Source organism: Paenarthrobacter sp. TAF1, from assembly GCF_052113825.1.
GTDB lineage: Bacteria > Actinomycetota > Actinomycetes > Actinomycetales > Micrococcaceae > Arthrobacter > Arthrobacter nicotinovorans.
Map to the genome: position 1 here is coordinate 57,672 of NZ_JBFRDO010000006.1, position 164,814 is coordinate 222,485.

The 164,814-nt window shown below is 61.8% G+C and carries 149 protein-coding genes and 4 pseudogenes (1 of these 153 cut by a window edge); 79 read left to right on the forward strand and 74 right to left on the reverse strand.

Annotated elements, in window-relative coordinates; translation table 11 throughout:
- Positions 1–135, reverse strand: partial view of a TetR/AcrR family transcriptional regulator gene (locus AB4Y81_RS10840; RefSeq protein ID WP_441995828.1) — the 5' portion only. The gene continues 513 nt to the left of window position 1, outside the view; 135 of the gene's 648 nt are visible here — the first part of the coding sequence; the start codon lies at positions 133–135; its stop codon lies beyond the left edge, outside the window.
- A gap of 182 nt (positions 136–317) precedes the next feature.
- On the opposite strand from AB4Y81_RS10840, the gene AB4Y81_RS10845 reads away from it, so the two are divergent.
- From AB4Y81_RS10845 to AB4Y81_RS10890, 10 genes are all read left to right on the forward strand, one after another.
- Complete coding sequence (locus AB4Y81_RS10845; RefSeq protein ID WP_441995829.1) at positions 318–548, forward strand: hypothetical protein; 231 nt, start codon at positions 318–320, stop codon at positions 546–548.
- Positions 549–580: 32 nt separating this feature from the next.
- A complete protein-coding gene (locus tag AB4Y81_RS10850) occupies positions 581–2,383 on the forward strand; it encodes a sigma-54-dependent Fis family transcriptional regulator (RefSeq protein ID WP_441995830.1) in 1,803 nt (600 codons plus the stop codon).
- 225 nt (positions 2,384–2,608) lie between these two features.
- Complete coding sequence (locus AB4Y81_RS10855; protein ID WP_441995831.1) at positions 2,609–3,556, forward strand: C-terminal binding protein; 948 nt, start codon at positions 2,609–2,611, stop codon at positions 3,554–3,556.
- Between the two features lie 41 nt (positions 3,557–3,597).
- Positions 3,598–4,863: an aspartate aminotransferase family protein gene (locus AB4Y81_RS10860; RefSeq protein WP_441995832.1), complete on the forward strand. Its 1,266-nt coding sequence runs from the start codon at positions 3,598–3,600 to the stop codon at positions 4,861–4,863.
- 2 nt (positions 4,864–4,865) lie between these two features.
- Complete coding sequence (locus tag AB4Y81_RS10865; RefSeq protein WP_441995833.1) at positions 4,866–5,765, forward strand: fumarylacetoacetate hydrolase family protein; 900 nt, start codon at positions 4,866–4,868, stop codon at positions 5,763–5,765.
- 31 nt (positions 5,766–5,796) lie between these two features.
- Positions 5,797–7,887, forward strand: a complete 2,091-nt coding sequence (locus tag AB4Y81_RS10870) for a hydantoinase/oxoprolinase family protein (protein WP_413302837.1) — start codon at positions 5,797–5,799, stop codon at positions 7,885–7,887.
- Positions 7,888–7,889: 2 nt separating this feature from the next.
- Positions 7,890–9,650, forward strand: a complete 1,761-nt coding sequence (locus AB4Y81_RS10875) for a hydantoinase B/oxoprolinase family protein (protein ID WP_039240919.1) — start codon at positions 7,890–7,892, stop codon at positions 9,648–9,650.
- A gap of 83 nt (positions 9,651–9,733) precedes the next feature.
- A complete protein-coding gene (locus AB4Y81_RS10880) occupies positions 9,734–10,867 on the forward strand; it encodes a Gfo/Idh/MocA family protein (RefSeq protein ID WP_441995834.1) in 1,134 nt (377 codons plus the stop codon).
- A 201-nt stretch (positions 10,868–11,068) separates the two neighbouring features.
- Positions 11,069–13,018 carry a 3D-(3,5/4)-trihydroxycyclohexane-1,2-dione acylhydrolase (decyclizing) gene (iolD, locus tag AB4Y81_RS10885; RefSeq protein WP_210077212.1) on the forward strand — a complete coding sequence of 650 codons (1,950 nt, stop codon included), beginning with the start codon at positions 11,069–11,071 and terminating at the stop codon, positions 13,016–13,018.
- 90 nt (positions 13,019–13,108) lie between these two features.
- Positions 13,109–14,464 carry an aldehyde dehydrogenase family protein gene (locus tag AB4Y81_RS10890; protein WP_210077211.1) on the forward strand — a complete coding sequence of 452 codons (1,356 nt, stop codon included), beginning with the start codon at positions 13,109–13,111 and terminating at the stop codon, positions 14,462–14,464.
- Between the two features lie 84 nt (positions 14,465–14,548).
- On the opposite strand, the gene AB4Y81_RS10895 is transcribed toward AB4Y81_RS10890, so the two are convergent.
- Positions 14,549–15,733, reverse strand: coding sequence for a Gfo/Idh/MocA family protein (locus tag AB4Y81_RS10895; protein ID WP_210077210.1), 1,185 nt, complete (start codon positions 15,731–15,733; stop codon positions 14,549–14,551).
- Positions 15,734–15,923: 190 nt separating this feature from the next.
- Between AB4Y81_RS10895 and AB4Y81_RS10900 the strand changes: the two genes are divergently transcribed.
- The 13 genes from AB4Y81_RS10900 to AB4Y81_RS10960 all read left to right on the forward strand — a co-directional run bounded on the left by AB4Y81_RS10900 (position 15,924) and on the right by AB4Y81_RS10960 (position 32,339).
- Complete coding sequence (locus AB4Y81_RS10900; protein WP_441995835.1) at positions 15,924–16,688, forward strand: SDR family NAD(P)-dependent oxidoreductase; 765 nt, start codon at positions 15,924–15,926, stop codon at positions 16,686–16,688.
- A gap of 52 nt (positions 16,689–16,740) precedes the next feature.
- Positions 16,741–18,501: an IlvD/Edd family dehydratase gene (locus AB4Y81_RS10905; RefSeq protein WP_210077208.1), complete on the forward strand. Its 1,761-nt coding sequence runs from the start codon at positions 16,741–16,743 to the stop codon at positions 18,499–18,501.
- Between the two features lie 71 nt (positions 18,502–18,572).
- Positions 18,573–19,556: a D-2-hydroxyacid dehydrogenase gene (locus tag AB4Y81_RS10910; protein ID WP_441995836.1), complete on the forward strand. Its 984-nt coding sequence runs from the start codon at positions 18,573–18,575 to the stop codon at positions 19,554–19,556.
- A 152-nt stretch (positions 19,557–19,708) separates the two neighbouring features.
- Positions 19,709–21,172, forward strand: a complete 1,464-nt coding sequence (locus AB4Y81_RS10915) for an APC family permease (RefSeq protein WP_441995837.1) — start codon at positions 19,709–19,711, stop codon at positions 21,170–21,172.
- 40 nt (positions 21,173–21,212) lie between these two features.
- The gene (gene iolG, locus AB4Y81_RS10920) at positions 21,213–22,220 is read left to right on the forward strand and encodes an inositol 2-dehydrogenase (RefSeq protein ID WP_441995838.1); all 1,008 of its coding nucleotides are present in this window, start codon (positions 21,213–21,215) and stop codon (positions 22,218–22,220) included.
- Positions 22,221–22,855: 635 nt separating this feature from the next.
- Positions 22,856–23,740: an ATP-binding cassette domain-containing protein gene (locus AB4Y81_RS10925; RefSeq protein ID WP_441995839.1), complete on the forward strand. Its 885-nt coding sequence runs from the start codon at positions 22,856–22,858 to the stop codon at positions 23,738–23,740.
- Positions 23,737–24,735, forward strand: coding sequence for an ABC transporter permease (locus tag AB4Y81_RS10930; RefSeq protein WP_235338901.1), 999 nt, complete (start codon positions 23,737–23,739; stop codon positions 24,733–24,735). The genes AB4Y81_RS10925 and AB4Y81_RS10930 overlap by 4 nt, the downstream gene beginning before the upstream one ends.
- A gap of 64 nt (positions 24,736–24,799) precedes the next feature.
- A complete protein-coding gene (locus AB4Y81_RS10935) occupies positions 24,800–25,768 on the forward strand; it encodes a sugar ABC transporter substrate-binding protein (protein ID WP_441995841.1) in 969 nt (322 codons plus the stop codon).
- A gap of 124 nt (positions 25,769–25,892) precedes the next feature.
- On the forward strand, positions 25,893–28,832 hold the full coding sequence (locus tag AB4Y81_RS10940; RefSeq protein ID WP_441995843.1) for an FAD-binding and (Fe-S)-binding domain-containing protein: 2,940 nt from the start codon (positions 25,893–25,895) through the stop codon (positions 28,830–28,832).
- Entirely contained in the window at positions 28,832–29,029 is a 198-nt protein-coding gene (locus tag AB4Y81_RS10945) for a hypothetical protein (RefSeq protein ID WP_210077202.1), read from the forward strand. The genes AB4Y81_RS10940 and AB4Y81_RS10945 overlap by 1 nt, the downstream gene beginning before the upstream one ends.
- 389 nt (positions 29,030–29,418) lie before the next feature.
- Entirely contained in the window at positions 29,419–30,090 is a 672-nt protein-coding gene (locus AB4Y81_RS10950; RefSeq protein WP_441995844.1) for a carboxyltransferase domain-containing protein, read from the forward strand.
- Between the two features lie 50 nt (positions 30,091–30,140).
- Positions 30,141–30,857: a TetR/AcrR family transcriptional regulator gene (locus tag AB4Y81_RS10955; protein WP_441995845.1), complete on the forward strand. Its 717-nt coding sequence runs from the start codon at positions 30,141–30,143 to the stop codon at positions 30,855–30,857.
- An 18-nt stretch (positions 30,858–30,875) separates the two neighbouring features.
- Positions 30,876–32,339: an APC family permease gene (locus AB4Y81_RS10960; RefSeq protein WP_039240946.1), complete on the forward strand. Its 1,464-nt coding sequence runs from the start codon at positions 30,876–30,878 to the stop codon at positions 32,337–32,339.
- Between the two features lie 1,452 nt (positions 32,340–33,791).
- Here the strand turns inward: AB4Y81_RS10960 and AB4Y81_RS10965 are convergent.
- The 5 genes from AB4Y81_RS10965 to AB4Y81_RS10985 form a co-directional block, all read right to left on the reverse strand.
- Complete coding sequence (locus AB4Y81_RS10965) at positions 33,792–34,580, reverse strand: SDR family NAD(P)-dependent oxidoreductase (RefSeq protein ID WP_018778623.1); 789 nt, start codon at positions 34,578–34,580, stop codon at positions 33,792–33,794.
- 113 nt (positions 34,581–34,693) lie between these two features.
- Positions 34,694–35,506, reverse strand: a complete 813-nt coding sequence (locus tag AB4Y81_RS10970) for a sugar phosphate isomerase/epimerase family protein (protein WP_441995927.1) — start codon at positions 35,504–35,506, stop codon at positions 34,694–34,696.
- Positions 35,507–35,633: 127 nt separating this feature from the next.
- Positions 35,634–37,052: an MFS transporter gene (locus tag AB4Y81_RS10975; protein ID WP_441995848.1), complete on the reverse strand. Its 1,419-nt coding sequence runs from the start codon at positions 37,050–37,052 to the stop codon at positions 35,634–35,636.
- A gap of 312 nt (positions 37,053–37,364) precedes the next feature.
- The gene (locus tag AB4Y81_RS10980) at positions 37,365–37,907 is read right to left on the reverse strand and encodes an AAA family ATPase (protein WP_275779123.1); all 543 of its coding nucleotides are present in this window, start codon (positions 37,905–37,907) and stop codon (positions 37,365–37,367) included.
- Positions 37,907–38,554, reverse strand: coding sequence for a bifunctional 4-hydroxy-2-oxoglutarate aldolase/2-dehydro-3-deoxy-phosphogluconate aldolase (locus AB4Y81_RS10985; RefSeq protein ID WP_018778619.1), 648 nt, complete (start codon positions 38,552–38,554; stop codon positions 37,907–37,909). Before AB4Y81_RS10985 ends, AB4Y81_RS10980 begins: the two co-directional genes overlap by 1 nt.
- Before the next feature lie 206 nt (positions 38,555–38,760).
- Here AB4Y81_RS10985 and AB4Y81_RS10990 point away from each other — a divergent pair, with 206 nt between their 5' ends.
- The 9 genes from AB4Y81_RS10990 to AB4Y81_RS11030 all read left to right on the forward strand — a co-directional run bounded on the left by AB4Y81_RS10990 (position 38,761) and on the right by AB4Y81_RS11030 (position 46,990).
- Positions 38,761–39,681: a Gfo/Idh/MocA family protein gene (locus AB4Y81_RS10990; protein WP_275779126.1), complete on the forward strand. Its 921-nt coding sequence runs from the start codon at positions 38,761–38,763 to the stop codon at positions 39,679–39,681.
- Positions 39,674–40,669: a LacI family DNA-binding transcriptional regulator gene (locus tag AB4Y81_RS10995; RefSeq protein ID WP_018778617.1), complete on the forward strand. Its 996-nt coding sequence runs from the start codon at positions 39,674–39,676 to the stop codon at positions 40,667–40,669. Before AB4Y81_RS10990 ends, AB4Y81_RS10995 begins: the two co-directional genes overlap by 8 nt.
- Positions 40,666–41,232, forward strand: coding sequence for a VOC family protein (locus AB4Y81_RS11000; RefSeq protein ID WP_039240957.1), 567 nt, complete (start codon positions 40,666–40,668; stop codon positions 41,230–41,232). The genes AB4Y81_RS10995 and AB4Y81_RS11000 overlap by 4 nt, the downstream gene beginning before the upstream one ends.
- Before the next feature lie 4 nt (positions 41,233–41,236).
- Positions 41,237–42,136 (forward strand): sugar phosphate isomerase/epimerase family protein, encoded by a 900-nt coding sequence (locus AB4Y81_RS11005; RefSeq protein WP_441995851.1) that lies wholly within the window; start codon positions 41,237–41,239, stop codon positions 42,134–42,136.
- On the forward strand, positions 42,136–43,128 hold the full coding sequence (locus tag AB4Y81_RS11010; protein ID WP_354627740.1) for a Gfo/Idh/MocA family protein: 993 nt from the start codon (positions 42,136–42,138) through the stop codon (positions 43,126–43,128). Before AB4Y81_RS11005 ends, AB4Y81_RS11010 begins: the two co-directional genes overlap by 1 nt.
- Positions 43,129–43,252: 124 nt before the next feature.
- Positions 43,253–44,440: an MFS transporter gene (locus AB4Y81_RS11015; protein WP_441995928.1), complete on the forward strand. Its 1,188-nt coding sequence runs from the start codon at positions 43,253–43,255 to the stop codon at positions 44,438–44,440.
- Positions 44,441–44,469: 29 nt separating this feature from the next.
- The gene (locus AB4Y81_RS11020; RefSeq protein ID WP_441995852.1) at positions 44,470–45,504 is read left to right on the forward strand and encodes a Gfo/Idh/MocA family protein; all 1,035 of its coding nucleotides are present in this window, start codon (positions 44,470–44,472) and stop codon (positions 45,502–45,504) included.
- A gap of 136 nt (positions 45,505–45,640) precedes the next feature.
- Positions 45,641–46,390, forward strand: a complete 750-nt coding sequence (locus AB4Y81_RS11025) for an SDR family NAD(P)-dependent oxidoreductase (protein WP_441995854.1) — start codon at positions 45,641–45,643, stop codon at positions 46,388–46,390.
- A gap of 147 nt (positions 46,391–46,537) precedes the next feature.
- Positions 46,538–46,990, forward strand: a complete 453-nt coding sequence (locus AB4Y81_RS11030) for a VOC family protein (RefSeq protein WP_441995855.1) — start codon at positions 46,538–46,540, stop codon at positions 46,988–46,990.
- 168 nt (positions 46,991–47,158) lie between these two features.
- Here AB4Y81_RS11030 and AB4Y81_RS11035 read toward each other — a convergent pair whose 3' ends face one another.
- The 6 genes from AB4Y81_RS11035 to AB4Y81_RS11060 all read right to left on the reverse strand — a co-directional run bounded on the left by AB4Y81_RS11035 (position 47,159) and on the right by AB4Y81_RS11060 (position 54,166).
- The gene (locus tag AB4Y81_RS11035; RefSeq protein ID WP_441995857.1) at positions 47,159–48,019 is read right to left on the reverse strand and encodes a carbohydrate ABC transporter permease; all 861 of its coding nucleotides are present in this window, start codon (positions 48,017–48,019) and stop codon (positions 47,159–47,161) included.
- A complete protein-coding gene (locus AB4Y81_RS11040) occupies positions 48,016–48,858 on the reverse strand; it encodes a carbohydrate ABC transporter permease (RefSeq protein ID WP_018778608.1) in 843 nt (280 codons plus the stop codon). The genes AB4Y81_RS11035 and AB4Y81_RS11040 overlap by 4 nt, the downstream gene beginning before the upstream one ends.
- A 145-nt stretch (positions 48,859–49,003) precedes the next feature.
- Positions 49,004–50,260: an ABC transporter substrate-binding protein gene (locus tag AB4Y81_RS11045; protein ID WP_018778607.1), complete on the reverse strand. Its 1,257-nt coding sequence runs from the start codon at positions 50,258–50,260 to the stop codon at positions 49,004–49,006.
- 472 nt (positions 50,261–50,732) lie between these two features.
- Positions 50,733–52,103, reverse strand: coding sequence for an L-serine ammonia-lyase (locus AB4Y81_RS11050; protein WP_441995859.1), 1,371 nt, complete (start codon positions 52,101–52,103; stop codon positions 50,733–50,735).
- A gap of 131 nt (positions 52,104–52,234) precedes the next feature.
- A complete protein-coding gene (locus AB4Y81_RS11055; protein ID WP_441995860.1) occupies positions 52,235–53,128 on the reverse strand; it encodes a LysR substrate-binding domain-containing protein in 894 nt (297 codons plus the stop codon).
- A 45-nt stretch (positions 53,129–53,173) separates the two neighbouring features.
- Positions 53,174–54,166: an Lrp/AsnC family transcriptional regulator gene (locus AB4Y81_RS11060; RefSeq protein WP_235338904.1), complete on the reverse strand. Its 993-nt coding sequence runs from the start codon at positions 54,164–54,166 to the stop codon at positions 53,174–53,176.
- A 114-nt stretch (positions 54,167–54,280) separates the two neighbouring features.
- On the opposite strand from AB4Y81_RS11060, the gene AB4Y81_RS11065 reads away from it, so the two are divergent.
- Together AB4Y81_RS11065 and AB4Y81_RS11070 are read left to right on the forward strand one after the other, a co-directional pair.
- Complete coding sequence (locus AB4Y81_RS11065; protein WP_441995861.1) at positions 54,281–55,735, forward strand: MFS transporter; 1,455 nt, start codon at positions 54,281–54,283, stop codon at positions 55,733–55,735.
- A gap of 25 nt (positions 55,736–55,760) precedes the next feature.
- Entirely contained in the window at positions 55,761–56,990 is a 1,230-nt protein-coding gene (locus tag AB4Y81_RS11070; protein ID WP_055976324.1) for an amidohydrolase, read from the forward strand.
- A gap of 337 nt (positions 56,991–57,327) precedes the next feature.
- On the opposite strand, the gene AB4Y81_RS11075 is transcribed toward AB4Y81_RS11070, so the two are convergent.
- Together AB4Y81_RS11075 and mtr are read right to left on the reverse strand one after the other, a co-directional pair.
- Entirely contained in the window at positions 57,328–57,792 is a 465-nt protein-coding gene (locus tag AB4Y81_RS11075) for a hypothetical protein (protein WP_441995863.1), read from the reverse strand.
- 218 nt (positions 57,793–58,010) lie between these two features.
- A complete protein-coding gene (mtr, locus tag AB4Y81_RS11080; RefSeq protein WP_441995865.1) occupies positions 58,011–59,426 on the reverse strand; it encodes a mycothione reductase in 1,416 nt (471 codons plus the stop codon).
- Between the two features lie 382 nt (positions 59,427–59,808).
- Here mtr and trxA point away from each other — a divergent pair, with 382 nt between their 5' ends.
- The 9 genes from trxA (at position 59,809) to AB4Y81_RS11125 (ending at position 70,547) form a co-directional block, all read left to right on the forward strand.
- On the forward strand, positions 59,809–60,237 hold the full coding sequence (gene trxA, locus AB4Y81_RS11085; protein WP_039240984.1) for a thioredoxin: 429 nt from the start codon (positions 59,809–59,811) through the stop codon (positions 60,235–60,237).
- A 326-nt stretch (positions 60,238–60,563) separates the two neighbouring features.
- A complete protein-coding gene (locus AB4Y81_RS11090; RefSeq protein ID WP_227453635.1) occupies positions 60,564–61,577 on the forward strand; it encodes a LacI family DNA-binding transcriptional regulator in 1,014 nt (337 codons plus the stop codon).
- A 78-nt stretch (positions 61,578–61,655) separates the two neighbouring features.
- Positions 61,656–63,329 carry an ABC transporter substrate-binding protein gene (locus tag AB4Y81_RS11095; RefSeq protein WP_018778584.1) on the forward strand — a complete coding sequence of 558 codons (1,674 nt, stop codon included), beginning with the start codon at positions 61,656–61,658 and terminating at the stop codon, positions 63,327–63,329.
- A 141-nt stretch (positions 63,330–63,470) separates the two neighbouring features.
- Positions 63,471–64,448, forward strand: a complete 978-nt coding sequence (locus tag AB4Y81_RS11100) for an ABC transporter permease (protein WP_441995868.1) — start codon at positions 63,471–63,473, stop codon at positions 64,446–64,448.
- Positions 64,449–64,458: 10 nt separating this feature from the next.
- Positions 64,459–65,397: an ABC transporter permease gene (locus AB4Y81_RS11105; RefSeq protein ID WP_018778582.1), complete on the forward strand. Its 939-nt coding sequence runs from the start codon at positions 64,459–64,461 to the stop codon at positions 65,395–65,397.
- The gene (locus AB4Y81_RS11110) at positions 65,394–66,356 is read left to right on the forward strand and encodes an ABC transporter ATP-binding protein (RefSeq protein ID WP_441995870.1); all 963 of its coding nucleotides are present in this window, start codon (positions 65,394–65,396) and stop codon (positions 66,354–66,356) included. The genes AB4Y81_RS11105 and AB4Y81_RS11110 overlap by 4 nt, the downstream gene beginning before the upstream one ends.
- Complete coding sequence (locus AB4Y81_RS11115; protein WP_189075665.1) at positions 66,353–67,444, forward strand: ATP-binding cassette domain-containing protein; 1,092 nt, start codon at positions 66,353–66,355, stop codon at positions 67,442–67,444. The genes AB4Y81_RS11110 and AB4Y81_RS11115 overlap by 4 nt, the downstream gene beginning before the upstream one ends.
- A complete protein-coding gene (locus tag AB4Y81_RS11120; protein ID WP_189075664.1) occupies positions 67,441–68,988 on the forward strand; it encodes a glycoside hydrolase family 32 protein in 1,548 nt (515 codons plus the stop codon). Before AB4Y81_RS11115 ends, AB4Y81_RS11120 begins: the two co-directional genes overlap by 4 nt.
- A 134-nt stretch (positions 68,989–69,122) precedes the next feature.
- Positions 69,123–70,547: a glycoside hydrolase family 32 protein gene (locus AB4Y81_RS11125; protein ID WP_441995929.1), complete on the forward strand. Its 1,425-nt coding sequence runs from the start codon at positions 69,123–69,125 to the stop codon at positions 70,545–70,547.
- 47 nt (positions 70,548–70,594) lie between these two features.
- Here the strand turns inward: AB4Y81_RS11125 and AB4Y81_RS11130 are convergent, their stop codons facing one another.
- From AB4Y81_RS11130 to AB4Y81_RS11160, 7 genes are all read right to left on the reverse strand, one after another.
- Positions 70,595–71,257 (reverse strand): GntR family transcriptional regulator, encoded by a 663-nt coding sequence (locus AB4Y81_RS11130; protein ID WP_018778577.1) that lies wholly within the window; start codon positions 71,255–71,257, stop codon positions 70,595–70,597.
- A gap of 97 nt (positions 71,258–71,354) precedes the next feature.
- A complete protein-coding gene (locus tag AB4Y81_RS11135; protein WP_441995873.1) occupies positions 71,355–72,491 on the reverse strand; it encodes an FAD-dependent oxidoreductase in 1,137 nt (378 codons plus the stop codon).
- A 139-nt stretch (positions 72,492–72,630) separates the two neighbouring features.
- Positions 72,631–74,037, reverse strand: coding sequence for an NAD(P)/FAD-dependent oxidoreductase (locus AB4Y81_RS11140; RefSeq protein ID WP_441995876.1), 1,407 nt, complete (start codon positions 74,035–74,037; stop codon positions 72,631–72,633).
- A gap of 47 nt (positions 74,038–74,084) precedes the next feature.
- Positions 74,085–74,819, reverse strand: a complete 735-nt coding sequence (locus AB4Y81_RS11145; protein WP_441995878.1) for an SDR family NAD(P)-dependent oxidoreductase — start codon at positions 74,817–74,819, stop codon at positions 74,085–74,087.
- A 66-nt stretch (positions 74,820–74,885) separates the two neighbouring features.
- On the reverse strand, positions 74,886–75,992 hold the full coding sequence (locus AB4Y81_RS11150) for an alanine racemase (RefSeq protein WP_193590450.1): 1,107 nt from the start codon (positions 75,990–75,992) through the stop codon (positions 74,886–74,888).
- 10 nt (positions 75,993–76,002) lie between these two features.
- Entirely contained in the window at positions 76,003–76,479 is a 477-nt protein-coding gene (locus AB4Y81_RS11155) for a RidA family protein (protein ID WP_193590451.1), read from the reverse strand.
- Positions 76,480–76,495: 16 nt separating this feature from the next.
- The gene (locus AB4Y81_RS11160) at positions 76,496–77,185 is read right to left on the reverse strand and encodes a haloacid dehalogenase type II (RefSeq protein WP_441995880.1); all 690 of its coding nucleotides are present in this window, start codon (positions 77,183–77,185) and stop codon (positions 76,496–76,498) included.
- A gap of 237 nt (positions 77,186–77,422) precedes the next feature.
- Here AB4Y81_RS11160 and AB4Y81_RS11165 point away from each other — a divergent pair, with 237 nt between their 5' ends.
- Positions 77,423–77,653, forward strand: a complete 231-nt coding sequence (locus tag AB4Y81_RS11165) for a hypothetical protein (protein ID WP_144401263.1) — start codon at positions 77,423–77,425, stop codon at positions 77,651–77,653.
- 4 nt (positions 77,654–77,657) lie between these two features.
- Here AB4Y81_RS11165 and AB4Y81_RS11170 read toward each other — a convergent pair whose 3' ends face one another.
- The gene (locus AB4Y81_RS11170; protein ID WP_281444237.1) at positions 77,658–79,865 is read right to left on the reverse strand and encodes an amylo-alpha-1,6-glucosidase; all 2,208 of its coding nucleotides are present in this window, start codon (positions 79,863–79,865) and stop codon (positions 77,658–77,660) included.
- Positions 79,866–80,138: 273 nt separating this feature from the next.
- On the opposite strand from AB4Y81_RS11170, the gene AB4Y81_RS11175 reads away from it, so the two are divergent.
- Positions 80,139–80,495 (forward strand): cupin domain-containing protein, encoded by a 357-nt coding sequence (locus AB4Y81_RS11175; protein WP_018778568.1) that lies wholly within the window; start codon positions 80,139–80,141, stop codon positions 80,493–80,495.
- Positions 80,496–80,562: 67 nt separating this feature from the next.
- On the opposite strand, the gene AB4Y81_RS11180 is transcribed toward AB4Y81_RS11175, so the two are convergent.
- The 7 genes from AB4Y81_RS11180 to AB4Y81_RS11210 form a co-directional block, all read right to left on the reverse strand.
- The gene (locus AB4Y81_RS11180; protein ID WP_051088518.1) at positions 80,563–81,255 is read right to left on the reverse strand and encodes a GntR family transcriptional regulator; all 693 of its coding nucleotides are present in this window, start codon (positions 81,253–81,255) and stop codon (positions 80,563–80,565) included.
- Positions 81,256–81,294: 39 nt separating this feature from the next.
- Entirely contained in the window at positions 81,295–82,749 is a 1,455-nt protein-coding gene (locus AB4Y81_RS11185; RefSeq protein ID WP_018778566.1) for an NAD-dependent succinate-semialdehyde dehydrogenase, read from the reverse strand.
- Positions 82,750–82,776: 27 nt separating this feature from the next.
- Positions 82,777–84,030 carry an aspartate aminotransferase family protein gene (locus tag AB4Y81_RS11190; protein WP_039241009.1) on the reverse strand — a complete coding sequence of 418 codons (1,254 nt, stop codon included), beginning with the start codon at positions 84,028–84,030 and terminating at the stop codon, positions 82,777–82,779.
- Positions 84,031–84,105: 75 nt separating this feature from the next.
- Positions 84,106–85,242, reverse strand: a complete 1,137-nt coding sequence (gene solA / locus AB4Y81_RS11195; RefSeq protein ID WP_416428864.1) for an N-methyl-L-tryptophan oxidase — start codon at positions 85,240–85,242, stop codon at positions 84,106–84,108.
- Between the two features lie 3 nt (positions 85,243–85,245).
- Positions 85,246–86,013: an amino acid ABC transporter ATP-binding protein gene (locus tag AB4Y81_RS11200; RefSeq protein WP_018778563.1), complete on the reverse strand. Its 768-nt coding sequence runs from the start codon at positions 86,011–86,013 to the stop codon at positions 85,246–85,248.
- Positions 86,010–86,906 carry an amino acid ABC transporter permease gene (locus AB4Y81_RS11205; protein ID WP_026267280.1) on the reverse strand — a complete coding sequence of 299 codons (897 nt, stop codon included), beginning with the start codon at positions 86,904–86,906 and terminating at the stop codon, positions 86,010–86,012. The genes AB4Y81_RS11200 and AB4Y81_RS11205 overlap by 4 nt, the downstream gene beginning before the upstream one ends.
- 46 nt (positions 86,907–86,952) lie before the next feature.
- Complete coding sequence (locus AB4Y81_RS11210) at positions 86,953–87,876, reverse strand: ABC transporter substrate-binding protein (RefSeq protein WP_039241013.1); 924 nt, start codon at positions 87,874–87,876, stop codon at positions 86,953–86,955.
- A 334-nt stretch (positions 87,877–88,210) separates the two neighbouring features.
- Between AB4Y81_RS11210 and AB4Y81_RS11215 the strand changes: the two genes are divergently transcribed.
- The 10 genes from AB4Y81_RS11215 to AB4Y81_RS11260 all read left to right on the forward strand — a co-directional run bounded on the left by AB4Y81_RS11215 (position 88,211) and on the right by AB4Y81_RS11260 (position 100,021).
- Entirely contained in the window at positions 88,211–88,885 is a 675-nt protein-coding gene (locus AB4Y81_RS11215) for a haloacid dehalogenase type II (RefSeq protein WP_441995883.1), read from the forward strand.
- A 27-nt stretch (positions 88,886–88,912) separates the two neighbouring features.
- The gene (locus tag AB4Y81_RS11220) at positions 88,913–90,190 is read left to right on the forward strand and encodes an NAD(P)/FAD-dependent oxidoreductase (RefSeq protein ID WP_018778559.1); all 1,278 of its coding nucleotides are present in this window, start codon (positions 88,913–88,915) and stop codon (positions 90,188–90,190) included.
- 17 nt (positions 90,191–90,207) lie between these two features.
- Positions 90,208–91,758, forward strand: a complete 1,551-nt coding sequence (locus tag AB4Y81_RS11225) for an aldehyde dehydrogenase family protein (protein WP_193590459.1) — start codon at positions 90,208–90,210, stop codon at positions 91,756–91,758.
- Positions 91,755–92,876, forward strand: a complete 1,122-nt coding sequence (locus AB4Y81_RS11230) for a tartrate dehydrogenase (RefSeq protein ID WP_416428861.1) — start codon at positions 91,755–91,757, stop codon at positions 92,874–92,876. The genes AB4Y81_RS11225 and AB4Y81_RS11230 overlap by 4 nt, the downstream gene beginning before the upstream one ends.
- Positions 92,873–93,853, forward strand: a complete 981-nt coding sequence (locus AB4Y81_RS11235) for a D-2-hydroxyacid dehydrogenase (RefSeq protein WP_416428860.1) — start codon at positions 92,873–92,875, stop codon at positions 93,851–93,853. Before AB4Y81_RS11230 ends, AB4Y81_RS11235 begins: the two co-directional genes overlap by 4 nt.
- A gap of 49 nt (positions 93,854–93,902) precedes the next feature.
- Positions 93,903–94,946 (forward strand): NAD(P)-dependent alcohol dehydrogenase, encoded by a 1,044-nt coding sequence (locus AB4Y81_RS11240; RefSeq protein WP_079581295.1) that lies wholly within the window; start codon positions 93,903–93,905, stop codon positions 94,944–94,946.
- A 138-nt stretch (positions 94,947–95,084) separates the two neighbouring features.
- On the forward strand, positions 95,085–96,632 hold the full coding sequence (locus AB4Y81_RS11245) for an ABC transporter substrate-binding protein (protein WP_416428859.1): 1,548 nt from the start codon (positions 95,085–95,087) through the stop codon (positions 96,630–96,632).
- Positions 96,633–96,659: 27 nt separating this feature from the next.
- Positions 96,660–97,601 (forward strand): ABC transporter permease, encoded by a 942-nt coding sequence (locus AB4Y81_RS11250; RefSeq protein WP_416428857.1) that lies wholly within the window; start codon positions 96,660–96,662, stop codon positions 97,599–97,601.
- Positions 97,585–98,430, forward strand: coding sequence for an ABC transporter permease (locus AB4Y81_RS11255; RefSeq protein WP_026267277.1), 846 nt, complete (start codon positions 97,585–97,587; stop codon positions 98,428–98,430). Before AB4Y81_RS11250 ends, AB4Y81_RS11255 begins: the two co-directional genes overlap by 17 nt.
- Positions 98,423–100,021: an ATP-binding cassette domain-containing protein gene (locus AB4Y81_RS11260; RefSeq protein WP_416428855.1), complete on the forward strand. Its 1,599-nt coding sequence runs from the start codon at positions 98,423–98,425 to the stop codon at positions 100,019–100,021. The genes AB4Y81_RS11255 and AB4Y81_RS11260 overlap by 8 nt, the downstream gene beginning before the upstream one ends.
- A gap of 25 nt (positions 100,022–100,046) precedes the next feature.
- Here the strand turns inward: AB4Y81_RS11260 and AB4Y81_RS11265 are convergent, their stop codons facing one another.
- From AB4Y81_RS11265 to AB4Y81_RS11285, 5 genes and pseudogenes are all read right to left on the reverse strand, one after another.
- On the reverse strand, positions 100,047–100,649 hold the full coding sequence (locus AB4Y81_RS11265; protein ID WP_416428853.1) for a TetR/AcrR family transcriptional regulator: 603 nt from the start codon (positions 100,647–100,649) through the stop codon (positions 100,047–100,049).
- 82 nt (positions 100,650–100,731) lie between these two features.
- Complete coding sequence (locus tag AB4Y81_RS11270; RefSeq protein WP_079581290.1) at positions 100,732–101,598, reverse strand: alpha/beta fold hydrolase; 867 nt, start codon at positions 101,596–101,598, stop codon at positions 100,732–100,734.
- Positions 101,599–101,653: 55 nt separating this feature from the next.
- Positions 101,654–102,652 carry an NADP-dependent oxidoreductase gene (locus AB4Y81_RS11275; protein ID WP_441995888.1) on the reverse strand — a complete coding sequence of 333 codons (999 nt, stop codon included), beginning with the start codon at positions 102,650–102,652 and terminating at the stop codon, positions 101,654–101,656.
- A gap of 123 nt (positions 102,653–102,775) precedes the next feature.
- A complete protein-coding gene (locus AB4Y81_RS11280; protein ID WP_055976266.1) occupies positions 102,776–103,492 on the reverse strand; it encodes an SDR family oxidoreductase in 717 nt (238 codons plus the stop codon).
- Positions 103,493–103,729: 237 nt separating this feature from the next.
- Positions 103,730–103,951, reverse strand: a pseudogene (locus AB4Y81_RS11285) (substrate-binding domain-containing protein); the annotation flags it as partial.
- On the opposite strand from AB4Y81_RS11285, the gene AB4Y81_RS11290 reads away from it, so the two are divergent.
- The gene (locus tag AB4Y81_RS11290) at positions 103,883–104,164 is read left to right on the forward strand and encodes a hypothetical protein (RefSeq protein WP_035733907.1); all 282 of its coding nucleotides are present in this window, start codon (positions 103,883–103,885) and stop codon (positions 104,162–104,164) included. The pseudogene AB4Y81_RS11285 and the gene AB4Y81_RS11290 overlap by 69 nt on opposite strands.
- A gap of 185 nt (positions 104,165–104,349) precedes the next feature.
- Here the strand turns inward: AB4Y81_RS11290 and AB4Y81_RS11295 are convergent, their stop codons facing one another.
- The 3 genes from AB4Y81_RS11295 to AB4Y81_RS11305 all read right to left on the reverse strand — a co-directional run bounded on the left by AB4Y81_RS11295 (position 104,350) and on the right by AB4Y81_RS11305 (position 105,795).
- A complete protein-coding gene (locus AB4Y81_RS11295) occupies positions 104,350–104,895 on the reverse strand; it encodes a hypothetical protein (protein ID WP_416428850.1) in 546 nt (181 codons plus the stop codon).
- The gene (locus AB4Y81_RS11300; RefSeq protein ID WP_416428848.1) at positions 104,892–105,239 is read right to left on the reverse strand and encodes a PadR family transcriptional regulator; all 348 of its coding nucleotides are present in this window, start codon (positions 105,237–105,239) and stop codon (positions 104,892–104,894) included. The genes AB4Y81_RS11295 and AB4Y81_RS11300 overlap by 4 nt, the downstream gene beginning before the upstream one ends.
- 385 nt (positions 105,240–105,624) lie before the next feature.
- Entirely contained in the window at positions 105,625–105,795 is a 171-nt protein-coding gene (locus AB4Y81_RS11305) for a hypothetical protein (protein WP_155845942.1), read from the reverse strand.
- Between the two features lie 589 nt (positions 105,796–106,384).
- On the opposite strand from AB4Y81_RS11305, the gene AB4Y81_RS11310 reads away from it, so the two are divergent.
- Positions 106,385–106,513: a hypothetical protein gene (locus AB4Y81_RS11310; RefSeq protein WP_255520228.1), complete on the forward strand. Its 129-nt coding sequence runs from the start codon at positions 106,385–106,387 to the stop codon at positions 106,511–106,513.
- A 137-nt stretch (positions 106,514–106,650) separates the two neighbouring features.
- Here AB4Y81_RS11310 and AB4Y81_RS11315 read toward each other — a convergent pair whose 3' ends face one another.
- Entirely contained in the window at positions 106,651–106,923 is a 273-nt protein-coding gene (locus AB4Y81_RS11315) for a hypothetical protein (protein WP_018778540.1), read from the reverse strand.
- 96 nt (positions 106,924–107,019) lie between these two features.
- On the opposite strand from AB4Y81_RS11315, the gene AB4Y81_RS11320 reads away from it, so the two are divergent.
- Positions 107,020–108,054, forward strand: coding sequence for an AAA family ATPase (locus AB4Y81_RS11320; protein WP_441995890.1), 1,035 nt, complete (start codon positions 107,020–107,022; stop codon positions 108,052–108,054).
- A gap of 43 nt (positions 108,055–108,097) precedes the next feature.
- Here AB4Y81_RS11320 and AB4Y81_RS11325 read toward each other — a convergent pair whose 3' ends face one another.
- The 8 genes and pseudogenes from AB4Y81_RS11325 to AB4Y81_RS11360 all read right to left on the reverse strand — a co-directional run bounded on the left by AB4Y81_RS11325 (position 108,098) and on the right by AB4Y81_RS11360 (position 114,260).
- Entirely contained in the window at positions 108,098–108,865 is a 768-nt protein-coding gene (locus AB4Y81_RS11325; RefSeq protein WP_441995892.1) for an SCO1664 family protein, read from the reverse strand.
- Positions 108,865–109,410, reverse strand: coding sequence for a DUF3090 domain-containing protein (locus AB4Y81_RS11330; RefSeq protein ID WP_055976208.1), 546 nt, complete (start codon positions 109,408–109,410; stop codon positions 108,865–108,867). The genes AB4Y81_RS11325 and AB4Y81_RS11330 overlap by 1 nt, the downstream gene beginning before the upstream one ends.
- 24 nt (positions 109,411–109,434) lie before the next feature.
- Positions 109,435–110,127, reverse strand: a complete 693-nt coding sequence (locus tag AB4Y81_RS11335; RefSeq protein ID WP_416428844.1) for a histidine phosphatase family protein — start codon at positions 110,125–110,127, stop codon at positions 109,435–109,437.
- 45 nt (positions 110,128–110,172) lie between these two features.
- Positions 110,173–110,430: pseudogene (locus AB4Y81_RS11340) on the reverse strand (amino acid permease); the annotation flags it as partial.
- Positions 110,431–110,484: 54 nt separating this feature from the next.
- Positions 110,485–111,600, reverse strand: a complete 1,116-nt coding sequence (locus AB4Y81_RS11345) for a fatty acid desaturase family protein (RefSeq protein WP_416428843.1) — start codon at positions 111,598–111,600, stop codon at positions 110,485–110,487.
- Between the two features lie 171 nt (positions 111,601–111,771).
- Positions 111,772–112,485, reverse strand: a complete 714-nt coding sequence (locus AB4Y81_RS11350) for a GAF and ANTAR domain-containing protein (RefSeq protein WP_416428842.1) — start codon at positions 112,483–112,485, stop codon at positions 111,772–111,774.
- A gap of 9 nt (positions 112,486–112,494) precedes the next feature.
- Entirely contained in the window at positions 112,495–113,181 is a 687-nt protein-coding gene (locus AB4Y81_RS11355; protein ID WP_079581267.1) for a GAF and ANTAR domain-containing protein, read from the reverse strand.
- 299 nt (positions 113,182–113,480) lie between these two features.
- Positions 113,481–114,260 carry a type 1 glutamine amidotransferase domain-containing protein gene (locus AB4Y81_RS11360; protein ID WP_193590482.1) on the reverse strand — a complete coding sequence of 260 codons (780 nt, stop codon included), beginning with the start codon at positions 114,258–114,260 and terminating at the stop codon, positions 113,481–113,483.
- A gap of 237 nt (positions 114,261–114,497) precedes the next feature.
- Here AB4Y81_RS11360 and ppsA point away from each other — a divergent pair, with 237 nt between their 5' ends.
- The 3 genes from ppsA (at position 114,498) to AB4Y81_RS11375 (ending at position 118,349) form a co-directional block, all read left to right on the forward strand.
- Complete coding sequence (ppsA, locus tag AB4Y81_RS11365; RefSeq protein WP_055976193.1) at positions 114,498–116,906, forward strand: phosphoenolpyruvate synthase; 2,409 nt, start codon at positions 114,498–114,500, stop codon at positions 116,904–116,906.
- Positions 116,907–117,749 (forward strand): pyruvate, water dikinase regulatory protein, encoded by an 843-nt coding sequence (locus tag AB4Y81_RS11370; RefSeq protein WP_035734266.1) that lies wholly within the window; start codon positions 116,907–116,909, stop codon positions 117,747–117,749.
- 144 nt (positions 117,750–117,893) lie between these two features.
- Complete coding sequence (locus AB4Y81_RS11375) at positions 117,894–118,349, forward strand: Lrp/AsnC family transcriptional regulator (RefSeq protein WP_039241455.1); 456 nt, start codon at positions 117,894–117,896, stop codon at positions 118,347–118,349.
- On the opposite strand, the gene AB4Y81_RS11380 is transcribed toward AB4Y81_RS11375, so the two are convergent.
- From AB4Y81_RS11380 to AB4Y81_RS11390, 3 genes are read right to left on the reverse strand one after another with little or no spacing between them, the layout of a single operon-like run.
- The gene (locus AB4Y81_RS11380) at positions 118,324–119,760 is read right to left on the reverse strand and encodes an aspartate ammonia-lyase (protein WP_416428838.1); all 1,437 of its coding nucleotides are present in this window, start codon (positions 119,758–119,760) and stop codon (positions 118,324–118,326) included. The genes AB4Y81_RS11375 and AB4Y81_RS11380 overlap by 26 nt on opposite strands.
- Positions 119,757–121,172: an aldehyde dehydrogenase family protein gene (locus AB4Y81_RS11385; protein ID WP_416428836.1), complete on the reverse strand. Its 1,416-nt coding sequence runs from the start codon at positions 121,170–121,172 to the stop codon at positions 119,757–119,759. Before AB4Y81_RS11385 ends, AB4Y81_RS11380 begins: the two co-directional genes overlap by 4 nt.
- Entirely contained in the window at positions 121,165–122,211 is a 1,047-nt protein-coding gene (locus AB4Y81_RS11390; protein WP_431230545.1) for a homoserine dehydrogenase, read from the reverse strand. The genes AB4Y81_RS11385 and AB4Y81_RS11390 overlap by 8 nt, the downstream gene beginning before the upstream one ends.
- 150 nt (positions 122,212–122,361) lie before the next feature.
- Between AB4Y81_RS11390 and arr the strand changes: the two genes are divergently transcribed.
- Both arr and AB4Y81_RS11400 read left to right on the forward strand, forming a co-directional pair.
- Entirely contained in the window at positions 122,362–122,772 is a 411-nt protein-coding gene (arr, locus tag AB4Y81_RS11395) for an NAD(+)--rifampin ADP-ribosyltransferase (RefSeq protein WP_189075637.1), read from the forward strand.
- Positions 122,773–122,906: 134 nt separating this feature from the next.
- Positions 122,907–123,332, forward strand: coding sequence for a ChaB family protein (locus AB4Y81_RS11400; RefSeq protein ID WP_413302112.1), 426 nt, complete (start codon positions 122,907–122,909; stop codon positions 123,330–123,332).
- Positions 123,333–123,515: 183 nt separating this feature from the next.
- Here AB4Y81_RS11400 and AB4Y81_RS11405 read toward each other — a convergent pair whose 3' ends face one another.
- Positions 123,516–124,964 (reverse strand): SLC13 family permease, encoded by a 1,449-nt coding sequence (locus AB4Y81_RS11405; protein ID WP_018779670.1) that lies wholly within the window; start codon positions 124,962–124,964, stop codon positions 123,516–123,518.
- Positions 124,965–124,976: 12 nt separating this feature from the next.
- Positions 124,977–126,095, reverse strand: coding sequence for a PrpF domain-containing protein (locus tag AB4Y81_RS11410; protein WP_441995897.1), 1,119 nt, complete (start codon positions 126,093–126,095; stop codon positions 124,977–124,979).
- Positions 126,096–126,329: 234 nt separating this feature from the next.
- Here AB4Y81_RS11410 and AB4Y81_RS11415 point away from each other — a divergent pair, with 234 nt between their 5' ends.
- The gene (locus AB4Y81_RS11415) at positions 126,330–127,268 is read left to right on the forward strand and encodes a LysR family transcriptional regulator (protein ID WP_018779668.1); all 939 of its coding nucleotides are present in this window, start codon (positions 126,330–126,332) and stop codon (positions 127,266–127,268) included.
- 81 nt (positions 127,269–127,349) lie between these two features.
- Here the strand turns inward: AB4Y81_RS11415 and AB4Y81_RS11420 are convergent.
- The 7 genes and pseudogenes from AB4Y81_RS11420 to AB4Y81_RS11450 form a co-directional block, all read right to left on the reverse strand.
- Positions 127,350–128,294 (reverse strand): annotated as a pseudogene (locus AB4Y81_RS11420) (Gfo/Idh/MocA family protein); the annotation flags it as partial.
- A complete protein-coding gene (locus tag AB4Y81_RS11425) occupies positions 128,291–129,064 on the reverse strand; it encodes a ThuA domain-containing protein (RefSeq protein ID WP_441995898.1) in 774 nt (257 codons plus the stop codon). The pseudogene AB4Y81_RS11420 and the gene AB4Y81_RS11425, both read right to left, overlap by 4 nt.
- A gap of 32 nt (positions 129,065–129,096) precedes the next feature.
- A complete protein-coding gene (locus AB4Y81_RS11430) occupies positions 129,097–129,951 on the reverse strand; it encodes a carbohydrate ABC transporter permease (protein WP_039241100.1) in 855 nt (284 codons plus the stop codon).
- Between the two features lie 7 nt (positions 129,952–129,958).
- Positions 129,959–130,945, reverse strand: coding sequence for a carbohydrate ABC transporter permease (locus tag AB4Y81_RS11435; protein WP_064723333.1), 987 nt, complete (start codon positions 130,943–130,945; stop codon positions 129,959–129,961).
- Between the two features lie 10 nt (positions 130,946–130,955).
- A complete protein-coding gene (locus AB4Y81_RS11440; RefSeq protein ID WP_189075632.1) occupies positions 130,956–132,191 on the reverse strand; it encodes a sugar ABC transporter substrate-binding protein in 1,236 nt (411 codons plus the stop codon).
- A gap of 118 nt (positions 132,192–132,309) precedes the next feature.
- Entirely contained in the window at positions 132,310–133,332 is a 1,023-nt protein-coding gene (locus tag AB4Y81_RS11445) for a LacI family DNA-binding transcriptional regulator (protein ID WP_039241106.1), read from the reverse strand.
- A 140-nt stretch (positions 133,333–133,472) separates the two neighbouring features.
- Positions 133,473–134,285 (reverse strand): hydrolase, encoded by an 813-nt coding sequence (locus tag AB4Y81_RS11450; RefSeq protein ID WP_189075631.1) that lies wholly within the window; start codon positions 134,283–134,285, stop codon positions 133,473–133,475.
- A 170-nt stretch (positions 134,286–134,455) separates the two neighbouring features.
- Here AB4Y81_RS11450 and AB4Y81_RS11455 point away from each other — a divergent pair, with 170 nt between their 5' ends.
- Genes AB4Y81_RS11455 through AB4Y81_RS11470 form a run of 4 tightly spaced genes read left to right on the forward strand, consistent with a single transcriptional unit; the run spans position 134,456 to position 139,447 of the window.
- On the forward strand, positions 134,456–135,508 hold the full coding sequence (locus AB4Y81_RS11455) for a 3-oxoacyl-ACP synthase III (RefSeq protein ID WP_189075630.1): 1,053 nt from the start codon (positions 134,456–134,458) through the stop codon (positions 135,506–135,508).
- Positions 135,502–138,198 (forward strand): alpha/beta fold hydrolase, encoded by a 2,697-nt coding sequence (locus AB4Y81_RS11460; RefSeq protein ID WP_441995901.1) that lies wholly within the window; start codon positions 135,502–135,504, stop codon positions 138,196–138,198. Before AB4Y81_RS11455 ends, AB4Y81_RS11460 begins: the two co-directional genes overlap by 7 nt.
- Positions 138,195–139,250, forward strand: a complete 1,056-nt coding sequence (locus AB4Y81_RS11465) for an NAD-dependent epimerase/dehydratase family protein (RefSeq protein ID WP_441995902.1) — start codon at positions 138,195–138,197, stop codon at positions 139,248–139,250. Before AB4Y81_RS11460 ends, AB4Y81_RS11465 begins: the two co-directional genes overlap by 4 nt.
- Entirely contained in the window at positions 139,241–139,447 is a 207-nt protein-coding gene (locus AB4Y81_RS11470) for a DUF2945 domain-containing protein (protein WP_193590490.1), read from the forward strand. Before AB4Y81_RS11465 ends, AB4Y81_RS11470 begins: the two co-directional genes overlap by 10 nt.
- An 8-nt stretch (positions 139,448–139,455) precedes the next feature.
- Here the strand turns inward: AB4Y81_RS11470 and AB4Y81_RS11475 are convergent, their stop codons facing one another.
- On the reverse strand, positions 139,456–140,658 hold the full coding sequence (locus AB4Y81_RS11475; protein ID WP_441995903.1) for a cation:proton antiporter: 1,203 nt from the start codon (positions 140,656–140,658) through the stop codon (positions 139,456–139,458).
- 77 nt (positions 140,659–140,735) lie between these two features.
- Positions 140,736–141,974 carry a non-homologous end-joining DNA ligase gene (gene ligD, locus AB4Y81_RS11480; protein ID WP_055976147.1) on the reverse strand — a complete coding sequence of 413 codons (1,239 nt, stop codon included), beginning with the start codon at positions 141,972–141,974 and terminating at the stop codon, positions 140,736–140,738.
- Positions 141,975–142,140: 166 nt separating this feature from the next.
- On the opposite strand from ligD, the gene AB4Y81_RS11485 reads away from it, so the two are divergent.
- The 3 genes from AB4Y81_RS11485 to AB4Y81_RS11495 all read left to right on the forward strand — a co-directional run bounded on the left by AB4Y81_RS11485 (position 142,141) and on the right by AB4Y81_RS11495 (position 144,589).
- A complete protein-coding gene (locus AB4Y81_RS11485) occupies positions 142,141–142,275 on the forward strand; it encodes a hypothetical protein (protein ID WP_269453333.1) in 135 nt (44 codons plus the stop codon).
- A 115-nt stretch (positions 142,276–142,390) separates the two neighbouring features.
- Positions 142,391–142,753, forward strand: a complete 363-nt coding sequence (locus AB4Y81_RS11490) for a DUF3846 domain-containing protein (protein ID WP_055976144.1) — start codon at positions 142,391–142,393, stop codon at positions 142,751–142,753.
- An 87-nt stretch (positions 142,754–142,840) separates the two neighbouring features.
- Positions 142,841–144,589 carry a pyruvate dehydrogenase gene (locus AB4Y81_RS11495; RefSeq protein WP_039241116.1) on the forward strand — a complete coding sequence of 583 codons (1,749 nt, stop codon included), beginning with the start codon at positions 142,841–142,843 and terminating at the stop codon, positions 144,587–144,589.
- A gap of 1 nt (position 144,590) precedes the next feature.
- On the opposite strand, the gene AB4Y81_RS11500 is transcribed toward AB4Y81_RS11495, so the two are convergent.
- The 3 genes from AB4Y81_RS11500 to arfB form a co-directional block, all read right to left on the reverse strand.
- Positions 144,591–147,215 (reverse strand): ABC transporter, encoded by a 2,625-nt coding sequence (locus AB4Y81_RS11500; RefSeq protein ID WP_441995906.1) that lies wholly within the window; start codon positions 147,213–147,215, stop codon positions 144,591–144,593.
- A gap of 80 nt (positions 147,216–147,295) precedes the next feature.
- Positions 147,296–147,700, reverse strand: coding sequence for a RidA family protein (locus tag AB4Y81_RS11505; RefSeq protein ID WP_441995907.1), 405 nt, complete (start codon positions 147,698–147,700; stop codon positions 147,296–147,298).
- A 47-nt stretch (positions 147,701–147,747) separates the two neighbouring features.
- Complete coding sequence (gene arfB, locus AB4Y81_RS11510) at positions 147,748–148,167, reverse strand: alternative ribosome rescue aminoacyl-tRNA hydrolase ArfB (protein WP_039241121.1); 420 nt, start codon at positions 148,165–148,167, stop codon at positions 147,748–147,750.
- An 85-nt stretch (positions 148,168–148,252) separates the two neighbouring features.
- On the opposite strand from arfB, the gene AB4Y81_RS11515 reads away from it, so the two are divergent.
- Both AB4Y81_RS11515 and AB4Y81_RS11520 read left to right on the forward strand, forming a co-directional pair.
- Positions 148,253–148,648, forward strand: coding sequence for a hypothetical protein (locus AB4Y81_RS11515; protein WP_039241123.1), 396 nt, complete (start codon positions 148,253–148,255; stop codon positions 148,646–148,648).
- Between the two features lie 96 nt (positions 148,649–148,744).
- Positions 148,745–149,368 (forward strand): dihydrofolate reductase family protein, encoded by a 624-nt coding sequence (locus AB4Y81_RS11520; RefSeq protein ID WP_422758608.1) that lies wholly within the window; start codon positions 148,745–148,747, stop codon positions 149,366–149,368.
- Here AB4Y81_RS11520 and AB4Y81_RS11525 read toward each other — a convergent pair.
- Positions 149,365–149,817, reverse strand: coding sequence for a hypothetical protein (locus tag AB4Y81_RS11525; RefSeq protein WP_441995910.1), 453 nt, complete (start codon positions 149,815–149,817; stop codon positions 149,365–149,367). The genes AB4Y81_RS11520 and AB4Y81_RS11525 overlap by 4 nt on opposite strands.
- Positions 149,818–150,043: 226 nt before the next feature.
- Here AB4Y81_RS11525 and AB4Y81_RS11530 point away from each other — a divergent pair, with 226 nt between their 5' ends.
- Both AB4Y81_RS11530 and AB4Y81_RS11535 read left to right on the forward strand, forming a co-directional pair.
- Positions 150,044–150,526, forward strand: coding sequence for a pyridoxamine 5'-phosphate oxidase family protein (locus tag AB4Y81_RS11530; protein ID WP_441995911.1), 483 nt, complete (start codon positions 150,044–150,046; stop codon positions 150,524–150,526).
- A 6-nt stretch (positions 150,527–150,532) separates the two neighbouring features.
- Complete coding sequence (locus tag AB4Y81_RS11535) at positions 150,533–150,886, forward strand: TraR/DksA family transcriptional regulator (protein WP_081623390.1); 354 nt, start codon at positions 150,533–150,535, stop codon at positions 150,884–150,886.
- On the opposite strand, the gene AB4Y81_RS11540 is transcribed toward AB4Y81_RS11535, so the two are convergent.
- The 8 genes from AB4Y81_RS11540 to AB4Y81_RS11575 form a co-directional block, all read right to left on the reverse strand.
- Positions 150,872–151,147, reverse strand: coding sequence for a hypothetical protein (locus AB4Y81_RS11540; protein WP_039241135.1), 276 nt, complete (start codon positions 151,145–151,147; stop codon positions 150,872–150,874). The genes AB4Y81_RS11535 and AB4Y81_RS11540 overlap by 15 nt on opposite strands.
- Positions 151,144–152,457 (reverse strand): MFS transporter, encoded by a 1,314-nt coding sequence (locus AB4Y81_RS11545; protein WP_039241137.1) that lies wholly within the window; start codon positions 152,455–152,457, stop codon positions 151,144–151,146. Before AB4Y81_RS11545 ends, AB4Y81_RS11540 begins: the two co-directional genes overlap by 4 nt.
- Positions 152,458–152,585: 128 nt before the next feature.
- A complete protein-coding gene (locus AB4Y81_RS11550) occupies positions 152,586–153,962 on the reverse strand; it encodes a DUF3100 domain-containing protein (RefSeq protein ID WP_441995914.1) in 1,377 nt (458 codons plus the stop codon).
- Entirely contained in the window at positions 153,959–155,182 is a 1,224-nt protein-coding gene (locus AB4Y81_RS11555) for an amidohydrolase (protein ID WP_441995916.1), read from the reverse strand. The genes AB4Y81_RS11550 and AB4Y81_RS11555 overlap by 4 nt, the downstream gene beginning before the upstream one ends.
- Positions 155,183–155,193: 11 nt before the next feature.
- On the reverse strand, positions 155,194–156,741 hold the full coding sequence (locus AB4Y81_RS11560; protein WP_441995918.1) for an aldehyde dehydrogenase family protein: 1,548 nt from the start codon (positions 156,739–156,741) through the stop codon (positions 155,194–155,196).
- Positions 156,742–156,768: 27 nt separating this feature from the next.
- Positions 156,769–157,674, reverse strand: a complete 906-nt coding sequence (locus AB4Y81_RS11565) for an NAD(P)-dependent oxidoreductase (protein WP_441995920.1) — start codon at positions 157,672–157,674, stop codon at positions 156,769–156,771.
- A 57-nt stretch (positions 157,675–157,731) separates the two neighbouring features.
- Positions 157,732–158,622 (reverse strand): MurR/RpiR family transcriptional regulator, encoded by an 891-nt coding sequence (locus tag AB4Y81_RS11570; protein WP_441995921.1) that lies wholly within the window; start codon positions 158,620–158,622, stop codon positions 157,732–157,734.
- A 183-nt stretch (positions 158,623–158,805) separates the two neighbouring features.
- Positions 158,806–160,740: an FAD-binding monooxygenase gene (locus AB4Y81_RS11575; RefSeq protein ID WP_441995923.1), complete on the reverse strand. Its 1,935-nt coding sequence runs from the start codon at positions 160,738–160,740 to the stop codon at positions 158,806–158,808.
- 167 nt (positions 160,741–160,907) lie between these two features.
- On the opposite strand from AB4Y81_RS11575, the gene AB4Y81_RS11580 reads away from it, so the two are divergent.
- The 4 genes from AB4Y81_RS11580 (at position 160,908) to AB4Y81_RS11595 (ending at position 164,458) form a co-directional block, all read left to right on the forward strand.
- Positions 160,908–161,858 carry a 5'-3' exonuclease gene (locus AB4Y81_RS11580; RefSeq protein ID WP_441995930.1) on the forward strand — a complete coding sequence of 317 codons (951 nt, stop codon included), beginning with the start codon at positions 160,908–160,910 and terminating at the stop codon, positions 161,856–161,858.
- Between the two features lie 154 nt (positions 161,859–162,012).
- The gene (locus tag AB4Y81_RS11585) at positions 162,013–162,570 is read left to right on the forward strand and encodes a Clp protease N-terminal domain-containing protein (protein ID WP_018779634.1); all 558 of its coding nucleotides are present in this window, start codon (positions 162,013–162,015) and stop codon (positions 162,568–162,570) included.
- 177 nt (positions 162,571–162,747) lie between these two features.
- Complete coding sequence (locus AB4Y81_RS11590) at positions 162,748–163,167, forward strand: YciI family protein (protein WP_018779633.1); 420 nt, start codon at positions 162,748–162,750, stop codon at positions 163,165–163,167.
- 37 nt (positions 163,168–163,204) lie between these two features.
- On the forward strand, positions 163,205–164,458 hold the full coding sequence (locus AB4Y81_RS11595) for an RNA polymerase sigma factor (protein ID WP_441995924.1): 1,254 nt from the start codon (positions 163,205–163,207) through the stop codon (positions 164,456–164,458).
- 170 nt (positions 164,459–164,628) lie between these two features.
- On the opposite strand, the pseudogene AB4Y81_RS11600 reads toward AB4Y81_RS11595, so the two are convergent.
- Positions 164,629–164,814, reverse strand: a pseudogene (locus AB4Y81_RS11600) (DUF222 domain-containing protein); the annotation flags it as partial.

The window sequence follows — 164,814 nt, forward strand, 5'->3', positions numbered from 1 at the left end:
GAACCCGTTGGCGATTGCCAACTCCAGGAAGGCCTTAAGAATGTGGCGCCTGGATGCTCCCTGGCCAGCCCAATCCCATTCCTCCAAGCGGTGGGCGAACGTGTCGCGGGCGGACTTATAGGACGTGCTGCTCATGATCTGACCCTAACAGTCTGGCGTGAAGTACTCGGTTGATCGCGGCGGAAGGCGAGTTCAAATTTCAGTCCAACTCTACAGAAACTCTTGGCTAACGAGCATTAGTTAGGTACTCTGAAAGAGGCGCATAGCAGCTCCCGCTGACTCCGCCTTCATCACTGTCAGAGCGGAAGGACCGAATCATGAACATCGAGGATTCGAGCCGGGGGACTCACAGGACTCACCAGAACACCGTCATTCTTGGCAGCGGCCTGTCGGGCATGGTTGGCGCCTACATCCGCGCCAAGGCGCTGGAAGACGACGCCGCCAACGACCCAAGCTGGCAGGCGGAACAGGCGTTCCGCCCGACCAACCAGCGCTGGGGAAGCAAGTGGTTCGCTTCCCGACGCGGCGGCACCGCCGTCGCTTCCTGAAACTCTCCAGTCCACGAAGGAACGTGTTTGACATGGCCTCCGCCGAAGTCCTATCTCCTTGGCTGCCACACGAGGCGCTGCGCCAAACTGACCGGGTACGCGAACTCTTCTTGATGCAGCCCCATGCTGACCTCACCGGGATCCGGCCCATTGTGGCTCGGTCCTGGTACAGAAGCCGTGCCGCCGGCGTCGATGCCGTAGCCGACCGGGGATTCTTTGATGAAGGGCGGGTAGACGAGTACACCATCGGTGCTGCGGGCCCTCACCTGCAGAAGCTGGACGAAGTCGCTGCCGACATGGGTGGTTACGTCAACTTGACTGCTCCCAATGGAGTCCTGGTCAAAGCGGACTTTCTTCGCGACGACGGCTTTCCCGCAGGATACTCGCTGCTGGAGGAGAGCTGCGGCAGCAACGGCGAGGGACTCGCTTTGGAAGAGGGCCGAGGCGTCTGGCTTGCACCGGAGGAGCACTTCCGCGAAGACATGCGGGGCAACTGGTGTTTTGCTTCCCTCGTCAGGGATCCGTTCCATAACAGGGTTCGAGCTGTCATCGGCCTGACTCTGCCTGCCAACCGCGTCTCTTCACTGGAGCCGTCGTCCACTTTGTTGATGCTCGAAGGGGTGGCCTCCCGAATAGAACGTGACATTGAGGTCAGAACGTCGTCGAAGGAGCGGGCGCTGCTCAGCGAATACTTGAGGGTCTCCCGTCGCCGTGGCAACCGTGCAGTCATTGCCCTTGACGGTAAGAACTCCCTGCTGAACGCGACGGCGACGGGGACGTTGGAGGACAACGACGTCTCAGTCATCTCCGGGTATGCGAAAGCAGTGATGTCCTCAGGGCGCGAACTGAATTGCGAGGTATCGCTCCAAGGCCCTGGGCTGTCCACCTTGGAAGTCTTGCCAGTGACGTTGTCAGCGGCCAATGTCGGGGCAATCGTGGTGGTCCGTCCACATTCGCCTACCAAAGAACGCACGGGCAAAGCTGGAATGGTTGATGTCAAGCCGCAGACCTCCCTGCCTGACGCCGGGGACCGTCTCTTGAAGCATCTCGATGGGACGAGCATGGGATTCAAGCGCACCTTGAATCTTGCACGTAAGGCTGTGGAGCAGGAGCGTTCAGTCGTCATCATCGGCGAGCTTGGCAGCGGAAAGCGCCGGCTTGCCGGCGCCATCGCAGAAACACGTGGCCAGCACCTGGTAGTAGACGCCAGAGGTGGCGCGCTCCGAAATCCCCAACTAAGGGATGTCACACACCGCGTATCCACCGAGCTGCCATCGACGTTGATTGTTGAACATGCTGACGAACTTTCCCAAAGCGAAGCGACCGAGCTCGCCCGGAACCTTCGTGGCAATGCAACCACCAAGCTCGCATTTACGATCACCCACCCGACAGACGCCACCCTGATACTCTCCGAGACGTTCAACGTGCTGGAGATTTCTGTTGAGCCGCTGCGTAATAGGCGGGAGGACATTCCGCAACTTGCGAATGCAATCGCAGAAGAGATGGGGGACCGAAGGTTGTCCCGCCGGCTTCTGACGACACTCACACACGCTGACTGGCCGAGAAACATTGATCAGCTACGGGCCGTGGTGTCCAATGCTGTCGAACGGGCAGGTGGAGCCGAGGTAACCGTAGACGACCTTCCTCAGGGGTTCCACAGGGTCTTGACCAAAGGACGGTTGTCACGGCTGGAGGACGCCGAACTGAGCGAACTCCGGACGGCCCTCCAGGAGGCCTCCGGAAACCGGAGCCTGGCTGCCGAGACTTTGCAGATCGGCCGTTCCACCCTTTACCGCCGGATGGACTACTTCCGCAGCAGAGGCTTCGACCTCTAACCCCGAAACCGTGTAGTGAAGCAGCCGGCCGCGCTAGTGGCCGGCTGCTTCTGGGCTGTGCCCACCCTGACGGCAACCGGTGGGACACTGTCCCACCTCGGTGTCTCGATTTGGTACGGATGAGCCCGGCCAGATCGCGTTGTACTTGAAATCACCCGGACACCGGCACCCTTTCAAGGGGTGGTTGGCAGATGAAGAGGGTACAAAACGAACAGGACGACGACTATGACCCGCGATGCCCAGGGAACCATTCTTGTGGCCCCCCATCACTTTCCGAACCTGGACCGCGAGCACGCGCTCGCGAAGGAGTTCGGTTACACACTCAACCCGGCTATCGACGTCGAAGCCTTCAGGGAGGGACTTCCCGAAGCCGACATTGTGATGATCACCCCCTATGCGAAACTCACGGCAGCGGACTTCCCGGTGATGTCCAAGTGCAAGGCCGTCATCAGGTACGGAATCGGCTACGACAACATCGATGTTGCTGCAGCCACGGCGGCGGACATCCCGGTGTCGATTGTTCCCGGCACGGCTTCGGAGGAAGTGGCTTCGCACGCTTTCGCCATGGGCTTGGCGTTGGCTCGCAGATTGCCCGCTGGCGATGCATCCATCCGTGACCTCGGTTGGGCAGGGACTATCGGCTACGACACGCCGGTATTGTCCGAGCTGGAGGTTGGTGTTCTGGGAATGGGCCGGATCGGCCAGCACGTAGCCCGTATGTACAAGGCCGTCGGAGCACAGGTCCGGGCTTACGACCCCTTCGTGACGGAGAGCTTTGTGGACCTGACGTCTCTGGATGACATTTTGGAAAATTCCGACGTCGTCTCCCTGCACCTGCCGCTGTCCGCGGATACCGCGAACCTGATCTCCGAGGATGTTCTGGCACGCATGCGCAAGGGCGCGGTAGTGGTCAATGTATCCCGCGGCGGTCTCATTGAGGAGTCAGCCCTCGCCGAGGCACTCACCTCCGGCCATATCGCAGGTGCTGGCATCGACACCTTCGCCGAAGAGCCGCTCGCGGCGGAACACCCACTTCGCTCAGCACCCAACATCATCCTGACGCCCCACATTGCCTGGCGTTCCAACCGCTCCACGGGCGCACTTCAAGAGGGTGCCGTGGAACGTGTCCGCCTGGCCCTGACCGGGCAACCGCTGATCGACCTCGTGAACTGAAGACTGGAGAGAACCAAGTGGGAACAGAACACCAGAAAACCATGACGCAGAGCCATCCTTCGGAGGATCCGCATTTGCGCAGGGGGCCTCGCGGATTCCCTCTACTGCCTGGCGGCTATGGCCGCTCGACGTACTACACGGGAGCACCGAGCCCGTATGCCATCCGAGGCGAGGGCTACCGCGTCTGGGATGACCGCGGCCACGAACTGATCGATGCGAACAACAACTTCACCTCATTGATCCATGGCAACGCGCACCCGGAAATTACCGAGGCCGCGACGAAGGCACTCACCGCCGGCGCCAGTTGGGGAATCCCCAACCTCTACGAGTGGGAACTGGCGGACCTCCTGCTGTCCCGCCTGCCAGACCTTGACCAAGTGCGATTCGCCAACTCCGGCACCGAAGCCGTGATGTCCGCAATCCGCATTGCCCGGGCCAGCACAGGGCGGGAACGAGTAATCGTCACCAAGGGCGGCTACCACGGGACGTCTGAGGTAGCCCTGGTCCCCGGCGGACCGGCCTACCAGCGTGGAGTGACCCGCGGCGTGATCAACGATGTCACAGCGGTGCCCCTCAACGACGTCGATGTCCTGCGTCAGGAGGTCGAAGCCGCCCCTGACTCTTACGCCGCTATCATCCTGGACCTGCTGCCCAACAGGGCCGGCCTTCTCAGCATCTCCGAGGAGTTCGTGCACACCGCGAGGGACCTCGCGACGCAGTACGGGATTGTCCTGATCATTGACGAGGTCATCAGCCTGCGCCTGGGCTTCAACGGCTTCAGCGGTGAGTATGGTGTTTCCCCTGATTTGCTCACCACGGGCAAGTTGATTGGCGGTGGCTTCCCTGTCGGCGCTGTGGCCGGAAAGGCTGAGCTGATGGCCGAAGTTGATCCGACCCGTCCGGGCAGCTTGCCGCACGGCGGAACGTTCTCCGGCAACCCGGTCAGCATGGCCGCGGGGTCGGTCGCCTTGCGCCTCTTCACCCAAGAGGAAGTAAAAAGGCTGAATCACCTGGGCGACGCGACCCGGGACACGGTGAATGCGAAGATCGCCGACGCTGGCTGGGAAGTGCGCGGCCGCGGCTCGCTGCTGCGCGCGGTTCCGGCTGGTGCGGAGAAAGTTGACGAGCAGACTCAGCACGAGCTGTGGTGGGCCTCGTACGAGCGCGGCTTGCTCGGTTCACCAGCAAACCTGCTGTCCTTGTCCACCCCTATGGACGAAAAGGTTGCGGGGGACATCGCTGACCGCCTGGCCGACGCCGTGCTTGCCGTTGCGGGCCGCACGTCGGCAACGGAAGGCAGGAAGTAACCATGAAGATCGTTTCTTACCTCCACGAGTCAGGGGTCCGCGGGGGAGTCGTGATCGATGATGCTGTCTACGATCTGGAGTTGCTCCTTCAAGGCTCCACTGAGGCGGTCCATGGGGCTACCACTTCGGTCCGTGAGTTCCTGGAGCTCTACGGCGACCGCATCCCTGCAATTTCGGCCGGAATCATTGGTCTTGCCGCGCAGGATCCGGTGGCGCGGGTCGGCGCGTTGAACGACGTCAGGTTGAGCGCCCCCGTCCCGGACCCCACGAAGGTACTTTGCATTGGGCTCAACTACAAAGACCATGTGGCGGAAACCGGGCGCGCGTTTCCTGAGTACCCGGATGTCTTCGCAAAATTTGCCTCCACCATGGTTGGCCCGGAAGACGAAATCGGCGGCGCCCGTATCAGCAGTAACCTCGATTTCGAGGGTGAAGTTGCCATAGTCATCGGCCGCCGTGCCAGCGAGGTCTCCGAGGGCGAGGCTCTTGATTTCGTCGCGGCCCTTGCCCCACTGAACGATGTCACGGCACGCGATCTCCAGTACCGAGGGACGCAGTGGCTGGCAGGCAAAGCCGTGGATGGCTCGACTCCCTGGGGGCCCGCGCTTGTCACCCTTGATGAAGTGGGAGATCCGCAGACGCTGGACATTGCAACCCGGGTGAACGGCATCGAAGTGCAGCGTTCCAACACCCAGTACCAGATCTTTTCCATCGCGCGCATCGTCTCCTACCTGTCGAGCTTCCTGACCCTCGAACCGGGAGACGTCATCGCCACGGGCACACCGCAAGGCATCGGTGCCAAGCGGAATCCTCCCGTCTGGCTCGAGCCGGGCGACACAGTGGAAATTGAGATCGAAAAGGTGGGGCTGCTCCGTAATCGCGTCGGCAAGCCCCAGATATAACCCGTCCAACTCGAAGAAAGTTAGAAGACCAATGAGCGAAGTACAGACACACCCAGGTGAAGCGAGGTACCGCATCGCCGTCGATACCGGTGGCACGTTTACGGACGTGGTGGTCGGCTCGAACAACGGCGACATGGCGGTTGGTAAGGCTTTGACCACCTATGACCGCGTTTTCACCGGCTTCGAAGCATCCGTTCGCCGGGCAGCCGAATCGGTTGGTTGGAGCGGCGATGAGGTCCTGCGCAACGCGGACGTGATCGTTTACGGAACCACGCACGCCACCAACGCAGTTCTGACAGGCAAAGTGGCCAAGACTGCCTTGTTGACTACCGACGGCTTTGCCGACACCTTGCTGCTGCGTGAAGGCGGCCGCCGTGATGCTTTTGACTCCAAGGCTGCCTACCCGCCGCCGTACATCCCCCGTCATCTGACGTTCGAAATCACCGAGCGTATCTCCGCTGAGGGCGACACCCTGGTGCCTCTCGACGAAGAGCAAGTGCGTGAGATTCTCGGTTCCTTCAAGGAGCAAGGTATCGAGGCGGTGGCCGTATCCTTCCTCTGGTCGATCATCAACGACGTCCACGAGAAGCGCGTCGCGGAACTCATCCAGGAGATCCTGCCTGGTGTTCCCTACACCTTGTCCAACGAGGCCAACCCAACCATTCGTGAGTACCGCCGCTCCTCGGCGGCGTCGATTGATGCATCCCTGAAGCCGCTCATGGCGGACCATCTAGGAAAGCTCCGGTCCGACCTCCAGGAGTACGGATTCGGAGGGGACCTGTTGGTGGTCACCTCCGAAGGCGCGGTCCTGGACGTCGTAGACGTACTTGACCGGCCGGTACTGTTGCTGAATTCCGGCCCGTCCATGGCTCCCCTGGTGGGCGCCGCGGCCGCCCCGGAGCGGGACACTGTAGTGGTCTGCGACATGGGCGGCACGACGTTTGACGTGTCGCTGGTTGAACAGGGAGTCATCCGTCACACGCGTGAAGCCTGGCTGGGGGAGCCTTTTGTGGGTCATTTGACGGGTCTGTCCTCCGTGGCGGTTTCCAGCATTGGCGCCGGTGGCGGCAGCATTGCATGGATCGACGGCGGCGGTTTGCTTCGTGTGGGTCCGCAAAGCGCCCGCAGTACTCCCGGACCCGCCGCCTACGGCCGCGGTGGCGAGGAACCCACTGTCACAGACGCCTGCGTCGCACTGGGTTACCTCGACGCAGATGGTTTTGAAGGTGGCTTCACACTGGACCGGGAGGCCGCTGTCCGCGCCATCGATACCCGCATCGCAGGACCGTTGAACATGGACACGCTGCAGGCAGCACAGGCCATCTTGGACGTTTCCGCCAACCACATGGCAACAGCCATCCGGCAGGCTTCCTTGGAACAGGGTGTCGACCCCCGGGGAGCACTGATCGTGGCAGGTGGTGGCGCAGGCGCCATGGTGGCGGCTGCCATCGGCGTCCTCCTTGAAGCAGACACTGTCCTGATTCCCGCGACCGCCGGCGTTCTCGCCGCATACGGCGCACACCGGGCACCCATCGCAACCGAGTTCCTCTCACCGCTGCACAACGACACCCGCAGCTTCAACGCCGGCTCCGCTTCCCGGGCTGTTGAGGACCTGACGGGCAAGGCCGAGGTCTTCGTGAAAAGGTTCGACGGCGTGGGCGACGCACCCAGCATCACCTACTTCGTCGATGCCCGCTACCCGGGTCAGGCCTGGGACTTGCGTGTCTATCTCGACGCTGCGCCCGATACCGCGGGCGACGCCGCCGGAATCATCGAGCGCGCCTTCCACGAAGAGCACGATCGCCGCAACGGCACCCACGATCCGGACAGCCGGGTGGAGATCATCACCTGGGGCGTCCGAGTGGAAATCCCACGGCCCGAGCACACCAAGGACCAAGCAGAGGGCAGCCGCGCAACCGAAGTCCACCGCACGGACTCCATCGTGTTCGGCGGCGAGAGCTTCAGCACCCAGCGGTACCGCGGCGTCACGCTTGCACCGCGGGACAAGATCGTTGGTCCTGCTGTCATCGACCAGCCCACAACCACCATCGTGGTGCCACCGGAGTGGAACGCCACGCTCGACGAACGATCCAACATCTACCTCACCCGTAAGGAGGCGTAACCATGACGCGCGAATTTGATCCCGTAAAGCTCTCGGTGCTTGCCAACGCGTTTGACGGCATTGTCCGCGAAATGACCAGCGGCCTGCTGCGTTCGGCTCGATCCTCCGTCATCAACACCGCGCGCGATTTCTCGTGCGCCGTCCTGACGGCAGACAACCAGCTTCTCGCAGCGGCAGAAGGCGTCCCTGTGCACGTGTTCGGCGCCGGACCACTGGGAGAGGACATGGTGGAACTGCACGAGGACATTCGTGAAGGCGATGCATTCCTGCACAACGACCCTTACATGGGCAATTCGCATGCTGCCGACCATGTGATTCTGGTTCCGATCTTCGTCCACGGGCGCCACCTCTTCACCGCCGTCACCAAGGCGCACCAGGCAGACTGCGGCAACTCGCTGCCCACGACCTTCTTCGCCACGGCCCGGGACGTGTATGAAGAAGGCGCGCTCATCTTCCCGTGTGTTCGAGTGCAGCGTGAATACAAGGACATCGACGACATCATCCGCATGTGCCGGTCCCGCATCCGTGTGCCTGACCAGTGGTACGGGGACTACCTGGCATCGGTCGGTGCGTCGCGCATCGCCGAACGCCGCATTCACGAGCTCGCCGAGAAGTTTGGTGTCGAAGACCTGGTGGACTTCGTGGATGCCTGGTTCGACTACTCGGAACGCCTCACCGCGACTGCGATAGAAACGCTGCCCGAGTACGTCCTCCATGGCTCCTCGGTCCACGATCCCTTCCCCGGAACCAGCGCGGACGGCGTGCACCTGCAGGCAACCGTGGAAGTAAAGCCCAAACAGGGCAAGATCGTCATTGACCTGCGCGACAACCCGGACAACCTCCCCAATGGCCTGAACCTCACAAAGGCCACGGCTACGGGTGCTGCCTTGGCCGGCATCCTCTCCGGCATACCGGAGAACCTTCCGAGCAACGCGGGCACCTTCCGTCGAGTGGAAGTTCTTCTCCGGGACGGCTGCGCCGTCGGAGTTCCCAAACACCCGTACTCCTGCTCATCGGGCACCACCAACCTCGCCGACCGGGTTGTCAACATCGTTCAAGCCGCGTTCTCCCAAATAGAGGACGGCTACGGCACGGCCGAGGGAGCGGCAGGACAGGCCCCGGCCAAATCTGTCATCTCCGGCATCGACGAACGCAACGGTAACGCCTACGTCAACCAGATTCTTGTAGGTGGAGTCGGAGGCCCGGCAACACCTTACGTTGATGGTTGGCCGACGTATCAGCGACCCGTCTGCGGCGCTTTGCTGTACCACGACAGCGTCGAGGTAGATGAGCAGCGCTACCCCATTTTGGTTCACGAACGCACCCTGGTTGCTGACACCGGGGGAGCAGGCAGGCAGCGCGGAGGACTTGCAACCCGGGTCACCATGGAACCCCGCGGAGAAAGTGTCACTCTCACTTACGGAATCGAGGGCAAGATCAACCCGCCGAAGGGCGTCCGTGGCGGTCACGATGGTACTAAGCCGTCAACCTGGGTTGAAGATCTTACCACCGGTGAACGTCGCGAGATCCCCGTGGTGGGGCGTTACGATCTGCAGTCCGGAGAAAAGGTCGTATCCATCACCCCGGGAGGCGGTGGATACGGTGACCCGCTGGAACGCGACGTCCTCGCAGTCTTGGACGATTACCGCGAATCGCGGATTTCCCTGGAAGCGGCCCTTGGGCAATACGGCGTCGTTATAACCAACGGTGCTATCGACGAAACGGCCACGGCAAAGACGCGGGAATCGCGCCAGGCGAGCTAGAAGTACCAGCCATAGCAACTGATTCCGGGGCGGGGTATAGTCCTCGCCCCGGAAGGTTTCACCAACTACTGACGGAGATTCACATGGAACCCATTCGAGTCGGCATCATCGGCGTCGGAAACGTTCTCAACCAATACTTGGACAAGATCGGCGTCCACCCGGACGTGAACGTTGTGGCGCTCGCCGACGTCAACCCGGAAGCCGTGAAAGCCCGTGCGGCCGAATATTCGGTTCCCAAGGCGCTCACGCCTGAAGAACTGCTGGCCGATGGCGAGGTCGAGTTGGTCCTTAATCTCACTCCGCCGAAGCTCCACGCACCGGTGACCCTCCAAGCGATTGCCGCGGGCAAGCACGTCCTGTCGGAAAAGCCGTTTGCGACCTCCCTGGACGAAGCGCGCCAAATCCTGGATGCTGCCCGTAAAGCAGGGGTGAAAGTCGGGTCCGCACCCACCACCTTCCTTGGATCCGGTATGCAGACCAGCCGCAAACTGATCGATGACGGATGGATTGGAGAGCCCATAGCCGCTTTCGCGTCCTTCGCATGCCGGGGCTACGAGCACTGGCACCCCAACGTAGACCCCTTCTACAGCCCTGGAGCCGGCCCCATGCTGGATATCGGGCCCTACTTGATCACAAACTTGGTGAACTTCTTCGGCCCCGTCAAGCGGGTTTCGGCAACCACACCGCGATCTTCGGAGACTCGGCCACGTCCGGGCAAAGAGGGCGAAGTCATCCACATCAACACCCCGACGCACGTCACCGGCACCCTCGACTTCGAGTCCGGTGCGACAGCCACCGTGATCGTCAGCTGGGACATTTGGAACCATAACCTGCCGCACCTGGAGATCTACGGAACGGGTGGCTCACTCGCAGCACCAAACCCGGACCACTTCTCCGGCGCACCCGTGCTTCGCCGCGGTGAACCAGGTGACCTGGCCCTGGACATGACCCCTCCGGGAGGAGGGGACTGGCGGGAAACGCCGATCACCCATCGGGACGACGCATACCGCGGAATCGGCTTGGCCGAATTCGGCTACGCCATCCGCAAGGGCATGGAGCCGCGCACGGGAGGAGACTTCGCCTACCACGTGCTTGAAGTGCTCCTCGCTTTCGAGGCTTCCTCGGAACAGAGCCGGCACATCGACATCGAAAGCACCTGCGAGCGGCCACGGCCGCTGCCTTCGGTCGGGCCGCAGGAGCCGTACCGTTTCGACTAAGGGCTTTCGGCAAACAACAGCAGCCGACGGCGGTACTCACGTGCCGCCGTCGGCTGCTGTTTTGTACCCGCTAACGTCTATGCGCCTGGATTTCAGCTGCGTATCAAACTGGGACACACCAGTGCCTCACCACAGTGAAAACCTGAAGTTCGGGCGAATCGGTTTGCAAATGCCGACGCACCTTCGAATTTAGGAGATCGCATGACTAGCACAGCCGCTGCTGACATCGGCACCGTGGTCGACAACAAGGCCGTCCGCCGCCGCACTGTCGCACAAGCAATCGTTGAATACCTTCAGGTCCAGTACAGCGAACTGGACGGTGAACGGAGGCGCCTGGTTCCCGGCATGTACGGCATCTTTGGACATGGCAACTCCGTCGGTCTGGCTCAGGGAATCGACGAGTACGGCGTGGACTTCCCGCACTACCAGGGAAAAAACGAGCAGTCCATGGTCCACGCGGCCATTGGCTTCGCAAAGGCTTCAAACCGCGCAGCAACCCTTGCCTGCACGGCGTCCGCAGGTCCGGGGTCAACCAACATGGTTTCCGGCGCCGCCACTGCAACGACCAACCGGCTCCCGGTGCTGCTGTTCCCGGCAGACATCATCAATAACCGTTTTGGCGATCCTGTGCTGCAGCAGATCGAACATCCGGTAGAACGGGATGTCTCCGCCAATGACTGCTTCCGCCCCGTCAGCCGCTATTTCGACCGGATCACACACCCGGCCCAGCTGCTCTCCACCCTGCCCGAGGCTATGCGTGTCCTCACCGACCCCGTGGAAACAGGCGCCGTTGTAGTCTGTCTGCCACAGGACATCCAGGGCGCGGAATTCGACTTCCCTGAATCCTTCTTCACACCGCGAGTGTGGCACATCCGTCGTCGTCCGGCGGTCGAGGACGAATATCGCGACGCCGCCGCAATCATTGCGAACGCTCAGCGCCCGCTGTTGATTGCAGGCGGAGGCGTGCGGTACTCGAAGGCGCAGGAGGAACTGGCACACTTCAGCGCCGAGTTCGGCATCCCCGTAGCCGAAACTTACGCAGGTAAGGGAAGCGGTCCCGTCAGTGAACTCAATGTGGGCGCGCTGGGCGTGACCGGAACCGTTGGAGCCAATGAAATCGCCGACGGTGCGGATGTTGTCATCACTGTTGGCTCGCGCCTTCAGGACTTCATCACCGCATCACACTCACTGTTCCAGAACCCCAACGTGAAGTTCGTGAATCTTAACGTCGGCTCATTCGATGCCCACAAGATGGGCTCATTCCCCGTTATCGGCGATGCCAAGCTGTCCCTTGCGGCATTGAGGGATCGACTCGGGGCCGTTGGCTACAGCACCTCCGATGCCTTCCGCAGCGACATCGCGGACGCCCGGAAGGCCACTCTGGAGGTACGCAAGCATGACCTTCAGGCCTTCCCGGGCGAGAACATGAGTCAGGCCCAAGTGATCGACGTGCTGAACCGCACGACCACAAACCAAGACGCCCTCATTCTGGGATCCGGCGGTGTGGTTGAAGGAATCCACAAGGCATGGGATCCATCCAACGGCACTGAAATCCACTTCGAGTACGCCAACTCCTGCATGGGCCATGAAATCCCGGCAGGGCTCGGATACCGGATCGCCCGCGGCGACGACCCCGGAGAGGTATACGTATTGATTGGCGACGGCACCTACTTCATGCAGCCCACCGAGCTGGTCACTGCCGTACAGGAACGTCAAAAGATCATTACCATCGTGATCGACAACCGTGGGCACCAGTGCATCTGGCCACTCCAAGTGTCGAAGGGCGGCCCTGGCCGCGAGTTTGGTACCCAGTACCGGGAACGCAGCAACGAATCCGGTCGCCTCGATGGAGCCATCCTGGAATTCGATATCGCGGCCAACGCTGCCAGCATGGGCTGCGCAGCGTGGTCAACCTCCACCATTGAAGAGTTCCAGGCGGCACTTGTGGAGGCGAAGGAGGCGGAAGGCCCCGCAGTGATCGTGGCCCGCGTTGAACCTTGGCGCTACCTGTCCGGCAACGGAGCCTTCTGGGACGTGGGAGTGCCCATGACCTCGCAGCGCCCGGGCAGCCAGGAAGGTACGGCCAAGCACCTGGAAGGCCGTGCCCGCCAGCGATTCTACGCAGCCAGCACCCCACCTGCCGCGCGCTAAAGCGCATCGGGCGGGACCGTTACGCACGGTCCCGCCCTGCCTTTTACGGTCAAAACCCATTTTCGAATTTTCTGACAAGGAGTACCCACCATGAGCGCATTTGCCGTTATTGATCCAGCTACGGGAACTACCCACGCGGAGTACCCGGCGGCCACCGACGCAGAGGTTGAGGCCGGCCTGAACGCAGCGCAGGCAACGTACCAGGACTGGTCGCGCTCCACCACCGTGGCTGAGCGGGCCGCTCTGGCCAAACGCCTCGCCGAGTTGTTCGTGGAACGCAAGGACACGCTGGCAGCCATCATCAACCGGGAAATGGGCAAGCCCCTCCCGCAGGCAGCCGGTGAGGCAGAGTTCTCCGGAGCGATCGCGGCCGCCTTTGCCGAGCACGCGGAGGAATGGCTCGCTGATGAGGAACTTGAGGTAGCCGATGGATTGCGGACCTTCTTCCGCTACCAGGGCCTGGGCGTAGTTCTCGGCATCATGCCGTGGAACTACCCGTACTATCAGGTGGCTCGGTTCGCCATCCCCAACATCATTCTGGGGAACACGGTCATCGTTCGTCATGCAAGTCAGTGCCCCGAGTCAGCGCTTGCGCTGGAGGAGCTTTTTCGGGATGCGGGCTTCCCCGAGGGCGCTTATGTCAATCTCTTCGCCACGCACCAGCAAATTTCGAACATCATCGCCGACGACCGTACGCAGGGCGTTTCGCTCACCGGTTCGGAACAAGTGGGCGCGATCGTTGCTGAGCAGGCAGGGCGTGCCTTGAAGAAGTGTGTGCTGGAGCTGGGCGGTGCCGACGTGTTCATCGTTCTGGACACGGCTGACGTGGACCAGGCGGTTCGGAAGGCCGTCATGGGCCGGATGGGCAACACAGGTCAGTCCTGCAACGGCTCCAAGCGGATTGTGGTGCTGGATAAGTACTTCGATGAATTCTCTGAGAAGTTCAAGGCAGCCATCGCCGGGCAGTCCTATGAGAACGGCGATTTCGGTCCGCTGTCATCCGACTCTGCCACGAAGTTTCTCAAAGACCAGGTACAGGGGGCCCTTGACCAGGGCGCCGAAATCCTGGTAGGCAATAACCAGCCCCAGGGCAACATCTTCACCCCGACAGTGATCACCAACATCACTCCCTCCATGGACGTCTACAGCGAAGAGCTATTCGGTCCAGTGGCGCAGCTCTACAAGGTCAGCAGTGACGAGGAAGCGATCAGGCTCGCGAACTCTTCGCCCTACGGCCTGGGTTCCGTTCTGATCTGCGACGACCTTGAGCGCGCCGAACGCGTGGGCAACCAGCTCGACGTTGGCATGGTCTTTGTTGGTGCCTACGATCTCAGCGGTGCGGATGTACCGTTCGGCGGCGTCAAGAAGTCCGGTTACGGACGCGAACTGGGCAAGGTTGGAATGCTGGAGTTTGCGAACAAGAAGTTGTTCCGCTTCGCCAAGTAGTCAGTAGACATACGAAAGGAGGCCGGATCATGATGATCCGGCCTCCTCTTTTCGGGTGATATTTGGGTGAAGAGCTTTGGAGACTTAGGCCCCGTAGGTGGTGTTCCCCGAGACTTCGGGAATCTCCACCCAATTGCCGGAATCTGCACTGCGGAGCGAGGCATCCACCAGTTCGGATGCCGACCAGCCGTCACTCGCGGACGGACCCAGTTGCTTACCTTCAGCCACCGACCGCAGGAACAGGGCAGCCTCGATGGTCTTGAGGTCGTTGAATCCGATCCCCGGTCCGGGGCCCGGCTGGAAGCGGCCAAATTCACCAAAGGCCGGCGGTGTCATGATGGTGCGGTAGCCGCTCCGGTCTGTCGCGAGCTCCAGTTGGTTCATGCGTTCGAAGTTCCAGCGCAACGATCCCTCGGTGCCGTAGACCTCGATGATGTATTCGGCATGCGGGCCGATGGCGACGCGTGTGGATTCGAACATTCCGATCGCACCACCTTCAAAGCGGGCCAGCATGGCTGTGTAGTCTTCGTTCTCCACTTCGCGCGTGACGTCGGAGGCCTGGCCCATGTCGAAGGAATTCGAGGAGTTGCCGGAGGGGAGCGGTCGGTCCTTGATAAAAGTCTCTGTGACCGCATTCAGCGAGGTGATGCGGCCTACGAGAAATTGTGCCAGGTCGAACCCGTGGCTGAGGACGTCTCCCAGTACGCCGGATCCTGCGCGGGCCTGCTCGTACCGCCAGGTGAATACCTGGCTCGGATCTGACGCGTATCCGGTGAGGAGACGGATCTGCACATTCGTGATCTTGCCCAGGGCTCCGGACCGGATCAATCGGCGGGCTTCCGCCACTGCCGGGGCGTGCCGGTAGTTGAACCCCACCGAGGTGATGAGTCCGGCAGCCTCCGCCCCTTGTGCAATCTCACGGGACTCCTGGGCGCTGCGGCCCATGGGCTTTTCGATCCAAAAGTGCTTGCCCGCCTCAATGGTGGCAAGCGCTATCTCGTGGTGAAGGAAGTTCGGCGAACAAATGGACACCACGTCCACGTCCGGATTCTCCAGTACCTTGCGGTAATCCGTGGCCGTCTCCGTGTAACCGAGTGCGTCCTCGGCATGGTGGCGTCCAGCGTCGTCCGGGTCCGCGGCGATTACCAGTTCAGGATGCCGGGGCAATTCCGGAAAGAACTGCTTGGTGGCCAAGTAGGCGCGGGAATGCAACCTCCCCATCCATCCGACCGAAATCAAGCCAACCCCAATGCGGTTCTGCTGTTCCAAGAGTGCTCCTTAGTCTCTGCCGCTATACAGCGGTACTGTGCCGCGGACTCACTGCGGCATCTATTGATCAGCCTAGGAACGAACACAGTGTGCTCTGTGTCTCAATGTGAGACAACCGGCGGAAGGCGAGCGCTGTTTTAGTGGAACGTACTAGTCCGCTACTGCAAACAAAAGGAGCCCGTCGCCGATGATGGACCGCTACCAAGAACTGCGCACCCAGGCTCTTCGTGTCCTCATCACTGGTGCCACCTCAGGCGTCGGTGAAGCAACCGCGAAGCTTTTCGCCAAGCGAGGCCACCGCGTCGCGCTCCTTGGTCGGCGTTCTGAGGAACTGCAGCGTGTGGCCGGAGAAATCGACGCCGATGCCCACACTGTGGTTGCCGACGTCGCCGATGCCGGTGCAGTCAAGAACGCTGTCCGGGGTGCAATTCACACCTTGGGCGGCTTGGACGTAGCGATTAACGCTGCGGGAGTAGCCGGGCACGTTGCTTTGGAAGATCTTACGGAGAACCACTGGCACGAGGTGCTGGAGACGAACCTGTCCGGCACTTTCTACGTGGCACAGGAGGCCGCGCTCCATATGCGCCGGGACGGCGGAGGCTCGATTGTCAACGTGGCCTCCGATCTGGCCGCCATGGGCGTTCCGGGGCTTGTTCACTACTGTGCGGCGAAAGCAGGCGTCGTGGGACTGACCCGCGCCATGGCGATGGAACTCGCGCCCCTTGTACGCGTGAACGCCGTTTGCCCAGGCCCGATTGACACGCCCATGGTGCGTGAGGGCCTGGCTGCGGCGCCCGATCCTCGAGGAGCCCGGAGATTGAAAGAGAGCACTGTGCCGCTGAACCGCCTCGCCGATCCGGACGAGGTGGCCGCCGCAATCTATTTCCTGGCGGTCGAAGGAACTTTTGCCACCGGAACAAGCATGGCGTTCGACGGCGGCACATCAGCTGCGTAGTAAGCGCCACAAATATCCATCAAGACCAAACAAGCCAAGGAGCTAAAAGGACATGGAAGAGTCGAACTACAAGGACCTCCGCAGCGCGCGATGGTTCGCACCTCACGACCTCACTGGATTCGTTCACCGCACCGCAATCCAAGCGGAGGGATTCTCGCGCTTTGCCCTCAAGGACAAGCCGGTCATCGGCATCGCCAACTCCTGGTCGGAGCTGGTTAACTGCAATATCCACTTCAAGCTGCTGGCGGACGCGGTCAAGCGCGGCGTCTTGATGGCCGGCGGGCTGCCGCTGGAATTCCCCACCATTTCCCTGGGTGAGAGTCTCATGAAGCCCTCGGCAATGCAGTTCCGAAACCTGATGGCCATGGACGTTGAGGAGTCCATTCGCGCCTACCCGCTGGATGCCATCGTCCTGTTGGGCGGCTGCGACAAGACGGTGCCGGCCCAGCTCATGGGTGCAGCGAGTGCAGACGTTCCCACGATCATGCTCACCGGCGGACCCCAAGAGCCCGCACACTTCCGGGGCAAGCAGCTCGGTGTAGGCACTGACACGTGGAAGTACGCAGATGAATTGCGGGCCGGGAAGATCACCGAGGCCGACTTCGACGAGCTCGAGTCCGCCGCGAAACCTTCTGCTGGGCACTGCAGCGAGATGGGCACGGCCTCCACCATGACGTCCCTCGTTGAAGCCCTCGGCATGTGTCTGCCGGGTACGGCGTCCATCCCCGCGGTAGATGCGCGCCGCGCCCAAGCCGCGGAAGCGACCGGACGCCGGGCAGTGGAGATGGCCCTGTCGCAGGGGCCAAAGCCCAGCGAAATCTTGACGAAAGAGGCGTTCGACAACGCCATCACGCTCTTGATGGCTGTGGGCGGGTCCACCAACGCCGTGGTTCACCTTCTGGCCCTCGCGAGGCGTGTGGGTTACGAGTTGCCGCTGGATCGCTTCCATGAGATTTCGCAACGTACGCCTCGCATTGTCAACGTCCGCCCCTCGGGCGAGTACTTGGTGCAGCAGCTGTTCCAGGTGGGCGGCATTTCCACGGTACTCAAGGAACTGGCGCCGCTGCTGAACAAGGACGCCATTACCGTCACAGGTGAGTCCCTCGAAAATGGTTACAACTCGGCCCCCGAACCCGATGGCGTCGTGGTCAGCACGCTCGAGGCCCCGTTTGATGCCTCCGGAGGCATTGCCGTCGTCCGCGGCTCCTTGGCACCCAACGGTGCGGTCATCAAGCGAAGCGCGGCGTCCAAGGATCTGTTGCAGCACAAGGGATCGGCGGTGGTGTTCGAGGACATCTATGATCTTGGGCGCAGGATCGACGATCCTGATCTGGACATCACGGAAGACTCGGTTTTGGTGTTGCGGAACAGTGGTCCTGTTGGCGCTCCGGGTATGCCTGAATGGGGCATGCTTCCTATCCCGGAGAGGCTCCTGCGCCGGGGAATCCGCGACATCGTCCGCATCTCCGACGCTCGTATGAGCGGCACCGCCTTCGGTACCACTGTGTTGCACGTTTCTCCGGAGGCCGCCGTTGGAGGGCCGCTGGCGATCGTTCGGGATGGGGACCCCATCGTGCTGGATGTCGAGAACCAGCGCCTGGATTTGGACATTCCCGCCGAAGAGATTGAAAGTCGACTTGCAAACCTCAAGCTTCCGGAGCCGAAATACCGGCGCGGCTATGGACGGCTCTTCATCGATCATGTGAACCAGGCCGATGAAGGCTGCGATTTCGACTTCTTGAAGGGTCTTCCTGACGAGGAGCCACAGCGCTTGCCGTACGGCCTGATGAGCGGTTGGCAGGGCGGCTGGTAACCAGCAGCGAAATCGCCACACTCCAAACAAGCACGGGCCGATCCTCAGGGAGAGCCCGGGAAGGGGAAGGTATGTCACGACCAAAAGTAATAGCAATCGTTCAGGAGGGGCGCCCGCTACCACCCGTCGAACGGTTGGAAGCGGAGGCCGACGTGGTGGTGGTACGCACCGCGGAGGAGTTCCGGGCTGCCCAGCCAGGTACGGAAATTCTGTTCCTGAACGACTTCAGAACCAATCTTCTGAGGGAAGTCGGGCCCGGTGAGCTGCGCTGGATACACACCTCAAGCATCGGCGTAGACAGCTTGATGACCCGCGAGATCATCGACAGCGACATCGTTGTAACTAACTCCCGCGGCGTCTGCGAGAGGCCCATCGCAGAGTGGGTTCTCGGCGTCTTGCTACTGTTCACCAAAGACCTGCGCCGCACTATCGAGCTGCAGCAGGCACGGACGTGGCAGCACCGCGAGACCGAGCCATTGCTGGGACGCAAAGTCCTGGTTGTGGGGCCCGGACCCGTGGGCCGCGAAACCGTCCTTCTCCTGCGTGCTGCGGGAATGGACGTCGACATCGTGGGCCGCTCAGCGAGGAACGATACACAACTGGGTCACATCTCAGGCTTCGATGAGCTGGACCGGCTCCTGGGCCAGGCCGATGATGTGGTGCTGACGTTGCCGCTCACAGAAGAAACCCGTGGTCTGTTCAACTCATCGCGCTTCAAAAAGATGCGGCCAGGAGCCCGCCTGGTCAACGTGGGCCGCGGCGCCGTAGTCGTAGAGCAAGACCTACTGGACTCAATCGATTCCGGCCACCTGGCCGGGGCAGCCCTGGATGTCTTCGAACATGAGCCATTGGACGCCGGGAATCCGCTGTGGAGTCGCCGGAACATTCTGGTCTCACCGCATGCTTCCGGGGACTTGATCGGTTGGCGCGGAAGGGTGGTGGATTGCTTTGCCCGGAATCTCAATAACTGGAAGGCTCATAAGCCGCTGAATGACGTCGTGGACCTGAAGAAGCTAGGTGCGGTTGCTCCCGCAATGGTTTCTAAAGAGGCCTGATCAGAAGGGGCCCATGGGATTTTCCGCAAACTGAACGCAGACTGAAGCAGGCTGGAAACCCCATGGGATCCCTTGTCCCAAGCTGGTACAGTGCTTCCACGATCCTCGTCGATAGTGTGATTTAGCACTCAAAATTTCGTGACGAGGATTACATGTCAAGCACAACAAGAGGTACGACGAAGACGCCGACCCAACCCCAGGAACACAAACTCAGCGGCAATATGGGCGTTGGGGAGCTCGTGATGAACGTGCTCGCCTTTTCCTCACCGCTGACAACCGTTGCAGGCACACTGCCTGTCATGCTTCTCTTCAGTGGCCACACGGCTCCAGGCATATACCTCTTGGTGACGCTCATGCTGCTGATATTTTCTGTCGGGTTCGTCAAGATGAACCGCAGCGTAGAGGCGCCAGGAGGATTCTATTCCTTTGTCACAGCTGGCCTAGGTAAGCCTGCAGGCCTCGGGGGAGCGCTGTTGGCGCTGTTCGGGTACGTGTTCATCGGATTCTTCGCGCCGTCCCTTTTTGCATTGACGCTCCAAAGTTTCGTTGTCAACACACTCAATGGCCCCGACATCCCGTGGTATTGGTACGGACTTGGCATCATCGCCATCACCACGATCCTGGCCTACAACCGCATTGACCTGTCGGCAAAGGTGCTCACTGTTGTCATGCTGCTCGAATCAGCAGTGGTTATCGTCTTCGACGTCGCGGCGTTCGCAACTGGATCCGGTGAGGTGGTTCAAGGAATCGGTTTCTCCCTGCCATGGATCACGGATGCCGGGCTGGGCCTGGCACTGCTTTTCGCCGTTGGAAACTTCTTCGGGTTCGAAGCGACGGTTATCTACCGTGATGAAGTCAAGAATCCGGACCGTACGATTCCCAGGGCCACGTACATTGCGGTGGTGGGAATTGGACTGTTCTATGCTGTGGCAGCTTGGGCTTACACGGCCTTCATCGGGCCCGACAAAGTCCAAAGCGAAGCCGCCGCAAACACTGTGAACTTGTTCAACGACGGTGCTACTATCTTGGTCGGAAAGATCTTCGCCGACATCGCGATAGTCCTTCTTATCACGTCGATCTTGGCCTCAATGCTGTCAATCCAGAACATCGCTGCCCGGTATAGTTTCTCGCTCGCCGCCGAYGGGGCGCTGCCCGCGGCCTTGGGCCGGGTCCATCCCCGCCACAAGTCGCCATACGTTTCGGCATTGGCAGTTGGCCTCTTGTGGGCACTGGCGACTGTTATCTTCACGGTGATTGGGGTCGCACCGGAGGCCCTTTATCCCATCGCAAGCGGCAGCGGAACGTTTGCCGTCCTGCTCTTGATGTTCATCACCAGCATTGCTGTGCTCGTGTATTTTGCCCGCCGCCGGCGCTTCAGTCCGGAATCTGTTTGGAAGACCATTGTGGCGCCGATTGTCAGCGTCATCTTCCTCGGACTGATCACCTATCTGGCCATTACGAATTATCCAGAACTTATCGGCGGTTCGGCAGTTATGACTGCTATTTTCATGAGCTTCACTTTTGCCTTGTTCTTCGGCGGGGTTGTCTATGCATATCTCCTGCGGTCAAAGCGTCCTGACGTCTATGCACGCTTGGGCCGGCAGAAGATCGACTAGCAACAGATCCCGCTTCCCACCAACCATTTGGAGATGCTCCATGTCGCAACAGATTAGAGTTGGCCTGTTCGGAACCGGGCGGATAGGCCAAGTACATGCTATGAGCCTGGCTACCTTGGATGAGGCAACGCTGTCCTGGGTATGTGACCCATTCATCGAAGGTGCAAAACAAACAGCTGCCGAATTCGGCGGCCGGGTGACTGACGATCCTCATGAATTGTTCGCTTCCGGGGAGATTGATGCTGTCATCGTCGCCTCTCCCACTGCAACACATTTGGACCTCGTAGAGAGGGCGATCGACGCCAAGGTGCCGGTGCTTTGCGAGAAGCCGATCGACCTGGATATCTCCCGAGTGGACGCCTTCCGTTCTAAGGCTGCAGCTTCCGATGTGCCGGTTGTCTTAGGTTTCAACAAGCGTTTTGACAGGCATTTTGTGGAGCTGAAACGCCGCGTGGCCGCTGAGGAAATCGGAGCATTGGAACACCTGCTGATCACCAGCCGCGACCCAGGGGAGCCTCCGGCAAGCTATCTTCCCCAGTCCGGCGGAATCTTCCGGGACATGACCATCCATGACCTTGATATGGCACGGTACTTTATACCGGACATCGTTGAAGTCTCAGCGCACGGAGCAAACGTATTCAGCGACGCCATTCGTCTGGCTGGTGACTTTGATTCGACGGTAGTTACGTTGAGGGGCTCGAAGGACGAGCTCGTCACGATCATGAATTCGCGCCATTCGGCCTACGGTTATGACCAGCGCATCGAAGCTTTTGGATCAACCGGTTTGCTGCAGGTAGGCAACAAGAATGACAGTTTGGTCCGGCATTGGGGATCCAGATCTGTTGAATCCCTGGGGCGCTTCCAGGACTTCTTCCTGGAACGCTATGCCGAGGCGTACCGTCTGGAAGTTGCTGAGTTCCTCCGCGCTGTTCGAGGGTTGCCCTCCAGAAGTCCGGGATTCGAGGACGGCCGCGCAGCGCTGATGCTTGCGGATGCTGCCGAAAAGTCAGCCCGGACCGGCGCTGCAGTTGCAGTGGACCTGAGTTAGACGGGCAATATGGCCGCCCGCCTGGGCCGCAGATGTTCCCGCAACGACATCTGTGGCCCAGAGCGGGCATCTTCTTTGATTATCAATACAACGAGAAGCGCAGGTAAGAAGCGATGAGCGCAGGTCATGCATCACCGAATGAAACACGTGGCGACTGGACGCCCGCCGAAGCGTTCTGGGAATGGGTGGAACCCGGTGACAGCGTCAGACTGCAAAAGCACGGCTGGCCACCGTACGACGGATACGTCGACGATAGAACTCCCGATGGGAATATTGTTTGGGTTCTCTCGGTGGGTGAGCGTCGCCTCTTTCACAGGGCTGATGGCTACAGCCTCATCGTATGGGGATAAGTCCCGTCAGGCCGCCTGCGGCATCTCATGAATCCCTCACCCATGAGCCACTATTTCTTGCATAAAGCCAATCTTTGAAACGTGTCAATTCCGTGTTCCAAAGTGGCACACATCCTCCAATCTCAAATCCGCCAAAGTTCTTGTAAGTGAAGCAGTGTGGCGGAGGTCACGCGGTTTTGGGGATTTGTTACTTCCCGAATCAGCCCGCCAGACAACCTAGTTTGGCTGGCCGCGGCGCAAGTGTTTCACCGGATCATTCACATGGCCCTATCGAACGAGGATGAGATGACCGAAGCACCACCGGCGACCCCTCCACTGGTCGCCCTCAAGGACATACACAAGACATTCGGGGCGGTGTCCGCACTACGCGGCGTCAGCATCGATGTCCAGCCCGGCGAAACCTTCGCCCTGCTCGGCGACAATGCCGCCGGCAAATCTACGCTCATGAAGGTACTGACGGGCGTGTACCAGCCAGACCGAGGTTCCATCGAGCTGGACGGCAGAGCGACTGAATTCCCAACCCCGTCGGCTTCCCGTGACCAGGGAGTGGAGATGGTTTACCAGGACTTCGCTTTGGCGGACAACCTGGATGTTCGTTCCAACATTTTCCTTGGACGGGAACCGCAAAAGAACATTCTGGGCCCCTTGCTGCGGATCATCGACCGCAGAAAGATGGAGCTCGAAACAAAGCGGGTGCTTGAACGCTTGGATATCCCTATCAATCCACGGCTGAAGGTCAAGCGACTGTCCGGCGGGCAGCGCCAGGCTGTAGCCATTGGCAGGGCGCTGGCCTTTGATGCGCGGCTGATCATCATGGATGAGCCCACGGCCAACTTGTCGGTAGCCAAGGTGGACAAGCTCATTGAGGTCACGCAACGGCTCAAAGACCTGGGCATCGCAGTCATCATCATCACTCACCGTCTGGATGAARCATTCGCAGTAGCCGACCGCTTCGCGGTCATGCGACAAGGCCAGGTTGTGGGTCGCTTCCGGGTTGGCGAAGTTTCCGAAGCGCAAGTGGCACACCTCATCTCGCACGGCACCTTGGATGACTACATCGATGACGGCGCAGGTATCCCAGAAGATCGCCGCAAAATTGGCAGCACCTCATCGATGGATGTGGTTGATGCGATGGCAACCCCCGGCACGACGAATGCGAGCCACTCATGAGCCTCACAATGGATAACCTCAAGACAAAGCTCGGGCCTGCAGACCTTAAAGAGGGAATGACGGCGACCAAGGTCAAGCGCTTCATCGGTGACTACGGCATCATCATTCTCTTCGTGGTCATTCTGGTCTTCCTGGCAGCCGTGGCCCCGAACTTCCTGACGCTGAACAACATTGTCAATGTCGTCCGGCAATCGTCCATCATCGGACTGATCGCCCTGGGAATGACGTTCATCATGATCACCGCAGGCATTGATTTGTCGGTCGGTTCGGTGGTGGGGTTGGCCGGAATGACCTTCGCCTTGCTGGCTCCGGCAAGTGGTGGCGCCTTCTGGCTACCCCTGATCGCAGGGCTCGCCGTAGGCCTGCTTGTTGGCTTCCTCAGTGCGGCGTTGGTGGTCTGGGGAGCCATCCTGCCATTCCTTGCGACCCTGGCGACGATGGCCATTGCCCGCACGGCAGTTCTGGTCATGACGGACGGTCAGGTTGTTTCAGGGCTCAGCGGCCCCGCTGAATGGTTGGGCTCGGGCTTTATCGGCCCGGTTCCGGTCCCGGTCATCATCTTCCTGATCGCTGCCATCATTTGCGAGTTCGTCCTCAGCCGAACCAAATTCGGTTCCCACGTCTACGCCGTGGGCGGGAACGAAGAGTCCGCCAAGAAGGTGGGTATCTCCACCGGACGTGTTCTCTTCGCGGTGTACCTCATCGGTGGCGTCACTGCCGCGCTGGGTGGCCTGGTCCTCACTGCCCGTCTGGACGGTGCGGCCCCTGTAGCTGGCACAGGTTATGAACTTCAGGTGATTGCCGCCGTCGTTATTGGAGGTACGAGTCTGTTCGGCGGCGTCGGCACCATCCGTGGGACGGTCATCGGCGTACTCCTTCTGGGCGTCGTCATGAACGGCATGAACCTGATGGGGGTCTCGTCCTATTACCAGCAAGGGGTCCAAGGAATCATTCTCGTCCTGGCCGTCTTGCTCAACCGGTGGAAATCCGACTAACAGCAACAACCACTACGCATCAAACAATCTCCCTTAGCAATCAGAACCATTGAAAGGAACGATCATGGGAATGCGACAGAAGCTCGCTGTGACCACCGCAATGCTGGCCGCAGGAGCTCTTGCCCYTACCGGCTGTGGGGGCAACAGCACGGCGGGAAGTTCAGAAGCGGCGGGCAAGTCCTACAACATCGGCGTTGTAGTTCTTGACCTGCAGGACCCGGACCTGGCCCACATGACGGACGCCATGAAGAAAACGGCGGATGAAAAAGGCGTCAAGCTCAACATCACCGACTCCAAGAAGGACGTAGGCAGCGAGCTCAACCAGGTTGAGGATCTGCTCACCCGTCAGGTGGACGCAGTCATCATGCAGCCATTGGACGGCGAAGCCAGCCAGAATGCGGCGAAGCGTGTCATCGCCGCCAACATTCCGTTGTTCATCCTGTCCACCGAGTTCGCCGAAGGTTCGGATGTTGGATACAAGAGCTACATCGGTGTGGATGACACTGTGGCCGGTGAAATGCAGGCTGAGTACTTGAACAAGGCGCTTCCGCAGGGTGGCAACATCGTTTTCGCCGCCGGCATTTACGGTGCGTCCTGGACGGATCGCCGTAAGAACGGCTTTGACAGCAAAATCAACAAGAACTTCAAGATCGTGGCTGAATTCCAGGCGAAGGGAAGCCGTGACGACGCCAAACGCAACATGGAGGACACTCTCCAGCGCTTTGGCGCAGGCCAGATCGACGCCGTAGTGGCGAACAACGATGAAATGGCCATCGGTGCTGCCTCTGCCATCGCAGACGCCGGTCGCACGGCCGAGTTCAAGGCAGTAGTCGGTGTCGACGGCACGGAACCAGCAATGCAGGACATCAAGGCGGGAACGATGTCGGCAACGGTTCGCCAGGACTCTGCCGGACAAGGCGTTAAGGCCGTTGAGGTGGTTACTGACTTCCTCAAGGGAGGAAACGTGGAGAACCGCTACACGCTGCCGTTCACGCTTATTACCAAGGACAACCTTTCCGAATTCCTGAAGTAGGCGGCTGCACCACGCGGACGGGCACAGCGGATCATCCGCTGTGCCCGTCCTGTTTTGACACAGTCCGGCGCGCAGCGCACCTGCCTACACTTCCTGCGGAAGCCTACGAATGGAGAACACGACCATGGCTCACGGTGACAGCGGCTACAAAGGTCTGAGGCAGCTGCTCGGCAGGTTGGAGCACCACGGCGTAGAGGTAGACAACTCCCCGCGAAGGCGTTCTGAGTACTCCTACGATGCCTCGAATTATCGAGTGCGGCCTGCGGCTGTGGCTTTCCCAAAGAACGTCGAGGACGTACGGACGGCTTTGCGGTTGTGTTCAGATCTACGCGTGCCCGTGACCATACGCGGCGGAGGCACTTCGATGGCAGGGAACGCCATTGGCGACGGCCTGGTGATGGACTTGTCCCGCTGCATGACGTCGATAGGAGCCCTCGACGCCGACCATGCGACGGTCTGGGCCGACGCCGGTGTTGTCCTTGGCGAGCTGCGGACACACATTGAGCGGGCAACCGCCGGGACGCTGACATTTGCGCCTGACCCTTCCTCGCTGACCCGGGCCACCGTCGGCGGTTCCATCGGTAATGACGCCTGCGGAAATCACTCGGTTGCCTATGGCCGGATGACCAATCACTTGCGGGAAGTAGAGCTGGTCACCGCGGATGGCGCCTACCTGAGGGCGGGGCGCGATTTCTTGCGGGCCGTCGATGAGACTGACACTCACTCGGTCGCCCGGGCTGAGGAACTCATGGAGGGTTTGAAGGCGCTTGCGGCAGAGAACCTGGCGACACTCCGGGTCGAGCTGCAGACCATTCCCCGGCAGGTCTCCGGATATCATGTAGGCCATCTACTGCCGGAGCACGGCTTTGACGTCGCTGCCGCACTGGCTGGCAGCGAAGGTACGTGTGCCGTTGTTGTGAGGGCAAAGGTGGGCCTCGTACCGAAACCCCYCACCACCGCGCTGCTCTGCCTGGGATACCGCGGCACCGTCGACTCTGCCCGTGACGTGATGACCATCCTGTCCGCAAAACCGAGCGCCATCGAGGGGCTGGACGTTTCGATCRTGGACATCATGCGGCACCGGCGGGGAGCAGCCAGTGTTGAGTCATTGCCTCGCGGCAGCGCCTTCCTGATGGTGGAGTTTTCGGACAACACGCTTCAGCAGGCGGCTGCTTCCTGTGAGGATTTGGTGGACAAGCTCCACACCGACGGCCGAGTGGTTGACTTTGCGATCGTCACTGACCCCGTGGAAAGGGCCAAGCTGTGGCGGGTGCGTGAAGACGGAGCCGGGCTGTCGTCGCGGCGGATCGACGGGGTGCAAACGTGGCCCGGGTGGGAAGATTCGGCCGTCGCTCCGGAGCGGCTAGCCGATTACCTGTCAGACCTGCTCCCGCTGGTGAAGAATTACGGCTACTCGGCCCTGATGTACGGCCACTTTGGTGCGGGCTGCGTCCACATGCGATTGGATTACGATCTGCGCAGCGACTCCGGACGCCAGGTATTCAGTGACTTCACCCGGGACGCGGCCAAGTTGGTGGTCAGCCATGGCGGATCCTTGTCCGGCGAACACGGTGACGGCAGGGCGCGAAGCGAACTGCTGGAAGTGATGTACTCCCGGGAGATGCTCGGCATTTTCAGGACCTTCAAGGATCTGTGGGATCCACACGGAGTCCTCAACCCCGGGATCATCGTGCACCCGGCCCCTTTCTCTGCCTCACTGGCGCTGGAGGGCGTCGTCAAACCGGGCCCCACCCGCGGTGAGTTGACCGCACTCCCGGCTGACGCCGTCGTGCCTTCCTCAGGGAACCGTGAAATGCTCCCGGTGGCGAGTCCTTTCGTGGGTAATACACACGCCTGCATCGGCGTAGGCAGGTGCCGTTCCACCTCCGGCGGGTTCATGTGCCCCAGTTATCGGGCCACGAAGGATGAAAAGGATTCCACCCGTGGCAGGGCACGGGTCTTGCAGGAACTAACACGGGCAAACGGCAGCAGCAAGGATGGTTGGTCAAGCCCGGAAGTACGTGAGGCCTTGGACCTTTGCTTGTCCTGCAAAGCCTGCTCCACGGACTGCCCCACAGGAGTGGACATTGCGGAGGCAAAGTCAGAACTGGTGGATGAGTACTATCGCGGCCGAATTCGTCCCTTTACGCATTACGCGATCGGCTGGCTTCCCCGGTGGCTTCCGATGTTGACGCGCGTTGCGTCTTTGGCCAACGTTGGGACGGCTTTCCGACCGTTCAGGCTCGTGGGGGAGTGGCTGGGCATCAGCGCCCGACGACGACTCCCGGCTTTCGCGGCGAATGACAGGATCCGCAAGCGGGTGCGGGAAGCCGAATTTGCGGAAGACTCGGACATCCTTTTGTTCATCGACAGCTTCACCCGCGCTTTCAGGCCCGAGGTGGTTCCGGCAGCGGCCCGGGTACTTCGGGACTCCGGAAAATCCGTTGGATGTACGCCCGACGCTTGCTGCGGTCTGACATGGATCTCCACAGGGCAACGCGAAGGGGCACGACGACGGCTTTCCAGGTTGATCACCAAGCTCGACGACAGTACGGAGCGGGACATCGTCGTCCTCGAACCCAGTTGCGCGGCAACCATCCGTGATGAAGGTCCGAAACTAGTGGGCGGTGCCGCCGCGGCGAGGGTCTCGGCAAGAGTAAGGTCCTTCTCCGTGGCAGTCGATGAAGCCATCAAACGGGGATGGAAGCCTAATACCCCACCACCTGAGTCAGCAGTGCTACAGACTCATTGCCATGAGCACGCCGTCTTCGGTTCAGGGGCACAGAAACGAGTCCTGCAAGCGTGGGGAGTTCTTGATCTCGTGGAATCGTCATCGTGCTGTGGCGTCGCGGGCAATTTCGGGTTTGAGGCCGAGCACTTCGACATGTCAATGAAAGTTGCTGAACACTCCGTCATTCCCGCCCTTGCGAAGAGCGAGACTGAAGCGCTAGTCCTTACTGACGGCTTCAGCTGCGCGATGCAGGTCTCACAGGTTGATCCGGACCGGTCCACTAAGCATCTGGCAGTGGCGCTGGATCCGTTGAGCGCTCGGTGGGCGGACTAATGGAATACGTCGGGATCTTCCTGATTCTCGTGGCGGCCGGGCTGCGTTTGGTGGGCCAGCACTTGGCCAAGCCCGGCCCACGGCCGCGAACCACGGCCACAATGCGGGCTGTCCATAGCGTCCCGCCTGGTGCAGCAGCCTTGCTGATGGCCGCCGCCGGCGTCTTCATCTTCGTCACCAGCATCAGCTCGCGTTGACCCTAAGGCCAACGACGGTGTCTCAAACTGACACGATCGGCACCATGCCCGAAGGCGGATTCTGGAAGAGACCACAAGGCACAACTAATTACGAGGGTTGATCCCGATGATGAACAGGAAGCTCGCACAAGGACGGCACGTTGAGTGGCTGCGATCCGCAGCACACTCAGGGGACTCGGACCTCGGAGAGCGCAGCGACCATCAAATCAAGCGTTCTGGCAGGACCGTTCATCGGCTCCTGCAGGACGTGTCGGAAGGCCGCGACACGAGCGACGCCTGGCCCTGGCCGACCCGGGGCAACTGATCCCTACAAGCTGCGGTCCGTAGCGTTTGCTCCTGGCACTGTGTTCAAGCGCTACGGCCCGCTTTCCTTTCCACTGCAGGAGGCCATGGTGAATCCCGGGGGTATGGCTTTCGTTGCCTGCGGACCTGGCACGCTGCTGGTGGAGATACTAACTCCGCCTTTCTCTGCGCCACCCGTAGAAGCGTTCGTGGAGGCCGTCCAGTCTCTTGAGCTCTGCGGAATCCTGGGTCTGAAAAAGATGAAGGACGGTGTCCTTCTGACCTACGACGAGCGGTCGATGGGAGTTCGGGATCTGCGGGCGCTTCTTGCGGCAGCCTATTCCAAAGTCACCTACGACGCTGGGGATTATTGCCCGAGAACCTACACGCTTCCCATAACTTTCGGAGGCCCTGCCGGGCCGGACCTGGCGGTGGCATGTGTTCTCTTCGATACTACGGAACGAACTCTCATCAGGCGGCTCTGCCGAAGTAAGCGCACCATCAAGATGTTTGCTGCACCTGGGGCCTCAGCGCTCCTTGAAATACCTTGGTCCGACGACGGGCTCCAGGCCTTTCAAGCGAGCAGATCGAAGCGGGCTGCGCCGCCTGGGTCTTTGTTGCTTTCGGGTGCCGGCCTCACAATTACCAGCCGCGAATGCTACTCAGACGAATGCCTTATAGGAAGAGTCAGCTACGGTGCTGGCTCTGCTATCGATGCCTTCCAGCTGGGAGATTCTGTGTGGCTAAGGGGCCAGCCATGCCAGCAGGATCAAAGCTAACGACTGGTAGTTAGTATGGAACATCACTGTCGATGGGCTGGGTGGATGACATGAGTGAATTACCGCGCTTGCGGGCCAATGCTGCAGTCCGGGAGTTCCTCTCCGGGCGGGAATGGTCAAACCAGACGCCAGCGCGGCGCCGTATCATTGAAGGTTTTCTGCGGCTGGCCACAAGCCGTGGTTTCGAATCGGTCACCATGCGCACCCTGGGGAGCGAGGTCGGTATGAAAGCCCCCAGTATTTACTCCAGCTTCCCTAAGGGCAAAGAGGAGATTGTCGCCGAAGCGCTCAGATGGTTCACAGACTCTTTTGCCCATGACCTCCTGTCAGGAGCAGAGACGGCGACGTCAGCCGAGGAGTACTGGGCTGCCCTCGTGCGTTGCCACCTCAGCCTGCAGCTTCGAAGACCCGAACCCGGACTGTGGGACCTGCTGATCGCTGCGGACAAGGTGGCGAGGTTCCTCGACGACGAGGTCCGTAGGGATGCCGACCGTTGGGTGCGGTTACACGAGGGCATGTACATTGCTGCAGCTGAAGAGATGGGGTTCGAGCTAACCGGCCAGACAGTCCAAGTGATACTGACCCTCCTGGACGGTGCGAGACGGTGGGGCGGAAACGGCGAGTCCCTGGATGAGTTGAGCCTTCGCACCGTCGGGCTGACCCGTTCCATCCTCGAAAGCAGTGGCCGGCGTCCGCTGCCTATTGGTGTCCCAAGCTGGCACACGGCCGGACTAACCGACGTCGATACTGTGATTCGGAACTCATAACTCAGTGACGGGGACTACATGAACAACACCACAATCGATGCTCCCCAGGTGAAGCATCACACCAAGGAAGCACGGCTCAGCGGCAGTATGGGGGTGGGGGAGCTTGTAATGAATGTGCTTGCGTTCTCTTCACCTCTGGCGACGGTGGCCGGGACCCTGCCGGTTCTGCTCATGTTCAGCGGCCAAACCGCGCCGGCCATCTACATGCTCGTGACGTTGATGTTGCTGATATTTTCAGTGGGGTTCGTGAAGATGAGTCGTAGTGTCAAGGGGCCTGGCGGTTTCTACTCCTTTGTCACGGCCGGGCTTGGGAGGCCCGCTGGCTTGGGAGGCGCTTTTCTTGCGCTGTTCGGCTACATCTTCATCGGATTCTTTGCGCCCGCTTTCTTCGGGGTGACGCTTCAGGGTTACGTGGTCAGTACCTTAGGCGGCCCTGAGATCCCTTGGTACTGGTACGCACTGGGGATCATAGCTCTGACCACAGTGCTGGCTTACAACCGTATCGATCTCTCGGCGAAGCTGCTGACCGTAGTCATGCTTCTGGAAGTGGCCGTGGTGATTGTCTTTAACGTCGCGTCTTTTTCCGCTCAAGGCTTCGACGGTGTGCAGGGCACGGTATTTGCGATGCCCTCCCTGGGTGACGCAACGCTGGGCTTGGCACTGCTATTTGCCGTAGGAAACTTCTTCGGCTTCGAAGCCACTGTCATCTATCGGGACGAAGTGAAGAACCCGGACCGCACCATTCCCAGGGCAACTTATATTGCCGTCGTGGGTATTGGCCTCTTCTACGCGGTGGCGGCCTGGGCCTTCATCGCCTTCCTGGGACCTGAAAACGTCCAGTCAGCAGCAGAGAGCAATACAGTAAACCTTTTCAATGACTCCGTCGCGGCATTGGTTGGCAAGACCTTCGCTGATATAGCAGTAATCCTGCTTATTACGTCTGTACTTGCGTGCATGCTGTCGATCCAGAACATTGCGGCACGATACAGCTTCGCGTTGGCCAAAGATCATGCGCTGCCGCCGGTTCTCGGCCGCGTACACCGCAAACACAAGTCGCCTTTCGTGTCGGCACTCGCTGTGGGACTCGTCTGGGCCGCAGCCACAGTGATTTTCACTGTGCTGGGGGTATCACCTGATGTGCTCTACCCAATTGCCAGCGGCAGCGGTACTTTTGCCGTGCTGTTGCTGATGTTCATCACGAGTTTTGCAGTGCTCGTCTACTTCCTCCGTCGCCGCCGTTTCGCGCCGGAGTCCCTATGGAAGAGCATCATTGCGCCGCTCATCAGTGTGATGTTCCTGGGCGCTATAACGTATCTGGCGATCATGAACTACCCGGAACTCATAGGCGGCTCAATGCTGCTAACGGTGATCTTCATGAGTTTTACTTTTGCGTTGTTCTTCGGTGGCATCGTCTACGCCATCTACCTTCGGAACAAGCGCCCGGATGTTTACGCGAAGCTGGGCCGCCAGAGCATCGACTGAGCCGCGCTCGGACCTGCTGGGTCCGAAGATCCCTCACTCGTGCGGTCCACGGTTGCACAACTTTCCCTCTTGTTGGAGACCTCTTATGAACAGTTACTACCCGCTCGCCCTTTTGCTTGCACGACAGGAAGCTGCGCAGAGCGCCCTTGAAACAGCGACCAGCGCCCTCCCGAACGCGCCAGTCATTCCTGACGCAGGAAAGACTCGACCGCTATGGCTTGACGCCCTGCGGGGTCGCGTCGCTACGCTCCTTCACCGCATCGCCTGGTCGCTTGAGCCGGATGAGCAGGTCGGCAGCAATCAATAGCCGGGACCTGCATGCCAAGACGGGTCGGCTGGACGTGTGGGTGCTGCGCCGAACTGAGGAATGGGCAGAAAAGGAAGTGTGGACAGCGTCCGCACTTTCCACCTAGGACTCGCCTGTACAACCGCCGGACTGGCCGGGATTCCGCATGTTTACGCCACTTCCAGCCACGACAAGGCCTGGAATCCCATTCGAGTCCCACCTCGGGCACGGCATACCCCCTCGTCTGAGGGGGTTTTTGCTTCTACGGGTGTACATTCTGGGTGGTCAGGTCCCTCTGACGCTGGCCGCAGCGCTTTGTTCAAGGTCATGGCGGTGTACCGACTGCGGCTGTCGGCTGTATTCAAGCTGTTTTCGTTTGTTTGCGATGTGCACAAATGTGTTGAGCGCCTATGCAAGGTCAGCGGCTAGCTGCATGGACAGTGAAAAACTGCGAGTGCAAGCCCTGTGAAAGGCGAACGCGCTGACGGTAGGGACCGAAGGCCGGGACAATCCGCTTGGCAGCCCCCAAGCTGTTGGCGCCACAAATCAACGAAGCTGAATTGATCTAGGCGAATAGGGTTTGCTCGAGCCCAGGCTCAAACTCGTCATGGTGTCCGTGACACGCCATCAGTGCTCGAAACAGCCGGCGAAGTGTGGTGATCAATCTGTGGAACCATGCGTTCGGCGCGCTAGGTACCTCGTCCTGCTTCTGCAAGGAATCTAAAGGCGCTCCAAGGCCTGGAAACCAATCGGCAGTCCTGCCGGTGCCGGGCTGCGAACGACGGCTGACGCTGCTGTCCCGCTCGGAACACGGCCCGTCCGTCACAAGAAAGGCATGCCAATTCCTGACGGGTGGCATTCTGCTCTTCCGGAAGAAGCCCGGCAAATTCTGTTGCGGTCCATTCCGTGCCGTCCAATATGCTTTTTGCCATATACAAGGTGCCTCCTCGTGTATTGCTAACTGAAGTTCGAACGGCCATCAATTAGCTCCGCCGCCGGCCACCTCGCGAACGCCGGTATCCCGCGAGCCACTGTCAGTCACCAGCCGGGGCGGGGTAAGTTTCGGCGCCTCATTGCCTGCCGTGTTTGTTCTGGAGACGATTCGGTCGTCTGAAGGTCATGGGCCGCAGGTAGCCACTGCGGGCCCATGACCGCCTTCAGGCCTGCTATTTCGAGCTGGGTCGTCCGGGGATATGGCTAAGAATGGACTTGGAGAAGCCGCCATCGACGCAGATATCCTGACCGGTGACGTAGCCGGATAGTGGGCTTACGAGAAATTCGATCACGTTGGCGATGTCCATCGGATCTCCTATTCTTGCGAGCGGGATAATTTCCTCTCGCGCCTTCTTGATTTTGGGATCTTCATACATTTTTTCGGTCATCCGGGTATGGGTCATGCCGGGGGAGACTACGTTGACGCGGATGCCGTCGGGTGCCCATTCCAATGCCAGTGTCTGGGCCAACATTGTCAGCGCGGCCTTGCTTGGGCTGTAGGCGCCGGATCCCGCGTGTGGTTGTTGACCGGACATGGATGAGGTGAAGCAGGCGGCGCCGTGGCTGTCCTTCAGGTGCTGGTAGCTTGCTTTGGCGAGAAGCCATGGGCCGCGCAGGTTGACGGAGAACATTGCGTCCCAGTCTTCAAGGGAGACGTCGCATATGGGTCCGGGGTTGGCGATTCCGGCATTGGCTACCAACGCGTCCAGGCCACCGAATTCTGCAACGGCAGCTTTGACCAGCTGGCTCGGCACGTTGGGGTCGCCGAGATCACCTGCCAGTGCGATGGCGGTGCCTCCCACAGCCTGGATTGAACGAACAACCTGCTCTTGGCTGCTGTTTGATTCGTGTCCGCAGACTGCAATCATTGGCTGCTCCCCGCGCGCAAGGGCTGCCTCCGCGAGTCTCAGGGATGCTGCAGCGCCGATTCCGCTGCTTCCGCCACTGACCAAAGCCCTCATTACACAAACTCCTCTTTCAGGTTTTTTCGCATTGATAAATTAGACCTCTATAATGCTGGTTTCTTCCGTGCTCGAATACATTCTTGGTGGAGCCCGGTTTCCGGCGGAAGGAGTTAACTCTCCAGTTCCCATCCGTGGTTCTTGAGGTCCTGCATCGCTTTCGCAAATTCGTGGACTGGATTGTCCTCACGGATGATCTCCAGAACGACATTCCCGACGCCGCATGTGTCCTTGACGGCGTCGCCCAGCCCAGCCCAGTCAATGACTCCCGTGCCGATGGGGTCGTGACCCCAAGTGTCCACGCCGGTGTCGGAAATGTGCACCAGTCCGATGGCCTGGTGATGGTCCCGCAGACTGGCGACGGGATCTTCTCCGATGAAGGCGGCGTTGGCGACGTCGTAGACGATCTTGACAGAATCGTCGTTGATCGTGCTGACGACACCTGCCAAGTCCTGGATTGTGGGAGTGAAGCAGTAGGGGGTGTTTTCGAAGAGCAATCGTGTGCCAGCCTGCTTGGCCACCGGGATGAGACTTTCCAGGCTTTCATACATCCATCCGTGGACGCTTTCGAGCGAGGGCGAGATCATAGGACGGCGGGTGCCGGGGGAGATCACGACCTCAGCGACGTCCCAAGCGGCCGCCAAGTCAATTACCGACTTGATGTGATCAATACTTTTGCGGCGCATGCTGGCCCCGGGGCTGGCCAGGTTGATGTCATATCCGCCAGCGTTCAAGGACCGTATTTCCGCACCGTACCGGCTGAGCCTGTCTTGGATGGCCGTGCGTTCGGAGGTTGCTAACTCATCCGGCCAGCAGTGCGGAGAACTGACTGGAACCTCGAACGTTTTGTAGCCGTTGTCGACAAGCTCGGCTATCGCATCGATCGCCGTCGCTGACCAAAGATATGAAAACGTATTGATAATCATGCTGTTCACGTAGGAGAAGTCCTCTCAGTTCCGCGCCATGGAGAAAGAAGCTTCCCTTCATAACGCACTATAAATTCTGAGCTGCCGCGGAGCTGCGGCCGAACTGCCGCAGCTCCGAACCGACCGTCTATTTGGAGTGCCGGGAGACGTCGACCATCGAGGTGGTGCCCGAAACCAACTTTTCGCCTTCGAGTACCTCAGAGTCTGCCAGTGCCACAGTGGAACGGTCACCGCGGTTGCCGGTCTCCGGCAGCGTGAAGTAGACGACGAGGCACAATGCGACGACGACGATCATGTAGACGGCGACGAGCATCGGCTGCCCGGCTCCGACAAATGCGGCAGCGATCAGAGGTGCGGTTCCACCAAAGACGGCAATCACGATCTGATGCGCGAAACCGATGCCTGATACCCGGACGGAAGCCGGGAACAATTCGGCCTGGATGGTCGGATAGACCGACTGCCAGATGCCGAGAACTACCCACCCGGAGGCCGATACCAGGACGTATACCCAGAATCCCGGCTGGTTGAGGAGCAGGAGCAAGGGGTAGAAGAGAACGATCATGCCGATGGCGCCGATGATTGGGAAGATTTTGCGCCGGCCGAGTCGATCAGAGAGTGCGCCGCATGTCGGCACGATAACCACCAGCAGGGCCAGCCCGATAACACTTCCGGCGAGTGTGGAGGAGAGGTCCCGGCCGCTGGTGAGTTTGGCGTACGTGGGAAGGAAGGTGGCCCAGGTGTAGTAGGCCACGGCTGGTGCGGAGAGTGCAGCTGCCTGAAGCAGGGCCTTCGGGTGCTCGCGAAGCAGATCCATCAGGCGCGCCGCAGCGGACTTCTGGTCGACAAGGGCTTCTGCTTCGAACTCGGGGGTCTCTTCAGCCCGGGCCCTCAGGATCAGGCCGACGATGCCGAGGAAGCCGCCCACAACGAAGGGGATGCGCCATCCCCATGCGGCGAGATCGGCGGTGGAGAACGATGACGTCACCATCGCTGCGGCGCCCGTAGCTGCCAGGGTTGCAAGGCCACTTGCCATATTGGTGAAGGAACCGAACAAGCCTCGCCTGTTCGATGGAGCGTGTTCGACCATGAACGCGATGGCACTTTGGCCTTCGCTGCCGGCCGAAATGCCCTGGATGACGCGGGCAACCAGGAAGAGGACGGGTGCCGCATAGCCGATGCTCGCAAATGACGGTGTGAGGCCGATGATGAGTGAGCCGAGCGCCATCCCGGAGACGGATAGAGTCAGGATGAGCCGCCGTCCAAAACGATCAGCCAGTGGCGAGATGATGATGCCGCTAAGAGGCCGTACAACAAAGCCGACGGCGTACGTCAGGAGTGCGGCTATCAGGGAGGCGAACGGGGAGTCGCTGGGGAATATCTGCGACGAGAATACCGCTGCGAGCAGGCCGTAGATGTACCAGTCGTACCACTCAACGAAGTGGCCGATCGTGCCTGCAATCAGGTTCAGGGTGCGGCGCGGATGTTTGGACGTTTCGGGACGCCCCGAAGTGTCGGGACTGCCGACTGCTTCTTTTGAGGTCTTCATTGAACTCTCCATGTTTTCACGTTTAGCGCTTTGGTTATAGTGCTGGATCTGGGCACCTGGTGTGCGGGGCCGGGCCGCCTGTTAGTGCGTCCGACCGGTTGACGAAATGCCAGGGGAGGCGGCCGGTGCGGGGCGGGCGGCGCTGCTTGCCAATAAGCGAAGAAAGCTTTCACAAACCTCCAGGCTCCGAATGAGATCGGTTGCTGAGATCGGTTGCATTCAACAATACGGATGGAATGTGATCTTTGTCAATGCACAATAGCGACGTTTCGTCCCATGCCAACGCCACTCACGGCCCGTCGCTAGGCTGCATCAATCGAGGGAAAGTGGTGCCTCGTTGTCGAAGTCCTGAAACTGCACACCTGACCAGGTGCATTCGAGGCGGCCGTAAGTGGCCCAGTAGTCATCCCAGTGTGCGAGCTTCCAGTTATCGCGCTCCAAAGCACGCTTGATGAGTCGCGAACGCAGGACGTCTTGGGGCACCCGGACTCGTATCACGGTGATCTCGGGAGAGGGCCAGTGGAAGTCATTTGCCGCACGGGTCAGGTAGCCCGGATCGTCAAAATAGGCCCCGAAGGGGGCGTCGAGGACTACGGAGCGGCCGAGGCGCAGGTTTACTCCTGCCACATCCATGAGGGTCTCGTACTCAAGGGGCAGCAGATTGGCGCGATAGTAGTCGTTTGACTCGCGGTCGGTCGGGTCATGCCCCGTGGCGGTCAGTGCGAATTCGACGAAGCGGCCGCTCACCCGGTCCTTGTCCAGGTAAGCCGCTTGATGCTTCTCAGCCGTTTGTTGCGCGATGGTTGTTTTCCCTGAGCCGGCTGGTCCAATGACGATGAAGACCTGGGGAGACATTATCCGCGTGCCTCTGCTACTGCTGCGAGGAAGGCCCGGGCTGCTTCGGTGACGCGGGTGAAGTCCCCGTCAGGCTGCCATGCCTTGGTAACGTAACTGCCCACGCCGACGCCCGCCACGCCTGCGGCGAACCACTCGCCAACATTTTCCAGTGTGACGCCACCTGCAGGCATGATCGGCAGGTGCGCCAGAGGTGCGAGCACTGCCTTTGCGTAGGCCACCCCGCCGGCCTCGGTGGGGAAGAGCTTGAGGATGTCAGCTCCTGCCTCGGCGGACTCAACGAATTCCGTGGGTGTGAAGGCTCCGCTGATGGTTGGCACCTGATAGCGGTTCGCGGTCCGGATCATCGCAGGGTTCAACTGGGGGCTGACGAGGAACTCGGCGCCAGCCCGGATGCATTCGTACGCGGAGTGCTCGTCAAGAACCGTTCCCGCACCAACCGCCACTCCGCTTGGTCCATGCTTTGCGGCCAGGCGCCGGATCACCTCGACGGCCCCGGGAATCGACAGGGTGATCTCCAATGCCCGGAAGCCACCCTCGATGGCAGCCTCCGCGACCTTCTCGGCAACCTCGGCGCTCTCAAGTCGCACAATAAGGACGGCCCCGGACTCGTCGATGGTCTGCAGGGTACGAAGTTTCTTATTCATGATGCCCTCTCTCCGGCCGGGTGGCTCTTTGCTCCAGCCAAACCCGGCTCTATTGATGTTTCGTTGACAAACTCTCCCACCATCCATAGTGTTATTGCAACCGATCTCAGCAACCGATCTCATACAAGGGGGTATTGCGGTTGACTAAAGTACGAACAATTATTCTTGGTGCATCCCATTGGCATGTTCCACTCTGCGCACAGGCCATGGCCGAAGAACACGACATGATCGCAGTAGGCGACGATGATGTCTCCCGTTTGCAGGTGCAGAAACTGGCAGACGGCTGGGGAGCGCCGGTTGAAGCTGACTGGCAGAAACTGGTGGATTTGCCCGACGTCGGACTCGCCTATGTGTTTGGTCCCCACGAGGGTATGGCAGAAAAGTGCATGGCCCTGATCGAGCGGAATATTCCGTTCGTCGTGGAAAAGCCATTGGGCACCTCCCTTGGCGAGCTGTCCACCGTGCGTCAGGCCGCCGAAGCAGCTGGCGTACCGGCCACGGTGCCCTTGGTGCAGCGTGGCGGCCCGACGGACCAATGGCTCGCCAAGGCAGGCCGGCCAAGTTATCAACGGTCCTCGTTCATTGCTGGTCCGCCATCCCGGTACCTCCACAATGCCAATCCCTGGATGCTCGATCCTTCCAAGGCTGGGGGAGGCTGCCTGGCCAACCTGGCCCCTCATTTTGTTGACCTGTTTCTACGGGGCACCGGCGAATCAGAGCTGCAGGTGCAATCCCGGCTCTCATCGGTTCTTCACGGCCAAGATATTGAGGATCACGCGAGCCTTATCCTCACTACGCCCGAGGGCCGCGAAACCATCGTGGAAGTCGGCTACGCATTCCCGGGCTCGCCGCTGAAGCGTTACTGCAGCTTCACATCGGTCGGCGAAGCGGGATTTGCCGCCGTTGATTCCGACGGCACAGCTACTTTCACGTCGACGGACGGCACCACGGAAGTGGACAAGATTAATGTCGACAGCGACCCACTCTACGATCCGTTTGTCCGAAGTGTCGCCCGGACGCTGGAAGATGGATTCCAGGGCCTGACAACGCTGGCCCAGCTCGAAGATGTCATGCGCCCCATTTGGCGGGCCTATGACGATCAGCACGGAGGAAGAGAACATGCCTGACTTGAGTATCGACGTCGTCGCTAAAGCCGCCGGGGTTCACCGGTCAACCGTCTCCCGGGCGTTCTCACGCCCTGAGGCTGTGAAGAGTGAAACGCGCGAGCATATCCTTCGGGTTGCCGAGGGACTTGGCTACACCATGAGTCCGCTGGCACAGGCGCTTCGTCGCAAGACCAGCAACATCATTCCTCTGATCGTCCCTGACATTACGAACCCGTTCTTCGCGGAACTTGCCAAAACGATGACACAAGCAGCTGACGAGCGCGGCTACCAGCTCATGCTCTGCGTCACCAACGGCGACCCTGCCAAATCTGATGGATACTTCACGGCCATGCAGGCGATGTATGCCCCGTTCGGGATTGTGGCACCCTCCACAAAGGTGGACACCGAGGCGCTGAAGCGTTTCGCCTTCGGCCACAAGGTTGTGGTGATTGACCGCGTGGAAGGCGACGACTCCGTTCCAACGGTTACCGTTGACAGCCGCAAAGGAATCATGCTGGCGTTGGATCACCTGCATTCCCTGGGGCATACCTCGATCGGATACGTATCCGGTATCGCCGGCACACACACGGCCCAGGACCGGATGGACGCCTATCTGGAGCTCACCGCCCAAAGCGGCAGCACACCTGTCGTGCTCGACAGCGGGTCAGACCTCGATGCGGGCACGCGCGGTGCGGAGCATTTCCTGGCTATGGACAATCCACCCACAGCGATCATTGCAGCCAACGACATGGTGGCTTTCGCGGTGATTTCGGCGCTCGGCCGAAGTGGCCTTCGGGTACCGGAAGACGTGTCGGTCATCGGGTTTGATGGGCTCGCTCTAGGTGCCCGCTTCAACCCACCACTGACAACCGTGCGGCAGCCGATCGCTGACATGGGACACATCGCCATCGAATTGGCTGAAAAGCAAAATGTTGACGGCTCCGTGGACCATATCGTCCTCGAACCCGAACTTCTGGTCCGCGGCTCCACCTCGGAGCTCCGCAAATGAGCGGGGCGCAGGAGCAGAAGCTTCGGCCTCTGCCGGGGCTCCAGCACACGGACCACGTCGGTTTGACGGTTCCCAACCTTGAAGAAGGCATTCGCTTCTTCGTCGACGTTCTTGGAGCTGAAGAGTTATACCGCTCCGAACGCGGGCCGGACGAAGAGTTCATGCCCACGAACTTTGAAGTCCCGGCAGATGCCAAGCTCACGCTCGCCATGTTGCGGCTGCCACCGAATCTCAATATCGAGCTTTTCGAGTGGAGCAGTGCTGAGCGGCGCGAGACGCCACCGAGGCATTGCGACGCCGGAGGGCACCACCTGTGCTTCGTTGTGGATGACGTCGATGAAGCCATTGCCGTGCTGCAGGAAACGCCTGGAGTACGTGTGCTCGGTGAGCGCAAGGAAGTTGCCGGCGATAGCCCGCGCGTAGCCGGCAACCGTTGGACCTATTTCGTAACCCCCTGGGGCCTGCTGATGGAAATCGTGGATCGATCCCGCGTCCCGGCCCCTCCCCGACTGGTCGGTCCCATGGACTGGGCAGCAGCTCCACACACTTCAGAAAGGACATAGAACAATGCGGCTAGCGGGTCATACACTAGGCACCCCGAACCACACGGTTCCCCAAGCACTTAGTCTCTTCCGGGCCGCAGGGCTCGATGCGGCAGAAGTCATCTACCAGGACGACTACAAGTCCGGCTTGCCCCTAGGGGACCGGCACTCCGCGGCGGAGGCACTCAAAGCGTCCGAAGGCGAAGGCATCCCCATTGTGGGACTAACGCCGTACACCACCGCCATCAACTCACTGGACGATGCCGAATGGCGCAAAGCCGTCGACGAATTTCGTGGAGCCATAGATACCGCACAACTGCTCGGGGCTGACAGGGTCCGCGTCTACGCCGGCTCCTGGCACCCCGGAGACACCGACCACGCTACGCGGTGGGGGCAGTTGCGCAAAGCCTTGGAGACCCTCGCGCCCGAAGCCCATCAAGCCGGCGTCCGCCTTTGCGTAGAGAACCACTTCGGCACGATGACCCAGACCGCAGCGGACACCGCGGCACTCGTCCGGGAAATTGCCCAGCCCTCCGTCCGCGTGCTCTACGACCAGGCCAACCTGACCTTCACGCACGACGAAAGCTACCAAGAGGCCTTCGCCGTCCAAGGTGACCTGATCGGCCACGTCCACGTCAAAGACCTTGTCTTCACCGACCCGACGGCGACCTTCCGAGCCTCGGAGACGGCCAGGGTCAACGCCTCAGAGCGTGCAGTCCGGTCACGTGTGGTCGGAAGCGGCGTTGTACCGTGGTCCCCGATTCTCGCCGCACTGCTGAAGCACGGCTACGACGATGTACTCAGCATCGAACTCGAATACCGCTGGCACCCGCAAGATCTCCCCACCCCCGAGGATGGATTCCGGGAATCCGCCGCAGTCCTGCGCTCAATGCTCACTGATTTGGCCGAAGTAAGGAACGCCTGATGAACACCAACCGCCTCCGTGTCGGAGTTATCGGCGCCGGCAACATCGCCACCATCGCGCAACTGCCCACCCTCGTCCAACGGGACGACGTCGAGCTGGCCGCCTTGGTTTCCCGGCGCGAAGATCCCAGCGGCCTGGTCCGGCGCTGGGGCTTCAACGCCGCCTACAAGACAGTGGAGGAGATGCTGGCCGCGCAGGAACTGGATGCAGTGTTCGTGCTGACCCCGCGCTCCGAGCACGCCCACGCCGTCGAGCTTTGCCTCAACCGCGACGTGGACGTGTTCTGCGAGAAACCGCTTGCCCCAGCGACAGCTGAGGCAGAACATTTGGCAGACCTCGCCGACGAGCGGGGACGGATACTCATGGTTGACTTCAACCGGCGCTATGCACCCGTCTACACGGCCGGCCGGGAGGCTTTCGGCGACAAAGGCGCCACCTTCTGCGTTGCCCAAAAGAACCGCCCTGGATCCGAATACCGTGCAACGTTCGAGAACGCCATCCACATGGTCGATCTCCTGCGCTGGTACTGCGGGGGCGAACCTGAGCACGTCGCCGCCCACGCTGCTGGTGAAGATCCCTGGGAAGAAGACGGAATCGCAGCGACCATCCGCTTCAGCACCGGTAACACCGGCGTCCTGATGGCCGCCCGAACAGCGGGAGCATGGAACGAGAAACTGGACGCCTACGGTGACGGGAAGACCGTCGAAGTCAGGGCGCCCGAAACAGTTTCCACCACTATCAACGGCGTCACTACCTCACGGGAACTCAGCGCCGAAGCGTACGGCTGGGCTACTGCGACAGACACCCTCGGATTCTCAGCCGCCGTTCACCATTTCCTGGACCGGGTGGCCGACAGGGCCCAGCCGCTGACTTCAGGCCGCGAAGCAGTACGCACCCAGCGCCTGCTGGACCAGATCCTCGCCGCGGCCGGCCTGCCCACAGAGGAGCAAACGGGGCGCGAATGGGCGAGCCACGCAGTCAACGCAAGCTGAATCTTTACTCACGTAAGGAGGTGTCACCATCGCTCTCCTTCGTGCTCGTAGGGATGCACCGGAAGTCTTCGGAGCGGGGAAGCGGTCATTTCGTGGGCGTTTCACCGCCCTTGCCGGCATCCTGCTGGTTGCCTTTAGCGCTCGCGAAGCGGTTTCGGCGGCGTCTCCGCTCTTGGGCCGAATTGGCACGGACCTTCCCTTTGACGCCCTGACCACAGGAATTCTCGGAATGCTGCCGACCGCCAGCTTCGCAGTGGTGGGCTTCGCTGCCCTTCCGCTCCTGCGGCGCCTCCAGTTGGAGCAACTCCTGGTGATTGCGATCCTGCTAACAACATTGGGTCAGCTAGGCCGCGCAGTGGGATGGAATGTCCTGGCATTCCTGGTGTTCACCTGTGTCGCCATGCTCGGGATTGGTCTGGTCAATGTCGTGGCTCCACCTCTCCTGGCGAAGTACTTCCCAGACAGAATCGGGCTGCTCGCAGCGATCCACGTCACACTCCTGGGTGTCAGCACGGCAGTAGCCGCCCAATTCGCCATTCCCTTGGATGCACTTTATGGCTGGCGGTTCTCCATCGGTATTTGGGCTGCCCTCAGCGCGTTGGCTGCGGTCCCGTGGCTGATTCTTCTTGTGGCCAGAAGGACCGTTGCCCGCTCGGGGGAACATGCAGCGGAGGGCAGGCAGTTGCCTTCTGCGAATGGAGTCAGACCGTGGCGATCAGCTATCGGCTGGGGCACAGCATTGGTTTTTGCTGGTTGTTCCAGCAATACTTTTGCGGCGCTCACTTGGCTCCCGGCTGTCCTCGTTGACAGAGGACTGAGCCAGGAAACTGCCGGATCCATGCTGGCGCTCTATTCAATTCTTGCTCTGCCGGTCGCTTTGATTGTGCCCATGGTTGTTGTGAGGATGTCCCGGCCACTACCTGTTGCCGTCCTGTTTGTCGTAGCTTTCGCCTTAGGCTACGGCGGAATCATGATGGCGCCGCCAGCTTCGGCAGCCTTGTGGGTCGTCATTGCCGGGCTGGGCCAGGGCGCCTATTCCTTTGCATTCATCATGATCAATAAGCGAACACGAACGCAGTCCGGTTCAGGAAGTCTGTCTGCGTTTTCCCAAGGAACCGGCTATGCCCTCGCAAGCGTCGGCCCGTTCCTTTTCGCGCTCCTGCACACTCCCGGGGATGGTTGGCTGCCCTCGTTCGGCATGCTCGGTGTCTGGCTCCTGGTGCTTGTGGCAGGGGCCATCATGGTCAACAAACCACGCATGCTTGAAGACACCACAGTCTGGTGCCGCCGTTCCAAGCAACCGATTCACTAATTTCCGAAGCAACTCAAAGGAGAGATTACATGAGCACCGCTTATGGCCCTGGGCCTGATCTTTGCGCGTCCGACATCATGACGACGGCGACACAGCCCCCGCGCGTCGCCGTGGTGGGCGCGGCCGGGTGGGCAGGATCCCGTCATGCCCGGGCTTTCGCCCAGGTGGGCGCCAACGTCACCCACCTTGTGGAGAAGGACGAACGGGCGGTTTCATTGGCTGACGAGCTGGGCGCGCGCGTGGTGCCCGGCATCCAGGACCTTCATTCTGATCAACTGGACTTGGTCGTCGTCGCGCTACCCACCACTCTGCAACCGGAAATCTGTGCAGATTTGCTGAACAGGGGATTCCGGGTGCTGACGGAAAAGCCCGTGGCGGCAGATACAGCAGGTGCCGCCGTCGTGTCCGCCGCTACAGGAGTGAACGAACGACTCATGGTGGGGTATACACTCCATCAGCATCCCGCCGTCGAACTCCTCTCCGAGTGGATCCGAGACAACGACGTGATCGCTGTCAACGTTCGATCGGTCGCCCACAAGGAGACGATCGACTCATGGCGCGCTGATCCGGGTGAGGGCGGCGTTGCGGTGGTAAACGGCATTCATGCCATCGAACTGGTCTCTTCGTGGTTCGAGGGTGACCCAAAAGTCCTTGCCACAAGCGTCAGCAGCAGCCTTTACGGGTCTCCGGTACCGGAACACGTCATTTCCACGCTCGAATTCCCGTCTGGCGTGGTGTTCACTCTGCAGACTTACTGGTCTCCCTGGCAGGAACCCCAAGGGCTCAACCAAGGAGATTGGAGCCTCACCGTGGATGTTCTGGCCACTGGCGGCCGTATGTTGTGGTCAAACGATTCCCTTCACGTGTGGAACCGTGACGGCGGACAACAGGAGAAATACTTCGAGCCCTCGGACCTCTTCCTGCGCCAGGCAGCAGCAGCCGTGAGGTTCTGCAGGGGTGACGCGCCTGCCGTTACTTTTGCCCAGGCGCTCCGCGCCACGGAAATCGCCGACGCCGTTCAGGCGGCCTCGGCCTCCGGCGCTCCGGAGGTGCCAGCCCCCTAAGCACCAATCGAACCGATCAAAGGTCGACCCGCCGAACCGAGCATTATCGAGTAAGGAAAATGAACATGAAACCAGCACCTCACACTCCGACCGCACGAGCACTGCGCTCGAGCTGCACCCGGAACGGAGAGAATCGATGAGCCTCAAAGACCAAGTGGTCCTGGTAACCGGATCAAGCGGAGGAATCGGCGACGCCGCGGTCACCGCACTCACAACCGCCGGAGCCAGGGTCATCGGCGCCGATCGTTCCCCCAAAGAGGACCAGTCCTTGGAGGCGTTTTACCCCCTCGACATCACCTCGGAACAACAATGCGCTACGGTCATCCAGGACATCCAAGCCCAACACGGCCGTGTTGATGTCCTCATCCATGCAGCAGGAGTGCTCGGCCCCACCCCGGACATCATGGAAACAACCACCGAAGAGTTCGACTCCATCCTGAGGATCAACGCCACCGCGACCTTCACCATGGTCCGGGAGACCGCAAAATCCATGCTTGCGACCGGCACGGCCGGCTCCATCGTGGTCCTGTCCTCAGTTGCGGCCAAAGAATCACGCCTCAACTACCTGCCCTACAACGCGAGCAAGCTCGCCGTCCTCCACATCATGTGGTCCTTTGCCGAACTGCTCGGACCCAATGGAATCTCTGTAAACGCGATCGCACCAGGACCGGTGAACACACCCATGTGGGCACAATTTGCCCGGGATTCCGGTCCGGACGCTGCAGCCAACCGAGCGAAGAGGGCAGCGCAGCTGCCGATGCGCCGGTTCGCTGAACCCGATGAAGTAGCCCGGGCCATCCTGTTCCTTTCAGATCCCGACAACCGCTACATCACGGGGGTGTCCTTGGACGTGGCCGGCGGGGCACATCTGGGAATAGGAACCTGAGACTCCCGACAGAGCTTGTCCATTGGCGGCCCGTGGCTGTGTGCCCTTGACTCACCCGGAGCAACATCAACGGCATAGGGCTGCCCTCATCCAGGAAGGTCATTGAGCAGTCAGAGACGGGTCCCTGACCTACGAAGGAGACACATAATGCGACATCACCACACTGCCCTGCACGTCACGGATATGGAGCGGAGCGAGCGATTCTATGTGGATGGCCTCGGACTGGCGCGTTTGGATGCCTGGACGTCGGGACCATATATCGGAGAACTTTACGGCCGTCCTGACGTGACCGTTAGAGCCATGCTTCTCGCTACCAGCGACGGATCCTTCCGGCTGGAACTAGCACATGCCGAACCGCTACTGCCAGCAGTTGATCCAACACGGGCGCAACCGGGCACAGCTCACCTGGCCTTTACAGACATTGACGTTCGAGAGGTTTACGCCAGGATGACAGCGCTGGGTTACAGCGCGGTGTCTGAACCCGTTGCCCCGACCTCGGGCCCCATTGCCGGCGGGTGGTTGGTTTACCTCCTCGATCCTGACGGAAATCGTGTGGAGCTGATTCAGCCGCCGGACTGGCGCCCAAGCCAGGACACGTAAGGCGCCCGCCGGCTGAATGACGCGCCGGCCCCGCCACCCCCGACTGCTTCGGGGGTGCAAGAGCTCCGCTCAATGTTGCGCAAAAGCAGGCCCCGTGAGCCGTCGGCGACGGTCACAGGGCCTGCTTTTTGTGTTTTGCGGGAGAGTGCGGCTGGTTGGTGCGTCGACTTACCCCTTGACACCACCGGAGGTCATGCCGGCCACAAACCAGCGCTGGAATGCCAGGAAGATTGAGAGAACAGGGATGAAGGCAACCACGATGAATGCGGCGAAGAGTCCCCAGAAGCTACCGAAGCCGGTGGTTATGTATCGCACTATGCCGTTCTGCACGGTCTTCATGTCTTCAGTGGTGGCGAGGACAGTGCCGACAAGGAAGTCGTTCCAAACGAACACGAAGATGAAGATGGCGACGGCAGCGATACCAGGACGTATGAGAGGGAGGATGATGCGCCACAGGATCTGCATGCGGGAGCAGCCATCGATGGCGGCCGCTTCCTCGATTTCCACAGGAATATTCTCGATGAAATTACGTAAGAACAGGATGGTTTGTCCACAGATGATTGCCGTGTAGACGATGATCATCATGGGGTAAGTGTTGATTAATGCGGTCTTGACGAACATCGAGTACAGCGCGATAAAGACTACGATGGCCGGGACCATGGACAGGACCAGAATCCCTGTCATCAGAGTTTCCATGCGGCGGCTCCGATACCTTGTGGCCACATATGCCGCAGGGATACAGATGGCCAGAGCCAGGACGATAGAGCCGCCGGCATAGATGAGGGAGTTTACGAAGAATCGGATGTTGGTCGAGGTCAGAAGGCCGACATAGMCCTCGGATGAGAATGGGGCCGGTATCCATTTTGGCGGGAATTCCAGTGTGCCTGAACCGGTCTTCAGTGACGTGGACACAATCCATGCGACCGGCGGGAGTACCACCGTTGCGGAGAGGATGATGTACGCCCAGGCAGGGACTGCCCGGATGAAACTGCCCAAGCGCCGCTGGCGGCGCGGGGTTGTGATGCTCACAGGCTTTCCTTCCGTCGGAAGCGAATGGCGACGAGGGTCAGGACGATGTTGACGGCGAAGAGCAGGATTGCCGTTGCTGATGCTCCGGAGAGATCAAACTTGTCGAACATCTGGTTGTAGACCCGCATGGACAGGGTTTCTGTAGAACCGATGGGGCCTCCTCTTGTGGTGACGAGGATGATGGTGACCATCTGCACATAGAGCATGAGAAGGACGACCACGACGGAGACGATGGTGTTGCGCAAGTAGGGCAGCGTGATGTTCACGAACTGGTGCCAAATACCGCCGCCGTCCACTTTGAGGCTTTCGCGGAGCTCCTCAGGAATCGTTTGAAGGGCGCCCAGGAAGAGGAGCATCGCTTGCGGGTAGGACCACCAGGCTGTCATCAGTGTTACTGCAACCAGCGCACTGGTCGGTGTTGAGAATACGTCCGTGGGACCGAACCCGAGGGACTTGGTGATCGCTGATGCTGGGCCGTAGTTGGGGTTGAGGAACCACAGCCAGATTGTTCCTGCAGTGGCCTGGGACATCAGCCAGGGAAGGAGGAAGAGGCTCCGGACCGAACGCTTGAAGCGGTGAAGGTTGTTGAGCACGATTGCAGATAGCAGCCCTGCCGGCAAAGCGATAACCAAGGCCCCGAGCGAGAACACCAAGGTTGTCCATATGCGGCTCGGCAGGTCGGAGTCTGAGAACAATCGGGCAAAGGAATTCAGACCCGAGAATTTGCCAATCTGGTAATACGACGTCTCGTGCAGGGCCGTCCACGCTGTGTAGATGAGCGGCCCCACAAATACAAAGAGGAAGACGGCGCTGACCGGGAGGACGTAGAGCCATACCATTCGATCCCTACGGACTCGGCGGAGGGTCTGGGTGCCTAAGGGCGACGTTGGGGTCTTGCGAGGGCTGCGGATGGGGCTTTTGGTTGACATTATCTGTCCCTTCCAGGGGGAGCCTGGTTTCCCAGGCTCCCCCTATTTCGGGCGGCTACTTCTTGTTGGCCGCGTCCTGGGCGGAACGAATAAAGTCGTTGCCTGATGAGCCGTTGAGAGTCAGCTTCTGCCCGGCTTGGGAGAGGCCAGTGGCAAGCGCGGTCCATGTGTTGGAATACGTGCGTGGTTCACTGTTGGTCTTGACGTAGGCCGCGATGTCGTTGACGGTCTTTGCCTCTGGAGTGGAGAAGAACGGTTGCTGGTAGGTGGCGGCACGGGTGGGTACCTCACCGCCGGTTGCCATCAGCGCACCGGCTTCCGGCCCGGTCATGTACTCGATAAACTTCCAGGCAGCCTCGGTGTTTTTACTGCCGTTTCCGATCCCCAGGGTCCATCCAATGGTGGTACCTGTCGTGTCGCCGGTACTCGCCTTCGGCAGGGCCGTCCACTTGAGGTCCTTGTTCTGGGAGCCGAAGGAAACCGCTCGTTCTGTGCCCAGGACCGCCATCGCGACAGTGCCGCTCGCCATGCCGTCAGCTACCGTGCCGTACGTGTCGGATACGACGTTGCTACCAAGAGCCTTTGCGTCCCTGAGCTTGGCCAGGAAGTCACCAAACTCGTTGCCTTTGTCCGTCGCGAAATCAGCTTGACCATCCTTGTTCCAGATTTCCTGATCCACCTGGGACATGAAGCAGTTAAAGAAGGTACTGATGATGGCCGAGTTATCTGTGTCCGAGAAGCCCGTCCCGAACCCGGTAAAGCCAGCGGCAGCAGCCTTCTTGGCGACTTCGACAACCTCGTTGTATGTGGTCGGGACGGCCGCGCCGATCTGGCTAAGGATCTTTTGGTTGTAGTAGAGGGCACAGGTTCGGTATTCGTACGGCACTGCAACAGGCTTGCCGTCGGGCCCCGCAAGAGTGTCTGTGGGACGCAGCCAATCAGTTACCTTCGAGGCGGCGTCCGGCAGAGGGGAGTAGACGCCGGCAGATGCCATCTGGGGAACGACGGGAGTGAACATCTTGAAGACATCAGGGGCCTGACCTGCTGCCGCGGCCTGAGGGAGTCTGTTCAACATGTCGCCCAACGAAACGACGGAGAGGTTGATCTTGATGTCCGGGTTGGCCGCCTCAAACTTGGCAATGTTTTCCTTCAGTGCCTTTGAACGCGGATTAGCCTGGCTGGGATCGAGGAAGTCCCAGTAGTTCAGAGTCACGGGACCTTTGGGTTCCGAAGCTGAGGGTGAACAGCCGCTGAGGGCAAGGCCGGCCACAACGGCTGTTACGAGCGCCAAGCCCCATCGCTTTTTGATCATGAATTTCTCCTGTGAATGGGTGTGCTGATGTGGGAGCATGCCGTGCTCAAGCGACGCGTGCTAAATGCGGGACTTCGACGGTAGGGAGAAGCCGATTGGTTCATCGAATCTCTCCTTTGAGATCGGTTGCATTTTCAGAAGTAGGACTGAGATCGGTTGCTGAGATCGGTTGCACTAAATTTAGGGCCGCGGGATGGCTCTGTCAAGGAAAGATTCGATATAGATCCGGAACGGACTAAATCCCTGACTCAGCCCTGGGTGTTGACCTTTGAAAGCCGGAACCTTTCGGAGCCCCCAAGCACGGGTTGAGCACCGCAGAGTGAACAGCCCGTGGCTTGGCGTGCTGGTCTGGGCGTGCTGGTCTGACGTGGAGAAGTTCCAGCCGGAAATCCCGTCACCCGTGGTGGGCATCAGGGCTCTGACCCAGGATCCTCCGCCTGCTGTCGATCAATCAGGGGGGCCGCTGCGGGCCTTAGCAAGCGATCACGTTAACAGCGAGGCCGCCGCGGGACGTTTCTTTGTACTTGCTTTTCATGTCTGCTCCTGTCTCCCGCATCGTCTTGATGGCTGTGTCAAGCGAGACGTGGTGGACGCCGTCTCCGCGCAGGCTGATCCGCGCAGCGTTGATGGCTTTGTTGCTGGCCATTGCGTTGCGTTCGATGCACGGGATCTGGACCAGGCCACCAACGGGGTCGCAGGTCAGCCCGAGGTTGTGCTCGATACCAATCTCGGCGGCGTTCTCCACCTGCTGGGGTGTGCCGCCCAGAATTTCGCACAGTGCGCCCGCTGCCATGGAACAGGCTGAGCCGACTTCCCCTTGGCAGCCGACTTCGGCGCCGGAAATGGAGGCGTTCTGCTTAAACAGGACACCTATGGCAGCTGCGGTGAGGAGGAATCGGATCACTGCTTCTTCGTTGGCTCCGGGTGTGAACATCATGTAGTAGTGCAGCACCGCTGGAATGATTCCGGCAGCGCCGTTGGTGGGGGCGGTGACGACGCGTCCACCCGTGGCGTTCTCTTCGTTCACCGCCAGGGCAAACAGGTTCACCCAGTCCACTGCACGCAAGGGATCGCTGGTGTCGTCTTTCGCTTGCAGGTCCGCCAGCAGCCGCGGCGCACGACGGCGGACCATCAGGTTCCCGGGCAGGTGTTCTTCCGTTCGGCTACAGCCGCGTGACACGCACTCTTTCATGGTTTCCCAGATGTGCATCAACTGCGCGCGGGTTTCCTCCTCGCTGCGCCAAGCGCTTTCGTTGGCGAGCATAACGTCGCTGATGGAAAGGCCTTCACGCTTGCAGTGGGCCAACAGTTCTTCGGCGTCGGAGAACGGATAGGGGAGTTGTATCGTCTCGGGACGCGAGTTCCCAACGTCATTCTCGTCAACGACGAAGCCGCCGCCCACTGAGTAGTAGACGCGTTCGCTCAGCACTCTCCCCAGATTGTCGAAGGCTTGGAACCGCATGCCGTTTGGATGCGCAGGCAATGACTTGCGCAGATGGAGCACCACGTCCTTGCTTCTGTTGAAGGTGATCATTCGGCGCCCTGCAAGCAATATCTTCCCGGCCTCAGTGGCTTCGTTGACCACATTGTCTGCCGTGGTTGTGTCTACGGTTTCCGGCGACTCGCCCATGAATCCCAGGATGACCGCCTTATCCGAGCCGTGCCCGCGTCCGGTAGCCCCCAGCGAACCGAACAGTCCAGCATGAAGGCGATCAACGGCGTCGAACTTTTCTTCCCTCTCCAGTTCTTCGACGAACGCGCGGGCCGCGCGCATCGGCCCCACGGTGTGGGACGACGAGGGGCCGATTCCGATTGAGAAAAGGTCAAGGGCACTTAAAGCCATGGCATACCTCCGGTGCAGATTTGGTGTGGGGTCTGCTACCAGCTTGGGTGCGAATGCGGTCAGCGTCTATCGGAAACTTTTGAACAGAACGTCAAGCAGAACTTAACAATTCGCCTGGACTCCCGCGCGCGTCACGCTTTGGGGCGGGCGTCAGCAGCTTTCCGCAGTTCGTCGACGACGGCCGCTACTGCCGGCGATTCCCGGCTGGCCGCACGGTGCAAGACAATGATGTTGCGGCCGCAGCTTGGATCTACGCGACGCACCACCAGGTCGTCCGTTTCCCGGCCGAGGTTCAGTTCACTCATCAGGGCGACCCCGAGGCCACCACGGACCAATCCCAGGGTGGCCATCAGGTTTCGACAGTGGGCTATGACGTTCGGCTCGAATCCAGCGTCGCGGCAGGTTTGCAGGACGAATTGCTCAAAAACGCTGCCTTCCTGGTCCAGGATCCACCGTTCATCGGCGTAGTCGGCCAGCGTCGCAGCGTCCGGTGCCTCTCGGTCCTGGGGGAGGCAGAGGATGATTTCATCGCGGGCCAGAATAGTCTTCACGAGTCCCTCATCCTGGATGTCGTGCAGGTCATCCACCACTGCGACATCGATGTGCCCTTCCCTCAACTGGGCCACACTTTCGAATGGTTCGAGGTCGGACACGGTGATGTCGAGTCGCGGGTAGCTGGCCTGAAGGGACATGACGGCGGCGGGGAGCACCGTGCTGCAAAAGCTGGGGAAAGCGCTGATGGCGAGGTGTCCACGGACATCTGTCTGGAGCTTCTTTAAGTTCACCTCGGCCGCCTCAACTTCAGCAGCTATCCGGCCAAAATGCTTCACCAGCATGACTCCGGCTTCCGTCAGCCGCACTTTCCGGCCGGCACGGATCAGGAGCGCCAGCCCGGCCTCCCGTTCAAGCACGGCCAACTGCTGGCTGACCGCCGACGTTGTCATATGGAGCTTGGCGGCAACGGCCGTCATGGTTCCCTCAACCTCAAGGGTCTTGAGGATTTGCAGGCGTCGGATATCGAGCACGGGACCTCCCAGGGTTTAGGACCACTTAACCTCAGAACTGCGGTCTCAGCTACTTTCCGACGACGGGTGGACGAATCCCAGCGTCGCGGCCCCTTGTTCATCGATGAGCCGGCCGAGGTGCTTGCTCATCCTGAACACCACGCTGCGGTCAACGATGCGGGCGCTCGGCACGGCAGCTTCCATGGCAGCCTCGAAGCGCATGACATCGGACATTTCCTTCAGCCAGACCGCCACCACCAAGTTGTACTGGCTTGCGACGGCCAGCGCCGTTCGGGCTTCAGGAATCTTAGCCATGAGCCCCTTCATCTGCTGAACGTGCTTGGCGGCGGTCCGCATGAAGTACCAGGCGTAGACAGGCCAACCCGTGACCGTGCGTGCGACGTCCGTGCGTATCCGCAGCATGCCATCGGCGCGCATGCGGGCCAGCCCATCCGCGACGCGCTGTTCGCTGAGTCCATGTTCTGCGGCAATGCGGCTGACGGGGCGCCGCCCATCTTCGGCCAGGCAATGGCGGAGCGCTGCTTCGACGTCAGGGTGCACGGTCCGCGGCGCCCGTGCCCGTGGTGGGCGGGGGCGGGGGACCCTGGCTGCCTCCTGCGGTGTGAGGGCGCGGAGCCTCCAATCGGAGGCCTCCATGACTACTTCGGTAACGAGATGCGTCTGGGTGTTCCTGACGCCTTCCAAGCCGCCGATGCGGTTGGTGACTGTGTCCCAGATGGAGAGCGGGGTGTCGGCGAGGACCGTGGCCAACAGATCCCGTCCGCCGGAGGTGTGGTCGAGGGTCATCACTTCCGGGATCTGCGCCAATTGGCGGGCCACGTCGCCCGTTTGCTGGGGTTTGCAGGTGATGTCCACCAGGGCCGATGCTCCGTCGGGGAAGATGCCGGTGACCCATGCGAGCCCGCGTTCGCGCAGCGAGTCCCAGCGCCTGGCGAGGGTTACGGCGTCGACTCCGATCATGGGGGCCAGTTCACTCCACGGCGCCCGACCTTCGATCTGAAGAGCATGGATGAGGCGCTCCTCGAGTGGATCAAGCATGTTTTCCGGCATAGAAAACAGAATAGCCACGGAAAGCTGCAATTTCATCAATTGGAAACACGGCACTTCCATGATGTTGTGATCCCGTTCACTTCTCATCACATCGGAGCGCACATGCGTACAACGGCGCAGAAATCCACTACGGCGGCAGGAGCCGTCGGTTTCCTGGTGGTCATGGAGCTTGGCAGTGGCATACTTCAGGGCTGGCTGAATCCTCTCTTCTCTTCCATTGGTGAACACCATGGAGTTTCGGCAGCATCGCTGAATTGGATCAGCGCCGCCTACTTGCTGGCGACAGTGCTGGTGGTCCCTTTGCTGTCCAAGCTGGGTGACATCCACGGCCACAAGCGGATACTCATGATCTCCACGGCTATCGTTGCCGCGGCTTCCGTCTTGGTTGCCTTCGCCCCAAACTATGAACTGTTCCTTCTGGGACGTGCTATCCAAGCCCCGCTGGCCGTTTTCCTCCCCTTGGAATTCGCCATCGTCCATCAACGCGACTCTGAACGCTCCGGGCGAAGCATCGGCAGGCTCGTGGCGGCGTTGACCCTCGGCGCAACCATCGGCGGTCTCCTGGCCGGATTTGTCCTCGACGCGACTGAGAGCCTTTCCATCACTCTGCTGATGCCGGCGATCTTCATGGCCCTGTGCGTTCCTGGCATCGCGTTCTTCGTCAAGGAAAGCCCGCTGCGGAGCGAAGGGCGGGTGGATTATCTCGGTGCTGCACTGCTTGGCGGTGGCTTGGCTGCTCTCCTGGGAGGCGCTTCGAATCTCTCAACGTGGCCGCCGCTGACCACGGCCCTCGCGATGGCGGTCGGCATCGCCCTCCTGGCCGGCTGGGTGGTTTCAGCCCGCAGGACAGAACACCCCCTGGTGGACCTCACCATGCTCCTTCGTGGCGGCATTGGCCTTCCGATTGTCGTCGCCTTCCTTTACGGCGCGCAACTGTTCGGCGCGCAAGCACCCATCTCCGTCTACCTGCGCTCCGATCCGGCCACGCTTGGATTCGGCTTCGGCGCTGCTGCCTCTGCCGCGGGAACAATGCTCAGCATCATGGCTCTTGCGGCCTTCCTGGGTGCCTCGCTCAGCGACCGGGCATCCCGGCTGATCGGCGGCCCACGGAGTGTTGCCCTTGGGGGAGGGCTCAGCGCCATCGCGTACGTCCTCATGATTCTGGCGCCGGGTACCCTGGTGACCTTCGCGGTGTGGCTCGTCATGGCCGGACTCGGCGCGGGGCTGGTCAGCGGCACGCTCCCCACTTTGGTGGTCCAGCGGGCAGCAGCCGATTCAGTGGGGATCGCTTCGGGGTTGTACAACACAGCCCGCACCGCCGCCGGAGGAGTCGCCGGTGCTCTTTTCGCGCTGCTGATGGCAGCACTCACCACACCAACAGCCGCCGGAACGCGGGCGGCCACCGAACTGTCCTTCCACGCCGTTTGGTGGATCTGCGCCGCAGTCTGCGTCCTCTTCGCCGTGGCCGTTCTGTTCATCCGGCCTGCCCGGGCCACACCGGTCGAATCAACCACATCGTCATCGAATGCCGACGACGTCCTCGAACCTGCCAATTAATTCACCTCGACACGAAGGATCAACAATGACCGTTTCCATCGACACCACCTCCCAGGACACCTTGCGCGACACCGTACGCGAGTCCGCTGCCGCCGTCGGGCCTTCCATCCTTGAACTTAGCCACAAGGTCCATGCACTGGCAGAGATCTCCTGGGAGGAACACGACTCAGCAGCGGCCGTGGCTGCTGTCCTCCGCGACGGCGGCTTCGAGGTGACCGAACGCGCCTATGATGTTCCGACGGCGATCGAGGCCGTCTACGGCACCGGCGAACTGACCGTGGTCATCTGTGCCGAATACGATGCCCTCCCCGAAGTCGGCCATGCGTGCGGGCACAACATGATCGCCGCAGCCGGCGTCGGCGCTGCGCTGGCCCTTAAGCCCGTGGCCGACGCCGCCGGACTGCGGATCAAACTCCTCGGCACTCCCGCGGAGGAACACGGCGGCGGAAAAGTCTCGCTGCTTCAGGCCGGAGCGTGGGAGGACGCAGCGTTCTCCCTTATGGTGCATGGCATGACGGGCGCTGAGCGGAGTGCGGCGGCCATTGGTATGGCCGCCGTAGAGCGCTTCGAAGTGCAGTTCAAAGGCAGCGAAGCCCACGCAGCCGGAGCCCCGGACAAGGCCATCAACGCAGGCGCGGCGGCGAGCCTGGCGCTGATGAACATGGCCGTCCTGCGGCAGCACCTGCCGGAGAACGCAAACACCAACGCGTTCATCTCGCACGGCGGCGGTGCCACCAACGTCATCGCCGGCGACTCCACGGTTCAGGTGGAAGTCCGCGCGGGAGACGTTGATGTTTGGCGGGACCTCAAGCGGCGCGTCCTCGCGTGCTTCGAAGGTGCGGCCATCGCCACCGGCTGCACCTGGACCCACCAGCAGACCGAGCACCCCTACGCCCCGCTCAATACCCACGTCGGGCTGGGCGAAGCATGGGACGCCAACATGGAAACCGTCGGAAGGCCCGTGGACACGACGCCCATCTTCGGGGGCGGTTCCTCCGACATGGGCAACGTTTCCCAGGTAGTCCCGTCCGTGCACGGCATGGTGGTGGTCCGCAACAGCACCGCGGTCCCGCACCACCCGGACTTCACCGCCGCCGCCATCTCACCGGAGGCGGACGAAGCCATTCTCGACGGCGCCACCGTCCTGGCACTCACCGTTCTGGATGCGGCTCTGGATACCTCACTCCGGGCCGAACTGCTGGAACTCCAGGCTGCGCGGGTTCCCGGCGCCACGACGGTGACGCTGGAAGCCTGATTCCCGCAGGTTGACCGGTGGCGTCTCTTAGTCGAAACGCTAAGGGGCGCCACCTCGTCGCGGTCGGGCCGTGCGCAGTGCGACGGGGACGGCTTCGTTTGATGCAAGACATACGAAGTTGCCGTGCCCTGCTACCAGACCCGGGCTAATCGGATGTAAATGAGCGGGAGGGACAATGTCCACCCTTTCCACCACGGATTGCCCCGTTCTTCCGCCGGAATGCCCCGGATTCCGGAGGTTTCCGCCACTTCCCAGTCTTTGTTATCGCAACCCACAAATCTGTTGACACGGAACGAGATCCTTACAGTTGCCGACGTGATTCAGGAGCGCATCGACCTCACTGCCTGTTGTTCTTCACGATGAACGACGCGAAGATTGCAGCAACCACCGGGATCAACACGGTTAGTGTCGCGCTGAGAATGTTCTGGGAATCTCCGAGCAGGCTTCTGATCCCGAGGGTTGTCAGCCCCACAAGCAGCCCGAGTCCAGGCCAGTAGATCCGTTGCTTCGTTGAGGTCGTGTGGCGGTCGGGCGTCTTAGCAGCTGGTTGCACTCTTGGTTCCTGGGAAGTTAAACCGCTATAGCCAGCGGCGGGCTGGAATTGTCCGTCGGCCTGTTCGTGGTGCGTTGACATCGTAAACGGCAACCTGTCGTTGACGCCTCCAGCATTGTCAGGGGCCTTGGCCTGGAAATTCCCCGCAGATACGCTCTGATGGGTGGCAGCCATCGCCGGTACGGGCGCCCTCAGGCCAGAAACAAGAACCAAACCCAAGCCGTGCAACAACACGTTCTCACGATTCATCTTTCCCCCGAATCTGCTCGATCTCCGTTCCCGATGCCACCGCACCAACATCGGAACCAAGAGGCCGTTTGACGAGCGGCATCGACTCTATCTTCGGCGCGGGAACCTTGCTGGATCGCTATCTAGTAGTGCAATCAAAGGCGTTACCGTGACGCTTCCGGAAGTGGGGAACCCGCGTCCCGGCCGCTCGGCGCATCGAGGGAGAGCCGCGCGTGCGTCTACGTCTGGTCGAACGTCAGGCCGAGCAGGGCGTTTTCGGTGACCTCCGGTAGTGCGGGGTGGATCCAGTACTGCTTCGCGGCAATCTCGCGGACGTCGAGGTCGAAGGCCAGGACGGTGATCATTTGCTGGATCAGGGTTGAAGCCTGGGGGCCCATGTAGTGGGCGCCCAGGAGTTTGCCGGTGTCCTTGTCAGCGATGAGTTTGCATATGCCGGTGGTGTCTTCCATTGCCCAGCCGTACGCGACGTCGCCGTAGGCCTGGATTTTGACGGTCACGTTGTGACCCTTTTCGCGGGCCTGGGACTCGGTCATTCCGACGGTGGCGATCTGGGGGTGTGTGAAGGTAGCGGCAGGGACGTTGTCGTGCGGCATTTTCTGCAGGTTTCCCGGGTTCAGCAGGTTGTGGCGCACGGCGCGCATTTCGGCGTTGGCGACGTGTTTGAGCATGTAGGGGGAGGAGACGTCGCCGAGCGCCCATACACCTGCGGCGGAGGTCGACCGGCCATACTCATCTACTTTGATGCGCCCGCCGCCTATGGTCTCGATCCCGGCGGCGGACAGGTCCATCAGGTCTCCGTTGGGGGTACGTCCGGTCGCTACCAGAAGTACCTCCCCGGTGGCGGTTGAGCCGTCGTCGAGCCGTATGGTGATGCCGCGGTCATTCTGTTCGGCGCTGACGGTAGTCCGGCCGGCCCGGACATCGAAACGCTCTGCGGCGAGGTCGTTGAACGGGTCGTGCAGGTCGTCGTCGAGGTTCCGCAGGAGGGTGGAGCGGGCAATGATCGTGACATCCGTGCCGAGGGCATCAAAGATGTGGGCGAACTCCATGGCGATGTAGCCACCGCCGATGATGACCAAGGATTTAGGCAACTGCGGAAGCCGCATGATGTCTTCGCTGGTGTAGTAGTGAACGCCTGAGGCGGAGATGACGTCGGGGACGACGGGGCGGGAGCCTGCGGCGATGACGATCCGGTCACCGGAGATGGTCCTCTGGTGGGCCCCTTGGCCGGTGCGCAAGGTGCGTTCTCCGGTGAAGACGGCGTGTTGGTCGTAGACGTCCGTGTTCGGGCTCCGCTGGCTGCGCCGGTATTCCTCGCCAGCGACGGAGATGGGGTCTACGCGGTCCTCGAAAATGCGGCGGACGATGCCGGGCCAGTCCACGGAGTTGACGGAGGCGTTAAGGCCCAGCCGTGCTGACTCGCGGGTCTCGAGTGCGGTGTCCGCTGTGTGCACGAACATTTTTGTTGGGATGCATCCGGCGTTCAGGCAGGTGCCTCCGAACGATGCCTCCTCAATGATCGCGATCGACTGGTGTTCGAAACCGGGCCCGGGTATGGAGTTCCCGGAGCCGGTGCCAATGATGACCAAGTCATAGTGGCGATCTACGGCGGGGCTGCTGGTGACGGTGTGCATGTGGTCCTTACTGCGGGTTTACTTCCACCCTAATGAACCCGACGTCAACAGGTCTCATGAGCCGATGGCGGGAGGTGTACCCTGACGCCCGGATCCTTCGCCGAACAACTGAGTACGGGAGGGTTCAACGAGCAACACGACGCAATCGGCAAGTTGACCATCGCCTTAGGCGCCCGTGGACAAGCGGCGAACCCAAGGCGGGTCCAAGTTTTCATGATGAATCATCTCTTGTGGTGGCAGGCGGTCGCCGGGGGGAGGCCCTGGTGCAAGGCACTGCTGCCGGGTAGTATCGCGCGGGCCAGCGTGATCACGAAGGCCGTTTTTTGGCCTCGAATCCCGCGCTTGAATACAGCACTACGGAGCTCACGGAGGCCTCAATCACATGAACAAAGCCATCATCAAATGTCCTCACTGCGGCAAGTCGAACCGCGTTCCGGCCGCCGCCGACGGCCGGCCGCGCTGCGGGAGCTGCCACAAGGACCTGCCTTGGGTGGTTGAAGCGGGCGACGACGACTTCAGCGCGATCGCCGAACGGTCCAGCGTTCCGGTGTTGGTGGACTTTTGGGCTGTGTGGTGCGGACCCTGCCGGATGGTGAGCCCCGTGCTCGACCAACTGGCACACGAACGCGCCGGTCGCATCAAACTCGTGAAGGTCGATGTGGATCACTCGCCGCAGCTCTCTGCCAGGTTCGCCATCCAGGCGGTGCCGACGTTGATGGTCATCGTTGACGGCAAAATCGTGGCGAGGCAGGCCGGCGCGGCTCCCGCGCCGGTGTTGAGGTCCTGGTTGGAGGAGGCACTCTCGAAGTAGTCCGGGAACAGTGGACGACGGCGGCAGGGGCGGCGCCCCGCCGTCGTGCCTTTACGGCTGCGCGCGTCAGGTTCACGCCGCGAATCCGGGGGATACAGGGCGCGACCCTACGCTGAAGAAAGAGTGTTGACAGAGTTCAAGTAACGCGGGTAACCTGAGTCACATGTCCGGAAAGTAACGCGCGTTACCAACGCTGCTTTCCACCCCGGGCCGGCCGAACAACAACGTTGGGCGCAGACCTGGATCAGCGAAGAACACCGGAGCATTCGATGGCGAAAAGCACCAACCCAGACACCCCCGTGGCTGTGAAGCAGCGGGGAGTCACCATGAAAGACGTAGCCAAACACGCCGGCGTTTCCCGGACAGCTGTTTCGTTCGTGCTCAGCAACCGGGAGAACGCAAGCATCTCCGAAGAAACCCGCGCCAGGATCAACGACGCCGTGCAGGAATTGGGCTACCGCCCGAACGCCGGCGCCCGTGCGCTGGCATCCCGCCGTAGTGACTGGTACGGGATCGTGACGGAGATCGTCACGGCTCCGTTCGCCGTCGACATCATCAAAGGAGCCCAGGACCAAGCCTGGCTTGACCGCCGGTTCCTRCTCATCGCGCCCTCCGACCAGGCCGATGCCGTGGGACCCAACGAGGGCCTGGAAGATGCTGCTACGGAGAAGCTATTGGAACAACGGGTGGAAGGACTCCTCTACGCAGCCACCTTTCACCGGGGCGTTCACGTCCCCGAAAGTGCCAACGAAGTCCCCACAGTCCTGATCAACTGCTTCGACGCGGACGGGAAGCTGCCCTCGATCGTCCCGGATGAGCGGGCGGGGGGACGGGTGGCCGTCGAACGCTTGCTCCAAGCCGGCCATACCCGGATCGGTGTCATCAACCTGGACCCGGCCATTCCTGCGGCAGTAGGGCGTTTGGAGGGTGCCCGCGAAGCACTCGCCGTCGCCGGACTGGAGCTGGACCCCGAACTGGTGGTGTCCGGGTATGCAACGGCCGACGGCGGTTACGACGCCGCGTGCCACATCCTGGACCGCTACCCGCCACAAGAGAGACCGACGGCGCTGTTCTGCCTCAATGACCGCATGGCGATGGGCGCTTATGACGCCATTAAGGAACGTGGCCTGACCATCCCCGGGGACATCGCCGTGATCGGCTTCGACAACCAGGAACTCATTGCGGCCTACCTGCGGCCCAAATTGACCACGGTTGCGTTGCCGTTCGAAAAAATGGGCGCCTTGGGCGTCCAAACGCTTGCCGCTCTTACAGCAGGACAGCCGATCCTTGCCGACCAGCAATTGGTCGACTGTCCGCTGCTAGAACGCTCTTCGGTCTGACCGCGAAATCAATGCCGAAGAGCAACCCTTACCCACCCCTTCACCTTGGACGATGAAGATAGGAAAGAGATAACCATCATGACACAACCCCGATACTTCCGGGCTGCCCGGATCACGGCGGCGAGCCTTGCAGTGGGCGCGATGCTGCTCACCGGCTGCACGGCAAACGTCTCTAAAACAGGCACCTCCGACGCCGGAGCGAACGCCGGCGCGTTCCTCACCATCCCGCGGGAGGACATGGGCACATTCGTGCAGAATTTCAACCCGTTCGCTCCCACGGTGAACCCGATGGTCCAGCAGTCCATCTATGAATCCCTCCTCATTTTCAACCCGGCCAAGGGGGACACGGTGCCGTGGCTGGCCACGGAGTGGAAAGCAGCCGAGGACGGCAAATCGGTCACCTTCACTCTCCGTGACGGTGTGAAATGGTCCGACGGGCAGCCCTTCGTGGCTGATGACGTTGCCTACACCTTCGAACTCCAGAAGAAGATCAAGGGCGGCTTTGAGTACCTGGACACCGTCACCGCCGAGGGCAACAAGGTCACTTTCAACTTCAACAAGCCGTGGTCGCCGGCCCTTTACGACGTCGGCCAACTCAGCATCCTGCCCAAGCACATCTGGTCCGCTTTGCCGGACCCGGAGAAGGATGCGAATGCCAAGCCGGTAGGTACCGGGCCGTACACCGAGGTTGATACTTTCCAGGCCCAGTCCTTCGTGCTGAAGAAGAACCCCAATTACTGGCAGCCTGAAAAGCAGAAGATCGCCGGCATCAAGATGCTCGCTTTCGCAGGAAACGACGGCGCCAACCTCGCCGCAGCGAACGGGGACGTGGACTGGGCTCCGCAGTACATTCCCAACATCGAAAAGACCTTTGTTTCAAAGGACAAGGAACACCGCCAATACTGGTTCCCCGCCACCGGTGCCATGATCAACTGGCAGCTCAACACCACCAAGGCGCCGTTCAACGATGTCGACGTCCGCAAAGCACTGAGCATGGCCGTGGACCGTGACCAGGTCACCAAGATCGGCATGAGCGGTTACGCCAAGCCGGCTGACTGCACCGGGCTCTCCGGTAATTATGAGACCTGGAAGAACGCCCAGGTGAAGGACAACTGCACGTGGACCAACCACGATGTGCAGAAGGCCAACGAGCTTCTGGACAAGGCGGGATACCCCAAGGGAGCAGACGGCAAGCGCACCCTCAAAGACGGCAAGCCTTTTGAATTCAAGATCTCCGTAGGTGCCACATCCTCTGACTGGCTTTCCGTGGCCAACGTTATCTCGCAGAACCTGGCCGAGGTGGGCGTCACGGCCAAGGTCGAGTCCCCGGACTGGGCCGCTGTGGTCGCGGGCTATGAGACCGGCGACTTCGATTCCGGCATCGTTTGGAGCGCCAACGATCCCAGCCCGTACAAGTACTTCAACACCTCCATGGGCACCGCAACGGTCAAACCGGTAGGCACGAAGACGTTCGATAACTACCACCGCTTCGGCGACACGAAGGCCGATGCCCTGTTGGCCGACTTCGTTGCGGAGACCGACGAGTCCAAGCAAAAGGACATCGCCAACAAGCTGCAGGAAGAGTACAACGACGCAGCACCGCTGGTGCCGCTGTTCTCAGGCCCTGAATGGGGTGCCTTCAATGACACCCGCTTCACCGGCTGGCCCACCGAGGGCAACCCGTACGCCACGCTGTCCGTCCGATCACCTACGACGGTGCTGGTTCTGACCACCCTGGAACCGCGGAAGTAAATCCCCGCAACTCTTCTCACTGCACGCCCGGCGGTTGCCCGCTGCCACGACGCCGCCACCTTGCCGCTGAACCGGCCACTGCCGCCGGGCGTGCCCTCTTCACTTTCCGCAATCCCCGCAATTCCCGAATGGAGGGAAACCGTGCGCTTCATCCTGCGCCGCCTTGGTTTCTACCTGATCGCCTTCTGGGYATCCATCACCCTGAATTTCCTGCTCCCGCGCTTCATGCCGGGAGACCCCGTATCCCGCATGTTTGCCCGCTCCCAGGACCGAATGCAACCGGAGCAGATCGAGGCCCTGCGCCAGCTGCTGGGTGTTGACGACCGGCCCATCTGGGAGCAATACATCGACTACCTGCACAACATCTTCACCGGCCAGATGGGGGTCTCCATCTCCCGTTTCCCCACGCCGGTCACCGAAGTCATTTCGTCCCAGATCGGCTGGACGCTGCTACTGGGCGGAACCGCGCTGGTGATTGCCGCCGTCGTGGGTAACCTGCTGGGCGTCCTGGCCGCATGGCGGCGCGGCGGAGCGATCGACTCTGCGCTCCCGCCGGTGCTGGTTTTCATCGGCTCGTTCCCGTACTTCTGGCTCGCGATGGGTGCGCTGTACCTGTTCGGGGTGGTGCTGGGTTGGTTCCCGATCCGGCATGCGTTCACCGATGGTTTGGAGCCCGCGTTCACTTGGGAGTTCATCGGCGACGTCGGGGCTCACCTGGTGTTGCCRGCGCTGACGATCGTGCTGGTCTCCATTGGCGGCTGGATGCTGGGAATGCGCAACACCATGATCGCCACGAATTCGGAGGACTACATCACCATGGCCGAAGCCAAGGGACTCCGCCCGGGCCGCATCATGCTTCGCTACGCAGCACGCAACGCCATGCTGCCCTCGGTGACGAGCTTCGGGATGGGACTGGGATTCGTGGTGGGCGGTGCGCTGCTCACTGAAGTGGTTTTCGCCTATCCGGGCGTCGGCTACCAACTGCTGAACGCCGTCCAGGGCCTCGACTATCCACTGATGCAGGGCTTGTTCCTGACCATCACCGCCGCCGTGCTGCTAGCCAACTTCCTGGTGGACATCCTCTACGTCCGCCTCGACCCGCGCGTGCGCAGCAACTAGAGGACTGATCATGACAACCGCACTTCTGAAGCAGCCCACTCAAGCTCCGGCTGCCCGCAAACCCAACCGCAGCTTCGTCCACGGACTTCTCACGAACAAGAAAGCCTTGCTGGGCATGACCGTGATGATCGTGTTCATTGCGTTGGCACTCCTGGCGCCGGTGTTGTTCCCCGGCGATCCGTCACGTATCACCGCGATGGCGTCCCTGGAACCGGATGCAGAGCACTGGCTGGGGACTACCGCCAAGGGACAGGACGTGCTGGCGCTGACCGTCCACGGCTCACGGAGTTCCCTGTTCGTGGGACTGACGGTGGGTCTGGCGTCCACTTTCATCGGCATTCTCGTGGGTCTGGCCTCGGCGTACTTCGGCAAGTTCATTGACGAAGCCCTGTCCCTGGTCACCAACGTCTTCCTGCTTCTGCCCGGACTGCCCCTGCTGGTCATCCTGGCGGCGTTCCTTCCGCCGGGCCTGGGGACTGTGATCCTGGTTCTTGTGGTCACGGGATGGGCCGGTTCGGCCCGCGTCCTGCGCTCCCAGGCACTGTCAATCCGGTCCAAGGACTTCGTCGCTGCGGCCGTCGTGTCCGGCGAACGGGCAGGACGGATCATGTTCCGCGAGATCCTGCCCAACATGGCCTCGATCGTCATGGGCACGCTGCTGGCCTGCGTCATCTACGGCATCGGAGCCCAAGCGGGCCTGGAGTTCCTGGGTCTTGGTGACGTCAGCACGGTCTCGTGGGGCAACAACCTCTTCTGGGCCGGTAACGAAGGTGCCCTGCTCACCGGAAGCTGGTGGGTCTTCGTACCCTCCGGTGTGTGCATCGCACTGGTCGCGTTCGCCCTTGCCCTGATCAACTACGCCGTGGACGAAGTCACCAATCCGCGGCTGCGAAAGATCAAGACGCCCAAAACAACACCCACGAAAGCCGAAACGAGCACCGCCAAATGACCATCTCCCAAGTCTCCTTCGGCTCCCACGAACCCGTCCTCGACGTCAAGAACCTCACCGTCAAGTACATCGGAGATACCCGCTCCACCACCGCCGTCGACCGCGTTTCCTTCAGCATCGGCACCGGCGAGGTGTTCGGTCTGGCGGGGGAGTCCGGCTGCGGCAAGTCCACCATTGCCAACTCGATCATGAGGCTCCTGAAGGACCCCGCAAAGATCGCCGGCGGCAGCATTTCCTTCGGCGGCAAGGACGTCCTGGCCATGAGCGCCGAGGAGCTGCGGCGCTTCCGGTGGCAGGACGTGGCGATGGTGTTCCAGTCGGCCATGAATTCGCTCAATCCGGTGATGACCATCGGCGACCAGATCGTGGACATCTTCACCACCCACGCCGGTTACTCCCGGAAGGAATCGTTGCGACGTGCCGGTGAACTGCTGGAGCTTGTCAGGATCGATCCCGCCCGGCTGAAGTCCTACCCGCACCAGCTCTCCGGCGGAATGCGTCAGCGTGCCGTCATTGCCATGGCCGTGGCGCTCAAGCCGTCACTGCTGATCCTCGACGAGCCCACCACAGCACTGGACGTGGTGGTGCAACAGGAAATCATGGCCCAAATCAAGGAACTGCAACGCGAGCTTGGCTTCTCCGTCCTTTTCATCACGCACGATATGTCCCTCATGGTGGAACTCTCGCACCGCATRGCCGTCATGTACGGCGGCCGGATCGTGGAAACCGCGAAAGCCCAGGACGTATATGCCGATCCCCGTCACCCCTACACCCAGGCACTGATGGGCGCGTTTCCGCCCCTTACCGGTCCCCGCGTTCCGTTGACGGGACTGCCCGACGGCGTGAAGTTCCGGGACATCCCGGACCTCACCGAGGCAGCACCCGGCCATTTTGTGGCCCCGTTTGGTGCCGACGCTTCGGTGATTGATTCGACTGACTTCGAAGGAGCTGCACGATGAGCCACTCCCTGATGACCCCCTCGGCCGCGTCCAAAACCAGTACCCCTGCCCTTGAAATCCGTGGACTGGGAAAGTCGTTCCCGATTGGCGGCTTGTTCTCCCGCGACTCCGTCCGCGCCCTGCACGACATCGATCTGACCATCGGCAAGGGCGAAATCGTAGCCCTCGTGGGAGAGTCCGGTTCCGGCAAGAGCACCTTGGCCCGCTGTGTGGCGCGGCTCGAGAAGCCGAGTTCGGGGGAGATCCTCATTGACGGCGTCGATGTCCTCAAACGGGATCGTTTCCAAGCGTCCCGGGCCTTCCGGTCCCAATTGCAGATGGTGTTCCAGGACCCCTTCGGCTCCTTGAACCCGGCCCACAGGATCGAGCATTTCCTGCGGCGTTCCCTGGCGATCCACGGCAAGGGCGGTTCCGAGGAGCAGACCCGGCACCGCCTGGAAGAACTTATGACCACCGTCGGCCTGGAAGCTGACATGCTGAACTCGTACCCGCACGAGCTCTCGGGAGGTCAGCGCCAACGCGTTGCGATCGCCCGGGCCCTGGCCGTTGAACCGCAGGTCATCCTGGCCGACGAGCCGACGTCCATGCTGGACGTCTCCGTCCGGATCGGCGTGCTGAACCTGATGCGTAAGCTCCGCGACGAGCAAGGCATCTCCATGCTGTACATCACCCACGACCTCGCCTCCGCCCGCTACCTGGCGGACCGGACGGCGGTCATGTTCGCCGGAGAGCTCGTTGAAGAGGGCGAGTCCCTGGATCTGTTGGCCAACCCTGCGCACCCCTACACCCAACTGCTGGTCTCGGCCGTGCCGGATCCGGCCCGGGCGGGCTCGTACGATCCCGTCCGCCGGGCCGAACTGAGGCAGGCGGTCATGGCCTCGACGCACTGCATGTTCGACGGCGACCCGGACCAAGCCTGCTCGGCCGAGGAACCCGTCCGCCATCGGGTGGGGGACCCCGAAAACCGTCACTGGGTGCGCTGCCACCTGTACCGTCCATGGGCCGCTGCCGGCGGCCACGCCCTGGCGAGTGAACCAATCCAACCCGGCCACCCGGCGTCGACCGCTCAAGATGAGGCTTCCGCATGACTGAAGTGACCCATCCGCTCGCCACGGTTCCGCAGGATGAATTAGTGGCCCGTGCCGAGGCAGATCCACTAAGGCCGCGTTTCCACTTCGTCTCGCCGGCCGGTTGGCTCAACGATCCCAACGGTGTCAGCCAATGGAACGGCACTTACCATCTCTTCTATCAGTACAACCCGGAGGGTGCCTTCCACCACCGCATCCAGTGGGGCCACGCCACCAGCACCGATCTGGTCTCCTGGAGTGACCAACCCGTAGCTTTGGAGCCGTCCGCGGGACCGGACGCCGAGGGCTGCTGGTCAGGGGTGTTGGTGAACGACGGCGGCACGCCCACCTTGGTGTACTCCGGGCGGTACGCCGGCAAGGAGTTGCCCTGCGTCGCCGCAGGAACTCCGGACCTGCAGGACTGGACCAAGGACCCCGGAAACCCGGTCATTGGCGCACCGCCGGCCGGTGTGGACATCACGGCCTTCCGCGATCATTGCGTGTGGCGGGAGGGAAGCGTTTGGCGGCAGCTGGTCGGTTCGGGGATCCGGGACGTCGGCGGCACGGCGTTTCTTTACGAGTCCTCGGACCTGCGCACCTGGGATTATCTCGGGCCACTGTTCATCGGGGATGCCTCTCAAGGTGATCCTGAAGGCCCTGACTGGACGGGGACCATGTGGGAATGTGTTGATCTTTTCCGTGCAGGACAAGGATCGTTGGGATCTCCACATGCCGGTGACTCGACGGATGTGTTGGTCTTTTCCGCGTGGAACGACGGCGAAACCCGCCACCCGCTGTACTGGACGGGTCGTTACGCCGGCGACACCTTCGAACCCGGGTCGCTGCACCGGCTGGATTTCGGCGGCCGCTTCTTCTACGCGCCCCAGTCTTTCCAGGATGAATCCGGCCGGCGGGTCATGTTCGGCTGGATGCAGGAGGGGCGAAGCGACGCAGCCATGGTGGAAGCCGGGTGGTCGGGGGTCATGAGCCTGCCGCGGGTCGCCACGTTGGGCAACGACGGAACCCTGGAGTTCGCGCCAGTGCCCGAAATCGGGAAGCTGCGCAGGAATCACTCCCATGTGCCTGCCCAGGTACTGGTGGCCGGAACGGCCATGGATACCGGTGTTTCCGGCAACCAACTCGACCTTGAGGTGGAGTTGCAGCTCTCCGCAGGTGCGGAGCTGCGACTCGGACTGCTTGGATCCGTGGACGGCGCTGAAGAGACGGTGGTCATTCTGGGCCGCTCGGCCGACGGAGGCGCCACCGGCATGCTGCATCTGGACCGCACGCGCAGCAGCCTGGACCCGGCCGTTGATGTGGAGGAGAAGTCCGGCCCCCTTCCCATGACGGACGGATGGGTTCGCCTACGCATTCTGGTGGACCGGTCCGCCGTCGAAATTTTCGCCAACGGCAAGCCGCTGACTGCCCGCGTCTACCCGACCCAAGGCGGCGGGCGCGTAACACTGGCCGCCACCGAAGGTACGGTGCGGCTCCTCTCCTTTGATGCTTGGACCATGGCCGGGGTGTTCGAAGAAACCCGCAGCCTCCTGCCGGAACGGAAGTGAAACCCATGAAGAATTCATCATCATTCTCCCGCCGCGGACTACTGACAGGCGCCGGTGCGGTTGCTTTGGGCGGATCCCTGGCGCTGTCCGACCCCGCGTCGGCGGCAGGCAGCCCCTCGAAAGGACCAACCCGGATGCGCCCCGACTATCACTTCAGCGTCAGCGACAACTGGAAGAACGATCCCCAACGACCCATCTACCTGGACGGGGAGTACCACTACTACTACCTGTACAACGCCGACTACATCACCGGCGGGGGCGGCACGTCCTGGCGCCGGGCCACTACAACCGATCACGTAGCGTTCCGGGACCGGGGTGTCGCGATCCCGAAGTTCAGCAACGGCAACGGTGACTGTTGGTCCGGATGCCTGGTGGTGGATGAGCGAAATACTGCGGGATACGGTGCGGGGGCGGTCATAGCACTCGTCACCCAGGCACCGGAAGGGCGCCAGGCGCAGTACCTTTGGTACTCGACTGACAGGGGGCGTTCGTTCAAGCCCGGTGGCGCGGCTCCGGTGCTGCCCAACCCCGGCGTGCACGATTTCCGTGATCCCAAGGTGATCCGGGACGCGGACCGTGGGCGGTGGTTCATGGCCAACGCCGAGGGGCAGAAGCTCGGGTTCTACGCCTCACCGGACCTGCGGACCTGGAAGCGTGTTGGGGAGTTTGTCCGCACTGACCTTGGGCTTCTTGAGTGCCCTGACCTCTTTCGGATGACAGCCGACGACGGCACCTCCCATTGGGTCCTGGGCACCAGCGCGAACGGCAAGGGCCGCGGATTGCCCGCGACGTATGCGTATTGGACCGGCGCTTTCGACGGCAGTTCCTTTACGCCCGACCATGCCGAGCCGGAATGGCTCGATTACGGCTTCGATTTCTATGGCGCTGTGACCTACCCGCATCACACAGAATCGGGTGCGGAGGACCCAACCCTGCGGCGGGCGATCGGATGGGCTAATTTCTGGGACTACCCCCACAACACGCCCACCCTTGCCGCTGACGGTTACAACGGCGACGACATGATCGTGCGTGACGTCCGGCTCAAGCGTGGAAATGGCGCCTACTACCTTTCCTCCACCCCCACGTCCGCGCTGGGTAACCACGTGAAGCGCACACATCGGCTGGGTGATGTGGCAGTTGCCGGTACATACGACTTGAAGGTCCGCTCGAACGCGTACGATCTGAGCTGCGAGGTGGTGTGGGATCCGGCTGCGCCACCGGCCAATCTCGGTTTCGAGCTATGCCGCGCATCAGGAGGAGGCAGACACGTTGCAGCAGGCGCCTACCTGCGCGGGCCCTTCGCCTACGTCAACCGCCGTCCCACCGTCAACCCCACGGCCGGGGAATCCCAAACCCCGGTGGACCCCGCCGCCGGAAGACTCACGCTACGCATCCTGGTGGATCGGACAAGTGTAGAGATGTTCGTCGGCGACGGGCGCGTGGTCCATTCGCACCGGGTCTTCCCGCTCGACGGCGATGACGGCATCCGCCTCTACGCCCACGAAGGTGCGGCCACGTTCCGGGAACTGACCATCCGGGAACTCAAGGTCACGCCGTAGCGCGAAAAGCCCGCCGGCGTTGCCGGCGGGCTTTTCCGGAGTTGACGTCAGGCCGGGTCTGCGGTTTCGGCGCCTAAAGCGTTCTGGAACTGGCTGAGCGTTTCCTTGCGGTAGCCCTCGATGTCACCGTTCAAAGCAAGCTCCGCCAGCTTTTCATGTTCGACGGCAACTTGATGAAGATCGCTGTACGTAGGATGGTCCGCCGCGAAGTAAAGACGCAACTTGTTCTCCCAACCGCTCCACAGACTGTAAAGCGCCGCGTTACCGGAGTGTTCGTAGAAGAGCCGGTGGAACCTAAGGTGGGCATCAATGCTCGCCGGGATATCGTTCGCATCGGTTGCCCGGTAGAGTTCCTCGATGGTCTGCTTGAGAAGAGGCCGTTTCGCATCCCGCAGTGTCGGGGCAGCGAGCTCGGCGGCATAAGGCTCCACCAGCAGGCGGATGGATGCGATCTCGGAGACGTCCCGATCGCTTACCTCCACAACGAAAGAACCACGGAAGGGGACTTTCACCACGAGGCCTTCCTCTTCAAGCTTGGTCAACGCCTCACGCAGTGGCGAACGACTGATGCCGAGATCCGTAGCGATATGCGTTTCCCGCAGCTGTTCCCCGGGAGAGACGGTTCCGTCCAAGATGGCGGTGCGGAGCACCCGGTAGACGCCGTCAGGCGTGGTCGTTCGCTGCTCTTGCCACTCAAACCTGCGATCCACCCTGGGCCTCCTCGTCGATTGTCGATTATACAGGGGGTGTTGATTTCGTCCGTGGCAGGCTCTACTCAGGGAAGGTTTCTGAGCTGGGGTGCCCTCATCAGGCGCCGGTGGTGAACCGCTCCGGACGCACGAAATCCAGGCCTTCGATTGGTTGTTTGCCAAGCGCTTCATGCGCGGCGATGTGACCGTACCCTGTGGCGTTCTTAAAACCGCCTCCGGAGAACCCCGTCGCACAGTAGATCCGGCTCGATTCGCTGAGCCATCCCAACAGAGGGTTCCGGTCCTTGGTGTACAGCTCCGGAAAGGCGTCTGAGCGGACGATCGACGGAACCAGGCCCGGGATGAAGTCCGAGACTGTCTTCAAGGTCTCGGTGGTTTCGGCTTCCGAGAGTTCCCTGGGAAAACGGTCGGCGTCGGTGACCACTGTTCCCCGCCCATCCAAGGTGGCTTTGACCGTTACCCCATCGACGGCGGGCGCGCCGTACATGGCGCGGTCGTCGTACATGCGGCTAAAAACGGGGAACGTTTCCGGGGTGAAGCGGGCTGCGTCGCGGGCAACGAACCACGACAGGAACACCCGGCGTGTCTCAACATGCGACTTGAGATTCTCAGGCATGAGTCGTTTCGACCAACCGCCCGAGGCGAGAATGACGTTCTCGAAGCTCCACGAATTCCCACCTGAGGTGACAATAACGCCGTCGTCGGTTTCGGAGATGCTGTCGATGGGGGTGTTGATGTGCACCGTAGCTCCATTGGCCCGTGCTGCGCCTATGGCGGCTGTGACGGCGCGGTCCGTGCGCAGGACCCCCGCATTCGGATCGTAAACGGCGACATCGTCTGCGCGGAGGTTGTGCTGTGGATAGCGTTCGGCGAGTTCTTCGCGGCTGAGGACTTCGTGGGCAGTCCCGTTGAGTCGTGCGGTTTCCAAGAGGCCGCTGATGTACGGGCTGCCGGCGTTGCCTATGGACAGTCCTCCGGTCCGTGTGAGAATGTCCTGCCCGCTTTCTGTTTCCAACTCAGCCCAAAGATCACGGGAGCGTTCGAGGATCGGGTAGAGGCTGGGGGTCCCGAGGTAGATCATGCGAAACAAGCGGGTGTCACCGCCCACGGCGCTTCTCCCGTGAGCAGGGGACTGTGCCTCGAACCCGGTGACCGGGCCGGCCATCCGGGAAGCCTGCCACAACGCCATACTGCCGATACTGCCGAGTCCAATGACTGCGAGTCTTCCATCCATGGTCAGGCCCTCCCTGATGATTGGTTTTTTTGCCGGGCTGGTATTGGCGCCGCGCCCTGTTTCAGGCCCATGCCGGCGTCTGGAACCGGTTTTCATGATGCTTCCCTTCGAGGGTTTAGCCAGAGCGTTGGCAGATGCGCTATTCATGGAGTCCGGCGAGCCTGCTGCCGAATTTGGCCAAGAGTGAAGTTTTGGTTGAATCCCGGCGCTCTTCCCATTGGTCAGCCAGTCCGAAGAGACGGTACATGCCATGAACACCCAACCAGCGGATGGGCTCCGGTTCCCACTTCCGCGCGCGGTAGCCCACCCAGGGAAGTGAAGTCCGTTCAGTCTCGCGTTCGAACGCCAGCTCGGCGAGGGTTCGCCCACCGACATAGGCTGCCGTGACGCCGTGTCCCGCATAACCCGTTGAAGAGCCGACGCCGGCCGCTGGATCCCAGTGGACACCGCCGTTCCAGTCACGGGTTACACCAAGAACACCGGACCAGGCATGGTCCACCTCGAAGGGGACATCCGGGAAGAATGTCCGGAGCTTCTCCGCAAGCAGATTTACGGTGGACTGTGCTGTTGAACCGCTTCCTCCAGTGCCGGAGCTGTAGCGGTAGGGGACTCCCCGCCCTCCCATGGTGATACGGCCGTCCGCTGTTCGCTGGGCGTAGATGAAGGTGTGTGCTGAGTCGCTGAGGCACTGAAGTCCCTTCCATCCGATGTGCTGCCAGGCTTCGTCCGGGAGCGGCTTAGTCACGATCATGGAGGAATTGATCGGTATAAGGGTTCGGGTTCCAAGCAGCGGGCCCGAGTACCCTTCCGTGCAGATGAAGGTCTTGGCAGCGCTGACCCGCCCGTTCGCCAGGGTGAGGGTGTCCTGCCCGACACTGTCTACTCGACTGTCCTCGTAGATGCTGACCCCCATGGACTGCAGGGTGTCTGTCAGCCCGTGAACCAGCTTCGCAGGGTGGAACCGGGCGCAGTGTTTGTAGTAAAGCCCTCCGTGGACCGTGGAGATATTAATACGGCTTTGAAAGTCATCGCGGTCCAACATCTGGATTTCGTCTTCGGTCAGGCCGTATTTCAGGTCGGCATCGCGGCGGGCCACCAGTCGGCCCTGCCCCGCCCTGGTGTGGGCAGCCACCAGGGCACCACCCTTGTGCTGGTCCGCGTTGATGCCTTCGGCCTGGAGAATGTCCAGCACGGAATCGACGCCCGCCACAAACTCCTGCTGCAAAGCCCTGCTCGCTTCCAAGCCACCTGCTGATGCGCGGGCGAACGTTGCCCGGTTTCCCGGAGGCATTGCTGAGAGCCAGCCGCCGTTTCGACCGGAGGCGCCATAGCCGACCTGCTCTGCCTCGAATACCGCTACCTTGAGTGAGGGTTCGAGTTTCTTGGCAAAATAGGCCGCCCACAGGCCTGTGTAACCGCCACCTATGATGGCCAGGTCTACAGTGTCCTGCCCCGTGAATTGCGGGCAAGTGGGTCTATTGTCTGTGCGGCCGGCCATCCAGAAGCCGAGGTCACCGTTGCGGGGGGTTGCTGTAAGGGCATTCATTTTGGTCCTGCTTTGTGTGTGATGTCGTGCATTGGGGGACGTGGTGGTCAGAAGGCGGTGTAACCGCCGTCGACAGGGAGAACCGCGCCGGTGACGTAAGAAGATTCCGATGACGCCATGAAGAGGATGGCGTCGGCAATCTCTTCGGGGGAAGCGAGGCGTTGTAGCGGGATCTGTGCTTCCCGCTCCCGACGATAGGCCAGGGGATCCTCCCTGCGGCGGAACGATGCTTCGATGACAGGGGTTGCCGTCAGTCCTGGAGCTACGACGTTGACCCGGATGTTTCGGGGAGCCCACTCTATGGCTGCGCCCTTGGCCAGCATGATGAGGCCCCCTTTGGCTGCGGAATACAGGACCTCGTCAGGCTTTCCGACCATACCCAGCCGTGAGCTGACCAAGACGAATGAACCTCCGGCAGCCGGCATCAAGGGCGCAAAGTGTTTCATCATCAGGAACGAGCTGAGCAGGTTGCTGTGAAGCACGTTCTTGGCGTCGTCGTAGCTCATCTCTGCCAGGGGACCGCTGACCTGCAGTCCATGGTTTAGGACAACCACGTCTACGGTGCCGAACGACTCTGCCGCTTGACGGGCCAGGCTTTCGACAAACGCTTCGTCGTTGAGGTCGCCGGGAACGTACAGGTCCTCGGGCAGGGTGCTATCGAGCTGTTCCCTCCGGCCAGTGAGGATGAGACGGGCGCCTTCGCGGCGGAAGTGCGAACTCACTCTCTCGCCGATTCCGCTGCTTGCTCCGGTTACTACAGCAGTGTTGTTTTCGAGTCTCATGGTGTCTATCTCCGTGAAGTCGGTGATTGTTGGGACGGGATATGCCTTCGGCCCGCTGGCGGCGGTTCAGCCGAGGAATCCGCGGGCATCCACTGTCCAGCGCTCCAGGAAAGCGCCAGCGCTGTCGGTGACTATCAGCTCGTCAAAATTGATGACTACCGGGCAGACGTGATTGGGGACGATCGGAAGCACAGCGCCGATGCCGGGATGGAAATCGCCTGGGGGCACGGCGAGGAAGCCGTGGTATTCGTTGAGTTTGGACAGGACTGCCTGTGTGCCGGCGACGGCGCCGTAGCCGGTTTCAGGACTGCCTTCACGGCTCAGCACTTTGGTGCCTACGTCGAGTATGACCTGATCGGATACCCAGTCGCTCACCACGGTCCCGGCAACAAAAAGCGCGATCTGTTCCTCGGTGCAGGCGCCCAGCCTACTGTTGTTGAGGTCGTTGAAAACGTACTCGCCAGGCCGGATTTCGGTAATGATGCTGTTGCTTGCAAATTCGATGGTGGGTGTCGATCCTGCACTGACCACGTCGGCTCTGATCCCTACGGCATTGAAGCTGCGCACGGCGGTGGTGAGCGCGGCCTCCTGGTCCATTGCGGCACGCTTGCGGGCGTCCGGACTCAGACTGCCGTGGCCTGGGTAGGTGAACACGCCCACCGGCACCAGGCCTCGTTTGCGGGCGGCCGACCCGAGGGAGCCTGCTGCCTCCGGCGGTGCTCCGGAACGACGGGCACCGCAGTCGACTTCGATTACGACTTCCAGCCGATCGGCCTCAGAGCCCATCGCGTCGGCAAGAGCGTCGACTGCCGCAAAGTTGTCAACGCCGACCCGCAGCCGGGTGGTGGCGGCAAGCTTTCGGATCCTCAGGCCTTTCGTCACTGAAGGCCAGATCGGGTAGGCGATGAAGATGTCGTCGAAGCCGGCCGCGGCAAACACTTCGGCCTCACCCACGTTGCCTGCGGTGATGCCCACCGCGCCGGCTTTTACCTGGCGACGGCCTATTTCCAAGCATTTGTGCGTTTTCACATGCGGTCTGACGTCGAGGTTCCGATGAGTGGCAAAGGCCTGCATGCGATCGATGTTGTCCTGCATGACATCGATCAACACGATCGGGGCCGGGGTGTCGATCCGATCCTGCAAGCTGTCCAAGGCTTGTTGAAGCCGGTTCACGGTGTTCTCCTTATTCGTCAACGGCCGTGCAGACCATTTGGATCTCGACTGGTGCGTTGAGCGGCAGCCCTGCGACGCCAATAGCGGTGCGTGCATGTCGTCCGTTCTCGCCCAGCACCTCCAGGAGCAAGTCGCTGGCCGCATTGGCCACCCGCGATTGCAGTCCGAAGTCGGGTGCACTGGCGACGAAGACCAGCATCTGGATTATCCGGACCCGGTTCAGATCTCCCACTGCTTGTTCCGCGGCGGCGAGGCAGTTCAGTGCGGCGTGTCGTGCGAGTTCCCGCGCTGCCTCCAGCTCCACGTCCCGTCCAACAATGCCTTGCCCCAAGAGGACGCCGTTCTTGAATGGCAGCTGGCCGGAAATGTGAATGCTCGAATGAACGGCCCGGTGATCCACGTAATGGGGGTTGTCGGCGAGGGTGGGAAGATCCAGGCCAAGAGCCTGGAGCCTGGTGATAGCCGGCCCGGTCTTTGTGGCGCTCATCTGTAGGCGGGCTTTCTCATGTGGCTGCTGGACGCTGCAGGCCAAAGAGGACCGGCAGGTCGGCGATTTCAGTGATTCGTTCGTAGCCGAGCCAGTGCTCGTCGTGCTCAAAGCCGCGGTCGACGTAGACCTTGTTGCTGACACCCAAGGTGGCTGCGGGTCGCAGGTCGTACATCGGGCTCGCGGAAACGTGCACGATCTCGTGCGGCGTCACGCCGAGCTTGTCGAACATGTACTCGAATGCGCCGAGCCGGGGCTTGTACATGCCCATTTGTTCGGCGCTGATAACAGCTTCGAACGGTGCCTTCAGGTTTTCGGAAAGGCGAGTAGCGTGCGCAGTGTCGCTGTTGGTGATGATGACCAGCGGAACGGCCTCAGCCAGCTTGTTCAGCGCCTCGGTGACGCCCGGGTAGGGGCCCCACTCGGGGACGGTCTCGTAGACAGCGCGGGCGTCGGCGGATTTGTAATCGATGCCAACCCTGCGGGAAGCCCGTTCCATGGAGTTGGCGATGATTTGGTGGAACGGCTTGTAGTCGCCCATGCATTCGTCGATGCGGTATGCCTTGCAGGCCCGCAGGTAGTGATCAGCGATGTCGGCCGGAAGCCGGTCAGCCAGGACGTCACGGATCGCATCGTTGATGCTGAATTTGATCAATGTTCCGTTCATGTCGAACGTAACGAATTTTGGCTTGGTTGCGAATGCCATGTTTCCTCCGGTTCTAGCGATGTCGATTGTCGACGAAACACGCTTACGTCTTCGTCGATTGTCGACAATACACTTGTTCGAGCCGGATTGTCAACAAGATAAGGAGGTCGGGAAAGCGGCACCAGGGGTGGACCCAAAAATTACAGACCCTCACCCTTTCGTAGATTGTTGACAATTGCTAGGCTCTATTCATGTCCTCGCCCCATCCACGGGGCGTTACCCGGAGAAGGAATTGCCATGAAGAAGCGCCGCCCTGCTGCCCCAGCCCCTAACGAGTCCGAGACGGCGAGCACTGGTCACCACTGCCCGCAGGCGGGGTGGTGGTCCGTAGGTCATGAAGCTGCCCCGATGTTCATTGCCGAGGGCCAGGTGATGCCCGCCGTGGGCGGAGTTCCGGCTGTTTGGATTCTGCGCGAGGCGGCCGGCCGCGGCCGTTTCGTTGCGACATCCCTGCGCGCGGCGTTCTAGAACGTTAGCTCCTTTGGGGGTCCCTGCCCGGGCCGCCATGCGATCGGCTGTTGGCATCGAGGTCGTTCCACAAGCCCGCCTGCCCCACGAGTTCGGTCAACCAGGGCCGGTGTCCCCGGTGGAACTTCATGCCATCCGGCAATCCCTGCACCCTGGGAATTGAATCGGCGATGTCGATGGTCACCCGGCCGCCCGCCATGGGCGCGTTGGTGATGTGCAGGTCGCCGTAGGAGGCAGGCAACCGGGGATCCATCCAGAAGCCGCCGCGCGAAACGTGGGCGTCATACCTCATCAGGCTCGTGATCAGTTGGATGGGCGAGGTGGCTGCCCAGGCTTGGGGTGAGCAGGCGGTGGGGTAGGGGACTGGTTCGCTGTACTGCTCCCGGCTGAACCCGCAAAACAGCTCGGGAAGACGGCCCTCGGAGTAGTCGGCCGCATCAAGCAAAGCTGTAGCAATCCGTTGAGCCTCCTCCACGAACCCGTAGCGCATCAGACCTGCTGCGATGACTGCGTTATCGTGCGGCCAGACGGAACCGTTGTGGTAGCTGGCGGGGTTGTAGGCGCCCATATCGGTTGCCAGCGTCCGTACGCCCCAGCCGCTGAACATCTCCGGTGACATAAGCCGCTCAGCTACGAGGGGCGCCTTGTCCTCGTCCACCAGGCCAACCCAGAGGCAATGCCCCATATTGGATGCGCAGGCATCCACCTGCCGCTTCCTTCCGTCCAATGCGATCGCATAATAGCCACGATCCGGCATCCAGAATTCCTCATTGAACCTGGCTTTCAATTGCGAGGCACGATCGGCGAGTTCGCGCGCCAGGGGTGAGTCGCCGGCGTCGTATGCCATCCAGGCGCGGGCCATGTACGCGTCGTAGACGTATGCCTGGACCTCGCACAGCGCGATAGGCGGCTCAGCGGGCCTTCCGTCCGCGAAGTTGATCCCGTCCCATGAGTCCTTCCAGCCCTGGTTGATCAGCCCGCGATCGTTGAGCCGCTCATACTCGACGAACCCATCGCCGTCCCTGTCGCCGTAGTCCCGGATCCAGTCGAGGGCGCGGTCTGCGTGGGGCAGCAGCGCGGCAATGGTGTCCTTGGCGAAACCCCAACGGCTGACCGAACCCAGAACCACCACGAACAGCGGAGTGGCATCGACACTGCCGTAATAGATTGACTTGCCACCCAAGGCCAGGCTGCTGGAGACATCCAGGCGGACCTCATGCAAAATCTTGCCCGGTTCTTCCTCGCTCACGGGGTCGACTACCGAACCCTGCCTCTCAGCCAATGTTTGCAAGGTTCCCAAGGCCAGCGAGGGATCGACCGGCATGGCCATTTCCGATGCCCACAACGAGTCCCGGCCAAACAGGGTCATGAACCACGGGGCTCCCGCCGCCACAACCACCCTCTCCGGGTGGGCTGGATCCTCGATGCGGAGGGCTCCCAGATCGTCGTAACTCCGCCTCAAGGTCCTCTCAATTGAGTGGTTGCCCATATGCAGGACGGGAATCTTGGCCACCCATTCCTGTCGGCGTTGATCGCTTCGGGATAATTCGCCGACGGCGGGATGCACCACCGGCGCTGACGGCGCCGACCCTTCAAGTCCGGGCATCACGGTCAGCTCGGTGCTCCAAGAGCCCCTGGGCGGGATAGTGGTCCTGTAGCTAAAACCTTCACGGCTCGCTTGGGCAACATCGGAACGTACGACGACGGACTTCCGGATGTCCCGCCAGCGGGCGCGAAGGATCAGTGTGTTGGCATCGGCTTCGCAGCTTTCCTCCCACTGCGTGAGAACCCGCGCTTCCTTGACTTCGAAGACGTCGGCGAAATCCGCACCGACCGTGATTTCCATCAGGCAGTCCGCGGGTTTCATCGAATAATTCCAAACGGTCATGCGTTCCACCATTCCTACGCCCAATTCGCGGACACGTTCCACGATCAGCGGGGTGTCCGCATATCCGTCGGACATGGTGATGCGGCCGGCGAAGATGGCTCTGTACGGTTCCTTCGTTTGGGCTGTCAGGGGTTCCACGGGCTGACCGTTCACCGTCAAGCTCCAGGCGGACAGGATGCGCGTGTCCTGGAAGAACAGGCCGTGCGGATGATCCGGACCAATGTCGCCGCTGGGCAGGGAGATGCAGAAGGAAGTACCCTCCACCAGCGTGACGGTCCCCGCGCCCAGGGGGCCGGCGGCGGTATCGGCATTCCATCCAGCCATGTCTGGCTCCTTTGGCTGTTCTGCTACCTGCTCAGAGCGACGCTACTCCTGCTCGGCGTCGTGGGCCAGACCCGGGGTCGGGGCGGTTTCAGCCGGCGATGAAGGTCTCGCTTGTTCCTCGGTGAATGGGTCTCCGCCCTGGTGTGGGGCGTCCGCCCTGTGGTCACTTCTGGCAAAACATATCGTCAATTGTTGACAATTGCTAAAATAGAGATCGGCCTGCCAAAGATGGCGGGCCCATTGACGTCGGGCCCAGGCCCGGAAGGAGCAGCAATGGTCAAGGCCACTGTGATGAACGATGCATTAACCGCCAACCCCGGGGAGCACATAAGCAAGGCAACCAGCAGCACACCAGGGCAGACCGAGGTCTCGTTCCGGCTGTGGGCAAGGGAGGGACACAAGACAGGCATCTGGGAGGTCACGCCAGGAGTATTCAAGAGCACTCGTCCCGGCTACGACGAAATCTGCCAGATCCTCAGTGGCAAAGGGACAATCACTGAAGAAGACGGGAGCAGCTTTGAGATTGGTCCTGGCACATTGTTCGTCACGCCGGCCGGCTGGACGGGTACGTGGACCATTCACGAGACGCTGCGGAAAATGTGGGTCGTGACTGACGTCCCGACCAATTAGAGGCAGAAAGGAAGGGCCCGGTTCACATGCGAACCGGGCCCTTCTTAGTGCGAAGCAGTTTAAAAGCCTAAGCGGTAATTTCCGTTACTTCAGGCTTGGAAGTGAGGTCCTCGACGGCCTTTTGCATGTGCCGTTTGATGGCATCCTGAAGACCACTTCGGTCACGGGCCTCGAGCAGGTCCAGGATCTTCTGGTGTTCCTGCACCAGGGCATCGATGCGGGGGTAGGCCACCTCAAGGCTCAAAATGCACATGCGGGATTCCGCTGCGAGGGTTTCATAGATCCGGATCAAACGCGTATTGCCGGTTCCTGAAACGAAGGCCGTGTGGAACTGCATATCCAGCCGCGCGATAGCTTGCCAGTCAGACGCAGCGACCTGTTTGGCCATGCCTCGGATGATGCCCTTCAGTTCCCTGCAGGTATCAGTGACCTGATCCGGCTCCGAGTCCAGCAGTGTGTTGGCGGCCGCTAGCTCCACCGCCTCGCGGACGGCGTAGATTTCCCGGATGTCTTCTGTAGAGAGCTCCAGAACGAAAACGCCACGATTGCGCTTGCTGACCAGGATGCCCTCCTGGCACAGCCGCTGTAGCGCTTCCCTGAGCGGGCCCCTGGACGTGCTGAGCTGGCTGGCCAGCGCTGATTCGTTGACCTGTTGTCCAGGCGTGAAAGCTCCCTGCACAATCAGCTCACGTAATTGGTCAGCAATCAGCTGCGCCGTGGGCCGGCCCTCCAACACGAACATTCCCTCCGGTGCCGCCATTGACATCCCCTCATTCCATGCTTCGGCAAGTTGAACCTATTAGACCGCTGCCGCGGTGTACTTGTATTCCAAAAACTCGTCAATCCCAATTTTGCCGCCTTCGCGACCCAATCCGGACTGCTTGACACCGCCGAATGGTGCGGCGGGATTGGACACCAGGCCAGTGTTCAGGCCAACCATTCCCACCTCCAGGTCGGCGGAGAACCGCATTGCTTTCTCCATACTCTCCGTGAACACGTACCCCACCAGACCCCACTCGGTATCGTTGGCCAGGCGGAGGACTTCGTCTTCGCTGTCAAACGGCGTGATCGCCGCTACCGGTCCGAAGATTTCCGTTGACATCAGGGCGGCCTCCGTGGGCACGTCCATCAGTACGGTGGGGGAGTAGAAGTACCCCGGACCTTCCGGACGGCTTCCCCCGGTCAAGACCCGCGCGCCCTTGGATACGGCATCTGCAACCAGGCTTTCGACCTTATCCAGACCCTTCTGCTCAATAAGGGGTCCGACGTCGGTCCCCGCTACAGCGCCATTGCCTACCTGCAATTCTGACATTTTTTTGGCGAACTTCCCGCCAAACTCTTCCACGACGGAGCGGTGGACAAAGAAGCGGTTGGCGGCCGTGCAGGCCTCTCCCATATTCCGCATCTTGGCCTTCATGGCTCCATCGACGGCCTTCTCGATATCCGCGTCGGCCAGCACGATGAAGGGTGCGTTTCCGCCGAGCTCCATGGAGGAACGCATCACGTTGTCGGCAGCTTGCCGCAGCAGGATCTTTCCCACCTCAGTTGAACCAGTGAAGCTGATCTTGCGTGCGATCCCACTGTCCGTCCAGGTCCGGACCACGCTGGAAGCGCCCGACGTCGTCACGACGTTCAGCACGCCGTCGGGAAGTCCTGCTTCCTTGAAGATCTCAACGAGCGCCAACGACGTGAGGGGCGTCAGCTCCGCCGGTTTGAACACCATGGTGCATCCGGCAGCGATGGCAGGAGCGATTTTCCGCGCACCCATGGCAAGCGGGAAGTTCCATGGAGTCACCAGGACCGAGGGCCCTACTGGTTCTTTAGTAATGAGGATGCGGGTGTTGCCATCCACGGAGGTGGCGTTGTCGCCCCCGATCCTGACTGCTTCCTCAGAGAACCACCGGAGCATCTCCGCGCCATAGGCGACCTCGCCTTTTGCCTCCGCGAGCGGCTTTCCCATCTCGGCGGTCATGATTGCCGCTAATTTCTCCGTATTGGCGATGACGAGGTCGAACGCCCGGCGAAGGATGTCCGCCCGTTCGCGGGGAGTGGATTTGCCCCACGCTGCCTGTGCCCTTCCGGCGGCCTCAATGGCCAGGGCGGCATCGTCGGGGCCTCCGTCGGCGACGTGGGCGATGACTTCGTTCGTTGCGGGGTTCTCCACGGCAAACGTGGCGCCATTTGCGGCCGGCTGCCAGTGACCGTCGATGAAGAGATCTGTCTGCAGTGAGCTTGGATCAAGTGTGTGGGACATCGTGGCTCTTTCAGTAATCAAGGGGGACTAGGAGGTGGCCGACTTGAGCGCTTGCGAGAACCTTGACAAAGCAACTTGGATCTCGTCGCTGCTGACGTTCAACGCTGGGATGAGGCGGATGACGTTGCCGTGCGGACCGCAGGTGAGGAGCAGGAGTTCTTCCTTGATGGCTGCCTGTTGGACAGCCAGTGCAGTAGCGGCATCGGGGGTCTTGTCCGCTGCTGTGAATTCGACACCCTGCATCAGGCCCCGGCCGCGGACGTTGCCGATTCCGCTGAATCCGGCTTGGATCGCCTCCAGCCCTGCCCGTAGTTCCTCGCCGCGGAGACGAGCGTTTTCCACGAGGTTTTCGCGCTTGATGACGCCGAGAGTGGCGACACCGGCTGCTGCCGCGACGGCGTTCCCTCCGTAGGTTCCGCCCTGGGAGCCAGGCCAGGCCTTGCCCATGAGTTCCTTGGAGGCGGCGATTGCCGAGATGGGGAAGCCGCTGGCGAGGCCCTTGGCGGTGATGACGACGTCGGGCGTTATGCCCGCCCAGTCGTGTCCCCAGAACTTGCCGGTGCGGCCGACTCCGGCCTGGACTTCATCAAGGATCAGCACGATGCCGTGCTTGTCCGCGCGCTCGCGCAGCCCTTGGAGGAAGGCAACAGGGGTGGGAATGTAGCCGCCGTCGCCGAGGACGGGTTCGATGATGAAGCCGGCCGTGTCGCTCGGGGCGCTGATGGTCAGCAGGAGGTGGTCCAGTTCCTTCAGTGCGAATTCGACGGCGGTGGCTTCGTCCCAGCCGTACCGGTACCAATGCGGGAACGGGGCTACGTGGACGCCGCCCATGATGGGCGAGAATCCTGAGCGGAACTTTGTTCCCGCAGTGGTCAGGGAGGCCGCGGCGACGGTCCGGCCGTGGAAACCACCCTGGAAGGAGATGATGTTTGGCCGGCCGGTGGCCATGCGGGCCAACCGGATGGAGGCTTCCACTGCTTCCGAGCCCGACGTTGCGTAAAAGACGCTGTCCAGACCCTGCGGCAATACTGTGCCGAGGAGCTCGGTGAGTTCCAACAGGGGCTTGTGCATGACGGTGGTGTATTGCGCGTGGACAATCCTGCCCACCTGTTCGCGGGCGGCGGCCACAACATCGGGATGGCAGTGACCGGTGCTGGTGACGCCGATCCCGGTGGTGAAATCGAGGTATTTTTTCCCGTCGGTCGCGTGGATCCAGCTACCTGCGGCGTGATCGACAACCACGGGGGTCGCCTGCTTCAGGATCGGGCTAAGTGTTGCCATGGCTTCATACTTTCTTAGGAACTGTAGATTGTCAACAATACGCGATTCGAACGAATGTCCTGATCAGCGCGATACTCACTGGGTCTGCTGAAACCTCTGGGGGCGCAGGAAGTCCAAATCATCGAACCAGCGCTTACCGAGTGCTTCGCTGGCCGCGATTTCTCCGTAGCCGGAGGCCATCTTGAAGCCGGCTCCCGAATATCCAGTGGCCGAGTAGATCCTGCTGGACCCGCCGAGGAAACCCATCAGCGGGTGGGAATCGGAGGTGAAGAGGTCCGGGTACGCATCCGAACGCACGATGCTTGGGATCAAACCCGGGAAGAATTCCGAAACCGTCTCCGTGGTTTCCTTGATCTCCGCTGTGCTGAGGTCGCGGGGCACGGAATCGGCAGCGGGTGTGGGTGCCCCGCGACCGTCCAGAGTGGCTTTGACGGTGACACCATCCACTGCGGGAGCGCCGTACATGGAACGATCACCCGAAATCCTGATGAAGACGGGGAATTTCTCCGGGGAGAACTGCTCCGCGTCCCGGGCGACGAACCACGAGAGGAAGATCCGCCTGGTTTCCGTATGGCGTTTGAGATATTCCGGCATGAGCTGCTTGGACCAGGCGCCCGAGGCGACGATGACCCGTTCGAAAGTCCAGGAGTTTGCACCGGAAGTGACAACGACGCCGTCGTCGGTGTCAGTGATGCTCTCGATAGGAGTGTTGGTGTTGACGGATGCGCCGTTGGCTTCCGCTGCTGTGATGGCCGCGGTGATGGCGCGGTCGGTTCGCAGGGCGCCTGCGTTGGGGTCATGGATGGCGATGTCGTCGGCGCGGAGGTTGTGCTGGGGGTAGCGTGCAGCCATTTCCTCACGGGTGAGGACGTGGTGGGCAGCGCCCGTTTCTCGTGTCGTCTCGAGCAGGCTGCGGAGGTATGGTCCGTCGTTGGTGCCGATGGAGAGACCACCACAGCGGGTGAGGATGCTCTGCCCGGTCTCTGCTTCAAGTTCTGCCCATAGTTCGCGGGAACGAGCCAGAATGGGATAGTAGGCAGGGTTGCCGCGGTAGATCATGCGGAAGAGCCGGGTGTCTCCGCCGGCTGCACTGCGCGCGTGGGCAGGGGCTTGCGCTTCGAAACCCACTACAGAATCGGACAACCGCGATGCCTGCCACAGGGCCATGCTTCCGATGCTGCCCAGGCCGATGACTGCAAGTTTTCCATCCATGGTTTAGAGCACCTGCTTCAGGAAGGTTTGGGTACGGGGTTCTTTTGGATCGGTAAGTATCTCGCGTGCGTCGCCGCGTTCTACGACGAAACCTTCGTCCATGAAAAGCAGGGTGTCTGCTACTTCGCGGGCGAAGCCCATTTCGTGGGTGACAACGACCATGGTCATGCCCTTCTTGGCGAGGTCCTGCATGACACTGAGGACTTCCCCGACCTTTTCGGGGTCCAGGGCGCTGGTGGGTTCGTCGAAGAGGATGATTTCGGGATCCATCGCCAGTGAGCGGGCGATGGCCACGCGTTGCTGCTGGCCGCCGGAGAGTTCCGCAGGGTAGCGGTCGCCGAAGGCTCCAAGGCCGACGCTGGTGAGCAGCTCCTGGGCGCGTTTGGCGGATTGCTTCTTGTCGGCACCTTTGACCAGGACCGGTCCGGACATGACATTCTGGCGGGCTGTCATGTTGGGGAAGAGGTTGAATTGTTGGAAAACCATGCCGACACGGGTGCGCTGTTCGGCCAGTTTCCTGGGTGGCAGAGCGTGGTAGGCGTTCTCGGTTTCGTAGTACCCAAAGTCGTCGCCGTTGACTTTGAGCACTCCGGAGTCGACGGTCTCGAGGCCGTTGATGCAGCGCAGGAGGGTGGACTTGCCGGAGCCGCTGGGGCCGATGATGCAGCAGATTTCACCGCTGGCGATGTCGAGGTCGATATCGTGAAGGACCGTTTTGGGTCCGAAGGATTTGCGGATTCGGCGGGCGTGGATGGTGCCGTCAGCGTTCATCGTGCGATGCCTTCCGGTGCGGTGAGTGTCACCTTGCGGGCCTTGCGGGGGACCCGTACGGAGGTGTGGGAGTATTTCTGCTCGAGCTTGGATTGGGGGTAGCTCAGCAGCAGGGTCATGACGAGGTACCAGAGGCTCGCGACGATCAGCAGCGGGATGGTTTCGTAGGTGCGGGCGTAAATGAGCTGGGCGCTCTGGAGGAGTTCGGCCACACCCAGGACGGAGACCAGGGAGGTTTCCTTGAACATTCCGATTACCTGGTTGCCTGTAGCGGGGATGATTGAGGGCATTGCTTGGGGAATGATGACCTTACGCATTTTCATGGATGCGCTCATGCCCAGGGAGTCGGCCGCTTCAATTTGTCCTTTGCCCACCGAAGAGAATCCGCCGCGGATAATCTCCGCCATGTAGGCCGCTTCGTTCAAGGTCAGGCCGATCAGGGCTGCGGTGATCGGGCCCATGAGGGCGTTGGTATCGATCGCAGTGCCGATGTTGGTGAACGGGATACCGATGGTGAGGTTCGGGTAGAGGGCTGCGATGTTGAACCAGAAAATCAGTTGGACCAGGACAGGGGTGCCCCGGAACAAGGTAATGAAGAGACCTGCCGTGGCCGCGATCGGCTTGATTTTCGAGGACCTCATGATGGCGATGACCAGGCCCAGGAGGGTACCCAGTACCATGCTGGCCACGGTGAGGAAGATGGTGAGCATCAGCCCGCGAAGGATCGCCTCGTGGGTGAAGTACTTCGCCACGACGTCCCATTTGAAATTCGGGTTCGTCGCTACGGAGGCCAGGATGCCCAGGCCAAGCACAATGCAGAGGACCCATGCGACGTATTCAAAGGTGCTCCTGCGACGGATTCGAGGTTTGAGTGTCGCGTCCATCCCGTTCATTGCCGGTTTGCTTCTCTCAATAGTTGCTTGTCTCATCGGTGACCCGCTAGTTCAACTTGGCGTCAGTGATGGCGCCGGATTCAAGTCCCCAGGTCTCCAGTGATTTCTTGTACTCAGGGCTGTTCAGGACTGACTGGATGGCTGCCTGAAGGGCGGGGGTCAGGGGCGAGCCCTTCTTGACGCCGATGGCGGTAAGGTCGCTCGCGCCGACGTTAACCTGCGGGGTCAGGAGGGTGAAGGCGTTGGGCTGCTGCTTTCCGGCCCATGCGAGGGATGTGGTGTCGTAGAAGATGCCATCGATGCGCTTGGATGCCAGCTGGGTCAAGGCTTCCTGGACATTGGGCAGCGTGACTGCATTGATCGCCGGCTGTCCCTTGGACGTGCAGGTCTGCTCGTTCAGGGCCGGGAGGCGCTTGAGCTGGCCGGTCGAACCCTGCGTGACGGCAATGTTCTTACCGCAAAGGGTCTCGTTGGTGAGCTTCAGGGGATTTCCCGCGCTTACGGCTACTGAGTTTCCGGCCTTGAAATAGTCGATCATGTCCAGGACCTTAAGGCGCTCATCCGTTTTGGACATGGTCGTGGCGGTGAAGTCGTAGCGTCCGCCATCCAAGCCGGGAACGATGGTGTCGAACTTCGTGTCCTGGAACTTCAGTTTCAAGCCGAGCTTCTTGGCTACCAAGCGGGCGATGTCCGGGTTCAGGCCGATCGCAGTGGAGTTGTCTTCGGCGAGGAAGGTTGTCGGCGGGTAATGAAGGTCCATTGCCACCGTCAGTTCGCCCTTCTCCTTATAGGATGCGGGCAAGAGGCTCACGGCCTTTTCGTCAGGCTGGACGCCCTCGGAAATGTCGGTGGTGTTGGCTGTCTTGCTGCTGTCTGCAGAGTCGCTGTTGGCGGTGCCGCCACATGCGCTCAGCGCCAGCAGAACGGCGAGTCCGGCAGCGGCCGTCTGAGCTTTCGTGCGAATCTTCATAGTGCTTCCCTTCGAGGGGTCGGGCGGTGGGGGAAGGGGAGTCTTTAAGTTGAAATGTGATCCGGATCTCTCCGTCATCTACAGCAATGCAACCCTCTCAAAAGTAGATTGTCAACAATTTACAGAAAGTTTTTCCTGAAATCTGCCCGATGAGAACCGTTCTGATTTGMCGTGAGAAACTGTTGACAATTGACAATTTAACGCCCTAGAGTCGAGTCATCGGTCGAGCAGCCCGCACCCCGCCCGCCCTGCAATTGCGGCGGAATCCAGCCTCGCCCGACACCTTCACCAGCGGCCCGCCCGCTTCAATCTCCCGACAAGAAACGGAATCGACATGGCAGAGAGCAACTTCCGGCCGAAGTACATCTCCTTTGATATCTACGGCACGCTGATCAACTTCGACATCGATCCCACTACCCGGCGCTTGCTCGACGGACGTATCTCTGAAGAGCAGTGGCCAACGTTCAAGAAGCAGTTCCGCGGATACAGGTTTGACGAGGTCCTGGGGGACTTCAAGCCCTATGAGCAGATCCTTCAGGATTCTTTTGATCGCGTGTGCAAGCGTTGGGGCATTGGGCCCACCGAAGGAGCAGGCGCAGCGTTTGCCGAGGCGGTCCGCGGCTGGGGTGCCCACGACGACGTGCCGGCCCCACTCAAACTCATGGGCGACAACTTCCAGCTCGTGGCCCTGTCAAACGCCGACGACAGCTTCCTGGACATCAGCATTCCCAGGCTCGGCGCAAACTTCCACTCCGTCCTTACCGCCGAGCAAGCCCAGGCGTATAAGCCGCGCTACCAGGCCTTCGAATRCATGCTGGACACCCTGAATGCCAAGCCGGAGGACTTCCTGCACATCTCCTCCCACACCCGTTACGACATGCATCCCATGCACGACATGGGTTTCCGGAACCTCTGGATGCTGGACCGCGGCTACGACCCCATAGGTGATGGCTACGACCTCCGCACGGCCAAGTCCCTGGATGAGATCAACACATACCTCGGTCTCTGAACCGACGTCGAGGCGAAAGGCCAAACCGTGAAACTTGTTCCCTACTGGCTAGATACTGCAGAGCCCTCCGGCGACTACCGCCGCACTCCGGTCCCCGAGAACGTTGATGTTGCGATTATCGGCGCCGGCTTTACCGGACTGTCCGCTGCCCTTGAATTCGCCAAGCAAGGCGCCAGTGTTGCTGTGTTCGAACGCCACACTGTCGGCTGGGGCGCATCGGGCCGCAACGGGGGCATGGCAACCACTGGTTTGGCCATTGGCTTTAGTACGGCCGTAAAGCGATACGGGGCGCCGCGCGCGGTAGAGATGTTCCGCGAATACAACGACGCCATCGAAACCATCGAGAAGCTGGTACACGACAACGGCATCGATTGTGATTTTCAGCGATTCGGCAAGCTCTCGCTTGCGTTCCATAAGTCGCACTACGACGGATTCCTGAAGTCCCAGGAACTGCTCGCCAACCTTGTTGACCACCACGTGAACGTCATCCCGAAGTCGGAAATCCACAGCGAAATTGGAACGGACTTTTACCAGGGCGCCATGATGGATCCCCTGGGTGCGGGCCTGCATGTGGGGAAGTTCGTTCATGGGCTGGCCAAGGTGGCCGCTGACAACGGAGCATCGATCTGCGAAAACGCGGGTGTTACCGAGCTGAAGAAGGTTGCGGGGACAGTCCACGATGTCCACACCACCCGGGGGATCACCAGGGCCAAGCAGGTGCTGGTTGCCACCAGCGGCTACACAGGCAATGTCACTCCGTGGCTTCAGCGCCGAGTCATCCCGGTGGGCAGCTTCATCATCGTCACCGAGCCTTTGCCCGAAGACGTGGTCAACCGGATTCTTCCGAACAGGCGCCAGGCGTCCGACAGCAAGATGCTCACCTACTACTTCCGGATCACTCCAGACAACAGGTTGCTGTTCGGTGGCCGGGCACGCTTTGCACTCTCCAGCCCGGACTCCGATGTCAAGAGTGCCGGGATTCTGCATAAGGCCATGACGGAACTCTTCCCGTACCTGGCGAACGTGGAGGTGGACTACATCTGGGGCGGCCTGGTTGACCTCTCCATGGACCAGATGGTCCACGCAGGCGTTCACGACGGTCTCTTCTACTCGCTCTGCTACAGCGGCCACGGCGTGCAGATGGCAGCCCACATGGGCAAGCGGATGGCCCACTACATGGCCGGGGACAAGCAAGCGAACGTCTGGGAAGACCTGAAGAACCCGCCAGTGCCCGGCCACTTCGGGCCGCCATGGTTCCTGCCCTTCATCGGGGCAGCGGCAAAAGTCATCGACCGGATCAAGTAAGCAGGACAAAGGTATCCATGAGTTCATCAACGAAAGTCGCTGGAGAGCGCCCAAAACCGGCTCAGGAGACCGCCTACAGGCGGGCAAGCATCGCCGCACTGCCAGGTGGCGCGTTCATCGAAGGCCGTTGGGAGACAGCCGGGATGACCGTAGAGGTCCGGGATCCCGAAGATGGACTCTTGCTGGGGGAAGTGTGTTCATCGTCCCCGCAGGATGTCCGCAGGGCCGTTGCCTTCATTCATCGTCACCTCCAGGAAGATGATTGGGCTCTCCGGGACCGCCGGGAGGCCTTGGAGCGGGCCGCAGCGCTGCTTGCCGAGCAGGACGGGCGTTTCGCGGAGATCATTGCAGCCGAAAGCAGCAAGACCATCACCGAAGCTGAGCGTGAAGTGCGACGGTGCATCGAGACGTTACGTCTGTCCGCTGCGGCGTCCAGCGAACTCGTCGGAGAGACACTCGCCTTTGAAGACAGCATGGCCGGGGCCAACAAGATCGGCTGGTACAACCGGAAACCCGTGGGAATCATCGCGGCCATCACCCCGTTCAATGATCCGCTGAACCTGGTGGCACACAAGTTGGGTCCGGCGCTGATCGGAGGCAACGGCGTCGTGCTTAAGCCTTCGGGCCGTACGCCCCTGACGGGACTTGCCTTCGTCCAGCTGTTGCTGGACGCGGGCGTCCCGGCCGGCAGGCTCGCCGCTGTCGTCTCGGGGCCGGGCGTCTCCGAGGCGATCGTGACAGACCCCCATGTGGACCTCATTTCCTTCACCGGCGGACCAAAGACGGCGGATCGTATTGCTGCCGCCGCGGGATCAAAGAAGATCCTTTCTGAGCTCGGCGGCAACAATGCCACGATCGTCTGCGCAGACGCTGACGCGGGGGCCGCTGCCAAGGCAATCGTGTCCGGTGCCTTCGGCGTGGCCGGTCAGAACTGCCTGTCCGTGCAGCGGGTCTATGTGCACATCTCCCTGTTCGAAGAAGTCCTTGAAAAAGTGGTCGCCGGGACCAGCGCCCTCCGAACCGGAGCGAAATTTGACCGGGCTACGGACATCGGACCGCTGATTACCGAAGCGGAGGCCCGTCGGGTGGAGGACTGGGTGGAGGAGGCCAAGGCAGCCGGCGCCACTGTGCACGTGGGCGGTCAGCGCCGCGGCGCTTTTTACCAGCCGACCGTTCTCAGCGATGTACCTGCAGACGCCAGGGTCATCCGGGAGGAAGTGTTTGGCCCGGTAGTCAGCATCGCGCCCTTCATCCAGGTCAATGACGCCATCCACGCCGCCAATGCTTCAGAGTACGGGCTTCAGGCCGGGGTGTTTACTGAGTCGATCGGCTTGGCCTTGGCCATTGCCGACAAGCTGCATGTGGGGGCTGTGGTCATCAACGAGACCAGCGATGTCCGGATTGACTCCATGCCCTTTGGCGGTTTCAAGAAGTCCGGTGTGGGCCGTGAAGGCGTAAAGCACGCGGTACGCGAGATGACCGAACCAAAAAGCACCATCATCAAATTGGCCGGATCCGCCACCCGATGGCAGCAGCTCACCGCCACCTCAGAACGGAATGCATCATGACTACCCATAAAATCGCAGTCATCGCCGGCGACGGAATCGGTAAGGAAGTTGTTCCCGCAGCCATCGAATGCCTCGAACGGATCGCGCAGCTTCACTCCATCCGTTGTGAATTCACCTACCTGCCCTGGGGATCGGACTACTACGGCGAACACGGACGGATGATGCCCGTTGACGGTTTGGAAGTGCTCGCGAAGCACGACGCCATCTTCCTTGGCGCCGTCGGCTCACCTGAGGTCCCGGACGCCGAATCGCTGTGGGGGCTGTTGATCCCCATCCGGCGCGAATTCCAGCAGTACATCAACCTCCGTCCGGTCAAAACGCTCGACGGCGTGAAGTCGCCCCTGGCCAACAAGACGCCGATCGATGTGCTCATCGTGCGTGAAAACAACGAAGGGGAGTACTCGGAGGTTGGTGGCCGCACCTACCGCGGACTGCCGCACGAGACGGCGGTCCAGGAAACGATTTTTACCCGGCTGGGCGTATCGCGGGCAGCACACTACGCTGCATCGCTGGCATCYTCGCGGAGCGGTCACCTGACCTCGGCAACCAAGAGCAACGGCATCATCCACACCATGCCCTTCTGGGACGAAGTGGTGGAGGAAACCACCCGGCTCTACCCTGATGTGACGCTCAGCAGCGAACTGGTGGACGCGCTGGCTGCGCATTTGGTCCTGAAGCCGTGGACCTATGACGTCATCGTCGCCTCCAACCTGCTGGGAGACATCCTCTCTGACCTCGGCAGCTCCGTTACCGGGTCCATTGGCGTGGCCCCCAGTGCCAACCTGAACCCGGACGGGGACTACCCGTCGCTTTTTGAACCCGTGCACGGATCAGCTCCGGATATTGCAGGCAAGGGGCTGGCAAACCCGGTGGGTCAGATCTGGTCCGGAGCGATGATGCTTGAGCACCTGGGCCATCCTGAGGCTGCAGGGCACTTGCAGCTGGCGTTCGAGTCGGTACTGCGCGAAGGCCTTGGCACCCGCGATGTCGGGGGACCGTCGTCGACGTCGGAGTTCACGGCGGCGGTCCTGGCCGCCATCGACGACTTGTACGCCGCTGACTCACTGGATGCGGGGACTTCCGGAAAGCCGGCGGCAGCAGCGGCGTCGTCATCATGACGGTCACCGAACCCAAAAGGCCGGTCGTCGCTGTGCTGTACCGGGAGGACCTGCCGCCCCGACTGGACGAAGTGCAGGAGCTGGCTGAGCTCCGCCTGACCAAGGCGGACGGTTTGGCCGAGGCGCTTGAAGGCGCGGACGTGCTGTACCAATGGCATTCGTTCTCCCCGGCACTGCGCGAGAACTGGGCCGCGGCCTCGTCGCTGAAGTGGGTCCATGTGTCGGCGGCCGGCATCAGCCAGCTCCTCTTCGATGACCTGATCAACAGCGGGGTTGTCTACACGAATTCGCGTGGGGTCCTGAGCCGCGCGATTGCCGAGTTCGCGCTGGGATTCGTCCTGGACATCGCAAAGGACTCGCAGGGTTCGCTGAGGCTCCAGCAGGCCGGGCGCTGGCAGCACCGCGTCACTCGCAAGATTCAGGGCCAGCGCGTACTGGTGGTTGGGACCGGATCCATCGGGCGTGAGATCGCGTCCCTGTTCCGTGCCGTGGGCCTGCGTGTCAGCGGTGCCGGCCGCAGCAGCCGACCCGGGGACGCGTCTTTCGATGAGATCCATTCCTCGGAAGACCTTGCCCTGGTTGTTCCCGGCTTCGACTACCTCGTGCTGGCCGCACCGCTGACGGAAGACACCAGGGGCTTGGTGGACGCCGATGTGCTCGCGGCCATGAAACCTACCGCCCAGCTCATCAATGTCGGCCGCGGCGCACTGGTCCGCACTGATGCCTTGGTGCAGGCACTGACCTCCGGGTCCATTGCCGGGGCGGCCTTGGATGTGGTTCATCCCGAACCACTGCCTGCCGGGCATCCGTTGTGGAGCATGGACAACGTCATTCTTACTCCGCACATGAGTGGCGATACCGAGGACTACCTCGACGATCTCGGCCAGCTGTTCGTGGAGAACCTCTGGCGGTTCAGCCGTGGCCTGCCACTGCAGAACATTGTGGACAAAAAGCTCGGGTTCGTCCCGTATCCCTGAGTTCTGCGACTTCCCTCCACCTGACCCGATACTGAAAGACGCCGCTGGTATGCCCACCATTGCCCAGGCTTATGTAGCTTCTTCCCCAACATCCGGCCTTGAGCCCGGCACCGTGGAACGGCGGGATCCTGGTGACTACGACGTTCGAATTTCCATCAAGTACACCGGGATCTGCCATTCAGACATCCACGCTGCCCGCGGAGAGTGGTCAGGGGTTCGGTACCCACTGGTAGTCGGTCACGAGATAGCCGGCGTGGTGGAAGCGGTCGGACGAAGAGTCACCCGCCACCTCGTGGGAGACCGGGTTGGCGTGGGTTGCTTTGTTGATTCCTGCAGGGAATGCGCCAATTGCCGTGCGGGCGAGGAGCAGTACTGCTTGCAAGGCTCCACCAGCACCTACAACTCGTTCGGACGTGACGGGCTCCCCACCGCCGGTGGCTACAGCACCAGCATCGTTGTGGACGAGAAATACGTCCTGAACATTCCCGACGGCATTTCCCTTCAGGATGCGGCACCCCTGATGTGCGCGGGCATCACCATGTATTCCCCGCTGCGTCACTGGCGGGCAGGGCCGGGGAAACGGGTAGCCATCATCGGCATGGGCGGCCTTGGCCATATCGGCGTCAAGATTGCCGCCGCCATGGGAGCCGAGGTGACCGTCCTCAGCCAGTCGCTGAAGAAGAGGGAGGACGCGCTCCGGCTCGGCGCCCAGCAGTACTACGCAACATCGGAACCCGAAACGTTCAAGTACCTCGAGGGGCAACTGGATCTGGTCATTAACACTGTTTCTGCGGACATCGATGTTGACGCCTACCTTTCATTGCTTTCCCTCGGCGGCACCATGGTTTTGGTAGGCCTGCCTTCGAAGCCATTGAGTCAACGCGCCTGGTCCCTCATTGGAATGCGGCGCAACCTCTCGGGCTCCAAGATGGGCGGCATCCGCCAAACTCAGGAAATGCTGGAATTCTGTGCCGCCAATGGACTCGGAGCAGAGGTGGAAGTCATCCGCGCCGGACAGATCAACGAAGCCTTCGAGCGGGTGCTGGCGAGCGACGTCCGCTACCGTTTCGTCATAGACGCCGGCACGCTCTGACAACAGCCTGTGGGCTTGCGCACATTGTTACGGAGGAACGGGCGCGTCATTTTCGCGGTAGAAAGAGGTAAGGCTAACCTAAATAGTCTTCATTTTCCTCAAGCCCACCCGTTCGGGCGTTCTCAGCAGGCGGTTCCTTTGCGCAAACTCAGCCGATTCTCCGTGACAGGGCTTGCCGCCCTCCTTACCCTTACAGGTTGCGGCCTGAGCGGAGGCCAGCCCGGCACTGAGGGTAAGGTGGCCGACCCGAACCAGCGCATCGTGGTGGACAACTTTCGTGCCCCTGTAGCCAATTGGGCATTGGAATCCGACGCTGCTTACATCCTCTCGCTGTCCGGCTGCCTGGAAACGTTGACCAAGTATGATGCCGCCCAGGGCAAAGTGATGCCGTTCCTCGCCAAGGAGTGGAAGCAGGTCTCACCCCTTGAGTGGGACTTCACCATCCGCGACGGCGTCAAATTCCAGGACGGTACCGAACTCACAGCCGAGTCAGTGGCAGCGTCCTTGAACTCCGTACTCAAAGCGAAAGTGCCCGCCAGGGCGTTCGGCCCCAGCACCGTGAGCAGCGTCCAAGCCATGGACGCCAGAACCGTCCGGGTGACCACGCCGGCGGAAAGTCCGCTCGTCCCGTTCCGCCTCGCCAGCGTTAACACCGGCATCCTCGCACCCGCTGCATACCAGGGCGCGACGGTCGATCCCTTCGGTCACTGCACCGGCCCGTTCACTCCCGTTTCGGAGAAGGCCAAGCAGTCCCTGACCCTCGACCGCAACCCCGATTATTGGGGCGGCGAGGTCAAACTCGCCGGGGCAGAGGTCCGGTTCATTACCAACGGCGCCACGCGCGCGGCCCAAGTCCAAACAGGGGAAGCCGATATTTCGCTCTCCATCCCTGCCGCCTCCCTGTCCTCCCTGCAGAACGCGCCCGGGGTTTCTGTCCTCAAGGCAGACTCTCCCCGGACGGCCACGCTCTACATGAACAACGGTCGGGCACCGTTCAATAACCTCGGGTTCCGCAAGGCACTTCGGTCCGCCCTGGACCTCGAAGCACTGTCCGCCAGCGTCTACGAGGGTGCGGCCCTTCCCGCAGCGGGTCCCTTCGCGTCCTCCGAACCGTGGGCCTCACCCGAGGCAAGTTCACCCAAGCAGAACGTGGAGGAAGCCAGGAAGCTCCTGGCGGACGCCGGGTACTCCGCGGACCGCCCCTTGGAAATCATCGCCATCGTGGAGCGGGCAGAGTTCGCGGACGTCGCTACGGTCATCCAGGACAACCTGAAGAACATCGGTGTCCCGGTGAGCATCCAGGCCAAGGAATACGCCGCAGCCGAGCCGGACGTTCTTGCCGGCAACTACGACATGATCCTCAGCCAACGCAACAGGCTGATCGACATCGCGGACCCCATTGGATTCCTGACGGCCGATTACACCTGCAAGGGTACGTACAACCTCAGCCACTTCTGCGACGACGGGTACGACCAGCTCATCGCGAAGGCGGCCCAAACAGCCAACACCGAAGAACGCTACAAGCTGTATGCCCAGGCCGGGGGGATCCTGGACGACCAGGCCGTCAACCTTTGGCTCGTCAACGAACAAGCGACGGATGCCGTCCGCAGCAACGTGCTTTCCTATGTGCAGGACCCCCTGTCGCGCTACGTTCTGACGGCCGATACAGCCAAGTCCGGCTCCTGAGGATCCGGGACCAGCGAACCAAAACGCATGATCACGTTCCTCGCGAAGCGGACGGCGACCCTCGTGGCCGCCGTCCTGCTGTCGTCTTTCGCCGTTTTCCTTATTCCCTACGTCACGCCTGGCGATCCTGTCCGAAAGATCATCAGGTCCCGCGTCGCCGGCGACGTCGTAGACGACTCGACCGTTCACGCACTGAGTTCAAGCCTTGGGCTCCAGGACCCTCTTCCCGTTCAGTATCTGCGCTGGCTGGGAGACTTCCTCACCGGAGACATGGGGCTCTCACATATCAGCCGCACGCCCGTGGTTGATCAGGTCATGCCGGCGCTGGGCATCACGCTCAGCCTCGTGCTGGTGGCCTTGGGGACCGCCGTGGTGGTCTCGCTTCCGCTGGGGCTTGTTGCGGCGCTGAAGCAGGGCGGCAAGACCGACAAGCTCATCACCACAGTTACCCAATCCTTCATCGCGATGCCGGAATACTGGTTGGCGCCGCTTTTGGTCCTGGTATTCGCGCTTAGATTGTCAATGTTCCCGTCCGCAGGATGGAACACAGCATCGTCCGTTGTCCTGCCGGCGGTAACGCTGGCATTGCGGCCCATCAGCTTCTTCACCTCGGCTGTCCGTGCAGGCATGATCGACGCCCTTGACGCCGAACACATCCAGGCTGCAAGGGCCCGTGGCCTGAGCCGCGTGCAAACAGTCTGGCGGCATGTGATTCCCAACGGACTGGTTCCGTTGTCCACACTTTTCGCCGTCTGGTTCGCCGGACTTTTGGGAGGGTCGGTAATTGTTGAGGTCATTTTTGCCATCCCGGGCATGGGGCGTCTCCTGTACGACGCTGTGGTCAACAGTGACATTCCGTTGGCTCAGGGAGGCGTAGTGGTTGTGGTGGCCCTCGCAGTAGCGATCACGACGCTCGCTGACTTCGTCCACCGCATTCTCAGCCCTAAGGTGAGTGGTGCCCTTGCGTAGGAGTTCAGTGATCGACCGCGCCGCCGTCGTCGTCCTCGCCCTGATTGTGGCAGCGATAGCGGCCGCCCCATGGCTGGTGCCCTTCCCGCCGGACGCGCAAAACCTTGCTGCGCGCCTGGCTCCGCCCAGCGGCGACCACTGGTTGGGAACGGACCATTTGGGCCGGGACACACTAAGCCGCTTGCTCGACGGCGGTCGCTTTTCTTTGGTGGTGGCGGCACTGGCAACCGTGCTGACCGGGGTCATTGGCTTGGCGATCGGTGTGCTTAGTGCGCGCCGCAAGGGTTGGCTGGATGAATTCTTTACGCGCACCAACGACGTCCTGCTGGCCCTGCCGGAGATGGTAGTAGCGCTCTTCATTGTGGCTGCGATGGGTACCGGCTTCACGTCGTTGTTGGTGGCCCTGACCGTCACTGGATGGACGCCCTTTGCCCGGCTTGCCCGGACTCTTGCCTATGACGTGTCCTCACGCGGCTTCATTGAAGCAGCGCGTGTGGTGGGGTGTCCGCCGTCGTTCATTATTTTCCGACACATCCTGCCGCATCTGGCCGCACCGATGCTGGGGCAGGCGACCCTTCGGTTCGGGCAGCTGCTGATCAGCGTGGGTGCCTTGTCCTACCTGGGGCTTGGCGTCCAGCCGCCGCAATCTGATTGGGGATCCATGCTTGCTGCGGCCCAGCCGTACGCGGAGAGGGCTCCGTGGGGCATCATCGCACCTGGTCTTGCCATCTTCCTGGTGGCTCTGTGCGTCACCCTTATTGGCCAGCGGGCATCCCGCCGGGCCGCGGATCCCGTGGACGTTCTTGTGGTGGAGGGTCAGCATGCCTGAGCTCGTGATCGAAGATCTGACGGTTCGCAACGCCGGTACCGAACGGAATGTGCTGTCAGGGGTCAGTCTCTCGGTTAAGCCGGGCGAGTTCGTCGCCTTGGTGGGTGGTTCGGGCTCCGGCAAAACCATGACTGCCAAGTCCATTCTGCGGCTACTGCCCGGGCAACTGGAGATGGCCTCCGGCTCCATCAGGCTCGGCGCTGTGGACGTGGCCCGCGCCCCGGAGACTGAACTTAACCGAATCCGGGGCGGTCGGCTGGGGATGCTCTTCCAGCAACCCAAAAGGATGTTCAACCCGAACAGAACCATCCGCAGGCATCTGAAGGAACCACTGAAGCTTCACGGTGGTTTGCGAGGCAGGGCGGCCGATGCGAAGGTGCACGAATTGCTTGCCGAAGTCGGCTTTGAGGATCCGGCCCGGGGCGCGCGGGCGTACCCGCACCAGTTGTCCGGCGGGATGGCGCAACGTGCAATGACAGCCATGGCCCTGGCAGGTCAGCCAGACATCCTTCTCGCTGACGAGCCGACCTCCGCACTGGACAAGGTGCTGGAGCAGCAAATCCTGGAGTTGCTCGACCGGCAACGGATCCAGCGCGGGCTGGGCATCCTCTATATCACGCACAACTTTGCTTCCGTGGCCGCCTTCGCTGACCGGGTGCTGGTGATGGAAGCCGGAGTGATCGTGGAGTCCGGCACCACCGAAGCTGTGCTTGGGAGTCCCCGGACTGCCTATGCACGCAGCCTCCGTGATGCGTCCAACCTGTCACCCACCAGCACCTCAGATGCCCGGGTACCCGAGCGGACCGTTCTGACATTGAAAAACGTGGTCAAAAACTTCGGCTCCGGACGACGCTGGGGCGGGGGTGGCGTTGACCACCCGGCGCTGGACTCCGTTTCACTCGATGTGAAGCAGGGGGAGATCCTGGGCGTCCTTGGCCAATCCGGGTCCGGGAAGAGCACCCTTGCCCGGGCGATCGTTGGGCTGGAAGAGATCAGCAGCGGGAGCATCGACAGGACGCTTGCAGGGGGAACGAGTGCCCCCACCGCCGTGCAGTTGGTGTTCCAGGAACCGCACGATTCTTTCGATCCCCGGATGACGCTGCGCGCCAGCCTGGAAGCCCCGCTTCAACCCCGCAAACAACTGACATCTGCCGAACGGAGCCAGCTGCTCAGGGAAGCCATGGAGGAGGTCGAGCTGGACCCTGACCTGCTGGACAGGCGCCCAAGCCAGTGCTCCGGCGGCCAGTTGCAGCGCATCACGATTGCCAGGGCACTGCTGCTGGAACCCGAGGTGCTCATCTGCGATGAAGCCACCTCGGCCCTGGATGCGCTGACCCAGCGAACCATCCTGGACCTGCTCAAACGCCTCCACCGGGAGCGCGGCATGACCCTTGTGGTCATCACCCACGACATGGACGTGGTCCGGCACATGTGCCAGCGGGTCGCCGTCCTCTTCCAAGGCCGTCTGGTTGAACTCACGGACACCCAGAAGTTCTTCGCCGATCCGCAGCACCAGCACAGCCAAGACCTCGTCTCAGCAGCCATCCCTTGCCGGGGGCTGCACCTGAAGAAGATCCGGGCGGCGCTCTAGCGGGAAGCAGGGGACCAGGCCCGTTTCAGCGTGGTATCAACAGCCGAATCTGGGTCCTGATGTCCTGCACCAGGGCCTCGATGTCAATGCCGGTTTTGTCACTTGCTGCCATGGTCATGAACATGACCGCAGACACAACCCGTGCTGTCGTCGCGGCGTCTTGGGCATCAGCCAGTCCTTCCCGGGTGAATACGGTGGCGATGGCTTCCTCGGTTTCCCCAACGATCGCCAGGGCTGCGCTGTGGTGCGGCTCTGTGGGGTCTCCGAATACCATTTCGCGCAGGTAGAAGCGTCCGTTGTCTACCTGGGTTCGGTTGCACTCCACGATCGGCTTCACGATGGACATCACCGCATCCAGGGCGCCGGGAGTTTCTTCCGCTGCGGCCCGGCCGCGTTCGAGGGCTGCGGCGTAGTTGGCGTTCTGAACGAGGAGGAGCAGTTCGCCTTTGGTTTTGGCGTAGAGGAACAGGGTTCCGGTGCCGATGTCCGCTTTGTCGGCGATCTGCTGGGTGGTGACCTCCTCCACCCCATATTGGGCGAAGAGTTCAGAGGCTGCGGCGGTGATCCGGTCCAGCTTCTCCTGCTTGTTCCGCTCGCGCCGTCCGAGAGGCTTGGATGTGACAGGCAAGGGGCTCCTCCGAAATCAAAATGACTCGACTCACTAATGAGTGTATCGAAGTGCGGGCCAGGTGCCTTGGCCGGCGTACTGGTCAGGGGGTGAGGAATTCGACGACGGCGGGTGCGAACGTGGCGTGGTTCTGGAAGATACCGCCGTGGCCGGAGTCTGGGTAGATGATCAATTGGGAACCTTTGATGCGGCGGTGAAGGTCCTCGGAGAGCCTGGAAGGCACCATTCGATCGTTGTCGCCGTTGGCGATCAGCGTGGGCTGGGTGAGCAAGGACAGGTCCGACGGGGCCGAGCGGCCGTACTTCCGGATTGCTTTGAGCTGTGTTTGGAACGCGCGGGTGGTGATTGGTTGGTCACGGTTCCCGGTCCGCTCCTGCAGGCGCTTAATGAAGGCTTTCGCAGCGGTCTTGCCGGCGACGTTGCGGTTGAAGAAGAGGAATTCCTTGGGGTCGGAACGGGTGACGGTCGCGCGCAGGATGTCCCAGTAGGTGGTACGGACCACCTTGTCGATGTTCTTCCCACCGCGGGGACCGGTTCCGGTCAGGACCAGTTTGCGGACAAGGCTGGGGTGTTTGGAGACGAGGTCCTGGGCGATCATGCCGCCCAAAGAGAAGGAGAAGACATCAATGGTTGTGAAGCCCAGGGCCTTGATGAAGGTGTAGGCGTCGTCGGCCATTGCTTCGATGCTGGTGGGAACGTGTCCTGTGGACGCGCCGACTCCGGGCTGGTCGAAGGTGATGACGTGGCGGTTCCTGGCAATGGGGTCAATGATCCTGGGATCCCAGTTGTCCAACGTGGCGGCGAGATGCACGAAGAAGACGACGGGGATCCCGCCCCTGGGCCCAAGCTCGCGGTAGGCGAAGCTGATGCCGCCGGCGGTGATGGTTCTGGCCGGTGCCTCCGCATATGAGGTGATGACCGGCTCGTTGGGTGCGTCGGTGTAGTCCATGATGATGGTTCTCCTGGGTTATTGGATTAATTCCTGGGCGGATAGCAGCGGTGGATCAGGCGGTGACGCTGAGGACTGCTTTGCCTCGGAAGCCACCTGCGGCCAGGGATTGCAGTGCCTCCGGAGCTTGGCCGAAGGTGAAGACTCTCCCTACGATGGGGCGCAGTGCGCCGTCGTCCACCAGGGCACTGATTCGGCGAAGTTGATCGCCGCTGGCCCGCATGAAGAGGAATTCATAGCTGACGCCGAGCTTCCTTGCTTTCCGGCGGATCTTGCTGCTGAGTGCAGTGGTCGCAAGGAGCAGCACGGGGTTGAGGCCTGCCCTGCGGGCGAAGGCCGGATCGGGCGGGCCGGCGATCCCTATAGCCTTCCCGCCTGGTTTGAGGATGCGCAGTGATTTCTGGAGGTTTTCGCCTCCGAGGCTGTCGAGCACCAGATCGTATCCGCTCAGAAGCTTTTCGAAGTCCTGGTTGCGGTAGTCGATGACGACGTCGGCGCCGAGGTCGCGGACGAATCCGGCGTTGGAGCTGCTGGCGGTGGTAGCAACGGTCGCACCGAGATGTTTGGCGAGCTGGATGGCGATGGATCCCACCCCGCCAGCGCCGGCATGGATAAGAACTTTCTGCCCTGGTTGCACATTGCCCTGTTCTACGAGGGCCTGYCATGCCGTCAGCGCTACAAGTGGCAGCGAGCCGGCTTCCTCCATGCTGGCCGCTACGGGCTTGAGCGCGAGGTCTTCCTCCGCGATTGCTATCCGTTCGGCGAAGGTGCCGATGCGGTCTTGGTGGGGGCGGGCGTAAACCTCGTCGCCGGGCTTGAATCCCTTCACGCTTTGTCCCACGCGAAGCACTGTGCCTGCAACGTCGTTGCCGAGGATCAGCTGGAGTTTGTAGGGAAGGATCTGCTTGAACTCGCCCAATCGGATCTTTTCGTCCAGCTGGTTCAGCCCGGCAGCGTGGACCTGCACCAGCACGTCACGGTCGCCTATGACAGGTTCGGCGACTTCGGCTTCCTGGAGGGGTTCCTTGTATTTGGTGACAACAAATGCGCGCATGTCGCGGTACTCCTTTACTAAGTGATTTAACTCAATTATGAGTGGACTCAGTTTTCTAGTCAAGCGTGAAGGGAGAAAGCGCCGTGGCGATGGGGCTGATCCATCACCACGGCGCGGCTGTTGTTACCGGGACTTGCTGGGGGAGAGCTGGGGGTAGAGCGCCTCTATTGGCGCGCTGAGCCCGGCCTTGAGTTGGACCGATGTCTCGTCGGCGAGTACCTCGTATTCACCGGCCTCCACGGCGTCCAGCACCTTGTTGACCAGTTCGGCCGGGTCCATCTTGGGGTCGGTGGTGTGTGCGGCCATCGCCGTGTCCACATACCCCACATGGACGCCCACCACATGGACGCCCTCGGGCGCGAGCTCCAGGCGCAGCGAATTCGTGGCCGACCACAGGGCGGCCTTGGTTGCGCTGTAAATGCCACCGACGGCGTACCAGCTCATGGCGGAGTGGATATCGACGATCGCAGCATTGTCCTTGGCCGACAGGATCGGTGCGAACGCGCGGGCGAGGAAGAGCGGGCCCAGGAAGTTCGTCTCCACATTGGCCCGGATCTCCGCATCAGTGTGGTTGAGAATGCCCGAGGTGGCCACGGATGCTCCAGCGTTGTTGATCAGAACGGTTGCATCGGGCGCAGCCTCGACTGCGGCCTGTATGGACGACGGGTCCGTGATGTCCAAAGTCAGCGGAACGATTCGGTTGTCGTCCCAGGTGCGAGGGGTTCGCGCGGTGGCGTAGACCTTGCTGGCGCCCCGCGCCAGGGCGGTGTGGACGAAGTGGGTCCCGATCCCGCCGTTCGCGCCGGTGACGAGGACAACTGCTCCATTGAGTGAGTACATTTTCACGAACTTTCTGTTGTGATTACCGTCGTGGCCAGCTGGCTGGACGGTTCCGGGAGAGGTTTGGCAAGTGCCGCCTCGGGATCCCGGGTGACTGTACTCATAACTGAGTGTGCTCAGAATATATTCCGCGGGTAACCGCCGTTTTGCGGGACAGCTTCGGATGGTGGAGCACGGACGACGGCGACCTGGCCGGGGCTGCACCGAGATGGCCCCCTGGAGTTCCTCCGCCACGGCGCGGCCCATGTCCTCGAGGTTCATGTCCACTGTTGTCAGCGGGGGTTGGGACGTGGTGCTGAAGAGTTCCCAATTGTCGAACCCAACCACGCCGATGTCGTGCGATACGGGAAAGGGATTCCTGATTCGAATATATGTTCTAGTCTTGTTGTCATGAGACCGAAGCAAGACTCCGCCGCCTTTGCCCGGATGTTGGCGCAGATAGATGCCGATAACAGCCACCCCAGGCCTGATGACGGGAAGATCATCGAGTTGGAGCCTGGCAGTCAGCCGCTGGTCCGGGTGGGGGAGATCTATGGCCGGGCCATCAAATATACGAGGACCTTTGGGCTTGTTGAGTGGGTGGATGACCGACGCGTTTATCATGTGGAGTGGTTTCCGGCTGGGCAAGTCAGACGCGTCGACGAGGAATCGTGGAGGGGTCGTCCGCTGTAGGCTCCGGTTCCGCCTTCGGCTGGGCGTCGACTGGCTGGACCAGCGCCGCCATGGGGTATCGCGCTTCCAGGGGGCGGTTAGTCTTGGCTTCACTGGTGAGGGGCCGGGACCAGTAACAAATGTCGGGCTCGTCGTGGAAGTCGGACAGTACGGGCGCCGTTGTCCTGAACCTCGCAGTGGCGACGCTAGGGCGTACGTCTTCCCGAACGGCCGAAAAGACGCCAGCAGCGCGCGCCCAGCAAGAAAGAAGCGACGCCGATGATCGCCGGTACGATCAGCCATGCCCAACCGCTGGTCCACTCAATGCCAACCGCCTCGGCTGTAGAGAAGGTGGTGACATCGACGAACAGGAACTCCGCGTGCGCCTTCATGGGTGCGCTTGAGTCCGTCGCTGCCAGCATGCCAAAAGCGAAGGTCAGGAAGAGGACCCAGTAAGCGAGCAACATCGACCCTGCTGAGATGACGCCGATTGACCATAGAGGTTGGAGGTCTTCATCGTCGCCATATTGCCGGGCTAGCGACTTGGGCGATCCGAGGTCATCGAGGCTTACGTCGATGCCGCGGGGATCGGAGAGTATTGCTTGCCGTAGTTCCCTGATTGTCGACCTGCGGTGCTTGCCGTTCATGACGGCCTCAAGGTGCCAGTCGACACGGGCAAGATACGTCTCCGTACGTAGACGGGCAGGAAGCGATGGGCGGGAATCCTCTGTCTGCAGGGTGCTGCTGGTCATGGCTGGAGGTGCTCCTTCTCGGTTGCTTGGTGGACCGCCGCGGCTACCAGGACCCACTGCTCTTTCGCGGCCGACCTGGCTTTTGTGCCGGCCGCAGTGAGTGCAAAGTACTTGCGGGGCGGCCCGTTGCTGGACGTGACTTTTCTCGTGCTGACCAGGCCATCGCGCTCAAGTCTGCTAAGTACGGGGTAGACCAATCCGGTTGATACGTCGAGCCCCAGGCCGGCCAGCCGTTCGACAAGTTGATAGCCATAAGATTCGTTCTCGCCGATCAAAGTGAGGGTCAGTAGGGGCAGGACGGCCCGAATCATCTGGGCGTCCTGTTGGGCCTGAATTCTGGACATACTATTACTGAATCATTAATAGTGAAGAAGGGCAAGCTCGCGAAGAACGACGCGTCCACAGGTGTTCGCCGTGATGGATGGTGGGGCGGCGACCCCTAAAGGGGCGTTTCGGCCGCAAGCATGGATGGGCGGCTGCAGGCCGCGAATCCCGACACCTGCCGGCGTCGCCGCGGGAACTCGGGCGGTCGGATCACGATGACGGCGATCCATCAAGAGAGGCGAAGGCGGATCATCAAGCAATAGCAAATGGCTTCGACGGGAAGTGCTTGTAGGCGACCTAAGGGGTATCAATGGCGCACTGAGGGCGAGGCTCGGCGAGGGCAAGCGGCCCACCGTCGCAGCCGAGGTCGTACGACGCCGGGCGGCCCGGAATGTTGCGTCCGGACTAAGCCTGGGCTGCCGCGCCGGGTAGCGGGGAGGCCGCAGGAGGTACAGTCGGCGTCGTCTGATCGACGAGAGGCTGGTAGCGGCGGGCGGCCGGCTCCCAGAGTGAGTTCCAGCGATCTGTCGTGGCATCGATGGCGTGGCTGCCTGAGTGGTCGGGGCTTGCATTCATTTTGTGTCTCCGAAGTTTATTTGGGATCAAAATTTAGTGCCTGAAGTAGTATCTGACCTGTGCGGGAGGGGGTCAAGAGCCAATGAGCGCAACGCCCTCCGTGTCCACTCCGCAGGAATCGCGGCTCCGGTAAGCCGGAACGGTGATGTTCTGGTGACTCAACCTTTTCGGGCTCACTTTGATGTCGGTCTGATATCGGCCCTTAAGGAACTCCACGGGGGGACCGTTTTGTTTGGCCAACGACTTTGTTGGCCAACGACGGAAACCTTGCGGCCTTGGGCGATCGCGGGCAAGGTTCGGCGGTCGGGGTGGATGTCGTCGTCGTTATTCTGGCCAGCGAGCGCTTTGGTCCCGGAGCTGTCGAGGCTGAACACGTCTTCGCCGCCGCGCTCCAACGCGACGCCGTGGCACGGTGGATTCTTGAACGGCTGGCCGACCGGATGGCGAGGGACGTAAGGAGCGGTCGCCGCCATCCACAACCCAGAACTTATGGTGATAGGTGGTGCAGTTGCCAGGTCGGCCGGCGCCCTGCTCGAACCAATTTCAGTGCGGCTCCCCGCGAATTCCCGCTACGGTCCCGTCGCTGGCAGTGTCGCCTTTGGGCGATTCCGTGGTGACCATGGGTGCGGTGCGAAGCGCCCTGGACTTCGTGGAAAAGGAAACCCTCAACATCGAACTGCGCCACAAGCGGGCCACCAAACCACCACCGGCGCCCTAGTACCTCAGCCTCCAAGTACCGGGTGCAGGAACTACCGGTGCGCAGATCCTTGGTTGATCAGAAGGCCCCACATGTGCTGGCAGATCATCAGATGTCCGGACGCTACAAAAGGCACATCCACAGCCGGCTGCCTGCAACTACTCCCGGGGTTCGACGCTTCCCGTTTCCGGGTCGAAGCTATAAGGAACCCGCAGGGGCAGGTCGAAATCCATGATCAGTTCGTTGACGGCCTGAGACACCGCGTCCCTGGCGTCACCGCTGAGCGCGGCCTCTGCAGCGCAATATGCGGCGATCTCCCCCCTGCTCGCATTGCCCCCGTTGGCGAGTTGTGCGACCCAAACGTCGTCGGGACTGAGGGCGAGCAGATCAATGGCTGCCCTCGTCAGCGCCTGCTGGTCGAAGCCGTTCATCACGCACCTCAGTTACTTCTAATCTGAAGATGCAAGTCTATCTAGCTATCAGTTTGGAGAACAGCCAATCAGGCATTTAACCCCTACAGTGGGTGTATGGCTGCCAGCCGCAATCCGCTCGATGACCTGCGTGAGACCATTGGCCATCTGGCCAATCAGCTCAAGCTGCCCGGTTCGGAGCGCGTCGACGACCTGGTCGGCGACCTCATCGGAGTCAAGCCGGGGCCGGCCCGGCCGCTGTCCGAAGTGCAGGCCGAACTCGATGCGCTGGTCGGACTGGAGACCGTGAAGGAACAGGTTCGTGCCCTGGTTGCCATGCTCCGTGTCCAGGCCCGCCGAAAGGCGCACGGCCTGCCGGAAGTGGCCACCTCCCAGCACCTGGTGTTCCTCGGAAACCCGGGCACGGGCAAGACCACCGTGGCGCGGCTTTTGGCGGAGATGTACCGCGCGGTCGGTCTGCTGCAGAAGGGACACCTGGTTGAGGTCGACCGTTCGGGCCTGGTGGGGCAATACGTCGGAGCGACCGCCATCAAGACGGACCGGGTGATCCGGCGTGCGCTGGACGGTGTCCTCTTCATCGACGAGGCTTATGCGCTGGCCCCGGAGGACGGGCGGACGGACTTCGGCCCGGAGGCCATTGAAGTCCTGCTCAAGCGGATGGAGGACCATCGGCATCGGCTGGTCGTGATCGTCGCCGGTTACCCCCGGTTAATGGAAGCCTTTTTGCTCTCCAACCCTGGATTGCGCTCCCGGTTCGCCCGGGAGATCATATTCCCTGACTACTCGGTGGACGAACTCGAAACGATTTTTCACCAAATGCTTGCCCAGCACCAGTACATGTTGAAGCCGGGTGCGGACCAGATGCTGCGTCGCATTCTCGCCGGGCTTCATGCGGGCGAGGACTCCGGTAACGCACGGTTCGCCCGCACGCTGTTCGAGCAGGCACTGAACCGGCAGGCATTGCGGCTGTCCTTGGACGAAGGACAAAGCCTGGATGCTCTTGACCGGGAGGCCGTCATGACGCTCACCGCTGATGACATCGTCGAGGCGGCACTGGCTTTGGGCGAAGAGCCGGAGCCGGAACAAGCCGATGAGGTGGAACGGCCGCGCTGGTGGCGCTGGCTGGCCTGACCGGGCCGGCAGCAGTGCGCCTGATTCCTTTGGAACAACTCTTCTAGAACAGGGGCCAGGGCACCGCAGGCATGTCACCGCTTGGCGCAGGAAAACGCCCTGMCAAGCGCAACCGGGTGCAGCGCGCAACCAGCGCTTCCAATTCCTCGTCGCTGAGCAACTCTGCCAGCTCTTGGCCCAAGGTACCCGGCAGTTCATCGCTGACACGATCAATGCCGTCGAGTTCCTCTACGGTCAGTGCATCTCCCAGCCAGCCCCACAGCACGGTCCGCAGCTTGTGGTCGCTATGGAAGGTGAGCCCATGGTCAACGCCGTGCCGGTGTCTGTCCGGCATGGGCAGTATGTGGTTGCCCTTTCGGTCAGCGTTGTTGACCACGAGGTCGAACACGGCCATGCGCCGCAGGGCCGGGGAATCTTCGTGGATGAGGGCAACCATCTGTCCGTTCTCATCCTGGCCTTCGAGAACTTGTTTCCAGCCCGACTCCGGTACTTCGTCCATTGACACCAGGTCCACGGGGCTTTGGGTCAGGTCCTGCTCCTGCCAGAGCTGTACCATTCCTTCCCCCAGGGGACCATCGCGCAGCCAGGTCTTCGGGACGATGTTCCAGCCCAGCACCTGCGAAACCAGGTAGGCGGCCACCTCCCGGTGAGCGAGGGTGCCGTGGGGAAAATCCCACAGTGGACTTTCACCGGCTATGGGCTTGTAGACCACCTGGGTGTCGCCGATGCTCCCCAGGAAAGTGGCGTTTGAGGCCGTGGTGATGCGGCCCGTGAGTTTCAGTTCGGCGGTCGCGAGATCCGGCGTCGGCATCAGACCTCGGGAACGGTGCAGGTGTGCCCATCTGCATCCATGGGGTACCCGCAGAGCGGGCACATCGGACGCCCGGCATCCACGATCTCACGGGTGCGCTTGGCAAACGCGCGTGCTGTACCCACCGGCATTCGCACCAGCATCATTTCGGTGTCGCCGGCGCTGTCTTCAAGCGGTTCGTCGTCGGTATCGACGTCGATGATGGGGTAGGCCTCGACGACTATCTGTGCCGTGGTCGGGTCCCAATCCAGAGTCATGGCACCGGCGCGGAACTGCTCGTGAGGGGCCTCAAGCGGGTCATTGTCGACCAGTTCCATGGGAGTACTTGTGGGAATGCTGAAGGGGTTGCCTTCGATGGTGCTGAGCTGGTCGAGAATTTCGTCGATTTTCTCCGCGAGTTGGGCCGATTGTTGCTTCTCAAGGGCAATACTGACGATTTCCGTCCCTGCGCGTACCTGCAAGTAGAACGTGCGGGCTCCCGGAAGGCCAATGGTGCCGATGACAACCCGATCGGGCCAGGCAAACTCGTGAACACGTGTAGGCATGTCAGTATCTTAGGCACATGCGGTTCATGGCGTCTTCTGACCGGCCCCGCCCCCCACCGGCGCGTCGCCGGAACGGATGCCATTCGAGAGCCAGGACAGATCCCCGGCTTCCGTGTTGGTCGCGTAGACGCTTGGCCGGTCAGCACCGTAGTGGACGATTGATACGGAGGCGGGATTCACGTTAATGCGCTGGAACAGATCGAGGTGCATGCCGAGGGCGTCGGCGAGGATTGACTTGATCACATCGCCATGACTGACGGCAGCCCATACGGCCGCCGGCCCGAACTCGGCCTCGAAGGCCGCATCGTGGCGTCGGATCGCCGCCACCGACCGGGCCTGCATGGCGGCCACGGACTCACCGCCGGGAAAGACGACGGCGGATGGTTGGGACTGCACCAAAGACCATAGGTCCTCAGTCGCGAGATCACTAAGCCTCCGGCCTTGCCACTGGCCGTAGTCACACTCAGTAAGATCGGACTCGACCGGCGCGTACGGCGCGCTGGACTGTCGGTCGAGGATGAGTTGGGCGGTCTGCCGGCAACGCTCAAGGGGGCTCGATACCACCCCCGCCAAGGGAACCGCGGCGAGCCGGTCTCCGGTCAGGGCCGCCTGGTCACGCCCGACCTGGTCCAGGCTGACTCCGTCGGCGCGACCGGCCAACAGACCGGAGGCATTGGCAGTGGTGCGGCCGTGCCGCACGAGGATAAGTGTCGCCATCCACCCAGCCTAACCATCTGCCCGTGGATGGTGTGGATCAGGCCGCATGGAAAAACCAACGAGGAACGAAATCACCGGTGCTTTGAAGGCCCGTTCAGCAAAGACGGCTGCTCCGCCGGCCTTGGGGTATTTTGTGACCAACTCTGCGTAGGACCCCGCCGTCAGCATTGCGAGGAAAAGCGCCAGGGCAAGGGGAATCCAGATGGCCCCTCCCACCTCGCCCGCGACCTTGCCCACCAGTGCGTAGATCCCTGCACCCAACACATCGCCGAGGATGAAGAGGAAGAGGAGGGGTCCGGTAATGGATTGCTTGAGTCGTGAACTCTTGGCTTTGGCAGGGTCAAGAGTGTCGCACCGTTATGGCCTGTGTTGGCCGGCGAGGGGACAGGTGAAGGGGTCGGCAGCGGCGAGGCCAACCTTATTCAAGTACTGGATGACGATTGAATATGAGCGCATCAGCCCGGTCTCGGTATAGGGAATATCCAGGAGAAGGCAGTGCGCTTTGACGATGTTGCTCGCCTCGCGAAGGTGCCTGCGGGGCATATCCGGAAAGAGGTGGTGTTCGATTTGGTAGTTGAGGCCACCCATGAAGAACGTCACAAACTTCCCACCCGTGATGTTGCGGGAAGTGAGCACCTGTCGGGTCAGGAAGTCGGCACGGCTGTTTTCAGGAAGGATCGGCATCCCTTTGTGGTTTGGCGCGAAGGTCCCGCCCATGTACAAACCAAAGACCGCGACTTGAACCGCGATGAACGCAGCGGCAACACCCGGGGACAGGACGAGGAACAATATTCCGAGATAGGTGCCGAAACGCAGACCCAGCAGGCCCAGCTCAAGCCACCGGAACTTGACCGGCCCTCGACGCAGCAAATACTTCAGCGAATCGATGTGCAGAGTCCAGCCAAGGAACAAAAGCAGGGGGAACAGGAGATAGCCCTGTCGTTTGCCGTAGGCCCTGGAGAACCGACCACGGTTGCCCGGCAATTCGTTGTGGAAGATGATGGCGCCTGGAGCGATGTCCGGGTCCTTGTTGACCACGTTCGGCCGTGCATGGTGCCGTGAGTGTTTGTCTGTCCAGTAGGCGTAGCTCATGCCCACCATCAGGGTGGCGAGCAGACGGGCGGTCCATTCGTTTGCCGCGCGGGACGAGAACACCTGAAGATGCGCTGCTTCATGGCCGAGCAACGCGAACTGCGTGAAAACGACGCCGAGCGCGCCGGCGACGGCGAGCTGGAGCCAGGAGTCACGCAGGAGGAAGAACGCCACCCAGACGCCGGCGCCCGAAACGCCAAGCAGCGTCAGCAGCACCAGGTAGTAACGCCGCGACCGCTCAAGCAATCCGGCTTCCTTGATTAATGTCAAGAGCCCCGCATAGCTGCTGGTGACTTTGTTGACCCGGACTCCCGACGATGCCTGCGCGGGGGAAGGCGAACGTGGGGGAACGACCGGCGGCGGCTGGTTAATGAGCGACAAGGTGTTGCCTCCTCGGATGCGCTGGAAAAGCGATGCGCTGGAAAAGCGGTGCGCTGGCAAGCAATGCCGAGGTCTGGGGCAACAACTCAAGCGTAGGCACGGAAGGTTCCGTGAGTCCATAGGAGATGGACTACGGCGGGCGATCCATTGCGAATTGTCCCAACGGGAGTGCTAGATCATCAGGGTGCGCTTGACGATAGTTTCAGCAACGTCGTGGAGATTTTGCCGGGTGGAGCGTGCATGTGCGCGCAGCACGTTGAAGGCACTGTCCATGTCCAGGTTCTTGGTCTGCGCGATGACACCCTTGGCCTGCTCGATGAGCACCCGGGTGGTCAGAGCCCGTTGCAGTTGATCGTTAAGGATGCCCGCTTCCCGAATAGTCCGTTCCTGCAGAAGGCTGATGGTTGCTACGTCGGCCATGGCCTGGGCTATGGCCGCGTCTTCGGGATTCAAGGCACCCGTTTCGGCGCCAAACAGACCCATGGCACCGATAACCCTTGTGTGGACGCGCATTGGTACTGCATGCACTGACCGGAAACCCATGTCCAGGGCGATTTGCTGGAAGGCTGGCCAGCGTTCGCCAAGGTCCCTGATGTCGTCGACGGTGACGACAGCTCCAGTCCGGTAGCACTCCACGCAGGGACCGGCGCCGGCTTCAAGTTGGAGCAACTCCACCAGCTGGCTTTGCTCGCTGGTTGAAGCCAGCAGCTGCAGGTTCCCGTCAGCGTCAGAGAGCAACAGCCCTGCCTGGGCAGCATCGAGCAAATCGACGGCGTCTTCCACGAGGGTGTGAAGCAGATCCAGGACGTCGTAGTCGGCAACGAGCGTGTCGGTAAGCTTCACGAATGTGTCGCTAAGACGCTCGGCTCTGCTTTTTATTACCATGTCAGCATTTTACTGTGGGCCGGTATCGGTGGCGCCCGCTGCCGGCGTGAAATCAAGCCGTCTGTTCACGACGTCCATTGCGGTGTCCTGCAAAGAACGTCCGCTGGCGAAGGCGTGGCCTCGCAGCAGCAGCAACGCTTCGTCGGCGGTGCTTCCTGTCTGGACCAGCACCATCCCGGTAGCCTGGTGGATTTCCCGCCGTGCCAGCGGAACGGTGGCAGTCCCGGTATCACCGTCCGGCAGTAATCCCCGCAGCAATGTCCATGCCGTCCGGTTGGCAATCCGGGCGGCACGGGCGCCCTGCTCAGTGCTGAGTTCGCGCGGTGAGGTGCAGTAAAGTTCCACGACGCCGATAACCAGGTCACCGGCCAGCAAGGGGAACACGAAGAGCGCCTTTGCATCAGTACTGCTTGCTGCTTCTGCAAAGGCGGGCCACGAGCGGACTCCAGCGTGGCTCAGATCGTTGATCATGACCGGCAGATGGGTACGGAAAACATCCCACCGTGGTCCGTCTCCAAGATCGTACTGAAGCTCATCAAGCCGCGCAGCTGTAGCGTCGGATGCGCACATCAGGGTTTCGGCCGCAGAACCTCCGAATATCGACACTGCCGCTCCGGCGATGGGCAGTTCCTCGAGGAATGCAGAACACAGGTCGCCGTGGGGACCGTGCCCTGGCGCTGAGGTCACTTCAGGCACGCTGTGTCACCTCTCATGTGATGGCTCGGCTGCACCAAGGACAACCATTCCTGTTTTTTCAAGACAGTCATTTTCAAGACAATCGCGCTCTGACTGTTACCCCAACCTTAAACCCGACGGGTGAAGAGATACCCGACGGCGGCTGTCACCGCGGTCAGTTCACGGTCGCTGGAGGCTACGCCGCCTTCAGATTTACGGCCAACTGCCCGGCCGCCGAGTGCGTCCTGCAGTGAGCGACAGCAACTTCGGCAGACGGAACGGCCCCCACTTGGGAGGGCCGTTCGGTCGAATGCTGCTACCTAGTGTCCGGCGTCGGCCGCCGCTTTCTTTTTGGCGTCCTTTTCCGCGTCCTTCTCAGCGCGCAGCGCTTCCGCCTCGTGCTGCTCCTCAGCTTTTTCATGGTGGATAACCTCGGCGAAGAGTTTCTCCATTTCCTTCGCCACACCAGCTGCCGAGGCAGGATTCTGTCCGGTTACCAGCCGTTCATCCACGACGACTTTCTCTTCAAAGACACCTGCGGAGACATGGTGCGCTCCCTGTTCTTCCAAACGGTCGGCAAGAAAGAACGGGATGACCTTGTCCTTCCCGGCGGCGACTTCTTCGTCGTTGGTGAATGCGGCCACGTCCCGACCCTGGACGAGCCGGAAACCATCCTTCAATTCCACATTCAGCAGCCCGGCGGGACCATGACAGACAGCGCCCACCAAGCCACCGGCGTCGTAAACGCTCGCTACCAGCCGCTGCAGTCCTTCACTGTCGGGGAAATCCCACATGGTGCCGTGACCTCCCACGAGGTAGACGGCATCATATTGCTCCGGGTCTATGACGTCGACGCGGGCAGTGTTGTAGAGCCCGGCGCGCGTCGTCTCGTCCTGCGTGAAAGCAACCTGGACGGGATCATCGGTGTCTACTACGTCGCTGGGAGGCTGGCCGCCCTTGATGGAAGCAAAATCGACGAAGTGGCCCGAATCCTTGAAGACCTTCCACGGATGTGCGGCTTCGGCCACGTTGTAGCCGGTCTTTTCGCCCGTATCACCGAGCTCGGAAACGCTGGTCAGTACCATGAGGATTTTCTTCATGAAGTGCTCCTTTCGTCCACCGCCAACACTACGCCCTGGTCCAAATGGGCTCCCTGGAACCGACAGAAGGGGCCGCAAGCCGGTTTCCCTTGACGTCATGGGTGGGCGATCTCCCGTTACCGTCCATTTCTGTTGAACGTGTCACATTTGTTTGCATCCAGCCCCAGCGACCCTGATCCTTGCAAGACCTAGTTTTTTTAGCGCTTGTCAGAGCGTGCCCAATGGAGGACACAATTTATGACTAACGTTCTTTGGTTTTCTGAGCTTGGCTTGTCCGACCTTGACCAGGTTGGCGGCAAAAATGCATCGCTTGGGGAAATGGTTCGAAATCTCGCCTCTGCAGGGGTGAAGGTTCCGGGCGGTTTCGCGACGACGGCGGACGCTTACCGGCGTTTCCTGGCGGAGTCGAAGCTGGATGCGAGGATTGAACAGATTCTTGAGGGCCTGGACAGCGGCGACGTCGCCGCTTTGGCCAAGGTTGGCCAGGAAATCCGTACCCTGATCCGGGAGACCCCGTTCCCCGCGGGTTTGGAAGAAGACATCCGGACCGCCTATGAGCGCCTGACCGGGGAGCATGGTGCGGACGTGTCGTGGGCGGTGCGTTCCAGCGCCACGGCCGAGGACCTCCCCGATGCTTCCTTTGCCGGGCAACAGGAGACATTCCTGAACATCCGTGGAATCGGAAACATCCTGCACGCGATCAAGGACGTCTTCGCGTCGCTGTACAACGACAGGGCGATTGCCTACCGGGTCCACCATGGATTCACGCATTCGGAAGTAGCGCTCTCTGCCGGTATCCAGCGGATGGTTCGTTCCGACGTCGGCGCCTCCGGCGTCATGTTCACCATGGACACCGAAACCGGCTTCACCGACGCCGTGTTCATCACGTCGTCTTACGGACTGGGGGAAGCTGTGGTCCAGGGGGCAGTGAACCCTGACGAATTCTATGTCTACAAGCCTGCCTTGGCGGCGGGCCGGCCGGCAGTTCTCAAGCGCGGTCTGGGCGGGAAGGCCGTGCAGATGGTGTACACGGAATCCGAAGAGGTCGGCCGGACCGTCGACTTCATCCCCGTGCCGCAGGACTCCCGGAGCCGGTTCAGCCTGACCGACGCGGAGGTCGAGCAGCTTGCCCGCCATGCCGTGGCGATCGAGCGGCACTATGGCCGTCCCATGGACATCGAGTGGGGCAAGGACGGTGTGGATGGGGAGCTCTACATCCTGCAGGCCCGCCCGGAAACGGTTGAGTCACGCAAGGCAGCGGGCGTCACGTCCCGCTACACGCTCACCGAGCGGTCCACAGTCTTGGTCGAGGGGCGCGCGATCGGTCAGCGCATAGGCGCCGGCCAGGTCCGGGTACTGTCTTCGATTGACCAGATGGCCTCGTTCCAGGAGGGCGACGTTCTTGTCGCGAACATGACGGACCCCGACTGGGAACCGATCATGAAGAAGGCTGCTGCGATCGTCACGGACCGTGGCGGGCGGACTTGCCACGCTGCGATCATCGCCCGCGAACTGGGCATCCCTGCGGTCGTCGGCACAGGATACGCCTCGCAGATCCTCAAGGACGGCGCCCCGGTGACGGTGTCCTGTGCCGAGGGCGAAGCGGGGCTCGTGTATGAAGGCCTGCTGGATTACACGCTCCAGGAGACCAGCCTGGAGACCATGCCGGAGGCTCCGGTGAAGATCATGATGAACGTCGGAACCCCGGAGCAGGCATTCAGTTTCGCCAAGCTCCCCAACCATGGCGTCGGCCTGGCCCGGCTGGAGTTCATCATCAACCGCCAGATCGGTGTCCACCCCAACGCCTTGCTGGCAGTGGCCGGAGAGATCGAGCGCCCGGCAACACTGGACGATTACACCGTCCGTCTCATCCAGGAAAAGATCGCCGCCTACGACGGCCCCCGCGATTACTACGTCAAGCGCCTGGCCGAGGGCATCTCGACCATCGCCGCGGCCTTCGCACCGGAGCCAGTGATCATCCGGCTCTCGGACTTCAAATCGAACGAATACGCCAACCTGGTGGGCGGTCCGGCCTTCGAACCCGAAGAAGAAAACCCGATGATCGGCTACCGGGGCGCCTCCCGGTATCTCTCTGCGGCCTTCCGGCAGGCCTTCGAACTCGAATGCGAAGCACTGAAGTTTGTGCGCAACGAGATGGGCCTGACGAATATCAAGCTCATGGTTCCGTTCGTGCGGACCCTCGACGAGGCACGCGGCGTGACCGAGCTGCTCGCGGCCAACGGGCTGAGGCGGGGAGAAAACGGGCTGGAGATCGTGATGATGTGCGAACTGCCCGCGAACGCGCTCCTGGCCGATGAGTTCCTGGAGTACTTTGACGGCTTCTCGATCGGTTCCAACGACCTGACCCAGCTCACCTTGGGCCTCGACCGTGACTCCGCTCTTGTGGCCGAAGGCTTCGATGAGCGCAATCCGGCTGTGACCAAACTGCTGGAAATGGCCATTGCCGCCTGCCGAGCCAAGGGACGGTACGTCGGGATCTGTGGTCAGGGACCCAGCGACCACCCGGACTTTGCCGAGTGGCTCCTGGGGCAAGGCATCAGCTCCATCTCGTTGAACCCGGACGCGGTGACTGAGACCTGGCTGCGCCTGGCCCGCTCAACCAACGTCACCAGCCCCACCGTCTAAATGACCGAGCATCAAACCGTGGGGGCAGGCTCCGTGCCTTCCCCCACGGTGTTCTTTCTCTCCGACAGCACCGGGATTACGGCCGAGACGCTCGGCAATACGCTGCTCACCCAGTTTCCTGGCCAACGGCTAGAGCGGCGCACCATCCCCTTCATCACTACCATCGAGCAGGCGCGCGAGGTCGTTGCGCTGATCGACCGGGTTGCGGCCACAGGTCCTGACCCGATCATCTTTTCCACGGCCGTCGGGCAGGACATCCGTGCGGTTCTCTCCAAAAGCCGCGGGCAGTTTTTCGACCTGTTCGGTGCGCACATCGGGAAACTTGAACAGACCCTCGGCGCAACGGCCAACGGAAAACCGGGCCAGGCCCACGGCGTGGGGGATGCCGTCCGCTATCAGTCCCGCATGGCCGCCGTCGAATATGCCATCGAACACGACGACGGCCAATCACTTCGGGCGCTCGAACGCGCCGAGCTGATTCTTATCGCTCCTTCCCGTTGCGGTAAGACTCCGACCACCATGTATCTGGCCCTGCAGCACGGCATCCTTGCCGCGAACTTCCCCTTGGTCGAGGAAGATTTCGACAACATGTCACTACCTGCGCCCCTGCTGCCTTTCGCAAGCAAGTGCTTTGGACTGACGTCGCAACCCGTCCGGCTGAGCCAGATCCGTCAGGAACGCCGGCCGGGCAGCAGCTACGCATCGCTGAACCAATGCACCTTCGAGTTGCGCAACGCCGAAGACATGTACCGGGCCAACAACATTCCCTATGTGAACTCCGCTTCCATGTCCGTGGAGGAAATTTCTGCCACTGTCCTCCAACGCATGCAACTGCACCACTGACAGCGTTGCGTTCTATCCGGTGGTATCAGGAAGGGTGGCACGGCGGGCCTGCCCGGATGGGATATGTTGTTGTGCGCCGCCCTCGTCGCCAACGCACGTGGGGATCCGGCCAGCGACATGCAAAACCCTGAGTCAGGAGTACCCGTGCCCGGAAGCCCACGTGATGGCATAGATGCCCAGATTCTGGCGGAGCTTCGGCGCAACGCCCGCATCAGCCTGGCGCAGCTGGGCGAGAAGGTACTCCTGTCCCGCAATGCCGTGCGGCAGCGGATCGAGCGGATGGAGCGTGATGGCTTCATCAAGGGCTACACCATCAGGGAGTCTGCAGCTGAGGCCACCCGGACCGTGAATGCCGTGTTGATGATCCAACGGCATGACCGCATGCGCGGCAGTGATGTCATCGCCGGCCTGCGGGCCATTCCCGAAATCGCTACCTGTGATGTGGTAAGCGGCGAACTCGATCTCATCGTCCGGGTCGAGGCTCCGGACGCTGCAAGGATCCAGGAGATCTGGAGGCAGGTTTCTGAGTTCCCCGGAGTCCGTGACATCACTACCGCGTTGTCACTCTCGACGGTCATTGACAGGCAGTCACCACGCTGATCGCATCCCTGCAGGAATCGGCGGCCATCAATCTTTCCGCCTGCTCGGGCTGGAGCAGGCCCTCACTGACAGCGATGTCGAAGACACTCTGTCCTGAGACGAGTGCCCTGTGGGCGACCCCGGCTGCCACCGCGTACCCCAGGACGGGCAGCAGTGCCGTGGCCTGGGCCGTGGACGCGCGTGCCCTGGACCGAAGCAGTGCTTCGTTGGCTTCGACGCCGGAGACGCATAGCTCGCGCAGGACGTCGCAGCCGTTGGTCAGCCAACTCAGTGACTGCAGCAAGGCGTGGGCGATGACCGGCTCGAACGCGTTCAGCTGAAGCTGTCCGTTGTCAGCTGCCATGGTGACAGTGACATCGGCGCCAGCGACTAAGAACGCAATCTGGTTGATGACCTCGGGGATGACCGGGTTGACCTTTCCAGGCATGATCGAGGAGCCCGCTTGCCGCGGGGGCAGCCGGATCTCTGCGAGCCCTGTCTGGGGTCCGCTGGATAGCAGGCGCAGGTCACTGCAGATTTTGGAGAGCTTGATGGCAGTGCGTTTGAGTGCCCCGGAGAACGTCATGAACGCCCCGGTATCCCAAGTTGCTTCAACAAAATCGTGGGCACGGGTCAACTGGACCCCGCTGACCGCAGAAAGCTTGTCGATGACCCGCTCCACATACCGCGGGTCCGCGGTGATGCCGGTGCCGATCGCTGTGGCGCCCAGGCTGCATTCGCGCAGCAGGGCGGCTGCTTCGCGAAGGCGGCGCTGGTCTTCCTCGAGCGTGACGGCGAAGGCAGTGAATTCCTGCCCGAGCGTCATGGGCACGGCGTCCTGCAATTGCGTGCGTCCGATTTTGGGGATGTCCGCGAACACGTGGCCGCGTTCGGCGAACGATTCGGACAACAGGGCCAGTTGTTTCAGCAGGTCTTCGAGTGCGAACACGAGGGCCAAGCGCACGGCTGTCGGGTAGACGTCGTTGGTGGACTGGCATTTGTTGACGTGCCCGATCGGGTCGATCACTTCGTAGGACCCCCGGGGGTGACCCAGGGACTCCAGGGCCAAGTTGGTGATGACCTCGTTGGCGTTCATGTTCGTCGAGGTTCCTGCCCCGCCCTGGATGACGTCCACGGGGAACGCATCGTCGACCTCGCCGGAGGCAACTGTGTCGCAGGCCGAGGCGATCGCCAGGCCAATATCGTCCGGGATCAGGCCCAGCTCGGTGTTGGTCAGGGCCGCGGCCTTCTTCACAACCGCGAGGGCGCGGACGAGGTGACGGTGGGTTCCGAGCTGGAGGCCGCTGATGGGGAAATTGAGGATCGCCCGTTCGGTGTGGATGCCCCAGAGGGCGGATGTAGGAACGGCCAAGGAGCCCAGGCTGTCCCGTTCGATCCTGATCCTGGTTTCATGTCCGGTGCTGGTGCTCATGAGGCGATCGCAATGACTTTGGGTTGCGTCATTTCCTCGTAGGCGAAGTGGACCCCTTCGCGGCCCATGCTGCCGTACTTCGAGCCGCCGAACGGCATGGCATCGTGTCGGTAGTCGGAGGAATCGTTGATCATGACACCGCCGGCGTCGATGGCTTTGGCGGTCTGCAAGGCCCGGTTGAGGTCCTTGGTGAACACGCCGGCCTGCAGCGCGTACTCGCTGTCGTTGGCCAGTTCGATGGCTTCCTCAGCGGTGTCGAACGGTTCAATAAGGACGACCGGTGCGAACAGTTCCTCGCTCCAGGCCTCGCAGGTCCGGGGCACCCCGGTGAGCACGGCAGGGGTGAGGACCGGCCCGATAAGGGTCCCCCCGGTCAGCAGTTTCGCCCCGGCCGCTACGGCCTCATCGATCTTCCGTTTCGCTTCGGCGGCGGAGTCGTGGCTGATCATCGGTCCGACATCGGTGTGTTCGTTGCGGGGGTCGCCGGTTTTCAGCGCGGCGGTTTGGGTGACAAAGGCCTCCAGGAAGGTCTCGAACACTGGGCGTTGGACAAGGATCCGCTGCGCGCCGATGCAGTTCTGGCCGGCTGCCCAGAACGAACCGGACACACTGGCCTCGACGGCTGCTGGGATGTCGGCGTCGTCGAAGACGATGACGGGGGCATTACCACCAAGTTCCATGGAAAGGCGCTTGATTCCGGCATTCGCGGCGATGGCCCGGCCCGTGGCGAATCCTCCGGTGAACGAGACCATGCGGACCAGCTTGGAGGAGATGATGGTTTGCGCGACTGTCCGGTCACCGAGGACAACGGTGACGAAGTCTGAGGGAAGACCGGCCTCACGCAGCAGGTCCACCAGGAGAATGGCGGTCAAGGGTGTCAGTTGGGAGGGCTTGAGGATGACTGTGTTGCCGCCGGCGATAGCAGGGCCGAGCTTGTGGGCCACCAGGTTCAACGCGTCGTTGTAGGGCGTAATCGCCGCGATGAGCCCGAGTGGTTCACGGGTGAACCAGCCCTGTCGGTTCTCCGAACCTGCGAAGGAATCGAACGGGACGACTTCGCCGACGTTCCGGCGGGTTTCCGCCGCTGAAAGCTTGAGCGTGTTCACCGCGCGGGAGACTTCCTTGCGGGCCTGCTTGATGGTTTTCCCTGCCTCGGCGACAATCAGCTCCGCGACCTCTTGCGACCGCTGCTGCAACAGTTCCGCAGCGGAATCCAGAATCCTGCCACGCTCGTGGCGTGGCATGGCCGCCGCTGCCGGAGCGGAGGCCGCGGCACGGATGAGCTCGACACGTACCTCCGCCTCAGTGCACTGGGGCAGGGTGGCCAGGGGGCCGCCGTCGAACTTGTTACGCACCACCAAGTGCTCGGCGACGGCTTTCACGGGAGACTCGGCAATGGCTGTCTCAGGCACGGACGGCTCCTTTGGCGAATTCGTCGACGGCGATGATGTCGGAAATGAGGGCGTAGGCGGTTTCGACGCGACCAGCGCCCGGGCCGGACACGGTAACTGCACCGAGCAGGTCGGTGGTGAAGGACACTGCATTGGTGGCACCGGAAATGCCAGCCAACGGGTGATCCGCCGGGAGGGCTACGGGCTGGACGGTAGCGACGATGCGGCCATCTTCTTCACGGCGTGCCTCGCCGATCAGCTTCCACCGGGAGCCGCCCGCCAAGGCCTGGGTAACGTCGTCGCTGGTGATGTCCTGGATACCGGTGGTCTCCACATCGCCGGGGCGGATGCTTGCCCCCAGCAATTCGTTGGCCAGGATCGCGACCTTCAACCGGACATCGGACCCTCCAATGTCGGCGGTCGGATCAGCCTCGGCATATCCGAGAGCCTGGGCTTCGGAAATGGCTTCATCCAGGCCCAATCCGGCTTCCATGCGGCCAAGCACGTAGTTGCTGGTCCCGTTCAGGATCCCCTGAACCGCGTTCAGTTCCAGACCTCCGAGCATCTTGTGCGCCAGACGGATGACGGGTGTTCCGCTCATGACAGCGCCTTCGTACTCGAAGCGGACGCCGTTCTCGGCTGCTAGTGTGCGAAGTTCCTGGCCGTGCAAGGCCACGGGACCCTTGTTGGTGGTCACCACATGCTTGCCCGACTCAAGGGCCCACTTCACATGCGAAACGGCGGGTTCCCCGTCAACGGGACTGGTGAAAGTTGCTTCGACGACGATGTCGGCCGGGCTGTTCTTGATGACGTCCTCGTTTCGCGGGTCCGGGCTGCCGCCGGGGAGACCCTCGAAGGTCGAGCCTCGCGGCATGGCCAGAACCGAGGCCAGATCGATGCCCTCACCTTGGACAAGCGAACCAAAAGCCAGGTCGGTGATCGCTACGATGCGGAGCTCGAAGCCGAGGGAAGCGAATCGTCCGGGTTCATCGCGGATCAGCTCGGCCAAGGCGCGGTTCACGCCTCCGAAACCAATCAGGGCCAGGTTGTACGTCGTCACAGTGATCTCCTTGATAGGGCGGTAATGCTGTTCCTCAAGCCTCTAACCCGGGAGTGTCAGTTCCCTAGGTACAAAACGCTCGTCCGGCATGACGAAACGACCAAAGAAGCGCGCTTTTCGCCCCTTCCGGCCACCCAATAAGCTGTAGCTGTGAACGAGCTTCCGGATACTGGCCCCTTTTTTCACGGCACTAAAGCCAGGCTCCGCACAGGAGACCTGCTGCGGGCGGGCTTCAGGTCGAACTACCGTCCCGAAGTAGTGATGAACCATATCTATTTCACGGCGCTGCGGGACGGGGCAGGTCTCGCTGCGGAACTCGCGGCCGGTGAGGGTGAGCCGCGGGTGTACGAGGTGGAGCCGACCGGGACGTTCGAGGACGATCCAAACGTCACGGACAAGAAATTTCCGGGAAATCCCACCAGGTCCTATCGGAGCACTGCACCGCTGAGGGTGGTCGGTGAGGTCACGGACTGGACGCGGCTCGCGCCGGAGGCCCTGCAAGCCTGGAAGGACCGCTTGGCAGCAATCCTTGCCGACGATCGCGGCGAGATTATCAACTGACGGAGAACAGGACAGCCAGGACAGGCAGCACCGGGATGCGCAGAGGCCATCCGTGGCCGCTTGTCGAGAAGTACCAAGCATGCTTGGCTTATCGAAATGGCCCGGTGCGCCCGGGCCCGACAGCTGGAGGCGGCATGCCCAAGACCGGGAAGACCCATCACGCCCTCAAGAACGAACTGCCATCGACGCTGCAGCGTTCGGAGCAAAAGGCCCAGGATACGTTCGCCAAGACCTACGATTCGGCAATGGAGTCCTATGGCAATGATTCCAGCCGGGCAGCCCGGACCGCATTTGCCGCCTTGAAACACAGTTACGAGAAGGTGGGGGACCACTGGGAGCCCAAGGAAGAGCGAGGTCCTTCGGACGCCCACGCCGAAGGGGGCGTCGATTCGCCCATGCCAACGGCAGGGGGAGTTGATGCCAATGCTTCCAAGGGCCACCTATACCAACTGGCGCAACAGCTTGGGATCAGTGGCCGTTCGAAGATGTCCAAGGACGAACTCGTGCAGGCGCTGCAGAAGGCCAATGATGCGGCCACACGGAAGGCCAGGGAGAGCTGAGCGGGGTTGGACATGCCTTTGGCAGGGCCACCGTTTGGTGGCCCTGCCAAAGGTGCGTTGGCATCCAGTCCTGCGCCCGTCCTTCGGGCTACCTGTTGCGATGGTGTGCAGGATGTGATTCCGAACGCCCGCCGGGAGTGATTGTTTCGGCAGGTCTTGGAGGCTCGGTGCCGCCGGAGTCCCCTACATGATTCCGGTCGGTACCAGCAGTGCCCAGGCCAGGGCCGGGGCGACGAGGACCACGCCGCCCGCGTAGGCCATGAGCTGCTTGTAGACGCGCTGGCGGTCGTCTTCACGGGCGTTGGCCACAACCAGTGCTCCGTCAGTGGAGAAGGGGGACACGTCCACCACGGTTGCCGCAATGGCAAGGGCTGCCACCGTCCCGGAGGCGCTGAGCGAGCTTGTTGCCAGCAGCGGTCCGGCCAAAGGAATGAAAGCCGTGAGGAGGGCGGTGGAAGAGGCGAAAGCTGAACCGACGCCGATCACGTAGCAGAGGACCAGTGCGATGAGCAGCGGTGCCCCGAGCGCGAGCGCTTGTTCGGCGAGGGTGTCAATGACACCCACGTGCTGGAGCAGTGAGACGTAGGTGATCATGCCTGCGACCAGAAGAACGGTCGACCAGGAGACCCCGCCGATGAAGGTCCGGTGTTCCTTGATGTTGACCAGGGCCAGCAGAAGTCCGGCGGAAAGCGCCACGAAGCCGATGGGCATGTGGAAGCCCAAGGCGCAGACGAGCATGGCGGCAATCAGTGCAAGCGTGAGGAGCTGCTGGCCGTGGGGGCGTGCAGTGCGCGTCGTGTCGAGGTCGGCGTGCTGGCCGGCCGCGCCGTCGCGGAGCTTTCCGAGCAGGGCGAACAGAACCACGGTGAGGATGGAAAGGATGAGGTTGAGCGCGAAGCTTGCCCCGAAGAGCGCACCCTGCGAGATGGGGAAGCCGTTCTTCACTGCGATGTCGTGAACCAGGACGCCGGCCACGGACAGCGGGGAGAATCCACCCGCGTGGGCGCCGTTGATGATGAAGGCGCCCATCAGGACGGGGTGGATGCGTGATTCGTAGGCCAGTCCGATCGCTGCTGGGGCCAGCAGGGCGACGGCGGCGGGGGAGAAGGTGCCCAGTGACGTCAGGGCTGCGGCCAGAAGGAAGAACACCCAGGGCAGCAGCAGGGTTTTGCCCCGGACCAGCCGGACGCAGGTCTGGACGATGATGTCGACGGTGCCGTTGCGCTGGGCCATGCTGAAGAAGTACGTCACGCCAATGATGGTGATGACGATGTTGGCGGGGAAGTCAGCAAGGATTTCCTTGTCGCTCATGCCAAGCATGAAGTAGCCGACGCCGAAGGAGGCTACCAGCCCCATCACTCCGATGTTCAAAGGCCACTTCGTGGCGACAACGAACATCACCACGAGTATGACCAGCGGGATGATCTGCGTGGCGGTCATGGTCGGCTCCGATTCCGGGGTGGCCGCCGGGTTGAACAGGGCACCCCCGAACAGGATGGCGACCAGACCCAGGATGACGGAAGCGGCAACCGTTACCAGCAGGATACGGCGGCGCGTAGTGGGACGCTTGGAACTCTCGTCCTTGATATCGCTCTCGGCGTCGGGAGCTGGTTGGTAAATAGTCTTAGCCATGGTGTTCTCTCCTCATCGAGTGGCTGTTTCCAGTGAGGCTTCGACGGCGTTGCCGAGAGTCTCCGGGAGGTGGATGATGCTGGTGGCGATGGTGCGGGCTGTCCGGTCAACGCCTACCAGGATGGAGCCTTGGTGCTCCTCGCTCCAGGTTTCGATGACACCGGCAGGTGTGCGGAGCTTCAGCGTTGGATGGACTGCGTTGCCGGTGATGGCGTTGAGTACTGTTCCGGGTGTGCGTGCGGCGAGCGTCAGGGCGATGCTGCCGGTGATGGCCAAGGCTGGATGCGGCTTGCCCATGGAGAGCATCATGACGTTGACGTCGCAGTCCGGACCTGAATCGCCGGGAGCGCCGACGATTGCCAACTTGGGTACGGCGCGGGCTGCTTGCGCAGGAGTCGCTGCCATCCCCATGCGCACTGCTGCCTGGCGGCGAATGGCGTCCAGTGTTTCCAGATGCTGCTCCACGTGTTCCGTCCACGTGTCGTAGCGGGATATGTCGAGTCCGAGGTCTTCGGCACGGACGATGACGACCGGGGCGCCGGCATCCACCATCGATACTGTCCAGGATTTCCCGCCGGCAAGGACCGTTTCGCTTGCCGTCCCCGTGGGTAGCAGCTCTCCGGTGGTCTTGCCTGCCGGGTCCTGGAAGCCGAGGCCCACTTTGAAACCGGGAAAGGCAACGCCTGGCATCTGCGCGTCCGGAACGATGGGCAAGGCTCCGGAGGGAGTGGCCACCTGTTGGATGATGAGCTGCCCGGTGTTGGTATTGCGGGTGACAATTCGAGTGGTGTCACCCTTTGGGGTGACCCAGCCCTTTTCGATGGCATACAGACCCACTACTGCTGAGCAGTTTCCGCAGTTGCTGCCCCAGTCCACGGTGGCTTCTTCGATCCCTACCTGGGCGAAAGTGAATTCCACGTCAACGGAGGGGTCTGAAGGGCGGCGAAGGATCATCGCCTTGCTGGTGGTGGAGGTAGCGCCGCCCACCCCGTCGATTTGCCGTGAATCGGGGCTTCCAAAAAGTCGTGGAAGCAATTCGTCAAGGTCGATGCTCGTTTCGTTCAGGGTTTCGGTCTCGAAGACCCAGCACTTGCTGGTGCCTCCACGCATCCATTCCGCTTCTATCTTCATCTGTCCTGCACTCCTTCTGCCGTTACCCGGCGGCCTCTTCAATCAGCATGAGCCGGATCACACATGAAGACAATGTGCAATATCTGAAGGAGTATGTAGTATCGCTTCATTCACTGACGGAGCATGGCTGAATCGATGATCTTCATCGGAGATGGGACAGTTGATCGGGCTTTCTGCCACGCGCAGAGGCAGGGGCGTGTATAGAATGAACAAATCATTCAGAAGGGTGCAGAAATGCTTAACGATGAAGCCCGTGATTTATATGATCTCCGCAGGCTCGCCTTGCTCGTGGAGGTTGTCGAGCAGGGATCCATCACTGCCGCGGCRGACACCATGATGTACACCCCGTCGGCAGTATCGCAGCAATTGCGCAAGCTCGAGCAAGAGGTGGGGCAGCCGCTGCTGAACCGACGCTCCCGTGGAGTGGTTCCCACCGAAGCCGGCCAAGTACTGGCAGGCCATGCGCGGAAGATCGTCGGGCAGATCCGGGCAGCACAGTCGGACCTGGACCAGATCGCGGGTCTGCGGCGGGGGTCCCTGACGATTGGTACCTTTCCCACGCTCGCGGGATCTTTCCTCCCCGTGGTGATCCGCGCCTTCAAGAAGAGGTACCCGGCCATCAGCCTGTCGGTTCGAAGTGCCCGGTTCGATGAGTTGGTTTCGGACCTCGAGTCCGGAGTAACAGGCCTCTGCCTGCTCTGGGACTACCCTTGGAACCCCTTCGAAGACGACTCCATCAGGACCACCGAGGTTTTCCAGGAGAGCACCGTCATCCTCGTTGCCAAAGGACATCCGTTGGCCGACCGTGACGAAGTAACCATGGGCGAACTCAGGAAAGAGTCGTGGATTGTCCGCGCTGATGCCCACCCCGTGGTGGAAGTTCTCCAGCGGTCCGCACACGACGCCGGCTTTGAACCCACCATTGGTTTCCTGGCCAATGACTACCAGGAAGCCCAAGCCATGGTGAGTGTCGGAATGGGCGTAGCCATGGTGCCCAAGACAGCTGTGGCGCTGCAGCATCCCGACGTCAGGGTCCTGGGCCTTGGCGCCGGCGCGCCCCTGCGGCGCGTACTGCTGGCCCAACGTCAGGACAAGGTGTACGCACCGGCGGAAGTGGCGTTCCACACCACGCTTCTTGAGATCGCCCGCGAGCGGGCCGGCGAGTACCTCTGACGGGTTCCGGTCGCCCTGTCGAGCTGCCGTCAACGCATCTGGCGAGCTGCCGTCGACGCACGACGGCGACCTGCCGCCGTCGCTCATGATGTTCCGGTGGACGCGTCCCATGGGGTTGCTTCCAGTGCGGACAGCAGAGACGAAGTCGCGCAATGAGCCAGCGATTTCCTGTCCCGGATCCTGTTTTGGTTCGAAGGTGCCGGGAAGCGAGGAAGTTGGTTGCGTGTCACCGTCCCAGAGCACAGTTCCGTGTTCGCCGCTGATGCGCCACGAGGCGTTCCAGGACGTTTCCTGTCCCGGGCTGCACCAGCTGCCGGTGAACACGAAACGCTCGCCGCCACTCATTTCGAAGATGGCGGTGGCCCCGGCATCGCCGCGATACCAGCTCCAGGAAGGGTTGTATTCCTCGCAGAACACCGAAACGGGATCGGCGTCGAGGAGGAAGCGGGCCATGTCGAACTGGTGGATGGCCATGTCGAGCAGGAGCGGATGGTCCATCGCGTCACGGAACCCGCCGAAGTGCGGTGCCTTGAAGAACTCGGCTGAGACGATGCCGACCGGCCCCACGGACGATGACAGATGCTTGGCCTCAAACAGGTACTTGTTGTAGCGGCGTGACTGGCTGACCATGAACAACTGGCCATGCAATTCCGCGGCTGCTGCCAGGGAAAGACCCTGCGCCACGGTGGACGCCACGGGCTTTTCGCCGAGGACCGGCAGTCCGGCAGCCAGCGCTTCGGTGGTGACCGGGTGATGGGCCGCCGGGACGGTGACGTTGATGACTGCCTGGGCGCCGACGTCGGACGCCAACTGCGCGGTGCGCGCACCGACCGGGAGGTCGGGACGGCCCAATGACGCGGCAGCCGCACGCGCGGCTTCAAGGTCCAGGTCAACGATGCCGACGAGCTCCACCAGTGGCGATTCCTCCAAGGTACGGAGCCATGCCTGGCCCATCCCTCCGGCGCCGACAACGATGACGCGAAGGCGGTTCCCGTCGTCTGGGATGGTGGCAAAGGGGGTGTTCACGCGTTGGCTCCCTGGTAGCTCTTGCCGTTGAAGAAGTCGTTGGTGTCGTAGCGGAGCAGTTCCGGGACGGCGCGTTCCGGGCGATCGGTGACGGCCCATTCGACGGCGTTGGCGATTACCTTTCGGATGTCCTTGTGGTGGTAGACGGGGTAGTCCTGGTCACCGGGGCTGAAGAAGAAGATCTTGCCGTGGCCCCGACGGAACGTGCACCCGGAACGGAATACTTCGCCGCCGCTGAACGAGCTGATGAACACGAGTTCTTCGGGCGTGGGGATGTCGAAGAACTCGCCATACATTTCCTGCTGGGGTATCTCGATGGGGTGCGGAATTCCCTTGGCGATGGGGTGGGTGGGGTCGACGGTCCACACGAGTTCACGGTCCTGCTCGGAGCGCCAACGCAGGGTGCAGGAAGTCCCCATGAGCTTGGTGAAGATCTTGGACCAGTGGCCCGAGTGCAGCACGATCAGCCCCATGCCAGCCAGGACGTGCCGGTGAACGCGTTCGACGATTTCATCCTCGACGTCTGCGTGAGACATGTGTCCCCACCAGGTGAGGACGTCGGTGTTGGCGAGGACTTCCTCGGTGAGGCCGTGTTCCGCTTCGTCCAGCGTCGCTGTCCGGACCTCGACGTCGGAGCCCAGGTTCTCCTCGATACCTGCCTTGATGGCGCCGTGCATTCCCTCGGGGTAGAGCTTCGCGACCAGTTCGTCGCGCTTCTCGTGCCGGTTCTCGCTCCACACGGTGACGCGGATGGGCTTGATGTCAGACATGGTGATGCTCCTTGTTAGTGATGAGGGGCGGTCTACTTGACCGCGCCGCCGGTGGTCCCCGCGGCGATGTATTTCTGGGCCGCGACCAAAAGGACGATGGCCGGGATGGAGGCGAGTACCGCCGTCGCCATGACCGAACTCCAGTCGTTCACATACGCGCCGATGTACTGGAAGATGCCCAACGTGACCGGCCGGACGGCCTCCGTGGTGGTCAGGGTGAGGGCGAACAGGAAATCGCTCCAGGCGAACAGGAACGTGAACAGGCCCGCGGTAATCAGCGAGTTTCGGCTCAGCGGAAGGACGATCGACCAGAACGCCCGTAGATGTCCGGCGCCGTCCACCCTTGCCGCTTCGATCACCGAGGACGGCATGCCGTTCATGAAGGCGCGGATAATGAGGATCGCGAAGGGAATGCCGTGCGCCGAATCCGCGAGTATCAGGCCGGGGATGGAGTTGAGCAAACCGAGGTCGTTGTACGCGGTGTACAGGGCGTTGGCCACCACGATCCCCGGAATCATCTGGCTGATCAGGATCGCGAAAAGGACTATTCCGGCGCCGCGGACTTTGAAATAGGCCAAGGCGTACGCGGCCGGGGCCGCGATGGCAAGGCTTAATGCCACGCTGCCCAGCGAGATGATCAGGCTCGTCCCGAGGTTCCCTGCCTGTTCGCTGATGGCCGTGGCGTAGCCGGTGAAATCGGGTTTCAACGGGATCCAGGAGGTCTCCAGGGTGGTGCCGTTGGGCTGGAGCGAAGCGTTGACCATCCAGTACACGGGGAAGAGCATGATGGCCAGGAAGAACAGGGCCAGCGCCGTGTAGCCCCAGTTCCTGCGGCCCGGGGTGCTTGCTGCCTTGCGGCGTATGGGTGCATGCAGTGCGGTTGTCATGGGGTCCTCACTCGTCCACGGCGCGTCGGCTGGCCCGCAGGTACAAGACCGCGAAGACCAGGGAAATGATTACCAGCACGTTGCCCAAAGCCGCACCTTCACCGAACTTGAACTCGTGGAAGGACAGATCGTAGGACTGCGTGGCGATGGTTTGGGTGGAGTTGGCCGGGCCCCCGTTGGTCAGGCCCAGGATGATGTCCAGCACCTTGAGTGTGTACACGACCCCCAGTACCAAGACCACGCTGACCACCGGGCGGAGCATGGGCCAGGTGATGTGCCGGAACGATTTCCATCCGGTGGCACCATCAAGGGATCCGGCCTCGTAGAGCTCATCCGGGATCTCCTGAAGACCTCCGTAAAGAATGGTCAGGTTGAACGGGATACCAATCCAGATATTCACACCCACCACTGCAACCAGGGCCAGTGACGTACTGGTCAGCCATGGAACGCCGGTATCAATGATGCCGATGTCTCCCAGGAAGCGGTTCAGTGCTCCGCTGTCTTTGTCCAGGATCCAGCGCCACACGGCGCTGGAGACAATCAGCGGCAGCAGCCAGGGGAGAAGAAGCAGGGACCTCAGGATGCCGTTGAGCGGAAACTTGCGCTGGAAGAAGATCGCCAATGCGAGCCCGATCACGAACTGCCCAAGGATGGAGCCGATGGTGAACAGTGCGGTATTCAGCAACGACGTGGAGAATAACGACGACGACAGTACCGTCACGTAGTTGGCGAACCCCACCCACGGGGCTTCTCCTGTGAAGAACGTGGCCGTGGTGTAGTCCTGGAAACTCATGACGACGTTCTTGACCACGGGGTAGCCGAAGAACAGTGCCATGTAGATGACGGCGGGTACGAGGAACAGCCACTGGAAAATACGTTCCTTGCGTTGGCGGCCAAACCGCCGCGGACCCCGTGGGGTCACCCGAGAGTGCTCCTTGGGCGGGCTCCCCGGGGGGAGTCCCGTTGTTTCAGATACATCCGTTGTCAATGACATGGCCGGCTGCTTACTGGCCCTGGGCTTGCTTGAGGGCATCAGCGGGGGAGGCATTGCCGGTCAGTGCGGTTTGGATGGCGGTGTAGATCTTGGTGGCTTGAGCCGGCCATTCTTGGCCGAGTTCTCCGGTTCGTGCGCGGGCTGTCTTGATCAGTTCAGTAAACGTTGCGAGCTTGGGATTTTCGCTGGCGAACTTGTCGGCCAAGGTGGTCTTGGACGGAATCGTGTTACGGACCTTGGCCATTGCCAACTGGTTCTCGTCGCTGTTCAGGCAGGCAACCACTTCGGCAGCCTTGGCTTGGCGGGCTTTGTTTCCTGTCTGGGGCACGGTCCATACTTCACCGCCGAGAGGGGCAACCGCGGTCTGCCCGGCTTCACGGACGGGGATCTTCACGACGCCGTATTGCAGGGTTGGCTGCTTGTCCAGGGCCGGGATCTGCCACGGACCGTTGACCATCATGGCCGCCTTTCCTGCCATGAACTGGTCCTTCACATCCGCCTGGGTCCAGTTCAGTGCCGATGACGATACTGAGCCGCTCTTGACCAGGTCGGTCCACAGCTGGAGCGCCTGCTCCGTCTCCTTGGTGTCGATCTTCTTCTCGTCGCCGCCGTTGGACCACATGACCGGAAGGAACTGCCAGGTGCCCTCGTAGGTGGGGTTGGCGTTGAAGGCCAGCCCGTACTGGTCTCCCGCGGTGAGTTTCGCCGCGGCGGCCTTGAGTTCGTCCCAGGTGGTGGGAGGCGTAACGCCGGCCTTGTCCAGAATGTCCTTGTTGTAGAACAGGGCGATCGTGTTCACTGTGGGAGCCAGTCCGTAGACCTTGTCCTTGTACGTTCCGGCACTCAGGACGCCTTCGGCAAAGTTGTCGGTACTGATCTTGAAGTCCGACAAGGGAGCCAGGGCACCCGTCGCGGCTATCTGCTGCAAATCAGGGTTATCCAGCATCAGTACATCCGGCAGGGTCTTGGACGACGACTGCTGGAGCACTTTGGATATGAGTGATTTGCCGGGGACGGTCTCACGCTTGATGGTGACCCCTGCTTTGGTACCACAAGCAGTGAGGGCGTCGCCGATGAATGACTTGTCCGGTTCGTTGTTGTAGTAGTCCATGACCGAGACCTCGGTGACGGCTTCCGAGGATGATGCTGCGGAGGAGGAACCGCAGCCGGAGAGGGCAAGCGGCAATCCGACCAAGGCAGCGACGGCCAGGGCGGTGGGGCGGGTTTTCCTATGTGCTGACTTCATTGTCTGTTCCTTTTTCTTCGGGTGATCAAGGTAGTTGCGGCATCATCGATGCGTATCGACGATGCGTATCGATAAAGTTGTTGATACTGGAATGGGGCAGGGTTAATACGGGGAAATGCTAGCTGCCGTGGGGTGGACGGAGCGTGCTGCCACGGTGCGTAACCACCGTGGGTACCAATTCCAGGGATTCGTGTGGTCCCGGAGTTCCGGTTTCGAGGAGTTCGCAAATAATTTGTACAGCGCGCCGTGATACTTCCTTCGGGCGCAGATCGATGGTTGAAAGTGGCACGGGCTGCAGTTCGGCAAGGGTGGGAGAAGCGCTGCCGATGATGGAAACGTCCTTGCCGGGCGTTAGGCCACGCGCTGCCAGTGCGCGGCGGAGGATGTCCTGGATGGTGCGGTCAGGCGCAATGAAGGCCGGCACACCTTTCGTGGCAGCTAGCGCTTTGTCCACGGAATCCGTGATGGTTGCTACGTCAGCCCCTCCCGGTAAGTGCTGTACGGACACCCCCACGGATTCGGCTGCTCGGTCAACTCCGCGCATGAACCGGTCAACGTAGTTCACGTGGCGATTGACGACCGCCGGCTGCCATTCGATGATCGAGATGACTGAGTGTCCTGCGGCTGCCAGGTCACGGACGCATTGGCTGCCTGCCATCTCGAAATCTGCATCGATGCAGACCAGTCCGGAGGGATCCCGGGGGATGCCGATGAGCAGCACGGGGACATTGAGTGTCCTCGCTACGGGAAGCCGTTCGTCCTCGTCCTCCACCTGCATCAGGATCAAGCCGTCACAGATCTGCTGGCCCACCACCCTGCGGAGTCCTGCAGCGCCTTCGTCCTCGGTGACCAGCAGGATGTCGTGATCGAACTGCCTTGCTGTTGAGGCAATCACGGAAACGAATTCCATGAGGGAAGCCATTTCCAGCTCTGGAATGAAGGGGATGACCAACCCGATCACGCGCGTCCTGCGCCCGGCCAAAGCGCGGGCCCCGGCGTTCGGCTGGTACGTCAGCTCTTCGATGGCAGCTTCGACTTTTTTCCGGGTCTTTTCGGATATGGGGCGCTTGCCGCTCAGGACGTACGACACCGTACTCTGCGCAACGCCGGCGGCCTGGGCAACGTCCTTGCTGGTGGGCATTGCCAGGCCTCCTCAAGCTCTGTTGAACGGTGATGTGCAGTGAACAAAAATGATGTTGTCGATACGTATCGTCGATGCGTATCGAAAAAAGTATGACATGCGACACATCATTCCTGCAATGCTTTGGTGCAACCGCGTTGTCAGCTCAGGTGGTCAAAGTCACCCCGCGCCCATGCGGCATGCCGCGCGGCGGAGTTCCGAAGAACAGCTTTTGCGTCGGACCGGATGACGTTGTTGAAGTTGCCGTAGATCCGGTCAAAGGTCAGTTCGTCCAGCTGGGCGGCGATCCGCAACGCCACAGAACCTGACAGCGGCAAGTGGTTGGGGTAGCTCCGCATGAAGGAAACGGATCGGCGGTCCGGATTGGGAAAGACACTGTCGCCGGTCAGCAGGACTCCTCGACCTTCGGCCCCGGCTGCCCAGTGCACCACGGCGCTGCCGCGAAAATGGCCTCCGGTTTGGTGGAGTGTCAGCCCGTCGGCAATGTCGAACGTTCCGGACCAGAAGGAGACCGCGGGATCCTGGCGTCCCAGCCACTCCCTATCCGCTTCTGGCACCAGAACCGGAATTCCGCCCAGCCGTTGTGACCATTCCACCTGTACTCCGTACATATGCGGATGGCTGGCCGCGACCGCCAGGACCGGCCCGCGTCCCAGGACCATGTTCACCGCGTGGTCGTCCAGGTATCCGGGTGGATCCCACAACAGCGAACCGGCGGGAGTCACGACGAGTTGGGCCGTCTGGCCGATACCGACTTTCGGTTGCGTTCTGATTCCCATTAGTCCTGGTTCGTTATCTACCAAGACTGCTTGCTGGCCGGCAGTGGCCAGCCCCTCCAGGGAAAGCCACTGCTGTCCGGCTTCGGGCACGTATTGCCGTTCGTCGGTGCAGATCGGGCACAGATCGGGTACGGGTTCCTCGCGTTCGACAGCGCACGCTGCGCAGATCAACATGGCTTCTCCTCCCTGGGCGTCTGCCCACACTATGCCAGCAGAAAGTCCTCGTGGAAGGGGCGCCGTGGGGATCGTCACGCATGAAAACGGGTGCCAAATATGCGCGACGGGGTTTTCACCTGCATAGTTAATGTCTTGGGCTTGCATCGATGGGTACAGTCACCGCAAGAATGCAAGACGGAAACGAACAGGGGCTCGACTTGGCAGGGAATGCAACCTTCCGGCACAGCAATACCGCATTGCTCTCGGTGAGCAGTGTTGAAGCTCCCAGAATTGTGAGTTCGACGGATTTCGACCATAGGTTGGCTGCCACGCTGAAACGGCTGAAGTTTCCGCCGCGGTTGCTTGAGCGCGTGGCCGGAGTGACGCATCGAAGGTGGTGGGCAGCCGGTACGTCCTTCGACGATGCAGCAGTGGATGCCGGGGCAAAAGCCTTGGCCGAGGCCGGCGTCGAAGCTTCCGAAGTCGGCCTGCTCATCAACACCTCGGTGACAAGGCGCAACCTGGAACCCTCTGTTGCCGTGAAGATCCACCACGAGCTGGGCCTGCCGTCGTCGGCCATGAACTTTGACCTGGCCAATGCCTGCCTGGGTTTCGTGAACGGCTTGATCCTTGCGGCCAACATGATCGACTCCGGCCAGATTAAGTACGCCGTGATCGTCAATGGTGAAGATGCCCAAAGTACCCAGGAAGCTACCTTGGCACGCCTGCAGCGGCCGGAGACCACCCGGGACGATTTCAACCGCGAATTCGCCACCCTGACACTGGGATCCGGCGCCGCCGCCGCTGTCCTCGGCCCCGCGAACGAGCACCCGGGTGCGCATCGGCTGGTGGGCGGAGTGATGAGGGCCGGCACCGAACACCACGAATTGTGTGTGGGCGGCATTGACGGCATGAGCACCGATACGAAGGGCCTGCTTGACGGCGGCCTTCAACTGGTGGTGGATGCCTGGCACGAGGCCATGCCCGACTGGGACTGGGCTGCCATGGACCGCTACGTGACCCATCAGGTCAGCAATGCCTATACGCAGGCCATCATCAATGCCATTGATCTCGACCCGGACAAAGTCCCCATCACCTTCCCGCACTGGGGCAACGTTGGCCCTGCCTCCCTCCCCATGACCCTCGCTGCTGAGGCCCAGTCGCTGAATTCCGGTGACCGGATCTTGTGCATGGGTGTGGGTTCCGGCCTCAATGCGGGGATGGTGGAGATCGTTTGGTAGCCACCAGCTGGCCAGGCGTGGATCCTGCATGGTCCCGGTCGATCGACGTCATGTCAACGTCGGCAGTGGATGCTCCCGGCACCACGCGGCGCTGGCACATTCTGGACAACGGTGCCCAGCTTGCCAGACGGGGACTGACCCCCATTGGCACGCTGCTGTGCGTTCATGGCAACCCAACCTGGTCCTATTTGTGGCGGACTCTGTTGTCTGCCGGATCCAACCCGGCCCATCCGTGGCGGGTAGTGGCTGTTGATCAACTGGACATGGGGTTTTCCGAGCGAACCGGCACCTTCCGCCGCTTGCAGGACCGGATCAACGATCTTGGCGATTTGAGCGATGCCTTGGAGCTCCAAGGACCGGTCACGACAGTAGGTCACGACTGGGGTGGAGTGATCAGCCTCGGCTGGGCGCTGGCGCACCAGGAACAGCTGGCCGGCGTGGTCCTGACGAATACCGCGGTCCATCAGCCGTCCGGTTCGCCCATCCCGCCGGCACTTCGCCTCGCTTTGCACCCTGCGGTGCACCGTTGGGGAACCACGACATCGGACGCCTTTTTGCGTGTCACCCATTCCCTCGCGCACCCACCACTGGCTGCCGATATTCGCAAGGCCTACATGGCGCCCTATCGTGGCGTGCAACGACGGGCCGGGGTAGGTAACTTCGTAGCCGACATCCCGGTAGATGCAACGCACCCCAGTTTCCCGGCTCTGCAGAGTATCGCGGAGGGCCTCCGTGGCCTGAAGGTCCCGGCGCTCATGATGTGGGGCCCAAGGGATCCCATCTTCTCCGACAGGTACCTCAAGGACCTCATCGACCGGCTCGCGCACGCGGATGTGCACCGCTTTGAAGGTGCCGGCCACCTGGTGGCCGAGGATCGGGACATTGCGTCACCACTCTTTCAGTGGCTCGCCGGGAATGCACCGACCCCTTCCAGCCAACAGGCCCTTTCCAGCCACTCAAGCCTGCCCGACCCAGGCCAGCAAAGTGCCGAGGGGAACGGCCCGCCCCGGTTCCGTCCGTTCTGGGATTCTGTTGACGTGTTGGCAACGGGAACGGCCAGTGCAGAAACTGCTGTGGCCGAAATGGGTCCGGACGGCACTGTCAGCCGCTCGCTGACATGGCACCAGCTGCACCGGAACATCCTGGACCTCGAGGCAGGACTGCGGGACATGGGCGTCGGTAAGGGAAGTCGCGTGAGCCTGATGGTCCCTCCCGGTGTGGATCTCACGGTCACCCTGTATGCCTGTTTGCGCCTCGGCGCCGTGGTAGTGGTTGCTGATGCGGGTCTGGGAACCAAAGGCCTGAGCCGGGCGGTGAAGGGTGCAACCGCGGACTTCATCGTCGGTATCGACAAGGCCCTGCTCGCGGCATCGCTGCTCGGGTGGCCCGGACGGCGGATCAGCGTGCGTGACCTGCCGGCCGTGCGGCGTCGTACCTTCGGGGTGGAAACCTCACTGGACGCCCTAATGCGGCGGGGAGCCGCGAGACCGGCAGCACAATCACCGGAATCAAGCGATCCCGATGCGCCGGCCGCAGTGCTTTTCACCTCCGGTTCCACCGGCCCCGCGAAAGGGGTCCTCTACACGCACCGCCAATTGACGGCAATGCGGGATACCGTAGCCGGGACGTTCGGCATCAAGGAAGGGTCCCGGCTCGTTGCGGGGTTCGCACCGTTTGCCCTCTTGGGCCCGGCGCTTGGCGCGGTTTCCGTCACTCCGGACATGGATGTTACGGCCCCCCGGACCCTGACGGCGCGGGCCTTGGCTGATGCTGTGACTGCCATCGACGCTACGGTGGTCTTCGCCGCGCCTGCGGCCCTCCACAATGTCGTGGCCACCGGCGACGCCTTGGACGAAACAGGGCGTGCGGCGTTGGGCCGTGTCAGCTTGCTCTTGTCCGCCGGGGCGCCGGTGCCCGAACCATTGCTTGTTGACGTGCAGAAGATCCTGCCGGGAGCGTCGTTGCACACCCCCTATGGCATGACGGAGGCACTCCCGGTCACGGACATCAGCCTCGAGGAAATCCAGGCGGCAGAAGCGGAAGCGGCAGCCGGATCTGTTCCCGGTGCCGGGAACGGCGTGTGCGTCGGAACGCCGGTGCAGGGTGCCCGCTTGGCGATCATCCCCTTGGAAGCGGACGGTACGGCGTCCGGGTCGGTTCCCGTCACAAGCCCGGGCGTAACCGGCGAAATCCTGGTGAGCGCGCCGCATGTCAAGGAAGCCTATGACAGGCTTTGGCTCACCCAGCAGGTGAGCGTCAATCCTGCTGGATGGCACCGCACCGGTGACGTAGGCCATTTCGACGCCGTTGGGCGGCTTTGGGTGGAAGGCCGCCTCGCCCACGTCGTGACCGCGCCCGGCGCTGTGGTGACACCGGTGGGCGCTGAGCAAGCCATTGAACGGTTGGATAGCATCCGCCTGGCTGCGATCGTGGGAGTGGGGCCGGTCGGCACCCAGGCTGTTGCCGCCGTCGTCGAAACTGTCCCGCCTGTCCGCAAAGCGGGTCCGGCCACGCCGCAGCTTGCCGGCCACGTCAGGCGCGCGGCGCATGATGCCGGCGTCCAGGTGTCGGCCGTCCTGGCGGTACCTGCCCAGCCGACCGATATCCGGCACAACGCGAAGATCGACAGGGCCCGCTTGGCCCGATGGGCTTCGCGCGTCCTGGCCGGCGGCCGTCCGGGAACGCCATGAGGGTCCTTGTCACCGGTGCCAGCGGGCTGCTCGGGGGCGAAGTAGCCCGCTTGCTGGTCCGGCAGGGCCATGACGTGACCACCTTCCAGAGACGGCCTTCCGGAGTTGTCGGCGCTGCGGATGTTTGCGGATCTGTGACGGATGGATCCGCCGTCATGCGCGCCGTGGACGGCACGGAAGGGATCATCCACCTGGCTGCCAAGGTCTCGTTCGCCGGCCGTGCCGAGGACTTCCATGCCATCAACGTCGAAGGAACCCAGCGTCTGATTGACGCCGCGCGGGCGGCCGGAGTGGGGGACACCGTGTTTGTCTCTTCTCCGTCGGTTGCGAACTCCGGGCAGGCGATCGCCGGTCTCGGTGCCGAACCGGCTGACCCCCAGGGCGCCCACGGTCACTACTCACGCACCAAGGGGGAAGCAGAGCTGCTTGCCTTGGCCGCGGATTCTCCGGGCTTCCGGGTTGCCGCCGTCCGGCCACACATTGTGTGGGGTCCCGGCGATACGCAGCTGGTGGAGCGCGTCCTGGCGCGGGCCAATAGCAACCGCTTGCCCCTCCTGGATGCCGGTGCAGCCCTGATCGACACTACCTACGTGCACAATGCTGCGTCTGCGATTGTTGCCGCCCTGCACCGGATGGATGCTGTTCATGGCAGGGCCGTGGTGGTCAGCAACGGTGAGCCGCGACCCATCGGCGAGCTGCTGGCAGGGATCTGTGCTGCGGGTGGCGTGCAGGCGCCGTCGTGGACAGTGCCGGGTGTTGCAGCGAGGGCGGCAGGAGCCGTGGTTGAGAAACTGTGGACGTGGGCAGCCCGTAAGGAGGAACCTCCCATGACCAGGTTCCTTGCCGAGCAGCTTTCAACAGCCCACTGGTTTGACCAGCGTGAAACCCGCCGGCTCCTCGATTGGTCGCCGGAGGTGTCCCTCGACGAGGGGTTGGCCAGGCTTGCGGAGTATTACGGGCAGGGAGGGGCGGGGCTGCAAGCAGGGCAGCTGCGGGAGCGCCGCCTTGGACAGGACGCTGAACCTCTACCGAAAGGGCTGACATGGCACTGAAAGCTGGAACCCACGTTGAGTGGAACACTCCCCAGGGCAAGACACACGGCAAAATCATTGAAAAGAAGACCAGCGACTTCCAGCTGGATGGCAACACCCACCGTGCCAGCGAAGACGAGCCGCAATACGTGGTGGAATCGGACAAAACCGGAGCGCGGGCGGCCCATAAGGGTTCCGCGCTCACCGAGGTGCAATAGCCCGACGGTCAGGGTTTCTCTTTCTCCGGGGCCGGCCGTGGCAATGAGGTGCCCTGAAGCTGGCGAAGAGCCAGCAACGGAAACAGCAGGACGGAGAGCATTCCTGCGCCGACCAACGCTGATGCGATGCCACTGGAGATCAGATCGTGATCCCTGCCAATGGCCGTGACAGCCACGATGACCGGCAAACCCGTGGCACCAAAAAGAACGATCGCGCGCTTCGCGGCCGCCGTGGCGCCCACCGGCGCTGCCAGCACGCACGGCAATCCACGGACCAGGAGGAGCAAGCCGAGGAACAACGGAACCATCGCCAAGGCCAGGGGACTCGACGTCAAGGAAGCCAGCTCGAAGTCAATGCCCGTGTCGATAAAGAAGACCGGGACCAGTAACCCGAAGGCGATCGCGTCGACTTTCCTCTCGATGACGGTCCGCTCCGCTTCCGGCGCCCGGGCGATGGCAATTTTCCACAGCACCCCCGCCGCGAAAGCCCCCAGCAACATGTCAAGACCCAGCAGCGTACTTAGGACCACCAACAAGCTGAGGATAAGCATGATGGACCGTACGGCGAACTGTCCGCTGGTGTGGAGCGTCCGGGTGATGTGCGAATGGAACAGTACGTGCCGTGAGCGCGAGGCCAGGAATATCGCTGCTGCCGTCAGGAGAACGAATCCAAGAAGCACTGCGGATGCTGCTCCCAGCTGCCTGCCGCTGAAGAAGAGCGAGATGGCGACCAGAGGGCCAAACTCGCCCACGGCCCCCAAAGCGGTGACGGCGATGCCAGTCGGCGTCTTCGCCTGGCCGGCGTCCCGCAGGATGGGCAGCAGGGTGCCCAACGCGGTGGAACAGAGCGCGACGCCGATAATCACCGCCGGCTCGGCGGCGGACGTCAGAGCAAAGCCGGCAGCCACGCCGGCCGCCAGGGAGATGACCCAGCCGGCGGAAGCCCGGCCAAGGGGACGGCCGCGTATCGCCCTGAAGTCGATTTCGTTGCCGGCGACGAAGAACAGCATGGCCAGCCCGAAGTCGGCCAAAGTATCCGTGAACTGGGTGGACTGGACCCAACCCAGCAGGCTGGGTCCGAGGAGCATGCCAAGGACGATCTCGAAAACCACGATTGGCACTTTCACCGCGCGCTCCACGAAGCGTGCGGCGAGGGGTGCTGCGACGGCCGTGGCCGCGATGAGGACCAGGGACACGGACAAGCTTTGCATCACGGGTCCCTTCGATTTCCGGACCGCTTCGGGTGATGTTGGCGCACAGCTCTACTCCCACCGTGGGACGTGGCGTGTCAGGGTTTTCCGGGCCATTCCCGGCCGGCCCAGGGGTCGTAATCGGCAATAAGCTCCTGCTGTGGGGGACGGTCCGGTTCCGGAACGTGCTGCAGGTTGACCCGGACCCGGTACCACAGCGAGCTCGATCCGCGCATGCCGTCGATCAGAACGTCTGCCGGATGCAGTTTGGGAACGACGCCTTCGTGAAGTTCCTTCCATTGCTCGAGGGCTTTAAGCGCTTCAGGCTTGGTCTTGGTCCGCGCTACCTCGATCAGAGGCATTGAGGATGTCCGTCGGCCGGAACCATCACCGGCACGCGGTGCCTTCTCAGCCGGGCCGAGTTCTGCGGCCAAGGCAAGCAGCCCGTCCAGCGAGCCGGCCGCGTCATCGATTCCGGAATGCGGATCACCTATCGCGGCGAATCGTTCCGGAACAGTTAGTACCGTGAACTGTTCCGGGCGCGCGGAGCGGACTTCATCCCAAGTGAGCGGCATGGAGACCCGGGCGTCAGGCCGCGACCGGATGGAGTAGGCGGATGCCACCGTTCGGTCCTTGGCATTTTGGTTGAAGTCCACGAAGACGCTCTCACCCCGTTCTTCCTTCCACCACCTTGCGGTGGCGAGCCCTGGCGCCCGGTTCTCCACCTCGCGTGCGAGGGTCTCGGCGGCCAACCGAACGTCCCTGAAGGTCCATCGGGGCGCAATCCGGACCAGGATGTGAAGTCCGCGTGAACCGCTTGTCTTGGGCCAGCCAACCAGCCCGACATCGCCGAGCACCTCACGCGCAACATACGCGGTGTCCACTATCTGCGACCAATCCACCCCAGGCATGGGATCGAGATCGACACGGAGTTCGTCTGGGTGTTCCAGGTCTTCTGCCCTGACCGGGTGCGGGTTGAGGTCCAGGCACCCCAGGTTGACCACCCACGCCAGGCCCGCGGCATCACGTATGACGGTCTCCTCCGCAGACGTCCCGGATGAATAGTGCAGCGTTGCAGTGTCGATGAAGCCGGGGTGGTTCTCCGGGACCCGTTTTTGGAAGAAAGGCTCCTCGTCAATGCCTTTTGGGAAGCGCTTCAGCACCATCGGCCTGCCGGCAGCCCCTCGGAGTGCACCTTCGGCAACGTCCAGGTAATAGCGGACAAGATCGAGCTTGCTCAACCCTGGCTCGCGAAAGACCACTTTGTCCGGGTTGGAGATACGGACTTCGGCGCCGCCAATGTCGAGTATCTCCGCCGGTGTCTTGGAGGGGCTCATGCGGTCACGCTAGCAATGAACATCGGATCCAACCAGAGCACGGGGAAGGAAAAATCGAAACCTTGGCTGTCTGCTGCGTAGGGATAATCCGCGGACTGGCTTTAAAAATATAAGTAGGTATGGTGTTGCCATAAGCAAAGAACAAGGAGATGGAAAGGAGATGGAAATGTCCGGTAAATCACCCAATGGTGCAAAAATGAAAAAGCAGGGCAAGACCATTCTGGAAAAGCGTGCGGAAAAGCGGGCAAAGGCTGAATCAAGCGACACCGTCTTTTCCAAGCCCAGGAAAAACCAACGATAAGCCGTGCCGAGGCCGCCCACAATGGCGTGGGGCCTCGGCCGTTAGCAGGTGCCACCAACCCTCGGCGGGCTTCATAGAGAACAGTTACTGTCGCTTGGAATTGAGAGTTGCAGCAATGGAAAACCAGATTTTGCCAAAGATAGTTGCCTTGATTGTGCCTGCCCGCCTGGGTGAGCGGGTTCGCCTGGAGGAAATCGGACAAACAGTGGAAGCGTGCCAGTCAATCGTCGAAGGAAATGTTGAAGCAATAGACGGGCAAGGCTGGCATGTCCTTCTGAACGACCAGGCAATTCATATTCCTTTGCCCCTGAATCCGCGTGCAGAGGTCCTGATGCGTGAAGCGGGCACGTCCTTGGAAGGCACCGTCAGCGGCAATGCCGTGTTCCTGGGACACGGAACCGGGGGATTGGAGGAGGACGTCCCCGACTACCTCGTGGGCCTGGCGGAGCGCCTGTTCGAGGTCCGGCTGGCGGCGTAGGCCGGACCTGCTCCCAGGCGTTGATGAGGCTGGCCGACTATATTGGCCATGTCAGCCCACCACCACAATTGAGGGAGCTTGCACAGCATGGCCAAAGAACTTGCCACCCAACTCATTGAACAACTCCAAGCTGCGGGCGTGCAGCGGATTTATGGAATCGTGGGCGACAGCCTCAATCCAATTGTTGACGCTGTCCGTCAGACAGGCGGCTCGAAAAACGGGGGCATTGACTGGATCCACGTCCGCCACGAGGAGGCGGCTGCATTTGCTGCTGCGGCTGAAGCGCAACTAACGGGAAAGCTGGCCGTCTGCGCAGGATCTTGTGGTCCAGGCAACCTTCACCTGATCAACGGCCTGTACGACGCCAACCGCACCGGCGCTCCGGTCCTGGCCATTGCGTCACATATTCCGAGCAGGCAGATTGGCAGCGGCTTCTTCCAGGAGACCCACCCGGACCGGCTCTTCAACGAGTGCTCCGTGTACTCCGAGCTCATCAGCACCCCCGAGCAAGCTCCACGTGTCATGCATAGCGCCATCCAGAATGCGGTTGGCTTGGGGGGAGTGGCCGTCGTGACGCTTCCCGGCGACATTGCAGATCTTGAGGCGGCAGCACCGACGCCCCTTCCGGCGACGTTCCGTCCCGCCAGTCTGGTGCCTGACCAGGCAAGTGTCCGAGAGCTGGCGGATGCCATTAACGACGCCGGAAAGGTGGCCATTTTCGCCGGAGCAGGCGTTGCGGGCGCCCACGACGAATTGATCTCACTGGCTGAGCTGATCAACGCGCCCATTGGGCACTCGTTGCGGGGCAAGGACTTTGTCCAGTACGACAACCCATTCGATATCGGCATGACGGGCTTGCTGGGTTACGGAGCTGCGGCGGAAGGCATCGAGGACGCGGATCTGTTGATCCTTCTCGGGACGGACTTCCCGTACGACCAGTTCCTTCCGGACACCCGGACAGCCCAAGTGGACCGGGCGGCGCAGCGCCTGGGGCGACGCACCGACGTCGACATTGCCGTTCACGGTGACGTGCTGCCCACCCTGAACGCCCTCCTGCCACTGGTCCGGCCCAAGAAGAACCGCCGCTTCCTCGACCAGATGCTCAAGAAGCACGATCGCCTGATGAACAAGGCGGTGGGGGCCTACACCCGCAAAGTGGAAAAGAAACAACCCATCCACCCGGAATATGCCGCTTCGCTCCTGGACCAGGTAGCGGCCGAAGACGCGGTTTTCACCGCCGATACCGGCATGTGCAACGTCTGGACGGCGCGCTACATCAATCCCCTGGGGACCCGTCGCCTCATCGGCTCCTACCTCCATGGGTCCATGGCCAACGCGCTTCCGCATGCCATCGGCGCCCAGGTGGCCTATCCGGAGCGACAGGTGGTGTCTGTCTCCGGTGACGGAGGCCTTTCAATGCTTCTCGGCGAGCTCGTGACCGTGGCCGCACACCAGTTGCCTGTGAAGGTGGTTGTGTTCAATAACTCCACCTTGGGCATGGTGAAGCTGGAGATGCTGGTGGATGGGCTGCCGGACTTCGGCGTGGATGTTCCCGACGCCAATTATGCCGCGGTGGCCAAGGCCCTGGGCTTCCACGCCGTGCGGGTCACGGACCCCGCCGACATTGAAGGTGCCTACCGCGCCGCGTTCGCCCATCCCGGGCCAGCCTTGGTGGAACTCATCACCGACCCCAATGCGCTGTCCATTCCGCCGAAGATTTCCGGATCCCAGGTCATTGGATTCGCCACGGCCATGTCCAAGGTGGTCCTGAACCGGGGCGCCGGAGAAGCTGTGAGCATGGCACGCAGCAATCTCCGGAACATTCCCCGGCGTTAGCCTATTGGCCCAGGGCGGCGGCGAGGTAGGGTGCCGTGCGTCCCGAAGTGGAACGCGCGACGACGGCCGGCGGCCCTGCGATCATGATCTCCCCGCCGGCGTCGCCGCCCCCGGGGCCCAAGTCGATGACCCAATCCGCCCCGACCACCACGTCCATCTCGTGTTCGACCACCACTACCGTGTTGCCGGCATCGACCAGTCTGTGAAGCTGCGCCATCAAGAGTTGGACGTCGGCGGGATGCAGGCCGGTGGTGGGCTCATCCAACAGGTACAGGGTGTGGCCGCGTTGGACGCGTTGGAGCTCGGTGGCCAGTTTGATGCGTTGGGCTTCACCGCCGGAGAGTTCCGTTGCGGGCTGACCCAACCGCAGGTATCCCAAGCCAACTTCCTTGAGGGTCTGCAGGCTGCGGGACACGGACGGCAGATCGGACAAGAAGGCAGCTGCGGCATTGACGGTCATGCCCAGGACGTCGGCGATGTTCTTCCCACGGTAGGTGACCTCGAGTGTTTCGGGGTTGAACCGCGAACCGTGGCATTCCGGGCACGGGCCGTAACTGCCGGGGAGGAACAGGAGCTCCACCGCCACGAACCCTTCGCCTTGGCAGGTTTCGCAGCGGCCACCAGCTACGTTGAAAGAGAACCGGCCGGCTCCGAAGCCGCGGGCGCGTGCGTCGTCGGTGGCCGCGAATTCCTTCCGGACCCCATCGAACAGCCCGGTATAGGTGGCCAGGTTGGAACGCGGGGTCCGGCCGATGGGTTTTTGGTCGACCTGGACCAGCCGGTCGAGCTGGTGAAGGCCTGACACCAATGCCGGCGCGTCCGCGGCCCCGGCGTCCACGGCCAGGTTTTCGATGCCACCAGCACTGGCGTCGCCGGGTGACTCCGGATGGAGCCCGGCGCCCACCACGTCTGCGAGTACCCGGCTGACCAGGGTGGACTTCCCGGATCCCGAGACGCCCGTTACCGCCGTCATCACGCCCAGCGGGAAATCCACGTCCAGGTTCCGCAGATTGTGCCGGTGGACGTTCTTGAGCTGCAGCCAGTTGGTGGTTTCCCTGGCTGCCCGGGCTTCCTTTGCTTCCCGGGGCGTGTGTCCGGTCCCGGTGGCGACATGGCCGTCGTCGGCCGCTTCTTTGGCTCGGTCGCCGCTGGCGCCGTCAGGGAAAAGGAACGGGCGGGTGACGGAATCCGCCACGGCCTCCAGCCCCGCCACAGGGCCACTGTAAAGTATCTGGCCACCTCCTTCGCCGGCGTGCGGCCCCACGTCCACCAACCAGTCAGCGGCGCGAACGAAGTCCATGTTGTGTTCGACCACAAACACCGAATTACCGGAGCTTTTGAGCGTGTCCAGCACGGCGAGGAGCGGTTCGGCATCGGCCGGGTGGAGGCCTGCGGAGGGCTCGTCCAGGACGTAGATCACGCCGAAAAGGCCGGAGCGGAGCTGTGTGGCGATCCGGAGGCGTTGCATTTCGCCGGGGGAGAGGGTGGGCGTCGGACGGCCCAAGGCGAGGTACCCCAGGCCCAGATCCAGCAGCACGGTGATGCGGTTGAGGAGATCGCGGGTTATGGCGATTGCTACCTCGTTGGTCTCGCCGGAGGTCTGGGTACGGGATGCTGTGCTGGCCGAGGTGGCCTCCGTGATGGGACGGATCAGACGGGCCAGTTCGGTCATCGGCAACGCGTTGAGTTCGGCGATGGTCTTGCCTGCGAAAGTTACCGCCAACGCCTCCGGCCTGAGTCCGCTGCCTCCGCACATGGGACACCGTCCCGTCTCCATGAAACGAAGTACGCGGTCTCGCATGGTGCTGCTCTTGGAATCCGCGAGGGTGTGCAGGACGTAGCTTTTCGCGCTCCAGAAACGGCCCTTGTACGGCTTGGCCACACGATCCCTTTGCGGCGTCACTTCCACCACCGGTTGTTCGTCGGTGAAGAGGATCCAGTCGCGGTCCTTTTTGGGGAGCTTCTTCCACGGCGTATCGACGTCGTATCCCAAGTGGCTGAGGATGTCGCGGAGATTCTTGCCCTGCCAGGCTCCTGGCCACGCTGCGATGGCACCGTCCCTGATGCTCAGGGACGTATCGGGGACGAGGGATTCCTCGCTTACGGTGTGGGCGACGCCCAGGCCGTGGCATTCGGGGCAGGCGCCGGCGGCCGTGTTCGGAGAGAAAGCGTCGGAGTCGAGCTGGCTTGCCCCTTCCGGGTACCTGCCTGCACGTGAGAAGAGCATCCGCAGCGAGTTGGACAGTGTTGTCAGCGTGCCGACGCTTGACCGGGCGGTTGCCGTTCCCCTGCGTTGTTGAAGCGCGACGGCGGGCGGCAGCCCCGTGATTGACTCAACCTTGGGGTTGTGGCCCTGTTGAATCAAGCGTCGGGCGTAGGGGGCGACGGATTCGAAATAGCGTCGCTGGGCCTCGGCGAAGATTGTGCCGAAAGCCAAGGAGGACTTTCCGGATCCCGACACTCCAGTGAAGGCCACGATAGCGTCGCGGGGAACATCGACGTCCACGTTGCGGAGGTTGTTCTCCTTGGCTCCGCGCACCTGGACGAAACCACCGTCAAGGTCGCCGGAGTTCAGGGGCGGTTGGGCGGCTTCGGTCCCGCTGGCGATTGTCAGTTTACTGTCCATTGGTACGACTCTATCGGCCTGACGGACTGTGTGGCCCATGCGGCCTGGGGCGCAGCCGGGGGCATAGCCGGCCGCCGGTCTTAGTCGCGCTCGATGGCGGCCACAGCGCTGATCTCAACCAAGGCGCCGGGTACACCCAGCCCGGCGACAAAGGCCGCGGTCACCAAGGGTGGTTCGTCTGAGGCAAGCCTGGACGCAATTGTCCCGTATCCTGCCGCGAGGTCGGCTCCTTCAACGAACAGGACATTCCACTGGATGACATCACCAAGGCTGGCACCTGCCGCTTGCAGGGCGGTTTCAGCATTGTCGAGGGCGTGCGCGGACTGGATGGCCGCGTCCCCTTCGCCAATGAGCCTTCCACTGGCGTCAACGGCGTTCTGCCCACCGATGTAGATGGTGGTCGCGCTCGGCGGAACCACGGCAACGTGGCTGAAGGCCGGGCTTGAGACAAGCCCCTCGGGACGGATGCGCTGTATGGGTGCCATGACTGTATGGTCCCACCAGGATCCGTTCACCAACAGGGGAGTTCGCACTAATCTGCGGCAGGCCGCCGTCGTTGTTGCTTGGTTGCGGATCGGTGCTCTTTGGCCACCCGGTGACGGCGTGCCGAACCGCGGGTGGGCTTGGACGCACGCCGGACCGTCGCGGGAACCAATCCAGCCCTGATGAGCCCGGCCAGCTTGGCGAGCGCGAGCTCACGGTTCCGCAACTGTGATCTGTCCTCGGAAGCGGTAACAGTAACAGCGCCGGCCACGAGACGCTTTGCCAGGCTTTTGAGCAGTAACTGCCGCTGCTCGTCGGTCAAAGTAGCAGAAGCAGCAACATCCCACGTCAGCTCGGCCCGGGTGTCAGTGGTGTTGACGTGCTGGCCGCCCGGCCCTGAAGAACGCGAGAACCGCCAGCTCAGCTCCCACGAAGGAATCGTCAGGGATGGGGAGATTTCCAGGTCCATGGAACAAGCCTTGCACGTCTGCCCGGGGCCGGACTTCCACCCCGCCGAATACCCGATGTTCACTTGCCGCCTCTAGGATCGAGTCATGACCGGGCCCGTGGATTTTCTGGGCCCCATCCTGGAGATGATGACGTGGGTGGGGTTCGTCCCCGGCGTGCCCTTGCTGGTCTGGGCATGGATCATCGCCCGACGCCGGTGCACATGGGTCACTGCCGACGGCGAGCGGTTCGCTGCTGGAGGCTACCTGGGGCTGCAGTGGATGGACCAGGACCAGGAGGAGCGGAAGGTCCTGCTGGACGTTGCGGCCACGGAGGGCGGGGTTGATTCCGGTCCCGTGGTGGTTCACTACGATGCCTGCCATCCTTCACGGTGCTCGCTGGAGCCGCCGCGGTTCGACCATACAGTGTTGATTCTGGGGTGGATCCTCACGGGCATTGGAATTGTCAGCACGCTCGGAGGACTCGTGCTGGTGGCGCTTTAGCGTTCCCCCTTGAACAGCTGTCCGGCGCGGGGCTAGCATTTGCGCGCGGGCTTTCGTTCGCGTGCTTTCGTTGACCGCCGTACCGGGAGGACTGCCATGAGCGATCACACTGCAACCCTGCTGGTGGATCTGATTATCTCCCTGGACGGCTATGCCTCGGCCGAGGGGTGGCCGGGATGGTGGGGCCTTGAGGGTCCGGAATACCTTGCCTGGCTCGATGAAGAGGCCAAGAAGGACGTCACCACTCTCATGGGAGCGAATACCTACCGGCTCATGTCGGGCATGTCCGGGCAGGCCGGCGAGGCGGACTCCGGATTTTCCAAGGAAGAAGGCGACAGCCTGGCGGGCCTGGCGGCCGTGCCCAAGGTCATTTTCTCCTCCACCTTGAAAGAGCCCTTGGCCTGGCCGAATTCCGAACTCGTCTCCGGGGACGCCGTGGAAGCGGTAAGGGAAATGAAGCAGACACGTACCGGCACCTTAAGCACCCTGGGCAGTTTGAGTCTGTGCAGATCCTTGCTGTCAGCCGGGTTGGTGGACAGATACCGTCTGGTGGTCTTCCCGGTGATCACTGGCAAGACCGGCCGCGAGCGGATCTACGACGGCTACCCGGATGTTGCTTTGGACATGGTGGAGAGCCGGACGTTTGATGGCCGGCTTCAAATGTTGGAGTACGTTCCCCGCGTTATCGATACTCCACTCGGCAGAGGTGGTGGAGGCTAACCGACCTGCCGGGCATCCAGTTCGCTGAACAAAGGCCTTAAGGACTCGGCGTAGTGGTCCATGGTCTCCGGGAATGTCATCAGGCGCAGGCCTGAGAGAGCCCCGGCGACCGGACTGGCCGGCGCTTCGAAAGCGCTGTGGCGTCCTGTCGGCGCCTTTGTGCAGAGAACGGGTTCGGCAGTCACTCCGCGTGAAGTCAGAATCGCGATTCCCCATGGGGCGTTGGGCTCGGTAACAGAGATGCCGGCGTTGTCGAAGGTGTCTCGGAGGACATACCGCGTGACTGTCCGCCATGATTGCAGAAACGGGGACTGGAGCTGCTCTATGAGGTCTTCATCGTTGGCGCTGTAGGCCTCCGTGAGGGCTGTCGACAAGGCGTCCCATTCCTCGGCGTCCCGGACCATTAGGTGCGCGGCACGGAGGTGGGCAATGGTTTCATTCAACATCATGGCAGTCCCCAAACTTCCTCGTACGATGTTCGCCCGATGCCGGGCAGGCTTGCGGTCGGCACGCCTCTTATCAACAGAACGGATGGGGCGCCGTCATGATTCCCAAGAAGTCCCCTTCCTTGTTCTCCGTGCCGGCTTTTACACGGCCGCCTAGTAAATAAGGAAACTTACTAATAGGCTGTCCGAGTGGGGAAAGTCCCCGGAGGAAAAGGAAGTGAAGCGGAATATGACTGAAGAGCAGGGCATCAGCAAAGTCACCGGCATCATCAACGATTCCAGGATCGGGATGTTGACCACCATCAATGAAGAAGGCGCATTGGTCAGCCGGCCGCTGGCTGTCCAGGACGTCAAGGACGACGGCGACATGTGGTTCTTCACAGGACTGGGCACCTCCCAGGTTGCCCACATACGCCGGGATTCCCGCGTCAACGTTTCCTTCGGCAAGAATACGGAGTGGGTCTCCGTCGCCGGAACTGCCGAGGTTGTCACGGACCGCGCAAAAATTCATGAGCTCTGGAACCAGGTTGTGGAGGCGTGGTTCCCTGACGGCCCTGACACTCCCGAGGTTTGCCTCCTGCACGTGGATTCAGGTTCCGCTGAATACTGGACCAGCCCCGGTGGTACCGCAGCCACGGTACTCCAGTGGGTCAAGTCTAAAGTAACCAACTCACGCTTCAGCGTGGGCGAAAGTGACACCGTGGAACTGTGAGCCGACATGGTTGACGCGGAACGGTTCCGGCTTGTCCTTGAGCAAGAACGAGAACGCAGGCTATTGCTGCTCTCAGATCTCCGGAGCGACATCACGTCGGTCAATGCCGCCCGCCAGGACTCCAATGTGGACGACGAACATGATCCGGAGGGCAGCACCATAGCCTTCGAGCTGTCGCAGGCGTCCGCCCTCCTTGACCAAAGCAAGGAGGGCCTCCAGCACATCGATGCGGCCCTGGCGAGGATCGCCGCCGGCACCTATGGCCGCTGTGAAGTCTGTGGGGTGGACATCCCGGAAGGCCGGCTTGAAGCCAGGCCATGGACGCCGTTCTGCGTTGACCATGCCTCAGGGCGAAGGTAGCGGTTGGCCCATTCCCGGCGAGACCTGGACAAATTCGATTCCCTGTTGCTGCTTTTTGACGGGCCCGCGCTTGAAGCCCTTGGCGTCGAGGTGGTTTCCAGCCCTGTAGGCCGTCAACGCCTCATCAAAGATCCCGTTGAGTCGGCTCGCCGCGAAGATTTCCCGAGTTCCGTCGGTGAACTCGATGGCCACAGTAACGCTTGATGGGAAGTGCCGCTTCATGCGGATGAAGCCTTGGGCGTCCTGGTGCAGTGAGATCACGTAGTGTCCGCGCTTTCATTGTTCGGGTTGGAATCGGGAGTGCTGGACCGGTCTGCCGCTGCGCCCTGCTTGCGGCTCGCCAGCAGGAACGGCACGGAAAGCAGTTCGATGACTCCGGCCATGGCCAGCGACGCCGGATATCCGTACAGGTCTGCGCCACGGCCCAACAATGGCTGAATGACGACGCCACCGCTGGAGCCCATCAGAGAATCGAAGCTGAGGACAGTTGCCCGCTGTTTGGAAGGGATCATGTCGTTCACGTACGCCTGCCGGACCGGGGTGACGGCAGATCCCACCACGCCCCATAGCGCCAACAGTACCAAGGCGATCCAAAAACTGTGGGTGATCCCTAAGACCAGCAGGATCACGCAGCCACCCGTCCCGCCCAGGATCAGTACAGAAGTGCGTTTGTGGAAAAGGCTCCGGGCGTGAGGTGCCAACCAACCGCCAAGGATTTGCGAGCCGGCCACGATCGCGGCGGCAAGACCGGCGATTGAATAGGCCTGCGGGTCGCCGAAGAGGTCAAGAAGATAGGGCTGCAACGCATAAAAGACATAGATGCCGACGCCGGCACTGAAGGGCGCGGCCAGCATCACGAATCGTACGGGCGGGTTTTTCAGCCCGTTCTCGATCGACGCCGTCAGTACGGCGCGGGTAGCCCGTAGCGGGTGCGTCGAACGCTCCGGTGAGAAGCCGACGTCGTGCATGAGCCCGAAGGCGACGGCGAACATGGCAAGCAGCACCGCGACGCGGAGCAGGAACGGCACCCCAAGGTTGGTGGCCTGGGCGATCACGCCGCCGGCCACGGAACCCAGAAGCATCGCCACGCCCTGGACCATCTGGCCCCGGCCAAGTACGGATTCAAGTCCGCCTTCATAGCCGGAGAAACGAAGGGCATCAACAAGCCATGCCTCAACGGCCCCGGAGAAGAACGTGAATCCCAGGCCCAGGAGGACGGAGACCACAGCCCACATCCAGAAAGCACCCGAGATCTGCCACAGAAGGTAGTACAAGTAGGTGGATGCCGCCAGCGTGACGGTCCCCAGAAGGAACGACGTGCGCCGTCCCCAGCCATCGGCCACTACGCCAGTGGGTATTTCGAAGAGGACCATGCCGGCTGTGAAGAAAGCATTGGCGGCGAAGGCCTCAAGGTTGCTCAGCCCGGCATCAAGCAGGAACAGGGTATTGATGCCCCAGATGAAAGACGCCGCAACCGTATTGCCGAGCGTCAATGTGAGGTAGACGCGCTGGATTTTGCGGGCGTCCTGGTTCAGGGTGTCGCCGGTCCCGCGGGCGCGTGGAGGGGCCACGTGCCTATTCTCGCCCCGTTTGCTTCGCTCCGCCAGATCCGTCTGCAGTCAGCTTTCGGCCGCTGACAGAAGCGGCCCGGATTCCCGTGCGAGGCGGGGATCCGGGCCGAAGCCGTTGGAAAGGTTTGTCAGTGCCAGAGTCCCAAGGCGAACTCGGCGATGACTGTGGAGAGGATGAACGACGCAGTGATGGCGACCAGGCCCACGGGGATGATCTTCCAGCCGATGTTGCGCAGGAGGGGAATGTCCTTACCGAGGGAGAGCCCGGCCAACGTCAGCATCACTGTGGCGATGGACAGGAAGTCCACGGTCTTCACAGCCTCATTCAAGACGCCGGCACCGAAGAACCACGGGCTGGAAATGTAGGCGCCGATGGTGGTGATGAAGACAATGGCAGAGATTTTCCTGGTGACCTTTGCCAGGAACAAGCTGACGAGCACCAGGGCGAGCATGATGCCGTAGCCGGCAATGATTGACAGGCTCAGGCCCTTGGCGGCCACCGATGCGGTACCAATGCCCAGCACTGTCAGGACGGACAGCGAAAGCCACAACGGCAACTTGATGGCAGCCGAGGACTTAGCGACTTCTTCGCGGAAGCGGCGGTTCTCTTCTGCTTGGACCTCGTCCTGCTCGACGTCAGCTGCGGTGCGGGTTTGGGGAGCCACAGCCGTGCCGGCGGCAACCTTCTGCGGTTCCTTGTTGCGCGTGAGCAGTTTGTAGAAGCGGTCGGCCACGGGCAAGGCAATGTAGATGCCAACGTAGACTCCCAGGATGGTGGTGATGAGGTTGGAGACGGCGGCCATGCCCAGGATGGCTTCCTGGTCGCCCGGGTAGGCTGCGATGATGCTCGCCGCCGAGGCCGCCATCATGGAGCCGGAACCAACGCCCGCACCCATGGCCAGGGCCAGGGGATCGAAGATCTTCCAGTTGGCCACCAGCGAGGTCAGCAAGGTGATGAAGATGGCACCGAACAGGGTGCCGAAGACGTACATGGCCAGGACGCCGCGGTACTGATCGGAATCCGGGCCGTACTTCTCCGAGACCATGGCGAAGGAGGGCTCGCGGTCAAGGGAGAACGTTGCGCCCACGGTTGCCTTACCCATGCGAAGCAGCACGGCCAGGGGCAGCGCCAACACGATGGTTCCCAACAAGTGGCCTACTTCCTGCAGCAGCAGTGCGGGGCCGGCCTTGATGAGGCTCGGCAGACTCGGCCCGATGTTGAAGGCGAGCCTGGCCACCAGGAGCAGAACCGCGACGCCGACCAGGGCCGCCGCGACGCGCTGGAGGTCGAGGCCGAGCGGCTTGAACTTCTGGATGGAGACCAACAGGCCGAGGATAAGTCCCCACACCATGGGGAAGATGATGATCGCGCCAATGCCAAGATCAATCTTGGCCTGGCCAATGAACTGGACCGCAAGGGCGATGACAAACGCCAGCGCGGCAATGGGAAGCGTAAGCCGTGTTCCGGCTTTGTCCGTCCGCGCGGTTTCGGTGCTGGTGCTCATGATGTTGCTTCCTGGATCGGGGCTTCACTGCGGTAGGCCGCATTGACGAAGCGTTCTCTCTGCTGGGGATTGGTTGCGGCGCCCGCCACAGTCCAAGCCAGCGCGGTGGCTGCCTCGAACATCACGGCGTATGCCTCGGGTGTGTTCGCAAGAGCTGCAAAGCCGTGCGAGTGGATGGGGACGTTGGCTCCTGGAATGCTCAGCCACGGGTGCAAGGAGGGAATGACTTGGGAGATGTTGCCCATGTCCGTGGAGCCGCCGCCCATTCCTGCCGCCGGGGAAGTGTCCTTGCCGAATGCGTCCATGGCTTCGGTCCAGTGTGCGGCAAGTTCGCCGTCCTGGATCAGCGGCTCATAGAGCGGTTCCGCCGCCGTGATCTCCAGGGTGGTCCCGGTCGCAAGTGCGGCGCCTTCGAAGCAGCGCTTGACCCGTTCGAGCAGTGCCTCGTACTCCGCGAGCGTGAAGGCCCTGCATTCGAACGGAACCACGGCATGGTCCGGAATGATGTTGGTGACGTGTCCGGCTTCCGCCACGTAACAGGCAATACGGTGGTCTCCCGGAATTTGCTGGCGGAGCAAGCCGATCGCCACCTGGCTGAGCACGGCTGCGTCCCCGGCGTTGACGCCCAGATGCGGGGCGGCAGCAGCGTGGGCAGCCTTTCCGGTGAACACGGCTTCGTAACGGCCCACTGCTTGAGCCGTTGTCCCGGCGGGGTTGTACGTGACGCCGTCCTGGACCGGGTGGACCATCAAAGAAAGGCCGACGCCGTCGAAGGCGCCCCGCTCCAGCATCAGCACTTTGCCGCCTCCGTGTTCCTCGGCCGGCGTGCCGATCGCCTTCAACGTGATGCCGAGTTCGTCCACATGGGGGAGCAGGGCCAGTGCCGCAGCTATCGATGCTCCCGCGATGAGGTTGTGTCCACAAGCGTGACCCACTGAGGGCAGGGCATCGTATTCCACGCACAGGGCAACAGTGAGTTCACCGGTTCCCGCGGTGGCGGTGAAGGCTGTTGGAAGCCCGGCCGTTCCTTGGGTGACGTCAAAGCCGCCTTCGGCGAGTAAGGAGGTTATTGACTCTGCGGCCTGGACTTCTTGGAAGGAGATCTCGGGGTTGGCGTGCAGCTCCTGCGAGAGTGCCTGAACCCGGGGTTTCCAGGCATTGACGCCGTCCGCCAAGGCTTGACGCAGCGGAAGTGATAAGGCCGTAGTGGTGATTTCCATGATTCTTCCTGCTAGTAGGACAGGGACGGGAAGGGGGATCCGGCTGCACGGGTGGGAACCCAAACCGCCTTGGTCTGCGTGTACTCGTCCAATACGCCGGGCCCGGAGGATCGGCCGTGGCCGGAATCGCCGAAACCGCCAAAGGGAACGGCAACGTGGATGGTCTTGTACGAGTTGATCCAGAACGTCCCTGCCTTCACCTCACGGGCGATGTGGTGGGCCCGGGAAACGTCCGAGGTCCACACAGCGCCGGCCAGTCCGAAGTTGGTGTTGTTGGCACGGGCGATTGCTTCGGCTTCCGTGTCAAAGGCGTCGGCACCGACTACTGGTCCGAAGACTTCAGTGGTCTCCAGGCGGTTTGCCGGTGTCACGCCATCCAACAGCGTCGGCATGACCCAGTGGCCGCCAGCCAGAGACGACCCGGCCAAGGACTCAGGCAACGTTCCGCCCGTGAGCCTGCGGCCGCCGTCGTTCATTCCCTGTTCAATCAGCGAAGTGACGGTCGCGAACTGGGGCGCGGTGATAATCGGCCCCACCTCGGTGGCGGCGTCCAGTGGATCCCCGACCCGAAGCCGGGCAGCACGTTCGGCCACCATGTCAATAAACCGGGCGTGAACGCTGCGTTCGACCAGTAGGCGCGACCCTGCGACGCAGGATTGCCCGGCGCCGGAGAAGATGGCGGAGATGGCGCCGTCGGCGGCGCGCTCGAGGTCGGCGTCGGCGAAGACGATATTGGCACTCTTGCCGCCAAGCTCCAACAGGGCTGGAATTCCGGCTTCCGCGGCGGCTACGGCAACCCGGCGGCCCGTGGGAACCGAACCGATGAAGCTGACTTTGCCGACCCGGCGATCGGACGTGAGAGTGGCTCCGACGGTCTGCCCGAGTCCCACGGCTACGTTGAACGCGCCGTCGGGAAGGCCGGCTTCGTGGGCCAGCTGTGCGAGCCGCACCGTTGTAGCCGGGGTGAATTCGCTGGGCTTGATGATGACGGCGTTGCCCGCCGCCAGCGGCGCGGCTGAGTTCCAACCGGCCGTGAACAGCGGGGCGTTCCATGGCGTGATGGCGACGACGACGCCCCATGGAACCCGCTCCGTGTAGGTGTGCCACGGGCCGGGCACGGGTATGGTCTGGCCGGTGAGTTTGTCGGCCCAGCCTGCGTAGTAGCCGAACATTTCAGCTACCTTGGACGCTTCAACGCGGGCGTCGCGGATGGGCTTTCCCGTGGTGGCCGATTCGAGGATCGCCAGTTCTTCGGTGTGTGCTTCGACCATCCTGCTGACGTTGCGAAGGATGGCGGCGCGTTCGAAGCCGTTCAGCGATCCCCACGCCGCTGCGCCCCGGACGGAGCTCTGCAGGATGGCATCGGCGCCCTCGGTGCCAGGGTCGGCATAGGTGGCAAAGGCTTCGCCCGTGGCCGCTGACGTCAGGGTGACGGAAGCGCCGGAGCCGGCGACCACTTCGCCGTCGACGAACGCGCCAAGCCCTGAAGGGAAGGCGGAGTCCAGGACGGTCCGGGCTGTTGCGGTGGAGGAAGCCGCGGGGGCTGTGCTGATGCTCAAGGTAATGTCCTTCTGTTGCTGGGGGCGCTATGCGATGTGCGTGGTGCCGGGGGCGCCGGCGGGGGTAACAGCGGGAGCTACGGTCCTGGCGATTTCGGTGAAGTCGGCGGCCGGGCCGAGAGATGCCAGGGCGGCCCGCCACTGATCGGCCGCGGCAGCCAGGAGTTCCGGCTGTTCGCCGACCTGCCGGGCGATGTCGACGGCCAGGGATGCGTCCCGTGCCATCAGGCCGAGGGAGAAGCCGGAGTCGTGGGTGCCGGACAGGATCCAGTTCGGGTACATCGCGGAGGAGACCTTGCTGCCCCCGGAGGCATTGCTTATGCTCGCGGCGGCCACTGCGGGATCGATTCCGTAGGCCTTTGCAACGCCGAGCGCCTCGCCCACTGACACCAGATTGGCGGCGGCCAGGACGTTGTTCAACAGCTTCACGACGTTTCCGCTCCCAGGCCCGCCGATGCGGGCATACTTTCCGCCGGTGAGGGCTTCGAGGACGGGCTGTGCAGCCGCGGCAGCCGTGTCCGTTGCTCCAACGAACGCGCTCAGAGTCCCGGTGGCTGCGCCTTCGCGTCCACCGGAGACCGGCGCGTCCACAAAGCATGCGCCGTGGGATTCCGCCAGCGCTGCCATGGACGTACTCGTGCCCGGCTCGGAGGTAGTGGTGTCAATGATTGCGATGGTCCCGGGTCCCGAGAGGAGCACCGGCACTGTTGCCTCGACAACGTGGGCCGAGGGCAGGGACAGCACAGCATATGGGATGCCGGCTAGATCCCGGAGTTCTGCCGTGGTGGAAATTCCGGTTGCGGCAGCCGCGTTCCGGGCAACGTCCGAGGGGTCGAAGCCCGTGACGTCCCAGCCTGCGCGGTGCAGCGTGGACGCCATCGCACCTCCCATGGATCCGAGGCCGACGACGGCGATGCGGCGGGTGTTGCTCATGAATGCTCCTAGGTGGGGATTGTGGGGGGAAGAAGAATGTGGTGGCCGCAGGGCGGGTCAGTCCAGGTAGATGTCCAGGTCTTTCCAGAGTTGCTGGGTGCGCCGGATGGCTGATCGACTCCGTTCGGGGTGCGCCGCTTCCATGCCGGCCAAAAGGCCGTAGACCATGGAATTGGCCGCCGTCACGGACTGAAAGAAGGAGATCCCCTCGGAGGCAACGATCAGCAGGTGGTCAGCCGCGGCGGCCAAGCGCCCGCGGCGCCTATCGCTGATGGCGACGACGGTGGCTCCGGACTGTTTGGCGGCTTCGGCAGTGACGATGATCTGCTGGACCGACCGCCACATATTGACCACCACCAGCACGTCGCCGGGGCCGAGGCTGTTGGCTGCGGAAGCGAGGTGCACGCCGCCACGGTTTTCCAAGGTGATGGGGTACCCCATGGTGGAACCGAGGTGCGCCATGACACTTGCCGGTCCGGCGAAAGAGCCGATGCCGATGGTGGTGATGGACTTTGCCGAGGCCAGGGCGGCGATGGCGGCTTCCACGTCCTCGGAAGTGTTCGAGTCGAGGGTGAGCCGCAGGTTTTCGATGTCGTGGTTCAGTGCGTCGTGGAGGGGGCTATGGTGTTCACCGTGCTCGAGGAGGGTGTCCTCGGTGGAGATCATCACCAGGTACCGGGAGCGAAGTTCGCGTTGGAGGTCAGGCCAGCCCCGGTAGCCCAGACGCTGGGCGGTGCGTACAACTGTGGAGTTGTTGACGTCTGAGCGCTGCGCAATTTCGGCGATGTCAGCGTAGGAGGACAACTGCGGATTGCGTGCAATGACCTCCACCACCCGTGCCTGGGACTTGGATAATGCGACGTCGGGAAGCGCGTCTCCCAGCCAGGCGTGGTCCACAGGCTCCCGCGCCGCAGTGCTGGTACCCGACTCGTCTGGCTTGCTTGTCACTACTCAAACTCCTTGTAACGCAGATCACTTGGCAATCTCGATTGCAATTAACATACTCTGCAATTTCGTTTGCAGCTAGTGGTTTGCGTTACAGGCATGTAAAAGTTCCACCCGAGGGCATGGGCGGGCGTTAAACGACAAGTGCCAGGGACCCTGCGGGGGTCCCTGGCACTTATCGTCACCCTAGGCCGGGTTGCTCACCAGCCCTGCATCCGCCTTCGCAATCCCGGGGCGCCGCGCAGAAAGGAGCGGAGCGAAGAACGCCGCGAGTTCCGCCGTCGCCGTCAACGGCAGGAGGTTGGCGACGTACTGGTCCGGGCGGACGACGACCACGACGCCGTCACGGCTGAGGCCACGCAGCTCAAAGATGTCGTTGGCGGGATCGGTGCCGAACACTTTTTCGAGGTAAGTCAGTTTGAACGGTCCCACGGTCGGCTTGAATGCCGCGGGGACCGCGTTGATATCCACGTTGGTGTGGTCCTGCTGGTAGATCACTTTGACATCGAACCAAGCGTCCCGGTCAAGGTTCGACGGCGTCGCAGCCAGCGGCGAGTCCGGCGCGTTCGCGATCCACTCGGCAAAGTCGGCAACCGGGCCTTCGGCGCCTGCTTGGGCGGCATCGGCAAAGACGTAGATCCGCCAGCGGCCGTCCGCCTTTGCGTGGTGGCCCAGCTGCATGGGGTTGGTATCGCAGACCCGCTGGACAGGGGCGGACTTAAAGCGTTTGCCTACCGGGAAGCCGGTTGCGAGTTCCTGGTGCCGCGGCTCCGATACGACCAGGGAGGGCGCGTATTGGGTCATGAAACCTGCAGGGAATTCGGCGGTGCTGGTGTAGAAGTTCTCCAGCTCCGTGGGGTCTTCAAACTCTTCGGGCTTCTTAGCCATGAGGGTGGACCATTGCTTGTCGAAGTCGATAAGGTTCTTCGCGACCACCTGGCGCTCCGCGGAATACGTGTCCAGCAGGCTTTCGGGGCTGCGGCCTTCAAGGACGTGACCGAGCTTCCAGCCGATGTTGAAGCCGTCCTGCATGGAGACGTTCATTCCCTGGCCGGCCTTGGCGCTGTGGGTGTGACAGGCGTCGCCGGTTATGAACACCCGTGGGGTACGCGTTCCGCGCTCCTCCGGCAGGACGTCGTCGAACCTGTCTGTCAGGCGGTGGCCGACCTCGTAAACGCTGTGCCACGCGACGTTGCGGACATCCAAGGTGTACGGGTGGAGGATGTCGTTGGCCTTCTGGATGATCTGTTCGATGGTGGTCTTCCGCACCGCCCCGTGGTCATCCGCTGCGACCTCGCCGAGGTCCACGTACATGCGGAACAGGTGCCCGCCCTCACGGGGAATCAGCAGGATACTGCCGCCGTTGCCGGACTGGATAGCGCATTTCGTCCGAATGTCCGGAAAATCGGTGACCGCCAAGACGTCCATGACGCCCCAGGCATGGTTCGCTTGATCACCGGCCAGATGGCAGCCAATCGATTCGCGGACCTTGCTGCGGGCGCCGTCGGCACCAACTACGTACTTGGCGCGGATAACCCGCTCCTGGCCCTCCTCGGCACCGGCGGTGTGGCCGAGGGTCACCTCAACCGGGTAGTCCCCGTCGCCGGTGACCTTCAGGCTGCGGAACTCGTAGCCAAAGTCAGGGACCATGCGCGTGGGGGAGTTCGCCATGAACTCCGCAAAATAGTCCAGGACACGGGCCTGGTTGACGATCAAGTGCGGGAACTCGCTGATCCCGGCGGGATCATCCACCGCCCTGGCTGCCCTGACGATGCGCGAGTGATCGGCCGGGTCCGGCTTCCAAAAGGCCATCTCGGTGATGCGGTATGCCTCGGCTGTGATCCGCTCTGCGAACCCGAAGGCCTGGAAGGTCTCAACACTCCGGGCCTGGATGCCGTCGGCCTGGCCAATGGCGAGCCTGCCGGGGCGGCGTTCGATGATGCGCGTAGTGACTCCGGGGAACTGGGCCAACTGGGCCGCCGTCAACATCCCGGCGGGACCGGTGCCCACGATGAGGACATCGACTTCATCCGGAAGTGCCGACGGCCGGTTGATTCCGACGCCGGCGGCCGGCTCGACCCGCGGGTCACCTGATACATAACCGTGGTGGTGGAACTGCACGGGCTTTCCTCACTTCTTTGTGGGCTGGTGGAATGACTTGGTGTTCGATAATGGAACATGCTGTTCTATTATCGCTCGTTATATCGTAATGCGGGTCACAGTGCTCTTCAAGTCATCTGACGGACAGCGCTGGAAGGAGACGGGTTCCTGTGGTTTTTGCCCGGGGCATGTCAGGATCAGGTATGCCTCGACTGATGCTCCTGGACACAGCCTCCCTGTACTTCCGCGCGTTTTACGGTGTGCCTGATTCCATCCGGCGTTCGGACGGAACTCCGGTCAACGCCGTGCGCGGCCTGATGGACATGATCGCCCGCCTCGTTACGGACTACGAGGCCACACACGTGGTGGCCTGTTGGGACAACGACTGGCGTCCGCAATGGCGTGTTGACCTGATTCCCAGCTACAAGTCCCACCGTGTCGCGGAAATCGTTCCGAACGGTCCCGACGTCGAGGTCGTCCCGGATCCGCTCGAAGCGCAGATCCCTATGATCCGCAAAGTACTGGAGCTCGCCGGGATAGCCGTGGTGGGCGCCGATGAGCATGAGGCTGATGACGTGGTGGGTACCTACGCCAGCCAGTCAGCGTTCCCCACTGACGTCGTGACCGGCGATCGCGACCTCTTCCAACTCGTCGATGACCAGCGCGGTGTACGGGTAATCTACACAGCCCGCGGGATGAAGAACCTGGAATTGGTCACCGAGGTAGTAGTTGTCGGCAAATACAAGGTTCTGCCGCAGCAGTACGCAGACTTTGCCACCCTCCGCGGCGACGCTTCCGACGGGCTTCCCGGAGTGGCCGGCATCGGCGAAAAGACCGCAGCTGGTTTGCTCGGCGAGCACGGCACCCTGAAGGGGCTGCTGGAGGCGGCAGAGGATCCCGACGGCGGTTTGTCGGCTTCCGTCCGCGCCAAACTGTCAGGTGCCGCGGACTACCTCAAGGTTGCGCCCGCCGTCGTCAATGTTGTCCGCGACCTGCAGCTGCCGTCCTTGGAGGAAGCGGGCGCGGAACTTTCACCTGTAGCGGGCGCTGCCCGCTCGGAGCTGGAGCAGCTGGCCAACGACTGGAACCTGGGTGGCTCCGTCAAAAGACTCCTCGATGCGCTGGACCGGGTCCACTGACGTTACCGCCCGATAACCGAACGAACATGCATTCACAGCTTCGTCATAGGTACAGGACAGGATGGTCTGGGGTTGGCCCCTCATCGTGTTAAGAGGACGGCACATTGGACCGTCCCTCAGACAACACCCGTAGCAAGGGATTGAGGAGAGGCATATGTCGAAAACCAAGAGAATAACCCTGGGGGTCGCAGCCGGAGCGCTTGCGTTGGGTGCCGGATTGGGTGTGACCAGCATCGCCACAGCAGCGACCACGCCGACGCCGAGTGCTACATCTTCCGCTGATGCGACCACTCCATCGGACCAGGGTGGAAGGCCCGGCGGGCATGGACACGGACGGGACGGCGGCAAGATTGCGTCCGAACTGGCAACCAAGCTGGGTGTGGACGAGACTAAAGTCTCCGACGCGCTGAAGGCCTTCCGCGAAGCGAACAAGCCCACCACCCCGCCTGCCGAGGGAACAGAGGGCACTAAGCCGGATCCCTCGGCCCGCGATGCCGCATTGGCGAAGTCCCTCGCTTCGGCGCTCGGCGTTGACGAAGCCAAGGTCACCACGGCGTTGGAAGAGATCCGTTCTGAGGGGCAGGCCCAGCGTGCTGCCGCACTGAAAACCCGGCTCGACAAGGCCGTGACGGACGGAAAGCTGACGCAGGCAGAAGCCGACGCCGTAACCAAGGCCGTTGAGGCAGGCGTTATCGGAGGTGGCGGGCGCTAGTACGCCGTGACAAGCCCTTTTGTGGCACTAAAAGGGTCCCCTGGAGTTATCCGGGGGATCCTTTTTTCGTGCCGCTGGAAGTTTTTTTAGAACCCTTGTCGATTTGACCTCGCACCGTTCGACCTATGGGTGAGAAGGTCGAAGGGCGACCTTCCACAACATAGGAGATTGAGCCAAATGGCAAAGTACATGTTGATCATGCGGGCAGACGACGATTCCTACGCCAAGTTCGAGAACATCGACTTCAACGACATCCTCGAAGCCATGGGTAAATTCAATGACGAACTGATCCGGGCGGGAGTATTGCTGGCCGCCGAAGGTCTGGAGGATCCGAAGGAGACCGTAGTGGTTGATTTCACCGGCGAAACGCCCGTAGTCACTGATGGTCCTTACGGTGAAACAAAGGAGCTCTTCGGTGGCTTCTACATCCTTGATGTCGCATCCAAACAGGAAGCCGTCGAATGGGCCAAGAGGGCGCCCATGACAGCAGGCACCAAAACCGAAATCCGGCGCGTAACCAGCATCGACGAGTTCCCCCAGGACAACGAATGGATTCAAAAGGAACGTGCATGGCGCGAGCAGACCGGCCAACTCTGAAACTCCGACCGGTTTTTCCCTGGAAGCGGCATCGCGCGTGAGCAGCAACGAGGCAAGGGCCGCCGTCGAGGCAGTGTGGCGGAGCGAATCTGCCCGCATCGTCGGCGCCCTTGCCCGCTATACGGGCGATTTCCCGCTGGCCGAGGACCTTGCCCAGGAAGCCCTCGCAGAAGCGATCGTGTCGTGGTCCGTCAAGGGTATTCCGTTGGAACCTGCGGGCTGGCTGCTGACTGCCGGACGACGCCGGGCCATTGACACCTTCCGCCGACGTTCCGCTCAGGACGAAAAGTACGCGCTGTTGGCCCGCGAGCTGACTGAAGAGGCGGCAGGAGCGGACGCGCTGTTCACCACGGATGCGATAGATGACGACGTCCTGGCCTTGATGTTCATCTCCTGCCACCCGGTCCTCTCGAAGGAAGCGCGAATCGCCCTGACACTGAGGGTGGTTGGTGGCATGGGGTCCGATGAAATCGCCAAGGCGTTCCTGGTTCCGCTACCTACCGTCCAGGCCCGCATCACCCGCGCCAAGAAGACCCTCGCGGCCGCCCATATACCGTTTGCCGTGCCGGAGCGCGACGAGATCCCCGAACGGCTTGGATCCGTGCTTCACGTCATCTACCTCATCTTCACTGAGGGGTCCTTCGCTTCTGCGGGGGACTCGTGGATGCGGACGGAACTCGCTGGCGAAGCACAGCGGCTGGCCCGGGTGCTTGTCCGGCTGGCGCCTGAACCCGAAGTATTCGGGCTACTCGCGCTGATGGAACTAACGGCCGCCCGATTCCCGGCGAGGATCGACGCGGCCGGGAACCCGGTACTCCTTGCCGACCAGGATCGACGGCGCTGGGACCAGTCAGCGATACGACGCGGCAGGGCGGCACTCGCGACTGCGGTGAGCACTGGACGGCGTCTTGGTACGTACGGGTTGCAGGCATCGATCGCCGAATGCCATGCCATCGCCCGCACTGCGGACGAGACAGATTGGCGACGCATTGTCGTCCTGTATGAAGCGCTGGGGCGGCTCACCGGGTCGCCTGTCGTTGAACTCAATCGCGCGGTGGCCGTGGCCATGGCCGCAGGGCCGGCTGCCGGCCTGAAGCTCGTGGATTCGCTCGCAGCCAGGGGCGAGTTGGAAGGATCTCACCTTCTGCCAACAGTGAAGGGAGAGTTGCTGGCACGGCTTGGGTGCTACGCAGACGCTAAAGAATCACTGAAACTGGCCCTCGACCGCTGCACGAACGCAGCCGAACGGACTGCCCTGGAGCGAAAGATCGCGCAACTCGGTAAGAGCTGACCGAAGTCACGGGATTGATGAATCATTCCGTGTTGCCGGCCGACGCAGTCCCGGATTCTCAGGAGAATGAAATTCCAGCCGGGTCTAGAGGCAGGCACGTCCCAGCCAGGTCTAATGCACGGCATAGTCACGTCGTGTGATGGGCCGCATGCTGGTTTTCCCGCCCGTGCTTATGTTTTGGGTGGTGTGTGGTGGTGGTTGCGTCGTGGTGTTTGGTGGGGGTCGATGTGGGGTGGGGGGATGAACCAGGGGACGCCGTTTTGGATGGTGATGCGCCAGTGTTCTTTGTGGATGAGGTGGTGGTGGTGGGAGCAGAGCAGGGTGGCGTTGTTTGTTCCTGTGGTGCCGCCTTGTGA

What these genes read in the sequence shown, in the direction of transcription:
- AB4Y81_RS10845 (WP_441995829.1), top strand. Translation starts at nt 318, where the DNA reads ATGAACATCGAGGATTCGAGCCGGGGGACTCACAGGACTCACCAGAAC.
- AB4Y81_RS10850 (WP_441995830.1), top strand. Translation starts at nt 581, where the DNA reads ATGGCCTCCGCCGAAGTCCTATCTCCTTGGCTGCCACACGAGGCGCTG.
- AB4Y81_RS10855 (WP_441995831.1), top strand. Translation starts at nt 2,609, where the DNA reads ATGACCCGCGATGCCCAGGGAACCATTCTTGTGGCCCCCCATCACTTT.
- AB4Y81_RS10860 (WP_441995832.1), top strand. Translation starts at nt 3,598, where the DNA reads ATGACGCAGAGCCATCCTTCGGAGGATCCGCATTTGCGCAGGGGGCCT.
- AB4Y81_RS10865 (WP_441995833.1), top strand. Translation starts at nt 4,866, where the DNA reads ATGAAGATCGTTTCTTACCTCCACGAGTCAGGGGTCCGCGGGGGAGTC.
- AB4Y81_RS10870 (WP_413302837.1), top strand. Translation starts at nt 5,797, where the DNA reads ATGAGCGAAGTACAGACACACCCAGGTGAAGCGAGGTACCGCATCGCC.
- AB4Y81_RS10875 (WP_039240919.1), top strand. Translation starts at nt 7,890, where the DNA reads ATGACGCGCGAATTTGATCCCGTAAAGCTCTCGGTGCTTGCCAACGCG.
- AB4Y81_RS10880 (WP_441995834.1), top strand. Translation starts at nt 9,734, where the DNA reads ATGGAACCCATTCGAGTCGGCATCATCGGCGTCGGAAACGTTCTCAAC.
- iolD (WP_210077212.1), top strand. Translation starts at nt 11,069, where the DNA reads ATGACTAGCACAGCCGCTGCTGACATCGGCACCGTGGTCGACAACAAG.
- AB4Y81_RS10890 (WP_210077211.1), top strand. Translation starts at nt 13,109, where the DNA reads ATGAGCGCATTTGCCGTTATTGATCCAGCTACGGGAACTACCCACGCG.
- AB4Y81_RS10900 (WP_441995835.1), top strand. Translation starts at nt 15,924, where the DNA reads ATGGACCGCTACCAAGAACTGCGCACCCAGGCTCTTCGTGTCCTCATC.
- AB4Y81_RS10905 (WP_210077208.1), top strand. Translation starts at nt 16,741, where the DNA reads ATGGAAGAGTCGAACTACAAGGACCTCCGCAGCGCGCGATGGTTCGCA.
- AB4Y81_RS10910 (WP_441995836.1), top strand. Translation starts at nt 18,573, where the DNA reads ATGTCACGACCAAAAGTAATAGCAATCGTTCAGGAGGGGCGCCCGCTA.
- iolG (WP_441995838.1), top strand. Translation starts at nt 21,213, where the DNA reads ATGTCGCAACAGATTAGAGTTGGCCTGTTCGGAACCGGGCGGATAGGC.
- AB4Y81_RS10930 (WP_235338901.1), top strand. Translation starts at nt 23,737, where the DNA reads ATGAGCCTCACAATGGATAACCTCAAGACAAAGCTCGGGCCTGCAGAC.
- AB4Y81_RS10945 (WP_210077202.1), top strand. Translation starts at nt 28,832, where the DNA reads ATGGAATACGTCGGGATCTTCCTGATTCTCGTGGCGGCCGGGCTGCGT.
- AB4Y81_RS10950 (WP_441995844.1), top strand. Translation starts at nt 29,419, where the DNA reads ATGGTGAATCCCGGGGGTATGGCTTTCGTTGCCTGCGGACCTGGCACG.
- AB4Y81_RS10955 (WP_441995845.1), top strand. Translation starts at nt 30,141, where the DNA reads ATGAGTGAATTACCGCGCTTGCGGGCCAATGCTGCAGTCCGGGAGTTC.
- AB4Y81_RS10960 (WP_039240946.1), top strand. Translation starts at nt 30,876, where the DNA reads ATGAACAACACCACAATCGATGCTCCCCAGGTGAAGCATCACACCAAG.
- AB4Y81_RS10965 (WP_018778623.1), bottom strand. Translation starts at nt 34,580, where the DNA reads ATGAGGGCTTTGGTCAGTGGCGGAAGCAGCGGAATCGGCGCTGCAGCA.
- AB4Y81_RS10970 (WP_441995927.1), bottom strand. Translation starts at nt 35,506, where the DNA reads ATGATTATCAATACGTTTTCATATCTTTGGTCAGCGACGGCGATCGAT.
- AB4Y81_RS10975 (WP_441995848.1), bottom strand. Translation starts at nt 37,052, where the DNA reads ATGAAGACCTCAAAAGAAGCAGTCGGCAGTCCCGACACTTCGGGGCGT.
- AB4Y81_RS10980 (WP_275779123.1), bottom strand. Translation starts at nt 37,907, where the DNA reads ATGTCTCCCCAGGTCTTCATCGTCATTGGACCAGCCGGCTCAGGGAAA.
- AB4Y81_RS10985 (WP_018778619.1), bottom strand. Translation starts at nt 38,554, where the DNA reads ATGAATAAGAAACTTCGTACCCTGCAGACCATCGACGAGTCCGGGGCC.
- AB4Y81_RS10990 (WP_275779126.1), top strand. Translation starts at nt 38,761, where the DNA reads ATGGCCGAAGAACACGACATGATCGCAGTAGGCGACGATGATGTCTCC.
- AB4Y81_RS10995 (WP_018778617.1), top strand. Translation starts at nt 39,674, where the DNA reads ATGCCTGACTTGAGTATCGACGTCGTCGCTAAAGCCGCCGGGGTTCAC.
- AB4Y81_RS11000 (WP_039240957.1), top strand. Translation starts at nt 40,666, where the DNA reads ATGAGCGGGGCGCAGGAGCAGAAGCTTCGGCCTCTGCCGGGGCTCCAG.
- AB4Y81_RS11005 (WP_441995851.1), top strand. Translation starts at nt 41,237, where the DNA reads ATGCGGCTAGCGGGTCATACACTAGGCACCCCGAACCACACGGTTCCC.
- AB4Y81_RS11010 (WP_354627740.1), top strand. Translation starts at nt 42,136, where the DNA reads ATGAACACCAACCGCCTCCGTGTCGGAGTTATCGGCGCCGGCAACATC.
- AB4Y81_RS11020 (WP_441995852.1), top strand. Translation starts at nt 44,470, where the DNA reads ATGAGCACCGCTTATGGCCCTGGGCCTGATCTTTGCGCGTCCGACATC.
- AB4Y81_RS11025 (WP_441995854.1), top strand. Translation starts at nt 45,641, where the DNA reads ATGAGCCTCAAAGACCAAGTGGTCCTGGTAACCGGATCAAGCGGAGGA.
- AB4Y81_RS11030 (WP_441995855.1), top strand. Translation starts at nt 46,538, where the DNA reads ATGCGACATCACCACACTGCCCTGCACGTCACGGATATGGAGCGGAGC.
- AB4Y81_RS11040 (WP_018778608.1), bottom strand. Translation starts at nt 48,858, where the DNA reads ATGGTATGGCTCTACGTCCTCCCGGTCAGCGCCGTCTTCCTCTTTGTA.
- AB4Y81_RS11045 (WP_018778607.1), bottom strand. Translation starts at nt 50,260, where the DNA reads ATGATCAAAAAGCGATGGGGCTTGGCGCTCGTAACAGCCGTTGTGGCC.
- AB4Y81_RS11050 (WP_441995859.1), bottom strand. Translation starts at nt 52,103, where the DNA reads ATGGCTTTAAGTGCCCTTGACCTTTTCTCAATCGGAATCGGCCCCTCG.
- AB4Y81_RS11060 (WP_235338904.1), bottom strand. Translation starts at nt 54,166, where the DNA reads ATGCTTGATCCACTCGAGGAGCGCCTCATCCATGCTCTTCAGATCGAA.
- AB4Y81_RS11065 (WP_441995861.1), top strand. Translation starts at nt 54,281, where the DNA reads ATGCGTACAACGGCGCAGAAATCCACTACGGCGGCAGGAGCCGTCGGT.
- AB4Y81_RS11070 (WP_055976324.1), top strand. Translation starts at nt 55,761, where the DNA reads ATGACCGTTTCCATCGACACCACCTCCCAGGACACCTTGCGCGACACC.
- AB4Y81_RS11075 (WP_441995863.1), bottom strand. Translation starts at nt 57,792, where the DNA reads ATGAATCGTGAGAACGTGTTGTTGCACGGCTTGGGTTTGGTTCTTGTT.
- mtr (WP_441995865.1), bottom strand. Translation starts at nt 59,426, where the DNA reads ATGCACACCGTCACCAGCAGCCCCGCCGTAGATCGCCACTATGACTTG.
- trxA (WP_039240984.1), top strand. Translation starts at nt 59,809, where the DNA reads ATGAACAAAGCCATCATCAAATGTCCTCACTGCGGCAAGTCGAACCGC.
- AB4Y81_RS11095 (WP_018778584.1), top strand. Translation starts at nt 61,656, where the DNA reads ATGACACAACCCCGATACTTCCGGGCTGCCCGGATCACGGCGGCGAGC.
- AB4Y81_RS11105 (WP_018778582.1), top strand. Translation starts at nt 64,459, where the DNA reads ATGACAACCGCACTTCTGAAGCAGCCCACTCAAGCTCCGGCTGCCCGC.
- AB4Y81_RS11115 (WP_189075665.1), top strand. Translation starts at nt 66,353, where the DNA reads ATGAGCCACTCCCTGATGACCCCCTCGGCCGCGTCCAAAACCAGTACC.
- AB4Y81_RS11120 (WP_189075664.1), top strand. Translation starts at nt 67,441, where the DNA reads ATGACTGAAGTGACCCATCCGCTCGCCACGGTTCCGCAGGATGAATTA.
- AB4Y81_RS11125 (WP_441995929.1), top strand. Translation starts at nt 69,123, where the DNA reads ATGCGCCCCGACTATCACTTCAGCGTCAGCGACAACTGGAAGAACGAT.
- AB4Y81_RS11135 (WP_441995873.1), bottom strand. Translation starts at nt 72,491, where the DNA reads ATGGATGGAAGACTCGCAGTCATTGGACTCGGCAGTATCGGCAGTATG.
- AB4Y81_RS11140 (WP_441995876.1), bottom strand. Translation starts at nt 74,037, where the DNA reads ATGAATGCCCTTACAGCAACCCCCCGCAACGGTGACCTCGGCTTCTGG.
- AB4Y81_RS11145 (WP_441995878.1), bottom strand. Translation starts at nt 74,819, where the DNA reads ATGAGACTCGAAAACAACACTGCTGTAGTAACCGGAGCAAGCAGCGGA.
- AB4Y81_RS11155 (WP_193590451.1), bottom strand. Translation starts at nt 76,479, where the DNA reads ATGAGCGCCACAAAGACCGGGCCGGCTATCACCAGGCTCCAGGCTCTT.
- AB4Y81_RS11160 (WP_441995880.1), bottom strand. Translation starts at nt 77,185, where the DNA reads ATGGCATTCGCAACCAAGCCAAAATTCGTTACGTTCGACATGAACGGA.
- AB4Y81_RS11165 (WP_144401263.1), top strand. Translation starts at nt 77,423, where the DNA reads ATGAAGAAGCGCCGCCCTGCTGCCCCAGCCCCTAACGAGTCCGAGACG.
- AB4Y81_RS11170 (WP_281444237.1), bottom strand. Translation starts at nt 79,865, where the DNA reads ATGGCTGGATGGAATGCCGATACCGCCGCCGGCCCCCTGGGCGCGGGG.
- AB4Y81_RS11175 (WP_018778568.1), top strand. Translation starts at nt 80,139, where the DNA reads ATGGTCAAGGCCACTGTGATGAACGATGCATTAACCGCCAACCCCGGG.
- AB4Y81_RS11180 (WP_051088518.1), bottom strand. Translation starts at nt 81,255, where the DNA reads ATGGCGGCACCGGAGGGAATGTTCGTGTTGGAGGGCCGGCCCACGGCG.
- AB4Y81_RS11185 (WP_018778566.1), bottom strand. Translation starts at nt 82,749, where the DNA reads ATGTCCCACACACTTGATCCAAGCTCACTGCAGACAGATCTCTTCATC.
- AB4Y81_RS11190 (WP_039241009.1), bottom strand. Translation starts at nt 84,030, where the DNA reads ATGGCAACACTTAGCCCGATCCTGAAGCAGGCGACCCCCGTGGTTGTC.
- solA (WP_416428864.1), bottom strand. Translation starts at nt 85,242, where the DNA reads ATGGATGGAAAACTTGCAGTCATCGGCCTGGGCAGCATCGGAAGCATG.
- AB4Y81_RS11200 (WP_018778563.1), bottom strand. Translation starts at nt 86,013, where the DNA reads ATGAACGCTGACGGCACCATCCACGCCCGCCGAATCCGCAAATCCTTC.
- AB4Y81_RS11205 (WP_026267280.1), bottom strand. Translation starts at nt 86,906, where the DNA reads ATGAACGGGATGGACGCGACACTCAAACCTCGAATCCGTCGCAGGAGC.
- AB4Y81_RS11210 (WP_039241013.1), bottom strand. Translation starts at nt 87,876, where the DNA reads ATGAAGATTCGCACGAAAGCTCAGACGGCCGCTGCCGGACTCGCCGTT.
- AB4Y81_RS11225 (WP_193590459.1), top strand. Translation starts at nt 90,208, where the DNA reads ATGAGTTCATCAACGAAAGTCGCTGGAGAGCGCCCAAAACCGGCTCAG.
- AB4Y81_RS11235 (WP_416428860.1), top strand. Translation starts at nt 92,873, where the DNA reads ATGACGGTCACCGAACCCAAAAGGCCGGTCGTCGCTGTGCTGTACCGG.
- AB4Y81_RS11240 (WP_079581295.1), top strand. Translation starts at nt 93,903, where the DNA reads ATGCCCACCATTGCCCAGGCTTATGTAGCTTCTTCCCCAACATCCGGC.
- AB4Y81_RS11250 (WP_416428857.1), top strand. Translation starts at nt 96,660, where the DNA reads ATGATCACGTTCCTCGCGAAGCGGACGGCGACCCTCGTGGCCGCCGTC.
- AB4Y81_RS11260 (WP_416428855.1), top strand. Translation starts at nt 98,423, where the DNA reads ATGCCTGAGCTCGTGATCGAAGATCTGACGGTTCGCAACGCCGGTACC.
- AB4Y81_RS11270 (WP_079581290.1), bottom strand. Translation starts at nt 101,598, where the DNA reads ATGGACTACACCGACGCACCCAACGAGCCGGTCATCACCTCATATGCG.
- AB4Y81_RS11280 (WP_055976266.1), bottom strand. Translation starts at nt 103,492, where the DNA reads ATGTACTCACTCAATGGAGCAGTTGTCCTCGTCACCGGCGCGAACGGC.
- AB4Y81_RS11290 (WP_035733907.1), top strand. Translation starts at nt 103,883, where the DNA reads ATGAGACCGAAGCAAGACTCCGCCGCCTTTGCCCGGATGTTGGCGCAG.
- AB4Y81_RS11295 (WP_416428850.1), bottom strand. Translation starts at nt 104,895, where the DNA reads ATGACCAGCAGCACCCTGCAGACAGAGGATTCCCGCCCATCGCTTCCT.
- AB4Y81_RS11300 (WP_416428848.1), bottom strand. Translation starts at nt 105,239, where the DNA reads ATGTCCAGAATTCAGGCCCAACAGGACGCCCAGATGATTCGGGCCGTC.
- AB4Y81_RS11305 (WP_155845942.1), bottom strand. Translation starts at nt 105,795, where the DNA reads ATGAATGCAAGCCCCGACCACTCAGGCAGCCACGCCATCGATGCCACG.
- AB4Y81_RS11315 (WP_018778540.1), bottom strand. Translation starts at nt 106,923, where the DNA reads ATGAACGGCTTCGACCAGCAGGCGCTGACGAGGGCAGCCATTGATCTG.
- AB4Y81_RS11320 (WP_441995890.1), top strand. Translation starts at nt 107,020, where the DNA reads ATGGCTGCCAGCCGCAATCCGCTCGATGACCTGCGTGAGACCATTGGC.
- AB4Y81_RS11330 (WP_055976208.1), bottom strand. Translation starts at nt 109,410, where the DNA reads ATGCCTACACGTGTTCACGAGTTTGCCTGGCCCGATCGGGTTGTCATC.
- AB4Y81_RS11335 (WP_416428844.1), bottom strand. Translation starts at nt 110,127, where the DNA reads ATGGCGACACTTATCCTCGTGCGGCACGGCCGCACCACTGCCAATGCC.
- AB4Y81_RS11350 (WP_416428842.1), bottom strand. Translation starts at nt 112,485, where the DNA reads ATGGTAATAAAAAGCAGAGCCGAGCGTCTTAGCGACACATTCGTGAAG.
- AB4Y81_RS11360 (WP_193590482.1), bottom strand. Translation starts at nt 114,260, where the DNA reads ATGAAGAAAATCCTCATGGTACTGACCAGCGTTTCCGAGCTCGGTGAT.
- ppsA (WP_055976193.1), top strand. Translation starts at nt 114,498, where the DNA reads ATGACTAACGTTCTTTGGTTTTCTGAGCTTGGCTTGTCCGACCTTGAC.
- AB4Y81_RS11370 (WP_035734266.1), top strand. Translation starts at nt 116,907, where the DNA reads ATGACCGAGCATCAAACCGTGGGGGCAGGCTCCGTGCCTTCCCCCACG.
- AB4Y81_RS11380 (WP_416428838.1), bottom strand. Translation starts at nt 119,760, where the DNA reads ATGAGCACCAGCACCGGACATGAAACCAGGATCAGGATCGAACGGGAC.
- AB4Y81_RS11400 (WP_413302112.1), top strand. Translation starts at nt 122,907, where the DNA reads ATGCCCAAGACCGGGAAGACCCATCACGCCCTCAAGAACGAACTGCCA.
- AB4Y81_RS11405 (WP_018779670.1), bottom strand. Translation starts at nt 124,964, where the DNA reads ATGGCTAAGACTATTTACCAACCAGCTCCCGACGCCGAGAGCGATATC.
- AB4Y81_RS11410 (WP_441995897.1), bottom strand. Translation starts at nt 126,095, where the DNA reads ATGAAGATAGAAGCGGAATGGATGCGTGGAGGCACCAGCAAGTGCTGG.
- AB4Y81_RS11425 (WP_441995898.1), bottom strand. Translation starts at nt 129,064, where the DNA reads ATGTCTGACATCAAGCCCATCCGCGTCACCGTGTGGAGCGAGAACCGG.
- AB4Y81_RS11430 (WP_039241100.1), bottom strand. Translation starts at nt 129,951, where the DNA reads ATGACAACCGCACTGCATGCACCCATACGCCGCAAGGCAGCAAGCACC.
- AB4Y81_RS11435 (WP_064723333.1), bottom strand. Translation starts at nt 130,945, where the DNA reads ATGTCATTGACAACGGATGTATCTGAAACAACGGGACTCCCCCCGGGG.
- AB4Y81_RS11440 (WP_189075632.1), bottom strand. Translation starts at nt 132,191, where the DNA reads ATGAAGTCAGCACATAGGAAAACCCGCCCCACCGCCCTGGCCGTCGCT.
- AB4Y81_RS11445 (WP_039241106.1), bottom strand. Translation starts at nt 133,332, where the DNA reads ATGCCCACCAGCAAGGACGTTGCCCAGGCCGCCGGCGTTGCGCAGAGT.
- AB4Y81_RS11450 (WP_189075631.1), bottom strand. Translation starts at nt 134,285, where the DNA reads ATGTTGATCTGCGCAGCGTGCGCTGTCGAACGCGAGGAACCCGTACCC.
- AB4Y81_RS11455 (WP_189075630.1), top strand. Translation starts at nt 134,456, where the DNA reads ATGCAAGACGGAAACGAACAGGGGCTCGACTTGGCAGGGAATGCAACC.
- AB4Y81_RS11465 (WP_441995902.1), top strand. Translation starts at nt 138,195, where the DNA reads ATGAGGGTCCTTGTCACCGGTGCCAGCGGGCTGCTCGGGGGCGAAGTA.
- AB4Y81_RS11470 (WP_193590490.1), top strand. Translation starts at nt 139,241, where the DNA reads ATGGCACTGAAAGCTGGAACCCACGTTGAGTGGAACACTCCCCAGGGC.
- AB4Y81_RS11475 (WP_441995903.1), bottom strand. Translation starts at nt 140,658, where the DNA reads ATGCAAAGCTTGTCCGTGTCCCTGGTCCTCATCGCGGCCACGGCCGTC.
- ligD (WP_055976147.1), bottom strand. Translation starts at nt 141,974, where the DNA reads ATGAGCCCCTCCAAGACACCGGCGGAGATACTCGACATTGGCGGCGCC.
- AB4Y81_RS11485 (WP_269453333.1), top strand. Translation starts at nt 142,141, where the DNA reads ATGTCCGGTAAATCACCCAATGGTGCAAAAATGAAAAAGCAGGGCAAG.
- AB4Y81_RS11490 (WP_055976144.1), top strand. Translation starts at nt 142,391, where the DNA reads ATGGAAAACCAGATTTTGCCAAAGATAGTTGCCTTGATTGTGCCTGCC.
- AB4Y81_RS11495 (WP_039241116.1), top strand. Translation starts at nt 142,841, where the DNA reads ATGGCCAAAGAACTTGCCACCCAACTCATTGAACAACTCCAAGCTGCG.
- AB4Y81_RS11500 (WP_441995906.1), bottom strand. Translation starts at nt 147,215, where the DNA reads ATGGACAGTAAACTGACAATCGCCAGCGGGACCGAAGCCGCCCAACCG.
- AB4Y81_RS11505 (WP_441995907.1), bottom strand. Translation starts at nt 147,700, where the DNA reads ATGGCACCCATACAGCGCATCCGTCCCGAGGGGCTTGTCTCAAGCCCG.
- arfB (WP_039241121.1), bottom strand. Translation starts at nt 148,167, where the DNA reads ATGGACCTGGAAATCTCCCCATCCCTGACGATTCCTTCGTGGGAGCTG.
- AB4Y81_RS11515 (WP_039241123.1), top strand. Translation starts at nt 148,253, where the DNA reads ATGACCGGGCCCGTGGATTTTCTGGGCCCCATCCTGGAGATGATGACG.
- AB4Y81_RS11520 (WP_422758608.1), top strand. Translation starts at nt 148,745, where the DNA reads ATGAGCGATCACACTGCAACCCTGCTGGTGGATCTGATTATCTCCCTG.
- AB4Y81_RS11525 (WP_441995910.1), bottom strand. Translation starts at nt 149,817, where the DNA reads ATGATGTTGAATGAAACCATTGCCCACCTCCGTGCCGCGCACCTAATG.
- AB4Y81_RS11530 (WP_441995911.1), top strand. Translation starts at nt 150,044, where the DNA reads ATGACTGAAGAGCAGGGCATCAGCAAAGTCACCGGCATCATCAACGAT.
- AB4Y81_RS11535 (WP_081623390.1), top strand. Translation starts at nt 150,533, where the DNA reads ATGGTTGACGCGGAACGGTTCCGGCTTGTCCTTGAGCAAGAACGAGAA.
- AB4Y81_RS11550 (WP_441995914.1), bottom strand. Translation starts at nt 153,962, where the DNA reads ATGAGCACCAGCACCGAAACCGCGCGGACGGACAAAGCCGGAACACGG.
- AB4Y81_RS11555 (WP_441995916.1), bottom strand. Translation starts at nt 155,182, where the DNA reads ATGGAAATCACCACTACGGCCTTATCACTTCCGCTGCGTCAAGCCTTG.
- AB4Y81_RS11565 (WP_441995920.1), bottom strand. Translation starts at nt 157,674, where the DNA reads ATGAGCAACACCCGCCGCATCGCCGTCGTCGGCCTCGGATCCATGGGA.
- AB4Y81_RS11580 (WP_441995930.1), top strand. Translation starts at nt 160,908, where the DNA reads ATGTCAGGATCAGGTATGCCTCGACTGATGCTCCTGGACACAGCCTCC.
- AB4Y81_RS11585 (WP_018779634.1), top strand. Translation starts at nt 162,013, where the DNA reads ATGTCGAAAACCAAGAGAATAACCCTGGGGGTCGCAGCCGGAGCGCTT.
- AB4Y81_RS11590 (WP_018779633.1), top strand. Translation starts at nt 162,748, where the DNA reads ATGGCAAAGTACATGTTGATCATGCGGGCAGACGACGATTCCTACGCC.